The sequence below is a fragment of the Achromobacter marplatensis genome, assembly GCF_049060505.1.
GTDB lineage: Bacteria > Pseudomonadota > Gammaproteobacteria > Burkholderiales > Burkholderiaceae_B > Achromobacter > Achromobacter marplatensis_A.
The window spans coordinates 852231-1075797 of record NZ_JBMGRB010000001.1; the positions used below are offsets into that span (position 1 = coordinate 852231).

At 64.7% G+C, this 223567-nt stretch carries 211 protein-coding genes and 6 tRNA genes (2 of these 217 only partly in view); 137 read left to right on the forward strand and 80 right to left on the reverse strand.

The window, feature by feature from the left end:
* From polA to ACI0FO_RS03800, 3 genes are all read left to right on the forward strand, one after another.
* Window positions 1–1380: the 3' portion of a DNA polymerase I gene (gene polA / locus ACI0FO_RS03790; protein ID WP_416024220.1), read on the forward strand. The gene continues 1338 nt to the left of window position 1, outside the view; the window shows 1380 of its 2718 coding nt (coding positions 1339–2718); its start codon lies beyond the left edge, outside the window; its stop codon occupies window positions 1378–1380.
* Between the two features lie 112 nt (window positions 1381–1492).
* Window positions 1493–2335, forward strand: a complete 843-nt coding sequence (locus tag ACI0FO_RS03795; protein ID WP_416024222.1) for a ZIP family metal transporter — start codon at window positions 1493–1495, stop codon at window positions 2333–2335.
* Window positions 2336–2389: 54 nt separating this feature from the next.
* On the forward strand, window positions 2390–3178 hold the full coding sequence (locus tag ACI0FO_RS03800; protein ID WP_416024224.1) for a dienelactone hydrolase family protein: 789 nt from the start codon (window positions 2390–2392) through the stop codon (window positions 3176–3178).
* 339 nt (window positions 3179–3517) lie between these two features.
* Here the strand turns inward: ACI0FO_RS03800 and ACI0FO_RS03805 are convergent, their stop codons facing one another.
* On the reverse strand, window positions 3518–5179 hold the full coding sequence (locus tag ACI0FO_RS03805) for a Na/Pi cotransporter family protein (protein ID WP_416024226.1): 1662 nt from the start codon (window positions 5177–5179) through the stop codon (window positions 3518–3520).
* Between the two features lie 174 nt (window positions 5180–5353).
* On the opposite strand from ACI0FO_RS03805, the gene ACI0FO_RS03810 reads away from it, so the two are divergent.
* Both ACI0FO_RS03810 and ACI0FO_RS03815 read left to right on the forward strand, forming a co-directional pair.
* The gene (locus ACI0FO_RS03810) at window positions 5354–6745 is read left to right on the forward strand and encodes an L-serine ammonia-lyase (protein ID WP_416024227.1); all 1392 of its coding nucleotides are present in this window, start codon (window positions 5354–5356) and stop codon (window positions 6743–6745) included.
* Window positions 6746–6748: 3 nt separating this feature from the next.
* Window positions 6749–7762: a LacI family DNA-binding transcriptional regulator gene (locus ACI0FO_RS03815; RefSeq protein ID WP_416024228.1), complete on the forward strand. Its 1014-nt coding sequence runs from the start codon at window positions 6749–6751 to the stop codon at window positions 7760–7762.
* 25 nt (window positions 7763–7787) lie between these two features.
* Here ACI0FO_RS03815 and ACI0FO_RS03820 read toward each other — a convergent pair whose 3' ends face one another.
* The 7 genes from ACI0FO_RS03820 to htpX form a co-directional block, all read right to left on the reverse strand.
* Window positions 7788–8714: an NAD-dependent epimerase/dehydratase family protein gene (locus tag ACI0FO_RS03820; RefSeq protein WP_416024230.1), complete on the reverse strand. Its 927-nt coding sequence runs from the start codon at window positions 8712–8714 to the stop codon at window positions 7788–7790.
* A 16-nt stretch (window positions 8715–8730) separates the two neighbouring features.
* On the reverse strand, window positions 8731–9816 hold the full coding sequence (locus tag ACI0FO_RS03825) for a lactonase family protein (RefSeq protein ID WP_416024232.1): 1086 nt from the start codon (window positions 9814–9816) through the stop codon (window positions 8731–8733).
* On the reverse strand, window positions 9809–10996 hold the full coding sequence (locus tag ACI0FO_RS03830; RefSeq protein WP_416024234.1) for a sugar ABC transporter permease: 1188 nt from the start codon (window positions 10994–10996) through the stop codon (window positions 9809–9811). Before ACI0FO_RS03830 ends, ACI0FO_RS03825 begins: the two co-directional genes overlap by 8 nt.
* Before the next feature lie 5 nt (window positions 10997–11001).
* Window positions 11002–12549 carry a xylose ABC transporter ATP-binding protein gene (locus ACI0FO_RS03835; RefSeq protein WP_416024235.1) on the reverse strand — a complete coding sequence of 516 codons (1548 nt, stop codon included), beginning with the start codon at window positions 12547–12549 and terminating at the stop codon, window positions 11002–11004.
* A 14-nt stretch (window positions 12550–12563) separates the two neighbouring features.
* The gene (xylF, locus tag ACI0FO_RS03840) at window positions 12564–13580 is read right to left on the reverse strand and encodes a D-xylose ABC transporter substrate-binding protein (RefSeq protein ID WP_416024237.1); all 1017 of its coding nucleotides are present in this window, start codon (window positions 13578–13580) and stop codon (window positions 12564–12566) included.
* Between the two features lie 26 nt (window positions 13581–13606).
* On the reverse strand, window positions 13607–14866 hold the full coding sequence (locus ACI0FO_RS03845) for a carbohydrate porin (RefSeq protein ID WP_416024239.1): 1260 nt from the start codon (window positions 14864–14866) through the stop codon (window positions 13607–13609).
* A gap of 377 nt (window positions 14867–15243) precedes the next feature.
* Window positions 15244–16125: a protease HtpX gene (gene htpX, locus ACI0FO_RS03850; protein ID WP_105554907.1), complete on the reverse strand. Its 882-nt coding sequence runs from the start codon at window positions 16123–16125 to the stop codon at window positions 15244–15246.
* A gap of 154 nt (window positions 16126–16279) precedes the next feature.
* Between htpX and ACI0FO_RS03855 the strand changes: the two genes are divergently transcribed.
* Window positions 16280–17134 (forward strand): DMT family transporter, encoded by an 855-nt coding sequence (locus ACI0FO_RS03855; RefSeq protein WP_416024241.1) that lies wholly within the window; start codon window positions 16280–16282, stop codon window positions 17132–17134.
* A gap of 30 nt (window positions 17135–17164) precedes the next feature.
* Complete coding sequence (locus ACI0FO_RS03860; RefSeq protein ID WP_416024243.1) at window positions 17165–18016, forward strand: sulfurtransferase; 852 nt, start codon at window positions 17165–17167, stop codon at window positions 18014–18016.
* 77 nt (window positions 18017–18093) lie between these two features.
* On the opposite strand, the gene ACI0FO_RS03865 is transcribed toward ACI0FO_RS03860, so the two are convergent.
* Both ACI0FO_RS03865 and ACI0FO_RS03870 read right to left on the reverse strand, forming a co-directional pair.
* Window positions 18094–18663 carry a phosphonate degradation HD-domain oxygenase gene (locus ACI0FO_RS03865; protein WP_169270082.1) on the reverse strand — a complete coding sequence of 190 codons (570 nt, stop codon included), beginning with the start codon at window positions 18661–18663 and terminating at the stop codon, window positions 18094–18096.
* Between the two features lie 55 nt (window positions 18664–18718).
* The gene (locus ACI0FO_RS03870) at window positions 18719–19582 is read right to left on the reverse strand and encodes a LysR family transcriptional regulator (RefSeq protein ID WP_416024245.1); all 864 of its coding nucleotides are present in this window, start codon (window positions 19580–19582) and stop codon (window positions 18719–18721) included.
* Window positions 19583–19730: 148 nt separating this feature from the next.
* Between ACI0FO_RS03870 and ACI0FO_RS03875 the strand changes: the two genes are divergently transcribed.
* From ACI0FO_RS03875 to ACI0FO_RS03895, 5 genes are all read left to right on the forward strand, one after another.
* Window positions 19731–20804, forward strand: coding sequence for a putative 2-aminoethylphosphonate ABC transporter ATP-binding protein (locus ACI0FO_RS03875; RefSeq protein WP_416024247.1), 1074 nt, complete (start codon window positions 19731–19733; stop codon window positions 20802–20804).
* The gene (locus tag ACI0FO_RS03880; protein ID WP_416024249.1) at window positions 20782–22596 is read left to right on the forward strand and encodes a putative 2-aminoethylphosphonate ABC transporter permease subunit; all 1815 of its coding nucleotides are present in this window, start codon (window positions 20782–20784) and stop codon (window positions 22594–22596) included. The genes ACI0FO_RS03875 and ACI0FO_RS03880 overlap by 23 nt, the downstream gene beginning before the upstream one ends.
* 24 nt (window positions 22597–22620) lie before the next feature.
* Window positions 22621–23442, forward strand: a complete 822-nt coding sequence (gene phnX / locus ACI0FO_RS03885) for a phosphonoacetaldehyde hydrolase (protein ID WP_416024251.1) — start codon at window positions 22621–22623, stop codon at window positions 23440–23442.
* 122 nt (window positions 23443–23564) lie between these two features.
* A complete protein-coding gene (locus ACI0FO_RS03890) occupies window positions 23565–24587 on the forward strand; it encodes a putative 2-aminoethylphosphonate ABC transporter substrate-binding protein (RefSeq protein ID WP_416024253.1) in 1023 nt (340 codons plus the stop codon).
* A gap of 102 nt (window positions 24588–24689) precedes the next feature.
* Entirely contained in the window at window positions 24690–25820 is a 1131-nt protein-coding gene (locus ACI0FO_RS03895; RefSeq protein WP_416024255.1) for a TIGR03364 family FAD-dependent oxidoreductase, read from the forward strand.
* Between the two features lie 93 nt (window positions 25821–25913).
* On the opposite strand, the gene ACI0FO_RS03900 is transcribed toward ACI0FO_RS03895, so the two are convergent.
* The 3 genes from ACI0FO_RS03900 to ACI0FO_RS03910 form a co-directional block, all read right to left on the reverse strand.
* Window positions 25914–27059 (reverse strand): aromatic ring-hydroxylating oxygenase subunit alpha, encoded by a 1146-nt coding sequence (locus tag ACI0FO_RS03900; RefSeq protein ID WP_416024257.1) that lies wholly within the window; start codon window positions 27057–27059, stop codon window positions 25914–25916.
* Between the two features lie 293 nt (window positions 27060–27352).
* Window positions 27353–28363 carry an acyltransferase gene (locus ACI0FO_RS03905; protein ID WP_416024259.1) on the reverse strand — a complete coding sequence of 337 codons (1011 nt, stop codon included), beginning with the start codon at window positions 28361–28363 and terminating at the stop codon, window positions 27353–27355.
* Window positions 28364–28576: 213 nt separating this feature from the next.
* Window positions 28577–29545 carry a Bug family tripartite tricarboxylate transporter substrate binding protein gene (locus ACI0FO_RS03910; protein ID WP_416024260.1) on the reverse strand — a complete coding sequence of 323 codons (969 nt, stop codon included), beginning with the start codon at window positions 29543–29545 and terminating at the stop codon, window positions 28577–28579.
* A 170-nt stretch (window positions 29546–29715) separates the two neighbouring features.
* Between ACI0FO_RS03910 and ACI0FO_RS03915 the strand changes: the two genes are divergently transcribed.
* The 12 genes from ACI0FO_RS03915 (at window position 29716) to ACI0FO_RS03970 (ending at window position 39823) form a co-directional block, all read left to right on the forward strand.
* Window positions 29716–30570, forward strand: a complete 855-nt coding sequence (locus ACI0FO_RS03915) for an IclR family transcriptional regulator (protein WP_416024262.1) — start codon at window positions 29716–29718, stop codon at window positions 30568–30570.
* 82 nt (window positions 30571–30652) lie between these two features.
* The gene (locus ACI0FO_RS03920; RefSeq protein ID WP_105554896.1) at window positions 30653–30919 is read left to right on the forward strand and encodes an exodeoxyribonuclease VII small subunit; all 267 of its coding nucleotides are present in this window, start codon (window positions 30653–30655) and stop codon (window positions 30917–30919) included.
* Window positions 30920–30926: 7 nt separating this feature from the next.
* Window positions 30927–31838 (forward strand): polyprenyl synthetase family protein, encoded by a 912-nt coding sequence (locus ACI0FO_RS03925; protein WP_416024265.1) that lies wholly within the window; start codon window positions 30927–30929, stop codon window positions 31836–31838.
* A 53-nt stretch (window positions 31839–31891) separates the two neighbouring features.
* Window positions 31892–33754 carry a 1-deoxy-D-xylulose-5-phosphate synthase gene (gene dxs / locus ACI0FO_RS03930; RefSeq protein ID WP_416024267.1) on the forward strand — a complete coding sequence of 621 codons (1863 nt, stop codon included), beginning with the start codon at window positions 31892–31894 and terminating at the stop codon, window positions 33752–33754.
* A gap of 186 nt (window positions 33755–33940) precedes the next feature.
* Complete coding sequence (folE2, locus tag ACI0FO_RS03935) at window positions 33941–34738, forward strand: GTP cyclohydrolase FolE2 (protein ID WP_105554894.1); 798 nt, start codon at window positions 33941–33943, stop codon at window positions 34736–34738.
* 7 nt (window positions 34739–34745) lie between these two features.
* Window positions 34746–35669 (forward strand): DUF817 domain-containing protein, encoded by a 924-nt coding sequence (locus ACI0FO_RS03940; RefSeq protein ID WP_416024269.1) that lies wholly within the window; start codon window positions 34746–34748, stop codon window positions 35667–35669.
* A gap of 206 nt (window positions 35670–35875) precedes the next feature.
* Window positions 35876–36250: a 30S ribosomal protein S6 gene (rpsF, locus tag ACI0FO_RS03945; RefSeq protein WP_183016189.1), complete on the forward strand. Its 375-nt coding sequence runs from the start codon at window positions 35876–35878 to the stop codon at window positions 36248–36250.
* 51 nt (window positions 36251–36301) lie between these two features.
* Complete coding sequence (priB, locus tag ACI0FO_RS03950) at window positions 36302–36625, forward strand: primosomal replication protein N (protein ID WP_105554892.1); 324 nt, start codon at window positions 36302–36304, stop codon at window positions 36623–36625.
* A gap of 108 nt (window positions 36626–36733) precedes the next feature.
* The gene (gene rpsR / locus ACI0FO_RS03955; protein WP_006218308.1) at window positions 36734–37006 is read left to right on the forward strand and encodes a 30S ribosomal protein S18; all 273 of its coding nucleotides are present in this window, start codon (window positions 36734–36736) and stop codon (window positions 37004–37006) included.
* Window positions 37007–37021: 15 nt separating this feature from the next.
* Window positions 37022–37477, forward strand: coding sequence for a 50S ribosomal protein L9 (gene rplI, locus ACI0FO_RS03960; protein ID WP_416024272.1), 456 nt, complete (start codon window positions 37022–37024; stop codon window positions 37475–37477).
* A gap of 127 nt (window positions 37478–37604) precedes the next feature.
* Window positions 37605–38444 carry an RIO1 family regulatory kinase/ATPase gene (locus ACI0FO_RS03965; protein WP_416024274.1) on the forward strand — a complete coding sequence of 280 codons (840 nt, stop codon included), beginning with the start codon at window positions 37605–37607 and terminating at the stop codon, window positions 38442–38444.
* The gene (locus ACI0FO_RS03970; protein WP_006218311.1) at window positions 38441–39823 is read left to right on the forward strand and encodes a replicative DNA helicase; all 1383 of its coding nucleotides are present in this window, start codon (window positions 38441–38443) and stop codon (window positions 39821–39823) included. The genes ACI0FO_RS03965 and ACI0FO_RS03970 overlap by 4 nt, the downstream gene beginning before the upstream one ends.
* A 68-nt stretch (window positions 39824–39891) precedes the next feature.
* On the opposite strand, the gene ACI0FO_RS03975 is transcribed toward ACI0FO_RS03970, so the two are convergent.
* The 5 genes from ACI0FO_RS03975 to ACI0FO_RS03995 all read right to left on the reverse strand — a co-directional run bounded on the left by ACI0FO_RS03975 (window position 39892) and on the right by ACI0FO_RS03995 (window position 43604).
* Window positions 39892–40869, reverse strand: coding sequence for a bile acid:sodium symporter family protein (locus ACI0FO_RS03975; protein ID WP_105554889.1), 978 nt, complete (start codon window positions 40867–40869; stop codon window positions 39892–39894).
* Window positions 40870–41032: 163 nt separating this feature from the next.
* Window positions 41033–42013, reverse strand: a complete 981-nt coding sequence (gene pdxA / locus ACI0FO_RS03980; protein ID WP_416024277.1) for a 4-hydroxythreonine-4-phosphate dehydrogenase PdxA — start codon at window positions 42011–42013, stop codon at window positions 41033–41035.
* Window positions 42010–42315, reverse strand: a complete 306-nt coding sequence (locus tag ACI0FO_RS03985; protein WP_416024279.1) for a hypothetical protein — start codon at window positions 42313–42315, stop codon at window positions 42010–42012. Before ACI0FO_RS03985 ends, pdxA begins: the two co-directional genes overlap by 4 nt.
* 82 nt (window positions 42316–42397) lie before the next feature.
* Window positions 42398–42856: an Lrp/AsnC family transcriptional regulator gene (locus ACI0FO_RS03990; RefSeq protein ID WP_006225043.1), complete on the reverse strand. Its 459-nt coding sequence runs from the start codon at window positions 42854–42856 to the stop codon at window positions 42398–42400.
* A gap of 142 nt (window positions 42857–42998) precedes the next feature.
* Window positions 42999–43604 carry a hypothetical protein gene (locus ACI0FO_RS03995; protein ID WP_416024281.1) on the reverse strand — a complete coding sequence of 202 codons (606 nt, stop codon included), beginning with the start codon at window positions 43602–43604 and terminating at the stop codon, window positions 42999–43001.
* Window positions 43605–43775: 171 nt separating this feature from the next.
* Between ACI0FO_RS03995 and ACI0FO_RS04000 the strand changes: the two genes are divergently transcribed.
* Complete coding sequence (locus ACI0FO_RS04000) at window positions 43776–44021, forward strand: hypothetical protein (RefSeq protein ID WP_006225041.1); 246 nt, start codon at window positions 43776–43778, stop codon at window positions 44019–44021.
* Window positions 44022–44247: 226 nt separating this feature from the next.
* Window positions 44248–44481, forward strand: coding sequence for a hypothetical protein (locus tag ACI0FO_RS04005; RefSeq protein ID WP_105554886.1), 234 nt, complete (start codon window positions 44248–44250; stop codon window positions 44479–44481).
* Window positions 44482–44488: 7 nt separating this feature from the next.
* On the opposite strand, the gene ACI0FO_RS04010 is transcribed toward ACI0FO_RS04005, so the two are convergent.
* Entirely contained in the window at window positions 44489–45052 is a 564-nt protein-coding gene (locus ACI0FO_RS04010; RefSeq protein WP_416024283.1) for a DedA family protein, read from the reverse strand.
* Entirely contained in the window at window positions 45049–46488 is a 1440-nt protein-coding gene (locus ACI0FO_RS04015; RefSeq protein WP_416024284.1) for a PLP-dependent aminotransferase family protein, read from the reverse strand. Before ACI0FO_RS04015 ends, ACI0FO_RS04010 begins: the two co-directional genes overlap by 4 nt.
* A 169-nt stretch (window positions 46489–46657) precedes the next feature.
* Here ACI0FO_RS04015 and ACI0FO_RS04020 point away from each other — a divergent pair, with 169 nt between their 5' ends.
* The 4 genes from ACI0FO_RS04020 to ACI0FO_RS04035 all read left to right on the forward strand — a co-directional run bounded on the left by ACI0FO_RS04020 (window position 46658) and on the right by ACI0FO_RS04035 (window position 49300).
* Window positions 46658–47047, forward strand: coding sequence for a hypothetical protein (locus ACI0FO_RS04020; protein WP_416024286.1), 390 nt, complete (start codon window positions 46658–46660; stop codon window positions 47045–47047).
* Window positions 47048–47067: 20 nt separating this feature from the next.
* Window positions 47068–47144, forward strand: a tRNA-Met gene (locus ACI0FO_RS04025).
* Between the two features lie 183 nt (window positions 47145–47327).
* Window positions 47328–47672, forward strand: coding sequence for a hypothetical protein (locus ACI0FO_RS04030; protein WP_105554882.1), 345 nt, complete (start codon window positions 47328–47330; stop codon window positions 47670–47672).
* A gap of 371 nt (window positions 47673–48043) precedes the next feature.
* The gene (locus tag ACI0FO_RS04035; protein ID WP_416024288.1) at window positions 48044–49300 is read left to right on the forward strand and encodes a TIGR03862 family flavoprotein; all 1257 of its coding nucleotides are present in this window, start codon (window positions 48044–48046) and stop codon (window positions 49298–49300) included.
* 18 nt (window positions 49301–49318) lie between these two features.
* Here ACI0FO_RS04035 and ACI0FO_RS04040 read toward each other — a convergent pair whose 3' ends face one another.
* From ACI0FO_RS04040 to ACI0FO_RS04055, 4 genes are all read right to left on the reverse strand, one after another.
* Complete coding sequence (locus ACI0FO_RS04040; protein ID WP_416024290.1) at window positions 49319–49720, reverse strand: hypothetical protein; 402 nt, start codon at window positions 49718–49720, stop codon at window positions 49319–49321.
* A gap of 70 nt (window positions 49721–49790) precedes the next feature.
* Window positions 49791–50150 carry a hypothetical protein gene (locus tag ACI0FO_RS04045; RefSeq protein WP_416024292.1) on the reverse strand — a complete coding sequence of 120 codons (360 nt, stop codon included), beginning with the start codon at window positions 50148–50150 and terminating at the stop codon, window positions 49791–49793.
* 71 nt (window positions 50151–50221) lie between these two features.
* Window positions 50222–51202 carry an LLM class oxidoreductase gene (locus ACI0FO_RS04050; protein WP_416024554.1) on the reverse strand — a complete coding sequence of 327 codons (981 nt, stop codon included), beginning with the start codon at window positions 51200–51202 and terminating at the stop codon, window positions 50222–50224.
* A 128-nt stretch (window positions 51203–51330) separates the two neighbouring features.
* Window positions 51331–51966, reverse strand: a complete 636-nt coding sequence (locus ACI0FO_RS04055) for a glutathione S-transferase family protein (protein ID WP_416024293.1) — start codon at window positions 51964–51966, stop codon at window positions 51331–51333.
* 261 nt (window positions 51967–52227) lie between these two features.
* Between ACI0FO_RS04055 and ACI0FO_RS04060 the strand changes: the two genes are divergently transcribed.
* The 5 genes from ACI0FO_RS04060 (at window position 52228) to ACI0FO_RS04080 (ending at window position 56278) form a co-directional block, all read left to right on the forward strand.
* The gene (locus ACI0FO_RS04060; RefSeq protein WP_105555535.1) at window positions 52228–52359 is read left to right on the forward strand and encodes an entericidin A/B family lipoprotein; all 132 of its coding nucleotides are present in this window, start codon (window positions 52228–52230) and stop codon (window positions 52357–52359) included.
* A gap of 125 nt (window positions 52360–52484) precedes the next feature.
* Window positions 52485–52916, forward strand: a complete 432-nt coding sequence (locus ACI0FO_RS04065) for a BPTD_2524 family lipoprotein (protein WP_416024296.1) — start codon at window positions 52485–52487, stop codon at window positions 52914–52916.
* A gap of 3 nt (window positions 52917–52919) precedes the next feature.
* Complete coding sequence (locus ACI0FO_RS04070) at window positions 52920–53327, forward strand: hypothetical protein (RefSeq protein ID WP_416024298.1); 408 nt, start codon at window positions 52920–52922, stop codon at window positions 53325–53327.
* Window positions 53328–53429: 102 nt separating this feature from the next.
* Complete coding sequence (locus ACI0FO_RS04075; RefSeq protein ID WP_183016170.1) at window positions 53430–54722, forward strand: aspartate carbamoyltransferase; 1293 nt, start codon at window positions 53430–53432, stop codon at window positions 54720–54722.
* 134 nt (window positions 54723–54856) lie between these two features.
* The gene (locus tag ACI0FO_RS04080) at window positions 54857–56278 is read left to right on the forward strand and encodes a diguanylate cyclase (RefSeq protein WP_416024300.1); all 1422 of its coding nucleotides are present in this window, start codon (window positions 54857–54859) and stop codon (window positions 56276–56278) included.
* A gap of 182 nt (window positions 56279–56460) precedes the next feature.
* Here ACI0FO_RS04080 and ACI0FO_RS04085 read toward each other — a convergent pair whose 3' ends face one another.
* Window positions 56461–57360: a recombination-associated protein RdgC gene (locus ACI0FO_RS04085; RefSeq protein ID WP_416024302.1), complete on the reverse strand. Its 900-nt coding sequence runs from the start codon at window positions 57358–57360 to the stop codon at window positions 56461–56463.
* Between the two features lie 151 nt (window positions 57361–57511).
* On the opposite strand from ACI0FO_RS04085, the gene ACI0FO_RS04090 reads away from it, so the two are divergent.
* Complete coding sequence (locus ACI0FO_RS04090; protein WP_105554872.1) at window positions 57512–57721, forward strand: hypothetical protein; 210 nt, start codon at window positions 57512–57514, stop codon at window positions 57719–57721.
* Between the two features lie 373 nt (window positions 57722–58094).
* Here the strand turns inward: ACI0FO_RS04090 and ACI0FO_RS04095 are convergent, their stop codons facing one another.
* The 3 genes from ACI0FO_RS04095 to ACI0FO_RS04105 all read right to left on the reverse strand — a co-directional run bounded on the left by ACI0FO_RS04095 (window position 58095) and on the right by ACI0FO_RS04105 (window position 62156).
* Window positions 58095–59756, reverse strand: coding sequence for an MFS transporter (locus ACI0FO_RS04095; protein ID WP_416024555.1), 1662 nt, complete (start codon window positions 59754–59756; stop codon window positions 58095–58097).
* A 218-nt stretch (window positions 59757–59974) separates the two neighbouring features.
* Entirely contained in the window at window positions 59975–61351 is a 1377-nt protein-coding gene (locus tag ACI0FO_RS04100) for a sensor histidine kinase (RefSeq protein WP_416024557.1), read from the reverse strand.
* A gap of 115 nt (window positions 61352–61466) precedes the next feature.
* Complete coding sequence (locus ACI0FO_RS04105) at window positions 61467–62156, reverse strand: response regulator transcription factor (RefSeq protein WP_006218337.1); 690 nt, start codon at window positions 62154–62156, stop codon at window positions 61467–61469.
* Between the two features lie 389 nt (window positions 62157–62545).
* On the opposite strand from ACI0FO_RS04105, the gene recA reads away from it, so the two are divergent.
* Together recA and recX are read left to right on the forward strand one after the other, a co-directional pair.
* Window positions 62546–63607, forward strand: a complete 1062-nt coding sequence (gene recA, locus ACI0FO_RS04110) for a recombinase RecA (RefSeq protein WP_105554869.1) — start codon at window positions 62546–62548, stop codon at window positions 63605–63607.
* 127 nt (window positions 63608–63734) lie between these two features.
* Complete coding sequence (gene recX, locus ACI0FO_RS04115) at window positions 63735–64424, forward strand: recombination regulator RecX (protein WP_416024305.1); 690 nt, start codon at window positions 63735–63737, stop codon at window positions 64422–64424.
* A 104-nt stretch (window positions 64425–64528) separates the two neighbouring features.
* Here the strand turns inward: recX and ACI0FO_RS04120 are convergent, their stop codons facing one another.
* Window positions 64529–65446, reverse strand: coding sequence for a LysR family transcriptional regulator (locus tag ACI0FO_RS04120; RefSeq protein ID WP_416024307.1), 918 nt, complete (start codon window positions 65444–65446; stop codon window positions 64529–64531).
* Window positions 65447–65635: 189 nt separating this feature from the next.
* Between ACI0FO_RS04120 and metE the strand changes: the two genes are divergently transcribed.
* The 11 genes from metE (at window position 65636) to ppa (ending at window position 77995) form a co-directional block, all read left to right on the forward strand.
* Window positions 65636–67933 carry a 5-methyltetrahydropteroyltriglutamate--homocysteine S-methyltransferase gene (gene metE / locus ACI0FO_RS04125; RefSeq protein WP_416024309.1) on the forward strand — a complete coding sequence of 766 codons (2298 nt, stop codon included), beginning with the start codon at window positions 65636–65638 and terminating at the stop codon, window positions 67931–67933.
* Between the two features lie 289 nt (window positions 67934–68222).
* Window positions 68223–68825, forward strand: a complete 603-nt coding sequence (locus ACI0FO_RS04130; protein WP_416024311.1) for a DUF2889 domain-containing protein — start codon at window positions 68223–68225, stop codon at window positions 68823–68825.
* Window positions 68826–68835: 10 nt separating this feature from the next.
* Window positions 68836–69996 carry an ADP-forming succinate--CoA ligase subunit beta gene (gene sucC / locus ACI0FO_RS04135; protein ID WP_169270045.1) on the forward strand — a complete coding sequence of 387 codons (1161 nt, stop codon included), beginning with the start codon at window positions 68836–68838 and terminating at the stop codon, window positions 69994–69996.
* A gap of 21 nt (window positions 69997–70017) precedes the next feature.
* Complete coding sequence (sucD, locus tag ACI0FO_RS04140) at window positions 70018–70899, forward strand: succinate--CoA ligase subunit alpha (RefSeq protein ID WP_054423501.1); 882 nt, start codon at window positions 70018–70020, stop codon at window positions 70897–70899.
* A gap of 281 nt (window positions 70900–71180) precedes the next feature.
* Window positions 71181–71879 (forward strand): TerC family protein, encoded by a 699-nt coding sequence (locus ACI0FO_RS04145; RefSeq protein ID WP_105554861.1) that lies wholly within the window; start codon window positions 71181–71183, stop codon window positions 71877–71879.
* A gap of 114 nt (window positions 71880–71993) precedes the next feature.
* Window positions 71994–72710, forward strand: coding sequence for a TerC family protein (locus ACI0FO_RS04150; protein WP_416024314.1), 717 nt, complete (start codon window positions 71994–71996; stop codon window positions 72708–72710).
* 118 nt (window positions 72711–72828) lie between these two features.
* Complete coding sequence (gene hemC, locus ACI0FO_RS04155; protein ID WP_416024316.1) at window positions 72829–73776, forward strand: hydroxymethylbilane synthase; 948 nt, start codon at window positions 72829–72831, stop codon at window positions 73774–73776.
* Window positions 73776–74576 carry a uroporphyrinogen-III synthase gene (locus ACI0FO_RS04160; RefSeq protein WP_416024318.1) on the forward strand — a complete coding sequence of 267 codons (801 nt, stop codon included), beginning with the start codon at window positions 73776–73778 and terminating at the stop codon, window positions 74574–74576. Before hemC ends, ACI0FO_RS04160 begins: the two co-directional genes overlap by 1 nt.
* Before the next feature lie 37 nt (window positions 74577–74613).
* On the forward strand, window positions 74614–75807 hold the full coding sequence (locus tag ACI0FO_RS04165) for a uroporphyrinogen-III C-methyltransferase (RefSeq protein ID WP_416024320.1): 1194 nt from the start codon (window positions 74614–74616) through the stop codon (window positions 75805–75807).
* Between the two features lie 5 nt (window positions 75808–75812).
* On the forward strand, window positions 75813–77432 hold the full coding sequence (locus tag ACI0FO_RS04170) for a heme biosynthesis HemY N-terminal domain-containing protein (RefSeq protein ID WP_416024322.1): 1620 nt from the start codon (window positions 75813–75815) through the stop codon (window positions 77430–77432).
* A gap of 32 nt (window positions 77433–77464) precedes the next feature.
* Window positions 77465–77995, forward strand: coding sequence for an inorganic diphosphatase (ppa, locus tag ACI0FO_RS04175; RefSeq protein WP_006225005.1), 531 nt, complete (start codon window positions 77465–77467; stop codon window positions 77993–77995).
* On the opposite strand, the gene ACI0FO_RS04180 is transcribed toward ppa, so the two are convergent.
* The 4 genes from ACI0FO_RS04180 to ACI0FO_RS04195 form a co-directional block, all read right to left on the reverse strand.
* Window positions 77996–78832 (reverse strand): IclR family transcriptional regulator, encoded by an 837-nt coding sequence (locus tag ACI0FO_RS04180; RefSeq protein ID WP_416024325.1) that lies wholly within the window; start codon window positions 78830–78832, stop codon window positions 77996–77998. It lies immediately after the preceding gene.
* Window positions 78833–78847: 15 nt separating this feature from the next.
* A complete protein-coding gene (locus ACI0FO_RS04185) occupies window positions 78848–79609 on the reverse strand; it encodes an SDR family oxidoreductase (protein WP_416024327.1) in 762 nt (253 codons plus the stop codon).
* Complete coding sequence (locus tag ACI0FO_RS04190) at window positions 79609–80820, reverse strand: ABC transporter substrate-binding protein (protein ID WP_416024329.1); 1212 nt, start codon at window positions 80818–80820, stop codon at window positions 79609–79611. Before ACI0FO_RS04190 ends, ACI0FO_RS04185 begins: the two co-directional genes overlap by 1 nt.
* A gap of 81 nt (window positions 80821–80901) precedes the next feature.
* Complete coding sequence (locus ACI0FO_RS04195; protein WP_006225001.1) at window positions 80902–81300, reverse strand: cupin domain-containing protein; 399 nt, start codon at window positions 81298–81300, stop codon at window positions 80902–80904.
* Window positions 81301–81474: 174 nt separating this feature from the next.
* Here ACI0FO_RS04195 and ACI0FO_RS04200 point away from each other — a divergent pair, with 174 nt between their 5' ends.
* The 7 genes from ACI0FO_RS04200 (at window position 81475) to ACI0FO_RS04230 (ending at window position 86906) form a co-directional block, all read left to right on the forward strand.
* Entirely contained in the window at window positions 81475–82254 is a 780-nt protein-coding gene (locus ACI0FO_RS04200; protein WP_416024330.1) for an SDR family NAD(P)-dependent oxidoreductase, read from the forward strand.
* Window positions 82255–82264: 10 nt separating this feature from the next.
* Window positions 82265–83026 (forward strand): ABC transporter ATP-binding protein, encoded by a 762-nt coding sequence (locus ACI0FO_RS04205; RefSeq protein WP_313464022.1) that lies wholly within the window; start codon window positions 82265–82267, stop codon window positions 83024–83026.
* A gap of 1 nt (window position 83027) precedes the next feature.
* Window positions 83028–83720, forward strand: coding sequence for an ABC transporter ATP-binding protein (locus ACI0FO_RS04210; protein WP_105554851.1), 693 nt, complete (start codon window positions 83028–83030; stop codon window positions 83718–83720).
* 13 nt (window positions 83721–83733) lie between these two features.
* A complete protein-coding gene (locus ACI0FO_RS04215; RefSeq protein WP_416024333.1) occupies window positions 83734–85611 on the forward strand; it encodes an ABC transporter permease in 1878 nt (625 codons plus the stop codon).
* A complete protein-coding gene (locus ACI0FO_RS04220; protein ID WP_416024335.1) occupies window positions 85611–85913 on the forward strand; it encodes a Dabb family protein in 303 nt (100 codons plus the stop codon). Before ACI0FO_RS04215 ends, ACI0FO_RS04220 begins: the two co-directional genes overlap by 1 nt.
* Before the next feature lie 127 nt (window positions 85914–86040).
* Entirely contained in the window at window positions 86041–86736 is a 696-nt protein-coding gene (locus tag ACI0FO_RS04225) for a fumarylacetoacetate hydrolase family protein (RefSeq protein ID WP_006224995.1), read from the forward strand.
* A gap of 38 nt (window positions 86737–86774) precedes the next feature.
* On the forward strand, window positions 86775–86906 hold the full coding sequence (locus ACI0FO_RS04230) for an entericidin A/B family lipoprotein (protein ID WP_313624465.1): 132 nt from the start codon (window positions 86775–86777) through the stop codon (window positions 86904–86906).
* 204 nt (window positions 86907–87110) lie between these two features.
* On the opposite strand, the gene ACI0FO_RS04235 is transcribed toward ACI0FO_RS04230, so the two are convergent.
* Genes ACI0FO_RS04235 through ACI0FO_RS04245 form a run of 3 tightly spaced genes read right to left on the reverse strand, consistent with a single transcriptional unit; the run spans window position 87111 to window position 89796 of the window.
* Complete coding sequence (locus ACI0FO_RS04235; protein ID WP_416024338.1) at window positions 87111–88817, reverse strand: PhoH family protein; 1707 nt, start codon at window positions 88815–88817, stop codon at window positions 87111–87113.
* Window positions 88818–88873: 56 nt separating this feature from the next.
* The gene (locus tag ACI0FO_RS04240) at window positions 88874–89338 is read right to left on the reverse strand and encodes a peroxiredoxin (RefSeq protein WP_105558433.1); all 465 of its coding nucleotides are present in this window, start codon (window positions 89336–89338) and stop codon (window positions 88874–88876) included.
* Window positions 89335–89796, reverse strand: a complete 462-nt coding sequence (locus ACI0FO_RS04245; RefSeq protein WP_105558550.1) for an Mth938-like domain-containing protein — start codon at window positions 89794–89796, stop codon at window positions 89335–89337. Before ACI0FO_RS04245 ends, ACI0FO_RS04240 begins: the two co-directional genes overlap by 4 nt.
* A 231-nt stretch (window positions 89797–90027) precedes the next feature.
* Between ACI0FO_RS04245 and alaC the strand changes: the two genes are divergently transcribed.
* The 4 genes from alaC (at window position 90028) to ACI0FO_RS04265 (ending at window position 94494) form a co-directional block, all read left to right on the forward strand.
* Window positions 90028–91215, forward strand: a complete 1188-nt coding sequence (alaC, locus tag ACI0FO_RS04250; RefSeq protein ID WP_416024341.1) for an alanine transaminase — start codon at window positions 90028–90030, stop codon at window positions 91213–91215.
* 162 nt (window positions 91216–91377) lie between these two features.
* Entirely contained in the window at window positions 91378–92682 is a 1305-nt protein-coding gene (locus ACI0FO_RS04255) for a homoserine dehydrogenase (RefSeq protein WP_310033193.1), read from the forward strand.
* Window positions 92679–94088: a threonine synthase gene (thrC, locus tag ACI0FO_RS04260; RefSeq protein WP_416024343.1), complete on the forward strand. Its 1410-nt coding sequence runs from the start codon at window positions 92679–92681 to the stop codon at window positions 94086–94088. Before ACI0FO_RS04255 ends, thrC begins: the two co-directional genes overlap by 4 nt.
* Window positions 94089–94272: 184 nt before the next feature.
* Window positions 94273–94494, forward strand: coding sequence for a YgdI/YgdR family lipoprotein (locus ACI0FO_RS04265; RefSeq protein WP_105558436.1), 222 nt, complete (start codon window positions 94273–94275; stop codon window positions 94492–94494).
* A gap of 78 nt (window positions 94495–94572) precedes the next feature.
* Here ACI0FO_RS04265 and ACI0FO_RS04270 read toward each other — a convergent pair whose 3' ends face one another.
* Window positions 94573–95592, reverse strand: coding sequence for a class 1 fructose-bisphosphatase (locus ACI0FO_RS04270; protein WP_416024345.1), 1020 nt, complete (start codon window positions 95590–95592; stop codon window positions 94573–94575).
* 10 nt (window positions 95593–95602) lie between these two features.
* Window positions 95603–98308: an aminopeptidase N gene (gene pepN / locus ACI0FO_RS04275; protein ID WP_416024346.1), complete on the reverse strand. Its 2706-nt coding sequence runs from the start codon at window positions 98306–98308 to the stop codon at window positions 95603–95605.
* 163 nt (window positions 98309–98471) lie between these two features.
* On the opposite strand from pepN, the gene ACI0FO_RS04280 reads away from it, so the two are divergent.
* Complete coding sequence (locus ACI0FO_RS04280; protein WP_416024559.1) at window positions 98472–99095, forward strand: DUF4136 domain-containing protein; 624 nt, start codon at window positions 98472–98474, stop codon at window positions 99093–99095.
* Between the two features lie 87 nt (window positions 99096–99182).
* Here the strand turns inward: ACI0FO_RS04280 and ACI0FO_RS04285 are convergent, their stop codons facing one another.
* Both ACI0FO_RS04285 and ACI0FO_RS04290 read right to left on the reverse strand, forming a co-directional pair.
* Window positions 99183–99566, reverse strand: a complete 384-nt coding sequence (locus ACI0FO_RS04285; protein ID WP_416024348.1) for an H-NS family nucleoid-associated regulatory protein — start codon at window positions 99564–99566, stop codon at window positions 99183–99185.
* Window positions 99567–99790: 224 nt separating this feature from the next.
* Window positions 99791–100132 carry a hypothetical protein gene (locus tag ACI0FO_RS04290; RefSeq protein WP_416024350.1) on the reverse strand — a complete coding sequence of 114 codons (342 nt, stop codon included), beginning with the start codon at window positions 100130–100132 and terminating at the stop codon, window positions 99791–99793.
* 271 nt (window positions 100133–100403) lie between these two features.
* Between ACI0FO_RS04290 and tldD the strand changes: the two genes are divergently transcribed.
* From tldD to glcF, 10 genes are all read left to right on the forward strand, one after another.
* Window positions 100404–101864, forward strand: a complete 1461-nt coding sequence (gene tldD, locus ACI0FO_RS04295; RefSeq protein ID WP_416024352.1) for a metalloprotease TldD — start codon at window positions 100404–100406, stop codon at window positions 101862–101864.
* Between the two features lie 278 nt (window positions 101865–102142).
* Complete coding sequence (aroG, locus tag ACI0FO_RS04300) at window positions 102143–103216, forward strand: 3-deoxy-7-phosphoheptulonate synthase AroG (RefSeq protein ID WP_416024354.1); 1074 nt, start codon at window positions 102143–102145, stop codon at window positions 103214–103216.
* 103 nt (window positions 103217–103319) lie between these two features.
* Window positions 103320–104729: an FAD-binding oxidoreductase gene (locus ACI0FO_RS04305; RefSeq protein WP_416024355.1), complete on the forward strand. Its 1410-nt coding sequence runs from the start codon at window positions 103320–103322 to the stop codon at window positions 104727–104729.
* Between the two features lie 243 nt (window positions 104730–104972).
* A complete protein-coding gene (locus ACI0FO_RS04310) occupies window positions 104973–105938 on the forward strand; it encodes a Bug family tripartite tricarboxylate transporter substrate binding protein (RefSeq protein ID WP_416024357.1) in 966 nt (321 codons plus the stop codon).
* Between the two features lie 10 nt (window positions 105939–105948).
* Complete coding sequence (locus ACI0FO_RS04315; protein WP_416024359.1) at window positions 105949–106467, forward strand: 2,4'-dihydroxyacetophenone dioxygenase family protein; 519 nt, start codon at window positions 105949–105951, stop codon at window positions 106465–106467.
* A 10-nt stretch (window positions 106468–106477) separates the two neighbouring features.
* Window positions 106478–107194 carry an SDR family NAD(P)-dependent oxidoreductase gene (locus tag ACI0FO_RS04320; protein WP_416024361.1) on the forward strand — a complete coding sequence of 239 codons (717 nt, stop codon included), beginning with the start codon at window positions 106478–106480 and terminating at the stop codon, window positions 107192–107194.
* A 44-nt stretch (window positions 107195–107238) separates the two neighbouring features.
* Complete coding sequence (locus ACI0FO_RS04325) at window positions 107239–108114, forward strand: IclR family transcriptional regulator (RefSeq protein ID WP_416024363.1); 876 nt, start codon at window positions 107239–107241, stop codon at window positions 108112–108114.
* A 132-nt stretch (window positions 108115–108246) separates the two neighbouring features.
* A complete protein-coding gene (locus tag ACI0FO_RS04330) occupies window positions 108247–109746 on the forward strand; it encodes an FAD-linked oxidase C-terminal domain-containing protein (protein ID WP_416024365.1) in 1500 nt (499 codons plus the stop codon).
* 12 nt (window positions 109747–109758) lie between these two features.
* Window positions 109759–110865: a glycolate oxidase subunit GlcE gene (gene glcE / locus ACI0FO_RS04335; protein ID WP_416024366.1), complete on the forward strand. Its 1107-nt coding sequence runs from the start codon at window positions 109759–109761 to the stop codon at window positions 110863–110865.
* Between the two features lie 6 nt (window positions 110866–110871).
* The gene (gene glcF / locus ACI0FO_RS04340; RefSeq protein WP_416024368.1) at window positions 110872–112107 is read left to right on the forward strand and encodes a glycolate oxidase subunit GlcF; all 1236 of its coding nucleotides are present in this window, start codon (window positions 110872–110874) and stop codon (window positions 112105–112107) included.
* Window positions 112108–112168: 61 nt separating this feature from the next.
* On the opposite strand, the gene ACI0FO_RS04345 is transcribed toward glcF, so the two are convergent.
* The 5 genes from ACI0FO_RS04345 to ACI0FO_RS04365 form a co-directional block, all read right to left on the reverse strand.
* Window positions 112169–113608, reverse strand: coding sequence for an NAD(P)(+) transhydrogenase (Re/Si-specific) subunit beta (locus ACI0FO_RS04345; RefSeq protein ID WP_416024370.1), 1440 nt, complete (start codon window positions 113606–113608; stop codon window positions 112169–112171).
* Window positions 113605–113922, reverse strand: coding sequence for an NAD(P) transhydrogenase subunit alpha (locus ACI0FO_RS04350; RefSeq protein WP_008164347.1), 318 nt, complete (start codon window positions 113920–113922; stop codon window positions 113605–113607). The genes ACI0FO_RS04345 and ACI0FO_RS04350 overlap by 4 nt, the downstream gene beginning before the upstream one ends.
* 2 nt (window positions 113923–113924) lie before the next feature.
* A complete protein-coding gene (locus ACI0FO_RS04355; protein WP_416024372.1) occupies window positions 113925–115043 on the reverse strand; it encodes a Re/Si-specific NAD(P)(+) transhydrogenase subunit alpha in 1119 nt (372 codons plus the stop codon).
* 429 nt (window positions 115044–115472) lie between these two features.
* The gene (locus ACI0FO_RS04360; protein WP_416024374.1) at window positions 115473–116348 is read right to left on the reverse strand and encodes an N-formylglutamate amidohydrolase; all 876 of its coding nucleotides are present in this window, start codon (window positions 116346–116348) and stop codon (window positions 115473–115475) included.
* A gap of 70 nt (window positions 116349–116418) precedes the next feature.
* Complete coding sequence (locus ACI0FO_RS04365) at window positions 116419–117408, reverse strand: Bug family tripartite tricarboxylate transporter substrate binding protein (RefSeq protein WP_416024376.1); 990 nt, start codon at window positions 117406–117408, stop codon at window positions 116419–116421.
* A 255-nt stretch (window positions 117409–117663) separates the two neighbouring features.
* Here ACI0FO_RS04365 and ACI0FO_RS04370 point away from each other — a divergent pair, with 255 nt between their 5' ends.
* The 3 genes from ACI0FO_RS04370 (at window position 117664) to ACI0FO_RS04380 (ending at window position 120649) form a co-directional block, all read left to right on the forward strand.
* The gene (locus tag ACI0FO_RS04370; protein ID WP_416024378.1) at window positions 117664–118590 is read left to right on the forward strand and encodes a LysR substrate-binding domain-containing protein; all 927 of its coding nucleotides are present in this window, start codon (window positions 117664–117666) and stop codon (window positions 118588–118590) included.
* A gap of 7 nt (window positions 118591–118597) precedes the next feature.
* A complete protein-coding gene (mnmA, locus tag ACI0FO_RS04375; RefSeq protein ID WP_416024380.1) occupies window positions 118598–119716 on the forward strand; it encodes a tRNA 2-thiouridine(34) synthase MnmA in 1119 nt (372 codons plus the stop codon).
* 111 nt (window positions 119717–119827) lie between these two features.
* Window positions 119828–120649, forward strand: coding sequence for a sulfite exporter TauE/SafE family protein (locus ACI0FO_RS04380; RefSeq protein ID WP_105558457.1), 822 nt, complete (start codon window positions 119828–119830; stop codon window positions 120647–120649).
* A gap of 118 nt (window positions 120650–120767) precedes the next feature.
* Here ACI0FO_RS04380 and ACI0FO_RS04385 read toward each other — a convergent pair whose 3' ends face one another.
* Window positions 120768–121379 (reverse strand): glutathione S-transferase, encoded by a 612-nt coding sequence (locus tag ACI0FO_RS04385; protein WP_416024381.1) that lies wholly within the window; start codon window positions 121377–121379, stop codon window positions 120768–120770.
* Between the two features lie 161 nt (window positions 121380–121540).
* Between ACI0FO_RS04385 and purB the strand changes: the two genes are divergently transcribed.
* Both purB and ACI0FO_RS04395 read left to right on the forward strand, forming a co-directional pair.
* Window positions 121541–122917 (forward strand): adenylosuccinate lyase, encoded by a 1377-nt coding sequence (gene purB / locus ACI0FO_RS04390; protein ID WP_416024383.1) that lies wholly within the window; start codon window positions 121541–121543, stop codon window positions 122915–122917.
* A gap of 58 nt (window positions 122918–122975) precedes the next feature.
* The gene (locus ACI0FO_RS04395; protein ID WP_416024384.1) at window positions 122976–123434 is read left to right on the forward strand and encodes a c-type cytochrome; all 459 of its coding nucleotides are present in this window, start codon (window positions 122976–122978) and stop codon (window positions 123432–123434) included.
* Between the two features lie 87 nt (window positions 123435–123521).
* Here the strand turns inward: ACI0FO_RS04395 and ACI0FO_RS04400 are convergent, their stop codons facing one another.
* The 3 genes from ACI0FO_RS04400 to ACI0FO_RS04410 form a co-directional block, all read right to left on the reverse strand.
* Window positions 123522–124214 carry a cytochrome b/b6 domain-containing protein gene (locus tag ACI0FO_RS04400; protein ID WP_416024385.1) on the reverse strand — a complete coding sequence of 231 codons (693 nt, stop codon included), beginning with the start codon at window positions 124212–124214 and terminating at the stop codon, window positions 123522–123524.
* An 87-nt stretch (window positions 124215–124301) separates the two neighbouring features.
* Complete coding sequence (locus ACI0FO_RS04405; RefSeq protein WP_416024386.1) at window positions 124302–124583, reverse strand: hypothetical protein; 282 nt, start codon at window positions 124581–124583, stop codon at window positions 124302–124304.
* Window positions 124584–125445: 862 nt separating this feature from the next.
* Window positions 125446–125805, reverse strand: a complete 360-nt coding sequence (locus ACI0FO_RS04410; protein ID WP_416024387.1) for a hypothetical protein — start codon at window positions 125803–125805, stop codon at window positions 125446–125448.
* A 111-nt stretch (window positions 125806–125916) separates the two neighbouring features.
* Between ACI0FO_RS04410 and ACI0FO_RS04415 the strand changes: the two genes are divergently transcribed.
* The 4 genes from ACI0FO_RS04415 (at window position 125917) to ACI0FO_RS04430 (ending at window position 128833) form a co-directional block, all read left to right on the forward strand.
* Window positions 125917–126426, forward strand: a complete 510-nt coding sequence (locus ACI0FO_RS04415) for a GNAT family N-acetyltransferase (protein WP_416024388.1) — start codon at window positions 125917–125919, stop codon at window positions 126424–126426.
* Window positions 126427–126619: 193 nt separating this feature from the next.
* Window positions 126620–127324, forward strand: a complete 705-nt coding sequence (locus ACI0FO_RS04420; protein WP_416024389.1) for a DUF3053 family protein — start codon at window positions 126620–126622, stop codon at window positions 127322–127324.
* A 67-nt stretch (window positions 127325–127391) separates the two neighbouring features.
* The gene (locus tag ACI0FO_RS04425; RefSeq protein WP_416024390.1) at window positions 127392–128483 is read left to right on the forward strand and encodes an AI-2E family transporter; all 1092 of its coding nucleotides are present in this window, start codon (window positions 127392–127394) and stop codon (window positions 128481–128483) included.
* A 128-nt stretch (window positions 128484–128611) separates the two neighbouring features.
* Window positions 128612–128833 (forward strand): hypothetical protein, encoded by a 222-nt coding sequence (locus ACI0FO_RS04430; RefSeq protein WP_105558465.1) that lies wholly within the window; start codon window positions 128612–128614, stop codon window positions 128831–128833.
* A 1-nt stretch (window position 128834) separates the two neighbouring features.
* Here the strand turns inward: ACI0FO_RS04430 and ACI0FO_RS04435 are convergent, their stop codons facing one another.
* A complete protein-coding gene (locus tag ACI0FO_RS04435) occupies window positions 128835–130697 on the reverse strand; it encodes a DUF4153 domain-containing protein (protein ID WP_416024392.1) in 1863 nt (620 codons plus the stop codon).
* A 235-nt stretch (window positions 130698–130932) separates the two neighbouring features.
* Here ACI0FO_RS04435 and ACI0FO_RS04440 point away from each other — a divergent pair, with 235 nt between their 5' ends.
* Window positions 130933–132450: a sensor domain-containing diguanylate cyclase gene (locus ACI0FO_RS04440; RefSeq protein ID WP_416024562.1), complete on the forward strand. Its 1518-nt coding sequence runs from the start codon at window positions 130933–130935 to the stop codon at window positions 132448–132450.
* A gap of 32 nt (window positions 132451–132482) precedes the next feature.
* Here the strand turns inward: ACI0FO_RS04440 and ACI0FO_RS04445 are convergent, their stop codons facing one another.
* Complete coding sequence (locus tag ACI0FO_RS04445) at window positions 132483–132629, reverse strand: hypothetical protein (protein ID WP_416024393.1); 147 nt, start codon at window positions 132627–132629, stop codon at window positions 132483–132485.
* Window positions 132630–132908: 279 nt separating this feature from the next.
* Between ACI0FO_RS04445 and yddG the strand changes: the two genes are divergently transcribed.
* Complete coding sequence (gene yddG, locus ACI0FO_RS04450) at window positions 132909–133817, forward strand: aromatic amino acid DMT transporter YddG (RefSeq protein WP_416024395.1); 909 nt, start codon at window positions 132909–132911, stop codon at window positions 133815–133817.
* 31 nt (window positions 133818–133848) lie between these two features.
* On the opposite strand, the gene ACI0FO_RS04455 is transcribed toward yddG, so the two are convergent.
* The gene (locus ACI0FO_RS04455) at window positions 133849–134040 is read right to left on the reverse strand and encodes a hypothetical protein (protein WP_416024396.1); all 192 of its coding nucleotides are present in this window, start codon (window positions 134038–134040) and stop codon (window positions 133849–133851) included.
* Between the two features lie 260 nt (window positions 134041–134300).
* Here ACI0FO_RS04455 and ACI0FO_RS04460 point away from each other — a divergent pair, with 260 nt between their 5' ends.
* The 3 genes from ACI0FO_RS04460 (at window position 134301) to ACI0FO_RS04470 (ending at window position 135987) form a co-directional block, all read left to right on the forward strand.
* Complete coding sequence (locus ACI0FO_RS04460; protein WP_416024397.1) at window positions 134301–134552, forward strand: hypothetical protein; 252 nt, start codon at window positions 134301–134303, stop codon at window positions 134550–134552.
* A 132-nt stretch (window positions 134553–134684) separates the two neighbouring features.
* Entirely contained in the window at window positions 134685–134876 is a 192-nt protein-coding gene (locus tag ACI0FO_RS04465; protein WP_310032451.1) for a hypothetical protein, read from the forward strand.
* A gap of 199 nt (window positions 134877–135075) precedes the next feature.
* Window positions 135076–135987 carry a hypothetical protein gene (locus ACI0FO_RS04470; RefSeq protein ID WP_416024398.1) on the forward strand — a complete coding sequence of 304 codons (912 nt, stop codon included), beginning with the start codon at window positions 135076–135078 and terminating at the stop codon, window positions 135985–135987.
* Between the two features lie 106 nt (window positions 135988–136093).
* On the opposite strand, the gene ACI0FO_RS04475 is transcribed toward ACI0FO_RS04470, so the two are convergent.
* From ACI0FO_RS04475 to egtD, 3 genes are all read right to left on the reverse strand, one after another.
* Window positions 136094–136170: transfer RNA gene (locus ACI0FO_RS04475), tRNA-Met, on the reverse strand.
* Between the two features lie 158 nt (window positions 136171–136328).
* Window positions 136329–137645 (reverse strand): ergothioneine biosynthesis protein EgtB, encoded by a 1317-nt coding sequence (gene egtB, locus ACI0FO_RS04480; RefSeq protein WP_416024399.1) that lies wholly within the window; start codon window positions 137643–137645, stop codon window positions 136329–136331.
* Between the two features lie 35 nt (window positions 137646–137680).
* On the reverse strand, window positions 137681–138658 hold the full coding sequence (gene egtD / locus ACI0FO_RS04485) for an L-histidine N(alpha)-methyltransferase (RefSeq protein ID WP_416024401.1): 978 nt from the start codon (window positions 138656–138658) through the stop codon (window positions 137681–137683).
* A 336-nt stretch (window positions 138659–138994) separates the two neighbouring features.
* On the opposite strand from egtD, the gene ACI0FO_RS04490 reads away from it, so the two are divergent.
* Window positions 138995–139327, forward strand: a complete 333-nt coding sequence (locus ACI0FO_RS04490; RefSeq protein ID WP_105558476.1) for a DUF883 family protein — start codon at window positions 138995–138997, stop codon at window positions 139325–139327.
* Window positions 139328–139465: 138 nt separating this feature from the next.
* Window positions 139466–140860, forward strand: coding sequence for a phospholipase D-like domain-containing protein (locus ACI0FO_RS04495; protein WP_416024564.1), 1395 nt, complete (start codon window positions 139466–139468; stop codon window positions 140858–140860).
* A 37-nt stretch (window positions 140861–140897) separates the two neighbouring features.
* Here ACI0FO_RS04495 and ACI0FO_RS04500 read toward each other — a convergent pair whose 3' ends face one another.
* From ACI0FO_RS04500 to ACI0FO_RS04520, 5 genes are all read right to left on the reverse strand, one after another.
* Entirely contained in the window at window positions 140898–142538 is a 1641-nt protein-coding gene (locus ACI0FO_RS04500; protein ID WP_416024403.1) for an FMN-binding glutamate synthase family protein, read from the reverse strand.
* 114 nt (window positions 142539–142652) lie between these two features.
* Window positions 142653–143876 (reverse strand): YeeE/YedE family protein, encoded by a 1224-nt coding sequence (locus ACI0FO_RS04505; protein WP_416024404.1) that lies wholly within the window; start codon window positions 143874–143876, stop codon window positions 142653–142655.
* 170 nt (window positions 143877–144046) lie between these two features.
* Window positions 144047–145327, reverse strand: a complete 1281-nt coding sequence (locus ACI0FO_RS04510; RefSeq protein ID WP_416024405.1) for an arsenic transporter — start codon at window positions 145325–145327, stop codon at window positions 144047–144049.
* A 9-nt stretch (window positions 145328–145336) separates the two neighbouring features.
* Complete coding sequence (locus ACI0FO_RS04515; RefSeq protein ID WP_416024407.1) at window positions 145337–146281, reverse strand: AEC family transporter; 945 nt, start codon at window positions 146279–146281, stop codon at window positions 145337–145339.
* A 38-nt stretch (window positions 146282–146319) separates the two neighbouring features.
* Window positions 146320–147216 (reverse strand): DMT family transporter, encoded by an 897-nt coding sequence (locus tag ACI0FO_RS04520; RefSeq protein WP_416024409.1) that lies wholly within the window; start codon window positions 147214–147216, stop codon window positions 146320–146322.
* Between the two features lie 118 nt (window positions 147217–147334).
* On the opposite strand from ACI0FO_RS04520, the gene ACI0FO_RS04525 reads away from it, so the two are divergent.
* Window positions 147335–147778, forward strand: a complete 444-nt coding sequence (locus ACI0FO_RS04525) for a GNAT family N-acetyltransferase (RefSeq protein WP_105558482.1) — start codon at window positions 147335–147337, stop codon at window positions 147776–147778.
* 107 nt (window positions 147779–147885) lie between these two features.
* Here the strand turns inward: ACI0FO_RS04525 and ACI0FO_RS04530 are convergent.
* Window positions 147886–147970: transfer RNA gene (locus tag ACI0FO_RS04530), tRNA-Leu, on the reverse strand.
* Between the two features lie 172 nt (window positions 147971–148142).
* Between ACI0FO_RS04530 and ACI0FO_RS04535 the strand changes: the two genes are divergently transcribed.
* Window positions 148143–148754 carry a tRNA-uridine aminocarboxypropyltransferase gene (locus tag ACI0FO_RS04535; RefSeq protein ID WP_416024411.1) on the forward strand — a complete coding sequence of 204 codons (612 nt, stop codon included), beginning with the start codon at window positions 148143–148145 and terminating at the stop codon, window positions 148752–148754.
* Window positions 148755–148925: 171 nt separating this feature from the next.
* On the opposite strand, the gene ACI0FO_RS04540 is transcribed toward ACI0FO_RS04535, so the two are convergent.
* Window positions 148926–149010: transfer RNA gene (locus ACI0FO_RS04540), tRNA-Leu, on the reverse strand.
* Between the two features lie 91 nt (window positions 149011–149101).
* Window positions 149102–149186 (reverse strand) — tRNA-Leu (locus ACI0FO_RS04545).
* A gap of 221 nt (window positions 149187–149407) precedes the next feature.
* Here ACI0FO_RS04545 and rnr point away from each other — a divergent pair.
* The 12 genes from rnr (at window position 149408) to ACI0FO_RS04605 (ending at window position 162152) form a co-directional block, all read left to right on the forward strand.
* Window positions 149408–151873 (forward strand): ribonuclease R, encoded by a 2466-nt coding sequence (gene rnr, locus ACI0FO_RS04550; protein ID WP_416024413.1) that lies wholly within the window; start codon window positions 149408–149410, stop codon window positions 151871–151873.
* A 141-nt stretch (window positions 151874–152014) separates the two neighbouring features.
* A complete protein-coding gene (rlmB, locus tag ACI0FO_RS04555) occupies window positions 152015–152752 on the forward strand; it encodes a 23S rRNA (guanosine(2251)-2'-O)-methyltransferase RlmB (protein ID WP_105558484.1) in 738 nt (245 codons plus the stop codon).
* Between the two features lie 51 nt (window positions 152753–152803).
* Window positions 152804–154048, forward strand: a complete 1245-nt coding sequence (locus tag ACI0FO_RS04560; RefSeq protein WP_416024414.1) for a cystathionine gamma-synthase family protein — start codon at window positions 152804–152806, stop codon at window positions 154046–154048.
* 58 nt (window positions 154049–154106) lie between these two features.
* Complete coding sequence (locus ACI0FO_RS04565; RefSeq protein WP_416024416.1) at window positions 154107–154787, forward strand: Fe2+-dependent dioxygenase; 681 nt, start codon at window positions 154107–154109, stop codon at window positions 154785–154787.
* Window positions 154788–155146: 359 nt separating this feature from the next.
* On the forward strand, window positions 155147–155419 hold the full coding sequence (locus tag ACI0FO_RS04570) for an HU family DNA-binding protein (RefSeq protein WP_003812968.1): 273 nt from the start codon (window positions 155147–155149) through the stop codon (window positions 155417–155419).
* Between the two features lie 167 nt (window positions 155420–155586).
* Window positions 155587–155662 (forward strand) — tRNA-Val (locus ACI0FO_RS04575).
* A 372-nt stretch (window positions 155663–156034) separates the two neighbouring features.
* Window positions 156035–156844, forward strand: a complete 810-nt coding sequence (locus ACI0FO_RS04580) for an energy transducer TonB (protein WP_105558487.1) — start codon at window positions 156035–156037, stop codon at window positions 156842–156844.
* Between the two features lies 1 nt (window position 156845).
* Window positions 156846–157814: a MotA/TolQ/ExbB proton channel family protein gene (locus tag ACI0FO_RS04585; RefSeq protein ID WP_416024419.1), complete on the forward strand. Its 969-nt coding sequence runs from the start codon at window positions 156846–156848 to the stop codon at window positions 157812–157814.
* Window positions 157814–158308: an ExbD/TolR family protein gene (locus ACI0FO_RS04590; RefSeq protein WP_416024420.1), complete on the forward strand. Its 495-nt coding sequence runs from the start codon at window positions 157814–157816 to the stop codon at window positions 158306–158308. Before ACI0FO_RS04585 ends, ACI0FO_RS04590 begins: the two co-directional genes overlap by 1 nt.
* Before the next feature lie 65 nt (window positions 158309–158373).
* Window positions 158374–159045, forward strand: a complete 672-nt coding sequence (locus tag ACI0FO_RS04595; protein WP_057285123.1) for a response regulator transcription factor — start codon at window positions 158374–158376, stop codon at window positions 159043–159045.
* 66 nt (window positions 159046–159111) lie between these two features.
* A complete protein-coding gene (locus tag ACI0FO_RS04600; RefSeq protein ID WP_416024422.1) occupies window positions 159112–160227 on the forward strand; it encodes a sensor histidine kinase in 1116 nt (371 codons plus the stop codon).
* Entirely contained in the window at window positions 160224–162152 is a 1929-nt protein-coding gene (locus ACI0FO_RS04605; RefSeq protein ID WP_416024424.1) for a potassium transporter Kup, read from the forward strand. The genes ACI0FO_RS04600 and ACI0FO_RS04605 overlap by 4 nt, the downstream gene beginning before the upstream one ends.
* A 149-nt stretch (window positions 162153–162301) precedes the next feature.
* On the opposite strand, the gene argG is transcribed toward ACI0FO_RS04605, so the two are convergent.
* Together argG and ACI0FO_RS04615 are read right to left on the reverse strand one after the other, a co-directional pair.
* Window positions 162302–163642: an argininosuccinate synthase gene (argG, locus tag ACI0FO_RS04610; protein ID WP_416024426.1), complete on the reverse strand. Its 1341-nt coding sequence runs from the start codon at window positions 163640–163642 to the stop codon at window positions 162302–162304.
* 196 nt (window positions 163643–163838) lie between these two features.
* Complete coding sequence (locus tag ACI0FO_RS04615; protein ID WP_416024428.1) at window positions 163839–164747, reverse strand: LysR family transcriptional regulator; 909 nt, start codon at window positions 164745–164747, stop codon at window positions 163839–163841.
* 96 nt (window positions 164748–164843) lie between these two features.
* Between ACI0FO_RS04615 and ACI0FO_RS04620 the strand changes: the two genes are divergently transcribed.
* The 4 genes from ACI0FO_RS04620 to ACI0FO_RS04635 all read left to right on the forward strand — a co-directional run bounded on the left by ACI0FO_RS04620 (window position 164844) and on the right by ACI0FO_RS04635 (window position 167838).
* Window positions 164844–165710 carry an amidohydrolase family protein gene (locus ACI0FO_RS04620; RefSeq protein ID WP_416024566.1) on the forward strand — a complete coding sequence of 289 codons (867 nt, stop codon included), beginning with the start codon at window positions 164844–164846 and terminating at the stop codon, window positions 165708–165710.
* 65 nt (window positions 165711–165775) lie between these two features.
* Complete coding sequence (locus tag ACI0FO_RS04625) at window positions 165776–166729, forward strand: Bug family tripartite tricarboxylate transporter substrate binding protein (protein WP_416024430.1); 954 nt, start codon at window positions 165776–165778, stop codon at window positions 166727–166729.
* 2 nt (window positions 166730–166731) lie between these two features.
* A complete protein-coding gene (locus ACI0FO_RS04630) occupies window positions 166732–167262 on the forward strand; it encodes a carboxymuconolactone decarboxylase family protein (RefSeq protein WP_416024431.1) in 531 nt (176 codons plus the stop codon).
* A 12-nt stretch (window positions 167263–167274) separates the two neighbouring features.
* A complete protein-coding gene (locus ACI0FO_RS04635) occupies window positions 167275–167838 on the forward strand; it encodes a hypothetical protein (protein ID WP_416024433.1) in 564 nt (187 codons plus the stop codon).
* Window positions 167839–167979: 141 nt separating this feature from the next.
* Here the strand turns inward: ACI0FO_RS04635 and argF are convergent, their stop codons facing one another.
* Window positions 167980–168921: an ornithine carbamoyltransferase gene (gene argF / locus ACI0FO_RS04640; protein ID WP_416024435.1), complete on the reverse strand. Its 942-nt coding sequence runs from the start codon at window positions 168919–168921 to the stop codon at window positions 167980–167982.
* Window positions 168922–168935: 14 nt separating this feature from the next.
* Window positions 168936–170153 carry an aspartate aminotransferase family protein gene (locus ACI0FO_RS04645; RefSeq protein WP_416024436.1) on the reverse strand — a complete coding sequence of 406 codons (1218 nt, stop codon included), beginning with the start codon at window positions 170151–170153 and terminating at the stop codon, window positions 168936–168938.
* Between the two features lie 178 nt (window positions 170154–170331).
* On the opposite strand from ACI0FO_RS04645, the gene ACI0FO_RS04650 reads away from it, so the two are divergent.
* Window positions 170332–170622, forward strand: a complete 291-nt coding sequence (locus ACI0FO_RS04650; RefSeq protein WP_013392635.1) for a DUF3579 domain-containing protein — start codon at window positions 170332–170334, stop codon at window positions 170620–170622.
* Window positions 170623–170758: 136 nt separating this feature from the next.
* On the opposite strand, the gene ACI0FO_RS04655 is transcribed toward ACI0FO_RS04650, so the two are convergent.
* Window positions 170759–171478: a GntR family transcriptional regulator gene (locus ACI0FO_RS04655; RefSeq protein WP_416024437.1), complete on the reverse strand. Its 720-nt coding sequence runs from the start codon at window positions 171476–171478 to the stop codon at window positions 170759–170761.
* A 250-nt stretch (window positions 171479–171728) separates the two neighbouring features.
* Here ACI0FO_RS04655 and ACI0FO_RS04660 point away from each other — a divergent pair, with 250 nt between their 5' ends.
* From ACI0FO_RS04660 to ACI0FO_RS04695, 8 genes are all read left to right on the forward strand, one after another.
* Window positions 171729–172466: an aspartate/glutamate racemase family protein gene (locus ACI0FO_RS04660; protein ID WP_416024439.1), complete on the forward strand. Its 738-nt coding sequence runs from the start codon at window positions 171729–171731 to the stop codon at window positions 172464–172466.
* A 95-nt stretch (window positions 172467–172561) separates the two neighbouring features.
* Window positions 172562–174139 carry an ABC transporter substrate-binding protein gene (locus ACI0FO_RS04665; protein WP_416024441.1) on the forward strand — a complete coding sequence of 526 codons (1578 nt, stop codon included), beginning with the start codon at window positions 172562–172564 and terminating at the stop codon, window positions 174137–174139.
* A 79-nt stretch (window positions 174140–174218) separates the two neighbouring features.
* On the forward strand, window positions 174219–175211 hold the full coding sequence (locus ACI0FO_RS04670; protein ID WP_416024442.1) for an ABC transporter permease: 993 nt from the start codon (window positions 174219–174221) through the stop codon (window positions 175209–175211).
* Window positions 175201–176142 (forward strand): ABC transporter permease, encoded by a 942-nt coding sequence (locus ACI0FO_RS04675; protein ID WP_416024444.1) that lies wholly within the window; start codon window positions 175201–175203, stop codon window positions 176140–176142. Before ACI0FO_RS04670 ends, ACI0FO_RS04675 begins: the two co-directional genes overlap by 11 nt.
* Window positions 176143–176168: 26 nt before the next feature.
* Window positions 176169–177362, forward strand: a complete 1194-nt coding sequence (locus ACI0FO_RS04680; protein ID WP_416024446.1) for an amidohydrolase family protein — start codon at window positions 176169–176171, stop codon at window positions 177360–177362.
* The gene (locus tag ACI0FO_RS04685) at window positions 177362–178849 is read left to right on the forward strand and encodes an amidohydrolase family protein (RefSeq protein ID WP_416024447.1); all 1488 of its coding nucleotides are present in this window, start codon (window positions 177362–177364) and stop codon (window positions 178847–178849) included. The genes ACI0FO_RS04680 and ACI0FO_RS04685 overlap by 1 nt, the downstream gene beginning before the upstream one ends.
* The gene (locus tag ACI0FO_RS04690; protein WP_416024449.1) at window positions 178846–179886 is read left to right on the forward strand and encodes an ABC transporter ATP-binding protein; all 1041 of its coding nucleotides are present in this window, start codon (window positions 178846–178848) and stop codon (window positions 179884–179886) included. The genes ACI0FO_RS04685 and ACI0FO_RS04690 overlap by 4 nt, the downstream gene beginning before the upstream one ends.
* Entirely contained in the window at window positions 179876–180862 is a 987-nt protein-coding gene (locus ACI0FO_RS04695; RefSeq protein ID WP_416024451.1) for an ABC transporter ATP-binding protein, read from the forward strand. Before ACI0FO_RS04690 ends, ACI0FO_RS04695 begins: the two co-directional genes overlap by 11 nt.
* A gap of 283 nt (window positions 180863–181145) precedes the next feature.
* Here the strand turns inward: ACI0FO_RS04695 and ACI0FO_RS04700 are convergent, their stop codons facing one another.
* The 4 genes from ACI0FO_RS04700 to ACI0FO_RS04715 all read right to left on the reverse strand — a co-directional run bounded on the left by ACI0FO_RS04700 (window position 181146) and on the right by ACI0FO_RS04715 (window position 185405).
* Window positions 181146–182417 (reverse strand): IS256 family transposase, encoded by a 1272-nt coding sequence (locus tag ACI0FO_RS04700; RefSeq protein ID WP_416024568.1) that lies wholly within the window; start codon window positions 182415–182417, stop codon window positions 181146–181148.
* 96 nt (window positions 182418–182513) lie between these two features.
* Entirely contained in the window at window positions 182514–183791 is a 1278-nt protein-coding gene (locus ACI0FO_RS04705; RefSeq protein ID WP_416024453.1) for a TRAP transporter large permease, read from the reverse strand.
* A gap of 36 nt (window positions 183792–183827) precedes the next feature.
* Entirely contained in the window at window positions 183828–184328 is a 501-nt protein-coding gene (locus tag ACI0FO_RS04710; protein WP_416024455.1) for a TRAP transporter small permease, read from the reverse strand.
* Between the two features lie 102 nt (window positions 184329–184430).
* Window positions 184431–185405, reverse strand: coding sequence for a TRAP transporter substrate-binding protein (locus ACI0FO_RS04715; RefSeq protein WP_416024457.1), 975 nt, complete (start codon window positions 185403–185405; stop codon window positions 184431–184433).
* A 102-nt stretch (window positions 185406–185507) separates the two neighbouring features.
* Here ACI0FO_RS04715 and ACI0FO_RS04720 point away from each other — a divergent pair, with 102 nt between their 5' ends.
* From ACI0FO_RS04720 to ACI0FO_RS04760, 9 genes are all read left to right on the forward strand, one after another.
* A complete protein-coding gene (locus tag ACI0FO_RS04720; protein WP_416024459.1) occupies window positions 185508–188039 on the forward strand; it encodes an ABC transporter permease in 2532 nt (843 codons plus the stop codon).
* The gene (locus ACI0FO_RS04725; protein WP_199196873.1) at window positions 188039–188461 is read left to right on the forward strand and encodes a group II truncated hemoglobin; all 423 of its coding nucleotides are present in this window, start codon (window positions 188039–188041) and stop codon (window positions 188459–188461) included. The genes ACI0FO_RS04720 and ACI0FO_RS04725 overlap by 1 nt, the downstream gene beginning before the upstream one ends.
* A complete protein-coding gene (locus ACI0FO_RS04730; protein WP_416024461.1) occupies window positions 188451–189182 on the forward strand; it encodes a 3-deoxy-D-manno-octulosonic acid kinase in 732 nt (243 codons plus the stop codon). The genes ACI0FO_RS04725 and ACI0FO_RS04730 overlap by 11 nt, the downstream gene beginning before the upstream one ends.
* 145 nt (window positions 189183–189327) lie before the next feature.
* The gene (locus tag ACI0FO_RS04735) at window positions 189328–190431 is read left to right on the forward strand and encodes a polyamine ABC transporter substrate-binding protein (RefSeq protein WP_416024463.1); all 1104 of its coding nucleotides are present in this window, start codon (window positions 189328–189330) and stop codon (window positions 190429–190431) included.
* A gap of 6 nt (window positions 190432–190437) precedes the next feature.
* The gene (locus ACI0FO_RS04740) at window positions 190438–191565 is read left to right on the forward strand and encodes an ABC transporter ATP-binding protein (RefSeq protein ID WP_416024465.1); all 1128 of its coding nucleotides are present in this window, start codon (window positions 190438–190440) and stop codon (window positions 191563–191565) included.
* Entirely contained in the window at window positions 191562–192482 is a 921-nt protein-coding gene (locus ACI0FO_RS04745) for an ABC transporter permease subunit (RefSeq protein WP_416024467.1), read from the forward strand. Before ACI0FO_RS04740 ends, ACI0FO_RS04745 begins: the two co-directional genes overlap by 4 nt.
* Window positions 192479–193288 carry an ABC transporter permease subunit gene (locus tag ACI0FO_RS04750; protein ID WP_416024468.1) on the forward strand — a complete coding sequence of 270 codons (810 nt, stop codon included), beginning with the start codon at window positions 192479–192481 and terminating at the stop codon, window positions 193286–193288. The genes ACI0FO_RS04745 and ACI0FO_RS04750 overlap by 4 nt, the downstream gene beginning before the upstream one ends.
* Window positions 193285–193644, forward strand: a complete 360-nt coding sequence (locus tag ACI0FO_RS04755) for an arsenate reductase (protein WP_416024469.1) — start codon at window positions 193285–193287, stop codon at window positions 193642–193644. Before ACI0FO_RS04750 ends, ACI0FO_RS04755 begins: the two co-directional genes overlap by 4 nt.
* A 16-nt stretch (window positions 193645–193660) precedes the next feature.
* Window positions 193661–194398, forward strand: coding sequence for a DNA-3-methyladenine glycosylase (locus ACI0FO_RS04760; protein ID WP_416024471.1), 738 nt, complete (start codon window positions 193661–193663; stop codon window positions 194396–194398).
* On the opposite strand, the gene ACI0FO_RS04765 is transcribed toward ACI0FO_RS04760, so the two are convergent.
* Window positions 194395–195096 (reverse strand): PhoP regulatory network YrbL family protein, encoded by a 702-nt coding sequence (locus ACI0FO_RS04765; RefSeq protein WP_416024473.1) that lies wholly within the window; start codon window positions 195094–195096, stop codon window positions 194395–194397. The genes ACI0FO_RS04760 and ACI0FO_RS04765 overlap by 4 nt on opposite strands.
* A gap of 107 nt (window positions 195097–195203) precedes the next feature.
* On the opposite strand from ACI0FO_RS04765, the gene rmuC reads away from it, so the two are divergent.
* The 5 genes from rmuC (at window position 195204) to phoU (ending at window position 201609) form a co-directional block, all read left to right on the forward strand.
* Window positions 195204–196646: a DNA recombination protein RmuC gene (rmuC, locus tag ACI0FO_RS04770; RefSeq protein ID WP_416024474.1), complete on the forward strand. Its 1443-nt coding sequence runs from the start codon at window positions 195204–195206 to the stop codon at window positions 196644–196646.
* 129 nt (window positions 196647–196775) lie between these two features.
* The gene (locus ACI0FO_RS04775; protein WP_416024476.1) at window positions 196776–198305 is read left to right on the forward strand and encodes an amidase; all 1530 of its coding nucleotides are present in this window, start codon (window positions 196776–196778) and stop codon (window positions 198303–198305) included.
* A gap of 20 nt (window positions 198306–198325) precedes the next feature.
* A complete protein-coding gene (locus ACI0FO_RS04780; protein WP_416024478.1) occupies window positions 198326–199987 on the forward strand; it encodes an isovaleryl-CoA dehydrogenase in 1662 nt (553 codons plus the stop codon).
* A 40-nt stretch (window positions 199988–200027) separates the two neighbouring features.
* Window positions 200028–200708 (forward strand): ribose-5-phosphate isomerase RpiA, encoded by a 681-nt coding sequence (rpiA, locus tag ACI0FO_RS04785; RefSeq protein WP_416024570.1) that lies wholly within the window; start codon window positions 200028–200030, stop codon window positions 200706–200708.
* Window positions 200709–200883: 175 nt separating this feature from the next.
* Window positions 200884–201609: a phosphate signaling complex protein PhoU gene (gene phoU, locus ACI0FO_RS04790; protein WP_310032377.1), complete on the forward strand. Its 726-nt coding sequence runs from the start codon at window positions 200884–200886 to the stop codon at window positions 201607–201609.
* Between the two features lie 21 nt (window positions 201610–201630).
* Here phoU and ACI0FO_RS04795 read toward each other — a convergent pair whose 3' ends face one another.
* The 3 genes from ACI0FO_RS04795 to argA all read right to left on the reverse strand — a co-directional run bounded on the left by ACI0FO_RS04795 (window position 201631) and on the right by argA (window position 205490).
* Entirely contained in the window at window positions 201631–203583 is a 1953-nt protein-coding gene (locus ACI0FO_RS04795; RefSeq protein WP_416024480.1) for a phosphocholine-specific phospholipase C, read from the reverse strand.
* Between the two features lie 169 nt (window positions 203584–203752).
* Entirely contained in the window at window positions 203753–204025 is a 273-nt protein-coding gene (locus tag ACI0FO_RS04800; protein ID WP_006218476.1) for an oxidative damage protection protein, read from the reverse strand.
* 106 nt (window positions 204026–204131) lie between these two features.
* Window positions 204132–205490, reverse strand: coding sequence for an amino-acid N-acetyltransferase (gene argA / locus ACI0FO_RS04805; protein ID WP_105558522.1), 1359 nt, complete (start codon window positions 205488–205490; stop codon window positions 204132–204134).
* Between the two features lie 216 nt (window positions 205491–205706).
* Between argA and hrpA the strand changes: the two genes are divergently transcribed.
* The gene (hrpA, locus tag ACI0FO_RS04810) at window positions 205707–209678 is read left to right on the forward strand and encodes an ATP-dependent RNA helicase HrpA (protein ID WP_416024483.1); all 3972 of its coding nucleotides are present in this window, start codon (window positions 205707–205709) and stop codon (window positions 209676–209678) included.
* 64 nt (window positions 209679–209742) lie between these two features.
* On the opposite strand, the gene lpxO is transcribed toward hrpA, so the two are convergent.
* The gene (gene lpxO, locus ACI0FO_RS04815) at window positions 209743–210642 is read right to left on the reverse strand and encodes a lipid A hydroxylase LpxO (protein ID WP_416024485.1); all 900 of its coding nucleotides are present in this window, start codon (window positions 210640–210642) and stop codon (window positions 209743–209745) included.
* Window positions 210643–210770: 128 nt separating this feature from the next.
* Between lpxO and dnaE the strand changes: the two genes are divergently transcribed.
* From dnaE to ACI0FO_RS04850, 7 genes are read left to right on the forward strand one after another with little or no spacing between them, the layout of a single operon-like run.
* Window positions 210771–214262, forward strand: coding sequence for a DNA polymerase III subunit alpha (gene dnaE / locus ACI0FO_RS04820; protein ID WP_416024487.1), 3492 nt, complete (start codon window positions 210771–210773; stop codon window positions 214260–214262).
* Complete coding sequence (locus ACI0FO_RS04825) at window positions 214262–215362, forward strand: glycosyltransferase family 4 protein (protein ID WP_416024489.1); 1101 nt, start codon at window positions 214262–214264, stop codon at window positions 215360–215362. Before dnaE ends, ACI0FO_RS04825 begins: the two co-directional genes overlap by 1 nt.
* Window positions 215359–216207, forward strand: a complete 849-nt coding sequence (locus ACI0FO_RS04830) for a polysaccharide deacetylase family protein (RefSeq protein WP_416024491.1) — start codon at window positions 215359–215361, stop codon at window positions 216205–216207. The genes ACI0FO_RS04825 and ACI0FO_RS04830 overlap by 4 nt, the downstream gene beginning before the upstream one ends.
* Complete coding sequence (locus ACI0FO_RS04835; protein ID WP_416024492.1) at window positions 216204–216956, forward strand: glycosyltransferase family 2 protein; 753 nt, start codon at window positions 216204–216206, stop codon at window positions 216954–216956. Before ACI0FO_RS04830 ends, ACI0FO_RS04835 begins: the two co-directional genes overlap by 4 nt.
* The gene (locus ACI0FO_RS04840) at window positions 216953–218080 is read left to right on the forward strand and encodes a glycosyltransferase (RefSeq protein ID WP_416024494.1); all 1128 of its coding nucleotides are present in this window, start codon (window positions 216953–216955) and stop codon (window positions 218078–218080) included. The genes ACI0FO_RS04835 and ACI0FO_RS04840 overlap by 4 nt, the downstream gene beginning before the upstream one ends.
* 9 nt (window positions 218081–218089) lie before the next feature.
* Window positions 218090–218815 (forward strand): polysaccharide deacetylase family protein, encoded by a 726-nt coding sequence (locus ACI0FO_RS04845; protein WP_416024496.1) that lies wholly within the window; start codon window positions 218090–218092, stop codon window positions 218813–218815.
* Window positions 218790–219938: a glycosyltransferase family 4 protein gene (locus ACI0FO_RS04850; protein WP_416024498.1), complete on the forward strand. Its 1149-nt coding sequence runs from the start codon at window positions 218790–218792 to the stop codon at window positions 219936–219938. Before ACI0FO_RS04845 ends, ACI0FO_RS04850 begins: the two co-directional genes overlap by 26 nt.
* Before the next feature lie 65 nt (window positions 219939–220003).
* Here ACI0FO_RS04850 and ACI0FO_RS04855 read toward each other — a convergent pair whose 3' ends face one another.
* From ACI0FO_RS04855 to ACI0FO_RS04865, 3 genes are read right to left on the reverse strand one after another with little or no spacing between them, the layout of a single operon-like run.
* On the reverse strand, window positions 220004–220294 hold the full coding sequence (locus tag ACI0FO_RS04855; RefSeq protein WP_416024500.1) for a YkgJ family cysteine cluster protein: 291 nt from the start codon (window positions 220292–220294) through the stop codon (window positions 220004–220006).
* Window positions 220291–221055, reverse strand: a complete 765-nt coding sequence (locus tag ACI0FO_RS04860) for a YdcF family protein (protein WP_416024502.1) — start codon at window positions 221053–221055, stop codon at window positions 220291–220293. Before ACI0FO_RS04860 ends, ACI0FO_RS04855 begins: the two co-directional genes overlap by 4 nt.
* 16 nt (window positions 221056–221071) lie before the next feature.
* Complete coding sequence (locus tag ACI0FO_RS04865; RefSeq protein WP_416024503.1) at window positions 221072–222043, reverse strand: glycosyltransferase family 9 protein; 972 nt, start codon at window positions 222041–222043, stop codon at window positions 221072–221074.
* Window positions 222044–222149: 106 nt separating this feature from the next.
* Between ACI0FO_RS04865 and msbA the strand changes: the two genes are divergently transcribed.
* Window positions 222150–223567 carry the 5' portion of a lipid A export permease/ATP-binding protein MsbA gene (gene msbA, locus ACI0FO_RS04870; RefSeq protein ID WP_416024505.1) on the forward strand. 358 nt of this gene lie beyond the right edge of the window, so only the first 1418 of its 1776 coding nucleotides appear in the window; the start codon lies at window positions 222150–222152; the stop codon falls past the right edge of the window.

Here is a 223567-nt window from a genome sequence, read left to right on the forward strand (position 1 = left end):
CGCAGCGGCGTGTCCTACGAAGACCTGTGCGGCAAGGGCGCCAAGCAGATCGGCTTTGACGAAGTGGCGGTCGACAAGGCGGGGCACTACGCCGCCGAGGACGCTGATTTCACCTTGCAACTGCATCAGGTGCTGCGCCCGATGGTGGCGGCCGACGAAGGGCTGAATCGCGTCTACCAGCTTGAGATCAAGGTGTCGGCGGTGCTGACCACGATCGAGCGCAACGGTGTAAAGGTGGATGCCGCCGAGCTTGGCCGCCAAAGCCACAAACTGGGCCAGGAAATGTTGCGCCTGGAGCAAAAGGCCTACGAGCTGGCGGGCCAGCCCTTCAACCTGAATTCCCCCAAGCAACTGGGCGAGATCCTGTTCGACCGCATGCAGTTGCCCGTGGTCCGCAAGACTGCGGGCGGCGCGCCGTCCACGGACGAAGACGTGCTGACCAAGCTGGCGCTGGACTACCCGTTGCCGCAGGTGCTGCTGGAGTACCGGGGCCTGTCCAAGTTGAAGTCGACCTACACGGACAAGCTGCCGCGCATGATCAACCCGGACACGGGGCGGGTTCACACGCGCTACGCGCAGGCGGCGGTGATCACGGGCCGCCTGGCCTCGTCCGATCCCAATTTGCAGAACATCCCGGTTCGCACCGAGGCTGGCCGCCGCGTGCGCGAGGCCTTCATCGCCGAACAGGGCTTGCTGCTGTCGGCCGACTATTCCCAGATCGAGCTGCGCATCATGGCGCACGTCTCCGACGACGCCAATCTGCAGCGCGCCTTCGCCGCCGGCGAGGACATCCACCGGGCCACCGCGTCCGAGGTGTTCGGCGTGCCGCTGGCCGACGTGTCGACCGATCAGCGCCGTGCCGCCAAGGCCATCAACTTCGGCCTGATCTACGGCATGGGCGTGTTTGGCTTGGCGTCCAACCTGGGCATCACGCGCGACGCGGCGCAGGCGTATATCGACCGCTATTTCGCCCGCTATCCCGGCGTGGCGATGTACATGGAGAACACCCGTCGGCTGGCGCGCGAGCAAGGCTACGTGGAAACGGTATTCGGGCGCCGCCTGCAATTGCCGGAAATCCGTGGCGCGTCTGGTCCGCGCCGGCAGGGCGCCGAGCGGGCGGCTATCAATGCGCCCATGCAGGGCACGGCCGCCGACCTCATCAAGATGGCCATGGTGGCCGTGCAAGAGTGGTTGGAAGCCGAACAACTGCAGACCCGCATGATCATGCAAGTGCACGACGAACTGGTGCTGGAAGCGCCGGACGCCGAGATCGAGCGGGTCAAGGAAGCGCTGCCGCGCCTGATGTGCAATGTTGCCGAGCTGCGCGTGCCGCTGGTGGCCGAGGTCGGCATGGGCAAGAACTGGGAACAGGCGCACTAAGTCCTGCGCGGGTCTTCGGACATGGGTGGGCCGCCTTCGGGCGGCCCATTTCCGATTTTGGGATTGCAACAATATAATGTTGCGCTTCCCCGCCCTATATTGCGTCCCCAAAATGTTGCTGCTCTGGGTCCTGCTTGCCACCGTTACCGGTGGCCTTATCGCCGTCCTTGTCGCCAGCTGGCTGGCCTACAAGGTGTTTGCCCAATACCTGCATCACATGGTGAGCCTGTCGGTGGGGGTGCTGCTGTCGGTGGCGCTGCTGCACCTGCTGCCCGAGGCCTTCGAAGGCGGGGTAAGCGACGCCCATACGCTGTTCGGGCTGATGCTGGCGTCGCTGATCGGTTTTTTCGTGCTGGAGAAGATCGCGCTGTTGCGCCATAGCCATCACCACGAGGGCGACGGCCACCATCATCACAAGGGCCACGACCACCACGAAGCGGGGCGGGGTGGGGTGTTGATCCTGATCGGCAGTTCGCTGCACAACTTGTGCGATGGCGTGCTGGTGGCGGCGGCGTTCCTGACCGATCCGCTGCTGGGCGTGCTGACGGCTGCCTCGATCATCGTGCACGAAGTGCCGCACAAGCTAAGCGATTTCGTCGTCCTGCTTAACGCGGGGCTGGCGCGCCGCCGGGCCTTTCTACTGATCCTGTTCACCAGCTTGTGTTCAGCCGTGGGCGGCATAATAGGGTACTTCGTGCTTCAGCAAGCACAGGGCTGGGTGCCCTATGTGCTGGTGATTGCCGCCAGCAGCTTCCTTTACATCTCGGTGGCCGACCTGATGCCGCAGATGCACGAACGGGTATCCCTTTCGGATGCCGTCCCGCAATTGCTGCTGGTGGGCGTGGGCGTGGCGCTGATCTATAGCGTGACGACCCTGATGCACCATGGGCACGAGCATGTGGCCGATCCCGGCCACGGCGCGCCCCATGCGGAGCACGCCCACCCGGCTCATTAGGGCGCGCGCGGAACGGGAGGCCCGGTGTCGTTGATCCCTACACAGGAGTACTCCATGAGTTTTTCCGCCGCCGCCGGCAACATCGCGCCCACCGTCATTCATACCGACACGCAGGGCCTCGTCCACGGGGATTTCAAGCTGCCCGTGGCCGATGGCGCCATCGCCGCTTATTACGCCGCGCCTGAAGGCCGCCGCGACCTGCCTATCGTGCTGGTCGTGCAAGAAATCTTCGGCGTGCACGAGCACATCAAGGACATCTGCCGTCGCGTCGCCAAGGCCGGCTACCTGGCCGTGGCCGCCAACCTGTACGAGCGACAGGGCGACGCGTCGGTCTATACCGATATCCCGAAGCTTATCGCCGAGCTGGTCAGCAAGGTGCCTGACGAGCAGGTGTTCTCCGACCTGGACGCCAGCGTGGCCTGGGCCGCGCAGAATGGCGGCGACGCCCGCCGCGTGGCGGTCACGGGGTTTTGCTGGGGCGGACGCCTGACATGGATGTACGCCGCGCATAACCCGAACGTGCGCGCCGCCGTGGCGTGGTACGGCAAGCTCAGCGCGGGCCACGGCCCGCTGATCAAACGTGTCGCCTACGACGTCGTCAACGAGCTGCATGGCCCGGTGCTGGGGCTGTACGGCGCCAAAGACGCCAGCATCCCGGTAGCCGACATCGAGACGATGAAGACCAAACTGGCCAACGGCAATGCTGCGGCCAAACAATCGGAATTCGTGGTGTACCCGGACGCCGACCACGCCTTCATGGCGGATTACCGCGCCAGCTACAAGCCCGAGGCCGCCAAGGATGGCTGGAAACGGATGGTGGAGTGGTTCCAGCGGTATCTGTAGGCGTGCGACCGTAGGATGGGTGTAGCGCGAGAATTCTTAAGCAAGAACGCGACTATCCAGCGCGCGCAACCCATCAAGCAACGGTGAATTCTTCGCCATGTCAGCTACAACGCATACGCTGCCTGATGGGTTGCGCGCGCTTGGCGGCTGAGTTTTTGGCTGCGGTCAGCCGCGCTCCACCCATCCTACGGCCCACGGCCCCACGGCCCCATGGCCCCATGGCCCCACGGCCCCACGGCCCCACGGCCCCACGGCCCCACGGCCCCACGGCCCCACGGCCCCACGGCCCCACGGCCCCACGGTCCACGGTCCACGGTCTGAAGGCCCGCCGCCCTGTTGTCAGTTCCCTGCTTCCCGCAGGCGGCTGGGGAGCAGTTCGCCGTGGCGGGCCAGCAGCGGATAGGCCGCCGCGCCCACGAGGTGGGAGTTGATCCCCTTCATGTCGCGCAGGATGTCCAGGTACAGGGCGCCGACTTCGGCGGCGTCGACTTGGCCCGCCTTGATCTTCTGCAGGTGCGTGTCCGACGCCTGGGTTTCGATCGTGCGGAAGCGGGCTTTTTCACCTGCTAGCGCTCGGGCCTGGCGCAAATCGTCGTTGACGAAAAGCGCGGCCGCCTGGCGTTCGTTGGCGATCAACTGGCCCAGCGTGTCGTCCAGGCTGGCGCGCTGCTCGGGCGAGAACGTCCAGCCCTGCTTGCGCAGCTTGGCGACGTGGCTTAGCAGGCCGTGATGGGCGATGTCGCCCGCGTGGCCGATGTTGCTGGTGAAGGCCAGGATGTCGTCCATGCGCTGGACGTCGTCGCGCGTCATGTTTTCTTGGTCCAGCGTGGCCAGATAGGTCGTGATCGCGTTTTCAAGCTTGTCCAGCGCCGCGTCCAGCTGGCGCGCCTGCACCATGCGGTGCCGGTTGTCTCGCTTGAATCCGGCGCGGGCGTACAACAGCAGCGTCTGCACCATGTCGGCCATGCGCAGGGCCTCGCGGGCCGCATTGCCCAGCGCCACGGCGGGCACGTCGTGCGCCCATTCGTCCAGGTATTGGGGACGGGACGGGTCGTTCGGGTCGGCGCGCTTGGGCAGCCAGCGGGTAAGCAGGGCGGCGTAAGGGGTCAAGAGCGGCAGGAACACCAGGGCGATCACCGCATTGAACAACGTGTGGAAATTGGCGACGGCGCGGGCCGGGTCGCTGGCCATTGAGCTCATCAGCGGCTGCAGCACCGGCAGCAGCAGCAAGCCGGCCAGCACGCCCAGCACCCGGGTCAGCAAGTTGCCCAGCGGCAGCCGGCGCGCGGCGGGGTCGTCACCGGTTACGCCTTCGATCATCGGATTGATAGCTGTGCCCAGGTTGGCGCCCAGCACCAGCGCGAAGGCCACGTGCGGCGCAACCATATGATGGCTGGCCAGCGACATCACCAGCACCACCACGGCCACGCTGGAGTGCGCCGCCCAGGTGAAGGCGGCCGACAGCAGCACCGCGGCCACCGGCTGGGTGGCCAGGGCATCCAGGATCATGCCCAGCATGGGGGCGGTCTGGAAGGGCTCGAACAGTTCGACCAACTGGTGCAAAGAGAGCAGCAGCAGCCCCAGGCCGATAAACACCCGGCCCAGGTCGCGCGTGCGGCCGGGCGGATAGCGGCGGAACATCCAGACGCCTGCCAGGATCAGGATCGGGGCGAGCGAGGTCAGGTCGAAGGACAGCAGCTGGACGATCAGCGTGGTGCCGACATTGGCGCCCAGCATGGCGGCCAGGGCTGGCACCAGGCCCACGACGCCCCCGGCGGCGAAGCCGGTGATCATCAGGCCGGTGGCCGTGCTGCTTTGCAGGGCAGCGGTAATGCCCAGGCCGGCGGCGAAGGCCCGCAGGCGCGTGCCCAGTGCCTTGCCCAGCGCCGCGCCCAGGGCGGCGCCGAATGCGCGCTGGACGCCGGTTTGGACCATGTGCACGCCCCAAAGCAGCAGTGCGACATAGCCGGCGAAGTCAAGCAGGGTAATAAGTCCAGACATCCAGGGGTGTTCCCTTCTTTTTATGACATGAAATAATTCTGTAATGATCGCATGCCTGACCTGTCGGGGAAACCCGGGGGCCTGATACAGCATACGCCCGGCGGGGCTTTACTGCGCATGGCGGTGGCTACGCGTATCATTGCCTGACTATTCTTTGATGTACTGGAGTTTTGCGTGGCCGTTTCCGTATTCGATCTGTTCAAGATAGGCATTGGCCCGTCTAGCTCCCATACGGTGGGGCCGATGCGGGCCGCCTTGCTTTTCGCGCAAGGCCTGGAACGCGACGGGCTGATGCCGCGCGTGGCCCACGTCCGCGCCGAGCTCTACGGATCACTGGGCGCCACCGGCAAGGGGCACGGCACCGACAAGGGCGTGCTGCTGGGCCTGATGGGCGAAGCCCCCGATACGGTCGACCCTGCCGCGATTGTGGGCATGGTCGCCTCGGTGCGCGCCAGCCGCCAATTGCCGCTGCTGGGCCGCTACCCGGTTCCTTTCATCGAAAAGGAACACATGGTGTTCTACCGCCGCGAGGCAATGGCCGAACACCCCAACGGCATGAAATTCCACGCCTACGACGCCAACGGCGAGTCGTTGCGCGAATCGCGCTACCTGTCCGTGGGGGGCGGTTTCGTGGTGACGGCGGGCGCCTCGAACAGCCAGGTCATCGCCGCGCATAACCAGCTGCCGTACCCGTTCCGTTCGGGGCGCGAACTGTTGACGATGTGCCGTGAAAGTGGGCTGTCGGTGGCGCAGTTGATGATGCAGAACGAACTGACGTGGCGCGACGCCGCTGAAACCAGCAGCGGCCTGGACCGCATCTGGCAGGTCATGCAGGACTGCGTGTCGCGCGGCTGTGGCATCAATTATCCGGAAGCCGACGGCGAATTGCCCGGTCCGCTGCGCGTGCGCCGTCGCGCGCCCGAGCTGTACCGTAATCTGACGCAGCGCGCCGAGCGCACGCTGTCGGACCCCTTGTCCGTGATGGACTGGGTGAACCTTTACGCCATGGCGGTCAACGAAGAGAATGCCGCGGGCGGCCGCGTCGTCACGGCGCCCACCAACGGCGCGGCGGGCATCATCCCGGCCGTCTTGCACTATTACGACCGCTTCGTGCCGGGTTCCAACCGCGAGGGCGTGCGGGAGTTCCTGCTGACGGCGGCCGCAATCGGGCTGCTGTACAAGTACAACGCCTCGCTGTCGGGCGCCGAAGTCGGCTGTCAGGGCGAGGTGGGCGTGGCGTGTTCGATGGCGGCTGGCGGTCTGGCCGCCGCCTTGGGCGGCACGGTCGAGCAGGTCGAGAACGCCGCCGAGATCGGCATGGAACACAATCTGGGCCTGACGTGCGATCCGGTGGGCGGCCTGGTGCAAATTCCCTGTATCGAACGCAACGCCATGGCCTCCATCAAGGCGGTGAACGCGGCCCGGATGGCGCTGCGCGGCGACGGACAGCACTACGTGTCACTAGACTCGGTGATCAAGACCATGCGCGAAACCGGCGCCGACATGAAAACCAAGTACAAGGAAACCGCGCGCGGCGGCCTGGCCGTCAATATCGTCGAGTGCTGAAGCATGGTGATCGGCAAAAGTTCTGTCACGGTCGACGATGTGGCGGCCCATGCGGGCGTGTCGATCAAGACTGTGTCGCGCGTGTTGAATAACGAGCCGAACACCACCGAGAAGACGCGCGCCAAGGTCATGGCGGCAATTGAGCAGTTGAAGTACCAGCCAAACCCGTCGGCTCGGCGCTTGGCAAGCAAGCGCTCAGACCTGATCATGCTGGCCTACGACAACCCCAGCGACAATTACCTGATCAATGTTCAGCAGGGGGCTCTGGACGCATGCAAACGTTATTTCTATAGCCTGTTGCTGCAGCCCTGCGACTATCGTTCCTCTGACCTTGCCGAGCAGATCGAGCAGGCGGCTCGGCAGCGTACCTGCGCCGGGGTGATATTGACGCCGCCGCTATCCGATGTGCCTGCGTTGATTGAAGCGCTGGACCGGGGGGATATGCCGTATGTCCGGTTGGCGCCCAGTTTTCCGAGTGCGAAGGGGTTGGAAGTCAGTACCGACGACCGTTGCGCCGCTCGTGATATGACCCGGTATCTACTAAGTCTGGGGCATCGCCGCATTGGGTTCGTGGCCGGCCATCCGGATCATGGCGCTGCCCACGAGCGGCTACGCGGCTACCTTGATGCACTGGCCGAAGCCCGCCTGGATGCGGACGACGGTCTGGTAGAGCAGGGGCTGCACTCCTTCGACTCGGGCGTAACATGTGGCGAACGTCTGCTTAGCTTGGCTGATCGCCCGACCGCGATTTTCGCCGGGAATGATGATATGGCGGCGGGTGTGCTCTACGCGGCGCACGCCAGAGGCATCCCGGTGCCCAAGGCGCTTTCGGTGGCGGGCTACGACGACACGCCGTTGTCGCGCCAGACCTGGCCCAAGCTCACGACCCTGCGTCAGCCCATCCAGGAAATGGCCTATGCCGCGGTAGAGCAATTGGCCTCACGCGAGCCGCAGGCCCGCGTGCGTACTCTTGGCTACGAGATCCTCGTTCGAGACTCGACCCAGAAGCTGGGCTGATACCGCCCGCTTTCATCCTCGTCCGCTACGGGGCTGCGCTTTGCCGCAGTTGTTCCTGCACGTCGTCCTGTGGGCTATAACCGATGCTGGTCCGGCCGCCAGACACGTCCCAGGCGCTGTCGCGATTGGCGGACACACCGTTGACGATGACGCTGGCGTCGGGCCAACTCGACGCGTCGGCCGTTAGCGTCGCCAAAAGCAGGCGCTCCAAATCGTTATTGGACAACCACATGCCGCGGAACCAGGTCAGGGCGCGGCGGCTAGACTCATTGAGCTCGCCCGTATCGGGCGCTATGGACCCCGCCACGCCGGAATATGTAATGTCGCGCGGGTCATTCTCGCCTGGCAGTACCCATCCGATTCGCACCGCTACGGTCGACAGCCGGCCCTGCGTGACAACGGAAAACGCGCGGCACAACCGCTCACCCATGACTTTCGATGTGCCGTAGGCTAAGGAATGCACGTGGCGTTGGCCGTCGAACCATTGCGTGCCGGGAGCTGGCGCGGTGTTCGCCGTCAGTTTGCCCGGCCCCATCTCGGCAGCCAAGGGCAAGTCTTTGTAGCCGCCCATGGCGTGATTTGACGAGGAAAAGACGAATCGCCGCACACCGTGCTCAGCCGCGGCGGTCAGCACGTTTAGTGTCATGTCATAGGAACCCAGTGCTTCTTCCCAGCTGGCATCGGGCGTTGAATTGCGCGCAGCCAGATGGAGTACGGCGTCGACGTTTTTGAAGTGGCTGATCCACGCGGGATCGGGGCGCTGCAGGTCCGCCGCCACCAAAGTCAATCGATCGAGCAACTCGGGGCCAAATAGGGTGTCGTCCGTGTGCAGGTCAATACCGGTCAGGTGCTCGCACCAAGGCTGGCGCGCGAGGATGGCAAGGGCCTTTCGACCGATTTGGCCGGTGGCGCCGGTGACGACGATACGCGCGGGAGGCAGGGTAAAAGTCACGATAAGGGCTTCCGTATCAAGGCAGAATGCACAGGCAGGCGGGAGAACGGAGGGCATGCGGCGCCCCCGTCGCTTCCGGCATGCCCGTGGCTGGGGCGATGCGCAGGGCGCGGATGAAGTGATCGTCCTGGGAGGCAATCAGGAGGAAAGAACCATCCGGCGTAACGGCGATGTCGCGGGGCGCGCGACCGCCGACGGAAATCCAACCGATCGGCTCCAGCCGTGAGGCGCGATCGCGTAGCCGATAGGCGGCGATGCTGTCATGACCACGATTGCTGACATACAGCCATTCGCCGTTCGGGTGCAGGCGGATGGCCGAGGCGGCGTTGGCGCCGTGCCAACCAAGGGGCAGTGTGCTGGCGCGATCCAGCACACAGGGCGCGGAGCCGTCCAGCTTCAGCAAGGCGACGGTGTTGGACAGCTCTTCCACAACGGCGGCAAGGGAACCATCCGCCGAGAGCGCAAGGTGTCGGGGGCCCGACCCTGGAGGGGAGCGCATCTCCCAGGCTGGCGCAGGCGCAAGACCGGTACGCAAAACGCGGTGGCATCCCACGGTATCGGTGCCGAGGTCGCACAGGTACACCCGTGAACCATCGGCGCTGGGTGCGGCATAGTGCAGATGCGGGCCAGCCTGACGAACGACTTGGGGCCCCGCACCGCGGCGCGCGACCGATTGCGGAAAACCCCGAGGCAGGCCGCTTCTGTCCAAGGCGTAGCACAGCAGTTCGCCAGAACTGTAATTAGAGACATACAGCTGGCGTGCGGCCAGATTCACGCTGACATGGCAGGGGTCGGCGCCAGGGACCAGGGCGCATCCGATTGGGCGCAGGCCGCTCGCTTCGATCGCATACACGTTCAGGGTCGATGCGCAGCCGTGCTCGCTGATGCCGTAGAGCCGGCCGGGGGCCGCGCAAAGATAGGACGGATTGGCCGGGCCGGGCAGGGCCTGCCCTTCGCGGAACGACGCGGTCGAGGTATCGAACTCCAACAGATGGATTCCTTGGCCGCGGCCATGCACGTGCGGCATGGGGTCCGTGTAGGTGCCGACGGCCAGCAGGTGGCAGCCGCGCGCGGGCGAAAGGAGGGGAAGCGCGTTATGCACGTTCGGCCCTTGTCGCCACGTCGATCCAGACCGCCAACACTAGCACGGCTCCTTTGACGATCATTTGCCAAGAAGTGTCCACGTTCATCTGCTGCATGCCATTGTCCAGGCTTGCCATGACCAGCGCGCCGATCAGTGCGCCGTATACCGTGCCTGAACCGCCACGCATGGAGGCGCCACCGATAAAGCAAGCGGCGATTGCGTCGAGTTCCCCGCCCACGCCGGCCGATGGCGAACCGGCTGCGGAGCGGGCAGTGGTAATGATGCCGGCGCAGGCGCACATGAGCCCCATCAGCATGAACACCATCAGCTTCACGCGTTTGACGTTAATGCCCGATAGCCGGCTGGCTTCAACGTTGCCTCCCACCGCGTAGATGTGGCGGCCGAACACCGTTTGGCTGGTGATCCAGAAAAACACAACCAGCAGGCCCAGCAAGATAAGCACGGGAAGCGGCACGCCATGAGCCTGATTCAGCACCAACACGAAGCCCGCAGCTGCCGCACCGATGGTGCCCACCTTGATCACGTCTGCCCAGCGAGGGGCGGGAGTCAAGCCCAGCCGGCGGTGCTGCCGGCGGCGCGCCCATGTCAGGCCGCAGGCCAGCGCAACGATCAACGCGACGATCAACCAGGATAGCGTGCGGGGAACGAAGGCCTGCGCGATCGCCCCAAGCGCTTCCGGTACCGGCGCGATGGTCACGCTATCCGTGCCTAGTTGCACCAGGCCACGGTAGGCCAGCATGCCGCCCAGGCCTACGATGAATGATGGAACCCGTAGATGCGTGGTCACCCAGCCATTGACCAGGCCAAGCGCTGCGCCCGTGACGAGCACGGCGGCGACGGATAGCCAGACGTTCCACCCAAGATTTACCGTCAGGATGGCGACCAGGCCGCCTAATAGTCCAAGCAACGAGCCCACCGACAGGTCGATTTCTCCTGCGATGATTATCAGCACCATGCCGCAGGCCAACATACCGGTGACCGACATTTGCAGGAACAGGTTCGAAATGCTGTTGGGGCGTAAGAAACTGCCGTTGGTCTGATGCCAGAAGAAGACCCAGATCAGGCCCAAGGCCAGGATCATGGCCAGCAATTTGTGTCGAGCAAACAGCTGAAGCAGGGGGCGGCGGCCGGTATGAAACCGGGGAGCGGAGACGGGTGTGGCGAGGGGCGATGTCATAGCGGTCAGGCTGCGTGCGCAAGGGAGTCGGAGTTGAGGGCGGCGGCCAGGATGCGTTCCTGAGTCAGGCCTTGAATCGGAAAATCGCCGCCCACTCGGCCAGCATTCATGACTAGCACACGGTCGCTCATGCCGAGTATTTCGGGCAATTCCGAAGAGACCATGACGATCGCGACGCCGCGGTCAGCCAGGTCGAAAATCATCTTATAGATGTCGTATTTGGCGCCAACGTCCACGCCACGTGTCGGTTCGTCGAGGATGAGCACCTTGGGGTTTTTGAGTGCCATCTTGGCAAGCACGACTTTCTGTTGGTTGCCGCCCGAAAGGCTGGTGATGGGCAGCCCGGGGCTAGAGGCCTTGATGCGTAGCCGGCCAAACTCCCGTTCCACCGTAGCAAGTTCTGAACTTGCGTTCAGCCGTGTGGCCCTGACGTGGTCGGCGAGGCTGGCCAGCGTGATGTTTTCCGCCACGCTCATCTGCGGCACGATGCCATGGCGCTTTCGGTCCTCAGGCACCAGACAGATCCCGAGCGCGATGGCGTCTTCAGGCGACCGGACTCGGACGGGCACCCCTTCGATAAGGACCTGTCCGTTGCTGCGGCCCGCATAGGCGCCGTAGATCATAGACACGAGTTCGGTACGGCCGGCGCCTACCAGGCCGGCGATGCCCAGGATTTCGCCCGCGCGCACGGTCAGGCCCGCCCCGTCCACCCGCTTGCGGCAAGGGTTGGTAACGTCCCAACACGTTACGTCGCGCGCTTCCAGCATCACGCTGCCAAGTTGGCGCTCGGTACGCGGGAAGCGCGATCGCAACTCGCGCCCCACCATCAGGCCGATGATGCCGTCTTCATCCAACGCGGCGGCTGGCCGCGTGGCAATATGCTGGCCGTCGCGGATGACGGTGATGGTGTCGCAGATCTGCTTGACCTCGTCAAGCTTGTGCGAGATGTAGATACATGCCACGCCTTCGCGCTTCAGGTCTTCGATTATCGCCAGCAGCACGCTGATTTCCTTGGCGCTGAGCGAGGACGTTGGTTCGTCGAAAATCAGCAGACGGGCCTGCTTCGCAAGGGCTCTGGCGATTTCAAATAGCTGCTGATAGCCGCTGCCATAGTTCATCACTGGCGCGGCCACGTTGACGTCGGTCAGCTTCAGCCGCGCCAGCAATTCGGTTGCGCGCCGATGCATGGACGGAAAGTCCATGCGTCCGGCGGATAGCCGCAACTCGTTGCCCAAGAATATGTTCTCGGTCACGCTCAGTTGTTGCACCAGCATCAACTCCTGGTGCAGGATGACAATGCCGGCGCGTTCGCTATCGCGGGTGGAGCGGGGGCGCAAGTCGCGGCCTTCCCACAAGATCTGGCCGTCGTAGCTTCCGTGGGGATAGACGCCGGACAGGATCTTCATTAGCGTTGATTTGCCTGCGCCGTTTTCGCCGCATAGCCCCAGGCATTCGCCGGGGCGCACCGCCAGGCTGACTTCCGACAGCGCCCGCACGCCCGAGAATTCCTTGACGATGCCGCGCATCTCGAATAAGGGTTGCGTATCTTTCATTGATGGTCTCCCGGCTATTGCCCGGCGATCTGTTCGGCCGTATAGAACCCATCCTTGACCAAGAGGTCCAGATTGTCGCGGGTCAGTAGCACGGGTTCGATCAAGATCGTGGGTACCTTTCCCTTGCCGTTGTCGAGTTCCGCGTTGAAGGCGGGCGGCTTTGCTTGAATCAGATCGATCGCCGCCTTCGCAGCAGCAGCAGCGATCGACTTGAGCGGTTTGTAGATGGTCATCGTCTGCGTGCCGGCCGCAACGCGGCGCACGCCGGCCAAGTCGGCGTCTTGGCCCGAAACCGCGACCTTTCCGGCCAGCTGCTGGCTGGCCAGGGCTTGGATCGCGCCGCCAGCGGTGCCGTCATTGGATGCGACGATGGCCTGGATATCGTTGCCATTGGCATTGAGCGCATTTTCGATGATGGCCTGGGCCTTGGAAGGTTCCCATTCAGGTGTCCATTGCTTGCCCACAATGGTGATGTTCCCTTTGTCTGCCAACGGCTGCAGCACGTTCATTTGACCTTCGCGAAACAGGCGCGCGTTGTTGTCCGTGGATGCGCCGCCCAGCAAGTAGTAGCGCCCCTTGGGCACGACGTTGACCAGGCCCTGGGCCTGCATCTCGCCGACTCTGACGTTGTCAAAGGACACGTAGCCGTCCACGGGGGCGCCCAGAATCAGGCGGTCATAGGCGATCACCTTAATGCCGTTGTCACGCGCCTTGGCGATCACGCTGCCCAGCACTTTCGAGTTGAACGGAACAATCACCAGTGCGTCGACGCCCTCGGCGATCAGGTTCTCGATCTGCGCGATCTGCCGCGCCTCATTGGCATTGGCCGATTGCACGTGGACCTTGGCGCCCAGCGCGTTGGCGGCTTGCACGAAGTAATCGCGGTCACGGGTCCAGCGCTCGACGCGCAAGTCGTCGATCGAGAAGCCGATTACGGGCGCCTCCTTGCTGGCATGCGCGGTCGGGATGGCGAGCAAGGCGGCGGACAGCGCCAGGGTGCAAGCCAGCAGGTTGCGTAGGTAGGGGGTCATGTTTGTCTCCTTGTGGCGCGATGCGCTCAGAAAGTGATGCCGGTTTTCAGGCCGACAATGAACGCGTCGTGGTTGCTGGACGTGCCGCCCGGGTGCTTGATGAACTGCAGATTGGGCCGCAGGTAAACGGAGGGCAGCGGCGACCAGCTGTAGTAGGCCTCGGTCACGTATTCGTAGCCGTCGCCTACCGTGCTATGTGTACCCAGGCGCTGATTTTGTTGCTCGACATAGCGGGCATGGCGGCCGTTGTTATGGGTCGCGCCCACCGCCACGCCGACTACGTCGGAAGCCCGCTCAAACGGGCCTTTGTATTGCATTCCCAGCGCCAGCTGGTGATCCTGCGCCGCAGTGGCACGGTCCGCTTGCGAGAAGTTCAAGAACAACGAGGACCCACGACCGCCCGCCGTGCCGCTGACCTGTTGTTCGAAATTGATGTAGAAGCCGTACTGGCCATTGCGCTCACGCGGGGCAAGGCCGGTTTCGCCGCGGGGAGCATGGTTGACATCTTGGTAGAGGTCCTTGCCGTCTGAAGTGTTGTACCAAGCGCCGAACTTGTAGGACCCGGGCAGGCTATTCCACGCTGGCAACCAGCCGAATTCGACCGGGATCAATGCGCCCGTGGTGCCGCTGGGGTTGTCCAGCGTCCATCCTTTGCTGCGTGCGTACCGATCGTCCACGTAGTTTGGGTTGACCTGATAGATACCCAACTGCGCATAAGTGTGGTCGGACGTGCTTACCTTCAGGCGGCTTGCCCATTGGCTGGTCGGCCAGTTGACCCAGTAGCTGCCGACCAGGTTGCCGGGTTGAGAACCGCAGAAGGTCAGGTTCTGGAAGTCGCACGAAAAACTGGCGAAATCTTCGCCCACGGTAAGACGGCCGACTTTCCATTGCACCCGGTTCTCGGCGAAGGACTGGTTCAGCCAGAACTGAGTCAAGTGCCACGTTTGCCCGCGCCCGTACACCTCCTGGATCAGCATGTTGTTGCCGATTTCGGCATCGGCGCCCAAATTCCGGCCGTTGCGATCGGTGATGGTCATCTGGAAGGTAGCGCCATGCCAACCCAGCAGCTTGTCCAGGTCCATCGTGGCGCCCATTACCCACTGGTCTGTGTAGCGAGTCAGTTTGTCCGTGCCGCCGCTGAAGTTGTGCGCCGCTTCGCTGGTGTAGCCAAGGTTCAGGGTAATGCCCTGCGCGGCAAGTTCGGTGCGCATTCCTCCCCAGTCGCCGAACAGGTAGGGAGTCGTGGTCAAGTTGTCGGCATGGGCGAGGCCTGCGCCGGACAACATTCCGATTGCAAGCAGGGGGCGCAGAATCGGGCGATGCCAAAGGCGCGTGCGAGCGCCCTCCGCTGCCCTGGGGCAGGGATGTGTTGCCATGACTTTGTCTCCAGTCGCCGCGCGCGGCCCGATGGGTCGAGCGGCTTGTTTTTCGTGGCCGGCAGATACCGGCAGCGCTAGTGTCGGTAGAAATGACAGCGCTGTCAATTGTAGGGACAGCTAGGGATTATCCCTAGGGACGGGTAGGTTTAAGGGTGGGGCCGGCCTTACTGGTGCCCGTAAAGTAAAAGCCCCCGAAGGCGGGACCGAGGTCCGGCCTTTCGGGGGCTTTCCGGCAGAGCAGGGGCTAACCGGCCAGCGACGCCGGTCGGGCCAGGGCCGGCAGTTTAGACAACACGCGCGTTTTGCAGCGCGGCGATGCGGGACGGGATCGGCGGGTGCGAGGCGAACATGGCCGCCAGACCGCCACGGCCGGTGATGCCCGAGGCTTCGAACGACTTGGGCAGGTCGCCCGGTTCCAGGCCGCCCAAACGGGCCAGGGCGCGAATCATGGGTTCGCGTGCGCCCATCAACTGAGCCGAACCGGCGTCGGCGCGGTATTCGCGCTGGCGCGAAAACCAGGCCACGATGATCGAGGCCAGGACGCCGAAAATGATCTCACAGACGAGCACGGTGATGTAGTAGCCCGGGCCGATGCCGCGTTCATTTTTGAACACGACGCGGTCGATGAAGTAGCCGACCACGCGGGCCAGGAACACGACGAACGTGTTCACCACGCCCTGGATGAGCGTCAGCGTGACCATGTCGCCGTTGGCGATGTGGGCCACTTCATGCGCCAGCACGGCGGCGACTTCTTCTTCGCTCATGCTTTCCAGCAGGCCCGTCGACACGGCGACCAGCGAGTCATTCTTGAATGCGCCGGTGGCGAACGCGTTGGGGGCGCCGTCATAGATAGCGACTTCCGGGCGGCCGATGCCGGCGCGGTCAGCCAACTGGTGCACAGTGTCGAGCAGCCAGGCTTCGCGCTGGTTGCGGGGGGCGTTGGGATCCAGCACTTGTGCGCCGGTGCTCCATTTGGCCATGGGCTTGCTGATCAGGAGCGAGATGATCGCGCCCGTGAAGCCCACGACAACCGAGAAGATCAACAGGGCGTTGAGGTTCAGGCCGTTGGCGGTGATGTAGCGGTCTACGCCCAGAATGCGCAGCGTGGCCGACAGCACGAGCATGACGGCCAGGTTGGTGATGACGAACAAGACAATGCGTTTCATGTTTTTTGTGTTCCTCTGCGAGCGGGAAATACCCGGGTTCGACATCGCGGCGGCCCGCCAGTTCCCCGACTCGCCGGCGCCGCTCCCGGTGACGGAGAGTATAGTATCGCTTTCCCCTATTCCTCCCCCACTTTTCCCTTAGCGCAGACCCCCAATGCAGGCTCTCTGGATGTTGCTGGCGTCCGCCATGTTCGCCATCATGGGGTCGTTCGTGAAGCTCGGTACCGAGCACGGCGCCTCCCTCCCGCAGATCGTGCTGTTCCGCGGGCTGCCTTCGGTGATCCTTTTGCTGCTGTGGGCGCGCGCCGGCCGGCAATCCATCATTCCGACCAGCTGGAAACTGCATCTGTGGCGCAACCTGTCCGGCGTCACGTCGATGTGGCTGGGCTTTTTCGCCATTTCGCACTTGCCGCTGGCCACGGCCACCAGCCTGAACTACACCGCACCGCTTTTCATCGCCTGCTGGATGCTGGGCTGGGGCGGCGCGCAGCGCGACCCGGTGCGCATCGTGGCGGTGGCGCTGGGCTTCCTGGGCGTGATCGCCGTGCTGCGGCCCAGCATCAACGACGACCAGTGGGTGGCCGCGCTGATGGGAATGGGCGCCGGCGCCATGTCGGCGATCGCCATGATGCAGATCCGCCAACTGGGCCGGATCGGCGAACCCGAATGGCGCACCGTGTTGTTCTTTTCCGTGGCGGTCTGCGTGTCCAGCCTCGCCGGGCTGTGGTTCGAAGGCTGGGGCCAGGCCGACTGGCAGGGCTACGCATCGCTGTTCGGCGTGGGCGTGGCCGGCATGTTCGGCCAACTGGCCATGACGCGGGCGTTCGGCATGGGGTCCGCGCTGCTGACCGCGGCGCTGCAATACAGCACCATTATCTTCGCGGCCTTGCTGGGCATGGGCTTCTGGGGCGACCACCTGGACGGTGTCGCCTGGGCCGGCATGGGCTTGATCATTTCCGCAGGGTTGCTGTCGGTGTGGCGCACGATGCGCGACCCCAAGCCGGCCTGACCCAAGTTCCTCTCCACCCGGAGCACACGAATGACGATGACACTGATTTCCGCCGCCGACCTGGCCGCGCGTCTGGATACGCCCGACGTGCGCGTGTTCGACGTGCGGCACGACCTGACCAACCATGCAGCTGGCCGCCAGGCCTATGACGCCGGCCATATTCCTGGCGCCCGCTACCTGGACCACGAGACCGAACTGGCTGCGCCGCGCACCGGCAAGAACGGCCGCCATCCCTTGCCCGCGCGCGCCGAGTTCGGCGCGTTGATGGCCGCGCACGGCGTGACGCCGCAGACGCTGGTCGTGGCTTATGACGGCAGCGGCGGCATGTACGCCGCGCACCTGTGGTGGATGCTGCGCTGGTTGGGCCACGACCGCGTGGCCGTGCTGGACGGGGGCTGGCAGGCCTGGGTGGCCGCCGGACTCCCAGCCACGACCGAAGCCGCAGCACCGGTGCAGGCCGGAAAACCCGTGGAGCCGGGCCCGTCAAGGGCGGGTGCCGTGGACGCCAGCGCGGTGCTGGCCAACATTGCCCAGCCGTCCTTTACCGTGATCGACGCGCGCGCCGCCAATCGCTACCGCGGCGAAGTCGAGCCCATGGATCCCGTGGCCGGGCACATTCCGGGCGCGTTGAACCGCCCCAACGGCGAAAACCTGCAAGCCGACGGCCACTTCAAAAGCGCCGACCAACTGCGCGCCGAATTCTCGCGCCTGCTCGATGGCCGCGACCCGGCCGCCATCGTGCACCAGTGCGGCTCCGGCATTACGGCCTGCCACAACCTGCTGTCGATGGAGATCGCGGGCCTGGCGGGATCGCGGTTGTATCCCGGATCGTGGAGCGAGTGGTGCAGCGACCCGTCGCGTCCGGTCGCCAAAGGCGCTTGAGGCGCCTGAGGCGGCTGGCGATCATAAGCCAGGGCGGTTGCCCTGGCTTTTTTTCGCCGGCGTTTTTCTTCTGGCCGCTACCAGATCGCGGCCAGCTTCACCCGTCCCGAGACGCTTTCCGCGATCTCCAGGAAGTGGTCCAGGGGCGGCGTGGCCAGCCCCGGCACCTTGGCCATATCGTCCCAGCGCCTTAGGCGAATCGCATCCGGCGCGCCGGGCATGCTGGCGAAATCCACCGCCTGGCCCGCGTCGAAACTGCCCCCCTGCAACGCCAGGCTGCGCTTTGAATCCTCGGAGAGCGACGCTTCATATTGCGGCTCCACATAGCAGAGGTAGCGCTTGGCTTCCACGTGGAGCCTGATCGGGTCCAGCACGGCCGAACTGAACAGGCCGCGCAGAAACGGCAGCACGAAATACTGGTGCTTGTCATCGATACCGCGCAGCGTGGGCGTACCCGGCCGGTCGGCGATCAGATGGCCCAGGTCGTGCAGCAGGCACGCGGTGATCAGTTGCGCATTGGCGCCATGGCGTTCGGCCAGCGCCGCCGTCTGCAGCGCATGCCGCAAATGGCTGACGGATTCGCCGTGATAGGAACGGTGTCCGCGTTCCAGGAAAATCTGCTCGATATCTTGCAAGGTCAAGGCCATGGTTTGTCTCCTGAGTGGCCGCAAGGGGGGAGAGGCGGGCAGTGACCCTGGCGGGTCAGCCGGCTGCCGGCGCCATCTCCAGAAAGCGCGCGATCAGTTGCACCGGTTGGCGCTCGCGCAGGCAGTACAGGTATTCGTTCATCACGATGTCCGCGCCCTGGATATCCAGGGCCGCCAGATCGGGGTGCGACGGGATTTCACGCGACGGGATCAGGCTGATGCCCAAATCGCACAGAATGGCTTGGCGAATTGACTCCCGGCTGCCGATCTCCAAGGTGCGCCGCACGGTGACCCCCGCCGCCGCCAGGGCGTCCTCGGTCAGTTGCCGCGTCATGGAGCCAGGCTCGCGCAGCAGTACCGCGTGGTCGGCCAGATCGGCCAGGCGGACCTGGCTGCGGCGCGCCAACGGATGGCCGCGGTGGGTCACCACGCGGATCGGGTCGGCCGCGATCATGCGGCGGTACAGGTGCTTGTCATCCATCAGAAAGGAAGACGTGGCAATCTCGATACGGTAGTCATGCAGTGCTTGCAGCATCGATTGCGAGTTGCCGATCGTGACCGTCAGGTCGATGCCCGGATAACGCTGGTTGTACCGGCGTACCGTGTCCATGATGTAGAAGGGGCCGGTGGCGCCGATGCGCAGGTTGCCTTCGCGCAGGTCGCTGGCGTCGCGCAGCCGGAAATCGATCTCGGTTTCCTGCTGGACCAGCTTTTCCACCATGGGCATCAGGTTGTGGCCCGCGTCCGACAGGCGCATGCCTCGGCCTTGCCGGTGGAACAGTTCGATGCCGTAACGCGATTCCAGCTGGCGCAATTGCCCTGTCACCGTGGGCTGGCTGACGCCCAATTGGGCGGCGGCTTTGGTGACGGTGCCGCAGCGGGCCACGGCGTAGAAGGATTTCAGTTCGGCGACAAGCACGATTTTTGGGGGCGGGAAAGGGACGCAATGCGCAAGACCGCCAGTACACCAAAATAATTTGATGTTTTTATTACTGCATTTGCGCGAAGTGTCATAAACACTCAATACGCGCCTTCCATACTGCCTTCGTTCCCAGACCGGAGGCACCATGCCCCAACCGAATAACGCCTTCCTCTCCGTTCGAAATCTTGTGAAACGGTTCGGCAGCCATACAGCGCTGGCCGATGTTTCGCTGGATATCCGCGCCGGGGAGCTGGTGTGCCTGCTGGGACCCTCCGGTTGCGGCAAGACGACCTTGCTGCGGGCCATCGCCGGCCTGGAGCGCCAGGACAGCGGCGCCATCGTGTTGTCCGGCCGGGATATCTCGCACGCCGAGCCGCAAGAGCGCGACTACGGCATCCTGTTCCAGTCCTATGCGCTGTTTCCCAATCTGACCGTGGCACAGAACGTGGCCTACGGCCTGAGCGGCAAGCGCGCCCACCGCAAGCACGTCGCCAGCCGGGTCGAGGAAATGCTGGCCCTGGTGGGTCTTTCGGGCGCGGCGGAAAAATATCCGGGACAGATCTCTGGCGGCCAGCAGCAGCGCGTGGCCCTGGCACGCGCGCTGGCGCCGTCGCCGTCGCTGCTGCTGCTGGACGAGCCCATGTCCGCCCTGGACGCCCGGGTGCGCGAACACTTGCGCATCGAACTGCGCGCCTTGCAGAAACGCCTGTCCATCACGACCCTGATGGTGACGCACGATCAAGAAGAGGCCATGGTGATGGCTGACCGCATCGCCGTGATGAACGGCGGCGTGATCGAACAGTACGGCACGCCGCGCGAGCTCTACCGCCAGCCGGGTTCGGCCTTCATTGCCGATTTCGTGGGCGAGGCGAACTGGCTGCCGTTCGAGCGCGTCGATGCCCACCGCGCCCGCGTGGGCCGCCAGGAACTGGCTGTGGACGAGGCGCTGGACGGCGTGTCGGGCAAGCTGTTCGTGCGTCCGGAAGCCGTGCGCGTCAGCATGGCGCGCCCGGAAGAACCCAACTCCATGCTGGCCGATGTGCTGGACGGCGTGTTCCTGGGCCGCGGTTATCGCCTGGCGCTGCGGCTGGAAGGCGTGCCCGGGTCCACCGTGCATTCCATCGTGTCCCCTGAAATCGGAGATGCCCTATTGGGCCCTCACGCTGCCAGCCGTTGCTGGGTGGAGCTGCCGCGCCATGCGATTCGCGCCTACGCTTGATGACGCCGTGACAGGACCTTCCGCCGCCGAACCGGCCGCCGCCGTGACGGCCATGCCTGCCCCCCCGGCCGCTCAGACCGCCGCCGCGGCCGTCTTGGGCCGCCGTCCGTTGCCCGGCTGGATCGGCGCGCTGGGATTGACGGCGGGGCAGGGCGCGCTTGTCCTGTTCCTGGTGCTGTTCCTGGCGTTGCCGCTGGCGGCGATCCTGGCGAAGTCCGTCACCGACAACGATGGTGCGTGGGCCGGCCTGTCGGTCGTGACCGGGATCATCGGCGCGGATGGCTTCCTGGCCATGGTCGGGCGCAGCCTGACCGTCGGCATCGTCACGATGCTGCTGGTGGTGCCTTGCGCCTACGGTTTCGCGTATGGCTTGACCCGCACGCGCCTGCCCGGCAAGGGCCTGCTGCGCACCATCGCCTTGCTGCCGCTGTTGGCGCCGTCGCTTCTGCCGGGCATCGCGCTGGTCTATCTGCTGGGCAATCAGGGGCTGCTCAAGGGCCTGACGGGCGGCGCCACCATTTATGGCTTCTGGGGCATTGTCGTGGGAGAGGCCTTCTACACCTTCCCGCATGCCTTGATGATTTTGTTGACCGGCCTGGCCTTGGCCGACGGCCGTCTGTATGACGCGGCGCGCGCCATGGGCGCCGGCTCGTGGCGCACCTTCCTTACCGTGACCCTGCCCGGCACGCGCTATGCCGTGTTTTCGGCTTGCTGCGTTGTGTTCACCTTGACGGTGACTGATTTCGGCGTGCCCAAGGTGGTGGGCGGCGACTACAACGTGCTGGCCATGGAGGCCTACAAGGCGGTGGTCGGCCAGCAGAATTTCCCCAAGGGCGCGGCCATCGGCATCTTGCTGCTGCTGCCCGCCTTGCTGACGTTCGTGCTGGACCGCCGGCTGCGCGCCCGTCAAGGCGCCCAGATGAGCGGCCGGGCGCAGCCCTACGTGTCGGGCGTGAACGTCCGGCGCGATGCGGCCTTCCTGACGCTGGCTGGCGCGATGGCAGCCTTCCTGCTGCTGATTATCGGCGTGGCTGTCTGGGCATCGTTCGTGAAGATGTGGCCATACAACCTGTCGCTGTCGTTGCGATCCTATGATTTCGACAACATGGATGGCGGCGGCTGGCTGGCCTGGCGCAACAGCTTGCAGTTGGCGTTCTGCACGGCTTTGATTGGCACGGTGGTGGTGTTTGTCGGCGCCTGGATGATGGAAAAGGTGCCCGCGCGCGGCGGGGTAGCGCGCGGCCTGCGCGGGGTGGTGAGCATGCTGGCGCTGATGCCGATGGCCGTTCCCGGCCTGGTGCTGGGCCTGGGCTACATCTTTTTCTTCAATAGCCTGATGAACCCGTTGAATGTGTTGTACGGGACGATGCCGTTGCTGATCCTGTGCACGGTCGTCCACTTCTACACCAGCGCGCATTTGACGGCGGCCACGGCGCTTAATGCCCTGGACCCGGAGTTTGAAGCCGCCTCGGCGTCGCTGAAGGTGCCGCGCATGACAACCTTCTTGCGCGTGACCTTGCCGATGTGCCTGCCCGCGGCGCTGGATGTCGCGCGCTACCTGTTCGTTTCCGCCATGACGACCGTGTCGGCCGTGGTGTTTCTGTACAGCCCGTCGACGGTGCTGGCCGCCGTTGCCGTGCTGAACATGGACGATGCCGGCTTCATCGGCCCGGCCGCCGCCATGTGCACCGTGATCATGGCCAGTTCCGCCGTCGCGGCGCTTGCGTTGCACCTGGCCAGCCGCGCGCTGGTGGCGCGCAGCCAGGCCTGGCGCCGACCCGCGGCCCTCTGAACGCTTATTTCTAGGATGACCCTCATGAAAGTTTCCCCTTTGCCCGTCCAACTGGAAGCCGTGATCTTCGATTGGGCCGGCACGCTGGTGGACTTCGGTTCGTTCGCGCCCACCAAGGTGTTCGTGGATGCGTTTTCGCAGTTCGGCATGGATGTGTCGTTGAAAGAAGCCCGCGGCCCGATGGGCATGGGCAAGTGGGACCACATCCGCGCCCTGTGCGATCAGCCCGCCATCGCCAGCCAGTACCAGGCCCAGTTCGGCCGCCTGCCGACCGATGAGGACGTGACCGCCATCTATGAACGCTTCCTGCCGATGCAGCTGGAAAAGGTCGCGCAGTATTCGGCGGCCATTCCCGGCGCGGCTGAGCTGTTGCGCGCGTTGCGCCAGCGCGGCCTGAAGATCGGATCCTGCTCGGGCTATCCCGCCAGCGTCATGCGCCGCGTCGTTGAACGCGCGGCCTCCGAAGGCCTGGAGCCCGACTGCATCGTGGCCAGCGACGACGTGCCGCGCGCGCGTCCGGCGCCGGCGATGGCGCTGAAGAACGTCGTGGAACTGGGCCTGACCGACGTCGCAGGCTGCATCAAGGTCGACGACACCTCGCCCGGCATCGAGGAAGGCCGCCGCGCCGGCATGTGGACGGTAGGCCTGCTGCTGTCGGGCAACGCCGCCGGCCTGACGCTGGACGAATACCTGAGCCTGGACGAAGCCGGGCGCGACAAGGCGCGCGCCGAGGCCACCCGCGAACTGTCGGCCGCCGCGCCGCATTACCTGATCGATACCGTGGCGGACCTGCCGGCCGTCGTGACCGATATCGACGCCCGTCTGGCGCGAGGCGAACGGCCCTGAACTAGATCTTCACTGGCCGGCGCCGCTGGCCACATTCCTCTTTCACCCCGCATACCGCAGCCGCAATCGCCGGCCGTGGCGGCGGCTCTCACCCTTTTTTCCGCTCATCCACGGAGTTCCTCATGAATCGCTACAAGCTGCTTGCACTGGCCGCCGCCCTGACGGGCGTGATGGGCGCCGCCTCCGCCGAAACCACGCTGACGGTCTACACCGCGCTGGAAGCCGACCAGATCAAGGTCTACCAGGCCGCCTTCGAACGTGCCAACCCCGACATCAAGATCCAATGGGTGCGCGACTCCACCGGCATCATCGCCGCCAAACTGCTGGCTGAAAAAAGCAACCCGAAGGCCGACGTGATCTGGGGCCTGGCCGGTACGGCGCTGGGCTTGATGGACAAGGAAGGCATGCTGCAACCCTACGCCCCCAAGGGCCTGGACCAGATCGCCGCCAACATGCGCGACGCCAAGGCCGAGCCGTCGTGGGTCGGCATGGACGGCTACGCCGCCGCCATCTGCTTCAACACCATCGAAGCCGAAAAGCAGAAGCTGCCCAAGCCCACGTCGTGGCAAGACCTGACCAAGCCGGTCTACGCCGGCAAGATCGTCATGCCGAACCCCGCTTCGTCGGGCACGGGCTTCCTGGACGTCAGCGCGTGGCTGCAGATCTTCGGTGAAGAAAAGGGCTGGGCCTACATGGACGCCCTGCACAAGAACATCGGTTCGTACACGCACTCGGGTTCGAAGCCTTGCAACATGGCCGCGGCGGGCGAATTCCCGATCGGCGTGTCGTTCGACTACCGCGCCGCCAAGCTGAAGGCCGACGGCGCGCCGGTCGAAGCCGTATTCCCGTCGGAAGGCCTGGGCTGGGAAGTGGAAGCCACCGCCATCATGAAGGGCACGAAGAACCTGGAAGCCGCCCGCAAGCTGGCCGACTTCTCGGCCAGCCGCGAAGCCAACGAGCTGTACAAGGCCAACTTCGCGGTGCTGGCGATCCCGTCGATCGCCACGGTCAACCCGAACCTGCCGGCCGACCTGACCAAGCGCATGATCAAGAACGACTTCGTGTGGGCCGCCACGAACCGCGAACGCATCATCGCCGAATGGACCAAGCGCTACGACGGCAAGTCCGAGCCGAAGAAGAAGTAAGCGTCCGCCCATGCGGCGGCGCGGCGCTTGCCGTGTTGCCGCTTACCGGGACCGCCGCCGCGCGGCGGCTTTCCCCGCCATTCCTCTAGCAATGTTCCTGAGATGAAAACTTACGACGTAATCGTGGTGGGCGCGGGCATGCTTGGCATCGCGCACGCCTGGGCGGCCGCCAAGCGCGGCCTGTCGGTGGCCGTGATCGAACGCAGCCGCCAGGCGCACGGCGCCACGATCCGCAACTTCGGCCAGGTCATCGTGACCGGCCAGGCGCCTGGCATGATGCTGTCGCATGCGCAGCAGGCCCGCGAACTGTGGCTGGATCTGGCCGACAAGGCCGGGTTCCATGTGCGCGCCAATGGCGCTCTAGTGCTGGCGCGCAATGCCGACGAGGCTGCCGTGCTGCAAGAGTTCGCGGACACGCGGCTGGTGCAGGAGGGCTACCGCGCCGACCTGCTGTCCGCCCGCGACGTGGCGGGTCTGTACGACGGGCAGTTGGCGCACCACTGCATGGGCCTGCGCGGCCATGACGATCTGCAGATCTATTCCCGCGAAGCGTTACCCGCCATCACGCACTATCTGGCGCAATCCCTGGGCGTGACGTTCATCACCGGCACGTTGGCGAGCGCCGTGGAAAACGGCCTGGTCGGCACCACCGCCGGCGACTTCCAGGGCAAGCACGTGTTCGTTTGCCCGGGCCACGACTACCTGACCTTGCTACCCGAACGCTTCGCGCCATTGAACCTGGAAATCACCCGCTTGCAGATGTTGCGCGCGGCTTTCGAGACGAACCCCATCGCGCTGGACCGGCCCGTGCTGACGGGCTTGTCGTGCGTACATTACGGCGCCTTTTCGGACCTGCCGTCGGCGCAAATACTGCGCGACGTGATCCAGGCACGCAGCCCGATGCTGCTTGAAAACGGCATCCACCTGCTGATCAGCCCCACGCCTTATGGCGAACTGATCATCGGGGATTCGCACCGCTATGGGCAGGACGCGTTCCCGTTCAACGACGAGGCCGTCGACAACGCCATGCTGGACCTGGCGTCGCAGGCGCTGGGCGCGAGATTGCGCGTGTTGGAGCGTTGGCAGGGTGTCTACGGCGCCCACGGCCCGGCGCCGTTCTCGGTGATGCCGGTGGACGCGGCGACGACCGTCGCCGTGATGCACTCGGGCGTCGGCATGACGGTGGGGCTGGCGATCGGCGAGCGAACGGTCGCGGGCGCGATCGGACAATGACGCGCTAGCGCCTTTTACGCAAGAAAAAGGGCCTTGCACGAATGCGAGGCCCTTGCTTCGATTGCGGTACACCCTGCGCAGGCAGGGGTGCGATTAGATGTCGTGCATGATGCGGCGATACCACTCGTGGAAGTGCTGCATGCCGTCTTCCATCGGCGACTGGTACGGGCCAGCTTCGTTCACGCCGCGCAGCATCAGGGCCTTGCGGCCCGCATCCATGCGTTCGGCGATCTCGTCGTCTTCGATGGCCGTTTCCATGTAGGCCGCGCGTTGCGCCTCGACGAATTCGCGTTCGAACGCCGAGATTTCCTCGGGGTAGTAGAACTCGACCACGTTGATCGTTTCCTGCGGGCTCTTCGGATACAACGTCGACAGCACCAGCACGTGCGGGTAAAGCTCGATCATGTGGGTCGGGAAATACGTGACCCACACCGCGCCGAAGTCCGGGGCGTCGCCGTCGCGGAACGACAGCAGGCGGTCGTGCCACTGCTTGTACACGTCGGAACCCGGCTGCGCCAAGGCGCTGTGCACGCCGACCTTCTGCAGGCTGTACCAGTCGTTGAATTCCCAGGTCAGGTCGTCGCAGGTGACGAAGCGGCCCAAGCCGGGATGGAACGGACCGACGTGGTAATCCTCAAGGTAGACCTCGATGAAGGTCTTCCAGTTGTAGTTGCACTGGTGCACTTCGACATGGTCGAGCACGTAGTCGCCGAAGTTGAACTCGGGGCGCGAGAACAGCGGGGCCATGTCCGAGGCCGGATCGCGCGGGCCTTCGAACAGCAGGCCGTGGCAATCGCGCAGGCGGAACTTCTGCAAGTTCATGCAGGGCGTGGTCTCGAATTGGGGCGCGCCCAACAATTCGCCTTGATTGTTGTACGTCCAGCGGTGCAGCGGGCAAACGATGTTGCCGCCGGTGGCTTTCAGATTGCCTTGGGAATTGCAGTTGCCGGCCACATTGCCGGCCTCGCCGCCCAGCATCAACGCCTGGCGGTGACGGCAGACATTTGAGATGAGTTCAACGCCCTGCTGGTTGCGAACCAGCACGCGTCCTGCGTTTTCCTGAACCAACGTACGCCAATCCCCGATTTCGGGCACCAATTTCTGGTGGCCGACATATTGCGAGGATTGCTTGAAAATGAGTTCTTGCTCGCGGGCAAAGAGGGCTTCGTCAAAGTAAGCACTGACGGGTAGCTGGGTGCGAGCTGGCACGACATGTGCCATCCGACCGATGTCGGTCATGATTCCCTCCGCTCGGATAAAAAAGCCAGGACGGTTTGAACTCTGCCAAGCGCTTTTGTTCAAGCCCAGCGATTTTGCGAACTGCTTTTGCAAACGCTTGAGCTCAACAGTCGAGCTTGGCTAAATCCATGCTGGCGCGAAGAAAAATCGGTGTCTGGCCGATCAAATAAGCCGTGAATTGTACCCCAAGGGATTCCCCCACGCCCGTGAAGATCCGTGAAGCTTGGTGAAGTTGAACTGGGGGATGTCCGGCGAGGCGTAAAACCCTATTAACCCTTCGCGGCGTAGGTCTTTCAGACGAGCCGGCGGGTGGCCGGATGGCGTCGCAGCAGCCAACTGCTGGCGGCCGACAGGGCGAACACGGCCAGGGTCAGCAAGGGCACGGTCCAGGCATCGCGATCCCCACCGGTGAATGCGCCCGCGCGCCGCGCCACGTCCAGGAATACCGGGTGAATCAGATAGACGCCGAAGGTCAGCGGCGCCAGCGAGGCCAGCCGCGGCAGGCGTGGCGACGAGACGATCCATTGGAACGCGGCCAGTGACATGAACGGCACCGTCAGGCTGAAATAGTCATAGAAATAGGTGTCCAGGGCATGGCCGTTGGACATGACGCTTACGCCCAGCGCGGTGGCGGCCACGCTGGCCGCCAGCATCAGGCCGGGCCGGGGAATGCGCATGTCGCCGTCAAAAATCAGGCGGCCGGCCACGAAGTACCCCAGATATGGCAGAAACCAGGTCAGGAAGAAGCCGTGCGGGGCACCCAGTGCGCGCCGGTACAGCGCATCCAGGATCGCCACGCCCAAAATGCCCACGACCCAGAGCGCGCGTCCGCGCGGCGTGCTGCGCGCATACAGCAGGCGGGCCAGCGGGGCGAAGAGGTACAGCCCCACGATCATGTACAGGTACCACAGGTGGTAATACGGTTCGCCCTGCACGACCTTGCGCGGCCAGAACGAAAAGTCGACACGCCCGTCGTCCCACCAGTCCAGGCCCGTGCGCCAGGCCAGATAGAACAAGGTCCAGAAGACCAGCGGCGCGCAGATGCGCGCCATCCGGCGGCTGTAGAACGTGAGGGCGTCGTGGGGCTTGCCCGGGTCCAGCAGCAGCGCGCCGCTGACCATGACGAAGACGGGCACGCACCAACGCGCCGCCGAGTCGTACAAATTGGCGGCCAGCCAGGCGCCGCGGCCATAGGCGGCCGGGTCGCTGACGATCAGCGCCGCGCTATGCAGCAGCACGACCGCCACGGCCGCCAGCCAGCGGGCGGCGTCCAGGCGGGCGTATCGGTCTTCGGTATCAGGCAATCCGGGCTCCCGCTGGTGAATCCTCTTTCACCTTAGCAGCGGCATGCGCCCGGCTTCTGTATCCAGCGGTTAGGCAAGGCGTAAAAAACCGACAGGACCCGAGTGGGCGCTGTCGGTGGAAAGGGCGGCGGACGGAGAGGCCCGCCACCGTTTCGCGGGCCGGCAAGACCGCGAACGATTTGTCACTAAACCGTTGGCGGCAATCGTGCGCGCTTATTGCAGGACGATGTTGGCCTGTTTGATCAGTTGCGACACGATCGGTTGTTCGGTCTTGATCTGCTTGTCCAATTCGGCCGCCGTGCCCGAGCGCGGGTCGATGCCCATGTCCAGCATGCGCTTCTTCACGGCTTCGTCCTGCAGAGTCGCGGTCAGCGCGGCCTGCAGTTTTTCCAGCACCGGCGCCGGCGTGCCCTTGGGCGCCACGAAGCTGAACCAGGCCGTCATGTCGAAGGCAGGGTAGCCCTCTTCGGCCAGCGTCTGCAGCTTGGGCAGCGTTGCCAGCCGAGACGGGCTGGTGATGGCGAAGACCTTGACCTTGCCGGCGTCCGCTTGCGGCATGCCGGTGGCCACCATATCGAAGAACAGGTCCACGTCGCCGCTGATCAACGCGGGCAGGGCCTGGGTCGCGCCCTTGAAGGGGACGTGCAGGATATCGATGCCGGCGCGTTCCTTGAACAGTTCGCCAGCCAGGTGCGACGACGTGCCGGGGCCGAAGGTCGCGAACGTCAGTTTGCCCGGGTTCTGCTTGGCGTAGGCCACCACGTCCTGCGTGCTGTTGAACGGCCGCTTGGGGCTGGACAGCAGCACCAGCGGGCCGACGCCCACCATGCCGATGCGGGCAAAACCGTCCGGGTCGTAGGGCAGTTCCTTATACAGATAGCGGTTGGTCACGAGCGTGGAGTTCGTGGCCATCAAGATGGTGTAGCCGTCCGGTTGCTCTCGCGACACGAACGCCGCCCCGATGGACGTGCCCGCGCCCGCTTTGTTCTCCACGATCATGGGCTGGCCCAGGGTCTTGGCCATACGTTCGGCCAGCATGCGGGTCAGCACATCCGTGGCGCCGCCCGCCGGGAAGGGCGAGACGACCTTGATGGGCCGCGCCGGATACGTATCGGCTTGCGCGCCCAGCGCGGCGGCGCTGAACAATACGGTGGCCAGCAGTTTGATACTCGTGCGAATCATGTTTTCCCCTTGAAATCGCGTGCGTGAGTGGAGGGCGGGCTTGGCTTGGCCCGATCGCGCCGCCAGGGGCGCCGCAGTGGCTTGCCAAGTCTCCTTGGATCATTTAAATTCCGTTATATGGAATTTAGTTTTGTTATTCGAAATAAACTATAAAAACGAAGCGAATAGAAATGCAATCTTTTTCTGATGCCAAGCGGGTTATCCATACGGCCACCAAGCCCGACGAAAGGCTGGAACTCAGTCAGCCAGCGCGCCGCAAGCGCACCGCCGGCGTGGGCGAGGGCGCGAATTCCCCCGACTTCATCACCGCGCTGGCGCGGGGCCTGGACGTGTTGCGCTGCTTTCGCCATGGCGTGACGGCGCTGGGCAACCTGGACCTGGCGCGCCTGACGGGGCTGCCCAAGCCCACCATCAGCCGCATCACGTACACGCTTACCGAGCTGGGCTACCTGCGCTATCACCCCGATACCGGCAAGTACTCGCCCGGCTATGGCGTGCTGGCGCTGGGCTTCGGCCTGCTGGCCGGGCTCGAGGTGCGCGAACTGGCCAAGGCCTCGATGACCGAATTGGCCCGCGACACCGGCGGCGCGGTCGCGCTCGGCGCGTTCGACGGCGACGCCATGACCTATGTCGAAGCGATCCACGGATCTTCCGCGCTGTACCTGCGCCTGCCCGTCGGCTATCGCGCCAGCCTGGACAGCGCAATGGGCCGGGCCTATCTGGCCAGCCTGCCGGCGGGCGCGTGCGACGAGACGATGGCGCGCTTGGGGCCTGCCGCCCCTCCCGTTGAGGCCATTGCCCGCGCGCGCCAGGAATTGCACGAATCGGGCGGCTGCTTCGCCATCGGCGAGTGGCAGTCCGGCATTAACGCCGTCGCGGTGCCGTTCACGTCCATCACCGGCGAAGGCGTTTTCGTGATGAGCTGCGGCGGTCCCGCCAGCCTGTTACCGGAACCCGACCTGCGCACGCGCGTGACGCCCGCGTTGCGGGCGGCGATCGCGGGTCTTGCGGGGGCATCCGCATGATCGCGCGGGCGTAGCCGGCTATGGCGTGGCGATCTCGTACAATTCGGAGATTGATCCACCCCTAGCGCCCTCGGAGACCCGTTTGGCCAAACCCACACAAGCCGATCCGCAGATCGACGACCGTCCCTTGCCCCAGGATTTCGAAACGGCCCTGGCCGAATTGGAGTCATTGGTTGCGGCCATGGAAGACGGATCGTTGCCGCTTGAGCAATCGCTGGCCGCCTACCGGCGCGGCGTTGCGCTCACCCGGGTCTGCCAAGACCGCTTGGCGCAGGCCGAACAGCAGGTGAAGGTCCTGGAGGGCGACTTGCTGCGCCCACTGGACCCCGCGGCGCTGGATGACGAATAAGAACCCGATGAAGCAAACTCAACTCGCTTTCCCGGAGTGGCTGCAGGGGCGCGTGCGGCACGTCGAAGACGTCCTGGACGACCTGATGCCCCCCGCGGATGTGCTGCCGGTCCGCCTGCATGAAGCCATGCGCTATGCCGTCCTGGGCGGCGGCAAGCGGGTACGCGCCGCGATGGTCTATGCCGCCGGCCAAGCCTGCCCCGTCAGCGGCAGCGTGCTGGCCATCGAAGCCTCGCTGGATCGCGCCGCTGCGGCGGTGGAACTGATCCACGCGTATTCGCTGGTGCACGACGACTTGCCTTGCATGGACAACGATACGCTGCGGCGCGGACAGCCCACGACGCACGTCAAGTTCGACGAAGCCACCGCCATGCTGGCGGGCGATGCCTTGCAGCCGCTGGCCTTCGACCTGCTGGCCTCGATGCCGATCGCGCCCGCCCTGGTGGTGCAAGCCACCCAGTCGTTGGCGCGCGCCGCCGGCAGTCAGGGCATGGCGGGCGGCCAGGCCATCGACCTGCTCAGCGTTGGCCGTTCCCTGTCGCGCGATGACCTGCAAACCATGCACAGCATGAAGACCGGCGCCATGCTGGCCTGCAGTGTTGCGCTGGGCGGCATTGTCGCGGGTGCCAGCTCGGCCTCGCGTCAGGCGCTGGACGCCTATGCGCAAGCGATGGGCCTGGCCTTCCAGGTCGTGGACGATATTCTTGATGTGACCGCCGATACCGCCAGCCTGGGCAAGACCCCCGGCAAGGACGCAGCGGAGAATAAGCCGACCTACGTGTCGCTCCTGGGCTTGTCCGAGGCGCGGGCGTTCGCCGACGAATTGCGTGAAGCGGCGCTGGCGGCGTTGGCGCCTTTGGGCGATGCTGGCGGGCGCCTGGCGCAATTGGCCGACTTCATCGTCCTTCGAGACCGCTGATCCGTGACCAGCCCGGCCTGAATCCACGCCGGGTCAACGAACCCCATAAAAGCATGACGACTGATTTATTGGACCGCATTCAATCCCCGGCAGACCTCAAGCGCCTGGATCGTCGCGAGCTGAAAAAGCTAGCGGACGAACTGCGCGGCTTCGTGCTGGAGTCGGTATCCAAAACGGGCGGGCACCTGTCGTCCAACTTGGGCACGGTCGAGCTCACGCTGGCGCTGCATCAGGTGTTCGACACGCCGCATGACCGCATCGTCTGGGACGTGGGCCACCAGTCCTACCCGCACAAGATCCTGACCGGACGCCGCGCCGGCATGGCGCAACTGCGTCAGGCGGGCGGAATCTCGGGGTTTCCGAAGCGCAGCGAATCCGAATATGACGCTTTCGGCACCGCGCATTCATCGACGTCCATCTCGGCCGCGCTGGGCATGGCGGTGGCCTCGCGCAACGCCGGCGTGCAACGCCAGCACATCGCCGTCATCGGCGACGGCGCCATGTCCGCCGGCATGGCGTTCGAGGCCATGAACAACGCGGGCGTCACGCCCAACATCAACCTGCTGGTGATCCTGAACGACAACGACATGTCGATCTCGCCGCCGGTGGGGGCGCTGAACCGCTATCTGGCGCGCCTGATGTCGGGCCGCTTCTACGCCACGGCCAAGAACGTCGGCCGCGCCGTGCTGCAGCATGTGCCGCCGGTGCTTGAGCTGGCGCGCCGGTTCGAAGAGCATGCCAAGGGCATGGTCACGCCGGCCACGCTGTTCGAAGAGTTCGGCTTCAATTACGTCGGCCCCATCGACGGCCACGACCTGGACGCCCTGGTGCCCACCTTGCAGAACCTGAAGGCCTTGCAAGGCTTGCAGTTCCTGCACGTGGTCACGAAGAAGGGGCAGGGCTACAAGCTGGCCGAGGCCGATCCGGTGCTGTACCACGGGCCGGGCAAGTTCGACCCCGCCGTCGGCATCCAGCAATCCAAGGCCCCGGGCAAGCGCACGTTCACCCAGGTGTTCGGCAGCTGGTTGTGCGACATGGCCGAGCAGGATTCGCGCCTGGTCGCCGTCACGCCCGCCATGCGCGAAGGCAGCGGCCTGGTGGAATTTGAAAAACGGTTCCCGCTGCGTTATTTCGATGTGGGCATTGCCGAGCAGCACGCCGTGACGTTTGCCGCCGGCATCGCTTGCGAAGGGCAGAAACCTGTGGTCGCGATCTACTCGACCTTCCTGCAGCGCGGCTACGATCAGTTCATCCACGACGTGGCCCTACAGAATCTGGACGTGACCTTCGCGCTGGACCGTGCGGGCATCGTGGGCGCCGACGGCGCCACCCATGCCGGCAACTACGACACCGCGTTCCTGCGCTGCGTACCGAACATGGTGATCGCCACGCCGTCGGACGAAAGCGAAACGCGTCTGTTGCTGTCCACCTGTTATCAGCACCCGGGTCCGGCATCCGTGCGCTATCCGCGCGGCGCGGGCTGCGGCGCCCCGGAAGGCGCCGCGCTCGACACGGTCGAATTGGGCCGCGGCGTGGTGCGCCGCGAAGGCAAGAAGATCGCCATCCTGGGGTTCGGCACCCTGGTGCCGGCCGCGTTGGCCGCCGCCGGCAAGCTGGACGCCACGGTGGCCGACATGCGCTTCGTCAAACCCATTGACCGCGAACTGATCCTTGACCTGGCGGCCCGTCACGATGCGCTGGTTACGCTGGAAGACGCGTCGATCATGGGCGGGGCGGGCAGCGCCGTGCTCGAGACCCTGAGCGCCGCCGGCGTGCAGATCCCCGTGTTGCAGCTGGGATTGCCGGACGCCTTCATCGACCATGGCGAGCAATCCGCCCTGTTGGCGGGCATCGGCCTGGATGCCGCAGGCATCGAACAGTCGATCCGTGCCCGTTACGCCGATCTGCTGGCTTGATGGATATAGATGGCCGGGCAAAGGCGCCGCTTTTGTCCGGCATATGAAACACACTGTTCCGGCCCCGCCAACCTACGGATAGAAGGGTTTTCCCTGGCGGTTGTCGGGGTTTGGGCGATAATGGCCGTCTCTCAAAGTTTCCTAGGCCGTGCGCGAGCGACTGATCGCCTAGACAGGTAAGCTGACATGAATTCTCCGATCGACCCCGCCATCGTGATGCCCGACGTCCAAAGCTCGGCGGATACCCGGCACATCCCGATTCAACGCGTGGGCATTCGTGGCGTGCGCCACCCCATGCTGATTGAAAGCGGCGACGGCTCGGCCCAAGGCACTGTCGCCAACTGGACCCTGACGGTGGCGCTGCCGCCCGAAGAAAAGGGGACGCACATGTCCCGCTTCGTCGCGCTGCTGGAAAAGTACCGCAGCACCCCCATGACGCCGACCCTGTTCCGCGCCATGGCGGCCGACATGCTGCCGCTGCTGCACGCCGACCGTGGCGACATCACGGCGTCGTTCCCGTACTTCATCAACAAGTCGGCGCCGATCTCCGGCGTGCAAAGCCTGCTGGACTACGAAGTCCAGTGGATCGCCCGCGCCCAAGGCGACGGCGTCGAATTCGAACTGATCGTGCAGGTGCCGGTCACCAGCCTCTGCCCGTGTTCCAAGGCCATCTCGGAATACGGCGCGCACAACCAGCGCTCGCATGTCACGGTCTCGGCCATCCTGAGCGACGACATCAGCATGGATGGCGTCATTCGCCTGATCGAAGAAGAAGGTTCGTGCGAACTCTGGGGCCTGCTCAAGCGCCCTGACGAAAAGTACGTGACCGAACGCGCCTACGACAACCCCAAGTTCGTCGAAGACCTGGTGCGCGACGTGGCCGCCCGCCTGAACGCGCACCCGGGTATCGCCCGCTATCGCGTCGAGGCCGAAAACTTCGAATCGATCCACAACCACTCGGCCTACGCCGTCGTGGAAGGCTGAGCGTTCCGTGAACCATCCGGCGGCCAGGGACTGGCCGCTTATCGCGGGGCTGCAAGAGTGGGAATCGCGGCTGGCCAGCAATTTGGCCGGCCGCGGCCGTTTTGGCGTCGCGTTCTACGAGTTCTTCCGCTTTGGTGCAAAGCAGGCCTGGGCTTGTTTGTTCGGGGGTCTGATGTGCGCGCTGCTGCTGGGCACGCACTGGTGGTATCCCAAGGACGCGCTGCTGGCCCGCTATGATTTCCTGACTCTTGCCGCGCTGGGTATCCAGGCCCTGCTGCTGGCGCTGCGCATGGAAACCTGGACCGAAGCCCGCGTGATCCTCATGTTCCATGTGGTGGGCACCGGCATGGAACTCTTCAAGACGGCGGCGGGGTCCTGGATCTACCCCGAGGCCAGTGTGCTCCGGATCGGCGGCGTGCCGCTGTTCACGGGTTTCATGTATGCGGCGGTGGGCAGCTACCTGGCCCGGGTGTGGCGCCTGTTCGATTTCCGTTTTCGCGCCCATCCGCCGATGGCCGCCACGGTGGCGCTGTCGGTGCTGATCTATGTGAATTTCTTTGCGCACCACTTCATCATGGATTTCCGCTGGGCGCTGTTCGGCTTGACGGCGGCGCTGTTCGCGCGCACCTGGGTGTATTTCCGGATCTGGCGAGTCTACCGGCGCATGCCGTTGCTGCTGGGTTTCGTGCTGGTCGCCCTGTTCATCTGGTTCGCCGAGAACATCGGCACCTTCGCCAACGCCTGGCGCTACCCCAATCAGTCGCATGCTTGGGAATGGGTGTCGGTGGCCAAGCTGGGTTCATGGTTCTTGCTCATGATCATCAGTTATGTGATGGTCAGCGTGGTCAACCGGCCGCAGGAAATCGGTGTTGCCGATTTGCCTCGGCCGGTCGGCCAGGGTGACGGAAATAGCCCGTCCCTTATTTCTTGAGCCCCTTGCGGCTTGCACCACGCCGCTCGATCGGTGATAATCGAGGGCTTTCTTGCTCGACCGCCCATGGTTTTTGGGTAGCGGGCTGCCCCTTGCGGGCCGACGTCTTAGCGTGCTGAAACCACAAAGTGGGCAGCGCGACACCCATGATGGAAAGCGCGGGTGCAGGATGTTGGCCAGCGAGACATCCTCAAGGAGTTTTACTCATGCGTCACTACGAAGTAGTGTTTATCGTTCACCCCGACCAAAGCGAGCAAGTGCCCGCCATGGTCGAACGTTACCAAGCGCTGGTCACGGGCCAAGGCGGCTCGGTTCATCGCCTGGAAGACTGGGGTCGCCGTCAACTGGCCTACCCGATCCAGAAGCTGGTCAAGGCTCACTACGTTTGCCTGAACATCGAGTGCGGCCAAGCCACGCTGGATGAGCTGGAGCACTCGTTCCGCTACAACGACGCCGTTCTGCGCCACCTGGTCATCAAGACCAAGAAGGCCCAGGCCACGCCCTCGATCATGATGAAGTCGGTTGAGCGCGAAGAAGCCCGTAAGGCTTCGGCTGAAGCAGCGCCGGCTCAGGCCGAGTAAGCAGGGCTCACGCAGAGCTCATCCCGTGAAGTCCCCTTGGTGCACGGCAGGATGAACAAGCTGGAACTCAGCGCCCGCGTTCTTGAATGCGAGCCTTTGCGCCACACTCCCGCCGGACTGCCAGCGCTGGAAATGCTGCTGGCACACGAATCGGAAGTCATTGAAGCCGGCCACCCGCGCCGTGTCGAATTGACGATTACCGCCGTGGCACTAGGCGATCTGGCGTTGCTGTTGAAGAACACCGCGTTAGGGTCTGAATTGCTGGTGCAGGGGTTTTTGGCTCCCGCCCGCAAAGACTCGGTGAAGATCAAGCTGCATTTGCAGCAAGCACGCAAGGTCAGCGGCAGCGCAGGGCGCGATCCGCAGGTGGCTTGAAGGGAATGGGCAAAAGGTGCGAGAGCGCCTTCTGAATACGGATAGGTTATGGGAGTTTGGCCCGGTTATTGATAACCACCAGATCCCTCAAACATAGAGGCACATATCATGGCTTTCTTCGGAAAACGCAAAGAAAAACGCAAATTCACGCAGCAGAACCCGCTCTTCAAGCGTCGTAAGTTCTGCCGCTTCACCGCAGCCGGCGTCGAAGAGATCGACTACAAGGATCTGGACACCCTGCGCGACTTCGTGCAAGAAAACGGCAAGATCATCCCGGCTCGTCTGACCGGCACCAAGGCAATCTACCAGCGCCAGCTGGACACCGCCATCAAGCGCGCGCGCTTCCTGGCCCTGTTGCCTTACACCGACAACCACAACTAATCCGGGGCACTGAAAATGCAAATTATTCTGCTCGAAAAAGTCGTCAACCTGGGCAACCTGGGTGAAGTCGTTCGCGTGCGTGATGGTTACGCCCGCAACTTCCTGATTCCCCAGCGCAAGGCTCGTCGTGCAACCGACGCCGCGCTGAAGGAATTCGAAGCTCGCCGCGCCGAGCTGGAAAAGGTCCAGGCTGAAAAGCTGGCCGCCGCCCAAGCTCTGGGCGAGCGCGTCTCCGGCTTCCAGCTGAAGATCGCACAGAAGGCCGGTGTTGACGGCCGCCTGTTCGGCTCGGTCACCAATGCCGACATCGCCGAAGCGCTGAAAAAGGCCGGTTTCGAAGGCATTGAAAAGGCGCAAGTGCGTCTGCCCAATGGCCAGCTGAAGTCGATCGGCGAGTTCCCGATCCAGGTCGCCCTGCACGCCGACGTTCTCGTCGACGTCACGGTTCTGGTTGAAGGCGAACTGTCCTAAGCCGGTACCCGCAGTACAAAGAAGCCGGCCCGCGCGCCGGCTTTTTTTCTTTTTGCCCGGCCTCCATTGCGTGTAGCCTTTCGGGCATCGCGCATGAAGCGCGCCACTGTTTCGCACCGAGGACCCTTTGACTCAGCCGCCCGTCCATCACAACGCGCCGCCTGGCTTGCGCGCCTGGCTTGACAGCGTTGATGCCTCGCGCGAACCCTCCGTGCGGGACGTGACGATCGATGGCGTGCGCTGCATCATCAAACGCCGCCGCCCAAGCTTCGGCCGCGGCGTGGCGTATGCGCTGCGCTATGTCCGGGCCGTCTTGCTGGGCGTGGGCTGCAAGCTGTTCCTGGGTGAATTCCCGCGTCCCGGCGTGCTGTTGCAAAACGGCCTGGCACATGAAGCCCAACGCCTGTCGACGCTGTTGCAGGCCGGTTGCCGCGTGCCCGAAGTATGGTGGCAAGAGCAGGGCCTGCTGGTGCTGGAATACGTGGGCGAAGACCTGGCCGACCTGATCCGCAACGAGGATTCCACCTCGCAGTTGTGGCTGGCTCGCGCGGCCGCCAACGACATGGCGGCGTTCCACGCCCGCGGCATGTGGCACGGCGGCGCGCAAATCCGCAATATCACGCTGCGCGACGGCGAGCTGTGGCGCATCGATTTCGAAGAGAACATCGGTTCCACGTTGTCACGTCCGCTGGCCCAGGCGTACGATTTGTTCCAGATGCTGGCGTCCCTCGTGTCTTTGCGTAAACTGCCGGATGACGTAGCCGTGACGCTGGGTGAACTGGCGCTGCGCGTCTACCTCGAGAGCAACCCCGACCCCGAGGTCAAAGCCCGCCTGACGCGCCTGGCGCGCGTCCTGTGCGGCGTCGCGACACCCTTGCGGCCCCTGTTGCGCCGCTTGCCCTCGCGCGACGTCCAAGGCTTTTTCCGCGCTGCCGACATCTTGCAGCCGTTACTATTGAAGTTATGAACACACCTGCCGATCCCCAGCTCGAATACCTGCGCGTTCCTCCCCATTCGATCGAGGCGGAGCAGTCGGTTCTGGGCGGCCTGCTGCTGGACAATACCGCGTGGGACCGCATCGCCGACGTGCTGGTCGAAGAAGACTTCTACCGCCACGACCACCGCCTGATCTGGCACCACATTGCCCGCCTGATCGGGCTGGCGCGTCCCGCCGATGTCATCACCGTCAATGAATCGCTGATCAGCGCCGGCAAGGCCGAAGATTCGGGCGGGCTGGCTTATCTGAACGCGCTGGCGCACAACACGCCGTCGGCGGCCAACATTCGCCGCTACGCCGAAATCGTGCGAGAGCGCGCCATGTTGCGCAAGCTGGTGTCGATTGCCGACGAAATCTCGTCGGCGGCATTGAACCCTCAGGGCAAGGAAGCGCGGCAACTGCTGGATGAAGCCGAATCCAAGGTGTTCAAGATCGCCCAGGAAGGTTCGCGCGGCGCCGCGGGCTTCCAGGAAATCCAGCCGCTGCTGACCCAGGTGGTCGAGCGCATTGACGAGCTCTACCACCGGGAAGGCAGTTCGGACGTCACCGGCGTGCCGACGGGCTTCACCGACCTGGACAAGATGACTTCCGGCATGCAGGGCGGCGACCTGATCATCGTGGCGGGGCGTCCGTCGATGGGCAAGACGTCGTTCTCGATGAACATCGGCGAACACGTGGCCATCGAACAAGGCCTGCCCGTGGCCGTGTTTTCCATGGAAATGGGCGCGGTGCAGCTGGCGATGCGTATGCTGGGTTCGGTCGGCTTGCTGGACCAGCACCGCATGCGTACCGGCAAGCTCATCGCCGATGACTGGCCCCGCGTGACCCACGCAGTGCAGCTCATGCAGGATGCGCAGGTCTACATCGACGAGACGCCCGCATTGAGCCCGATGGAAGTGCGTGCGCGCACGCGCCGCCTGGCCCGCCAGTGCGGCCAATTGGGCCTGATCATCATCGACTACCTGCAACTGATGTCGGGTAACGGCTCCGGCGAAAACCGGGCAACCGAAGTGTCGGAAATCAGCCGTTCGCTCAAGGGCTTGGCCAAAGAGCTGAACTGCCCGCTGATCGCGCTGTCGCAGTTGAACCGAAGCCTGGAACAGCGTCCGAACAAGCGCCCCGTGATGAGCGATTTGCGCGAATCCGGCGCTATCGAACAGGACGCCGACGTGATCCTGTTCATTTATCGCGACGAGGTCTACAACCCCGATTCGCCGGACAAGGGCACTGCCGAGATCATCATCGGCAAGCAGCGTAACGGGCCGATCGGCACGGTGCGCCTCACCTTCCAGGGCTCCAGCACGCGCTTCCTGAACTTCTCGGGTGCGCAGCCCCGCGACATGTACTGACGCCTGGCGATACCCACCCCCACAAAAAAACCGCGCCGTGGCGCGGTTTTTTTGCGGCCAGGGTAGGCTCAGCCTTCGATTTCGGGACGCTTGCCGTAGCGCGCGGCCAGGACGCCGCACACCATCAGCTGGATCTGGTGGAACAGCATCAGGGGCAGCACGATGGCGCCGACCGCGTGGCCGGCGAACAGCACCTGCGCCATCGGGATGCCGCTGGCCAGGCTCTTTTTCGAGCCGCAGAAGAGCAGGGTGATGCGGTCTTCGACATTGAACCCCAACAGCTTGCCGGCCAGCGCGGACAGGCCCAGCGCCAGGGCCAGGATCACGGCGCAGCAGACCACCAGACCCACCAGCGCGGGGATCGGCGTGGTGCTCCACAAGCCTTCATTGATGGCTTCCGAGAACGCGGTGTAGACCACCAGCAGGATCGAACCCTGATCGACGAACTTCAGCATTGCCTTGTGCTTGTGCACCCACGCGCCGATCCAGCGGCGGGCGAATTGGCCCAGCACGAAGGGCAGCAGCAGTTGCAGCATGATTTTCCCGACCGCGTCGAACGAGATCGGGGCGCTGCCGGCGTTGGCCACCACCGTGCCCACCAGCAGCGGTGTCAGGAAAATGCCCAGCAGGCTGGATGCCGACGCGCTGCACACGGCGGCGGGCACGTTGCCGCGCGCCATGGACGTGAACGCGATGGCCGACTGCACCGTGGCGGGCAGGCAGCACAGGAACAGGATGCCCAGGTAAAGCTCGGGGGTCACCAGCGGTTCCAGCACCGGCTTGAGGGCCAGGCCCAGCAAGGGAAACATCAGGAACGTGGCGGAGAAGATGGTCAGGTGCAGCTTCCAGTGCGTCAGGCCCGCGATGATGGCCTCGCGGGACAGGCGCGCCCCGTGCAGGAAGAACAACAGGCCGACGGCGATGTTGGTGATCCAGCCGAATATCACGACGCCTTGTCCGTGCGCGGGCACGATGCTGGCGATGATGACGGTGCAGATCAGGTAAAGGGTGAAGCGGTCGGGTAGAAGGCGAACAAGGCGTGACATGGAGGGATAAAGGGCAAGTCGGGAAAGCGGCGGCGCGCCAGGGCGCCGGAAACGGGGCGTATTGTAGTCCGGTGCCCACCCAAGGCCCAAGGCGCCCTAGGGCCTGCGCCGCTCAGCCTGGGGCCTGCGCCGCCCGCAACCCTTTGCCTGCATCTGTCAGGCCCTAGGGCGTCATGGCCAGCGCCAGATCGAAGGCGGCGACCAGCGAGGCTTGGTCGGCGACGCCGCGGCCCGCAATGTCGAAAGCGGTGCCGTGGTCGACGCTGGTGCGCACGAAAGGCAGCCCCACCGTGACGTTCACGCCGTGGTCCAGCCCCAGGTACTTGACGGGGATGAGGCCTTGATCGTGGTACTGGGCCACGACGATGTCGAACTCGCCGCGGCGCGCCCGCATGAAGATCGTGTCGCCGGGCCACGGGCCGCTGGCATCGATGCCTTCGTCGCGGGCGCGGGCGATGGCCGGCTCGATGATGTCGATGTCTTCGCGGCCGAACTTGCCGCCTTCGCCCGCATGCGGGTTCAGTCCGGCCACTGCCACGCGGGGCGCGGCAATGCCCATTTGCCGGCACGCGCGGTCGGCCAGCCGCATCGCGGTCAATTCGGCTTCGGGGGTGATGCGGGCGATGACGTCCGCCAGCGCGACATGGATGGTGACCAGCAGGACGCGCAGTTCGTCGTTGGCCAGCATCATGGCAAAGTCCTGCGTCGCGGAACGCTCTGCCAGGATCTCGGTGTGGCCGGGATAATCAATACCGGCCTCGTGCATGGACTTCTTGTTCAGCGGGGCGGTGACGATCGCGCGGATGCGGCCGGCCTGCGCGTCGTCGATAGCGGCGCAGACGTAGTCGTAGGCGCCGCGTCCCGCTTCCGCGCTGATCTGGCCAGCGGGCAGGTCGGCGGGCAGGGCAGGGCTGCACGCAATGACGCTGATGCGCCCCGCATCCGGCTGGGCGTGCTCCACGCCCGCGATTTCAACGATATCCAGGCGCGCGCCGAGCTGGGCCGCGGCACGGCGCAGCGCGCCGGCGTCGCCATACACCACGCAGGGCGCGTTCAAACCTTGCGCATACGCTTTGACGACGATCTCGGGGCCGATGCCGGCGGCATCGCCCATGGTGATTCCCACGGGCAGGGAAGATTTCACGATGCTTTGTCTTTAGGAGGATCGATGGCGCCGCATTCGAATGTCACGGTGGCGCGCTTGGAGCCCAGGCCCGTCGCATGGTTCGACGTCACCTTCGGCTTTTGCAGCTTGCGGCCAAGGGACTGGCAGTATTGATCGGCGCGTTGCAAGGTCTGATTCTTGAGTTCGACCCAGGTCAGCAGTTGCGTGCCCGAACTGTACGTGACGCTGTACGTGTTCTTATCGACGGACGTGACCTCGCTCATGCTGGAACAGGCGGCAAGCAGGGTCAAGAGGGCGGCGGAGGCAAGGCGTGCAAGCATGGATCGTCCAGAAATCTCGTTATCCGCCATTACAACACCATGTCGGGCCGCGAGAAAAGGCGGACGACACGGGGCCGGTGGATCAGGGCGCGGCGACGGCGCTGCGGCGGTCCACCTTGCGGCTCAGCACGATCGACGTTTGCGTCTGCTTGACGCCGTCGATCAGGCCGATGCGGTCCAGCAATTCGTCCAGTTGTTCATGGGTTTCGCAGCGCAGGAAGATCAGATAGTCGTAGGGGCCGCTCACGGAAGACACCTCTTCCACTTCAGGCATCCGCTCCAGTTCGCGGATCACGGCAGCCGGCGTCTTGGGCAACACGCTAATGAAGCAGTAGGCGCGCACGGCGGCTTCTTCCAACAGCCGCCCCAGGCGCACGCCATAGCCCGAGACGATGTGCTCGCGTTCCAGCCGGGCGATGCGCGCCACCACCGTGGTGCGGGCCAGCCCCAGCTTGCGTGCCAGGATGGCGGCGGGTTCGCGCGCGTTGGCGGAAAGCAGGCTGAGTAGTTGCCGGTCAATGGCGTCGAGTCGTTCGTTCATGCGGAGGGTGAGGGGCGGGGACAGGAGTGCCGACGGTACAGGCCGGGGCATGTCGTCGTCAATGCGCAGGCAGGCACGCGCAAGGATGACTGCCGATGCGTGAACGCCGCCGGACATGGGACTGGGGCGGCCAGTCAGCAGGCTAACCGTCGGATTCCGGCGGGATGCCGCCATGGTAGATGCGGCCGTCGAACTCGAAGCGCGTGATGGTCTTGTGCGCGGCGTCGAAGATGCGGTCGCGGCTGGCGTCGTCCAGTCCGTCGTGGTCGGCGAAGCGGAAGCGGCACAGGTCGATGTCGCTGTCGTAGAACACGGAATGCACGAAACGGCTGACGTCGGATTCATGGGCAAAATGGGCGAACTCGCGCAACTGCTCCATTTCGTGAAAGGCGCCGTTGCGGCTGACAAGCAGCATGCCGAATTTGCGTTCTTCGTCCGCCTCGAGTTCGGGCGCGGGCGGCGCTTCGGCGGCCAGCGGGTCTTCGTAGTCGAAGCGCGCGCCAGCGTCGCGCATGGCGGCCAGCACCTTCTGCCATTCCCGTTCATCCAATGTCAGGCGGGCCATCATATAGAACAGACGCTGGCGACCCAACAGGCGGGGCTCGGGGCCGCCGGCGTAGCTGGGCCAGGGCGTGGCCGCATCCAATCCCGCCAGTTCCGCCATGCGTGCGTCGCTGTAGCCCAGGCGGTCTTGCAAGCGCTGCAGGGACTGGGCGTCCGGGGGGGCGTAATTCTGGATCGTCTTCATAAGCGCGCTCCGGTGGCCCGAGGCGCCGTGGATGGCGCCGGGGGCGTGCGCCGCGGTGCCCTTGCGGCTACGCTTCATGCTAGCGCGGCGCGTGGCGCTTGCCTAGCGCCGGCGAGCCCGCAGGCGCCATGCTAGGATTTGCGCCGACTCACAATGCCAGGAGGCTTACACATGGACATCCAGGAACAAATCGCCGTCATCGTGCATACCATTTCGCACCAGGGCGGCCGCATCGACGCGCTGAATTCGACCTTGCTGTCGATGCTGCATCTGGTCAAGGCGTCGCCCGGTTTGCGCGAAGCGATCGAGGCCCAACTGGAGCAGAACTACTCCAGCCTGCTGGCCCGTTCCGAAAATCCGCAATACGTGGCGGGTTTCGAAAGCGTGCGCGACATGATCGCGACCGCGCTGAAGTAGCCGGTTCCCCACCGAAGTTACCCACAGCTTCTGTGGACAAGCCTTGGGATAGTCCGGGCATAGATCCGCAAATCCCTTTGTTTACAAGGGCTTGGGAAGGGCGGTCAAAGGTGGCTCCTTTTGCGCTTTTTAAGTCCCTGTTTCAATGTCCTACACGGGACGCCCAAGCCGGGTAATATGCGGCCCCATGCGGAATCAGTATCGATTGGAACACCGGGGCGGAGCCATGTTGGCCCGCGTCTCGGAAGCGGCAAAGCTGGCGGCGTTCGACCCCGGCAAACTCACTCCCGAAGCGCGCCAGAGCTGGGAGCGCATGGGGCATGGCTTCAAGGCCTGGCACGACTTCGACCAGCGTCATCCCATCCTGCGCCGCCTGGCATTGCTGCCGCTGATCGGCGGCTGGTACCGCAAGGCACGGCGGCGCCACGTGCTGTACGCCAGCGGCCGCGTCGTCTGTTGACGTCCGGTCAGCGCCTGCGTCGCGTGACGAAGTGGTACGCCAGCCAGATCGCCACGCCGATCACGGCGGCCACCGCCAGTTTGGTTTGCGCGCCGTGCAGACGCCCCAGCAGCGACTCGATGGTCTGCCCGAAGGCGTAGCCTAGCAGGCTGAATCCCGCGGCCCAGATGGCGGCGGCGATCGCATTGAGCACCAGGAAGCGCAGCGCCGGCACGCGTGAGATGCCTAGCGCCACCGGGCCGACGGTGCGCAGCCCATACAGGAAACGCAGGCTCAGGATGAAGCCGTGCGGATAACGATCGACCAACGCCAAGGCGCGTTCGAAGGCGGGTTTTTCACGGATGCGCCGCACCAGACGGTGGTCGCGATAGCGCCGGCCCAGGAAGAACAGCAACTGGTCGGCCGCGAAAGAACCGGCGAAGGCGCACAGCATCACCTCGGGCAGGCGCAGCAGATGCTGATGCGCCAGGAAGCCGGCGAACACCACCACGCTTTCGCCTTCTAGAAAGGTGCCGCCCAGCACGGCCCACAAGCCGTAGTCGGCGATGAACTGGTGCAGCGCCGAATTCATCCCTGGCGCTCGCCGACGATGCGCGCCAAGGTCAGTAAGGCTCGGGAGATCTCGGGCGTGGTGCGCTGGCCGCAGCTGATGCGCAGGAAGTGGTCATAGCGGGTGCCATTCGAAAACATCGCGCCCGGCGCGACGCGGATGCCTTGTTCAAGCGCGGCCTCGAAAACCTCCATGCCCGACCGGCCGCCTGGCATTTCCACCCACAGCAGCATGCCGCCTTGCGGCACGCTCAGGCGAGTGCCGCGCGGAAAGTGCGCGGCGATGGCTTCGGCCGTCTGGTCGCGCTGGATTTTCAACAGCCTGCGCAAGCGCGCCAGATGCCGGTCATAGGCACGCGATCCCAGGAACTCGGCAACGGCAATCTGCGCCAGGGGCTCGTTGGGCCGGCTTTGCGCGAACTTCAGCATGGCGATGCGGGCCTTCCAGCGGCCGCCCAACAGCCAGCCCAGGCGCATGCCCGGCGCCAGGGTTTTGTGCATGGACGAGCAATAGATGACGTTGCCGGTCGCGTCCCAGGACTTGGCCGCAGCGAGCGGAGTGTCGTCGTCGGTCAGCGCGCCATAGGTGTCGTCTTCGATCAACGGCACCTGCTGACGTTCGCACAGCGCCACCAGCCGGGCCTTTTCCGCGTCGGGCATCACGCAGCCCAGCGGGTTCTGAAAATTGGGTACCACGACGACCGCGCGGATATTGCCGTGCGTCTGGAAAGCCAGGTCCAGCGCCTCGATCGACAAGCCGTTCTGCGGGCTGGTGGGAATCTCCAGCGCGCGCATCCCGAGGCTTTCCAGGATCTGCAGCAGGCCGAAATAAGTGGGCGATTCGACGGCAATGGTGTCGCCGGGCCGGGCCACCGCGCGCAGCGCCAGGTTCAACGCTTCGATGCAGCCATGCGTGACGATCACGTCGTCGGGCGTGGCGTTGATGCCGTTGGCCAGCGAGCGGCGAGCCAGCACCGTGCGCAGCTCCGGGTGGCCTTGCGGCGGAACAGGGCTGACCAGCACCTGTGGCGACATGCGCAGGGCGCGCGTCATCGCCTGCTTCAGCGCTTCCATCGGATAAGCCTCGGGCACCGCCGCAGCCAGCGCGAAGTTGGCGCTGACGGGATGCGCCTCGCACTTGGCGATGAAATCCGAGACCCGGTCATGAATGCCCACGTACTGTGCGGCGCCCAGTGTCTGGCGGATGTCGGGTTCGTTGACCGGCGGGATGCTGTTGCGGCGTGGCTGCAAGACGAAATAGCCCGAGCGGGGCCGGGCTTCGATCAACCCATCGTCTTCCAATTGGCGGCAGGCCTGCAATGCGGTGGACAGGCTGACGTGATGGGTACGCACCAGTGTGCGGACTGAAGGCATGCGCTGGGCGGGCGCCAGGACGCCCGTCTGGATGGCGCGCCGATAGTGGTTTGCCAGGCGAAGGTACAGCGGTTGTGGGTCCATGCGCCGATCATGCTCCCCGAGGTTGGAATGAGGGTAGGCACAGATTGATGCAAAGTACACCATAACAGCATCAAAATCGAGCATCTGCATCGGTACAGAAACGTCTGGGGTGTGGCTGTTGCGCAAAGCAGGCGCCGCGTAGCCTGTAAGGGTCCGACTGGAGATCACCATGAATGCCGAACCCAACGCCGAATTCACCCAACCCGCGGCCCGCCGCCTGGAAATCGCCAGCGGCGCATGCCTTTTTTTGACGCTGCGTGCCGGCGCAACGCTGGTGTGCGTGGCGGGCAGCGTGCGCGTCGACGAGCCGTCCGCGGGCGTCGAAGCCGCGAATGGCCTGGTTATACCGGTGTCCATCCCGCTCCATGCGGGCGAAGCGCACGGGGTCGGCTACGGTGGGGCAGTGCGCGTAACGGCGATCGCCCGCGCGGAAGTGATTTGCCTGGACGTTCCAAGTCCTCTGGGCCGGTTTTTACGGCTGGCGACAACTTTTTTTGGCATAAACGGGCCGAAAAACACGAATAACCCCGTGGTTGCGCTGCACAAGATTTCAAAATGATGTATAGTTCACACATCAGACGCGGGGTGGAGCAGTCTGGCAGCTCGTCGGGCTCATAACCCGAAGGTCGTAGGTTCAAATCCTGCCCCCGCAACCAGTTTCAGAGAAAAAGCCGCGATTTCAATCGCGGCTTTTTTTCGTCCTTTTTTTGTCTCTGACTTGCCTTGGGTCAATCCTTTGTTCCAGCCCGGAGTTTCCCGGGTATTGCAGGCCGCACAGCGCCGCAGCCCTGAGCTACCATGGGTCACGCGCGCTAGTTCGCCGCACTCGAGGAGGGTCCATGGGTACCGCAAAATACGATCATCCCGGCTATGTCGCCGACGCCGGCGCCGAAGGTAAGTATCACGTCGGCATCTGGTGCCCGCACGGTTACCCGGCGCATATCCATATCGGCCGGCCTGCGGAACGCGGTGATCCCCAGGCGCTGCTGCGCCTGCGTATCCCCGATGGCGTCTTCCAATCATTGCCCGACGATCCCGAAACCCTGTGCCGCCGCGCGTTGGGCCAAGCCATGGATGCCGGCCTGCTGCGTTCAGTGGGCGTGGATGGCGAATACCAGGAGTTGCGTTTCCAACTGGATGCGGAGCCCTGGTCCGGCCCGATGCAGGCGGCGGGCAACGCCTGACGCCGGAACACGCCTGACGGAGGAAGTTACCCACAGCGACTGTGGACAAGCCTTGGGATAGCCTTTGCGCATGTCCAAATTGTCCTGTCATAACAAAGGCTTGGCGCCTGCGGTCAATAAATGGCCGGCGCCAGGCCTTTTTTCTCGTCTCAGCAGGCTTGCGCACCACCGGGCCAAGGGAAATGCGCCCCCGTAGGAGGGCAGCAAGCATGCGAAGCATGCGCGGCGTGGGGCTTCTTGCCTTTTTAGTCATCGTGCGACAATCCTTCCCTTCGCGGCGCGCACCGCGTATCGCTCGTCCAGCCAACTTCGATTTTCCCCATGCCGTGTCCTTTGTCCCTGCACGCCCCCGCCTTGATGGCGCCGGCGCCATGACCATGAACGCTTCCCAACGCGTCGCCGTCATCGGTGGCGGGCCGGCGGGCCTGATGGCGGCGGAAGCGCTGGCTGCCCAAGGTTTGCAGGTAGACGTGTTCGACGCGATGCCCTCGGTCGGCCGCAAGTTCCTGATGGCGGGGCGCGGGGGGCTGAACCTGACGCATAGCGAGGCTGCCGCCCCGTTTCTGGCGCGCTACGGCGAACGTGCGGCGCAGGTGGCGCCGTGGCTTGCAGCGATGGACGCCGCCGCGTTGCGGGAATGGGCGCATCAACTGGGCGTCCAGACCTTCGTGGGGTCGTCAGGGCGTGTCTTTCCCCAGGAAATGAAGGCGGCGCCGTTGTTGCGGGCCTGGCTGGCCCGGTTGCGCGCAAGCGGCGTGCGCTTTCATATGCGCCATCGCTGGCTGGGATGGCCGCAAGGCGATGCGCCGTCCGCGCAAGTTCTGCGGTTCGACACCCCGGAAGGCATGCGCACCGTGGCGGCAGACGCCGTGGTGCTGGCCTTGGGAGGCGGGAGCTGGGCAAAACTGGGATCGGATGGGGCCTGGGTCGCAGGATTGCAGGCGCATGGGGTTGCCGTGGCGCCGCTACGCCCCGCCAACTGCGGCTTCGACGTGGCGTGGTCCGAGCACTTCCGGCAGCGGTACGCGGGCCAGCCGGTCAAATCCGTTGCGATGTCGTGCTTGCTGCCCGCCGGCGGCCGGGTGGCCCGGCAGGGCGAATTCGTGGTGTCGGAGACGGGTATCGAGGGCAGTCTGGTCTATGCGCTGTCCGCGCCCTTGCGCGATCAGATAGACGAACAAGGACAGGCCGTCGCCATGCTGGATCTGGCGCCTGACTGGTCACAGGAAAAAGTCATGGCTGCGGTTACGCATCCACGTGGAGCGCGTTCCATGTCCAGCCATTTGCAAAGCCGCCTGGGGTTGACGGGCGTGAAAGCCGGACTATTGCGTGAATGCGCATCCGCCCAGGATTTCAAGGACCCGGAACGGTTGGGGTTGCGGATCAAGGCCTTGCCGCTGACGCTTGCGCGCGCGCGGCCCATGGATGAAGCCATCAGCACCGCGGGCGGCGTGTCGTTCGATGCCGTGGATGCCGGTCTGATGCTGCGTCGGGCACCGGGCGTGTTCGCCGCGGGTGAAATGTTGGATTGGGAAGCGCCTACCGGGGGCTACCTGCTGACGGCCTGCATGGCCAGCGGACGCGTGGCCGCGTCGGGCGTGACGCGCTATCTGGCGGGCAAGCCCTAGGGTTGCCGTGCGGGTCGATCAGGAGCCGGTGGGGTAGGGCGCCATGCCCAGCGGCGTGCGCGGCGCCAAGTCGCCCACGACGTGGCCGACAACGGGCGGGCCGCCGTCCGGCTGCGTGATGATGCCGATGACGCGCGTGATCGCGCTGGCGGGAATGTCGGTGCCGTGGGCGGGGTCCTGTACCAGTTGCCAAATGGTGGCGGCAGGGTCCGCATCCCCCTGCGTTTCCGTCGAGGCATCCAGGCAACTGCGCGCAAAGAAGGACCAGTCCGAAGCGCTGCAGGGCAGGCCATGCGCGGTTGCCAAGCGGGCTAGCGCCAGCGGCGCATCCGGTTGGCCGGCAGCGTGCTGGGCGGCAGCGCCCAGCGAGACATCCAGCGACAGCAGGCGGAGAAACTCTACGACATTGTCCGAATTCATTGTGGGGGTCTCCTGTAGCTGTTCTGGTTCAGTGCCGGCCGCCGCTGCCAGGCCGGAAATAAGGGGCGTTTCAGCCGGGGCCTTGTCCCAGCATCGACACCAGCGATTTCTTCAGACGGGCTGAAAAAATCGGTACCGTATGAGAAACGCCATTCCGGTCGACGCCTTCCTTTAGTTCGACCGATTGTCCCAGGAAAATTTCCGGAGCGGCATTGATTTCGTTATAGCGGGCCAGCAGTTCGTCAACGTGCGCTTGCGCGTCGGCCAACGTGCTGCTGTCCGCGAGCTTGCCAGCGGCATGGGCTTGCAGGATTCGGTGCAGATCGTCGATGAACAGCGCCAATGCCGCTTGTCCACGGCATTGCGGCTGTTCCCAGCCCCAGCCCTGCGGGGCTGCGCCAGCGTTCTGCGGTACAGGTTTTTTGCTCATTTTCGAATCCTAATCCATTGCCGGCAAATACGCGACAGCCGCGGCCGGGCCGCATTGTAGGTCGGACCGATCTACCAGCGAACGGGAGCGGGAGCCACGTCATCATGCGAGGGAAAGTGGGGCAGGACTTCTTCGGCCAGTTCCTGGATCACTTCGGCAGGCGGGCGTTCCGAAAATTGGATGCCCAGCGCCGCATGGTTGACGCCGGCCGCTTGCCAACGCGCCAGCAGGTCCAGCAAGCCCCGGCGCCCCGTGCGCAGCACGTAGCCGCCTTGCATTGGCGTGCGCGGATGGTCCGGATCGGCGCTCAAGTCCAGCCATTCATTGGTGGCGTGCGGCCTGAACCCGGCATCCGGGATCAACGCGCGCCAGGATCGGATCTTTTGCGCCAGCCGTTCGGGGCCGGCGTCGTCGTGTGTGCTGTCGGGGTACGTCAGCCAGCCGTCCGCGTGTTCACCGACCCATTGCGGTGTCTGGCGGCAAGAACCGGTGATCAGCAACGGCACGCGCCCACCGGACGGCTTGGGCAGCAACTGCGGCCCCGCCAGTCGGCCCAGGGGAGAATTGATGGCGCCGTGGGGAGCTTGCAACAGCTGTCGGAAGTAAGAGACGGTTTGGGCGAACCGATCCCCGCGCTGCGCGGCGTCCAGCCCATATGCGGGAAATTCGACGGGGCGATCGCCCGAGGCGATCCCCATGACCAGCCTGCCGCCAGACAACCGGTCCAGTGTGGCGGCGGCCTTGGCGAGATCGATGGGGTGCCGCAACGGGAAGACCGCGCTGCCCGTGGCGAGCGCGACGCGTTCGGTGCGGGCCGCCAGATATCCAAGATAGGAAAAGGGGTCGAATACCTGCCCGGCGTCGCCGAAGCCGGGATCGAAAAGAGGGACATCCCGGACCCATACGGCGGCAAAGCCCCGGCGGTCGATGTCGGCGACCAGGTCGGCCTGGCCTTGCAACACGGCCATATCGCCTTGATAGAACCGCAAGGGAAGAAAGACGCCCACCGTCAGCCGGTCCGGGGCGAACATGCGCCGGTAGCCGGGGTGCATGGCAAAGGCGGGGGCGGACGCGCCGGCGGGCGTTGAGGGGGTGGACGCGGAATGGGGCATGGGATCAGGCGTGGGCTCAGGCATGGATAAGGTCGTGGGGACATTAAGGAAAGCTGGACGCGCGAGCATCAGGGGCCGGTGGCCGGCTGGGGCAGGGCGATACCGCGTTGCACGGCCGGGCGCTGGCTGGCACGCAGGTGCCAGGCGCTCAGGTGCACATGCCGGCTGAAATCGAATTCGACGATCCGCGCAATGTGCATCCAACCGAAAGTCGCGATATCAGCGATGGAAAAGTCGTCGCCCGCCAGCCACTCGCGCACCGCCAGGCGCGCGTCGAGCACGGCGAAGGTGTCTTCGCTTAAGCGTCGATAGCGCTGGATCGAGGCTTCGTGGCGGTCTTCGGCAAAGCATTCGGCATGCACGCGCTGGCCTAGCAGCGGCCCCATGCTGGCGCTGTGGAACATCAGCCAGGTGATGGCCTCCCAGCGCGCCGCGGGATCGGCGGGCAGCAGGCGGCCGGTCTTGTCGGCCAGGTACAGCAGGATCGCCGCCGACTCGAACAGGGTGATGCCGGTGTCGGCGTCATGCAGCACCGGGATCCGGCCATGGGGGTTCAGCGCCAGGAAATCGGGATGGCGATGCTCTCCCAAGTCAATGCGCACAGGGTGAAGCAGGTAGGGCACCGCCAATTCTTCAAGCGCGATGGTGATCTTGAAGCCATTGGGCGAACTGTCCGTATAAAGGTGCAAAGCGGGGGAGGTCATGGGCAATGAAGACAGTAGGGCTATTTCCTGGAATACAGGGTTAGGACCGATTCTGGATTCAATGCCACTGGTAGTAAAACGATCATTCCTGGTAAGTGAGGATAGATTTTCTAAAGCGGCCGGCGGCGCGGCCGGGGTCCAGCGGGGACGTTCATTGGGCCCCTTGACTGCGGCGGCCCGGCAGCGGAATCGGGAGGATGCGCAAATCGGGGCCTTTGGGGTATGCTGGCTTCGGTTTCTACGCCCAGACAGGAGAGGTTTATGAAGAACAGAGTCGTTCTCGTCATGCTGCTTTCGATCGCCGCCCTTACGGCTGGCTGCAACACTGTTGCGGGCGCTGGCAAGGACATCCAGCGAGGCGGTGAGAAAATCGAGGGCGCCGCGAACAAGTAGGCCGTCCTCCCGTTGCCGCCTAGCCGGCTCAAGGCCACGCCAGAAATGTCCAGGCATTTCCCGCGTGGCCTTTTTGCAGCCGCTGGCATAATCGCGGGAGTCCGAATTTCAATGCGGGAAGAATCATGCGCAAGTCAGTATGGGTGGGTGTGGCGTTGGCGGCTCTGTTGGCCGGATGCGCAAGCAAGGGCGTCTACGAGGCCGATACCGTAAGGAAAGAGACCTTCAGCGTCGACACCAACTACCAGGCCGCATTCCGCCGTGGCGGCGAATATGTCCGCGCCTGCCATGTGAATGTGCAGCATGCCTACGGCGTCGCTTACGCATGGCGCCACTCGCTGGGCGAAAAAGGCGCTCCCGACGAAATCCAGCTGTACAAGGTGGGCGAGCCCGCCACGGTGCTGGAGCTGATTTCGGCCGAGGCCGACGGCCCGGCCAAGTCCAAGGTGACGGTGACCGTGCTGGGCGAAGGGCGTTGGGATGCGGCTGAAATCGCCGCTGCCCGGGCCTCGATCCAGAGCGCGACACCGGTCTGCCGCACGGCCAACGGCGGCTAGCGCATGGATTCCCGCGTGCAGCTTCGATCCTCTGGCGCGCCGTTCTCGCTGCTGGCGGGGGCGTTCCGTTTCCTGGGGTGGCTGAACGGGGGCGCGGCCTTGGTCCTGGTGGCTTTTTCGCTGGGAATCGTGGGCGGCGACATCGCGGCGCCAGACCTTCAGTTGCCGCTGGCGCTGTTCCTGGCCGGACTGCTGACGTCATGCCTGGGAGTGCTTTTCGCCTATCTGGCGCAGGTCAGCCTGTTGCGCCAGGGCGACAGAGGGCATCCGACGCGCGGCCATTGGCCTGCCCAGTTGCTGGCGATGGCCTGCTACCTGCTCAGCGCCCTGGCGTTTTGCGGTGCTTGCTGGTTCTCGCTGGGGCAGGCCACCACGGATCCCCAGCAGATGACGTCCTACGCCAGTCGCTAAGGTTTCAAGGGTAAACCCTTGTACGCAAAAATGTTGGACTTGCTCTTGTGTTGAGAATAATATGCGCGGTGCGTATATAAATCCTCTTTCTCGGGGTCCGTCATGACCATCTCCCAGCAAGCCTTCCTGCGCGACGCCATGCGCCGCCTGAACCTCACGCGCGACGTGTTCGCCACTCGGATCGGCGTGAAGCGCCGGGCATTGGATACCTGGCTACTGCCAGAAGGCTCGCAGGAATTCCGCGCGATGCCGGAAGTGGTCCAGCGTTTTGTCAGCGAAATCGTGCAAAACGGGGTGCTGCTGGAAAAATATACGCAAAGCGTACAAGACGGGCCGTTGCGCGAGCGCATTGCCGTCGAAGGCAAGAATCAGCTGTTGTCGGTGGACCAGTTCACGCGCGAGTCGGTCGAAGACCTGTTCCGCGTGGCGGACATGATGCAGCCCATCGCACGCCGCCAGAAAGTGTCGCGGGTGCTGGAGGGCGCCGTGCTGGGCAACCTGTTTTTTGAAGCCAGCACGCGTACCCGCGTCAGCTTCGGTTCGGCGTTCTGCCGGTTGGGCGGCTCGGTTTGCGACACGACGGGCTTCACGTTTTCGTCGATGGCCAAGGGCGAATCCATCTATGACACCAGCCGCGTCATGAGCGGGTACGTGGACGCCATGGTGATCCGTCATCCGGACCAGGGGTCGGTCGCGGAATTCGCGCGCGCCACCAACATCCCGGTGGTCAACGGCGGCGACGGTCCCGGCGAACACCCCAGCCAGGCCCTGTTGGATCTGTACACGATCCTGACCGAGTTCTCGCGCTTGGGCAAATTGCTGGACGGCGCACACATCGCCATGGTCGGCGACCTGAAGTACGGCCGCACGGTGCATTCGCTGATCAAGCTGATGGCGCTGTACAAGAACGTGAAGTTTTCGCTGGTGTCGCCGAAGGGCCTTGAAATGCCCAGCTACATCATTGAGCAGGCCAGTCGCAATGGCAACGTGATTGAACAGAAGACGTCACTGGCCGAAGGCCTTTCGGGCGCCGATGTGATCTATGCGACGCGCGTGCAGAAAGAGCGCTTCGCCAACGAAGAGAACGAAGGCTACACGCCCGACTTCCAGATCAACCGCGCCATCATCGACGCCTATTGCAGCTCCGAGACCATCGTGATGCACCCGCTGCCGCGCGACAGCCGCCCGGGCGCCAACGATCTGAGCGTGGACCTGAACCATGATCCGCGCCTGGCTATCTTCCGTCAGACCGATAACGGCATTCCGATCCGCATGGCGATCTTCGCGGTGTTGTTGGGCGTGGAAGGGTTGGTGCAGCACTCGCTGCGCGACGTGACCTGGCAACACCCGTCGCATGTCGGTCCCGACGACTCCGTGTTTCACGGTCTGGAATAAGCCCGCCCGCCCACCGCCCCGCCTGCAATTGCACCAAGGTGGGGCGGTGTTTGATATTTGAAGGATAATCCGCGCTGTTTTTCCATCGCGTGTCGTTCCAAGACACGCGCGGAGTTTTTGGGGCGGATGATCTTATGTCTTCGAGCAATGGCGCGGTTCCGGCGTGGACGGGCGGCGCGGGCCAAGCGTGCTACCTGAGCGCGTCGAACGCGCAAGCCTGGGAAGCGGTCTATCAATCGGTCGATGCCTATACGCGCGGCCAGGTCGCGGCCGTGGTGGGCGATAGCGCCAGGGAGCTGGTGGACGCTTTTTATTCCACCTTGCTGGCCGATGCCGAGGCCGGCCCGCGCCTGTCCCATGAGATCGTCTCGACGCGGCTGCACAGCGGCATGAAGAACTGGCTGAAAGGCCTGTTCTGCGTGCGCGATCAGGGCGACATTGCCGCGCTGATGGCGACGCAGAAGAAGGTGGGCGAAGTGCATGCCCGCGTCCATATCCCCATCCATCTGGTGATGGCGGGCGCTCGTATCCTGAAGAACGAGATTGCCGAACGGCTGCGCGCAAGCGATCTGGACGGCACGGCCGCGTCCATCGCCACGCAGTATGTCTGCAATCTGTTCGACCTGGCGATCGAGCAGATGAGCCGCGCCTTCATGCGCGACATCAACCGTGGCGCGCGCAACGACGAGGCGTATCGGCTCTTTGCGCTGGGCCAGAACATTTCGACCGAACGCGAGCGCCAGCGCGCCGCGCTGCTGGAATGGAGTCAGGCCGTGCTGATCGGTCTGCACTACCGCGCGCCGGAGCAGGCGCTGCCGCGTCTGGCGGCATCGGAGTTCGGGCTGTGGTTGCAGCACAAGGGCGGTGTGCTGTTCGAAAGTGCGCCCGCGCTCAGGCAGATTACCGAGGCCGTCACGCGGCTGGATGATGTGGTGCTGCCGCAGTTGATGCTGGCGGATGCGCAGCAGCAGGTACCGATGCCCGACCAGGTCCGCGAACTGCAAGAACTGGTGGCGCGCATCAAGCATCTGCTCAATGGTCTGTTCGACATGGTGGCCGAGATCGAGAGCGGTAGCGATCCCTTGACCAATGTGTTGAACCGGCGCTTCCTGCCGTCGGTGGTGGGACGCGAAATCGCTATTTCCCGGCGCCAGGGCAGCCACTTTTCGGTGCTGCTGCTGGACATCGATCATTTCAAGGCGATCAACGACGCGCATGGGCATGCCGGCGGCGACCAGGTGCTGCGGCAGTTCGCGGAAGTCGTGCATCAGGCCTGCCGTTCCAGCGACTTTGTGTTCCGCTACGGCGGCGAAGAGTTTCTGGTGGTGCTGGTGGACTCGGGACAAGACGCGGCGCTGGCTGCTGCCGAGAAACTGAATGCCGAAATCCGGCGCCACGCATTCTCGATTCCAGAGGCGGGTGCTTTGCGCATCACGGCAAGCATCGGCGTGGCGACGTTCGACGGCCATCCGGACTATGCCTATTTGATCGACCGCGCCGACAAGGCCTTGTACCGCGCCAAGCAGGCCGGCCGGGACCGCAGCGTCGCGGCCTGAGTGTGGCGGCGGCGCGGGTGGCCAAGCCCGGTGCGTATCGACGAGGTCCGGTGCGTGACGCCAGTGGAAATGAAAAGGCCGCCCTGAAATTAACTGCCCCCCGAAGGTTGGACGTAGATCCAACCTTCGGGGGGCAGTTCAAAACAGGACGGCCTTTGGCTTCGAGCCAGTGCTGACGCGGCTTAAATTTTCTTTTCGCCGCCCAGCGCTTCGACCAGCTCGGTCATCATCTTGGCAAGTTCGCCCGTCATCAGCATCATGTCGGAATCGAATTTCTCGTCATCGTTGGCGGCCACGCCTTCGTTGCCTTCCTTCAGCACGTCCAGCGGCGAAACCCGCTTGACGTCCAGGCCTTCGGTCAGGACGAACGAGATGCGGTCGGCCCACGTCATGGCCAGGCGCGTGCACTGCTTGCCCGACTGGATGTGGCGGCGCACGTCGTCGGCGTCGATCGAGTGCTTCACGTAGCGGATGGCTGCCCCGCTTTCACCCGACGAACGCAGTTCGGTGTCCTGGTCGATGGTGAAGTTGGAGGGGGCCTCGTCTTCGGCCAGCCAGCCCGTCATGGCGGACGCGGGCGATTGCGCCACGTACAGGTTTTCGAGCGGGAACGGGTCTACGCATTTGGCCAGCAGGCCAATGACTTCGTCGGCCTTCGCCGAGGCGGCTGCGTCGATGACCAGCCAGTGGTTCTGCGGGTCGATCCAGACACGGGTGTCGCGGTAGACGCTGAAGGCGCGCGGCAGGAGTTCGTCCGTGACGCGTTCCTTGATTTCCTTCATCTGTTTGCGACCCGGCTTGTAGCCTTGCTGCTCTTCGATTTCCTGGGCGCGCGCCTTGGCGACCTGGTTCACCACGGTGCCGGGCAGAAGCTTCTTTTCTGCGCGCAGGGACAGCAGGATCTGGCCGTTGACGACGTGGGCAAGCCCGCCGTTTTCGCGCGGCGGGACCCAGCCCAGGCTTTGCATTTCGAGGTTGTTGCCCGCTTGGTAGGCGTGGCGCGCAAGCGTTTCTTCAAGCTGCTCGCCAACGAGCGTCCACGGCGAGGAGAGGCGGTAAATCTTGAGGTTTTTGAACCACATGAGCGTCGGCCAAAAGGGTAGATTCTATACGACGCGGGCAGTTTGCCGAAGTGCTGCAATAGGGGGGGCGACAGGCGACACGTTCTGTCACTGACACACGCGGTTCTATGCGTTAACTTCCGCGCACCGACATGGAATCGGAGAGGAACACATGAAAATCATTGGCGCCATCCTGATCGTCCTGGGCATCGCGGCCCTGGCCTACAAGGGCTTCAACTACAAGTCCGAAGAAACCGTCTTGCAGATCGGTTCGGTGAAGGCCACGGCCGAAACCGAAAAGTCGGTGCCCATCCCCGCCTGGGCCGGCATCGCTGCCATCGTGGCCGGCGTGTTGGCGATTGGCGTCGGCATGCGCCGTTGACAGGGCGGCCGGTCCGACCGGCCTGAACCCGACCATGGCGGCCGCCTTGCGGCCGCCATTCTTTTGTCCGCGCGCAAAAAAAAGCGGCCCGGCGCAATAAAGGCCGGGCCGGTACGGGAGCACACAATACCGCGTCATAAAAGGCTCGCGGGGAACGCGGTATCGGTGTCAGAACACTAGCCCTGCAATCGTCTGACAGGGGGATCAATCGTCAGCCGATCTGGCGCAAGGCCGCAATCTGAAGCGCCAGTCTAAGCGCGAGGGTCTGACATCGTCCTGAAAGTGACCAAGAGATTAGTCAAAAAAAAAGCTCCATAAGGAGCTTTTAAAGGCCGGGCAGGCGCAGCAGTCCCACCCGGCGGGGGATGGTCGTTTAGGCGTTGATGTCGTTGTCCTTGGATTCGCGCACGAACAGCGTGCCGATGACCAGGGTCATGACTGCGATGATGATCGGATACCACAAGCCGTCGTAGATGTTGCCCGTGGCAGCCACCACCGCGAAGGCGACCGGGGGCAGGAAGCCGCCGAACCAGCCGTTGCCGATGTGGTACGGCAAGCTCATCGAGGTGTACCGGATGCGCGTCGGGAACATTTCCACCAGCATGGCGGCGATGGGGCCGTAGACCATGGTCACGTACAGGACCAGGATCGCCAGCAGCACCACGACCATGACGTTGTTGCTTTGCGCCGGATCTGCCTTGGCCGGGTAGCCGTGGCTGCGGATCGCGGTGGTCAGCGCCTTGTCGAGTTCAGCGGCCTTGGCCTTGAAGTCGGCGGGGGCCATGGCCTTGCCGTCGAACGAGACGAACTCGTCGTTGCCGATCTTGACCTTGGCTACCGAGCCTGCCGGCGCCGCTTCGTTCTTGTAGTTCACCGAGTTGCGGGCCATGAAGGACTTCACGACGTCGCAAGAGCTGGTGAACGCGGACGTGCCCACCGGGTTGAACTGGAACGAGCAGGTGCCCGGGTCAGCGATGACCGTGACGGGAGCGGTGGCCTGGGCCTTTTCCAGCGCCGGGTTGGCGAAGTGGGTAATGCCCTGGAAGATCGGGAAGTAGGTCGCCGCGGCGATCAGGCAGCCCGCCATGATGATGGGCTTGCGGCCGATCTTGTCCGACAGCGCGCCGAAGACCACGAAGAACGGGGTGCCGATCAGGAGCGCGATCGCGATCATGATGTTGGCGGTGTTGGCGTCGACCTTCAGCGTCTGCGTCAGGAAGAACAGTGCGTAGAACTGGCCCGTGTACCAGACCACGGCCTGGCCGGCGGTCAGGCCCAGCAGCGCCAGGATCACGACCTTCAAGTTCTTCCATTGGCCGAACGATTCAGCGATCGGGGCCTTCGAACCCTTGCCTTCTTCCTTCATGCGCTTGAAGGTGGGCGATTCGCTCAGTTGCAGGCGGATCCACACCGAGATGCCCAGCAGCACGACCGAGATCAGGAACGGAATGCGCCAGCCCCAGGCTTTGAAGTCGTCTTCGCCCATCACCGTGCGGATGCCCAGGATGACCAACAGCGACAGGAACAGGCCCAGCGTCGCGGTGGTCTGGATCCACGAGGTGTAGAAGCCACGACGGCCGTGCGGGGCGTGTTCGGCGACGTAGGTCGCCGCGCCGCCGTACTCGCCGCCCAGCGCCAGGCCTTGCAGCAGGCGCAGCACGATCAGGATGGCCGGAGCGGCCAGGCCGATGCTGGCGTAGCTGGGCAGCACGCCGACCAGGAATGTCGACAAGCCCATGATCACGATGGTGACCAGGAACGTGTATTTGCGGCCGACCAGATCACCCAGGCGTCCGAACACCAGTGCGCCGAACGGCCGCACGGCGAAGCCTGCGGCGAATGCCAGCAGGGCGAAAATGAAGCCCGCGGTGGGGTTCACGCCAGAGAAGAAGTGCTGCGCAATGATGGCTGCGAGCGAGCCATATAGGTAGAAGTCGTACCACTCGAAAACCGTGCCGAGTGATGACGCGAAGATGACGCGGCGTTCATCCTTGGTCATCGGGCGCGGTTCCGCGGAAGGACCGCGGCCTGCCATGGTTGTTGTGCTCATGATGTCTCCTCGTTTTTTGGCCGGCGGTTTTCCGCCGTGCTTGGCCCTTTGCCGGCGAGCCGACATCGAGCTATACGCAACATTGAGGCGCGAGGCTGACGAGGTTCTGACGTAACCCTTACCCGAATCTTAAAATTGAAACTAGACGTAACTGTTGCGCGCGGGACTAGGGATAGTCCTAGGCGGCGATGCTGCGGTGGCGCTCAACTTTCAAGCAGGCTTGGGCGGTCGTCGTAACCCGGGAACACCACGCGGATGCGGGTGCCGGGCAGGTCGGAATGCGCGTTGGGATGATCACTGATCAAAACGGTGGCCTGATGCTTCTGGGCGATTTCGCGCACGATCGCCAGGCCCAGCCCGCTGCCGTCCGATCCCGTGCCCAGCACGCGGTAAAAACGGTCAAACACGCGTTCGCGCTCTTCGGGCGGGATGCCGGGGCCGGAATCCTCGACTTCCAGCACGGCTTCGTCGCCCACGCGCTGCACGCGGACGGTGATGTGGCCGCCACGCGGCGTATAGCGCAACGCGTTGTCCACCAGGTTGTTCAGCAGCTCGGCCAGCAGCAACGGGTTGCCGCTGATTTCGACGGGCTCGTCCGAGCCCTCGAAGCCCAGGTCGGTGCTAAGCGACAGCGCCTGCGGCACCCAGTGCATGGCCTGTTCATAGGCGATGGCGTTGATATCCGTGCGCGTCAGGCCGATGGCGCTGGGGTTTTCGGCGCGCGCCAGCAACAGCAGCTGATTGACCAGCCGCGTCGCGCGTTCGGATCCGGTCACCAGTTGGCGCAGGCTGGACTGCATCTCTTCGGGGCTGGCGTCGCGCAACGCCAGTTCGGCCTGTGTGCGCAGGCCCGCCAGCGGCGTCTTCAACTGATGCGCGGCATCCGCCACGAAGCGGCGCTGCGCCTGGACGTTGGCCGACAAGCGGTCCAGCAGGTCATTCATCGCCGCGACCAGCGGCGCGATCTCGGACGGCGCCGCGCGTTCGTCGATGGGGGAAAGGTCGTCGGGACGCCGGGCCCGCAGGCGTTGCTGCAGGGCGTTCAGGGGCGCGACGCCGCGCGACAGCCCGAACCACACCAGCAGCACGGCGATCGGCAGCACCACAAACTGCGGAATGATCACGCCCTTGATGATGTCGTTGGCCAATTGCGTGCGCTTTTCCACCGTTTCGGCCACGATCAGCAGCGCCGGCTGGGTGTCGGGCAGATTCAGATCGACCCAGGTGAAGGCCAACCGGATGCCGAAGCCGCGCATGGTGTCGTCTTCGTACTGGACTTCGCCGGGACGCGGCTGGCCTACGGAGGCCGGCAGCGGCAGGGCGCGGTCCCCGCCCAGGTATTCGCCGCGGCTGCCCAGCGCCAGCCAGAACACGCTGTCGGTTTCGTCGGCCCGCAGCACGTCGCGCGCGGGATCGGTCATCTTCAGGACGGCGCGGCCGTCCTGGGCGTGGACCTGGCGGGTCAGCACATGGAGATTGTTGGCCAGCGCCCGGTCGTAGGGCACGTTGGCGATATTCTGCGCGACCACATAGGTGATCGCGACGCTCATGGGCCACAGCAGGAACAGCGGCGCCAGCATCCAGTCCAGGATTTCGCCCAGCAGCGAACGCTGGGGCGGTGCGAAGCTGGGGCCTTTGGAGCCGGCTTGCAAGATATCCAGTGCTTCTTGATTCAGCGGCTCGGGCCTTGCGGATTCAGCTGGCGAGGTACGCGGCACCCTGGTCCCGCTCCAGACAGTAGCCCAGTCCGCGCACGGTCACGATCTTCACGCCGCTGGGCTCGAGCTTCTTGCGCAGGCGGTGCACATAGACCTCGATGGCGTTGGTGCTGACTTCCTCACCCCATTCGCAAAGGTGGTCCACCAGTTGCGTCTTGCTGACCATGCGCCCGCTACGGGTCAGCAGGATCTCAAGCAGGCTGACCTCACGCGCGGACAGGTCCAACGTCTGGTCGTCCACGATGGCGACGCGGCCGGTCTGGTCGAACAGCAGCCGGCCATGCTTGAGCATCGTGGCGCCGCCGCCCGCGCCGCGCCGGGTCAGCGCCCGCACGCGCGCTTCCAGCTCGGACAGCGCGAAGGGTTTGGCCATATAGTCGTCGGCGCCCAGGTCCAGCCCCTTGACGCGTTGCTCGATGCTGTCGGCGGCGGTCAGGATCAGGACGGGCAGGGCGGAATTGCGGGCGCGCAGGCGGCGCAACACTTCCAGGCCGGCCAATTGCGGCAGGCCGAGATCCAGGATGAGCAGGTCGAACGCCTGGGCAGCCAGCGCCGAATCGGCGGCCAGCCCGTCACGCACGGCGTCGACGGCATAGCCGTTGTGGCGCAAGGACCGGGACAGGCCGTCGGCCAGAATGCTGTCGTCTTCGGCGATCAGGATACGCATGGGCTGCTAGTGAAGAGGTCCCTGTGCGGCCCGCGCTTTGCGCGCTTGGCCTGCCCCGCCATAGGGAGCTGTCCGCCTTGTTAATCCGCTTGATGGGCGGGCCCGGCGGCGGAAAAGGGACGAAACGCCGGGTTCGCTTTGGATTCTGTCATATGGCGCGGGGCTTGCCCACTCAGGGTATACGTGCAAAACTCTGGCACACTGGTTTTTTGTACAGTACAATCCGATGCCATAATCTGCACTTGGATCAAAAGCGCAGCGCAAATCTGAACCCCAGGCAAGCTATCCAGCAAGACTGCAGGGCAAGACCGCAGCGCAAACCTGCACAGCCTGACCGGCGACTTCTCCGGCACCCTTCGACACCAGATACGTTACAGACAGGACTCTACATGGACGACAAAACCACCAAGGCCGCCGCTTCGGAAAAGGCCAAGGCGCTTGCCGCCGCGCTCTCGCAGATCGAAAAGCAGTTCGGCAAGGGCTCGATCATGCGCTACGGCGACAACGAGGTCTCGCACGATATCCAGGTCGTTTCCACGGGTTCCCTGGGGCTGGACATCGCACTGGGCGTCGGCGGCCTGCCGCGCGGCCGCGTGGTCGAAATCTACGGCCCGGAATCGTCGGGCAAGACGACGCTTACGTTGCAGGTCATCGCTGAAATGCAGAAGATCGGCGGCACCTGCGCCTTCGTCGACGCGGAACACGCGCTGGACGTGCAATATGCCAACAAGCTGGGCGTCAACCTGACCGACCTGCTGATCTCGCAGCCGGATACGGGCGAGCAAGCGCTGGAAATCACCGACGCGCTGGTGCGGTCGGGTTCGGTCGACCTGATCGTCATCGACTCGGTGGCCGCGCTGGTGCCCAAGGCTGAAATCGAAGGCGAAATGGGCGATTCGTTGCCCGGCCTGCAAGCCCGCCTGATGAGCCAGGCGCTGCGCAAGTTGACCGCCACGATCAAACGCACCAATTGCATGGTCATCTTCATCAACCAGATCCGCATGAAGATCGGCGTGATGTTCGGCAACCCCGAAACCACGACCGGCGGCAACGCGTTGAAGTTCTACGCCTCCGTGCGCCTGGATATCCGCCGCATCGGCTCCATCAAGAAGGGCGACGAAGTCGTCGGCAACGAAACCCGCGTCAAGGTCGTGAAGAACAAGGTCGCGCCCCCGTTCAAGCAGGCTGAATTCGACATCATGTACGGCGCCGGCATCTCGCGCGAAGGCGAAATCATCGATCTGGGCGTGGCTGCCAGCGTGGTGGACAAGTCCGGCGCGTGGTACAGCTACAACGGCAACCGCATTGGCCAGGGCAAGGACAACGTCCGTGAATACCTGAAAGAGCACAAGGAAATCGCCATCGAGATCGAGAACCGCGTTCGTGAGAACCAGGGCATCGTCAGCCGTGCCGCCGAATTCGTGCCGACGGCGGAAGACGCCGCCGAATAAGCCATCTTGCGGCTGCCCGCGGATCTCCGCAGGCAGCCCGCACATTGCGCGCCATGCCTTCGGGCCGGCGACATGCGGCAGGCGCCATGACGGGCCTGCCGTTTTTGCATAGCAAGCAGGAAAGCGCATGAGCTGGAAACCGACCCCCGCGTCAGCCGACCGTCTTCGCGCCAAGTTGGATGACGAGTTTGAAACCGTCGCCAAGCCTCAGGGTTTGCGGCGCACGTCCGATGCGCGCCGTGAACAGGAAGCCGCGGCCCCCGCCGCGGATCCGGACGAATGGCACCGCAGTTCCGAGCAGCGCTCATCCGCCCGTGGCCGGCGCGGCGCCAACGTCGAAGGCCAAGCAGACACGGAAGACGGCAAGCCTGAACGTAAAGGGCCTTCGCTGAAGATGCGCGCCGTGGGGTATTTGTCGCGGCGCGAACACGCGCGCGAAGAGCTGGCGCGCAAGCTTTCCGCCTACGCCGACGATGCCGCCGAGGTCGAAGCCGTGTTGGATACGCTGGAAAAAGAGGGCTGGCTATCCACCGAACGGTTCGCGCAAAGCTTGGTGCACCGGCGCGCGTCGCGGCAGGGTGCGGCGCGCATCGTGCAGGAATTGCGCCAGCATGGCGTTGACGACGCGCAGGTGGCCGAGTTGCGCGACCAGTTGCGCGCCACCGAGTACGACCGCGCGTTGGAAGTCTGGAAAAAGCGCTTCGATGCCAAGCCCGCCGACCGCGCGGCCTACGCCAAGCAAGCCCGCTTCCTGGCCAGCCGCGGCTTCGCGCACGACGTCATCCGCCGGATCCTCGGCGACAACGACGAAGACTGATGCGCAGCGTGGGGGCGCTTTTTACCGCCGGGCCGCCCCCAAGGTAAAAAAGCCCCCTCGGGGGGCAGCAAGCGTGCGCAGCACGCGCAGCGTGGGGGCAAACATCATCTAGCGGATTTAATCCCTGACAGCGTCTTGAAGCAGACGTCGCGGGTAATGTTCAGGAACTCATCGATGTATGACGCGTCCGTGTCTTCCCTGCGCACCGTCGCGTATAGGGTGCGCCACACGCCTTGCGGCCCCAGGCGGCATTGCCGCAGCCAGCCCTGATTCATGTATTCGGTCAACGCCCAGTTCGGCAGCGCGGCCACGCCGCGGTTGCTGGCCACCAGTTGCGCGATGATGGGGGTGAGTTCCGCCTTGCGGATGGCGGCGGGCTCCACATCGGCCGGGTCCAGGAAGGCAGTGAAGATGTCCAGTCGCTGCTTGTCCACCGGATAGGTAATGAGCGTCTGGTCGGCCAACTGGTCGGGCATGACGAATTTGCTGCCGGCCAGCGGGTTGGACTCCGACACCGCCAACACCAGTTCGTACTTGAACAACGGCAGGTACTCGACCGCTTCCAGCGGCTGCGGGTCCGACGTGATGACTAGATCCAGGTCCCCGCGCACCAGCGCGGGCAACGGCGCAAACGAAAAGGCGGCCGACAGGTCTAGCGCCACGTCGGGCCATTGCACCCGAAACGCGTCCAGTGCCGGCATCAACCATTGAAAGCACGAGTGGCAATCGATGGCCAGATGCAGGCGACCCGTGCGGCCCGCAGCCAGGCGCTGCAATTCGCGTTCGGTGGCGCGGATGCGGGGCAGCACTTCGTCCGCCAGCGCCAGCACGCGCAATCCGGCGGTTGTCAGGCGGGCCGGCCGGGTGCGCCGGTTGAGCAAGGGCGTGCCCAACCGGGTTTCCAGGTCACGCAGTTGGTGCGACAGCGCGGATTGGGTCAGGTGCAGGCGTTCAGCGGCTTCTTGCAGGCTGCCGCCTTCGCGGATGGCGGTCAGCGTTTCAAGATGGCGGATTTCGAGCATCGGCGTGGGTGTGGGGGGGCGGCGCCCTGGCGGTCGTCCGCGGCAGGCTCCGACCCCTTCAGGGTGGAATGAACTTATATTGTATGAGATTTCTTCATCTTATAAATGTAGACATTGATTTTGTCTCATCTAATTTTGCCTGCACAATGGTCGTCACTTGAACAAATCTTGTCTAATGGCGGTGTTCTCATGACTACTATTCATAATCTGGGGTTCCCTCGCATTGGCGCCCAGCGCGAACTGAAGCGCGCTGTGGAGGCATATTGGGCCGGCAAGCAAACTGTCGAAGCGCTGGAGGAAACCGGCCGCGAACTGCGCGCCAAGCACTGGCGGCTGCAAGCCGCTGCCGGCCTGAAGTTCGTACCCGTGGGCGACTTCGCCTGGTACGACCAGATCCTGGAGTGGAGCACGCTGCTGGGGGCCGTGCCGGCACGTTTCGGGCAGAACGACAAAGAACCCGTAACGCTGGACACGCTGTTTCGCATGGGCCGCGGCCGTGCGCCGACGGGCAAGCCCGCCGCCGCCTGCGAAATGACCAAGTGGTTCGACACCAACTACCACTACATCGTGCCTGAACTGGTTCCCGGCCAGGTTTTCCGCGTGGCGCGGGAATCGCTGTTCGAGCAGATCCACGAGGCGCAAGCGCTGGGCCACGCCGTCAAGCCGGTGATCCCGGGTCCGTTGACCTGGCTGTACCAGGGCAAGGGCGACGCTTTCGCGGCCGGCGCCGCCGACGAAGGCAAGCTGCAACTGCTGGCCGCGCTGCTGCCCGTGTACGAAGAGGTGCTGGGCCGCTTTGCCAAACTGGGTGTGGAATGGGTGCAGATCGACGAACCCATCCTGGCGCTGGACCTGCCGCAAGCTTGGCGCGATGCCTTCAAGCAGGTGTATGCCGCGTTGGCCTCCAGCCCGGTCAAGCTGCTGATCGCCACGTACTTCGACGGCCTGAAGGACAATCTGGCCACTGCCCAAGCCTTGCCCGTGGCTGGCCTGCATGTGGATCTGGTCCGCGCGCCAGAGCAACTGGCCGACGTCGTGGCCGGCCTGCGCGCCGATCAAGTGCTGTCCGCCGGCATCATCAATGGCCGCAACATTTGGCGCACCGATCTGGATGCCGCCATCGCCGTGTTGGCGCCGGTCAAGCGGCAACTGGGTGACCGCCTGTGGCTGGCCCCGTCGTGCTCGCTGCTGCACGTGCCGGTGGATTTGGCCAACGAAACCGAACTGGACGCCGAACTGAAAAGCTGGCTGTCGTTCGCTGCGCAGAAGCTGGAAGAATTGAGCCTGCTGGGCCGCGCGCTGGATAGCGCCACGGAACCCACGGTGCAGGCCGGTCTGGTTGAGCAACGCGCCGCTTTGGGCGCGCGCCGCTCGTCGGCCCGCATCCATAATCCGGTGGTGGGGCAGCGGATGTCTGGCGCCGCGGCCGTGTCGCGCGACCGCGCGCCGTTCGCCGGTCGCATCGCCCGCCAGCAAGCGCAGCTGGGCCTGCCCGCGTACCCGACGACCACGATCGGGTCGTTCCCGCAGACCGCCGAAATCCGCGCGCTGCGCCGCGACTGGAAGGCCGGCGCGTTGACGGACTCGGGCTACGAGACCGCGATCCGCAAAGAAATCGAGGAAGTCATTCGCTTCCAGGAAAAGGTGGGCCTGGATGTGCTGGTGCACGGCGAACCCGAACGCAACGACATGGTGGAGTACTTTGGCGAGCTACTGGCCGGCTTCGCGTTCACCAAGAACGGCTGGGTGCAAAGCTACGGGTCGCGCTGCGTGAAGCCGCCAATCATTTTCGGCGACGTGGCTCGCCCCGCGCCGATGACGGTGGGTTGGTCGTCCTATGCGCAGTCGCTCACGGACAAGCCGGTCAAGGGCATGCTGACCGGTCCCGTCACCATTCTGCAATGGTCGTTCGTGCGCGACGACCAGCCGCGTGAACAGACCTGCCGGCAATTGGCCCTGGCGCTGCGCGACGAAGTGTTGGATCTGGAAGCCGCCGGCATCAGCGTCATCCAGATCGACGAGCCCGCCATCCGCGAAGGCTTGCCGCTGCGCCGCGCCGACTGGAAGGCGTACCTGGACTGGGCCGTGGATTGCTTCCGCCTGTCGACCGCCGGCGTGCGCGATGAAACGCAGATTCACACCCACATGTGCTACTCGGAGTTCAACGACATCATCGAATCGATCGCTGCGATGGATGCGGACGTCATCACGATCGAAACGTCGCGCTCCAACATGGATCTGCTCAAGGCGTTCGAAGACTTCGACTACCCGAACGATATCGGCCCCGGCGTGTACGACATCCATTCGCCCAACGTGCCGGAAGTGGACTGGATGGTCGGCCTGATGGAAAAGGCGGCGGCCCGCCTGCCGAAGGAACGCCTGTGGGTGAATCCTGACTGCGGCCTGAAGACCCGCGCTTGGCCCGAAACCGAGGCCGCGTTGATCGGCATGGTGCAGGCGGCCCGCACGCTGCGCCAATCGGCCTGACGGGCGGCTGTCCGACTGCCCGCGCCCAGTGCGGGCTTCGGAAGATAGCCCCTGGTTCGCGCGTTGTGCGCGCGAACCAGGGGCTTTTTCATTGATGCTCTGAACCATCAGGCCGCGGCGCGCCTGGCCGGCCAAGTCCGCCATGAGGGTCTCGGGGCCTCCGCCGCGCTCTGTCCCCCAGCAAACGACCAGCGCTTAGGCGGTTGATTGCCGGCTGCCTGCGCTATACTTTCAAGGTTTTGTTGCCGCGCACCATGCGCAGGCCATCTTCGCCCCGCAGGCCCCCAGCATGCCCTTGCCACCGCCGGATTACCCTCGCCAACCGCTACACACGCGTTCCATACGCGTGCAGTCGTATGCGCGCGAAGACGGCAACTGGGATCTGGAAGCCGAGCTGATCGACGTGAAGGCGTACGATTTTCCCAAGAGCGACGGCAAGATGTTCAAGGCCGGGCAGCCCATCCACCATATGCACCTGCGCATCACCATCGACGAGAATTTCTCGATCCTGGCGGCGCAGGCGGTCTACGACGCCGCCCCTTACGGCGGTCATTGCATGGCCATCGAGCCGGCTTACACTGACCTGATCGGCATGAATCTGCTTAAGGGATTCCGCCGCCAGGTCAAAGAGCGGTTCGGGCACGTGGAAGGCTGTACGCACATGACCGAGCTGTCGCAGGTGCTTCCCACCGCGGCGGTCCAGACCATGGCCAACCGCCGGCGGCAGGAAACCAACCCGAACCGGCGTCCATTTCAATTGGATGGCTGTCATGCGCTCAGCACTGGCGGCCCGGTGGTGGCTGAGCACTATCCCAAGTGGTACACCGGGGGTAGCGCTGAGGCATCGGCCGATTCGTCCTCCGATTCACCTTCTCTTTCTCATACGTCCTGACAGGTAACACATGAAAATCCACGAGTATCAAGGCAAGGAACTGCTGAAGCAATTTGGCATCCCGGTGCCGCGCGGGATCCCCGCTCTTTCCGTCGACGAGGCCGTGGCAGCCGCTGAAAAGCTGGGTGGACCGGTTTGGGTCGTCAAGGCACAAATCCACGCGGGCGGCCGCGGCAAGGGCGGCGGCGTGAAGCTGGCGCGCTCGCTGGACGACGTCCGCAAGCTGGCCTCGGAAATCCTGGGCATGCAGCTGGTCACGCACCAGACCGGCCCGGAAGGCCAGAAGGTTCGCCGCCTGTACATCGAAGACGGCGCCGACATCCAGAAGGAATACTACGTGTCGCTGGTCACTGACCGCGCCACGCAGAAGGTTGCCTTCATCGCTTCCAGCGAAGGCGGCATGGACATCGAGGAAGTGGCTCACTCCACGCCCGAAAAGATCATCACCGAATACATCGACCCGCTGACCGGCCTGTCCGCCGAGCAAGCCACCAAGATCGCCAACGCGATCGGCCTGCCCGCCGACTCCACCGCCCAAGCCGTGGACGTGTTCCAGAAGCTCTACAAGTGCTACATGGACACCGATGCGTCGCTGGTCGAAATCAACCCGTTGAACCGCGACGGCAAGGGCAACATCATCGCCCTGGACGCCAAGTTCAACTTCGATCCGAACGCCCTGTTCCGCCACCCGGAAATCGTCGCCTACCGCGACCTGGACGAAGAAGACCCCGCTGAAATCGAAGCCAGCAAGTTCGACCTGGCCTACATCCAGCTCGACGGCAACATCGGCTGCCTGGTGAACGGCGCCGGTCTGGCCATGGCCACGATGGACACCATCAAGCTGTTCGGCGGCGAGCCGGCCAACTTCCTGGACGTCGGCGGCGGCGCTACGGCCGAGAAGGTCACCGAAGCGTTCAAGATCATGCTCGCGAACAAGAGCGTGAAGGCCATTCTGGTCAACATCTTTGGCGGCATCATGCGCTGCGACGTCATCGCCGAAGGCGTGATCGCTGCTTGCAAGGCCGTCAACCTGAACGTGCCGCTGGTCGTCCGCATGAAGGGCACCAACGAAGAACTCGGCAAGAAGATGCTGGCCGACTCGGGTCTGCCGATCATCAGCGCCGACACGATGGCCGAAGCCGCCACCCGCGTCGTAGCCGCCGTCAAGTAAAAAATTCCCAAGGATTCACAAATGTCGATTCTGATCAACAAGGACACCAAAGTCATCACCCAGGGCATCACGGGCAAGACGGGCCAGTTCCACACCCGCATGTGCCGTGAGTACGCCAATGGTAAAGCTGCCTTCGTGGCCGGCGTGAACCCCAAAAAGGCGGGTGAAGACTTTGAAGGCGTGCCGATTTTCGCTACGGTGAAAGACGCCAAGGCCGACACCGGCGCGACCGTGTCCGTCATTTACGTGCCGCCGGCCGGCGCCGCCGCTGCCATCTGGGAAGCTGTCGAAGCCGAACTGGATCTGGTGATCTGCATTACCGAAGGCATCCCGGTCCGCGACATGCTGGAAGTCAAGAACCGCATGAAGGCCAAGGGCAGCAAGACGCTGCTGCTGGGCCCGAACTGCCCGGGTCTGATCACGCCGGACGAAATCAAGATCGGCATCATGCCGGGTCACATCCATCGCAAGGGCCGCATCGGCATCGTCAGCCGTTCGGGCACCCTGACGTATGAAGCCGTGGCGCAAGTCACCGAGCTGGGCCTGGGTCAATCCAGCGCCGTCGGCATCGGTGGTGACCCCATCAACGGCCTGAAGCACGTCGACGTCCTGAAGATGTTCAATGACGATCCCGACACCGACGCCGTCATCATGATCGGCGAAATCGGCGGCCCGGACGAAGTCAACGCTGCCGAGTGGGCGAAGGACAACATGAAGAAGCCGGTCGTCGGCTTCATCGCTGGTGTCACCGCTCCTCCTGGAAAGCGCATGGGCCACGCTGGCGCCCTGATCTCTGGCGGCGCCGACACGGCCGACGCCAAGCTGGAAGTCATGGAAGCTTGCGGCATCCGCACCACGCGCAATCCCTCCGAAATGGGCAAGCTGCTCAAGTCGGTGCTGTAAGTCTTTCAGCATTGCGCCAAAAAGCCCGCTTCGGCGGGCTTTTTTTCGTCCGTGCGCAGGGGTAAAAGCGTGAAATTACCGGGCTGACCTAGGGAAATCCCGTGTCCATATCGCGGTCGTCCAATCATACGGAAAGCTGAACGAAACTATAATGAAAGAAATTTCGCACGTACCCAGCAAGAATGCCGTCGGGCTCGCGCCAAGACGGTCAGTACGGCTTTCGTTTTTTTCATCCATTAATTTGGTTTGTCCTAGGGGGATCACACCTAGGAAAGAGAGGCATGGAACTCAGTTCAGCGGCATTCTGGATAGCGCTGCTCCAGATCATTTGGGTCAACATCCTGCTATCAGGCGACAACGCCGTGGTGATTGCGCTGGCGGCGCGTTCGTTGCCCCCGGCCCAACAGAAGAAAGCGATCACGATCGGTTCGGCCGCCGCGATCATCATGCGTATCGTGCTGACCCTGGTGGCAGCCAAATTGCTGCTGCTGCCGTGGCTCAAGTTGATCGGCGCGTTGCTTCTGGTCTACATCGGCGTGACGCTGCTGATGCCGGAAGGCGACGAAGACGGCGCGGGCAAGACGCAAGGCAATCTGCTGACCGCAATTCGCACTATCATGATTGCCGACTTGGTCATGAGCCTGGACAACGTGGTGGCGGTTGCCGCCGCCGCGATGGGCGACACGACCTTGCTGGTTTTGGGCTTGGCCATCAGCATCCCTTTGGTCATCTTCGGCAGCACGCTGCTTCTGAAGGTCATCGAACGTTTCCCGCTCATTGTCTGGGTCGGGGCGGCGTTGCTGGGCTTCATCGCAGGCGAATTGCTGGTGGGCGATCCCGCCCTGCAGGAACCGGTGGCGCGCATTGACGCGGCATTGGGCGTTACGCATCACAGCTTCGAGCTGATGACGGGCGCGCTGGGTGCGGTGCTGGTGCTGGCAATTGGTAAAGTTTTGCTGATGCGCCAGAAAGCTGACTGAAAGCTGAATTACAATAATCAGTTGTTTTGAATGATCCTGCCGTGCATGGCACGGCGGGATGGCCGGCTCGGGACCGGCCTTTCTTTTCATATAAATGCCTTCGGGGGTTCTATAGTGCTTGAGTTTTTCCAGACGCTGAGTTGGGCAGCGGTATTCCAGATCATCCTCATCGACATCCTGCTGGGCGGCGACAACGCCGTCGTGATCGCGCTGGCTTGCCGTAATCTGGCTCCCAAACAGCGCATGCAGGGCATCCTGTGGGGTACCGCGGGCGCCATCATCCTGCGTGTCGTGCTGATCGCTTTCGCACTGACGCTGCTGTCGATCCCGTTCCTGAAAGTCGTTGGCGGCCTGCTGCTCGTCTGGATCGGCGTCAAGCTCCTTGTCCCTGAAGACGATGCGCATGGCAACGTGAAGGGTGGGACATCCATCGCCGCGGCCATCAAGACCATCATCATCGCCGACTTCGTGATGAGCCTGGACAACGTGATCGCCATCGCTGGCGCAGCCCAGAACGCCCATGCCGACCATCAAATCGGCCTGGTCGCCTTCGGCCTGATCGTCAGCGTGCCGATCATCATCTGGGGCAGCACGCTGGTCCTCAAGCTGATCGACAAGTACCCGTTGGTGGTGACGTTTGGCGCCGCCTTGCTGGGCTGGATCGCTGGTGGCATGCTGATTACCGACGTTATTGTCGAACGTCAATTCGGTGTTCAGCCCACTACGGTTAAAATCGCCGCTGAAATTATCGGCGCCTTGCTCGTTGTTGTCCTTGGACGGTGGCTGGCAAGCCGCAAAATCGCTTCCAAGGAATCCCATGAGTCTGCGTAGATCCGTTGATCCCCAGCAATCCGAATCGGGCCTGAGCCTCCTTCAGGGCCTTTTCGTGCTGGCCATCCTCGGGGTAGTCGCGACGGTCATCGTCTCTAATTTCGTTTGATGACGTCACGTGTCTCTTCCGCAACGCCTGGTCATCGCGACCCGCGCCAGCCGGCTTGCCCTGTGGCAAGCCGAGCATGTGCGCGACCGGCTGCGCACGCTGTACCCGGCGTGCGCGGTTGAGCTTCTTACCCTGACGACCCGGGGCGACCAGATCCTCGACCGCACCCTGTCCAAGGTGGGCGGCAAAGGACTGTTCGTCAAGGAACTCGAAAACGCGCTGCTCGACGGGCGCGCCGATCTCGCCGTGCACTCCTTGAAGGACGTGCCGGTGGATCTGCAAGCCCCGTTCGAGCTTTGCGCCGTCCTTGATCGCGCGGATCCGCGCGATGCCTTCGTGTCCAACCGCTATGCGACGCTGGCAGACCTGCCAGCGGGCGCGGTGGTGGGCACGTCCAGCCTGCGCCGCGAATCGCAGATCCGCGCGCGCTACCCGGCCTTGGTGGTCAAGCCGCTGCGCGGCAACCTGGACACGCGTCTGGGCAAGCTGGATAAGGGCGAATACGACGCCATCGTGCTTGCGGCCGCCGGGCTGGAACGCTTGGGATTGGGCGGGCGCATCAGCAGCCTGCTGGACCCGGCCGACAGCCTGCCGGCAGCCGGGCAGGGCGCGCTGGGCATCGAAATCCGCGATGACCGCGATGACATGCGCGCGTGGCTGGCGCCGTTGATCAGCGCCGCCACCACCTCCTGCGTGCTGGCCGAGCGGGCGGTGTCCCGCAAGCTGGGCGGTTCCTGCCAGGTGCCGTTGGCGGCTTTCGCCGAGATCTCGGACGACACGCTGTCACTGCGCGCACTGGTGGCTTCGCCCGATGGCACGCGCATGGTCCACACGGCCCGTAGCGGTCCGGTGGCCGACGCCGAAGCCCTGGGTGTCGCAGCCGCGCAAGCGCTGCTGGATGCCGGCGCAGCCGCCATCCTCCAGGAACTGCTGCAAGCCGACGCCCGGCCGGACTGATGTCCACGCCGCCGCGAGTCGCTGTCCTGACACGGCCCGCGGGCCGAAACGAAGCGCTGGCCGGCCGTCTGAACGACGCCGGCTGGTCCGCCTGCATTCTTCCTGCCCTTGAAATCCAGCCGTTGGACGTTGCCGCCGCGGACCTACCGCGGCCGGTCGACTTCGACATGGTCGTGTTCGTCAGCGGCAATGCAGGCAAGCAGTACCTGGACCAGCTGCGCCGTGCGGACGGGCCGTCCGTCTGGCCAGCCGGCACGGTGGCCGCCACCGTCGGGCCCGCCAGCGCCCAGGGGCTGCGCGAGTCGCCCGGCTTTGGCATGAATACAACAGTCCTGCATCCCGGCGAGGATGCGCCCAGCCATGATTCCGAAGCCTTGTGGCAGGTGCTTTGCGGCTTGCCGCAGCTACCGGCCCGCGTGCTGCTGGTGCGCGGCACCCAGGGCCGGGACTGGCTGGGAGACCGGCTTGAGGCGCATGGCGCGGCGGTCACGCGCCACGCGGCCTATCTGCGCCGTCCCGCCAACTGGGGCGCGGCGCAGTTGGCGGCGCTGCGGCACTGGGCGGATGCCGGCGTCAGCGCCACATGGCTCATCACCAGCGGCGAAGGCGCGGACGTCGTGCGCGCCGGCCTGGACGCCGCGGGCCTGGCTTCCTGGTGGGCGGGATGCCGCTTCGTGCTGACGCACCCCTCGCTGGCGCGTCGCGTGCCCGTAGGCGGTCATGGCGATACGCCATCGGCAATGGTAAAAATCTGCTTACCCAACGACGAGTCGATTTTCCAGGCTTTTGTTGCTGCTTGATTCGTTGCATCGGACAGACACCGAATACAATCGCGTCATGACAGACAAGACTCCCGCTACCGATCCGGTCGTTCCTACGGCCGCCCCGGGCGCAAGCACGCCCGCATCGGCCCCGGCCGATCCCGTCAAGGCCCGTCCGGCCAAGCGCGGCAGTGGCCCATTGGTCACCGCCCTGATAATCGTCATCCTGCTGGCCGCTGGCCTGGGGTATGCGCTGTGGAAGCAGCGCACGCAGTTCGTGTCCGCCGGGCGCGAGGTTGCGTCGCGCATCGACACGCTGACGGCTGATGTGGCGCAAGCCCGCAAGGACACGCGCGAGGCCTTGGCGCTGGCGCAGGCCCAGGCCGGCCGCGTGGGTGAACTCGAAGACACCGTGCGCGAAACCCAAAGCCAATACAACGCGCTGCAACTGGCCTGGCAGAACTTCAACGACGGCGCCAGCGATGAACTCCTGGCCAACGACATCGAACGCCTGCTGACCATCGCGAATCAGCAATTGCGCCTGGCCGGCAACGTGTCCAACGCGATCGTCGCGCTGGAAACCGCGCAATCGCGCCTGGCCCGTGCCGACCGTCCCCGCTTCTCCAGCCTGCAACAGGCCATCAACGGCGACCTGGACCGCTTGCGCGCCGTCTCTACCGTCGATATCCCGGCCCAATCGGCCCGCATCGAGCGTCTGGTTTCGCTGGTTGGCAAGGCCCCCTTGCTGGTGCCGGATACGGTCGCTCCCGGTGTGGCTGCCGCTGGCGAAAGCAGCCCGGCCGTGGCGCCCGCGCCGGTGGTCGATCCCCAGGCAGGCCTGCCGGCCGATGCCCCGTGGTGGCAGCGTTGGCGCGCCGAAGTGGTGTCGTGGCCGGGCCGCGCGGGTTCCGCGCTGGCGCAAGAGTTGGGCGGCCTGATCACCATTCAGCGTGTGGACGAACCCGCCGCCTTGCTGCTGTCACCCGAACAGGCCGACCAGGTGCGCGGCACGCTGCGCCAGCGCCTGCTGACCGTGCAACTGGCCATGCTGATGCGCCAGCCCGCCGTCTGGAAGAGCGAACTCGACAATGTCGGCGTCACGCTGGCCAAGTACTTCGACAACCGTTCCCCCGACACCGTTGCCGCCCTGACGCTGGCGCGCGAGCTGGCGCAGACCGACATCGCCGTGCGCATGCCGGACGTGGCCGACAGCCTGAACGCCGTGGCAGCTTTGCGCGCCGCGGGTTTCAAGACTAGCGGGCAGGACTGAGCCTTATGCGTACCTGGTTCTGGACTCTGCTGCTTGCCGTCATCGCCGTCGCCCTGGCGGTGGTGTTGCGATCGCATTCCGGCAACGTGCTGTTGCTGGTCTGGCCGTGGCGCATCGGGATGTCGCTGACGTTGGCTGTCCTGCTGATCGTCGCGGCGTTCATCGTGCTGCACATCGGTCTGCGCCTGCTGGCGTGGCTGCTGGCCATCCCCGACCGCCTTCGCGTCTGGCGTGGCAAACGCGCTCAGGCGCGCGACCACGAGTTGCTGGAGCGCGGCTGGATCGGCTTGCTGGAAGGCCGCTACACCCATGCTGAAAAGGACTTGACCAAACTGCTTGAGCAGACCAAGGTCAAGACCCGTCGCGTGCTGGCGGCCCTGTCCGCCGCGCGTGCTGCGCATGGCCTGGGTGAATTCGACCGCCGCGACCGCCTGCTGGCCACCGCGCAAGAACATGCCGGTACCGAACCCGGCCTGGTGGAAGCCACGGCCACGGTTTCGGCCGACATGTTGCTGGATCAAGGCCGCGCCGAGCGCGCATTGGCGGTGCTGGCGCCGCTGGCCGACGGCGGCGCCCGCCACCTGCACACCATGCGCCTGCTGTTGCGCGCGCACACCGCGCTGCAACACAACGAGCAGGTCTTCACGCTGGCGCGCGGCCTGGTACGCCGCAATGCCTTGGCGCGCAGCGAAGCCGACCAACTGATCGACGCTTCCGGCGCGGCGCGTTTGCGCGCGACGGCCAATAGCGATGCCTGGCGCGCCATCTGGAAAGACCTGAAGGCCGAAGAACGCCTGCTGCCCGATATCGCGTTGGCCGGTGCGGCCGCTTTCGACGCGGCGGGCGAAGCCAACGAAGCCGCTCGCGTGCTGGAAGCCGCCGTGGCCGTGAAGTTCAATCCGACGCTGGTGGCGGCCTATGCCCGCTGCGAAGCCGAGCAGGTATCGCGCCGCCTGGCCCGCGCTGAAACCTGGCTGCAGCAGCGCCCGACCGATCCCGACCTGCTGACCGCGTTGGGCATGCTCTGCCTGAACGGCCAATTGTGGGGGCAGGCCGAACGCTACCTGTTGCGCAGTCTCAGCCGCCGCAGCGATGCGCAGACGCATGCGCTGCTGGGCAGCCTGTATGACCGCCTGGAACGTCCCGCGGATGCGGTGCGCCACTGGCGCCTGGCCACGGCGGCCAGCATGGCGCTGCCGGTGCTGGCGGCGGATGCCGCGCTGCCTGCCGCGGACACGGGATCCGACCCTTACCGGGTGGACGCCGAAGGCGGCTACGCGGTGGGTCTGTCGGACACTGACGGCGATGCCGAGATTGGTGGCGACTATCCGGCGCTGCCGCCTTCGGTGGCGGCATCGGCCTCCGACTACGTGCTGGATCCGGATGCGCGCGTCAACAAATACCAGCGCGACCGCGCGCTGGCGCCGGAAGACGCGCCGCTGGCTGGCGGCACGTCCGACATCGACGAGTACTTCGACAGCGCCCCGATTCCGGCCGCGGCTTTCGATGAGCCCGTGCCGACGTACTCGCCGGCCCCTCCGGCCAGCCCGAAGCCTGCGCCCGCCACCGCGCCGGCGCCGGTGCCGGCCACCAAGCCGCCGTTCAAGGACGACGGCTCGCTTTGAACATTTCTTCAGACACTCAACAAGGTTGAATCATGAGTCTTGATCGCGTCTCCCCTGGCAAGAAGCTGCCGGAAGACTTCAACGTCATCATCGAAATCCCCATGAACGCCGACCCGGTCAAGTACGAGGTCGACAAAGAGACGGGTGCGATTTTCGTTGACCGCTTCATGCTGACGGCCATGCACTATCCGTGCAACTACGGCTATATCCCCCAGACCTTGTCCGACGACGGCGACCCCGCCGACGTGCTGGTGCTGACCCCGTTCCCGATCCAGATCGGCGCCGTCGTGCGCTGCCGCGCCATTGGCGTGCTGGAAATGGACGACGAATCGGGCGGCGATGCCAAGCTGCTGGCTGTGCCGATCGAAAAGCTGTACCCCCCGTACCGCAACATCAAGTCCTACGAAGATCTGCCGACCGAAGACGTCGCGCGCATCCAGCACTTCTTCGAGCACTACAAAGATCTCGAGAAGGGCAAGTGGGTCAAGGTTAAGGGCTGGAAGGGCGTCGACGCCGCTCACGAGGAAATCGTGAACAGCGTGGAACGCTACAACAAGGCCTGATCAGGCTTTAGGCCGTGCCGGTGCTGAACCGGCCGGCGCTTTGATGCGGCGCGGCCGCGACGGCATGATGCCGATCGCCGCCGCGCCGTTGCTTTGCGGGGCCTGCAAGTTCCGGGACACCTCGGCGGCGGCGACCTGGATGCGCGCCTGCAGGAGGTCCAGGCGTTCGGGCGGGGTGTGCGCTTGCGATGCGATGAACACCAGGCTGCCCACGACCTTTTGTTCCGCGCTGAATATTGCCGCGCCGATCCCCATCAGGCCGCGGTCGACCTCGCCGTGCGAGACGCACACGCCGGCCGTGCGCAGCCGCTTCAGGTTTGCCCTGAAGGCGTCCCAGTCGTCCCCCAGCCCGGCCTCGCGGATTTCGGCCGCATGCCACAGCATCAGGTTGCGCAGCTGATAGGGCGGCAGGTTGGCCAGGATGGGTTTGGCGGTGGCGCCGCGAAACATCGGGAAAGGCCGGCCGCGCGCATAGCTGGATTCGATGGAGTTGTCCGTCCAATAGCGGTCCACGCACAAGACCTTGTCGCCGTAGTAGCTGCACAGCATTAAATTGGCGTGAAGTTCATCCCCCGTGGCGCGCATGACGTCGCGCGCGGCGCGCATCAGCGGATCATGCTGGCGCAGGTGCCGGTCCAGTTCGATGATGCGCGATCCCAGCACATAGGCGCCGCCCGCGGTGGGCGCGAGCAGACCGCTTTCGGTCAGTGATTTCAAGTATCGGTAGGCGGTTGCGCGCGAACATTCCAGATGCGCCATGACGTCTTCCTGGAACGCTGCGGTGGTGCCGTCGCGAAAGAGGTCGAGGATGGACAGCATGCGGTCGGGAGTGCTCATTGCTTCTGGAAATGCCTAGTGAATGTGGAAGCCGCCGTTGACGTCGACCACGATGCCGGTTGAGTAGGAGGACAGGTCCGAAGCCAGGAAAAGAATGGCCTGCGCGACGTCGGCGGGTAGGCCAAAGCGTTGCAGCGGAATGCCCTGTTTGAGTTCTTGTTCCCAATTTTCGCCGAATTTTCCCTGCGTCATGTCGGTTTCGATAATGCCCGGGGCCACGCAATTGGCGCGCACGCCACGCGGGCCAAGCTCGCGCGCCAGCGCCTTGGTGAAACTGATGACCCCGCCCTTGGAGGCTGCGTAGTGTGACCCGCCCAGCAGGCCGCCGCCGCGCAGCGCGGCGGTGGACCCCAGGTTCACGATGGCCGGCCGCCGGGTGCTTTCCAGCAAGGCCGGCAAGGCTGCGTGCGTGACGTTGTACGTGCCGGTCAGGTTCACGTCGATCATGCGGCGGAATTCGTCCTCGGCCAGGTCCCAGATGCGGGTCGCGGCGACGATGCCCGCGTTGTTGACCAGCACATCGACGCCGCCCAGCGCTTGCGTGGCTTGCGCCAGGGCCGCTTCGCACGATGCGGCCCGCGACACGTCGCAATGCACGTCCACGCGGCCATCGGCCAGCCCGGCGCCTGCGCGTTCGGGATAGGCCTGGTCCAGCACCGCCACGGTCGCGCCCTGGGCCAGGAACAGGTCGACGACGGCCGCGCCGATGCCACGGGGGTTGGCGCCCCCCGTGACCACGGCGCGCTTGCCGGCCAAGAGGCCAAGCGCGCCGTCCATCACGACTTCACCAGCGAGCAGCCGCCGTCCTTCAGCGGTCGGAACGCCTGCTCGGCCGGGATCTTGCGCACCAGGTTGTAGTAGTCCCAGTCGCGCTTGGACTCCGACGGTTTCTTCACCTGGAACAGGTACAGGTCGCGCATTACCCGACCGTCTTCGCGGATGCGGCCGTTTTCGGTCATGAAGTCATTGATGGGCGTGTCGTGCATTTTCTTCAGCACGGCGTCGGACTCATCAGTGCCCGCGGCTTTGACGGCGTTCAGATAATGCATGGTGGCGCTGTAGTTGCTGGCCTGCACCATCGAAGGCATGCGGCCAGTGCGCTTGAAGTAGCGCTCGGACCATTGCCGCGCCTTATCGTCCTGATCCCAATAGAACGGTTCAACCAGATTCAGGCCCTGTGCGTATTCCAACCCCACGCTGCGGACGTCCACGATACTCATGAAGAGCGCGGCGACACGCTGCTTGCTGCCCATGATGCCGAATTCGAACGCCTGCTTGATGCTGTTGATGGTGTCGCCGCTGCCATTGGCCAGGCCGATCACCTGCGCCTTGGAGGCCTGCGCTTGCAGCAGGAACGACGAGAAGTCCGAACTGGCGATGGGGTGGCGCACGCTGCCGATCACCTGGCCGCCGTTGGCCTTCACCACCGCCATCGCGTCGCGTTCCAGCGAATGGCCGAAGGCGTAGTCGGACGTGATGAAGTACCAGCTCTTGCCGCCGTCCTGCATTACCCCGTTGGCCACGCCGGTGGCATAGGCGTAGGTGTCATACGTCCAGTGCATGCCGTTGGGCGAGCAGGCCTTGCCCGTCAGGTCCGCCGACCCCGCGCTGGTGAAGATCACGATGCGCTTCTTTTGCCGGGTCAGGTCTTGCACCGCCAGCGCGATGGCCGAGTTCGGCACGTCCAGGATCAAGTCCACTTTGTCGTTCTCGTACCAGCGTCGGGCGACCGATACGCCGATATCCACCTTGTTCTGGTGGTCGGCCGAAATCACTTCGATGGGCTTGCCCAGCACGTTGCCGCCGAAATCCTCGACGGCCATCTTCACGGCTTCCACGCCGAACTTGCCGGACAGGTCGGCCATCATGCCGGACTGGTCGCCCAGCACGCCGATCTTCACGACATCGTCCGACACCTGCGCCTGGGCGGACAGGGAAAGGGTGCCCAGCACGCAGGCGGCAAGGCTGTTCTTGATTCGGGTCTTCATGGGGTGTCTCCTCGGGGGCTTGGTTCTTTGCGCGCCACCCTGTGCCGGGCGGTCGCGCGGGGTCATGCGGGACGTTCCGGTCTACTCCAGCGTCTGGCCGGCGTAGGCGTCGATAAACAAGTTGGGTTTCAGGAAAAAGCTCAGCACCAGCGCGCCGTTGGGCGCGCGCGCCACGTGCTGGTTACCGCGCGGACGCCAGACGTAGTCGCCCGCGCACACTTCGCCTTCGGCATCCACGATGGACCCCTCCAGCACGTAGGTCTGCTCGACCTCCACATGTTCATGCAGCGGCAGTTCGGTGCCGGGCTGCCAGCGGAAGAGGGCGGTGAGCAGGCCGGACTCTTTGTCCTGCATCAGCACCTTCATCTCGATGCCTTCCACCTGGGTGGGTTTCCAAGGCAGGTCGGCGACTTTCAGGAAGCGCGAGGCCAGCGGCGGCAGCGCATTGGCCGCAGGGCAGCCGGGGGTTTCGAGGGCCATGGTTTGTCTCCTAGCCGTGACTCGTTATTGAAGATAAAGTAAAAATCTTGTTATTGAGTGTTTAAAAATAGTCGCGTATATTGAGATTGATGTCAACTTTGTTTTTGCATCCAGAAAGCAAAGCGACACAGGCCGGACCCAGAGATCCGGTGCATATAAGACAAGGAGACAAGCTTGAAACACGACTATCTGGACCAGACGTTCGGTCTGGCAGGGCGCGTCGCGCTGGTGACGGGAGCCGCCAGGGGATTGGGCTTCGCCATCGCGCGGGGCCTGGGAATGGCCGGCGCGGAGGTCGTGGTCAACGACCTGTCGACCGAGGCCTGCGATGCCGCCTGCGCCCAGCTGGCGATGGATGGCATCAAGGCCCGCGGCGCCGCCTTCGACGTGGCCGACGGGGCGGCGGTGGCCGCCGCTGTCGCGCAATTGGAGGCCGCTGGAATCGCCATCGACGTGCTGGTCAGCAACGCCGGCAACCAGAATCGCAAACCGGTGGTCGAGATGAGCCCCGCCGAGTGGCAGGCGCTGCAGAACGTGCATGTCAACGGCGCCTTCCATTGCGCCCGCGCCGTCCTGCCTGGGATGGGCCGGCGCGGCTTTGGCCGCATCATCCTGATGTCGTCCGTGGCGGGGCAGGCGACCATGCCGAACATCGCCGCCTACGCGACGGCCAAGGGCGCCATCGCCGCGTTCGCGCGGGCGTTGGCCGTGGAATACGGCGCCAGCGGCGTGACGTGCAACGCGCTTGCGCCGGGGTTTGTCCGCACGGATTTCACGCAAGGGCTGCAGGACAATCCGCAGTTCCAGTCGTTCCTGTCCACCGCCGTGCCGACCGGGCGCTGGGCCGCGCCCGACGACATTGCGCCCGCGGTGGTCTACCTGGCCTCGCCGGGCGCGTCGTTCGTCAACGGGCATGTCCTGGCGATCGACGGCGGCCTGTTGGCCCGCATGTAGGAGCGCCGCCATGAGCACCCAAGCGGTTCTGTCCGCGCAGGGGCTGGTCAAGCGGTTCGGCGGCTTCAATGCCGTGGACGGCGTGACCCTCGCCCTGCAAGAAGGCTCCATCCACGCACTGATTGGCCCCAACGGCGCCGGCAAGACCACCTGCTTCAACCTGCTGACCAAATTCCTGGCGCCGGACGCCGGCGTCATCCACTACCGCGGCCGCGACATCACGTCGCTGGCGCCGGAACAGATCGCGCGGCTGGGCATCGTCCGTTCATTCCAGATTTCCGCCGTCTTCCTGGGGTTGACCGTATTGCAGAACATGCGCGTGGCCCTGATGCGCCAGCACGGCGACGGGCTGCGCTTCTGGCGCAGCCGCCGAAGCGTCGATCGCCTGAACGGCCGCGCCATGGAGTTGCTGGACGCGGTCGGTCTGGCGCCGCTGGCGGACACCACCGCCGCGTTGCTGCCCTATGGCCGCAAGCGCGCGTTGGAAATCGCCATGACGCTGGCGCTGGAACCCGAGGTCATGCTGCTGGACGAGCCCATGGCGGGGCTGGGCCAGGAAGACGTCGCGCGCATCGCCGCCCTGATCCGGCGGGTATCGGTGAACCGAAGCATCCTCATGGTCGAGCACAACCTGTCGGTGGTGGCCGACCTGTCCGACACCATCACCGTGCTCGCGCGCGGCGCGGTGCTGGCGCAGGGCGACTACGCGGCAGTCTCGCAAGACGAAAGGGTCATCACGGCCTACATGGGCTCCGACGAGGAGGCGCACTGAGATGCTGGCAATCAAAGACCTCAACGCCTGGTATGGCGAGTCCCATGTGCTGCATGGCGTGGACATCGATGTAAACCGGGGCGAACTCGTTACCATCCTGGGCCGCAACGGGGCAGGCAAGACGACGACGTTGCGCGCCATCATGGGCATCCTGGACAAGCGGCGCGGATCCATCCGGCTGAACGGGCAAGAAACGGTAGGCATGGCGCCGCACCGCATTCCGCGGCTGGGCGTGGTGTATTGCCCCGAGGAACGCGCGGTGTTCCGCAGCCTGAGCGTCACCGAAAACCTGATGCTGCCGCCGCGGCTGGCCGCCGGCGGCATGTCGCTGGACGAGATCTACACATTGTTTCCGAACCTGCGCGAACGCAGCGCCAGTTCGGGCGGCAACCTGTCCGGCGGCGAACAGCAGATGCTGGCGATTGCGCGCATCCTGCGCACGGGCGCCCAACTGATCCTGCTGGATGAACCCACCGAAGGGCTGGCACCCGTCATCGTCCAACAGATCGGGCAGGCCATCCGCACCTTGAAAGAGCGGGGTTTCACCATCGTGCTGGTCGAGCAGAACTTCCGCTTCGCCACCAAGGTGGCGGACCGCCATTACGTCATGGAACACGGCTGCGTGGTCGACCAGCTGTCGGCGGATGAGGCGCGCCGCGATCCCGCCCGGATCGCGCGCCGCCTGGGCGTCTGAAAGGAGAATGCCTGTGTTCGAAATTTTCGGTGTGCCGTCCACGGCGCTGTTCGGCCAGCTATTGCTTGGCCTGATCAACGGGTCTTTCTACGCCTTGCTGTCGATCGGCCTGGCGGTCATTTTCGGCCTCTTGAACATCATCAACTTCGCCCATGGCGCGCAGTACACGGCGGGCGCGTTCCTGGCCTGGATGCTGCTGAACTACCTGGGCGTGAACTACTGGGCAGCGCTGGTGCTGGTGCCCCTGATCATGGCGGTGTTCGCCATCGTGACGGAGCGCTTGCTGATTTCTCGCACCTACCGCATGGACCATCTGTACGGGTTGCTGCTGACCTTCGGCATCGCCCTGCTGATCGAAGGCGGCCTGCGGCAGGCCTACGGCGTGTCGGGCCTGCCCTACACCATCCCCAAGGCGCTGACGGGCGGTATCAATCTGGGTTTCATGTTCTTGCCCTGGTATCGCGGCTGGGCCGTGGCGGTGTCGCTGGTGTTGTGCCTGGCCGTCTGGGTGCTGATTGAAAAGACGCGCGTGGGGGCGATGCTGCGCGCCGCCACCGAGAACCCGACCATCGTCCGTTCGTTCGGCATCAACGTGCCGCTGCTGATCACGCTGACCTATGCGTTGGGCGTGGCGCTGGCATCGGTGGCGGGCGTGATCGCGGCGCCCATCTACCAGGTCAGCCCGATGATGGGATCGAACCTGGTGGTGGTCGTGTTCGCGGTGGTGGTCATTGGCGGCATGGGCTCCATCATGGGCGCCATCGTCAGCGGCTTCGGGCTGGGCATCATCGAAGGCCTGACCAAGGTGTTCTACCCCGAGGCCGCCAACCTGGCGATTTTCATCATCATGGTGCTGGTGCTGTTGTGCAAGCCGGCGGGGCTGTTCGGCAAGCCCTTGCAAGTGCAGAACGTGCTGGCCGCGGAAGCGACGCGCCAGCCCGTGCAGTTGAGCCGGCGCGCGATGCGGGTGTCGATGGCGGCACTGGCGGTGGTGGCACTGATCGCGCCCTGGTTCATCTACCCGACGTTCCTCATGAAGGTGCTGTGCTTCGCCTTGTTCGCGGCGGCTTTCAACCTGCTGGTGGGCTATGTGGGCCTGCTGTCGTTCGGCCATGCGGCGTTCTTCGGCGCGGCGGCCTACGCGACCGGCATCGTCATGAAGCTGTTCGGCGCCACGCCGGAACTCGGCTTGCTGGCCGGCGTGGTGACGGGCGGGCTGCTGGGCCTGCTGTTCGGGGCCATTGCCATCCGCCGTCAGGGCATCTATTTCGCGATGATCACGCTGGCGCTGTCGCAACTGGTTTATTTCATTGCGGTGCAGGCCGGGTTCACGGGGGGCGAGGACGGCCTGCAAAGCGTGCCGCGCGGCAAGCTGTTCGGCATATTCGACCTGGAAAACGTGATGCCGATGTACTACTTCACGTTGGCCGTGTTCGCGCTGGGCTACGCGTTTGTGCTGCGCGTGTTGAACTCACCATTCGGCGAAGTGATCCGATCGGTCCGCGACAACGAGCAGCGCGCCCGATCGCTGGGTTACTCCACGTCGCGCTACAAGCTGATCGCGTTCACGCTGTCGGCGTCCGTGGCCGGGCTGGCGGGCGGGCTGAAAGTGCTGGTGTTCGGCGTGGCCTCGCTGACCGACGTGCACTGGCATGCGAACGGCGAGGTCGTGCTGATGGCGCTGCTGGGCGGCATCGGCACGGTGTTCGGGCCGCTTGCCGGCGCGCTGACCTTCGTATCGCTGCAGAACTACCTGGCGCCGCTGGGGTCCTGGGTGCTGATTGTCCAGGGTGCGATTTTTGTCTTGTGCGTGCTGCTGTTGCGAGACGGCATCATGGGGTTGGTGTCGCGCGCCTGGCGGGCCGCGACCCGCGTGAAAAAGGAGTCCTGATGTTCCTGCATGTGGTGATGTTGCAACTGTCGGCCGCGGCCAACGCCGATTTCCACGGGCGGGTCCAGGGGTATTGCGACCGGATCCTGGCGGAATGCGAAGGCGTGTCGGGGTATGCGTTCCGCCCCAACCAGGCGAGCCGCGCAGACGGGTTGACCCATGCGGTCGTCGCCGCTTTCGCGGACAGCGCGGCGCACGACCGCTACCAGGTGTCCGCCGCGCACCAGGAGATGAAGGCGTACATGGCGGCTTTCATCGAACGCCTGGTGGTGTTCGATGGGGATATCCCTACGTTTTCCTGAACGTGCATGGGGCGCGCCTTGCGCCCGGGAAAGCGATAAACTCGCGGATGATTTTTTGATATCCGGTATCTGGGCCGGCCCAGGATAAGCCCGTCCGCCTCACGTATTTGTCATAGGTTGATCGCTCATGGACTACGTACTACCCCCCCAGCCGCCCGTCGCGGTCCCCGTCGCCGGCAGCGCCGCGCTGTTTCCGGTCCGCCGCGTATATTGCGTTGGCCGCAATTACGCCGAACACGCCAAGGAAATGGGTTTCACCGGCCGTGAAGACCCGTTCTTCTTCTGCAAGCCGGCCGATGCCGTGCTGAGCGTGGCCGACGGCGAAACCGGCAAAATGGCCTACCCGCCCAAGACCTCCAACCTGCACTACGAGATGGAGCTGGTTGTGGTGCTGGGCAAGGGCGGCCGCAACATCCCGGTCGAAGAAGCCAACGAATGCGTGTGGGGCTATGCGCTGGGCCTGGACATGACCCGCCGCGACCTGCAAGGCGAAATGAAGAAGCAGGGCCGCCCCTGGGAAATCGGCAAGGCATTCGACGAATCCGCCCCGATGGGCCCGATCCACCCGCGCAGCGTCGTGGGCACGCTGGACAAGGGCGCGATCTGGCTGGACGTGAACGGCCAGCGCAAGCAGTCCAGCGACATTTCGCAGATGCTGTGGAACATCCCTGAAAGCATCTCGTACCTGTCGGGCCTGTTCGAATTGCAGCCGGGCGACATCATCTTCACCGGCACCCCCGAAGGCGTGGGCGCTGTCGTGCAGGGCGATGTGATCACCGGCGGCGTGGAAGGCCTGGGCGAACTGCGCGTGCAGATCGCCTGATCCGGCACCCTTTTCTTTTTTTGTTCAGGAGTTCCAGCATGCGCGGCAAGATCGTGGTGACCGCCTTCGTCGTGTTCGGGTTCGTGCTCGCCGGTTGCAATACCGTCGCGGGCATGGGCAAGGATATGTCCCGGGCCGGCAACGCCATTACCAACGCGGCCGACAAGTAACCGTCCCCGCCGTTGCGTAGGATGGGTGTAGCGCGAAGTTTTCTGAAACAGAACCCGGAAATCAAGCGCGCGTAACCCATCGTCTATAAGAAAAAAAGCGCCTGGCTTATAGCAAGCCAGGCGCTTTTTTTCTTTCTGGACATGATGGGTTACGCGCGTTGTGCGTTCCTGTTTCCAGGGAGAACGTCTCGCGCTGCACCCATCCTACAGCACATCCCCCGCGTAGTCGGCCAGGCGGGAACGCTCGCCGCGTTGCAGCGTGACGTGCCCCGAGTGCGGCCACCCCTTGAAGCGGTCGACGACGAACGTCAGGCCCGAGCTGCCTTCGGTCAGGTACGGCGTATCGATCTGGGCGACGTTGCCCAGGCAAATCACCTTGGTGCCAGGGCCCGCGCGGGTCACCAGCGTCTTCATCTGCTTGGGCGTCAGGTTCTGCGCTTCGTCGATGATCAGATACTTGTTCAAGAACGTGCGGCCGCGCATGAAGTTCAGCGACTTCACCTTGATGCGCGAACGGATCAGGTCCATGGTGGCGGCGCGCCCCCAGTCCCCGTTGCCTTCGCCGTCGCCCATGTTGAGCACGTCCAGGTTGTCTTCCAGCGCGCCCATCCACGGCAGCATTTTCTCTTCTTCCGTGCCAGGCAGGAAGCCGATGTCTTCACCGACGGGCACCGTGACGCGCGTCATGATGATTTCGGTGTAGCGCTTGGTCTCCAGCACCTGCGTGATGCCCGCGGCCAGCGCCAGCAGCGTCTTGCCCGTGCCGGCCTGGCCCAGCAGCGACACGAAGTCGCACTCCGGGTTCATCAGCAGGTTCATGGCGAAATTCTGCTCGCGGTTGCGCGCCGTGATGCCCCAGACGTTGTTCTTGCCGTGGGTGTAATCGCGCAAGGTCGCCAGCACCGCCATTTTGCCGCTGACTTCGCGCACCTGCGCGTACAGCGGCATCTGGCCTTCAAAGTAGACGAACTGGTTGACGACGAACTGCGAGCACAGGGGGCCATGGATGCGGTAGAAGGTGGTGCCGCCTTGCTGCCAGGACTCTACGTCCTTGCCGTGCTTGTTCCAGAAGTCTTCGGGCAGCTGCATCACGCCCGAATACATCAGGTCCGAGTCTTCCAGGACGTGGTCGTTGAAGTAGTCTTCGGCGGCCATGCCCAGCGCGCGCGCCTTCAGGCGCATGTTGATGTCTTTCGACACCAGCACGACCTCGCGCTGCGGGTACTTTTCCTGCAAGGCCCGGACGACGCCCAGAATCTGGTTATCGGCCTTGCCCATCGGCAGGTCGGAGGGCAGGGTGCTATGGATGGCCGTCGTCTGGAACATCAGGCGCCCGGTGGCGTCCTTGTTGCCCAGCTTGGCCAGTTCCAGCCCCTCGTCCAGCTGCGTGGCATCCTGCACCAGCGCATCCAGCGAACGGCTGACCTGGCGCGCGTTGCGCGCCACTTCCGACATGCCCTTCTTCTGGTGGTCCAGCTCTTCCAGCGTCATCATCGGCAGGAAGATGTCGTGCTCTTCGAAGCGGAACAGCGAGCTGGGATCATGCAGCAGCACGTTGGTGTCCAGCACGAACAGCTTGCGCGGCGCGTTCTGGGCGCGGGCCTTGCCGCGCTTGGAAGAAGCGGTCTTGGCCACGGCCGCGCGCGCTGGCGTGGGGGCGGGGACGGCGGCAGGAGGGGGGGGCGGTACTTGGCGGGCGGGCGCGGGGATCTGCGCCTTGCGTGCCGGGGACGTCATGCCGTCGAGTTCGGGCTGGACGAGCATGTCGTCCTCGTCGTCGTCGGCAAGGACGGCTTGGGTGTTGGACCGCGCAGCGGCGGTCTTGGTTGTGCGGGCCTGCGCCCGGGCGGATTCGCCCGAGGGGAAGGTCAGGATGGCTGCGGGGCGGGTGGGCAACTTCGGAAGCGGCATATGCGTCACTCTCCAGGGTGGGCCGGCTATAGCGCCTGACGGGTATTCCTGTACGGCTAACCGATGCTTTTCGCGGCCTGCAGGACTTCCTTGGCGTGGCCCGGGACCTTCACCCCGCGCCACTCCTGCACCAGCACGCCATACGCATCGATCAAAAAGGTGCTGCGCTCGATGCCGCGCACCTGCTTGCCATACATATTCTTCTGCTTGATGACACCGAACAGATTGCACACGGTTTCGTCGGTGTCGGCGATGAGAGGGAAAGGAAGTTCGTACTTGGCCTTGAAATTCTCGTGCGATTTCAACGAATCGCGCGAGATGCCGATGACCACCGCGCTGGCCGCCAGGAACTCGGCGTTCAGGTCGCGGAAATCCTGGCTTTCGGTCGTGCAGCCAGGCGTGTTGTCCTTGGGGTAGAAATACAGGATGACGGCGCGGCCCTGGCATTGTTCAAGGCTGATCGGACCAATGGTGCTTTCAGCGGTGAATTGCGGGGCGGGCTTGCCGATACTGGGCGTCATTTCTGGGAATCTCCGTTGGGAGGGATGAGGGCGACCACAACGCGGCGGCCCTCCGCCATCAGGATGTTGTAGGTGCGCGAGGCGGCGTGCGTGTCCATGATCTCGACGCCAATGCCCATGGCCAACAGGGGACGCAACACTTCGGGGCGCAAGAACTGTTGCCGGGCGCCCGTGCCGACCAGCAGCACTTCGGGCGCATTGGCCGGGCGGCTGGGCGTGGCTTCCGGTTCATCCAGGAATGCCATGGGATCGCGGACGGGCTCGGTCAAACCGGCCGCCTGATGCAACAGGGGGGAGGTAATGTCGGCCGGCGACTCAACGGGCCATTCGGTCACTTCGCCTTCGGGGCCAAAGGCGACCGAGGAGGAAAAACGTACCTGGTTGACCTCGATATAACCCTCACCGTATGCGGTGACAGTGTTCAGAGCGGCCGTCGCAGGATCGGTATGCAGCTTCAATAAAAACTCCGGCTTTGTGGCTTGATAATAGCGCATCAGGATGTACAGATGTTGCACTGTATCCACTCGGGAAATGGGGGTTTTTCCCCTCCATTTGCCGCCTAGGCGTCCTTGCGCTAGATTACAGGGTTTTGCTGCACTGCAATCGTGTGCTGGCGTGGCTTTTAGCCCCTTTCCCCTTCGCGCGACCGCGCCCGGTTTTTGCCCCTTTCGCCCCTAAGGATTCCCGTCATGAGGAAGTTCTCTCGCATCGAGCGTTTGCCGCCGTACGTTTTCAACATTACCGGCGAGCTCAAGATGGCGGCCCGCCGGCGGGGCGAGGACATCATCGATATGTCGATGGGCAATCCGGACGGCCCCACGCCCAAGCACATCGTCGACAAGATGGTCGAGGCCACCACGCGCCCGACCACCCACGGTTACTCGGTGTCCAAGGGCATCCCGCGCTTGCGCAAGGCGATCTGCGATTGGTATCAGCGCCGCTACGCGGTTGAATTCGATCCAGACTCCGAAGCCATCGTCACCATCGGCTCCAAAGAAGGCCTGGCCCACTTGATGCTGGCCACGCTGGACCGCGGCGATACGGTGCTGGTGCCCAACCCCAGCTATCCGATCCACATCTACGGCGCCGTCATCGCCGGCGCCAACATCCGTTCGGTGCGCATGACGCCGGGCGTGGATTTTTTCGAGGAACTGGAACGCGCCGTGCGCGAGTCCATCCCGAAGCCTAAAATGATGGTGCTGGGCTTCCCCAGCAACCCGACCGCCCAATGCGTGGACCTGTCGTTCTTCGAACGCGTGGTGGCGCTGGCCAAGGAACACGACATCCTCGTCGTGCACGACCTGGCCTACGCCGACATCACCTTCGACGGCTACGTGGCGCCTTCCATCATGCAAGTGCCCGGCGCGCGCGATGTCGCCGTCGAGTTCTTCACCATGAGCAAAAGCTACAACATGGCGGGCTGGCGCATCGGCTACATGGTCGGCAACCGCGACCTCGTCAACGCGCTGGCGCGTATCAAGAGCTATCACGACTACGGTACGTTCACGCCGATCCAGGTGGCGTCCATCGCTGCCCTGGACGGTCCGCAGGATTGCGTGAACGAGATCGTGGCGCAGTATCAAAGCCGCCGCGATGTGCTTGCGCGCGGTCTGCACGAAGCAGGTTGGAATGTGGAAATTCCGAAGGCGTCCATGTATATCTGGGCGCAGATCCCCGAGCCCTACCGGGCGATGGGCTCTTTGGAATTTGCCAAGCGTGTCCTGTCGGATGCGAAGGTGGCCGTGTCCCCCGGGATCGGCTTCGGCGAGTATGGCGACGATTACGTACGCTTCGCTCTTATCGAAAACGAGCAGCGCACCCGCCAGGCGGTGCGCGGCATCAAAGATATGTTCCGCAAGGACGGATTGCTGAAATAGGGCCCCCCGTAGCGCTGCGCGCTGCCCCCCAGGGGGCATGCTGGCGGACCGGCGGAGCCGGATCCGCGGCATCCCGATAAGGGGCCGCACTTGTTTCTTGCGTGAGCAATTTGGAGAACTGAAATGAATTCCCCTCAACGCCCGCCCGCAGAAGGCGGCGCGATGAAACCCATGAAAGTGGGCCTGCTTGGTCTTGGCGTGGTTGGCGGCGGCACGTGGACCGTGCTGTCGCGCAACGCCGAGGAAATCGCGCGCCGCGCCGGCCGCCGCATTGAAGTCACCCGCGCCGCCGTGCGCGACGTAGCCAAGGCGCGCAGCCGCGTCGGCGACTCGATTCTCGTCGACACCGACGTGCACGCGCTGGTGCGCGACCCCGAAATCGATATCGTCGTCGAACTGATCGGCGGCGACACGCTGGCACTGGAACTCGTGATGGAAGCCATCGCGAACGGCAAGCATGTCGTCACCGCGAACAAGGCCCTGCTGGCCAAGCATGGCAACGAGATCTTCGCCGCCGCCTACGAACGCGGCGTGATGGTCACGTTCGAAGCGGCGGTCGCCGGCGGCATCCCCATCATCAAGGCGATCCGCGAAGGCCTGACGGCCAACCGCATCCAGTGGGTAGCCGGCATCATCAACGGCACCACCAATTTCATCCTCTCCGAAATGCGTTCGCGCGGCCTGCCGTTCGCGGACGTGCTGGCCGAAGCCCAGCGCCTGGGCTACGCCGAAGCCGATCCCACGTTCGATGTGGAAGGCGTGGATGCCGCGCACAAGCTGACCTTGCTGGCCTCGCTGGCCTTTGGCGTGCCGGTGCAGTTCGACCGGGCCTACATTGAAGGCATTTCGCAGCTGGCCGCCGAAGACATCGAGCACGCCGAACGCCTGGGCTACCGCATCAAACTGCTGGGCATCACCAAGCGCCGTCCCGATGGCATCGAAATGCGCGTGCATCCGGCGCTGGTGCCGTCCGAGCGCCTGCTGGCCAACGTTGAAGGCGCGATGAACGCGGTGCTGGTCAAGGGCGACGCCGTCGGCCCCACGCTGTACTACGGGCAGGGCGCGGGCGAAGAACCCACCGCGTCGGCCGTCGTCGCCGACCTGGTCGACGTCACCCGGCTGCATACCGCCGACCCGGGCAACCGCGTCCCGCATTTGGCGTTCCAGCCGGATGCCATGTCCGATACGCCGATCCTGCCGATCGAGTTGGTCAGCACGTCGTACTATCTTCGCTTGCGCGTCGATGATCAGCCCGGCGTGCTGGCGGATATTGCGCGCATCCTCGCGGACCGCTCGATCTCGATCGGATCGATGATCCAGCAGCCTTCACACATCGGCGGCGCCGACATCATTTTCCTGACGCACGAGGCCGTGGAAGGCAACGTCAACCAGGCCATTGAGCGCATCGAGTCCTTGCCGTTCGTCCGGTCCAAGGTCACCCGATTGCGCGTGGAGCACCTGACATGAAATACATCTCTACCCGTGGCGGCATGAATGCCCTGGGGTTCTCCGACATCCTGCTGGAAGGCCTGGCGCCCGACGGCGGTCTGGCCATGCCGGAGCAACTGCCGCAAGTGTCCGAGCAGACGCTGGAATCCTGGCGCGGCCTGTCCTACGCGGACCTGGCGTTCGAAGTGCTGTCGCGGTTTGCCACCGACATCCCGGCGGACGACCTGCGCCGCCTGACGCGCGCCGCCTACACACAAGAGATCTTCAATAGCGAAGACATCGTCCCGCTGCGTCCGCTGGGCGCCGGCCTGTCGCTGCTGGGATTGTCCGAAGGGCCGACGCTGGCCTTCAAGGACATGGCCATGCAGTTCCTGGGGCAGGCCTTCGAATACGTGTTGGCCAAGCGCGGCACCACGCTGAACATCGTGGGCGCCACCTCGGGCGACACGGGGTCGGCAGCCGAATACGCCCTGCGCGGCAAGCAGGGCGTGGCGGTCTTCATGCTGTCGCCGCATGGCCGCATGAGCGCGTTTCAGCGCGCGCAGATGTACTCGTTGCAAGACGAGAACATCCACAACATCGCGGTGCGCGGCGTGTTCGACGAAGCCCAGGACATCGTCAAGGCGCTGGCCGGCGACCTGGAATTCAAGACGAAGTACCGTCTGGGCGCCGTGAACTCCATCAACTGGGCGCGCATCGCCGCCCAGGTGGTGTACTACTTCCACGGCTGGCTGCGCGCCACCGACAAGCCGGGCCAGCAAGTGTCTTTCGCCGTGCCGTCGGGCAACTTCGGCAACATCCTGTCGGGCCACATCGCGCGCGGCATGGGCTTGCCCGTGCGCCGGCTGGTGTTGGCCACGAACGAGAACAACGTGCTGGAAGAGTTCTTCCGCACCGGCATCTATCGTCCGCGCCCCGCCGAACAGACCTACGCCACGTCCAGCCCCTCGATGGATATTTCGCGTGCCTCCAACTTCGAACGCTTCGTGTTCGAACTGGTGGGCCGCGACGCCGCTCGCGTCAAGGCCTTGTGGGCCGCGCTGGCCAAGGATGGTTCGTTCGATCTGTCCGATCTCAAGCCGCAGTTCGAATCGCGCTATGGCTTCGTGTCGGGCGCAAGCTCGCACGAAGACCGCTTGGCGACCATCCGTTCCGTCTACGACGAGACGGGCGTGCTGGTGGACCCGCACACGGCCGATGGCGTGAAGGTCGCGCGCGAATTCATCGAACCGGGCGTGCCTATGCTGGTGCTGGAAACCGCCTTGCCGGCCAAGTTCTCGGAAACCATCGAAGAAGCGCTGGGTCGTCCGGCCACGCCGCCGGGCAACCTCGCCAACCTGGAATCCCTGCCGCAGCGTGTGGAAATCATGGATTGCAGCGAAGCCGCCGTGCGTCGTTTCATTGAGGCGAACGCCAAAGTGTGATGGTGTAACCGCTTGCGCATTCTGTAAGCGAGAAGAACCCCTCCCGGGTATGCCTGCGAGGGGTTTTTTTACGATGTGGGACGCTGGAATTACGTTCTCATGCATTTTGACCACAACCCGACACGGGTTCGGGGCCGGATTGCCGATACAGTGAATTCACCATTCACACTTGGAGAACACGCCCATGAACCTGAAGACCATGACGTTGGCCCTGGTGGTGACCGGAGTTGGGGTGCTGGCCGGATGCTCGTCGCCCTCGGTCATTCAGAATCGGGACGGAAGCTCGACCGTGACGCCCGACACGCCGTCTTACGACAAGAAGTCCGGCATGTATGAATACGACAAGGACGGCAAGAAGGTCCAAATCAACAAGGACGACGTGAAGTCCATCGAAGAGGTCAAATGACCGTTCGCGCGCCTTGCGCGCGATAAAAAAAAGCCCCTTGAGCGAAACTCAAGGGGCTTTTTCAATTCCGACGGGAGATCACTTCGCCGCTTCTTCCGCGTGATAGCGGCCTACGCGGTCGACTTCGTTCTTCGAGCCCAGGATCACGCTGACGCGCTGGTGCAGCTTGTCGGGCTGGATTTCCATAATGCGCTGCTCGCCGTTGATCGATGCGCCGCCTGCCTGTTCGACCAGGAAGCTCATCGGATTGGCTTCATACATCAAGCGCAGTTTGCCGGCCTTGCCGGGCTCGCGAGCGTCCCAGGGGTACATGAAGATGCCGCCACGGGTCAGGATGCGATGCACGTCCGCCACCATCGAGGCGATCCAGCGCATGTTGAAGTCCTTGCCCAACGGACCGGTCGTGCCGGCCAGGCAGTCGTCGACGTAGCGCTTCACCGGGGGAGCCCAGTGACGCATGTTCGACATGTTGATCGCGAATTCCTTGGTGTCTTCCGGCACCCGGATGTTCTCGTGCGTCAACACCCACGATCCCATTTCGCGGTCCAGCGTGAAGCCCACGACGCCATTGCCGATCGTCAGCACCAGCATGGTCTGCGGACCGTAGACGGCATAGCCGGCCACGACCTGTTTGTCGCCCGGTTGCAGGAAGTCCTGTTCGCAGACGGGCGCGCCCGACACGTTGTGCGGGGCATGCAGCACCGAGAAAATCGTGCCGATGGAGACGTTGACGTCGATGTTCGACGAGCCGTCCAGGGGATCGAACAGCAGCAGGTATTCGCCCTTGGGGTAGCGGTTCGGAATCAGGTGGATGGTTTCCATCTCTTCCGAGGCCATGGCCGCCAGGTGGCCGCCCCATTCGTTGGCTTCCAACAGAATTTCGTTGGACAGCACGTCCAGCTTCTTCTGCACTTCGCCCTGGACGTTTTCGCTTTCCAGGCTGCCCAGGACGCCGCCCAAGGCGCCCTTGCTGACGGCATGGCTGATGGCCTTGCAGGCGCGCGCGACCACTTCAATGAGCAGTCGCACTTCCGGTGCAAGGGCTTGGGCGGAACGCTGTTGCTCCACCAGGTATTGAGTCAGTGTTTTACGTTTCAAAAAGGTCTCCCTATGCTGCAAATTCTAAAGCTTTGGATACGATTTCCTGCACATTGCGCGACAGGCCCTCGTGGGCGCGCACGCGTTGCAGGGCGGCCTGCATGGGCGTTCTCAGGGCCGGCACGAAGCGCGACCAATTGTCCAGTGCGCGGGCCAGGCGCGCCGCGATTTCCGGATTCAACGCGTCAAGCGCCAACACCTGCTCGGCCCAGAACGCGTAGCCGGTGCCATCCGGGTGGTGCATGCCGCGCGCGTTGTTCAGGCAGAACTGGAAAATCAAGGCGCGCGCCCGGTTCGGGGTGCGCAGCGTGAATGCCGGATGCGTCATCAGTTCGCGCGCGGTCTGCACCGTGGTCGAACGGGCGGCAGCCTGCAGGGCGAACCACTTGTCGACCACCAGCGGATTGTCGCGCCACTTGTCGTAGAACGCAGCCAGCGCTTCCTGCGGGAAGTCGCCCTGGCCGTAATTGATCAGGGCAGACAGCGCGGCCATGCTGTCGGTCATATTGCCTGCGCGTTCGTATTGGTGCTCGGCCAGGCGCTGGGCGTCGTGTTCGCCCGCCGCCAGCAAATGGCTCAGTGCCAGGTTTTTCAGTGCGCGCATGCCGGCGGGCACCGGGGCCGGGCTGTACTCGCCCGGCGTCTGGTTCTGTTCAAACGCCAGGCGGAATTCCGGGGCAAGCTGGCGGCCAAGTTCCGCGCGCAGGAAGTCGCGGGCCACGGCCAGCGCTGGCGGATCCACGGCATGCATGCGTTCGGCCAAGGTTTTTTCGGACGGTAGCGCCAGCGCGCGGGCGCGGTAGGCGGCGTCGATAGCCGGGTCCGTGAGCAGCGCACGCCATGCGTCGATAAAGGCGGCGTCGGCGTGCAGCGTGCGGCCCGCCTGGCGCGCCTCGGCCAGCGCCAGGATTTGGCGCGTGGCCAATTCCTGGCCGGCTTCCCAGCGCGCGAACGGATTGCCGTCGTGCGCGGACAGCAGGGCCAGTTCTTCGTCGGCCCAGTCATAGTCCACGATGACGGGGGCCGAGAAATCACGCAGCAGCGAGGGCACGGGGCGTTCGGCGATGTCATCGAACACCCATTGCTGGCTTTGCGTCGTCAGTTCCAGCAGGGCCGTGTCATGGACGGCGCCGTCAAGCCGCAAGGGCAGGGCGCGGCCGTCGCGGGCCAGCAAGCCGATGGCGAAGGGGATATGGTACGGCGCCTTGACGTAGTCGGCGCCGGCCTTTTTCTCGACGCCCACCGGCTGGCAGTCTTGCGTCAGCGTGACCGTGCAGCGGCGCGTAGCCGCATCGTGTTCCAGTTTGACGGCGACGCGCGGCGTGCCGGCCTGGCGATACCAGCGGCGGAACACGGACAAGTCGCGGCCGGGGTGTTGGCCGACATACACCGATTCCATGGCGGCGACAAAATCGTCGCAGGTCACGGCCTGGCCGTCGTGGCGGCGGAAATACTCGTCCATGCCGGCGCGGAAACCTTCTTCGCCCAGCAGGGTGTGCTGCATGCGGATGACTTCGGCGCCTTTCTCGTACACGGTGGCCGTGTAGAAGTTGCCGATTTCCTGGTAGCTCTCGGGGCGGATGGGGTGAGCCATGGGGCCCGCGTCTTCCGGGAACTGAGCGGCGCGCAACGCCACCACGTCGTCGATGCGCTTGACCGCGCGCGCGCTGGCCGCCGCCGTCGCGTCCATGCCGTGCGCCATCATGTCCGCGCTGAATTCCTGGTCGCGGAAGACCGTCAGGCCCTCTTTCAGGCTTAACTGAAACCAGTCGCGGCACGTGACGCGGTTGCCGGTCCAGTTGTGAAAGTACTCGTGTCCGATGACGGACTCGATGCCTTCGTAATTGGCGTCCGTGGCCGTGTCGGCATCAGCCAGCACGTAGGCGGCGTTGAAGATGTTCAGGCCCTTGTTCTCCATGGCGCCCATGTTGAAGTCATGGACGGCCACGATCATGAAGCGGTCCAGGTCCAGCTCCAGGCCGAAGCGGGTTTCGTCCCAACGCAGGGCGCGCACCAGCGAATCCAGCGCCCATTCCGTCTTGGTTTCCGAACCCGGGTCGCTATAGACCTGCAGCAGCACATCGCGGCCGCTGGCCGTTTTGACCTGGGTCTCGCGGTGCGTCAGGTTGCCGGCCACCAGCGCGAACAAGTAGCAGGGCTTGGGGAACGGGTCTTCCCATTCGACCTCGTTGCGGCCGTCGGGCAACTGGCGCGACGCGATCAGGTTACCGTTGGACAGCAGCACCGGATAGTCGGGGGCCGCACGCAACGTCACGCGGTAGCGCGACATGACATCGGGCCGGTCGGCGAACCAGGTGATGCGGCGAAAGCCTTCTGCTTCGCACTGCGTGAAGAAGTTGCCGCCCGAGACATACAGGCCCATCAGCGTGGAATTGGCGGACGGTTTGCAGCGGCTGACGATCTCGACCGTGGCCTCGGCCGGCAAGCCATAGATCGCCAGGCTGTGATCCGACAGGTGATAGCCGTCGGCGGCCAGCGCCGCCCCGTTGACGCCTACCGAGACCAGTTCCAGGTCTTCTCCATCCAGGATCAGGGCTGCATCGGCGCTAGCGCCGGGTTTGCGTTGCACGCGCATGGTGCAGCGTACCTCGGTGGCGTCGGGCGCCAGATCGAAGGCCAGCGCAACTTCTGGAATGTCGTAAGGGTAGGGCTGGTAATCCTTGCGAAAAACGGTAATAGGCGTGTCGGTGCGCATGGAATGGCAGTCCTGATTGAACGAGGGTTCTATTGTAGTAGTGGCTGCGGCGGCCCGCTTGAAGCTTGCGGGCTACGGCAAACTTTTTGCCGTGAGCCGTGTCAAAGCTCAGTATGATGGCGCCGTCGCGCGCTAGAGGAGTCGCAAAATGTCCAGATTGTCGATGTTCAGTGTAGGCCGTTGGGCCGGTTTATTGGCCGTTGCGGGAGTCCTGGCATTGGCCGGATGCGCGGCGCCTTCGGTATCGGCCCGGGTTACCTCGTTCCAGCAATGGCCCACTGGCGTCGAAGGCCAAACTTATCAGTTTGTCGCGTCCGATCCCAATCAGGTCAATAATCTGGAATACCAGTCTTATCAGGACATGGTGCGCGCCGGCATTGGCGCAACGGGCCTGGTCGAGGCCGCGCCGGGGTCCAAGGGCCGCTTCGATGTCTCGTTCACCTACGGTACCAGCCAGACCCAGATCATGGTGCGGCGCCCTTATGACCCGTACTTTTATGGCGGTTACGGCTATGGCGGCTATTACGGCCCGCGCCCCTGGGGGGGCGGTTATGGCTACTGGGGCCCGGACTGGGTCGATGTGCCCATGGCTGTCCAGCGCAATACGCTCAGCCTGAAGATCCGCGATACCCAGCGCAATGGGGCCGAGGTATATCGTTCCACCGCCTTCATACTGAGCCAAGGCGATGATTTCATGCGCACGATGCCCTATCTGGTCCGGGCAATATTTGACAATTTCCCCGGCAATAATGGGGCGGAACGCGAAATCGAATTCCCACTTCGCTGAAGTCCGACGGTCTTTCCGGCAGGAGCCTTAAATAAAATCGGCGCACCAATTTGGTGCGCCGATTTATTTGTTACTGCCGGATAGGTTTTATTCTTTGATAAGGAAACTGTCGCGTGTCGCGCCGGCAGCTTCTTCAGCGGCGAGCCAGCGCGGGGCTTTGCCGCGGCCGCTCCAGGTTTCACCGGTTTGGGGGTGGCGATACTTCGGCGCAACGGCGCGCTTGGCAGCGGTAGCGGGGCGCCCGGCCGCGCCAGCCTTGCGTCGGCCGCCAGCGGCAGCGCGCACCGGCTTGCCGGCGCCATAGGCCGCGATGATCTCTTCCGGCGTGATGTCATATTCGCGCATGGAAGTGATGATGGACGTGATCACGGGCTTACGGCGCTTCGTTTGAAGGACTTCGGCCTTCTTCTGGAGCTTGTTGATTTCCTTTTCAATCTTTGCTTGGAGTGCTGCGTACGTTTCTCGGGCCATGGTTTATTCCTGATTATGGAACTGCTTTAATCGCCGGCGAAGTTATGTTTAATTGTTGTGCTTCGCATAATACAGAAGTTACGGCTTGACTTCTCTATTTTCGGACTAATTACTTTGTATCAAAAGGGCCGGAGAACCTTTGGGCTCACGGCTGTCCGGCATGAACAAGTGTTGGGAAGAATATTCCCAAATTTAGGATAACTTGAAACAGATGCCACTTTGGTTCACAAGGCGGACGAATCGGGCGAGATAAGTGTGTCTCGACGTATTTTTGTTTCATATCGCGCACAAATCGCCCCGGTTCGGTCTGATGCCGGGATCGCTTTAATGGCGTTCCAGCATTTTAAGGCCGGCATTTGCGCCCGATCTTTCATTGCCTCGATCTGATGACAAAAACCTCCCTGATCGGTGGTTTCGGCTCCACGCCATGCATTTTGGCTTTCCCGGTCTTTGAGAATGATATGGGGGTGAAACCACCCGAGCGGGCGCTCGGGTGGCATTTTTTTCTGGCTTGTATGACGAGTTCGATGCATTTGCAGCCCTTGTACGCCAAGGCTGTCGTTCATGCCGGCTCGTCGCGCCGGACCCTGACAAAACTGTTATGTGGCTGAACAATATTTGGTCGCAATTGCTTAACTTGATACTCAATATTGCGTCCCCATCTGTTCAGCTGTGCATAATGTCCCGCCATTTTCGCTGCGGCGTCGGCGTGGCCGGCCCGCCTCCTCTTTTGGTGCGGGGTGGGACGCCGGCCCCCGGTCGGCGTTACGATACGGTCTTGAGCGTCAACGCAAGCGCGCGCGACCGTGCCGCGCCGGCGCCCCATGAATAGAGCCTATGAAAATCACTGATCCCGCTATCGCATCCCTTGCCACCGCCAAATCCCTGCTGCTGGACCCCTGGGGCCTGACTGAAGCGGATATGGCGCGCGCACTGGGTGAAATCTTCACCCACAAGGTCGATTACGCCGACCTGTACTTCCAGTACACGCGCAGCGAGGGGTGGAGCCTGGAAGAGGGCATCGTCAAGACCGGCAGTTTTTCGATCAGCCAGGGCGTGGGCGTGCGCGCCGTCAGTGGCGAGAAGACTGCTTTCGCTTATTCCGATTCCTTGTCGGCGGATGCGCTGCTGTCGTCGGCGCATGCCGTCCGGGGCATCGCGCGCCGTGGCGCGGGCAAGGTCAAGGTGGCGGCGCATGTCGAAGCCGAGATGGGCCGCAGCCTGTACGCCGACATCGACCCCGTGGCGACGCTGAGCGCGCCGGAAAAGGTCGCGTTGCTTGAACGCATCGAACGCATGGCGCGGGCGCGCGACCCCCACGTCATCCAGGTGATGGCGGGGTTGGGCGCCGAGTACGACGTGGTGCTGGTCGCAGGTAGCGACGGCCGCCTGGCCGCCGACGTGCGTCCGCTGGTGCGTCTGTCGCTGACCGTGATCGCCGAACGCAATGGCCGCCGCGAAATGGGCCATGCCGGGGGCGGCGGACGCCTGGGCCTGGCGTATTTCACCGACGAAATGCTGCAAGGCTACGTCGAGCGCGCCGTGCACGAAGCCATGGTCAACCTGGATGCGCGACCCGCGCCGGCCGGCGAAATGACCGTGGTGTTGGGGTCGGGTTGGCCCGGCATTCTGCTGCATGAAGCCGTGGGCCATGGATTGGAAGGCGACTTCAACCGCAAGGGGTCCAGCGTGTTTTCGGGCCGCATCGGCGAACGCGTCGCGTCCAAGGGCGTGACCGTGGTGGATGATGGCACGCTGCCGGACCGCCGCGGCTCGCTCAACATCGATGACGAAGGCAACGCCACCCAGCGCAACGTGCTGATCGAAGACGGCATCCTGCGCGGCTACATGCAAGACACGCTGAACGCCCGCCTGATGAAGACCGCTGCCACCGGCAACGGCCGCCGCGAATCCTTTGCGCATCTGCCGATGCCGCGCATGACCAACACGTACATGCTGGCGGGCGACAAGCCTGCCGAAGAAATTGTGTCGTCCGTGAAGCGTGGGCTGTATGCCGTGAACTTCGGCGGCGGCCAGGTCGATATCACCAGCGGCAAGTTCGTGTTCTCGGCCTCCGAGGCCTACATGATCGAGGACGGCAAGGTGACCTACCCGGTCAAGGGCGCCACCCTGATCGGCAATGGTCCCGACGCCATGACCCGCGTCACGATGATCGGCAACGACCTGCAGCTGGATTCGGGCGTCGGCACGTGCGGCAAGGACGGCCAGAGCGTGCCGGTGGGCGTGGGCATGCCGACCGTGCGCATGGAAGGCCTGACCGTCGGCGGCACGGCCTAGGCCTGAAGTTCGGGCCGCCGCGTCCGCTAAAAACGATGTGACGGCCCGAAAAAACTGTGCTAGAGTCAATCCCCATGAAATTCTCGTCCCCCGCCTTTTATTTTTATTTTTATGGTTTTCTGAAGCCGCTGGCGGAGGAAGGGACGCGCTCAATCTGAAGTTTGGAAAGAATCCCCCCAAAAAAGCCGCCAGCGAACTGGCGGCTTTTTTTGTGCCGCCAGGATCGGGATAGACCGATCGGGATAGACCCCGTTGGCGGGCAACCCAGGAGCAGTACCGTGTCACACAATACCGACGACCTTCGTATCCGAGAAATCAAGGAATTGAACCCGCCTGCGCACGTGATGCGCGAGTTCGCGTGCACGAAGGGGGCGTCCGATACCGTATTTGCCGCCCGCCAGGGCATGCACCGCATTCTTCACGGCATGGACGACCGCATGATCGTCGTGATCGGGCCGTGTTCGATTCATGACACGCGTGCCGCCATCGAATATGCAAAGCGCCTGAAGCCGGTGCGTGACCGCCTGAGCGCCGACCTGGAAATCGTGATGCGCGTGTACTTCGAAAAGCCGCGCACCACGGTGGGCTGGAAGGGCCTGATCAACGATCCGGACCTGGACGGCAGCTTCGACATCAACAAGGGCGTGCGGGTGGCGCGCCAACTGCTGCTGGACATCAACAGCCTGGGCTTGCCGGCGGGTTGCGAGTTCCTGGACATGATTACGCCGCAATACATCGCGGATCTGGTCTCCTGGGGGGCGATCGGGGCACGGACGACGGAAAGCCAGGTGCATCGCGAGCTGGCTTCGGGCCTGTCGTGTCCGGTGGGATTCAAGAACGGCACGGACGGCAACGTGAAGATCGCCGTCGACGCCATCAAGGCCGCGTCGCAGCCGCACCACTTCCTGTCGGTGACCAAGGGCGGGCATTCGGCGATTGTGTCGACGGCCGGCAACGAAGACTGCCACGTCATCCTGCGCGGCGGCAAAACGCCGAACTACGACGCGGCCAGCGTCGACGCTGCCTGCAACGACGTGTCCAAGGCCGGACTGGCCCAGCGCATCATGGTGGACGCCAGCCACGCCAACAGCAGCAAGGATCCCGAGAACCAGCCGCGGGTGATCGAGGACGTGGCGCGCCAGATGGAAGCCGGCGACGCGCGCCTGGTCGGCGTCATGGTGGAAAGCCACTTGCTGGGCGGACGCCAGGACATGGTGCCGGGCAAGCCGCTGGTCTACGGCCAGAGCATCACCGACGGCTGCATCGACTGGGACGCGTCGGTAGCCGTGCTTGACCGCCTGGCGCATGCCGTGCGCGAGCGCCGCCGGGTTGCGCTGACCTCTGGCAAATAAAGCCCGCGCGCGCGCCGCCTGCCGCCTGCCTGGGGCGGTGTGCGGCGCAGCACGCGCGGCGGCGTAGAATATTCGGTTACCGAACCCCGAGAACACGCTGATCATGAATGCTCCCTTGCACGCTGAAACGTTGCGCCGCCCGGTGCCGGCCGCCTGTCTGGATGCCCTGCGCGCGCGCTTTGGCGACCGCCTGTCCGAGTCCTCCGCCGTGCGCGAACATCATGGGCGCGACGAGTCGCCGTACCCGCCCATGCTGCCCGACGCCGTCGTCTTCGCGCACACCACCGAAGAAGTGGCCGAGATCGCCAAGCTGTGCAATACGCATCATGTTCCGCTGATACCTTACGGCGCGGGCTCTTCGCTGGAAGGCCACGTGCTGGCGATCCAGGGCGGCATCAGCCTGGACCTGTCGCAAATGAACAAGGTGCTGGCGATCAACGCCGAAGACCTGACGGCCACCGTGCAGGCGGGCGTGCTGCGCAAGCAACTGAACGAAGAAATCCGCAACACCGGCCTGTTCTTCCCAATCGATCCGGGCGCCGACGCCAGCCTGGGCGGCATGGCCGCCACGCGCGCATCGGGCACCAATGCCGTGCGCTACGGCACCATGCGCGAAAACGTCATGTCGCTGACAGTGGTGACCGCCGACGGCCGCATCATCCGCACGGCGGGCCGCGCGCGTAAATCGTCGGCGGGCTACGATCTGACGCGTATCTTCATCGGTAGCGAAGGCACGCTGGGCATCATCACGGAAGTGACGGTGCGCCTGTATCCGCAACCCGAGGCGGTGTCCGCGGCGGTCTGCAATTTCCCCACGCTGGACGATGCGGTCCAAAGCGTGATCGAAATCATCCAGATGGGCGTGCCGATCGCGCGCGTCGAGTTCATGGATGCCGCCAGCGTGCGTTCGGTCAACCAGTACAGCAAGCTGACCTTGCGTGAAACGCCGCTGTTGGTGTTTGAGTTCCACGGCAGCCCTGCCGGCGTGCAAGAGCAGGCCGAAACCGTGCAGGCGATCACGGCCGAGCATGGCGGGATGGATTTCGAATGGGCCGAGCGCCCCGAAGACCGTAGCCGCCTCTGGACCGCGCGCCACAACGCCTACTTTGCCGGCCTGCAATTGCGGCCCGGCTGCCGCGCCAGCACCACCGACGTTTGCGTGCCGATCTCGCGGCTGGCGGATTGCGTGCGCGATACCGTCGAGGAACTGGACCGCGCAAGCTTCCCGTACACCATCGTCGGCCACGTCGGCGACGGCAATTTCCATGTGCTGATGCTGTTGGACGCCGACAATCCGAAGGAATGGGAAGAGTCCGAAACGATCAACCATAACTTGGTTCGCCGCGCGATCGCCGCGGATGGCACCTGCACGGGCGAACACGGCGTGGGCTTGCACAAGATGCAGTTCATGGCCGAAGAGCACGGCGAGGACGCGCTGGATCTGATGCGCAGCCTGAAGCATGCGTTTGATCCGAACAACATCCTGAACCCGGGCAAGATCGTGTCTTGGTAAGCCCCGCGCGGCGACTGCCGCGCTTGCACTGCCCCAAAGCCGACGGCATCGACCGTCGGCTTTTTTTGGCTCGCGCGGCACGAGCGCATATCGATTTCCAGTGACACCCGTCGGTAAATCCTTTACGCTTATTTTTCGTAGACAAATGTCCACATTGTGGATATTAACGAAAAGGTGTCTGCGAAAAGCCAAAAAATGGGCGATGCCTCGACAGAAGGCACGGCCTGAACCAAGGAGACAAGGATGTCGATGAGACAAGGTTTGATGGCGGCCGGCCTGCTTGTGGCCGGCCTGACGGCGACGCTGCCTGCGCACGCGCAGGCGGATAGTTATCCGAACCAGCCGGTCACGCTGGTGGTGCCGTTCCAGCCGGGGGGCGGCACGGACGCCGTGGCGCGCACGTTCGCCAAGGTCTCGGCACAGTACTTCCCCAAAGGGATGGTGGTGCTGAACAAGGCCGGCGCCGGCGGCGCGGTGGGCTGGAAGTACGTGCTGAACAGCAAGAACGACGGCCACACCTTGACCGTGGTGACAGCGGAGTTCGTGATACTGCCGCTGCTGGGCCTGTTCGACCATACCTACAAGGATTACACGCCGCTGGTGCAACTGAACGCCGACCCCGCCGCGATCGTGGTGCCGGCCAATTCTCCCTACAAGACCCTTGACGAGTTCATGGCGGCCGCCAGGAAATCGCCGGCCACGCTGAACGTGGGCACCTCGGGCACCGGCTCCATCTACGACGTCGCGCTGAGCGCCTTCGAGGTCAAGTCGGATACGCGCTTCACGCACATTCCGTTTCCGGGTTCCGGGCCGGCCCTGCTGAACCTGCTGGGCGGCCAGCTGGATGCGGTGGCGACCAGTCCCGCCGAGGCATCCGAGTACGTGCGTGCCGGCAAGTTGCGCCTGCTGGTGCTGATGAGCGACAAGCGCGTGCCGGAATTCCCCGATGTGCCGACGGCCAAGGAGAAGGGCTTGGATGTGGCGTATGGCACCTGGCGCGGCATTGCCGGCCCGAAAGGCATGCCGCCCGCCACCGTGGCCAAGTTGAAGGAAGTGTTCGAGAAAGTGGCGCAAGACCCGCAGCTGATCTCCGCGATCAAGGCCCAGAACCTGGGCTACGTCTATGCCGACGGCGATGCCTTCGAAAAGAAAATGGCCGCCGAGACCGCCGACTACGCGCAGGTCCTGAAAACCTTGAGCATCAAGTGAGCGATAAGTCATGAGCCAAACGACCGCAGTGCCTACCCCCTACCGTTACCCCAACCCCAAGGAAGCGCTGCCCGACATCGTCGTGCCGCAAGCGATTCCGGATGACGAACGCGTCTGGGTGCCGCAAGCCGAGCAAGTCTGGTTCCGGCCGCTTTGCCTGAACGTGTCGCAAGGGTATTGGATGAACCTGCTGCGCGTGCGCAGGTCGGGCGTGCTGAGCTGCCATCGCCATCCGCAGGCGGTGCACGGCTATGTCATCAAAGGGTCTTGGCGTTATCTGGAGCACGACTGGATTGCCCGCGAAGGCAGCTACGTGTTCGAACCGCCAGGTGAAACGCATACCCTGTATGTGCCGGAAGACGTGGAGGAAATGATCACGATGTTCCAGGTCAACGGCGTGATGTACTACTGTGACAGCGAAGGCCGGCACACGGGCTATGAAGACGTGTTTACCAAGCTGGACATGTGCCGCAAGCACTACGAAAGCGTGGGGCTGGGTTCGGACTATGTCGACCAGTTCATCCGCTGAGGACGCCGCCATGAGTTTTCAGGCAGGGCTGTTTCACAACAAGACCGCCGTGGTCACGGGCGGCACCCAAGGGCTGGGCCGCGGCGTGGCCGAGGCGCTGGCGCGTCTGGGCGCACGCGTGATCGCGGTGGGTTTGCCCTCCTCGGAAGCGCCGCCCGCGGGCGTGGAGGTGGCCACGCTGGACGTCACGCAGGCGGATGAGGTCGCGCGCTTCGCCGCCACGCTTGCGCACGTAGACATCCTGGTTAACTGCGCCGGCGTGATTTTCCGGCAAGAAGAGTTCAAGCTGCCGGTGTTCGAGCGCGTGCTGGACATCAACCTGACGGGCACCATGCGCGTGTGCGAAGCGCTGCGGCCGCAACTGGCGCGCGCCAAGGGGTGCATCGTGAACACCGCGTCGATGCTTAGCTTCTTCGGGGGCGGCCTGGTGCCGGCTTATAGCGCCAGCAAGGGCGGGGTGGCGCAATTGACCAAGTCGCTTGCTATCGCCTATGCGGATGCGGACATCCGGGTCAACGCGGTGGCGCCGGGGTGGATCGCCACGCCGTTGACCGAAGCCTTGCAGAAAGATCCGGCACGCGCCTCGCGCATTCTGGAACGCACGCCGCTCAAGCGCTGGGGAACGCCGCATGACGTGGCGCAGGCGGTCATGTTCTTGTGCTCGCCAGCGTCGGCTTTCATGACGGGCGTGGTGATGCCGGTGGATGGCGGCTACATGGTAACCTGACCCGCGCGCCGGCTTGCCGGCGCGCTTTGTCACGGAAACCGCCCATGAAAGCCCCCCGCGTGAAGCCTCACCGCGCCGCCCGCGCAGACGCCGCGCCGACCTCGTCGGCCGCGGCATCCGCGGCACCGCCCGCGCTTGCGGTAGCCCCCGTTGCCGGCACCGCTTCGTTCTCCAAGTTCATGCGCGTGCTGGATGCCATCGCATCGGGTGACGATATCGCCTGGACGGTGAACGCCTTGAGCGCCAGGCTGGGTTATCCGCGTCCGACAATCTATCGCATCGTCGAGGCGCTGATCGCCGAACAGTTGCTGGTGCCCAAGCGCAATGGGCAGTCCTTCGGGTTGGGACCGCGGCTGGTCAGCCTGGCCAGCCGTGCGCTGGAAAGCTCCGATATCCGGCAGCTATGCAAAGACCACCTGTTCGACCTCAGGGCGTTGACACAGGAGACGGTGCATCTGGCCGTGCCCGACCGGTCCGAAATGACCTATATCGACAAGCTGGAAAGCCCCAAGGCCGTGCGCATGAATTCGCGGCTGGGCAGCCGCGTGACGCTGTACTCCAGTTCGGTGGGCAAGGCTTATCTAGCCCAACTGCCTGCGGACGCGCGCGACGCGTTGATCCTGGGACTGGATTTCAAGGTGTTCACCGACGCGACGTTGCGCACGCCGCAAGCGCTGCGCAAAGAGCTGGAACAGGTGCGCCAGCAGGGCTACGCGGAAGACCGCGAGGAAAACGAAAAAGACATTTTCTGCTTCGGCTGCGCCATCACCGACAAGCAGGGCGCGCCGGTGGCGTGCGTCAGTTTGAGCATTCCCGCGTTCCGCATGAGCACCGACCGGACCGCCAGTTATATCCGTCCGTTGGTCGAGACGTGCGCGGCTATCTCCAGAAAGCTGGCGTTGCTGGATTTCTCGGGCTGAACGGCTGCGGCTTTTCAACGACAATCGCCGTCTGGAATTACGGCTGGTTACGTGTGTGTAGCAGGGATCGTCGACTGGATGCGGGTAAATCCCGGCCTGTTTTAAGGGACTGGTCGCGCTATTGTTGCGCTCATGAATTCACTGGTCGAAACCGGCCTGGCACAAGTGCAGGCGCCTTATTCGTTGCAGCAGCTCATCGAGGCGTTGTCGGCCGCGTTGCCCGCGCACTGCGTATTATTCCGCGAAGAAGACACGCGCCCCTACGAGTGCGACGGCTTGTCGCTGTATCGGGCGCTGCCTGCCGTGGTGGCATTGCCCGAAACCGAAGAGCAGGTGCAGGCGGTCATGCGCATCTGCAAGCGCTTGAATGCCCCCATCGTCGCGCGCGGCGCCGGCACCGGCCTGTCGGGCGGCGCCATGCCGCACAGCCAGGGCGTGCTGCTGGGCCTGTCTAAATTCAACCGCATCAAGCATATCGATCTGGCCAGCGCCACGGCGGTCGTGCAGCCCGGCGTGCGCAATCTGGCCATCTCCGAGGCCGCTTCGCCTTACGGGCTGTACTACGCGCCTGACCCCTCGAGCCAGATCGCCTGTTCGATTGGCGGCAACGTCGCCGAGAATTCCGGCGGCGTACATTGCCTGAAGTACGGGCTGACCGTGCACAACGTGCTGCGCGTGCGCGTGGTCACGATCGACGGCGATGTCGTCGAACTGGGGTCCGAAGCGCCGGATGCGCCCGGCCTGGACCTGCTGTCCGTGTTCATCGGCTCGGAAGGCATGTTGGGCGTGGTCACCGAAGTCACGGTCAAATTGATTCCCAAGCCGGCTTGCGCGCAGGTCGTGATGGCTAGTTTTTCCAGCGTCGAGGCAGCCGGCAACGCGGTCACGCAAGTGATTGCCGCGGGCATGATTCCGGCGGGGTTGGAAATGATGGATCGCCGCGCCACGCACATGGTCGAACCGTTCGTGCGCGCCGGTTACGACATGGACGCGCAAGCGATACTGCTATGCGAATCCGACGGCACGCCCGAAGAAGTGGCGCACGAGATCGCCCGGATGGAAGCGGTGTTCCGCGCCGCCGGCGCCACGCGCTGCCAGGTGTCCGCGTCCGAGGCCGAACGCCTGAAATTCTGGGCCGGACGCAAGAACGCATTTCCGGCCGCGGGCCGCGTGTCGCCCGATTATTACTGCATGGACGGCACGATTCCGCGACGCCATCTGGCGCGCGTGCTGGGCGCCATTGAACAGATGGAAGATGAATTCGGCTTGCGCTGCGCCAACGTGTTCCACGCGGGCGATGGCAATCTGCATCCGCTTATCCTGTTTGATTCGAACAAGCCGGACGAGGTGGAGCGGGCAGAGAAGTTCGGGGCCGCTATTCTCGAGCTATGCGTGCAGGTAGGAGGGACCGTGACCGGAGAACACGGTGTGGGTATGGAGAAAATAAATCAAATGTGCGTGCAATTCTCTCGCGAAGAACTCGACGCGTTCCTGGCGGTCAAGCGGGCGTTCGACCCCCCGTGCCTGCTGAATCCTGAAAAAGTCATTCCCACGCTGGCCCGCTGTGCCGAATACGGCAAGATGCACGTCCATGCGGGTGAGCTGCGCTTCCCCGATCTCGCCCGTTTCTAGGACGCATTCCTTATGGATTTTGTCCTGTCGGAATTGTGCGACCAGGTCATGACGGCCCGTGCCGGTCACAAGCCGCTGTTTGTGATGGGCGGAGGAAGCAAGGCGTTCTACGGTAATTACCGCCCGGTAACCCCGCAAGACGGTCACTGCCTGTTGGACATGACGTCGTATCGCGGCATCGTCAGCTACCACCCGTCCGAGTTGGTCGTGACCGTTCGCGCGGGCACGCCGCTGGCCGAGCTGGAGGCGGCGCTGGCCGAGAACGGCCAGATGCTGGCATTCGAGCCGCCGCATTTCGGGGCCGCCGCGACGGTAGGCGGTTGCGTGGCGGCGGGGTTGTCCGGCCCGCGCCGCATGAACGCGGGCGCTTTGCGCGACTTCGTGCTGGGGACGCGCCTGCTGGATTCCGAAGGGCGCATCCTGGCGTTTGGCGGAGAAGTCATGAAGAACGTGGCCGGCTACGACGTGTCGCGCCTGCTGGCCGGTTCGCACGGCATTTTCGGTGCGCTGCTGGATGTCTCGATGAAGGTCGTGCCACGGCCGATGGAAGAGCTGACGCTGGTCTTGCCCGCTACCCAGGCGCAGGCGCTGGCCAGCTTCGCGCTATGGCGCGGCAAGCCGCTGCCGATTTCGGCCACCAGTTGGACGGGCGCGGACGAACACGCCGAGGGCGCGATGCACGTGCGCTTGTCGGGTGCGCCGCCTGCCATCGCCAGTGCGCGCCAGGTGATTGGCGGAGATCCCTTGGATCCCGACACCGCGGCGGTCTGGTGGCGCGCGTTGCGCGAACAGACGCACGCCTTCTTCGTACCTGGCCAGCCGCTATGGCGCCTGGCCTTGCCGCCCACGGCCGCCGTGTTGGGCATGGGTCCGACACTGATCGAGTGGGGCGGCGGGCAACGCTGGCTGTCCGGCGTGCGCGACGCTACCGAGCTGCGAGACGCCGCCGCGCGGCTGGGCGGGCATGCCACCCTGTTTCGCGTGGGCAACGGCAAGCCGCCGGCGGACGGCGTATTCCATCCGCTGGCGCCCGGCATCGCGTCGATCACACGCCGCCTCAAGCAAGAGCTTGATCCGGCTGGCCTGTTCAACCCCGGCCGCCTGGTCCTGGAGCTATAGCGCATCATGCAAACCAACCTGGCATCCTGGGCGCGCGACACCGAACTGGGCAAAGAAGCCGACGCTATCCTGCGGCGTTGCGTGCATTGCGGGTTTTGCACGGCCACCTGTCCGACCTATCAAGTACTGGGCGACGAGCTGGATAGCCCGCGCGGTCGTATCTACCTGATCAAGCAAGTGCTGGAGGGCGCGGAGCCCACGCAGTCCACGCAGCAGCACCTGGACCGCTGCCTGACCTGCCGCAATTGCGAAACCACATGCCCGTCCGGCGTCGAATATGGACATTTGATCGATATCGGCCGCAAGATCGTGGACGAGCGCGTGCCGCGTTCCTGGACTGAAAAGGCCAAGCGCAATTTCCTGCGGCACGCCATGTTGTCGCCGATGTTCGCGCCGGCGATGCGGATGGGGCAAGCCGTGCGCGGCTTCCTGCCCGAAGCGCTCAAGCGCAAGGTGCCCGAACGCCGCGACGCGGGGCCGCTGCCCGCGGTGGCGGGTCATGCTCGGCAAGTGTTGATGCTGGCGGGCTGCGTGCAACCCGCCATGATGCCCACCATCGACGCGGCCACCATCCGCGTGCTGGACGCCGTCGGCATTGGCGCGCGCATCGCGCCCGGCGCCGGTTGCTGTGGCGCGGTGAGCTTCCATCTGGATGCGCAGGAGGCGGCGCTGGCGCAGATGCGCGCCAACGTCGACGCCTGGTGGCCGCTGATCCAGGATGGCGGGGTCGAGGCCATTGTCATGAACGCGTCGGGGTGCGGCGCGATGGTGAAGGAATACGCGCATCACCTGAAGCACGATCCGGCCTACGCCCAGAAGGCTGCGGATATCGTCGCGCTGGTCAAGGACGTGGCCGAGATCGTGGCGCCGCATGCCGACCAATTGCGCGCGCGCTTGCCCGCCGGCACGCGCGCCGCGTTCCATCCGCCCTGCACGTTGCAGCACTGGCAAGGGCTGCGGCCGTTGTCGGAGCGGCTTCTGGTGGATTTGGGGTTCGAATTGCTGCCGTTCGCCGACAAGCATTTGTGCTGCGGTTCGGCGGGCGCCTATTCGGTGCTGAACCCGGAGATCGCGCTGGAACTGCGCGACCGCAAGCTGGGCGCCATCGCGGCGGGCGGGCCGGATGTGATCTTGTCGGCCAACATCGGCTGCATCGGCCATCTGCAAAGCGGCACCGACACGCCGGTGCGGCATTGGGTGGAAGTCGTCGACGAGCAGTTGCGAAAGGCGGTTGCCGCATAGCGGCACGGAGGCCCGCGAACGCCCCGAACGGGGCATGCGCGGGCCATCCGCAGGCCGGCGGCTACTCCACCGCCTTGACCATGTCTTCCAGCACTTTCTTGGCGTCGCCGAACACCATCATCGTGCGGTCCATGTAGAAGAGCTCGTTGTCCAGGCCCGCATAGCCCGAGGCCATCGAGCGCTTGTTCACGATCACGGTGCGCGCCTTATAGGCTTCCAGGATGGGCATGCCGGCAATCGGGGACTTGGGATCGTTCTTGGCGGCCGGATTGACCACGTCGTTCGCCCCCAGCACCAGCACCACGTCGGTTTGGGCGAACTCGCTGTTGATGTCTTCCATTTCGAAGACCTGGTCGTAGGGCACTTCGGCCTCGGCCAGCAGCACGTTCATGTGGCCGGGCATGCGGCCGGCAACCGGATGGATGGCGTACTTGACCGTCACGCCGCGTTCAGTGAGTTTGGTCGCCAGCTCTTTCAGCGCGTGCTGCGCGCGCGCCACCGCCAGGCCGTAGCCGGGCACGATGGTCACGCTTTCGGCGTTGGTCATCAGGAACGCGGCATCGTCCGCGCTGCCTGATTTGACGCTGCGCTGCTGGCCCGCGCCGGCATCCGAGCCACCGCCTGCCTGGCCGCCGAAGCCGCCCAGGATCACGTTGAAGAACGACCGGTTCATCGCCTTGCACATGATGTAGGACAGGATGGCGCCTGAAGAGCCCACCAGCGAACCGGCGATGATCAGCATCGGGTTGTTCAGCGAAAAGCCGATGCCGGCCGCCGCCCAGCCCGAGTAGCTGTTCAGCATGGACACCACCACCGGCATGTCCGCGCCGCCGATCGGGATGATGATCAGCACGCCCAGCACGAAGGCAACCAGCGTCATGATGACGAAGGGCGTCCAGTCCTGGGTCAGCATGAACCATACGCCGCAGCCCAGCATCACGAGCGCCAGCGCAAGGTTCAGCATGTGCTGGCCGGGGAATACGACCGGAGCGCCCTGGAACAGCCGGAACTTGTACTTGCCCGACAGCTTGCCGAAGGCGATGACCGAACCCGAGAACGTGATGGCGCCCACGAAGGTGCCGATGAACAGCTCGAAGCGGTTGCCGGTGGGGATCATCGCCCCGGCCGCGACGATACCGAAGGCGTGCGGCTCGGCCACCACCGCGACAGCGATGGCCACGGCCGCCAGGCCAATCATGCTGTGCATGAAGGCGACCAGTTCCGGCATCTTCGTCATTTCGACGCGGCGGGCCATCAGCGTGCCGACGGTGCCGCCTACCAGCAGGCCCAGCAGCACCCAGCCCAGGCCGATCGTGGCGGTGCCCGTGCGCGCCAGGCCGACGATCAGCGCCGCCGTGGTCAGCACGGCGATCGCCATGCCGGCCATGCCGAAGGCGTTGCCCAGCCGCGACGTGGTGGGATGCGACAGGCCCTTTAGCGCCTGGATGAAGCAGACCGAAGCGATCAGGTACAGCAGGGTAACGAGGTTGAGCGAGATCATTTCGCGTCCTCCTTGCCCGGCTTGCGATCCTTTTTCTTGAACATTTCAAGCATGCGCCGGGTGACCAGGAAGCCGCCAAACACGTTCACCGCGGCAAGCGCCACCGCGAACACGCCCATGCCGCGGGCCAGTCCGCCTTCGGTCAGGGCCGCCGCCAGCATGGCGCCCACGATGATGATGGCCGAGATGGCGTTGGTGACGGCCATCAGCGGCGTGTGCAGGGCGGGGGTGACGTTCCACACGACGTGGTAGCCGACATAGATGGCCAACACGAAGATGATGAGGTTCATCAGGGTGGGGTTGATCGCTTCCATGTTCAGGTCCTCCGCGTCACATTGCCGCCTTCGCACACCAGGCAGGCCGCCACGATTTCATCGTCGCGCTGGATCGCCAGCGCGCCGTCCGCATTGATGATGAGCTTCAGGAAGTCCTGGATGTTCCGCGCGTACAACGCGGACGCATCCGTGGCCACCAGGCCGGGCAGGTTGGTCAGCCCGATAATCGTCACGCCGTGTTTTTCCACGACCTGGCCTTTTTCGGACAAGGGGCAATTGCCGCCGCGTTCGACCGCCAGGTCGACCAGCACCGAGCCGGGCTTCATGGCCGCGACGGTTTCCGCGGATACCAGCGTCGGGGCGGGGCGGCCGGGAATCAGGGCTGTAGTGATGACGAGGTCGGCCTGCTTGCAGCGCTCGGACACCAACGCCGCCTGCCGCGCCATCCAGCCGGGCGGCATGGCGCGCGCGTAGCCGCCCGTGCCTTGGGCGATCTCGCGCTCTTCGTCGGTTTCGAACGGCACGTCGATGAACTTGGCGCCCAGCGACTCCACTTGTTCGCGCGCGGCGGGGCGCACATCGGAGGCCTCGACCACCGCGCCCAGCCGCTTGGCCGTGGCGATGGCTTGCAGACCCGCCACGCCGGTGCCCAGCACCACGGCGCGCGCGGCTTTCAGGGTGCCGGCGGCGGTCATCATCATCGGAATCAGGCGGCCGTAGTGATGCGCGGCCAACAGCACGGCCTTGTAGCCGGCCAGGTTGGCCTGCGAAGACAGCACGTCCAGGCTTTGGGCGCGCGTGATGCGGGGCGCGGCTTCAAGCGCGAACCCGACCAGCCCCGCGCCCGCCATCTGTGTCAGGCCTTCGGCGTCGAAGGGGTCCAGCATGCCGATCACGACCGTACCGGGTTTCATGTGGGGCAATTCAGCAGCGGAGGGGGCGCGAACCTTCATCACCAGTTCCGCGCCCAGGGCATCCTGGGCAGAACCTAGCGTGGCGCCCGCGGCCTCATAGGCGTCGTCCAGATAACGGGCGGCAGTGCCTGCGCCACGCTCCACGACAACGGTGTGTTTGCCGCCTACGTACTTCTTGACGGTTTCTGGTGTTGCTGCGACACGGGTTTCCCCGTCTCGGGTTTCTTTTGGTATCCCGATGTGCATCGACGCCTCTCCTGGAAGGTTCGCCGTAGTTATACACGGGAATGGCACCTATACGCTGCCCATACTTTGGGCGTCTGCTGCCGCCGGACCCGGTATGCGCCACGCGTCCGGCTCGCACGCTTTGCGACGTAGGATGGGTGGAGCGCGAGCGTTCTTGCGCAAAGGCGCCGGTCTTCAGCGCGCGCAACCCATCAGGCAGTCGTCGCGTTGTGGCTGACGCTGTCAGGAATTCACCGCTGCTTGATGGGTTGCGCGCGCTGGGCGCCAATATTCTTGCTTGAGAAGTCTCGCGCTCCACCCATCCTACGGCCTGCGCGAATTCAAAAAAAAAGCCCCATGGCGAACCATGGGGCTAGGGTCTTTCAACCCACTTGCTCCGGCCAGTCTTACCACGCCGCTGGCCGGTTACCTGCGTGCAAACGTCCGGCGTCAGGCCGTTTGCGCGCGAGTCCAGTTGATCAGCGCGGCGGTGAGGTCGCGCAGATCGGCCTTCAGGCGGCCGTAGTTTTCCGTGGGGCGCAGCGTCGTTTCATCCATATACAGCTTGCGGTTGATTTCAATCTGCAGGCTGTGACGGCCTTCTTCGGGGCGGCCAAAGGCGCGCACCAATTCGACGCCCTTGTAGGGATCATTCACCGTGACGTCGTAGCCACGTTCGCGCAGCCACGCCGCGATGAATTCGCGGAAGGCGGGGTCGCTGGTGCTGCCGTCGCGATCGCCCAGCACGAAGTCGGGATGGACCAGGCCGGGGCGGTCGGTGGCGAAGGCGCCGGCGACGCTGGGCATCGAGTGGCAGTTGATGTGCCAGACCTTGCCGAACTTCTTGTGGGCGGCGTCCAGCACCTGGCCCAGCGCGGCGTGATAGGGCTTCCAGCAGGCGTCGATGCGGTGGCGGACTTCTTCGACCGTCAGCTTGCGGTTATACAGCGGGGTGCCGTCATCCAGCATGCGCCAGATCAGGCCTTTGCCCAGCTTGACCTTCGGCGAGGCGTTGATGGCGTCGGGCCAGGCCGCATCCAGCAGCAGTTCGTCGATCTCGTCGGGCGCGCGGTTGGCGTCGATGTAGGCGCGCGGAAAACCCGCGGCAATCATCGGCACGCCCATTTCCATGGCGTCGCCCCACAGATCGTCAACCCAGGTGTCTTCCGCAGTGCGCAGTGCGCCAAAGTCCACCGCGGCCGCGAAATCGGGAGGGTAGGCGGTGCCGCTGTGCGGAGAATCCAGCACAAGCGGGGCCGAGGTTTCCGAATCCGGATAGTGCTGCGGAAGGTCGAGCCGGTAAGACAGGGGTTGGGTAATTCGCATATTGGGGTCGTGCGTTCGTGAATCGGAGGCCCCCGCTGCGCAAGCTTGCGCGGCGGGGGCCGAAGATCGCTTAGTCGATCTTCACGTTGGCTTCTTTGGCGATGCGCTTGTTCTTGGCGATTTCCGCCGCGATCTGCTTGCCAAAGTCGGCCGAGCTGTTGGCGGCGGGCTGGGCGCCCAGCGCTTCCAGGCGCGCCTTGACGTCGGCTTCGGCGCTGACCTTCTGCACCGCTGCGTTCAGCTTGGCCAGGATGGGCTCCGGCAACTTGGCCGGGGCGACCAGGCCGAACCAGGACGCGTCGTTCACGGCCGGCAGGCCGGCTTCGGCGAACGTGGGCACGTCGGGCAGGCTGGCGACGCGCTTGGGCGAGGCGACGGCCATGGCGATCAGGCGGCCGGACTGCACGTGCGGCAGCGTGGAAGGCAGGTTGTCATACATGACGTCGACCTGGCCGGCCAGCGCATCGTTCAGCGCCGGGCCCACGCCGCGGTAAGGCACGTGCATCAGGTCGGTGCCCGAGGCCATCTTGAACAGTTCGCCCATCATGTGCGAGACCGAACCGTTGCCGGCGGACGCATACGTCAGCTTGCCCGGCTGGCTCTTGGCCAGCTTGATGAAGTCGGCGATGTTCTTGGCCGGCACCTTCGGGTTGATCGTCATGATGTTAGGCACGGCAGCCAGGTTCGAGATGGGCGTGAAGTCGCGCTCGCCATCGAACGGCAGGTTCGGGTAGATGGCCGGGTTGATGCCGTGCGTGCTGACGGTGGCGATGCCCAGGACATAGCCGTCCGGCGCGCTGCTGGCGACGAAGGCGCTGCCGATCGAGCCACCGGCGCCGCCGCGGTTTTCCACCACGACGGTCTGGCCCAGTTCCTTGCCCAGCTTGTCGGCGAACAGGCGGCCGACGATGTCGGTGGTGCCACCGGGCGGGAAGGGGACGATCAGGCGGATGGGCTTGCTCGGATACGCGTCTTCAGCGTGCGCGATACCCGAGGTCAGCGGCATGGCCAGGGTCGCGGCGGCGACACACAGGCCCAGTACTACGTTACGGCGTTGCATGGATTCCCCTAATAAATGGAAAGCGGATGCGCAAAGGCAGACGCAAACGCAACGATTCTTTCCTGGCGAGGCGGTTTGCGCAAACGAAAGTTTCTCCGTAAGCTATGACTTTTTTTCATGCCTCTCTGTGGCCTGCATCGTTGGGACGTTACTTCTATGTAACTTTTGCGTTGCTTTTCGCCTGGCCCGAGGCAACGGGAAATTCCCGATCAAGCCCCGCTGGGGCGGGAGCCCCACGCTTCGTGGGGGCGACACATGCGACGTTTCTGTCCCTCATTAACGGATTTACAGGCATTCGAGGTCGCGGCGCGCCATAGCAGCTTCACGCGCGCGGCCCAGGAATTGTGCGTGACCCAGGGCGCCGTCAGTAAACAGGTGAAACATCTGGAAGAGTTCGTCGGCGTCGAACTATTCCTGCGGATCAGGCAAGGCCTGGTCCTGACCGAAGCCGGCCGCAGCTATTTGACCAAGATCCAGGCAGGCCTGGGCCAGATCGAAGCCGCCACCGTCGAGCTGATTGCGCACCAGGGGCAGGGCGGCACGCTGAACCTGACCTGTATGCCGACCTTCGGCGCGCGCTGGCTTATTCCGCGCCTGACCGCCTTCATGCGGTTGCGCCCGGATATCCATGTGGAGTTCCTGCCGCACCGCCAGGGCTACGATTTTTCGACGCCTGAACTTGACGCCGCCGTGCGGTTCGGCGAAGGCTTGTGGCCCGGTAGCGGCGCGGACTACATCGTAGGCCGCGAAATCGTGCCGGTCTGCAGCCCGCGGCTGATCCCGGGCGGCTGTCCGTCGCCGGAGGCCTTGCTGGCGTATCCGTTGCTGCACCACACGTCCGCGCTGGAAGGCTGGCGCGACTGGTTCGAGCAAGCCGGGTGCGACACGCGGCGCAGCCTGGAAGGCGCTCGTTTCGACCAATACGCGCTGTTGTCCCAGGCGGCCGCAGCCGGGTTCGGCGTGGCGCTGATCCCGCGTTGCCTGATCGAAGACGAGCTACGCGACGGTAAGCTCGCCGTCGCCATCCAGCTGCCCATCCGCGCGCGCATGGGTTATTACCTGTGCTATCCCGAGCAGAAAGCCAACCTGCCCACGCTGCAGGCCTTTCGAGCCTGGCTGATGGAAGTGTCCCGGGCGGCGGAGCCCCAGCCGCGGGAAGGCGCGTTGTCCGAACTAAAATAGTCGCATCATGAGTCAAATACCTACCAAAAAAGGCCGCGTTGTCGTCGGGATGTCCGGCGGGGTCGATTCGTCTGTTACTGCCTGGCTGCTGAAGCAGCAGGGCTATGACGTCGTTGGCCTGTTCATGAAGAACTGGGAAGACGACGACGATTCCGAATACTGCTCTACGCGCCAGGACCTGCTGGACGCGGCCAGCGTGGCCGATCTGGTCGGGGTGGACTTCGAATTCGTCAACTTCGCCGCCGAATACAAGGACCGCGTGTTCGCGGACTTCCTGCGCGAGTATTCCGCGGGCCGCACGCCCAATCCCGACGTGCTGTGCAATGCCGAGATTAAATTCAAGGCCTTCCTGGACCACGCGATGGCGCTGGGCGCTGAACATATCGCCACCGGCCACTACGCGCGGGTGCGAGAGGTGCCAGCCGATGGCGGCGGCACGCAGTTCCAGTTGCTCAAGGCACTGGACGCCTCCAAGGACCAAAGCTATTTCCTGCACCGGCTGAACCAGGCGCAGCTGTCGCGTACCCTGTTCCCGCTGGGCGAAATCCACAAGACCGAGGTGCGGCGCATTGCGCACGAGATCGGGCTGCACAACGCCGCCAAAAAGGATTCCACCGGGATCTGCTTCATCGGCGAGCGTCCGTTTCGTGAATTCCTGAACCGCTACCTGCCCACCGAGCCCGGCCCGATCCTGACGCCGGAAGGGCAGAACGTGGGGCGCCACGAAGGCTTGTCCTTTTACACGCTGGGCCAGCGCAAAGGCTTGGGCGTGGGCGGCGTGAAGGGGCGCCAGCGCGAGGACGGCACGGCCGAAGCGTGGTACGTGGCGCGCAAGGACCTGGAGCGCAACATCCTGTATGTGGTGCAGGGGCACGATCATCCCTGGCTGCTGTCCGGCCGGTTGCAGGCGCAGGACGCCAGCTGGGTGGCCGGGCGTCCGCCGGCCATCGCGGGCTACGGCGCCAAAACACGCTATCGCCAAGCCGATGCCGCCTGCCGCCTGGAACAGGCTGACGGCGACACCTTCGCGCTGGATTTCGCCGAGCCGCAATGGGCCGTCACGCCCGGCCAGTCGGCCGTGCTATACGATGGCGAGGTTTGCCTGGGCGGCGGGATCATCCTGTAACGCACGCGGGTCCGGCAAAAACGGATCTGGACACAAGGCCCCGTGGGCGTGATGCCGGCGGGGCCTTCGCTCATGACAAGCAAGAAACCGAACAATAAAGAGGAGACGGTTGTGGATGTGACGATGGTGGTTTGCCTGCTGGCGTTGGGCGCGGTGGTGGGTTTTGCGGCGGGTCTGTTGGGAATTGGCGGCGGGATGCTGCTGGTGCCTTTCCTGACCATGCTGTTCGCCTGGCAGGGCATGCCGCCCGAACTGGTCGTGCACGCCGCGATCGCGACGTCGATGACGTCGATCCTGTTCACCTCGGTGTCCAGCGTCAGGGCGCACCAGCAGAAGGGCACGATCAAATGGCCGATCGTGTGGGCGATGGCGCCGGGCATCATCCTGGGCGGGCTGCTGTCGGGCGGGGCGGTCTTCGCGGCGCTCAGCACGCTGTGGCTGTCGCTGTTCTTCGCGCTGTTCGTGGGCTATTCAGGCTGGAGCATGCTGCGCAACAAGAAACCGAAACCGGCACGCCAGATGCCTGGCGTGGTGGGCACCAGCGCGGCGGGGGCGGGTATTGGCTTCCTGTCCGGGCTGGTCGGCGCGGGCGGCGGATTCCTGTCGGTGCCTTTCATGGTCTGGTGCAACGTGGCGTTGCACAACGCGGTGTCGACCTCGGCGGCGCTGGGCTTTCCCATCGCGCTGGCCAATAGCGTCGGCTATGTGGTGTCCGGCCTGAACGAAGGAACGTCGCGCCCGGGCATGCTCGGCTACATCTATTGGCCCGCGCTGGTGGCGCTGGTATGCACTAGCGTGTTGACGGCGCCGCTGGGCGCGCGCATGGCGCACCGCCTGCCGGTGCAGACGTTGAAACGGGTTTTCGCCTGCCTGCTGTTCGCGCTGGCTGCCTATATGCTGTTCAAGGCCTGGCAGACGTTCGCCGCCCAATAGGACGGAATTTTCGGACGCCGAAATGCAAACCGGCCGCATTGCGCGGCCGGTATTCAGGCGCCCCGTTGGAATGGGGCCTGCGTGACGGCCCGTAGGGACGGGCTGTCCGGGACCGCCCTCAGGCAGTCTTGGGGATCGTGTCGATGAACGATTGACGCTGCGACAGCTTGTCGTGCAGACGGGCAAGGTTCAGGTGGTTGGCGCGCCAATCGAGCGAGGCGAAGCGCAGGTCCAGGTAACCCAGCGCACAGCCCACGGCGATATCCGCCAGGCTGTAGTTGATGCCCATGCAGTGGGCGTTGTCACCCAGGCTCTTGTTCATGGCATCCAGGCTTGCGTGGATCTTGCTGTACTGGCGTTGGATCCACTCGGGGCTGCGCTGGGCCTCGGGGCGCTGGTTTTCCTTCACGATGGTGACGCAGGCGTCCAGGAGGCCATCAGCGATGGCTTCCCAGCATTTGACGGCGGCACGATCGCGGCCCGGCTGTGGAATCAGGCGGGCGACAGGGGACAAGGTGTCCAGGTATTCGACGATGACGCGCGAATCAAACAGCGCGCCGCCGTCTTCCATGACCAGGCAGGGCACCTTGCCCAGCGGGTTATACGTTTGGATCTGCGTGTCGGCGGACCAGACGTTTTCGAGTTCAAGCCGGTAGTCCAGCTTTTTCTCGGCCATGACAATACGCACCTTGCGTACGTATGGACTGGTAAGCGAGCCGATCAGTTTCATGGAGTCACAAGCGGAGTCGAAAAGCGGCCGAAGTATAGCAGGCCGGATGGACGCCCAACCGTCCGCTGGCCGGAATCTTCGCCAGTTTGCCACAATGTTGCACTTCCCCGGATGATAAAATCGTCGGGTTTTCCCATCCGTAGCCATTTCTTCTTCAGACCATGCAAATCGCCGATCAATTGAGCCAACTTAATGCCCTTTCGCCATTGGATGGCCGTTACGCTTCCCGGGGCGACGCGCTGCGCGGTCTGCTCTCCGAGGCCGGCTTCATGGCGCACCGCGTCGAAGTCGAAGTGGCATGGCTGGTGGCCCTGTCCGACGCGGGCCTGCCCGAGCTGCCCGCTTTTTCCGCGGCGGCCCGCCAGCGCCTGCAGCAGCTGGTGCAGGATTTCTCGGAGTCCGACGCCGCCCGCATCAAGGACATCGAGCGCGTCACCAACCATGACGTGAAGGCCGTCGAGTACTGGCTGAAGGAAAAAGTGGCCGATGACGCCGAGTTGGCCGCGGCCGCCGAGTTCATCCACTTTGCCTGCACGTCCGAAGACATCAACAACACCTCGCACGCGCTGATGCTGTCGCGCGCCCGCGACCAGGTCGTGGTGCCGCGCCTGCGTGAACTGGCCGCCAAACTGAACGACATGGCCCTGGCCCAGGCCGACCAGCCGATGTTGTCGCGTACCCACGGCCAGCCGGCCAGCCCGACGACGCTCGGCAAGGAATTCGCCAATGTGGCCGCGCGCCTGAACCGCGCTATCGCCGCCGTCGAGGCCGTTGAGCCCCTGGCCAAGTTGAATGGCGCCACCGGCAACTACAACGCTCACCTGTCGGCCTATCCGGAAATCGATTGGCCGGCCTTCAGCCAGCGCGTGCTGGCCGGCCTGGGCCTGACCCAGAACCGCCACACCATCCAGATCGAACCACACGACTGGATGTCCGCTCTGTTCGACGCCATCACGCGCGCCAACATCATCGTGCTGGACCTGGATCGCGACGTCTGGGGCTACGTGGCGCTGGGCTATTTCAAGCAGCGTCTGAAAGACGGCGAGGTCGGCTCGTCGACCATGCCGCACAAGGTCAACCCGATCGACTTCGAAAACTCCGAAGGCAACCTGGGCCTGGCGAATGCCGTGCTGCGCCACCTGGCCGACAAGCTGCCGATCTCCCGCTGGCAGCGCGACCTGACCGACTCCACCGTCTTGCGCAACCTGGGCGTGGGCCTGGGCTACTGCCTGGTGGCATGGGACGCATGTATGCGCGGCCTGGGCAAGCTGGAAGTCAACACGGCCGCCATCGATGCCGATATCGATGCGTGCTGGGAAGTGCTGGCCGAACCCGTGCAGACCGTCATGCGCCGCTATGGCCTGCCGCAGCCTTACGAACAGCTCAAAGCCTTGACGCGCGGCAAGGGCATTACCGAGGAAGCGCTGCGAGAATTCATCCAGGGCCTGGCGCTGCCGGATGAGCCCAAGGCCCGTTTGCTGGCGATGACCCCGCGTTCGTACATCGGACTGGCTGCGAAGCTGGCTCGGGCGGTATAGTCGCCGTGCCGCGCGCGCGATGCGCGCGGCATTGTTGTTGTCCTTACGGGAGATTGCAATGAAGAAGTTGTCCACGCTTGTCGCGTTGGCCTGTATGACGGTGGGGCCGCTGTTGGCGACCACCGCCTCGGCGCAGTTCGCCAAGCCGGAAGATGCCGTCAAGTACCGCCAGTCGGCATTGACGCTGATGGCTTCGCACTTCGGCCGCATGACGCCGGTAGTCAAGGGTCAGGCGCCATACGACGCCGCGCAGATCAAGGCCAACGTCGAAGTATTGAAGACGCTGTCCGGGTTGCCGTGGGCGGCTTTCGGTCCGGGAACGGAAGGCGGCGATGCCCGTCCTGAAATCTGGAGCGACGCGGCCGGCTTCAAGCAAAAGCAGCAAGCTTTCCAGGACAATGTCGTGAAGCTGTCGGCCGCGGCCGACGCAGGCGATCTGGATAAGCTGCGCGCCGCGTTCGGTGACGTGGGCGCAAGCTGCAAGGCTTGCCACGATTCCTACCGCAAGAAGAAGTAAGGCCCGGGGCGTCTCTGGATGCCCGTCGTGCTGAAGGAAAAAGCCCCTCGGATTACGAGGGGCTTTTTTTGTGGGCCTGCGGCGAGATCAAGAGAAGGACATGTCGGCGGCTATTTCCAGCGACCGGATCCACAGCACAAGGCCCGTCACGCAGGCGCCCAGCAGCAGCGCGCGCAGCCAGACGGCAAGGCCGTCCTGGGCCGGCGGCGTGCCGGCTGGCAGGTCCTTGGCATCGACATCGCCGGTGATGATGGCGCGGACCAGGCGCTTGCGGCGCACCACGGCATACCACGCGACGGCCAGCAGGTGCAGCGCGATCACGCCGATGATGACCCACTCGTTGAGCTTGTGCCATGACGTCATGAGGGCGGCCGTGGCTTCGCTTACATGACCGAATAGCGGCCCTTGCGTCATGATGTCGTCAGTGGTGAACAGGCCGCTTGTGGCCTGGAAACCGATGACCAGCAGCAGCGCCAGCACCGACAGTGCGCCCAGCGGGTTATGGCCGGCGGGAGCGGCGGCGCCCTTCAGGTAGCGGGCCACGGCGCCGGGGCCGCGCACGAACTGGCTGAAGCGGGCGTACCGCGGCCCGACGATGCCCCAAAGCAGCCGGAAGATGATCAGGCCCAGCGCCGTACAGCCAAAGCGCACGTGCCAGTCCATGTACAAGCCGCCCAGCTTCACGCTGACGAACGCGCCCACGATGCAGACGACGAGCGCCCAGTGAAAGAGGCGGGTGGGAAGATCCCAGATGCGGATCGCTTGCCGGTTGTTCTGCATGGTTGAGCTGCCTGGACGGAATGCCTGCGAATTTATCACGCGCAAAATGCAATCGCCGCGCATGAAGCGCGGCGATTTGGGCCTGGATCAGTGCGTGGTGCGACGCACGGGTTCGATGCGGTGGACGTGCTCGTGGCGGAAGCGGATGCGCTGGCCGGGCACCTTCTGCGTGGAAGAGCCGCAAGGCACGACTTCAGTCGTGTAGGTGGTCGTGCCGTCGATCGGCGCGTTGAAGATGACCGTCGCGCGGATGGCGGGGCCGTTGGTCGGCTGCAGGTAGACGATGTCGCCGATATGGATCGGCGTGTTGTCCAGCGTCGTGTGAGCGGGACGTCGGATCAGGTCCGAGGTAGTGAAATGAGTATTCATGGTGTTTGTTCTCTAAGGTTCTAGTTATTAGAAAGCTGCGGTATTCGTGCCGAGCAGGATGTGGACGTAACAAAAGCGCCTCGCATCGTGGTCGTTTGCCATGTCCGGCCGGGTTGATTCGGACAGGCATGCATGACACTACCGCATAAGTGTTGCCGTCCCTTTGCGCATTCTCATATTTTTGCGTGCGCGGGTAACGGTTCAATGCCGCTGTTTGATGCCGTCCGTCAGTCCAAGACGGCATCGGTTCGGGCCAGGTGGCGTGCATGTTCGGTGCATGCGCTCTTTAGGCCTGAGGGGCCGCGCAGAGAGTGGGTTGGGACTCTGGCGGTTGCTGTGCGGCTGTCGTCGTTGGGTCGACGGGCGCCGCAGCGTAAAATTCTGGTGCTTCTGGCCAAGCCGGACTGGCGGTTTGGCGAAGGTGCTATGGGCGGTTTCGAGGCTGCTTGCGTCGGATCCCGCCAATCAGGTTCAGTGCCTGGGCGTTGATCGATTCAGCACGCTGGCCGCAATGGCCATCGCTGCATTCGGAACTGCTTTGATTTGTGGAAGTTGCGCCGATATTGCGCGACTTTCGGGGCGGAGCCGGGATTTGCGTTTTGGCGTTGTGGGTTTTCGCAAATCTGGTCGGAATCCGTGCTTAATCAGCGGTCAATGACGTTGAGTCATTAGCGTTTGGCCATTAGTGTTTGGCCATTAGCGCTGGATTAAGCCTGGCACTCCTGATACTGCGTAAAGCTTGGAATCGAAATTCAATCCCTCGAAGTTTCCCTGCGCTGCAGAAAGACCTCAACCATCGATATTATCGCAGGCCGGTGGGTTTTGCAAGCTTTTTTGGAAAGGGCGGGCGTAGCCGTGGCCGTCAGTGTGCGGCGGGGCGGGCTTGGCGCTGGGCTTCGATAATGAGGCCCTCCAGGCGCGGAGACATCCGCAGCGCCACTTGCGCGCCCATCGTGCCGTCCGGCTGGCGCTCGGTTTCCAGCGCCAGGCCGATGCGTTCGTCGTTGAATGCTTCCGGGGCAGCCTCGATTTCAACATAGCGTTGCAGCAGCGCATCGACGGCTTTCTGGGCATCCGCCAGCGCCTCATCCGACAACTGCCCCTGTCCCAGGTATTGGTTCACGACGCGCGCCAGATCGTTCATGAAGAACAGGAGGGCGGCCGCGCCGCGGCAATCGGGCTGGGTGAACCCCCAGGAGGCGGAAGTAGCGTGTTGAGTCATTGTCAGGGCAAAGCCAGTGTTGCGGGTGGCCGATAGCGTGGCCGGATGGCGCATTTTAAGGGATCGGGGCAGGAGGCGCCTGGGGGCGCATGGTGCATACTTCTACCCCTCATGATTCGACTCGCCCGACCTTCCGACCTGGCCTGCCTGGCCGATATCGAGCGCTCCGCCGCGGCGCGATTCCGCGGGACGGCCGTGGCCTGGGCCGCCGACGGCGATCCGGTGCCCCTGGACGAACTGGCCGTGGCGCAGGCGGCATGCCTTTTATGGGTCGCGCAGCCCGACGCCGAGGTGCGCGGATTTGCGCTGGCAGAGCCCATGGGGGGTGATTTATTCCTAACCGAGATGTCGGTGGCGTTGCCCTGGCAGGGGCAGGGTATTGGCCGCGCCCTGTTGCGGGCGGTGCTGGCGCACGCACGGGCCGCGGGCGGATACGGGGCCGTGCTGCTGACGACCGATCGCGAACTGCCCTGGAATGCCCCGTTCTACCGGCGGCTGGGCTTCGTTGAACTCACGCCGCCGTTTCCCCCGGTCCTGCAAGCGCGGCTGCAAGCAGAGTCGGATGCGGGCTTCGACGCCGCGCGGCGGTGCGCGATGACGTACCCGCTGCAGCCTGCATGACCGCCGCAACGTGTCCACGCCCGGCTTGCCCTGTGTCAACTCGCTTCGATCGCAACAAAATCCGCCCGCGGGTAGTGGCCGGACGACGCTTCGGGATAATCTGCCCACGTGCGCCGGCCACCGCCAAGCCGGCCACGTCAATCCGGGGTCTTCAATCCCGCAACATCAATCCCTGGTAGCAAGGAGGACACGCATGTCACCATGGCGAGCCTGCCTGATGGGCCTGGCGATGGCTTCGATGCTGGTCACGACGGCCTGCGTGAATAAAGAGCCTCAGGAGCGCGCGGCGTTCATCCAACTGCTGCAAGCGCGGGTAAGCAGCGATACGCTGTTGCCGATCGGCGCGCTCGGCAAGTCCGAAAAAGAAGCGATCGGCGATTACGCCGACGCATACGAGGTCCTCGCCGGCTTTCAGAAAGAAATGGCCGAGGCCGCCGCGCCATTGCGCGAGGTACTGGCCGTCGAGACGATCCGCTCGGTGGGCGAGATCGTCGACCGCAAGGCCGCGTTCGAGGCGGCTCGCAAGACCCTTGCCGACAGCGCCAGCAAGCTCCACGATGCGCGCGCCAAGGCTGACCGGGCGCGGGCCGCGATGACCTTGCCGCCCGACCTGGCGCCGGTCTATGGTGGCGTCTATGACGAAACCGTGACGGCGCCCGCTGCGGAACTGATGCAGGCCGCGACCCGCATGGACTCCGTGGCGCGAGATGCCGTGGCCGTGGCGGACTTCGTGGCCGCTAACGCCGCCGATATCCAGCTGGTGGACGGCCAGGCGCGCGTGGCGACGCTTACGTTGCAGCAAGCGCTGAACCTGCGCTTGCAGGGACTGAATGCGCAGTCGGACGGTCTGGCGCAGGCGCGTCAAACCGTGCTGCTGGCCGTGGGACTCGGAGCCTGAACCCGCCGCGAGGCGGGCGCTTTGTACAATGCGGGTCTCGCGGCGTTCGCCGTGCCCGGAATGGAATATGAGCCAATCATCCAGCTTGCACTACAGAACCTTTCTGCTCCTGCTCGTGGTGGTCACCATCGCGTTCGGCTGGCTGCTGTGGCCTTTTTACGGCGCGGTCTTCTGGGGCGCCATTCTTGCCATCATCTTCGCGCCCTTGCAGCGCCGGCTGGTCGCGCGCATCGGCGGGCGGCGCAATCTTGGGGCGCTGATCACCTTGCTGCTGGTCCTGCTGCTTGTCATCCTGCCGCTCGTCGCTATCAGCGGCTCGCTGGTGAACGAAGGCGCAAACCTGTATCAGAGCATCAAATCGGGCGAGCTGAACTTTGGCGCCTACTTCCAGCAAGCGATGGCCGCGTTGCCGCCGTCGGTGCATGACCTGCTGGCGCGCTTCGATCTGGCTGATATTCCTGGCCTGCAGCAAAAGCTCAGCGCGGGTGCGATGCAAGCCAGCCAGTTCCTGGCGACCCAGGCGCTGAACATCGGGCAGGATACGTTCCAGTTCGTGATCAGCTTCGGCATCATGCTCTACCTGCTGTTTTTCCTGTTGCGCGACGGGCCGCAACTGACCGCGCGCCTGAAGCGCGCCATGCCGCTGAGCAACGCGCATAAGCAACATCTGTTCCGCAAGTTCACCACCGTCGTGCGCGCCACCGTCAAGGGCAACATCGCGGTGGCGGCGGCGCAGGGGGCGTTGGGCGGAATCATCTTTTCGATCCTCTCGATCCAGGGCGCGCTGCTGTGGGGCGTGATCATGGGCTTTCTGTCGCTGCTGCCCGCGATTGGCGCCGGGCTGATCTGGGCGCCGGTCGCGATCTACTTCCTCTTGACGGGCGCCGTGGTCAAGGGGGCGGTGCTGATCGCGTTCGGGGTTCTGGTCATCGGCATGGTCGACAATGTGCTGCGTCCGATCCTGGTGGGCAAAGACACCAAGATGCCCGACTATGTCGTGCTGATCTCCACGTTGGGCGGCATGGCCCTATTCGGTCTGAATGGCTTTGTGATCGGCCCGCTGATCGCCGCGTTGTTCATGGCTTGCTGGGACCTTTTTTCTCCCGCATCCGACGAACTGCTGGGCAAGACGCCAGAGGAACCGCCAGCCGCCGAATAAGGCGCGCCGGGGCGCGTGCAGGGGGCGGCAAGCCATCCGCGCGCGCCGCGCCGGGTGTATGGTGTAGCAACGCCGGAATTTCTGGCCGGCCGTTCGTGTCGCCCTCGCCAATCAGGAGCGTGTTGCATATGGAATGGAAACTGCATCGATCGGGCTGGATCGAAGAGCGCAATTTCGATATCGAGTTCGCTGAAACCCCCGAAGGCTTTCATGTCCGGGTCCGCATCTTCGGATTCCCGGTGCTGGAAGATACCAAGCATGTATTCCCCAACGAGGCGTTGGCGGAAAAGGGGGCGCTGACGCTGCTGAAGAGCCAGTTCTCGGGCACCCCCGACCTGGAAGCGCGGTAGCTCAGCGCAGCCGCAACAGGTTGTCGCCGATCATCAGGTCGCGTTCTGGCCGGGGGCGCGTGCGCACCAGGCCTTGCTCCAGCGCTTGCCGGATATCCACGACACCCGTCACGTCCGCCATCGGTTGCTCAAAACTCTCTGCCCGCAGCCGGCCCAACCGGCTCCATGCTTCCCCGTTCGAGGCGTAGGCGATCAGCCGTTCTTCCGCGCCCGATTCTGCGCCTTGCGGGGCGATGTACAAGATGATCTCGTCCTGGCCGTCACCGGTCAGATCGGCGAAGACCAACCGGCACGGCAGGCCGGCCGCGGCGTCCGGCGTGGCGGGCGCGGCCGGAGTCGCGCACGTCCGGGCCTGGTCGGGGGACGTCTCTCGCATCGCGGTCCACCACGATTCCGGGATCGCGCGTCCGGACGGTAGGGTGGCGAAAGCGGGCACGGCGACTGGCGGGGGCTTGGCCGCCGACGGTTGGCCTGCCGCCCGCTCGACATCATTCCAGCCGAAATAGCTTCCCTTCAAGGCTTCCGCGGCGGCAAGGGCGATGCGCGGATCCCGTCCATTGGCGGCGCCCTCCGCCAACTGTTGCAACGCATCGCGGCCCCAGCGGCCGTATTCCCGCCCCATGGCGTAAAAGCTGAATCGCTCCGGGTCCAGTCGCCCGTCTATCATGCGCCGCAGTTGGCTTTCCGCGGTCAGGCGCAGCGGGTTGGCGATTGGCGTATTGACCGCCAGCAGCAATCCCAGGGTGGCAACGGCGGCGATCAGGTTGGTGACGCCCAGCGCGGGGTGGTCGCGCCTGGGGCGCAGCGCGGCCCAGGCGTAGCCTGCGCCATACAGCACCAGCACCATGCTGCAGGCGACGCCCCAGACCCGCAGGACCGTCCAGCCATATTGCTCCACGCGCACAACTGCGCCGTACAGGGCTACAACAGCCAGCGGCAGCAGGCACGCCATCGCCGCGCGCAGCAGTATCCGCAGGCGGGGACCGAAAGGGGCGGCCTCTTGGCCGTCTTGCCAGGCGGCATTGATGAACTTGATCCACACCAGGCAGAACCCGATGAGCGCGCCCGCCGACAGCTGGACGGCCTGCAGGCCAAACGCCATTCGGGCCGCCAGCGCCAACGTGAACGCCACGCCCACCAGTGTGATCAGCGGCAGCAGCCACGCATTCAGCGTCAACCAGGAGCGCTGCAGCGTATCCGTCAATTGCGGGCGACGCCTTACGCCCACCAGGCAGGCGGCCAGGATCATCGGCCAGGCGGCAAGCCGGAAGTACGTGGCGTCGACGGTAGCGCGAATGGCCTTGATGCCGATCATGGCGAACATGGCGCCTGCCGCGGTCAACAGCAGGCACACCGCCGAGGCCAGGCAAACGGCCAGCGCCAGGTGAACCGCATTGCGCCACGTGGCGCGGAAGACGTCGGGGTAGCCCCATTGGCGCTTGCCGGCATCCAGCGCCTGGATCAGCGGCAGCAGGACGAAGCCTGCGACGCCGGTCAGCAATAACGCCAACGCCAGGTCATTGCCTTGCGGCCATCCGCCCGCTTCGTAGGGCAGGGGGCCGTTCGCGGCCGTCAGGCCGTATGCCGTCATGGCGGGCAAGACCAGCCCATACGCCGCCAGCGCCGCCAGCCAGCGACGGCCGCTGCACATGCCTGCCAGCATGGCGCCGGCCAGCGGCGCCAGCGCTACCCATTGCAGCCAGAAGGCCAGGGCAAACGGATGCCCCCATGGCCAGGCGCGGGCCGTCATCATGGCGTGGAGAGTCAGACCGGACACGGCGGCGAGGGCGCCGTAGACCAGCACGGTTTTGTCGGACGCTGCCAGCGCGCTGGCAGCAAGGGATTTGGGGGACGGTTTACGCATGGCGGCGATAGTAGCAATCTGTCGCTAACTCGGATGACCAGGCGTATCTATCTGTCAGGAAATCATCGCCTGACAAAAAATTTCGGAGTAAATTGGGGACGCGGAATAAGTCGCCTGAAGGCGCGGCAGCGCCATGGAAGACCTATCGGAGGGGCGCATGAGACCAAGGGGGGAGGCGGTGGCTGAAGCCGAAAGCCCGGCTGGCGCAAAGGCTCGCCCACAGCACCGGTATTCCATGCGGACCGGCTTGCTTGCTCTCGTCTTCACCTGTATTTCGCCGGCGCTTGTAGTGGCGTCGGTGGCCGTTTATGAGAGCTTTGTCATAGAAAGAGAACGCATCTTTCGCGACACGATCTTCCTGGCGCGAAATCTGACTGCCATCCTGGACCGCGAGTTGACCGGCGTCGAAGCGGGCGTGCAGATGCTCGCGTCTTCCCCCGATCTGGTCACCGGCGACCTGGCTAGTTTTCACCAGCGTGCGCGGGAATCGGTGCGATTCCAGATCGTGGACAGCTATGTCCTGACCGACCGCGAGGGCAGCCAGATCATCAATACGCTGGTGCCGTATGGCACGCCCTTGCCGCGTAGCGCTGCGTCGCAGGACTTGAGCCGCGTGTTCGAGACGCGCTCGCCAGTGTTAAGCCGCCTGTTCACGGGCAGCGTCAGCCAAAAGCCGACCATCGCGCTGGGCGTGCCGGTGATGCGCGGCGATACCGTCGTCTACAGCCTGAATGTGGGCCTGTCGCCTGGCCGCATCGGCAACGCCTTGGGCCGCCGGGCGCTTCCGGAGGGCTGGGTGGCGGCCGTGCTGGACAGCTCGGGCACCATCGTCGCCCGCACGCGTGACGCCGCGAAGTTCGTTGGACAAAAGGCCGTTCCGAAGCTGGTGCAAGCGGTGATGCAGGAGAGCGAAGGCGCGCTTGAAACGACGACCAAGGAAGGCACGCCTGTCTACACCGCGTTCAGCCGGTCGTCGCTGTCGGGCTGGACCGTCGCGGCCGGCGCGCCCATGGCCCTGCTGACGACGGACCTGTACCGTTCCATCGCCTGGCTTGCGCTGGGCACCTTGTTCGCGTTCGGACTGGGGTTGTGGCTGGCTTTGCGCCTGGCCAGCCGGCTGACCTCGGCGGTGCAGGGGCTGGTCGGGCCGGCGCTGGCATTGGGCGAAGGCCGCACCGTCGAGTTGCCGGCCACCCGCGTGAAAGAGGCGCAGGAGGTCGGCACAGCGCTGTTGCAGGCGTCGCGGATGCTGGCGCACGCCCAGCATCTTGCCCACTACGATCCCCTGACGGGGCTGTGCAACCGGGTGCTGTTCGGCGAGCTGGTCTTGCGCGAATTGGCGGTGGCCCAGCGCAGCGGAGAATCCTTCGCCATCCTCGCGATCGACCTGGACGGCTTCAAGGCCGTCAATGATCTGCATGGCCACGCCGCCGGCGACACCGTGCTGAAGGAAGCCGCGGACCGCATGGCGCGCGCGATCCGGGTGTCCGACGTGGCGGCCCGCTTGGGCGGCGACGAATTCGCGGTGCTGCTGATGGGCGTGGGTAAGGACAATGCCCAGATCGTGGCCGAGGCGCTGGTCGAGAGCCTGTCCTTGCCCTATCCGGGTATCCGCGTCTCGGTGTCGGCCAGCGTGGGCATCGCCGTCTATCCGCAGTCCGGCATTACGATGCTGCAATTGCTGGAACGGGCCGATGTGGCGCTGTACAAGGCCAAGGGACAAGGAAAACGGCGGGTCGAATCCGATCTGTGAGGCGGGCGCGGCGCGGAGGCCGCCAAGCCCGTTCAGGCCGGGGGAGGCGCCTGCTGCGGCGTCAAGGCCGTCAGCACTTCCCCTGATTTCAGGCGATACCGCTTATCGCCCAGGGCGATGACGCGTTCCCCTTCCGATGTCCTGAGAATGTAGCGCGTGGACGGAGGCGGCGGGTTCATGGGGCCCGAGTTATCCGCTTGCAAGAAAACTTCAATCCGATAAAGCCTGCCCGACTCCGTGCTGGCAAGCACATCGCTCAATCTACGTATGGAAATGGCCATGCGGATGCTACTCCCTCTTGTTGATTGTTTAAGTGGGTATATGTCGCTTGTTGGCACGGATATTCCCCGTGCCGGCCGATCACTACGTTAACGCCTGGTATTCGCTACACTTGCCCGCCTGGCGCCGCGCCTGGCCCTCGGGCAAGCGGCGCGTGGCAAAGAGCAAGCGGAACGGTAATGCAAATTTCTCCTGGCCGGAATACGGCCACTATCCTGGGTTTGCTGGCGATCCTGCTGTGGGGCACGGTTGTCGGCCTGATTCGCAGCGTCAGCGAAAGCTTCGGCGCCATCGGCGGCGCCGCGCTTATTTATACGGTGGGTTCGGCGTTCCTGGTGTGCCTGCTGGGTTTCCCGAAATTGCGCAGTTTCCCCCGGCGTTATCTGGTCGTGGGCAGCCTGCTGTTCGTCGCCTACGAGATCTGCCTGTCGTTGTCTTTGGGTTTTGCGCTGGACCGCGGGCAGGCCATCGAGCTTGGCATCGTCAACTATCTTTGGCCCAGCCTGACGGTGGTGTTGGCGATTCTCATCAACGGCCAGCGGGCCAACGCATGGGTCGTGCCGGGGATTCTGCTGTCGGTGTGCGGCATCGTCTGGGTCGTGGGCGGATCCGGCGGACTCTCATGGGAACGCACCTTGAGCAACGTATCGAGCAACCCCCTGAGTTATGGATTGGCATTCGGTGGCGCCATTATCTGGGCCGTTTATTGCAACGTGACAAAGCGGTTTGCCGACGGCAAGAATGGCGTCGCGCTGTTTTTCATGCTGACTGCGGCGGTGTTGTGGATCAAGTATGGCTTCAGCGCCGAGCCGGCGCTGGCATTCACCCGATCCGCCACATTCGAACTATGCGTGACCGGCGGCGCGATGGCGGCCGGCTATGCACTGTGGAACGTGGGAATACTGAACGGCAACCTGACCTTGCTGGCCACGGCGTCCTACTTTACACCCGTGCTGTCCACCTTTTTCGCAGCCGTGTGGCTGTCCACCCGCCTGACCGCGCCATTCTGGCAGGGGGTGGCGATGGTCACCGCCGGCTCATTGTTGTGCTGGGCAGCAACACGAGGCAAACCGGCCCGGGGCGGATAGCCCAGGGCGGGTCGCGGCGAAAGCGGTAGCGTCAGTCGATCAGCATGGTCTGGGCTACGGCGTAGCCCAACGGGATCAACAAGAGTGAAGCAAACGTTGAACTGACAATCGCCGCCGAAATCTTCAGCCAGGGCTCGGGCCCTGCGCTTTGAATCGTTTGAACCACCAACGCGACGATACCCATAACCATCAAACAGCTGATAACCACTGCTACGTAAGTCATGTTGTCTCCGTCCTCGCCTGATTAAAGGGGTGCGGCTCCGCTTTTGCGGTCTATATGTTTGTACTGATTGTGCGCCTGTATTGGCGCCATGGACCCTAGGGTTTTCCTGGCGGAAACGGGGTAATGTGGCGTTTTTGCCGCGCAGTGCGCAGCATGGAATCATGTGCGCACGCAGCATTTCGAACGGCGTTCGGCGCGCCGCCGACGACCGGCGGCTTTGCGCTACGATGGGGGCATTCCGTTACTGAAAAGGCTGCCAGATGCCGCACAGATTGCGTCCCGGCACGCGCGCCACGCTACAGGTCAGGCAACTGATGCCCGGCGAGTTCGCGTGGATCATCACTTTGCTCGATCCCGAATCCGGCAATGTGCATAGCACCAATTATTCCGAAAGGCGTTATGGAAGCCAGGACGAAGCTTCCGCCGCCGGCAAGGCGGCCGTGATGGCATTTCTGGGCAGCGATGGCAGTAATGGCCTCGATATGCCTAAGGACGACAAGGCCAAGCCTTGATCCTGCATTGCTGAACCACGTAAAAAAGCCCTCGCATGAGGGCATTTTTACGTCCGTCGGAACGGCAGCCCGCCAACGGGCACGCGAATTGCTGTCAGGCGGGCGGCGCGATTAGCGCCGGAGGAGCCAACCATGACCCAATTCCCGCATCGCGAGCCCGGCCTGCCTGACGACCTGCCGCCGGACGATCCCTCGCTACCCGGCAACCTTCCGCCCGACGATCCGTTGCCGGATCCCAACCAGCCGCCCGACGACCCGCCGATCCACGATCCGACGCCGCCCGCGCCCGATCCGCGTTTGCCGGGCGCCATCGACCTGGCTTGAGCGGCCATCGCCGCACTGCAATGACAACCATGAGGAGTCCGATATGCGTTCCATCCTGCTGTGGCTGCTAGGCGTGCCCATTCCCATCATCATCCTGCTGGCGCTTTTCTGGCATTGACGGGGCTGTGGTTTCCCGCAACGGAAACGGTCCGGGTATGACCTGCGGCCGCCGAGACAAGACAATCAACAAGGAATCAACATGGAAAACGCATCTTCATTGAGCCAACCCTACGGCGGGGCCGCGCTTGCCCAGGAGTCCGCCGTCTCGGCGGTGTCCTGGGCCGCCGTGTTCGCGGGCGCGGTGATCGCCGCCGCGCTTTCGCTGGCGCTGTTCGCCGGCGGGACCGGGCTGGGGTTCCTGTCGGTATCGCCGTGGGCCGACGAGGGAATGTCGGCGCCGGCGGTCGGTATCGGCATCATCGGGTGGATGCTGTTCACGCAGATCGTGTCCTACGGCATCGGCGGTTATGTGGCCGGACGCCTGCGCACGAAATGGGTAGACGTGCATTCGGACGAGATCTATTTCAGGGACACGGCGCACGGCTTTTTGGTGTGGGCGCTAAGTGCGGTGGTCAGCGCCGCGCTGCTGGGTTCGGCGATCGCCACGGTGGTGTCCGGCGCGGCCAAGACGGGCGCGACGGTGGCGGCCGGCGCGGGCGCGGCAGCCACGGCCACGGCTGCGGCCGGCGCAAGCGGCGGTGGCATGGGCCAGGCGACCGAGTACTTTACCGACACGCTGTTGCGTTCGGACCGCCCCGAGGCCAGCGGCGACCGCAACGCCGCCCGTGCGGAAGTGGGCCGCATCGTAGCGATGAGCTTGAGCCGCGGCGACATGACGCCCGAAGATCGTGACTACGTCGTGAAGGTGGTGGCCACGCAAACGGGCACGGAGCCCGCCGTCGCCCAGCGCCGCGTCGAACAAGCGATCGCTAACGCCAAGAAGACGGCGGAAGACGCCAAGCAGAAGGCCAAGGAAGCCGCCGACAAGGCCCGCAAGGCCGCGGCCGCCTTCGCGCTGTGGGGCTTCGCGTCAATGCTGATCGGTGCCTTTATCGCCAGCCTGTCGGCGACCTGGGGCGGCAAGCGCCGCGACACGCTGCGCCGGGTGTAGTTGGGTTGGTGCAGTTCCGTCGGGTGCAGGTGAACGCCTGCCCTTGCTGAACTCGATCCCCGCAAAGCAAAAGGCCCTCACCGGAGTGAGGGCCTTTCTGAATTCTTGGTGGCGCATCCCTGATTCGAACAGGGGACCTGCGGATTATGATTCCGTCGCTCTAACCGGCTGAGCTAATGCGCCATTCCTTGTCTTGCTTTTTGCCTTGCTGCTTTTGCTTTTTGCCTTGCTTTCCCGTTTTTCAGTGCTTGTTTAGTAGCGCTGAGCAACGAAGAACGAAATTCTAGCACGAAACTTTTTTGCCATGCAAGCGGGGGGCGGGCAAAAAATTGAACCGTAGGTCAGGCGTCCCGCGCCAGTCGGATGCCAGAGAATTGCCAGCGGGCTTCAGGTGGGAAAAAATTGCGGTAGCTGGCGCGAACATGGTCGCGCGGCGTGGCGCAAGAGCCGCCGCGCAGCACGTACTGGTTGCACATGAACTTGCCGTTGTATTCGCCGACGGCGCCGGCGTCGGGCTTGAAGCCGGGATACGCGTCGTAAGCGCTTGCGGTCCATTCCCAGGCGTCGCCGAACAGTTGCACGGGGCCGCCCGACCCGTTGCGGGCAGGGGCGGGGCGCGGGTCCAGGTGTCCGTTCTCCAGCATGTTGGCGCGGCCGGGGAAGACCGGGTCGGCGAGTTGGCGGGCGGCGTGTTCCCATTCCGCTTCGCGCGGCAAGCGCACCCGGGCCCAGCGGGCATACGCGTCCGCCTCGAAGTAGCTGACATGGGTAACGGGCGCCTGCAATTCCAGTTCCTGCATGCCGCGCAGCGTGAACACGCGCCAATCGTCGCGCTGCCCTTCCCAGTACAGGGGCGCCCGCCAGCCTTCCGCGCAAACGCGGTCCCAGCCGGCTGATAGCCAGAGTTCGGGCCGCTTGTATCCGCCGTCTCGGATGAAGGCCAGGAATTCGTGCTGTGTGACCAAGCGGTCGGCCAGGTGGAATGGCGCCAGCAGCACCTCGTGGGCGGGGCCTTCGTTGTCGAAGCCGAAACCGCGGCCATCGTGGCCGATGCGGGTAATGCCGCCGCCGTAGCGCGTCCAGCCCGCCGGTGTGCCGGGGGGCAGGGCGGGAGAGCCGCCGACCACGTAGGCGGGTTTCATCGGGTTGGCCGACAGCATGTGCTTGACGTCGGTCAAGATCAGTTCCTGATGCTGCTGCTCGTGGTTCAGTCCCAGTTCCAGCAAGGCGTCGAAGTCCGGGTCGTTGCCGCCCAGGCGTGAAATCAGGTCGTGCATGGCGCTGTCCACGTGCTGGCGATAATGCAGCACGTCGGCAAGCGACGGGCGTGATAACAGGCCGCGCTGCGGGCGCGGATGCTTGGCGCCGATCGCGTTGTAATAGGAGTTGAACAGCACCCGGTACTGCGGGTGGAACATCGTATAGGGCGGATGGAATTGCGTCAGCAAGAAGGTCTCGAAAAACCAGGTGGTGTGCGCAAGGTGCCATTTGACGGGACTGCAATCCGGCATCGATTGCACCTGGCAATCTTCGGGGCTCAGCGGCGCCGCCAGCGCCGTGCTGGTGGTTCGCACGGCGTCATAGCGGTCGTGCTGGCCGGCCTGCCCGCTGGCATACGGTCCGGTGGCGGGGTGAGTCAGCAGGCAGGCAGGTTCCATGGCGATCCTCCAGTGGCGTTGATGGGTCGTCCGCGTCAGGCGCGGGCGCTGAATACCGAAAACCAGCCGCGCGAATCCGACCAGTGCGCAACGTCGCGATATCCCGCGCTTTGCAGCAGGTCGGAAAAGGCTTGGGGCGTGAACTTGTAGGAATTCTCGGTGTGGATGCGTTCGCCGGGGCTGAACTCGCGTTCGCCGCCAGGCCAGGCCACGCGCAGCGCGCGCTGCGCTTCCAGGTGCATCTCGATGCGGGAACAGGCGGCGTTGAACAGCGCCACGTGGCGCCAGTCGTCCACATTGAAGTCGGCGTCCAGCACGTGGTTGACGTGGCGCAGCAGGTTCAGGTTGAACGCGGCGGTCAGGTGCAGCGCGTCGTCATAAGCCGGTTCCAGCACGTGGCTGGGCTTGACGCGGTCCACGCCCACCAGCAGGCCGCCGCCATGGCATTGCGCGTGGATGCGCTGCAGCATCGCATGCGCAGCGTCGGGGCTGAGGTTGCCGATGCTGGAGCCCGGATAGAAGAACAGCCGCTGTTCGGCGGGGATTCCCGAGGGCAGCGCCAGCGCTTGGGAGAAGTCCTGGCCGATCGCGGTCACGCGCAGGTCAGGATAGGACAGCTGCAAGCGCCGCACGGCCGTCTGCAGGTAGTCGGCGGAGATATCGATCGGGACATAATGCTTCGGACGCAGGCTGGCGAAGAGACGCTCGGCCTTGACGCAATCGCCCGCGCCCAGATCGATCATGGATTGCACCGGGCCGATATGCCGCGCGATGTCTTGGCCATGGCGTTGGAAGATCTCGGCTTCGCAGCGCGTGGGGTAGTACTCGGGCAGTTGGGTGATGGCCGTGAAAAGCGACGAACCCAGCGCGTCGTACAGGAACTTGGGATCGATATGCGCGGGATGGTCCAGCAGGCCGTCGCGCAACTCGACCTGTTCGGCGCTGAGGGCCGGGGAGGGGCGCGCCTGATATTCCTGCGCGGTGTGAGCAAGCACTGCTGAGGGGGAAACCATGCGTTCACTTCCTTTTTTTGAGGCGATTGAAGCGCATTGCAAAGGGCTATTGTTGCGGTGGGGTGGGTTCCGCTGTCAAGCGCTAAGCCGCTGAATGCAATGGACTTTTACGAAATCGGGAGCGCCGGGTTCATTTAGCGGGGCGGCGCTTCCCGGCAATCGTTCAGCAAGTTTCGGTCCGCTGAAATATCGGATTACGGCTGGTTGCGAAAGCTCGGGCGGCGGGGACGAATGATCGGCACAATGAAGACATGGTCGACCGCGTGGCGCTGCATGGCGCAACTGCGTCAGGACACCGGCACGCCGGAAGGCCCAATACCTTCAAAAGGAGCGACTATGAATCGAAAGCACCAACGCGCCGAGATGGCTTTGCACCGCGATCGGGTCAACGACAGCTTCCATGAGCTGCTTGCCGGGACGGAAGACCTCTTGCGTTCGACGGCTTCCTATACCGGCTCCGAAATCGAATCGGCCCGCGCTCGTCTGAAGCAGCAGTTGGCGGATGCCCGCGATCATGCAGGCGATTGGGAAGGCGCCGCGCGTGAACGGGCTCGCCGCGCCACGGCCTATGCCGACGAATACGTGCACGAAAACGCCTGGAAGTCCGTTGGCGTGGCTGCATTGGTCGGTGCGCTGCTGGGCTGCCTGGTGGCGGGCGGCAGGCGTTAAGCCGTTTTTGCCATGAAGCCGCCAGAGCCGCTTCCGGCGCCCGTCTGGGGCGCTAGCGGATCGGGACCAGGGCGGGCTTTATGGTGGCCCTGCGCCCGCCGCTGGGCGCAGGCGCTGTTACTGGCCTGCGCCACCGCCATGGTCGCGGCGTGCGCCAGCGTGCCCGATGCGCAAGAACGGCGGGCGCGAGAAGCACAAGCGGGCTTGTCGGCTGACGCGGCCCGCGACAGCTATCTCCGCGGACAAGGCATCGCGGCGGATCCCAAAACCCCGAAAGACGATTTCCTGGCGCGGCATCTGGCCGTCGAGCAGGCCGTCAGTGGCGCGCCGCTGGTGGCGGGCAACCGTGTCCGTTTGTTGGCCGACGGCCCCAGCACCTACCAAGCCATGTTGCAGACGATCGGGCAGGCGCGCCGCTACGTGCACATGGAAACCTATATTTTTGACGATGACGCCGAAGGCGCGCGGTTCGCCGACGCCCTGATCGCGGCGCGCAACCGAGGGGCGGACGTGGCGTTGATGGTCGATGCCGTGGGCACGATCAAGACACCCGATGCGCTGTTCCAACGGCTACGCGATGCGGGTGTGCAGGTGGCGGTGTTCAATCCCGTCAATCCGGCCAATGCACGCGCGGGGTGGTCGCCAAACCAGCGCAACCACCGCAAGGTGCTGGTGGTGGACGGCAAGGTCGGCTATCTGGGGGGCATCAACGTTAGCAGCGTGTACGAATCTTCACCGGGGTCTGGGTCTGGATCGGGCCCAACCTCAGCGTCAGGGTCAAGCCCCGCGGCGGTAAAAAATACCGGGAATGCCGACGGCAACGCGGCGGGCGACGCAAAGGCGGCGCCATGGCGCGACACGCACCTGCGCATCGAAGGGCCTGCGGTGGCGCAGTTGGAGCAGATCATTCAGGCGGCCTGGGCGTCGCAGGCCGAGGAGCCGCTGGCGGGCGGCGGCGAGCCTATCGCGCCGGCGGCAGGCGCGACTCAGGTGCGCATCCTGGCCAATCAGCCTGACCGCAGCGACGGCTATACGGTTTATTTGACGCTGATGTCCGCGTTTGAAAGCGCGCAGAAATCCATCCACATCACGATGGCGTATTTCGTGCCCGATCCGGCGTTCATCGACGTGCTTTGTGATGCCGCGCGGCGCGGGGTGGATGTGGTGCTGGTGTTGCCGGGCTTCAGCGATTCATCGCTGGTGTTCAACGCGGGGCGATCCCACTACACGGACCTGCTGCGCGCCGGCGTGAAGCTCTACGAACGGCGCGACGCGTTGCTGCACGCCAAGACCGCGGTTGTCGACGGCGTCTGGTCCACGGTGGGTTCCAGCAATATGGACTGGCGCAGTTTCGCGCTGAACTACGAAATCAACGCGGTGGTGCTGGGACCGGAATTCGCCGGTGAAATGGAGGCTCTGTTCCAGCGCGATGTCGCCGATTCGGTGCAGATCACGCCGGCAGATTGGAGCAGCCGCGGCGTCGACGACCGCTTCATGGAGTTTTTCTCGCGGATGTTCGAACGCTGGTTGTAGCGTCCGCGGCCCCGCGTCGGCATTCGCTTGGGCCAGGCTAGACGTGTTGCTCGGCCAGCGCGGTGGTGATGTCGCGCGTGGGCTGGAACGACTGCGCTTGCGCCATGGCCCAGCCCACCCGGAATACCTGATGGCGGAATTCGCCGCGCAGTAGTTCGCCGGGCGCCAATTCGGGGAACAGCGCCGAGAGCAGCCGGATTTCGCTGGAAGAGATGCGGCGCGCGATATGGTGGGGGCGCAGTTGGTTGGGATGCGTCAGCCCGGCGGCGGCCAGCAGTTCGGCCAACGCGTGCAGCGTGTTGCTGTGGAAGTACGTCACGCGCTGCGCCTTGTCCGGCACGACCAGCGCACGTTGGCGCATGGGGTCTTGCGTCGTGACGCCAGTGGGGCATTTGCCCGTATGGCAGGCCTGCGCCTGAATGCACCCGATGGCGAACATAAAGCCGCGCGCGGCGTTGCACCAGTCGGCGCCCATCGCCATGACGCGCGCCATGTCGAACGCGGTGATGATCTTGCCCGACGCGCCCAGCTTGATGCGGTCACGCAAGTTCACGCCGATCAACGTGTTATGCACCAGGCGCAGGGCTTCGCGCAACGGCGTGCCGACATGGTCGACGAACTCGACCGGTGCGGCGCCGGTGCCGCCTTCGGCGCCGTCCACCACGATGAAGTCTGGCGTGATGCCGGTTTCCAGCATGGCCTTCACGATGGCGAACCACTCCCACGGGTGGCCCACGCAGAACTTGAACCCCACCGGCTTGCCGCCGGACAGTTCACGCAATCGGGCCACGAACTTCATCAGCCCGATAGGCGAGTCGAAGGCCGAGTGGCTAGCGGGTGAATTGCAATCCTGCCAGGCGGCCACGCCACGCGCTTCGGCGATCTCGGGCGTGACCTTGCCTGCCGGCAGGATGCCGCCGTGCCCCGGCTTGGCACCTTGGGACAGCTTGATTTCGATCATCTTCACCTGCGGCGTACAGGCGTTCTTGACGAAGGCTTCCTCCGAGAACGCGCCGTGCTCGTCGCGGCAGCCGAAGTACCCCGAACCGATGTTCCAGACCAGGCTGCCGCCCGGTTGGCGGTGATAGCGGCTGATGCCGCCTTCGCCCGTGTCGTGCGCGAAGTCGCCCTGGCGCGCGCCCTCGTTCAGGGCCAGGATGGCGTTGGCCGACAAGGCGCCAAAGCTCATGGCCGACACGTTGAACGCCGACATGGAATAGGGCTGCTTGCAGTCGGGGCCGCCCACGGTGACGCGGAAATCCGTGTCGTTGATGTGCGAGGGCGACATGGAATGGTTGATCCATTCGTAGCGGTCGCCGTAGACGTCTTCCTGCGTGCCGAAGGGGCGCTTGTCGATTTCGCGCTTGGCGCGCTGGTACACGATGGAGCGCTGCGCGCGCGAGAACGGCGCGGCCTGCGTGTCATCTTCCAGAAAGTACTGGCGGATCTCGGGGCGAATGAACTCGAACAGGAAGCGCAGGTTGCCCAGGACGGGGTAGTTGCGCCGGATGGCATGGCGGGTCTGGATCAGGTCATAGACGCCCAGGGCGCCCAGCATCGCAAGCGGGACGGCAGCCCATAGCCACCAGAACGAGCTGGTGAACGCCAGGACAGCGGTAACCGCCGCGCCCGCCAGGGTCAAAATAAAGGCCGTATAGCGGCCGACAATCCAGCTCATAGTCCTCTCCGTATTGCGGAATGGAGCAACCATACACCAGCTGAACCGCCAGAAAAAAAGAAAGCCCCCTAAATCGGGGGCCATTCCTGGAACACTGTTTTCCGGTAGTCGATGTCAGCAGCTGGAGGGCGGCGGCGTCTTCTCGACCGCCAGCCCGAAGGCGGGACGCAGCCGGACTCCCAATGCGCTGCCGGCGAAGGCCGCTGGCAGCCATATCCACGCGTGCAGGCTGCCCGACAGGATGCCGCTGAAGTACGCGCCGATGTTGCAGCCGAAGGCCAGGCGGGCGCCGTAGCCCAACAGCAGGCCGCCGATGACCGCGCCGGCCAGCGAACGCGCCGGCACCTTCCAGATGGGCGCGAACTTGCCGGCGGCGCTGGCGGCGGCAAGCGCGCCCAGCATCAGGCCGATGTCCATGACCGTCGTGACGTCCTGGCGCAGCGGGGCGGCCAGCGCCGGCTGCTTGCTCCAGTAGGTCCAGGTGGCCACGTCGCCGGCGACCGAGTTCCATGCCTTGGCGCCCCACAGCGCGAAGGCCGACGTGATTCCCCACGGGCGGCCGGCCAGGGCCAGCGTCGCGAAGTTCAATACCACCAGCGCCACGCCGCCCCAGATCAGCGGCCACGGACCTTGCAGCAGCGAGACGGGCCGCGCGGTGCGCGACGCAAACGAGATCACATGGCCGTGGCGCCGCTTCTCAAGCGCGGTGGCGCCCCAGGCAATCAGCGCGAACACCGCCAGGTTGGCGATCAGCGCGGGCGCCAGGCCCCAGGTCTTGATCAGCGATGTCGGCGCCAGCGCGGGCAGGCTGGACCACCAGCCGAAATTGGCGGTGGCGATCACGGATCCGATGATGAAGAACAGCAGCGTGACCAGCATGCGGGTGTTGCCGCCACCCACCGCGAACAGCGTGCCGGATGCGCAGCCGCCGCCCAGTTGCATGCCGATGCCGAACAGGAAGGCGCCCAGCACGACCGACACGCCGGGGGGCGACACCAATCCCGTGACGGGTTGGCCGAAGAGCGACCCCGACGCCAGGAACGGGAAGAACAGCAACACGCCGACACCCAGCATGAACATCTGCGCACGCAGGCCCGCGCCCCGGCGGTCGGACACGAACACGCGCCAGGCTTGCGTGAAGCCGAACGAGGCGTGATAGAGCGTCACGCCCAGCAGCGCGCCGACTACCCACAGGGCGCCCTGGCGCCAGCTGACGGTCTGGTTCAAATACAGCGCGCCGGCCAGCAACAGCAGCAGCGCGGCCCAGAGCGGCGCGCGGTTGATGCGGATGGGCGGCAGGGCCGAGGGCAGGGGCAGGGTAGAGGCGTTGGAGCTCATGGGAGGTGTCCCGGTGGGATCTGAATCGTCAATGCAAACGGGCGCATAAGCGGCGCCCGTCGGAATATTGCCAGTGTAAGGCCGGGCCTTAACGCCTTCAAACCATCAATTAGTGCTTGATTAATAACTAATGGTTATATAAAGGCGAGAAGCCAGCCCGTCGTGCGGGCTTATTGCAGCCGCCAGACAAGGGCAGCCAGCGTCAGCAGCAGCACCGGCAGCGTCAAGACAATACCTACTTTGAAGTAGTATCCCCACGTGATGCGCAAGCCTTTGCGCGCCAGCACGTGCAGCCAGAGTAGCGTGGCCAGGCTGCCGATTGGTGTGATCTTGGGCCCCAGGTCGCTGCCGATGATGTTGGCGTAGATCATCGCGTCCCTTACCGGGCCCGTGGCGCTGGTGTCGGCGATCGACAACGCGCCGATCAGCACGGTCGGCAGATTGTTCATGATGGACGACAGGAATGCCGTGATCAGGCCGGTGCCCATCGCGGCGCCCCACAAGCCGTACTCGGCGCAGCGGTCCAGCACCTGTGCCAGATGCGCCGTCAGGCCGGCGTTGCGCAAGCCATACACGACCAGGTACATGCCCAGCGAGAAGATCACGATGTGCCAGGGGGCCTCGCGCATGATCTTGCGCGTGCCCACGACATGCTGCCGTCCGGCAATCACCAGCAGGCCTACCGCGCCGGCGGCGGCGATCGCGCTGACGGGGATGCCCATGGGTTCCAGCACGAAGAAGCCGGTCAACAGCAGCGCCAGGACGATCCAGCCCGCGCGGAACGTGATCGGGTCGCGGATGGCGGAGGCGGGCGCCGGCAGTTGGCTCACGTCGTAGCGGGGCGGGATGCTCTTGTGGAAGAACAGCAGCAGGACGGCCAGCGTGGACGCGACGGCCATCAGGTTGACCGGCAGCATCACGGACGCGTATTCACCGAAGCCGATGCCGAAGAAATCCGCCGATACGATGTTCACCAGGTTCGACACGATCAGCGCGATGCTGCCCGTATCGGCAATGAACCCCGCGGCCATCACGAAGGCCAGCGAGGCGCCCGGGCCGAAGCCCAGCGCCAATAGCATTTCCATGACGATGGGCGTCAGGATCAGCGCGGCGCCGTCGTTGGCGAACAGCGCCGACACCGCGGCGCCCAGCAGCACGATCAGCACGAACAGCAGGCGTCCGCGCCCGCCTCCCCAGCGGGCGACATGCAGCGCCGACCACTCAAAGAAGCCCGCCTCGTCCAGGATCAGGCTGGTGACGATAATGGCGATGAAGGTGGCGGTGGCGTTCCAGACGATGTGCCACACATCGGCGATGTCGGCCACGTGGACCACGCCCGTCGCAAGGGCCAGGCCCGCGCCGATCACGGCGCTCCAGCCGATCGACAGCCCTCTGGGCTGCCAGATCACGAGCGTGATGGTCAGGATGAAAATCGAGGCGGCTAGCAGCATGGAAAGCGATCAGGTAAGGGGATGGGCATTGATCCAGGCGACCAGCAGGCTGACCGTCAGCACCGACGCCACGGTGGATACAAGAATGGCGCGCGAGGTCACGCGGGCGTCGCGGCCATACATCTTAGCCAGCATGAAGGGGCCGGTGCCGATCGGCAGCGCGCTCATCAGCACGGCGGTCCAGGCCCATAGCGGGGGCATGGAAAAAACGGTAAAGGCCAGCACCGCCGTGACGGCCGGCTGCAGCAGCAGCTTGCCGGTCACCAGGCGCAGCACGCCGGGGCCCGCGGTGGACGTTTCCGTCTGCGCCAGGAACAGCCCGATCGTGACCAGCGCACAGGGGCTGGCCGATGCGCCCAGCAGCGCGACGTAGCGGTCCACGCCTTCCGGCAGCGCCACGCCGGTCGACGCCCACGCCAACCCTAGCATGGGGGCGGCCAGCAAGGGGTTGCGCAACAGCGCACGGCCAACCTTAAGCAGGGTGGCCGCCACGTTGGGCGTTTGCTGGCGGTCGAATTCGATTATCGCGATGGCGACGCCGAACAGCACGCTGGCCGTCAGAAGGGTGGTGAAAGCGGCAGGCGCCAGGCTTTCGGCGCCGAACAGCGCCAGGCAGAGGGGAATGCCCATGTACCCGGCATTGGCATAGGAAGCAGCCAGGCCTTCAATGCTGCGGTCGGTCAGCGCGCGCCGGCCGCCTCGTCCCGGCAGGAACGACACCAGGAAGGTGACCGCGATGCCGCCTGCGAACGCACCGACGAAACCCCAGTGCGCCATATGTGCCAGGTCTACTTGCGTCATGGCGCGAAACAGCAAGGCGGGCAGGGACAGGTAGACCACATAGCGATTCAGCGCGTCGGTCGCGCCGGGGCCCAGCAGATTGCGGCGGGCGGCCAGCCAGCCGGTCAGGATCAGCGCAAAGACTGGCAGGGCGGCAGTAACGACGGCATTCATGGGCGACGATGCGAGCAGGCCAGAGGCGCGGGAAGGCGCTATTCTACTTGCGGCGTCCGCGCGCTGCGGGTGACAAGCAGAATGCCGATAGCCGCCAGCGCCATGCCGAGCCAGGCCAGCACCGGAATGGACTCGCCCAGGGCGATCAGCGCAGTGATGGCCGTGCAGGGCGGCACCAGGAAGAACAGCGCTGACACCCGCGACGCTTCGCCATGCCGGATCATGGTCAGCAACAGGGTGATGGCGACCAGCGAATTGCCCACCACCAGATAGGCCAGCGATGCCAGCAGCGGGCCCGTCCATTCGATGCGCATCGGTTCCAGCCAGAAAGCCAGCGGCGCCGACACGGCCAGCCCGACCGCGTACTGCACCAGATTGGACGTGACCGGGTGCGTTTGCGCGCCATAGCGTTTTTCATAAAGGGTGCCGCCCGTGATGCACAGCAGCGCCGCCACGGCGAACAGCAATCCCAGCGGCGCCAGCACATCGATGGACGCCTTGGCGACGATGACGAGTCCGGCGCCCGCCACCCCCGGGCCCAGGCCGGCCCACCGCCGGGCATCGACGCGTTCGTGTGCGATCAGCGGCGCCAGCAGTCCGATCAAAATGGGCTGCAGCGAGGCGATCAACGCCATGCCGCCCGCCGACATCCCCTGCTTTAGCGACAGATAGGTGAAGCAGAAGTAGCCCGCCTGCAACAGCAGCCCGACCATCGCCAGGTGGCCCCATGCGCGGGCGCCGCGCGGCAGGGGCGGGCGCAGGACAAGCACGAAGGGCAGCAGAATAAGCACGACGCAGGCGTACCGGACCGCCAGAAAGGTCATCGGATCGGCGTAGGCCAGTCCGATCTTGAGCACGACGAATCCACTGGACCACAACAAGAGGAAAAGCGCGGGTGCGGCTTTCAGCCAAGCCGGTGGGGCAGAGGGCGTCATGTCGTGCCTGGGCAACGTGGGCAAGCCGCGATCGTACCCCTTTTCGCGCGGCTGTCATCCCTGAGAGAATGCGGCGTAGGATATTTGTTATTGATCTGCTGCACGCGAGGGAACGGAGATGTCGACCAACAAGCAATCTACGGTGCGTATCGCTTTGGGTACGTGGGACCGGCTGCGCGAAGACGCGTATTCCGTCCGCTACGAGGTATTCGTCGTTGAACAGCGAGTGCCGCCCGAGATCGAGCTGGACGACGACGACGCCGTGTCGGTGCATGCCGTGGCTTACGGGCCGGACGGCACGCCGATGGGCACGGGCCGGCTGCTGCCCGACGGCCACATTGGCCGCATGGCCGTGCATAAGAAAGCGCGCGGCATGGGCGTGGGCGGGCAGTTGCTGGACGCGTTGATCGGGCAAGGCCACGGTGACGGGCACCGCATGCTGGTGCTGCACGCCCAAACCCACGCCGCCGGATTCTACGAGGCGCACGGCTTTACCGTGGAAGGCGAGGAATTCGTCGAAGCCGGGATCCCGCACGTGGTGATGACGCGGGTGCTGAAGTAGCGCGGCGCCTCGGGTGTAGCCGGGGCCGGAAAAGAAAAAACCCCGGTCGTTTTCACGATCGGGGTTCTTCTTGGCGCATCACGACAGGTACCTCGTGATGTAATAATTGGTGCCCAGGAGAGGACTCGAACCTCCACACCTTGCGGCACACGGACCTGAACCGTGCGCGTCTACCAATTCCGCCACCTGGGCGCTGGTGCTTCACTTGTTGCGTCGCTTTCGCTTCGTTTCTTGTTCAGCAGCAGAGGAACGAGATTATGCATACTTTTTTTCCGGCGTGCAAGTAATGGCGGATATTTTTGCTTTTTCAGCGTTTTTCTTAGTGGACCAGTTTCGTGGGCCAGTTTCGATATAGTGTCGCCCCATGTCCCGTTTCCTTTGCACGCGTTGCCTGCGTCCCGAGTCGCACTGCCTGTGCGCGCTAATTCCCTCCTTGTCGTGCCGCACTCGCGTGGTGGTCTTGCAGCATCCCAGCGAATCGCGCCATGCGCTGAATACGGCCCGGTTGGCCGTGTTGGGGCTGACGGGCGCGCGGCGCGTGGTAGGTGAACATTTTTCGTCCGCGGATTGGGCCCAACCCGGCTACGCGCCGCGCCTGTTGTTCCCCGGTCCCGCCGCCGAGACCTTGACTCCGGGGTACGGCCAGAATCTTGACGAGCCGATCCTGTTGATCGTGCCAGACGGAACATGGGGGCATGCGCGCAAACTGCTGCATATCAATCCCGAGCTCGCGGCGTTGCCGCGCGTGATGCTGCCCCAGGGGCTGAAAACGCGCTATCGCGTGCGTCACGCGGATATCCCCGGCGCGTTGTCCACGATCGAGGCCGTGACGCACGCGTTGAATGCGATCGAGGCGCCGATGCGGGCGGACGCCTTGCTTCGGCCTTTCGAGGCATTGATTGATGGCCAGATCGAAGGGATGGGCGAAGACCTTTATGCGCGTCACCATTTGCAGCGCAAAGTGCCGTGGCGTTAAGGCGCTCGGCAGGATGGGCCAGGCTGGTATTAATAATGCCGAACGGTAAACGAGGGGGAAGGGCGCGAACCCTCGGGACGCACAAAGCAAAAGCCCCGAACATCTTTCGATTTTCGGGGCTTTCAGCCTTGCTATCAAACCAGCCTGATGCTGATCCGATTTATATGCGGGTGGTGCCCAGGAGAGGACTCGAACCTCCACACCTTGCGGCACACGGACCTGAACCGTGCGCGTCTACCAATTCCGCCACCTGGGCACTGGGAAGTACTTTCGTACTTCGCGTCTTTCACTATTTTTACTAATCTACCTATCGGGCCCGCCCGAAAGCGCGTCCAATTTAAATTCCGTGGTGCCCAGGAGAGGACTCGAACCTCCACACCTTGCGGCACACGGACCTGAACCGTGCGCGTCTACCAATTCCGCCACCTGGGCACTGAAAGATAATGTCAGAACTATGTGATACGCTGCCGCTCTAGTTGCTTTGTTTTATTAAGGGCCATACGTTGTTTCCAGCGTACTGACTTAACTAAAACATGCGTCCCGAGCGCAGTTGGTTTTACAATGGGTCTTTCGACCCCTCTGACCATTTCTGCTTCAGTGTTCAGCCTTGGGCGAACCACAGAAGCTGCGCATTATATACGGAAATTTCAGCTTTGGCAAAACGATCGAATAACGAATCGAAAAACAACAGATCAACACCCTTGCCCGAAGCGCCGCCGGACTTCGATCCCGATGTCCCGTCCCGTGAAGCCATTTTGACCGCGCTCCGAGCCGCGGGTTCGCCGTTGTCTCCGGTGGAATTGGCAGAACGCATGGGCGTCGAGCGTGCCGCGACGATGGTCGGGTTCGAGCGCCGTTTGGGCGCCATGGAACGCGACGGGCAATTGATGCCCAACCGCAAGGGCGTGTTGCTGCTGGCCACCAAATTGGACTTTGTCGCCGGCAAGGTGCTGGGTCACCGCGACGGTTTCGGCTTCCTGCTGCGTGACGACGGCGGCCCGGACCTGTTCCTGTCGCCGCGCGAAATGCTCAAGGTGCTGCATGGCGACCGCGTGCTGGTCAAGCCGTCGGGCGAATACCGGGGCAAGCCGGAAGGCACCATCGTCGAGGTCATCGAACGCCGCACCAACAAACTGGTGGGCCGTTTCCTGCACGAGCATGGCTTGTCCATCGTGGTGCCCGAAGACCAGCGCATCAAGCACGACATCCTGATTCCGCCCAGCGATACCAACGGCGCCCAGCACGGGCAGGTGGTCGCGGTCGAGATCATGGAGCAGCCCACCCGCCATACGCAGCCGCTAGGCCGCGTGGCCGAGGTGCTGGGCGAAATCGATGATCCCGGCATGGAAATCGAGATCGCGGTGCGCAAGTTCGATGTGCCCGTTGAATTCTCGGAAGCCGCCCGCAAGCAAGCCGCGCGCCTGCCGGACGTGGTGCGCAAGAGCGACCTGAAAGACCGCGTGGACTTGCGCGATGTGCCGTTGATCACGATCGACGGCGAAGACGCACGCGACTTCGACGACGCCGTCTATTGCGAGCCCGTCGAACTGGGCACGGGCCAGCGCAAGCGCCCGGGCTGGCGCCTGCTGGTGGCCATCGCCGACGTCAGCCACTATGTGCGCCCGGGTGATGCGCTGGACGACGACGCGATCGAACGCGGCACCAGCGTCTATTTCCCGCGCCGCGTCATTCCGATGCTGCCCGAGACGCTGTCCAATGGCTTGTGTTCGCTGAACCCCGACGTGGACCGCCTGGTGCTGGTCTGCGATATGGTGATTCCCGCTACCGGCGCCAAGGCCGGCACGGTCACGGCCTACCAGTTCTATAACGCGGTGATGCACTCGCATGCCCGCACCACCTATACGAACATCTGGGCGGCGCTGCAGCAGCCTGGCGGTCCGGCCGCCGCGGCGATGCGCGCCGTCATGCCGCAGGTGCAGCATCTGTATGAGCTCTTCCAGCTGCTGGTGCAGGGCCGCAAGAAGCGCGGCGCCATCGATTTCGACACGGTCGAAACCAAGATCGTCTGCAATGAGCTGGGCCGCATCGAACAGATCGTGCCTTCGGTGCGCAACGATGCCCACAAGCTGATCGAAGAATGCATGCTGGCCGCGAACACGTGCGCGGCCGACTTCATGACGCGCAGCAAGCACCCCGGCCTGTATCGCATCCACGAAGGCCCCACGCCAGAGCGCCTGCAATCGTTGCGTGAATTCCTGCGCACCATGGGGTTGTCATTGGGCGGCGGTGAAACGCCCACCGCCAAGGACTACGGCGATTTCCTGGACACCGTGCGCGGCCGTCCCGATTACCAGCTGCTGCAGACCATGTGCCTGCGGTCCATGCAGCAGGCCGTCTACAGCCCGGACAACATGGGCCACTTCGGCCTGTCATATCCCGGCTATAGCCACTTCACGTCGCCCATTCGCCGTTATCCCGACCTGCTGACGCACCGGGTGATCAAGGCCTTGCTGGCGGGACAGCGCTATGTGCCCAGCCTGGACGACCAGGCGGTGGTCATCGGCCGCACACAAAAAGAACATGAGCACGCCATCTGGGAAAAGATGGGCCTGGTGCTGTCGGCCAGCGAACGCCGCGCCGACGAAGCCTCGCGCGATGTCGAGGCCTGGCTCAAGTGCTGGTTCGTCAAGGAACGCGTGGGCGAAGACTTCAGCGGCACCGTTACCGGCGTGGCCAGCTTCGGTATTTTCGTCACGCTGGACACGCTGCACGTCGAAGGGCTGGTGCACGTCTCCGAGCTGGGCGGCGAGTACTTCCAATTCAACGACGCCCTGCACGAATTGCGCGGCGAGCGCACGGGCATGCGGTATCGCTTGACCGACAAGGTGCAGGTGCAGGTGGCGCGCGTCGACCTCGAAGCGCGGCGTATCGAATTCCGCCTGGTGCAGGGCACCAGTTTCGACGCGCTGCGCAAGGCCGCGGCCCGTGGGCCGGAAGAGCCGATGCGCCGCGTGAAGAAGGCGGCGGCGCCCAAGCCTGCCGCGCTAAAGGGACAGACCGCCAAGGAACGGCGCGCCGACGCCAAGAAGGCGGGTAAGCCGCCCAGGGCATCCAAGCACGCCGCGCCAGCCAAGAAAGCGACGCACAAGCGGCACTGATCCGGCTGATTGGGCCTCGTTATGGCCGGCGCGTCTTAGGGCGCCTGGGCCATAAGGGGTAACATTGCATTGATGGCCGGCTTGCTCCGGTGGCCCGCCCCCTTTGGGGCGGGTATTCGTTTATCTAAAGGTATTGCATTTATGGCGTCGACCCAAGTTCTGGCCGGGTTTCACGCGGTTGTCGCGCGGCTGCGCCACGCGCCCGAGTCGATCAAGGAAATCTATGTAGAGGCGTCGCGTCGCGACAAGCGGATGCAGACGCTCATCGAGCAGGCCGAGAAGGCGGGTTGCCGCCTGCATCCCGTGCCGGCCGAGCGTCTGGATGGCCTGTCGCGCGGCACTCGCCATCAAGGCGTGGTGGCCCTGGCCGACGAACGCCAGTTGGCGGTGGATGTGGACGAGGTGCTTGACGTGATCGAGGGTCCGCCGCTGCTGCTGATCCTGGATGGCGTGACCGATCCCCACAATCTGGGCGCCTGCCTGCGAACGGCGGACGCCGCTGGCGTGCATGCGGTAATCGCGCCGCGCGACCGTGCCGTGGGCTTGAACGCCACGGTGCAGCGCGTGGCCTGCGGCGCGGCCGATACCGTGCCGTATGTGATGGTCACCAATCTGGCGCGCACGATGCGCGGCCTGAAGGACCGCGGCGTCTGGTTGGTCGGCACCGACGACCAGGCGACCGACAGCATGCACAAGATCGATGCGCGCCAGCCAATGGCGTGGGTCATGGGGGCGGAAGGCGAAGGCATGCGCCGCCTTACGCGCGAGACCTGCGACCAACTCGTCAATATCCCGATGCTGGGTTCGGTGGAAAGCCTGAACGTCAGCGTGGCCAGCGCCGTCTGCCTGTACGAGACCGTGCGCCAGCGCCAATCCTGATCCCGCCCGACCCGCCTTATTCGTCGTTTTTCCTTTACGCCTCAGCCCATCATGCACCAGAACGGCTTCACCACCACGATCCTCCATTCCGACCGCCAACAATCCGTCGAGCACGGAGCGGTGCACAAGCCGATGCATCCGTCGTCGGAATTCGCCTACGACGACGCGCGCGAGCTGGCGGCGGTGTTCCAGGGCAAGGCGGGCTTCACGTATGCGCGCCAGGGCACGCCCACGACCACCGCGCTGGAAGCGAAGGTCAATCACATGGAGGGCGGCAAAGGCACGGTCAGCTTCGCCACGGGAATGGCGGCGCTGTCGGCCATTTTCACGACGTTGCTGCGCCGGGGCGATCATCTGGTGTCCAGCCAGTTTGTGTTCGGCAACACCAACAGCCTGCTGGGCACGCTGCTGGAGCTGGGCGTGGAGATCACGTTCGTGGACGCGACGGACGCGGCGCAAGTGCGCGCCGCGATCCGCCCCAATACGCGCATGGTCTTCACCGAGACGATCGCCAACCCGGGCACGCAGGTCGCCGATTTGGCCGTGATCGGCGAGATCTGCCGCGAAAAGAATCTGGTCTATGTCGTGGACAATACGCTGACGTCGCCGTGGATGTTCCGTCCTTCGGTGGTGGGCGCGTCGCTGGTGATGAATTCGCTGTCCAAGTACATCGGCGGCCATGGCAACGCATTGGGTGGCGCCGTGACCGACACGGGCCTGTACGACTGGTCCGGCTATGCCAACATCTATGAGGCCTACCGCAAAGGCCCGTCCACTGGCTGGGGGCTTACCCAGATCAAGAAGAAGGGTTTGCGCGACATGGGCGGCACGCTGGCTGCCGAGCCCGCCCACCGCATTGCCGTGGGCGCCGAGACGCTGGCGCTGCGCATGGCCAAGCACTGCGCCAACGCGCTGGCGCTGGCACGTTTCCTGGAGCCGCACCCCGGCGTGGCCAAAGTTCACTACCCAGGCTTGGCGGGCCATCCGCAACATGCCCGCGCCGCGGCGCTGTTCGGCACGCGATTCGGCGGGTTGCTGGGGGTAGAGCTGGCCGACGGCGTGGACTGCTTCGATTTCCTGAACCGTCTGCGGATCGTGCTGATGGCGACCCACCTGGGCGATACGCGCAGCCTGGCGCTGCCTGCCGCGCACACCATCTATTACGAGATGGGCGCCGAGCGTCGCAAGCAGATGGGCATTGCGGACAGCCTCATCCGGGTGTCGGTGGGCATCGAAGACGAGGCCGACCTGCTGTTTGATTTCGATCAGGCGCTGACCGGTTGCCTGAAGGGATAATGCGGCAAGCGCAAGCCGGACGCGAGGACGCGCCGGCTTTGCAATCGGGACGACTCACATGCTTATACAGATCGCAGAGGTCTTCACGCCCGACGAGGCGGCGGAAATCCGGCGCCAGCTGGATGCCGCCGATTGGGTGGACGGCAAGGTCACAGCCGGCTACCAATCGGCCGAGGTCAAGCGCAACCGCCAGTTGCCCGAACAGCATCCGCTTGCGGCAGAGCTTGGCAACCTGATCCTGCAGCGCCTGGCCGCGAACAACCTCTTCATGTCGGCCGCATTGCCGCGCAAGATCTTCCCGCCGCTGTTCAACCGCTACGAAGGCGGCGAGGCTTTCGGGTATCACGTGGACAACGCGGTGCGCGGCATCTCAGGCACGTCCGAGCGCGTGCGCACCGACTTGTCCGCCACGCTGTTCTTCTCCGAGCCCGATACCTATGATGGCGGCGAACTCGTCATTGACGACACCTACGGGCCGCGCGCCGTAAAGTTGCCGGCAGGGCACATGGTGCTGTACCCCGGCACGAGCCTGCACAAAGTGAATCCCGTCACGCGCGGCGCGCGCGTGAGTTCGTTCTTCTGGATGCAGAGCCTGGTGCGCGAAGATAGCCAGCGCGCGTTGCTGCTGGATATGGACGTGGCCATACAACGTCTGAATCAGGATGCCGCGGGGCATCCCTCCATCGTGCAGTTAACGGGCATTTATCACAATTTGCTGCGTCGTTGGGCCGATGTTTGATTCAAGCTTGAAGTGATGCCCGGACGGTGTCGCGCAAACACAAAAATGCGCGTTTTTGTATATTGCGAAAGCAGCTAAAAGCTAGTATTGGCGCGGGTTGTAGTGAGGTTTTTGCTTGACAGCCGCGCCACGCCAAGGCCTAATACACGTCTGCGTCGCTGAGGGTTTGAAGGCATCAAAGCCATCAAATCTTAAGCGGCGCAGCAGTTTAAAAGTTGTGCTTTGCAGCGCAAGAAAAAAGTTTATCCACTGTCTGTTCGTCGTTTGTCGGGCCATGCGTTGGTTAGTGGCGTCCCATCATGACAGCCATGAACCGCACGGCCTCGCCAGACTCAATACCTTGTGAGGGGTACACCTGAATGAACAAAACCGAACTCATCGATCACATCGCCAGCAAGGCCGATATCTCCAAGGCTGCCGCCGGTCGTTCGCTCGACGCCTTGATCGGTGCCGTCAAGACCACCCTGAAGAAGGGCGGTACGGTCACGCTGGTTGGCTTTGGCACGTTTGCCGTGTCGGCTCGCGCTGCTCGCACCGGCCGCAACCCGCGCACCGGTGAAACCATCAAGATCAAGAAGGCCAAGGTGCCGAAGTTCCGTCCGGGCAAGGCCCTGAAGGACGCCGTCAACTAAAGGCGGCATGGCGGTCGCCGGGCATTGGCCCCCGCGATTTGCCGACAATTACGCGGTCCGGTATACTCCGGCCCGCGTATTGCTTTTGAGTACCCCGAGTTGGCAGTTGCTTCGCAAGAATCGTCACATTGACGGCCGTTGCGATGCTGCGGCAAGTCGTCAAGATCGGGTGCTTAGCTCAGTTGGTAGAGCGGCGCCCTTACAAGGCGTAGGTCACAGGTTCGACCCCTGTAGCACCCACCAGAAGCCCACGCAGGCGGTTCGGATCCCTAAGGGTTCGCTCCACGCCGCACACAGAACCCGCACACGTCACCGTGGCGGGTTTTTTGTTTTTCCAGCCTGGTTGGCGATCCGCCGTGGTCCCCTGGGTCTCATGGCTGCTTGCCAGAGGGGCGCGGCGTAGAAGTGCGACCTAGAAGCACGGCTTTTTCGTAAACGTTTTATGCAGCCGGATGTGATGTACATCAAGGGTGCTACGCTAGCCCAGACGAAATAGAACGTGCGAATCATTCGCATTTGAGATATTATATTCGGCTTGTACCGGCCAGCCGGCGGCACTTTTTGTGCGCGTCATTTCCTGGCTGGCCGGATAAGTCAATGCACCCTGGCTGATTCATGCCTAGTTTTCAACGCGGTTGGAATTCTTCTTCGCCGTCTTCATTTGGTATACGTGCAGGCGCTGGCCTGGCGGTTGTCGCCCTTCACGCGGCAGTAATCGGCGCCATTTTCATGGCTCCTGCGAATCCTCCTGAGCTGGAGGAGCCCGAAGCCGTCATGGTGAGCCTGGTGGACGCGCCCGTCCCGCAAATTGCGAAGGCCGAACCCACGCCGGAAGTGCCGCAACCGGTGGTTGAGCCGCCGCCCGAGCCGCAGCCCGAAATCGAGCCGGAGCCGGAGCCCGAACCCGAACCCGAATTGAAGCCGGAACCAGAACCGGAACCCGAACCGGTGGTCGAGAAGCCGCCGGTGCCGGCGCCCAAGCCCAAGCCCAAACCGAAGCCTAAGCCCAAGCCCCAGCCGAAGCAGGAAGTCAAACCCGAGCCCAAGCCGGACACGCCGCCTCCGCAGACGCCGCCCGCGGGCGCGACGGATGGCGCGAAGGCCTCGCAGAGCCCGCAGCAGGGGCCTCCGCCGGACCAGCCGATCCTGGTGTCGAGTATTGAGTTCCAGGGCGCGCGCCCCATGCCCGTTTACCCGCAGGCCTCGCGCCGCATGCGGGAAGAGGGACGGGTGCTGGTGCTGGTGGAAATCAATACGCAGGGCCTGGTGGACCGCGCATCGATCGACACGTCATCGGGTTTTTCCAGACTGGACGAATCGGCGCTGACCGCCGCCCGCAAGGCCAAGTTCAAGCCCTATACCCGTAACGGCGTGGCCTATCCCGCCAAAGCCAAAATTCCGTTCGATTTCGTAATGAGGAACTGAGATGTCCAACGCACTGCATAGCGCCACTCTGGTGGCGCAGGCGACCACCAGCCCGGCAGCGCCGGCTGCTGCCGGCACTGCCGCGCCCGCCGCCGCCGCGGCTGCGCCCGCGGCCCAACAAGCCGCGACGACCGCTGGCGGCGTCGTCCAGCAATCGGCGGACGCGCTGCACAGCGCCGCCGCTGCGCTGCCGTCGTTGCCGCCGGCCCCTGCCGCCGCGCCCGACATGGGCTTCTTGCACTTTGTCGCCCAGAGCGACTTCGTGGGCAAGAGCCTGTTCATCATCCTGATCTTGATGTCGCTGGTGACCTGGTACCTGATCCTGGTCAAGGCCGCCAGCAATGTCAGCATGCGCAAGCGCTCGTCCGACTTCCTGAACAAGTTCTGGAACGCCAGCTCGCTGGAGCAGGTCGAGCACGAGATCAGCACGCACGGTGCGCGCGACCCGTTCTCGCATCTGGCCAGCCACGCGATGCACGCCCAGGCGCACCACAACAAGTTCGGCGCGACCAAGCTGGAAGAGTCGGGCAGCAATTCCGATTTCGTGACCCGCACCATGCGCAAGGTCATCGACGAAGAAACCGCCAAGCTGGAAAACGGCCTGACGGTGCTGGCGTCGGTGGGGTCGACGGCCCCGTTCGTTGGCCTGTTCGGCACGGTCTGGGGCGTGTACCACGCCTTGGTCGGCATCGGTCTGTCGGATGGCGTGACCATCAACCGCATCGCCGGTCCGGTGGGCGAAGCCCTGATCATGACGGGTCTGGGCCTGGCCGTGGCGATTCCGGCGGTGCTGGCGTACAACACCTTCGTGCGCAACAACCGCGTGTTCCTGTCGCGTCTTGATGCGTTTGCGCATGACTTGTTCGCGTTCCTGACCACTGGCCAGCAAGTGTCGCTGTCCGATGGCAAGGTGCGCGCCCTGCGCCGCCAGAACGGCAACGGCGCCGCGGCTCAACGCGGGAGCGAATAATGGCCTTTGGCAGCTTCGAGGGTAAAGGATCTGGAAGCCATACGGTTTCCGAGATCAACATGGTGCCCCTGATCGACGTCATGCTGGTGCTGCTGGTGATCTTCATCATCACGGCGCCGCTGCTGGCGCATTCGATCAAGATCAACATGCCCCAGGTGGCCGCGGAGCAGATCGAGGAAGAGCCCAAGACCGTGGACCTGGCGATCGACGCCAGCGGCGCGTTGTTCTGGGACGAAAAGCCGGTCAATATCGACGACCTGCCTAACCGCTTCAAGTCGATCGCCGGCACCAAGCCGCAACCGGAAATCCGCATCCGCGCCGACCAGAACACCCGCTACGAAACGCTGGCCAAGGTCATGGCCTCGGCTCGCCGCTCGGGGATGTCGCGTATCGGATTCGTCACGACGCCGCCTTCGGGCGGGGCCGCCGCCGCAGGTGCGCCGGCCGCGGGCGGACCCGCCCCGGCTCCGGCTGGGGCACCGTCCGGCCGGTGAACGGATCCCAAGGGAAGGGGCGCATTTCGCGCCCCTTTTTTTTCGGATCGCGCTAGAATCGCGGCATGCGAGTACTGGTAATCGAAGACGACACTACCCTGGGCCACGCGCTCCAGGAGTTCCTGGCCGACCAGGGTTATGCGGTCGACTGGCTGACCGAAGGCGACCGAGTCCTGGGCGCTTTGGCGGGCCAGCCGTATGACCTGATGCTGCTCGACCTTAATCTGCCTGGCATGAGCGGGCTTGATGTGCTGCGGCAGCTGCGCCAGGACGGCAATCAGGTTCCGGTGCTGATCCTTACCGCCCGCGACGGCATCGAAGACCGCGTTGCGGGCCTGGATGCCGGGGCCGACGACTACGTCACCAAACCTTTCGAACTGCCCGAGCTGGCGGCGCGCGTGCGCGCCTTCGGCCGGCGCCGTGCCGGTCAGGCGCAGCCGCTGATTGAAGTGGGCCCGCTGGTGTTCGATACGGTTGGCCGCGAAGTCCGTGCCAACGGCCAGCGCCTGTCGCTGTCCGTGCGTGAGCTCTCCGTGCTGGAGATGCTGATGGCCCGCGTGGGCCGCGTCGTGACCAAGCGCCAGATCGTCAACTCGCTGTCCGCCTGGGACGCCGATTTCAGCGAAAACGCGGTCGAAGTGTATGTGTACCGTCTGCGTAAGCGCCTGGAAGGCACGGGCGCCAGCATCCAGACGGTGCGCGGCTTCGGCTACATGCTGGATGTGGAAGCGGCCTGACGGCCCGGTCGCGGCCGGCATGCTCCGGCTGCGCGCTTCCATCCGCTCAAGCGAGGGTATCGCGTCATGACGCAGGAACGCACTCCTTCCGCTCTTCCGAAAGCACGCCCCTTGCTCCCTTCCCGTTCCCTGGCGCGGCACCTGGTGATCCGCCTGATGCCGCCTATTCTGCTGCTGGTCCTGCTGGACTTGGCGGCCACCTGGGTCATCACCCACAAAATCGACATGTCGCTCTGGATGCTGGAAGATTTCTTCTGGCTGATGGTAGTGGGGCAGGTCGCGCTGATCGCGTTGTTCACCTGGGTGGTGGTGCAGGGCGTGCGCTCGGGGCTGCGCTCCGTGAACCATCTGTCCGAAGAGATCCGCCAGCGTTCCATCGATGACATGCAGCCGCTGGAAGTGGCGGGCGTGCCGGTGGAAATCGAACCGCTGGTGACCCATACCAATGACTTGCTGCTGCGCCTGGACGCGTCGCTGGCGGCGCAGCGACGCTTTATCGGCCATGCGGCGCACCAGCTGCGAACCCCCTTGTCCGGCCTGCGGCTGGAGTCCGAACTGATGTTGGCCCGGCCCTTGCCCGACGACGTGCGCGCCCGCGCCGAACGCATCAAGGCCGTCAGCGACCGCATGATCCGGCTGGGCCAGCAGTTGCTGGTGCTGGCGCGCGCCGATCCCAATGCCCGCCCGCAGGACAGCTTTGTGCGCATTGATCTGTGCGAGTGGGTAAGGGTGCATGGCGCCGAGTGGTTCCCGCGGGTGCGCGAGGCCCGTTACGAGCTGGATCTGGTGGCGCCCGACGCGCCCATCTGGATCGACGCCGACCCCTTGCTGCTGGCCGAACTGCTGGGTAACCTGATCGACAATTCGCTGCGTTATGGCAATGAGACCGGCCGTATCACGCTGATCGTAGGCGCCAATCCGCCGTCGCTGACGGTCGAGGACGACGGGCCCGGAATCCCCCCTGACGAGCGCGACCGCGTGTTCGAGGCGTTCTACCGGTCGCCCACCGCCACGGCGGGCGGCTCGGGCCTGGGCCTGGCGATCGTGCGCGAGATCGCGCACGCCCACGGCGCGTGGTGGAAGCTGACCAGCCGCCCCCAATTCTCCGGCACACGGTTGTCCGTCGTGTTTCCCGGCCCCCGCAAAGGGGCCCAACTTACCCGTCAAGATCCCACATCATGAGCCAAGCCACGGCTGGTGTTTCTTCATCGTCCGGCGCGAATCCGGGAGGCGCGCACGCGCCTTCGTCGCGTGCGGCGCTCATCATGGGCGCACTGGGCGTGGTGTACGGCGACATCGGCACCAGTCCGCTGTATACCTTGCGTGCCTGCCTGACGGGCTTAAGCGTGCATACCGACCTGGAACCCGCGCATTTGCTAGGGGTGCTTTCCATCCTGTTCTGGATGCTGATGGTGGTGGTGTCGCTGAAGTACGTGACGTTGGTGCTGCGCGCCGACAACCGCGGCGAAGGCGGCACGCTGGCGTTGCTGGAACTGGCGGTGCGCAATCGTGACGGCAAGATGCGCTGGGTGCTGATCGTGCTGGGTATTTTTGGCGCGGCGCTGTTCTACGGCGACAGCATGATCACGCCGGCCATCTCGGTGCTGTCCGCGCTGGAAGGCATCGGGATCGTGTCGCACACGCTGGATGCGTGGGTGGTGCCAATCGCCTTGGTGGTGCTGGTGGCGCTGTTTGCGATCCAGTCGCACGGAACGGGCGTCATGGGCAAGCTGTTCGGCCCGGTGATGTTGGTGTGGTTCGGTACGCTGGCCGCCTTGGGCGCCTGGCAGATCTGGCAGACGCCGGAGGTGCTGTCGGCGCTGAACCCAATGTGGGGCCTGCGCTTCATCGTCGAATTCCCCTTGATCAGCTTCGTGCTGTTGGGCGCGGTGGTGCTGGCGCTGACGGGCGCCGAGGCGCTGTACGCCGATATGGGCCACTTTGGCCGGCCGGCGATCCGCAGCGCCTGGTTCAGCATGGTGCTGCCGGCGCTGACGCTGTGCTATTTCGGCCAGGGCGCGTTGCTGTTGCGCGATCCCACGGCGATCCGCAACCCGTTTTTCATGATGGCGCCCGATTGGGGCCTGGCGCCCCTGGTGGCGCTGGCCACCATCGCGACGATCGTGGCGTCCCAGGCGGTGATATCCGGCGCCTATTCCGTGACACGCCAGGCGGTGCAGTTGGGCTTCTGGCCGCGCATGCAGATCCTGCATACGTCGGCGGTCGAGAAGGGCCAGATCTATCTGCCGCAGGTCAATGCGCTGTTGTTGTGCGCGGTGCTGGTCCTGGTGCTGCTGTTCCGTAATTCGGACAACTTGGCCGCGGCCTACGGGTTTGCGGTGACGGGCACGATGCTGACGACGTCGGTGCTGGCATTCGCGGTGCTGCCGCGTGGCACCACGGGCGTCAAGCGCATGCTGTGGTTTACGGTGCTGGGCCTGTTGCTGCTGTTCGACGTGCTGCTGTTTTCGGCCAACGTGTTCAAGATCCACGAGGGCGGATGGCTGCCGCTGGTGGTGGCGATCGTGGTGTTCACGCTGATGATGACGTGGCGCCGCGGCCGGCATCTGCTGTCTGACATGCAGCATCGCGACCGGCAGCCGCTGAAGGAATTCATGGAACAGCTAGAGGCGTATCCGCCGTCGCGGGTGTCGGGCACGGCGATCTTCATGACGATGAATTCGGGCAATGTGCCGCCGGCGCTGCTGCACAACCTGAAGCACAACAAGGTGCTGCACGATCATGTGCTGTTCCTGACGATCTTGGTGGCGGATGTGCCGTATATCTCGCCGGAAGAGCGTTTCGTCGTGAGCAAGCTGAGCGCGTCCAGCTGGACGGCGACGATCAACTACGGATTCAAAGAAGATCCTGATGTGCCGGACGCGTTGCGGCTGGTGGCCGAGGCGTATCCGGAATTGGACCTGGAGCCCATGCGGACGTCGTACTTCCTGTCGCGGCAGACGGTGGTGGCGGCAAGGAAGCCGGCGTTGTTGCGGTGGAGAAGGGCCGTGTTCTCGTTCATGGCGCGGAATTCGACGCGAAGCACGAAGTTCTTCAAGATTCCGGCGAATCGGGTCGTGGAGATGGGGATGCAGGTCGAGTTGTAGGCTTGTTTTTGGCGGGGCGTTGCCTTGCGTCGTGAGGTTGCGCTTGTGACCTATCCGTCAGATCTGCGATGAATGTCGCGGGCATGAAAAAGCCCCTCGGTTTTTGCCGAGGGGCTTTTTTTGGGGCAAGAATTACTGTGGCGGAAGAATTACTTCTTCTTGCCGTCGTCCTTCAGCTGCGGCAGCGACGTGCCGCTGGAGGCCAACAAGCCGGTCTTGACGTAGGTGAACAGCTTTTCGCGGGTGTCGACGATGTCGAGGTTGCGCATGGTGAGCTGGCCAATGCGGTCTGCCGGGGTGAAGGGGGCGTTTTCCACCTTTTCCATGGACAGGCGCTCGGGCGCATACGTCAGGTTGGCCGATTCGGTGTTCAACAGCGAATAGTCGTTGCCGCGGCGCAGTTCGATGGTGACTTCGCCGGTGATGGCGCGCGCCACCCAGCGCTGGGCGGCTTCGCGCAGCATGATGGCTTGGGGGTCGAACCAGCGGCCTTGGTACAGCAGGCGGCCCAGCTTGCGGCCGTTTTCGCGGTACTGCTCGATCGTGTCTTCGTTGTGGATGCCGGTGACCAGGCGTTCGTAGGCGATGAACAGCAAGGCAAGGCCCGGGGCTTCGTAGATGCCGCGGCTCTTGGCTTCGATGATGCGGTTTTCGATCTGGTCGCTCATGCCGAGGCCGTGGCGGCCGCCGATGCGGTTGGCTTCCAGCAGCAGTTCGACCGGGTCGCTGAATTCCACGCCGTTCAGGGCGACCGGTTGGCCTTCCTCGAAGCGGACGGTGACTTCTTCAGCTTTGACGGCCACGTCGTCGCGCCAGAATGCCACGCCCATGATGGGCTTGACGATGCGGATGCCGGAGTTCAGTTGTTCCAGGTCCTTGGCTTCGTGGGTGGCGCCCAGCAGATTGGAGTCGGTCGAGTAGGCTTTTTCGGCCGACATCTTATAGTCGAAGCCGGCTTGGCGCATGTATTCGGACATTTCCGAACGGCCGCCCAGTTCGTCGATGAAGCGCTGGTCGAGCCAGGGCTTGTAGATCTTCAGGTCCGGGTTGGTTAACAGGCCGTAGCGGTAGAAACGCTCGATGTCGTTGCCCTTGAACGTGCTGCCGTCGCCCCAGATGTTGACGTCGTCTTCCTTCATGGCGGCCACCAGCATCGTGCCGGTGACTGCGCGGCCGATCGGGGTCGTGTTGAAGTAGGTGATGCCGGCGGTCGAGATGTGGAACGCGCCCGCTTGCAGGGCGGCGATGCCTTCAGCCACCAACTGCGCGCGGCAGTCGATCAGGCGGGCGTTTTCCGCGCCGTAGGCCAGGGCCTTGCGGGGAATCTCGTCGTAGTCGGACTCGTCGGGCTGGCCCAGGTTCGCGGTGTAGGCGTATGGAATCGCGCCGTTATTGCGCATCCACAGGAGCGCGGCGCTGGTGTCGAGGCCGCCGGAAAAGGCGATGCCGACCTTCTGGCCGGTGGGAAGGTTCGGGAGGATAGTGGTCATTGTTTGAGGTGAGACGCCAACAGGACTTTGACAGCAACGAGCCGCCAAACAAGAAAGGTGACCGCATTTTAACTCTTTTGACCGGGGCGGGCGGCGCGGGGCGGAAGGGCATCCGCGCCGATGCGGACGACTGCTGCTCAATTGTCCTTCGCGCCACGGCCGTGGCGGCGCGCGCCGGTGCACCGTTGGCCCGACCCTAGGCCGCCGGCGCGAACAGACGGGCCAGTTCCAGCTGACGGATCAGCGTGCCGGTGGCCGTGGCCAGGCGCGTGGCGGGACGATGCCGGGCGCTGGCCAACACCAGGTTGTTGGTGATCTTGGGCGAAACGATGTCGCAGAGCGACAACGCGTGTTCGGCGGCGGGACCCCGGGCGGCCGAGCGCGGAAGGATGGCATAGGCGTCGCCTTGCGCCGCCAGTTCCACAATCGTCTGCACCGCGTCCACTTCGGCCGCGACCTTCAGGCGGACGCCCTGGGTGCGGCAGACGCTTTCCACCAGCGTGCGGATGGCGTTGGGCAGGCTGGGCAGCACCAGGGGATAGTCGCCCAACTGCGCCACGGCCACGCGGGCGGGCAGCGGCGGTTCGTGCCCGGCGGCGGCGGCCAGCACCAGGTCTTCCCGGAATAGCGATTCATAGGCCAACTGGGGCGAGGGCGCGGGGTCGTACAGCAGCGCCAGGTCTACCCGGCCGGCCAGTAGCCATTCGCGGACCTGGGCGCTCAGGCCTTCGGCGACGGCAATCGAGGCGTCGGGAAAACTGCGGCGGAACGCCTGCACCAGCGGCGGGGTCAGCACGCGGGCGATGCGAGGCGGAAGCCCGACCACGACTTTACCGGCCGGGGTTTCGCGTAAGGACTGCAGGTCTTCCTTGGCGCGGTCGGCCAGGGTCAGCAGGGCGCGGGCGTGTTCCAGGAAGCGCAGGCCGGCTTCGGTGGGTTCGGCGCCGCGGCCGTTGCGATACAGCAGATGCTGGCCCAGTTCCAGTTCCAGCAGGCGAACCTGCCGGCTGAGGGTGGGTTGCGCCACGTCCAGCATTTCGGCGGCGCGCGAGAAACTGCGCCGCTCCGCGACCCGGACGAAATACTCGATCTGTTTCAGGTCCATCGGATATTTAATTTAGACATATCTGAAATCAAAGATATAGCATTGTTTGCCGGCCTGCAATCCGTGACGATGTCGTTTTTCCCGCAGGAAACCGCCGTGTCCGATTGCCGTCCTCCGCTTGCGTCGCCCTCCCATCCGCGTCATGCGCTGCCGCCGGGCGCCTGCGACACGCATTGCCACGTTTTCGGACCCGCCGACGTGTTCCCGTATGCCGAAGGCCGCTCGTATACGCCGCCCGATGCCTCCTACGCGAAGATGGCGGCGTTGCACGCGCATCTGGGCGTCGAGCGCGCGGTGGTGGTGCAGGCCAATTGCCACGGTTCGGACCACCGCGCCTTGCTGGATGCTCTGGCGCGTAGCGGCGGCCGCTATCGCGGCGTGGCGCTATTGGGCGCGGACGCCACGGCGGCCAGCGTCAAGTCGCTGCATGTCGGCGGCGTGCGTGCCGCGCGGTTCAATTTCGTGCCTCACCTGGGCGGCGCGCCGGATCCGGCAGTGTTCGACCATGTCGTGTCCCTGATCGCGCCGCTGGGCTGGCACCTGTGCCTGCATCTGGACGGCGCGATGCTGCCTGGCCTGTTGCCGCGTCTTCGGGCGCTGCCGCTGCCATTTGTCGTGGACCACATGGGTCGGCTGAAGGCGAGCGATGGGCTGGAGTCGCCCGCGATGCGCGCCTTGCTGAGCCTGGCCGACGTCCCGCAAGCCTGGGTGAAGGTGTCGGGCATCGACCGCATCGCATCGGGCCGGCGTCCGTTCGCGGAAGGCATCCCGTTTGTCCGCGCGCTGGTCGAGGCCCTGCCGGACAGGACGCTGTGGGGCACCGATTGGCCGCACCCGAATGTGGCGGGCGACATGCCCGACGATGGCGAATTGGTGGACACGTTTTTCGACGCGTGTCCCGACGCCGCGCTGCGCCAGCGCGTGTTGGTGGAGAACCCGGCGCGGCTGTACGGATTCATCTAAGCGGCAGGCCCATCGCTTGTCGGCGGGTGGGCGCAAAAGAACATTTCATTCATCGAGGAGACACCATGTTCAATAAGATTCTCTCGGCCACCGTGCTGAGTCTGGCCGCCTTCGGCGCGGCGCATGCCGACGGCCCCGTACGCCTGATCATCGCGTTCCCGCCTGGCGGTCCGGTGGACCTGGTGGGGCGCGTGCTGGCCGAGCAATTGGGCAAAGAGCTCAAGCAGCAGGTCATCGTCGAGAACAAGGCGGGCGCCAACGGCAATATTGCCGCGGCATACGTCGCCAAGGCGCCGGGCGATGGATCGGTGCTGTTTCTGACCAGCGTCGGCGCGGTCGCCATCAGCCCGGCGCTGTACAAGGACTTGCCGTACGATCCGGTGCGCGATTTCGCACCGGTGTCCAAAGTCGTGAACAACGCGACGGTGTTCGTGGTGAACCCGTCCAATCCGGCGACGGATGCCGCCGATTTCGTGAAGGCCTCGCAGGCTGCCAAGCAATCCGTAGCAATCGGTTCGTCGGGGATCGGCAGCATTCCGCATCTGACGATGGAGATGTTCGCCGATGCCAGCAAAGCCAACGTGCTGCACGTGCCATACAAAGGCGCGGCCCCTGTCATTAACGACGTAATGGGCAACCAGGTGGCCGGTTTCTTCGGCGACGTACCAGGCTTGATCGGCCATATCCAGGGCGGCAAACTCAAGCCGTTGGGCATCGCCGCGCCCACGCGCCACCCGCTGCTGCCGGATGTGAAGACGCTGGCCGAACAGGGCATCGCAGGCGTGGAATCCAACAACTGGTACGGCATCGTGGCGCCGTCGTCCACGCCGGCGGCGACTGTCGACAAGCTGAACCAGGCGGTGCGCGCCGCGTTGGGCAACGAGGCCGTGCGGGCCAAGCTGGAGAAGTTCGGCGCCCAGGCCGCGCCCAGCTCGCCGCAGGAGCTGACCGCGTTGATCGCCTCGGATCGCGACAAGTGGACCGCGCTGATCCAGCGCAAGAACATCCGTCCGGAGTAAGCATGAGCGCAAGCCGAGTCACCCCCGTGGTTCCGGGCACCCGCCAGGAACTGGCTGCGATCGAGGCGCGCATCAGCGCCACGCGCGGCCGGATTTCGCCGTTGTACCAGGTGCTGTTGAACAGCCCGGCCGTGGTCGAGGGCTGGGAGGCCATGCTGACGGCCATCCGGCAGAAGACGTCACTGGCGCCACGCCTGCGCGAGCTCATCATCCTGCGCGTGGCGACGCTTAACAACGCGCCATACGAGTTCGACGCCCACGTGCCGCACGCGTTGGCGGGCGGCATGCCGCAGGCCGTGATCGATGCGTTGCGTGGCAATCCCGCGCCGGACGCCGTTCCGGGGCTGGCGCCCGGCGAAGCCGAGGTGCTGGCGCTGACCGATGCGATGACGCGCGATATCGAGGTGCCGGACGCCGTGTTCGCCCCATTGCGCGCCCGCTACGACGACACGCAATTGGTGGAATTGACGGCGACGGTAGGGGCGTACAACATGGTGTCGCGCTTCCTGGTGGCGTTGCGCGTCGGCCATTGAAAGGAGAAGACCATGCAGGAAATCGTATTGCTGGTGTCGCTCGGCGAACGCTTTGACGAAGGGCGCGCGGCGGACATGGCTCAACGCTTGACCGAGGGGCTGGCGGGGGTCGTGGTCAGCGCTTTTGCCGCGGTGGAGGAAGAGGACACCTACGTGTATCTGCGCGGTGCGCCGGACGCGCTGCCCGAGATCCAGGCGCGGCTGGCCGAGGGCTTTCCTGGCGCCCGGGCGCGGGTGTTGCATCAGACCTTGGACCTGCCGGGCGCGTCGGCAGGGCAGGATGCCCCGTGGCATTACATCGTTGAAACCGATGTGTTGCCCGACGCCGAGGCGGACCTGAACGCCTGGTACGACCAGGAGCATCTGCCGGGCCTGGCGTCGGTGCCGGGCACCGTGCGCGCGTTGCGCTACGAATGCCGCGACGAGGGGCCGCGCTATCTGGCCTGCTACGACCTGCACACCCGCGAGACCTTTGGCAGCCCGGCGTGGCTGGCGGTGCGGGCGACCGACTGGAGCAGCCGCGTGCGGCCGTCGTTCCGCAATACGCGCCGGACGATGTTCAAGAAGATCCTGTAATCCGACCGGGGTCCGGGCGCAGGCGTCCATCCTGGCCGCCATTGCGGCCAGGGAACGCGCGTTGTGCCGACTGTCATCCGCGCATGGAAAAGGGCCTGGATACCTTGCGGTATCCAGGCCCCGTTTTCGTGCCGGACCGGTTTACTTGATTTGGCCCAGCAGCAGGAATTCCATCAGCGCCTTTTGCACGTGCAGGCGGTTTTCAGCTTCGTCCCAGACCACGCTTTGCGGGCCGTCGATGACTTCGCCGGTGACTTCCTCGCCGCGGTGCGCAGGCAGGCAGTGCATGAAGACGGCTTCGGCGTCGGCCGCGGCCATCATTTCGGCATCCACGCACCAGTCAGCGAATGCGGCGCGGCGTTCGTCGTTTTCGGCTTCGTAGCCCATGCTGGTCCAGACGTCGGTCGTGACCAGGTGCGCGCCCTGGCAGGCCTCCATCGGGTCCTTGAATTGGCGCAGGACGTTGGACGGCGGCGTGCCGATGCGCGCGGCTTCAAGTTCGTAGCCGGCGGGCGTGGACACGTGCAGCGTGAAGCCCAGCATTTCGGCGGCGTGCAGCCACGTGTAGGCCATGTTGTTGGCGTCGCCCACCCAGGCCACCGTCTTGCCGGCGATGGGGCCGCGGTGCTCGATGTAGGTGAAGATGTCCGCCAGGATCTGGCAGGGGTGGAACTCGTTGGTCAGGCCGTTGATGACCGGCACGCGCGAGTGCGACGCGAAGCGTTCGATGCGGGTCTGCTCGAACGTGCGGATCATGACGATGTCGACCATGCGCGAAATGACGCGCGCGGTGTCCTCGATGGGCTCGGAACGGCCCAGTTGGGAATCGTTCGACGTCAGGTTGATGACCGAGCCGCCCATCTGGTACATGCCGGCTTCGAACGACACGCGAGTGCGGGTGCTGGCTTTTTCGAACACCATCGCCAGCGTGCGGTCGTGCAGCGGCATGTGGGGTTCATAGCGCTTGAATTTTTCTTTGATCAGACGTGCGCGGTCCAGCACATAAGCGATCTCGGCGGACGAAAAGTCCTTGAACTGAAGAAAATGCCGCAACGGGCCGTTTTGAGTCGTGGGAGGAGTCATGGTGATGTCGCAGGTCATTGGACCCGGCCGGGCTCGTGGCCCGGGCGGGAATGGGATGTTTCGGCCAGGAATTGTTGGATGAGCGGGACCAGTGTGCTGACGATCTGGTCTGCCTCTTGCTTGTTCAGGATCAAAGGCGGCAGCAGGCGGATGACGCGGTCGCGCGTGACGTTGATGAGCAGGCCGGCCGCCAGCGCGCGCGCCGCCAGCACGCCGCAGGGGCGCGCCAGCTCGATGCCCAGCATCAGGCCTCGGCCGCGCACCTCGGTGACGCCGTCGGTGTCCGCCAAAGCGTGGCGCAGCGCGTTTTTCAGGTAGGCGCCCACGGTATGGGCGTTATCCAACAGGTGTTCGGATTCCAGGGCGTCCAGCACGGCCAGCCCGGCCGCGCATACCAGCGGGCCGCCGCCGAACGTGGTGCCGTGGCTGCCGGGCGTGAGGACGCCCGCGGCGGGGCCCGCGGCCAGCATTGCGCCAATCGGCACGCCGCCCGCCAGGCCCTTGGCCAGCGTCATGACGTCGGGTGTGATGTCCGCCCATTGATGGGCGAACCATTTGCCCGTGCGGCCGATGCCGGACTGCACTTCGTCGATCATCAGCAGCCAGCCGCGCTCGGTGCACAGGCGGCGCACTTCCTGCAGATAGGCGATGTCGGACGGGCGGATGCCGCCTTCGCCTTGCAACACTTCCAGCAGCACCGCCGCGGTACGCGGTTCGGCATCGCCGGCGGCGCGCACGGCATCGATGTTGTTGTAGGCAACCTGGATGAAGCCGGTGGGCAGCGGTTCGAAGCCCTTGCGCGCCTTGTCGCTGCCGGTGGCCGCCAGCGTGGCCAGCGTGCGGCCATGCCATGACGAATCCATGGTGATGATGTGGGCGTGCTTGTTGCCGCGCTGGTAAGCGTAGTAGCGCGCCAGCTTGATCGCGGCCTCGTTGGCTTCCGAGCCGCTGTTGTTGAAGGCGACTTCGCGCATCCCGGACAACGCCGTCAGGCGCGCGGCAAGCGCCGCCTGTTGTGGCACTTCATAGATGTTTGAGGTATGGATGACGCGCGCGGCCTGCTCGCTGATGGCGGCGACGAGCTTCGGATGGGCATGGCCCAGGCACGACACGCCGATGCCGGCCAGCGCATCCAGATACTTGCGGCCGTCGGCATCCCACAACCAGACCCCCTGGCCGTGCGTGAACGCAACCGGCAGGCGGGAATAGATATTGGCCAGAGGCGAGGTCATTGCGGATCCTCCTGGGGGATTACCAAAAATGCCGGCCCTTTTTCGGGGTGTTTCGTGTCAGAAACGCCATTTGGAAGAGGGCAAAGGATCAATCATATACAATTCGCGGCGCAGGGCGCATGTTTGATCACGCCGAAGATCCGGCTTTCGTGAAAGGCGCGCTGTAGTGAAAGAACTCATGGCAACTCGCGTCAGACAATTCGTAATTCATGGCGTTACCGAAAGCGGTAGCCGATTCCGCCCCAGCGATTGGGCGGAGCGGCTCGCCGGCGTAATGGCACAGTTCCGGCCCGCCGGCTGTGCCGGTAACCACCTCACTTATTCGCCCTATGTGCTGCCCGTCGTCATCGATGGCGTGCGCGGAATCGTGGTCGACCTGCGTTTGCGCGACCTGGAACCGCTGGCGTACAAGTTCGTGGTGGATTTCGCTCGCGACAACAACCTCAAGACGGAAGAACGCGAAATCTAGGCCCCAGAACCGAAAAGCGCCCCGACCGGGCGCTTTTCTCATTCTTGGGGGCCACTCTGCTCGCCCATCGGGCGGGCACGCCCCTAGGCGCCGCCTCCGCGCACAAGGCCCGATCAGGCTCAGGCCCCAATCAGGCTCAGGTCCCGTAGCGGTCGAGGATCTTGCGGATGTCGCGCACACCCGAACCGTCGGGGCTCAGCAGCGCCCGTGCGGTGACGGACTCCAGGTGATGCTCCAGCAGATGCAGCACGTGTTTTTCATCGCGTGCGCGCAGGCCTTCGACGATCTCCATGTGCTCGCTGACCGCGCACTCGCTGGAATGGGGGCGGCCGTATAACGCCAGGATCAGTGAACAGCGCGAGACGATTTCGTTCACGTAGCGGGCATACACCGCATTGCCCGACAGCTCTGCCATCAAGATGTGGAATTCGCCCGATAGCCGAATGGATTCGTTCGTGCTGTTGCGCTTGCGGGCCTCTTCCTCTTGCGCCACGTGCTGCGCCAGGCGGGTCAGCCCGGCTTCGGTGATGTGCTGCAGCAGCCGGCGCGCGACATCGCGTTCCAGGCAGCGGCGCGCCTCGAAGATGTCGTGCGCTTCTTCCAGGCTGGGGCGGGCCACGGCGGCGCCCCGGTTGGGCCGAAGATCCACCAGGCCCTCGCTGAACAGGCGCGTCAACACTCCTCGAACGATTGTCCGGCTGACGCCGAAGCGCTCGCCGATGACGTCTTCCGGCAGCTTGTCGCCGGGCAGCAGGGCTTGTTCGATGATGGCGCGGCGTAAATTAATGTATACGATTTCGCTGCGATTTATGTCTTTCTTGGCGGGCTCGTTAGCCGGCGGCGCGAGAGGTTTCATCTTCTTCTTAGGCTCCTGTGCATGCGCGTTTTCGTTGTATTGGAAAGGTGTCCGGCACCCGCTGCCGGCGCGCACGGCGGGGTGCAGGCAAGCATACTACACCGGGCGATAAGGGTTAGCGATAGCTTGAAGGCAGGGCTGAAGCGCGTACATTGTCGGCATAAATCGTATACAAACATTTATACAAAATCGAACAGAACTGGTTGGTTGGTTTGGATTTTTTGTATACAAAATGACCGAGGTTTATTCCATGTCCGCCACGCCTGACCCCGTCGCCTTTGACCGGCCTGCTTTCACGCCTTACCGGTTGCTGGTGGTCAACGGCAACACCACGGCTGACCTGACCGTCAGCCTGGCCGAGCAGGCCCGCGCTTTCTTGGGGGGCGCCGCTCACGTGCATGCCGTCACGGCCGTGTTCGGGCCAGCCTATATCGCCAGCCGTGTCGAGGCGGCGGTGGCCGCCCATGCCGTACTGGAAACCGTCGAACGTGAAATCGCGCAGGCCCAGGCCCCGTTCGACGCCTGCCTGTTGGCCTGTTTCGGCGAACCCGGCATTGGCGCCGTGCGCGAATGCCTGCCGGTGCCGGTCGTCGGCATGGCCGAGGCCTCGATCATGGCCGCCATGCAGCGGGGCGACCGCTACGCCATCGTGACCGTGGGCCAGCGCTGGCCCGGCATGCTGCGCGAGCAGATCCGCCAATTGGGGCTGGAATCCCGTTGCGCCGGCATCATCGCCTTGCCCGGCAACGCGCTGGACTACGTATCGCGTTCGCCCGAGTCGGCCGCCGAAGTCAGCCGCGCGCTGGATGCCGCGGTGGCGCAGGGCGCCGACGTGGTGATCGTGGCGGGCGCGGCACTGGCGGGCTACCTGCCCGCGCTGCCGCGCCGGCCAGCCGTACCCATCATCGATTCCTACCGCGCGGCGCTGGCCCAAGTGTTGGCGCTGGCCTCCCTGGACCGCGCGCAGCGCCTGACCGCCCCGGCCTGACCCGCCGCCCCGATCGCTTCACACATCGCGCCGGGCTCGATCCCGGCGATAGCAAACCGGTATTTCAGACCGATACACAAGGGAGAGTTGCAGCCATGAAGACGTTGCTTAGATGGACCGCCGGGGCCGTGATCGCGCTGTCCGCCATCACCGGGGCCTCTGCCGCCAACACGCTGAAGTGGGGCGCCGCGCGCGACCTGGATTCGCTGGATCCGTATTCCTACGGCAGCACCTTCAATCTGGCGTTCCTGAACCATGTGTACGAAGCGCTGATCCGCTACGACGACAAGTTCAACATTACGCCAGCGCTGGCCGAGTCCTGGGAGAGCACGTCGCCCACCGTGCTGCGCTTCAAGCTGCGCCAGGGCGTGAAGTTCCACAACGGCGCGCCGTTTACCGCCGACGACGTCGTAGCCTCGATGACCCGGGTGTCGGACGAGGCCTCGCCGCTGAAGGGCAACCTGCCCGCCTTCAAGGCCGTGCGCAAGGTTGACGACTTCACGGTCGACATCGAGATGACGCATCCGTACCCGCTGATGCTCAACGACCTGACCAACATCTTCATCTTCAACCGCCAATGGCTGGTGGACAACAACAGCACCAAGCCGACGGACGCCGCGAAGAAGATCGAAGGCTATGCCACGCACAACGCGAACGGCACCGGCCCGTTCAAGGTGGAGTCCTACCGCCCCGACACGCGAACCGTGCTGGTCGTGAACAAAGACTGGTGGGACACGCCGCGCCACAACCTGGACCGCATCGAATTCACGCCTATCGCTTCGGCGCCGACGCGGGTCGCTGCGCTGTTGTCGGGTGACATCAATTTCACGGAAAACGCGCCGCTGCAAGACCTGGACCGCCTGCGCGCCGCGCCGAACGTGAAGGTGCTGGCGGCCACCGAACTGCGCACCCTGTACTTCGGGTTCAATCTGAGCGACAAGCTGGTCGGCTCCAACGTCACCGACAAGAATCCGCTGAAGGATGTGCGCGTGCGCCAGGCGCTGTACATGGCGCTATCGCCGGATCTGCTGCAAAAGCGCGTGATGCGCGGCCTGTCGCGCACGACGGGCGCATTGGTGGCGCCTTCCATTCCGGGCTACGAGGCCAAGCAGGAGGAGCGCCTGCCGTTCGACGCCGCCCGCGCCAAGAAGCTGCTGGCCGACGCAGGCTATCCCGACGGTTTCACGCTGTCGCTGCTGTGTTCGAACGACATGTTCGTAAACGAGGAAGAGCTGTGCCAGGCCGCGGCGTCGATGTGGGCAAGGATTGGCGTGAAGGCGGCGTTGGCCAGCGGCCCGCGTTCGCTGCAAAACCCCAAGCGCTCGCGCGGCGAGTTCGATATCACCATCCATGGCTGGGCCAACGAGCCGCAGATCGACGCGTTGTCGATTCTGCTGCAAGTGATGCACAGCCGAACGGGGCCTGCCGGTGTCTTTAACTGGGGGCAATGGGGAGACGCCGCGCTGGACGCGAAGATCGACGCGGCCGCCGCCGAGATGGACCGTCCGAAACGCATCCAGATGATGGCCGAAGTGCTGCAGACCTTGCATGACGACGTGCGCTTCCTGCCCTTGCACCAGCAGCCCATGGCCTGGGCCGTGGGCGCCAAGGTGGGCGACGTGCTGCAGATGCCGGACAACAAGGCCCGGCTGTGGAATGTGCGCATGCAGTGATGCGTGCCTGAGCGGGCTGCCGCGCGCCGATCGGCGCACGGCGGCCGGAAGTCTATATCAGGTCTGAAGGGAGCCGCACATGCTGGCATTCATTGTTAGACGGGTCGTAAACGCGGTTGGCGTGATGCTGGCGGTGGCGTTGCTGGCCTTCGTGATTTTCCGTTTTGTCGGCGACCCCGTCGACATGATGCTCAACGAGCAGGCCTCGCAAACGCAGCGCGATGAACTGCGCGAGCGGCTGGGGCTGAACGCATCCGTGGGCATGCAGTTCGTCCACTTCGTGACCAATGCGGCGCAAGGCGAGTTCGGCATTTCGTACCGCAACCAGCAAGACGTGTTCGCGCTGGTGGCCGAACGCTTTCCCGCCACGTTCGAACTGGTGATGATGGCGACGCTGCTGTCGCTGGTCGTCGGCGTGCCGCTTGGCGTGTTGACGGCCATCTATCGCAAGTCGCGCGTGGCGCAGGCCTTGCAGTTTGTCTCCATTCTGGGCATCTCGCTGCCCAGCTTCGTGGTGGGCATCATGCTGATCCTGATCTTCTCCGTCCAGCTGGGCTGGCTGCCCGGCTTCGGCCGTGGCGACACGGTGAAGATCGGTGGATGGTCCACGGGCCTGTTGACGCCATCGGGCCGCGCGGCGCTGGTGCTGCCGTCCATCACGCTGGCGCTATTCCAGATCACGCTGATCATGCGGCTGGTGCGGGCCGAGATGCTGGAAACGCTGCGCACTGAATTTATCAAGTTCGCGCGGGCCCGCGGCCTGCCGGACAGGGTGGTGCATTTTCGGCTGGCGCTGCGCAACTGTCTGATGCCCGTCATCACCGTGACGGGCATGCAGATCGGCAACCTGATTGCGTTCGCGCTGATCACGGAAACGGTCTTCCAGTGGCCGGGCATGGGCCTGCTGTTCATCCAATCGGTCATGTTCGTGGACATTCCCGTGATGGCCGCCTATCTGGTGATCGTGTCCTTCATCTTCGTGACGCTGAATACGCTGGTGGACATGATGTATGGCGTGGTCGATCCGCGCTTGCGCAGCCAACACGTCAAAGGAGCCGCCAATGCTCACTAAACCTTTCTCGGGCGGCGCGCAAAGCCGGCTGTCCCGCTTCCTGCAAAGCGATTTGTGGTGGAGCCTGCGGCACGACTACGTGGCGATGGGCGCGGGCATCGTGCTGCTGGGCGTGGTCCTGCTGGCCCTGTTCGCGCCGTGGATCGCGCCGCAGAACCCGTATGACCTGGCGCAGCTGGACCTGCTGAACGCCGAACTGCCGCCCTTCTGGGTGGAGGGCGCCGACCCGCAATTCCTGCTGGGCACGGACACGCAGGGCCGCGATGTGTGGTCGGCCATCCTGTATGGGTCTCGCATGTCGCTGGTGATCGGCCTGGCGACGGTGGTGCTGTCGCTGGCGATCGGCCTGCTGGTGGGGCTGGCGGCGGGCTACTTCGGCGGCTGGATCGACAACGCGCTGATGCGGCTGGGCGACACGCTGCTGAGCATCCCGACGATTCTCGTGGCCATCCTGGTGACGGCCGTGTTCCGGCAGCTGTTGCCGCCGGGCCTGCGCGAAACGCTGTCGTCCGTGATCCTGATCCTGGCGATCTCCATGACCAATTGGGTGCAGTACGCCCGCACGGTCCGGGCCTCGGCGCTGGTGGAACGCGGCAAGGAATACGTGCAGGCGGCGCGGCTGATCCGCGTCAGCTCGTTGCGCATCATGCTGACCCACATCCTGCCCAATACGCTGACGCCGGTCATGGTGACCGCCACGCTGAACCTGGGCCTGGCCATCCTGATCGAGGCCACGCTGAGTTTCCTGGGCGTGGGCATGCCGCCCACCGAACCGTCGCTGGGCACGCTGATCCGCCTGGGCAACCAGTTCCTGTTTTCGGGGCAATGGTGGGTCGTGGTTTTCCCCGCGCTGTATCTGAGCCTGATCGTGCTGGTGGTGAACCTGCTGGGCGATTGGCTGCGCGACGCCCTGAATCCCCGTTTGCGCTGACGCGCATCGTTCAATAGAGGATAAGCATGGAAAATGCAACGCTGTATACCCACGTGCGTCCGGCGGGCGGCGAACCGACGTCGGTGCTGGTGCGCGACGGGCGCATCCACGCATGGGGGGGCGCGGCCCCCGCCGATGTGCCGGTGGTGGACGGCGGCGGCGCCTTGTTGCTGCCGGGGCTGATAGACGCCCACGCGCACCTGGACAAGACGATGTACGGCATGCCCTGGTACCGCAACGAAGTCGGGCCGCGGCTGATCGACAAGATCGAGAACGAGCGCGCCGAGAAGAAGCGCCTGGGTATCGACCCGTACCGCCAGTCGGCGAGGCAGATCGTGATGTCGATCGCGGATGGCACCAGCCATATCCGCAGCCATGTGGATGTGGATACTGACATTGGCCTGGCCGCGATCGAGGGCGTGATGCGCGCCCGCGAGCAGTACCGCGACCAGATCGACGTGGAACTGGTGGCCTTCCCGCAAAGCGGGCTGTTGATCCGCCCGGGTACGCTGGAGCTGATGGACGAGGCCCTGCGCATGGGCGCGGAAGTCGTGGGCGGCCTGGACCCGGCCGGCATGGACCGCGACCCCAAGGGGCATCTGGACGCCATCTTCGGGCTGGCCGATAAACACGGCAAGCCGATCGACATCCATCTGCACGAAGCGGGCGAACTGGGCGCGTTTTCGATGCAGATGACCATCGACCGCGTGTTGGCGCTGGGCATGCAGGGCAAAGTCACCCTGTCGCACTCGTTCTGCCTGGGCATGACCGACACGCAGGCGGTGCAGGGGCTGACCGATGGGTTGCTGGAAGCGGGCATCCACATCATGACGACGGGCTCCGCGTCGCGGCCGGTGCCCAATGTGGCGCGCCTGCGCCAGGCGGGCGTGACGGTCTGTACCGGCAACGACGGCATGCGCGATACCTGGGGCCCCTACGGCAAGCCCGATATGCTGGAGCGCACGATGCTGGTGGGCTTGCGCAACAACTTCCGCCGCGATGATGAACTGGCGCTGGCGTTGGACGTGGCCACCTACGGCAATGCGCGCGTCATGAATCTGGCGGACTACGGATTGGAGCCCGGCTGCCACGCCGACTTCGTGCTGGTCGATGCTGAAACGGTTGCGGAGGCGATCGTATCGCGGCCGGTCCGCAAGCTGGTGGTCAAGCGCGGCCGCGTGGTCGCGCGCGATGGCCGCGCGCTGGCGGAAGCGCCGTGATGCGCGCCGCCGAAGGCCCCGTCTTGCTGACCGCGCGCTGGGTGGTCGGCCACGAAAACGGGCGTCACTGCCTGTACGAGAACGGCGAAGTCGTCTTCGACGGCAATCGCATCGTGTATGTCGGCCACCATTATCCGGGGCGGGTCGCGCGCCGCCACGACTACGGCCGCGCGGTGATCGGCCCGGGCTTCGTGGACCTGGATGCGCTGTCCGACCTGGACACGACCATCCTGGGTTTCGACAATTCGCCCGCTTGGCGCAAGGGCCGCATCTGGCCGGACACCTATATGAAGCGGGGGCCATACGAGATGTACACGCCCGCCGAATTGGCTTTCCAGAAGCGCTACGCCTTCGCGCAGTTGATTCGCAACGGGATCACCACGGCACTGCCCATCGCATCGCTGTTCTACCGCGTCTGGGGCGAAACGCGCGACGAGTTCCTGTCGGCGGCCGACGCGGCCGGCGAACTGGGGCTGCGGGTGTATCTGGGCCCGGCTTACCGTAGCGGCCATACGTATGTGGATGGCGAGGGCAAGATCCGCTGCCACTACGATGAGGCGCGTGGCATGGCGGGCCTGGCCGACGCGGTCGCATTCTGCGACGAGGTCGAAGGGCGCCACGAGGGCCGCGTGCGCGCCATGCTGTCGCCCGATCGCATCGAGACGTGCACGCCTGGGTTATTGCGCGCGTCGGCCGCCGCCGCGCGCGAGCGCAGCATCCCGATCCGGCTGCATTGCTGCCAGTCGCGCCTGGAATACGATCTGGTGCTGGAGCAGCATGGCATGAGCCCGCCGGAATGGCTGCAAAGCCTGGTCTTCCTGTCCGAACGCGCCTTGCTGCCGCATGGCACCTACGTGTCCGGCTCGCGCCATATCGACCGGCCCGGGCACGACATTGACATCATCCGCGACGCGGGTGCCAGCATCGTGCATTGCCCGCTGGTGTCGGGGCGCCACGGCGCCACGCTGGAATCGTTCGCGCGCTACCGAGATATGGGCGTGAATATCGGCATGGGCACCGATACGTGGCCGCCCGACATGGTGTTGAACATGCAGGTCGGGATGATGCTGTGCCGCGTGGCCGAAGGCGCTGCCGACGCCGTGCGCTCGGAGGACTATTACGACGCCGCCACCGTCGGCGGGGCGGATGCCCTGGGGCGGCCAGACCTTGGCCGGCTGGCGGTCGGCGCCAAGGCCGACATCGTGGTGTTCGATTTTTCGCACGACCGCAATGGCCAGATGATCGATCCGATCCAGACGCTGATGATCAGCGGCAGCGGGCGCGATGTGTCGCAGGTGATCATCGACGGCCGTTTTGTGATGGTGGACGGCCATATCCCCGGTTTTGATGCGCGCCTGGCGCAAGCGCAGGCGCAATCGCAGTTCGACGGCCTGGTCGCACGCTACCCCGACCGCACGTGGGGCCATCCCCCGATCGACCAGATTTTTTCTTCCAGCTATCCGCGTCCCGCAAGGAGCCCGTCATGATGGCAATCCTGTCCCGCCCGGCAGCGCCCGAGTCCCGCCCCACGTCCACCGGCACGCCGACCTTGTCCGTGCGCGGCCTGTCCGTGGAGTTCCCAACGCGGCACGGCGTCCTGGTGGCCACGCGCGACATCAGTTTCGATATTCAGCCGGGCGAGATCCTGGGCATGGTGGGCGAGTCCGGCGCGGGAAAATCGCTGACCGGCATGGCGGTGATCGGCCTGCTGGAGCCGCCCGGCCGGCTGGGCGGCGGCGAGATCCACCTGGCGGGTAAGCGCATCGACAACCTGCCGCCGAAGGCGCGCCAGCGGCTGCGAGGCAAGGAGATCGGCGCGATCTTTCAAGACCCGCTGACCAGTCTGCATCCCCTGTTTACCGTCGGCGATCAACTGGTGGAGACCCTCCGTCACCACGACAAGTCCTCCGCGGCCGCCGCACGCGCCCGTGCGCTGGAACTGCTGGTGGCCGTGGGCATCCCGGCGGCCGACAAGCGCATCGACCACTATCCGCACCAATTCTCGGGCGGCATGCGCCAGCGCGTGGTCATTGCATTAGCCTTGGCGGCGCGGCCCGCGCTGATCATCGCCGACGAGCCCACGACGGCGCTGGACGTGTCCGTGCAGGCGCAGATCACCGCGTTGCTGCGCCGGCTGTGCCGGGAGCAAGGCACCTCGGTGCTGCTGGTGACCCACGACATGGGCGTGATCGCCGAGACCGCCGACCGCGTGGCCGTGATGTACGCGGGCCGCATCGTCGAGATCGGCCCGGTGCTGGACGTGCTGCGTCGTCCCGGTCATCCCTATACCCAGGGCCTGATGAATGCCATCCCCGGTCTGCGCCAGCGCGCCGAGCGGTTGAACCAGATCGACGGCGCTATGCCGCGGTTGCACGCGATGCCGGAGGGCTGCGCGTTCCATCCCCGCTGCGCCCTGGCAGGGCCGCGTTGCGCGCAAACCCGCCCGCCGCTGGCCGCGTCACCGGCGGGCGCCACCGTCAGCGCCTGCTGGCTGCATCAAGGAGGCGTCGCTCATGCCGCGTAACGATGATCTGCTGTTGCGGGCCGACGACCTGGCCTGCTGGTTCGATGTGTCGCCGCCCTGGCTCGAGCGCACGCTGTCGCGCCAGCCCGAGCAAACGCTGAAGGCGGTGGATGGGGTGTCCCTGGCGGTGCCGCGAGGCACCACGCTAAGCATCGTCGGGGAATCCGGCTGCGGCAAGTCCACGCTGGCGAAACTGCTGGTGGGCCTGGTTGCGCCGACGCGCGGCAAGCTGCAATACGGCCGCAACCGCAGCGGCGGCGTGCTGCACCCGCAGATGATTTTCCAGGACCCCTACGCGAGCCTGAATCCGCGCTGGCGCGTGGGCAATATCGTGGCCGAACCCATCATCACGCTGGGCTTGCGGGCCACACCCGCCGACACGCGCCGCCGCGTCGACGAGCTGCTGGAATTGGTGGGCCTGTCCGCCAGCGACGCAAGCCGCTTTCCCCACGAGTTCTCGGGCGGCCAGCGGCAACGCATCTCCATCGCCCGCGCGTTGGCGACGGAAGCCGAGTTCCTGGTCTGCGACGAACCGACTTCCGCCTTGGACGTGTCGGTGCAGGCGCAGATCCTGAACCTGATGGGCGACCTGCAAAAGGAGTTCGGCCTGACCTACGTCTTCATCAGCCACAACCTGTCGGTCGTGCGCCATGTGTCGGACAGTGTGGCGGTGATGTATCTGGGCAGAATCGTGGAACAGGCTGCCGCCGACCCGTTGTTCGATTCGCCCCAGCATCCGTATACGCGGATGCTGCTGGACACGATTCCGGACCTGGAAGATCCCAGACGGGACCGGGAGCCGATGGGCGGCGAAGTCCCGAACCCGATCCAGCCGCCGACGGGGTGCACGTTCCATCCCCGGTGTCCGGATGCGCGCGACGAATGCCGGATCGATGTGCCGGAGGTGAGCAGCGTGGGCGGGCGGCAGGTACGGTGTCATGCGGTGAGGTGGGAGAAGACGGCGGTGGCGGCTTAGGGGGGATGTTGTTGATCGTGTGCGTGATGCCGCCGACCGTGTGCGTGATCCCGTCGACCGTGCCCGTAGGATGGGTGGAGTGCGTCCCGGCCGATATGAGCACATGGACGCGTGCCGCACGCAACCCATCATCGATGCATGCCGCCACGATGGGTTGCGCGCGATGGGTATTCCGATCCTTCTGCGAAGTCTGCCGCGCTTCACCCATCCTACGAATGGGGTTGGTCCGTTCGATGAGCGAGAGCCTGTCCGTATTTTTGTGGGCGAGGCGTTTTAAAAGTTGTTATCCCCGCGCCGCAGTAAACCGTTCGCCGAACAGGATAGCAAACTGGTTCATGGCGACTTTCCAGTCGAAGGTCGCCCTCACGGACTTGGCCAGCACGTTGCGTAGCGCCAGCCATAGGAGCTTGATGGCGGCCTCATCAGTGGGGAAGTGACCGCGCGTCTTGATGATCTTGCGCAATTGCATGTTCAAGTTCTCGATGGCGTTGGTCGTATAGATCACGCGCCTGATGTCCGGCGGGAAGACGAAGAACGGCGTGACGTTCTCCCAGGCCCGCTGCCAGGCCGCGACGATCGTGGGGTACTTGATCCCCCAGGGCCCATCGGCGAACGTTTGCAGCGCCTGCTCGGCCGCTTGTGCGCTGGCGGCGGCGTAGATCGGGCGCAGGGCGGCGGCTACGGCCTTGCGATCCTTCCAACCCGCGTAATCCAGGCTGTTGCGGATCAGATGCACGATGCAGGTCTGCACCGTCGTGCGCGGGAAGGCCGTGCCGATGGCGTCGGCCAGGCCCTTCAGGCCATCGACCACGGCGATCAGGATGTCCTGGCACCCTCGGGTTTTGAGTTCATTGAAGACCTTGAGCCAGAACTTGGCCCCCTCGGTCTGCTCGACCCACAGGCCCAGCACGTCGCGCTGGCCGTCGGCCTGCACACCCAGCGCCAGGTAGACCGCCTTGTTGCTGACCCCGCCGTCGTCGCGGATCTTGACCCGCAGCGCGTCGAAGAACACCACCGGGTACATCGCTTCCAGCGGCCGGTTCTGCCAGGCAATCGTCTCGGCCATGACCTCGTCGGTGACCGAGCTGATGAAGTCCGGCGATACCTCGGTGCCATAGCTCTCGGCCAAGAACGCCTGGATCTCGCGCACGCTCATGCCCCGGGCGTACATGGAGATGATCCGGTCATCGAACCCGGTGAAGCGCCGCTCATGCTTGGGGATCAGGATCGGGGCGAAGGAGCCGTCCCGGTCGCGGGGAAGCTCCACGCGCACCGGGCCATGCTCGGTCAGCACCGTCTTGCCGCTGGCGCCGTTGCGCTCGTTGGCCTGGCCTTCGGGCTTGTCTTGGCCTGGCCGATATCCCAGATGCAGGTTCATCTCCGCGGCCATCGTCCGCTCGATCACCGCCTTCTGGAACGACAGGAACAAGTCTTGAACCTCGCTGGGCGTCATCGGTCCCTTGACCAGATGATCCAGCAACTCGGGTGGCACTTCAGGCAGCGGCCCACGGGCCGCCGCCTGAGCTGCTGCTGTGCGTCTCTTCTTCATCGGCATATCCATGATCTTTAGTCCTCATGATATGCCCCGCACACAAAATCACGGATAGGCCCATGAGCGATGGCCTTTCTATTGGACGCGAAGTCCCCCACATCACTTCCCGTAAACCAAATCCCTTAACCCCAAGGACAGGCCCGGCCAATAGGTGATCACCATCAAGCAGACGATCACCACCCCGACAAACGGAATCAGCGGCCTGACTATCCGCTCCAGCGGCAACTTGGCCACCGCGCAAGCGGCGAAGAGGTTCACGCCGAACGGCGGCGTGATCATGCCCAACGCCAGGTTCACCACCATGATGATCCCGAAGTGCACCGGCTCCACCCCGAACTTCATCGCCACCGGCAGCAGCAATGGTGCCAGTACCACGATCGACGCCGACGTCTCGATGAACATCCCGATTACGAACAGTGCCGCGTTCACGCCCATCAGGAACGAGAACTTGGTATCGAAGATCTGCGACAGCCACACGCCCAGCGCATCCGGGATGCCCGCGCGGTTCAGCAGGAAACTGAAAACCCCCGCGTTGGCGATCACGAACATGATCACGGCGGTGGACACCACGGACTTGTGCAGCGTCACGGACAACTGCTTGAAGCTGAGGCGGCGGTAGATGAACTTGCCCACCACCACCGCATACATCACCGCCACCACCGACGCCTCCGTCGGCGTGAAAATGCCGCCGTAGATGCCGCCCAGGATGATGACGGGCATCATCAACGCGAGCCAGGCGCTCTTGAACGCCGGCCACAGCGGCAGGCGACCTTCGCCGTCGCGCTTGCCCAGGTTGTTACGCTTGGCGTAGAACCATACGTAGAACATCAGCGCCACGCCGATCAAAATGCCGGGCATCACGCCGGCAATGAAAAGCTCGCCGGTGGACGTGTCGGTGGACACGGCGTACAGAATCATCGGGATCGACGGCGGAATGATCACGCCCAATTCGGCCGCGCTGGCCTGTAGCGACGCGGCGAAGGGCGCCGGGTAACCGTGGCGGATCATTGCCGGGATCAGGATCGCGCCCACGGCGAACGTGGTCGCCACGCTGGAGCCGGCTACCGCCGCGAAGATCATGCAGGTCAGCACGCAGGTGCAGGCCAAGCCGCCCTGGATGCCGCCGACCACGCTCTTGGCGAATTCGACCATGCGTTCGGAAATGCCGCCGGCCTCCATCAGGTTGCCGGCCAAAATGAAGAAGGGGATGGCGACCAACGGGTACTTGTCCAGCGCGGCGTACAACTGCTGGGCAACCACCACCCAGGGCAGGCCGGCGGTGCCGACGCCCGCCAGGCTGGCCAGGCCAATCGACACGGCGACCGGCACGGACAGCCCGAAGAAGATCAGCATCGAGACAATCATTATTTGGGACATGGCGATATCTGCTGCTCAAGTTCGATAAGGGGCGGCTTAGCCTTGCGCGTCGTTGCGCACGGGCACGTCTTCTTCTTCGCCGGCGCACCAGCGGGCCAGCACGGCGATGGCGGCCAGCGTCGCCCCGACGGGGATCGCCAGGTAGATCCAGGAAATCGAGATATCCAGGCTCGGCACGGTCTGGAAGCGCACGCGATAGGTCATGTTGCCGCCAATCCAGGCCAGAAAGCCCAGGAAAGTGGCGCAGATCAGGCCGATCACCGTTTCCAGCACGCGGCGCTTGGCGCCACCGAGCAGGTTGCGCAGCAGTTCAACGCTGATCATCGCGCCGTGGCGGAAGGCCAAGGCCACGCCCAGCAGCACGGTCCAGATCAGGAGGGCGCGGGTCAGCACCTCGCTCCAGTCGGCGGGCGACTGCAGCACGAAGCGGGCAATGACCTGGTAGAAGGCGGCAGCCGCGGCGGCGACCAGCAGAAGTTGGGCAAGAACCGAGACCAGCTTGAACAGGCCGCGGTCGAAAGCGCAGAGCAAACGCATGATGAATCCCGATGGCGGTAAACGCACAGGGTGGAAAACGGCAGGCAAGCGGGACGACAATCCCGCCGCCTGAAGGCAAGGCGCCCGCGGGGCGCCAGCCGCTTACTTGGTGTCGCGGATCGAGTCGACCAGCTTCTTATCGAACTTCTTGTAGTACTCGGGGTAGGCGGGCTCGACGGCGGCGGCGAAGGCGGCGCGATCCACCTCGGACACCTGCATGCCTTCCTTCTTCAACTGTTCCACGCCGGTCTTCTCGATGTTGTCCACGTAGGCGCGCATGGCCAGCGCGGAGTCCTTGCCCGCCTTGTCGAAGTTGGCCTTGTCGGCGGCCGACAGGCCGTCATAGACGTTGGCCGACATCAGCACCAGGGCGGGGCCGTAGACGTGGCCGGTCAAGGACAGGTACTTCTGCATCTGCGACAGCTTGGCCGACGTGATCACCGACAGCGGATTTTCCTGGCCGTCGATGGTGCCTTGCTGCAGGGCGGTGGCGACTTCAGGCCAGGCCATGGGCGTGGGCAGAATGCCGATCTGGCGGAAAGCCGTGATGTGGATCGGGTTTTCCGTGGTGCGGATCTTCAGGCCCTTGGCGTCCGCCGGGGTCTTGACCGGGCGCACATTGTTGGTCAGGTGGCGAAAGCCCTGTTCGCCCCACGCCAGGGCAATGATGCCGCGGCTGGGGAATTTGGCCAACATGTCCTGCCCGATCTTGCTGTCCAGCACCGTGCGGGCGTGTTGCAGGTCGCGCAGCAGGAAGGGGATATCGAAAACCCCAGTCTCGGGAACAAAATTGAGGGTAGCCCCTGTCGAAACGATGGCCAGGTCGATGGTGCCGATCTGCAGGCCCTCGATGACTTCGCGTTCGCCGCCCAGCGCGCTGTTGGCGAATTGCTGTACCTTGTACTTGCCGTTGGTCGAGGCCTCGATGGACTTGGCCATGGCGTCGGCGCCCGCGCCGTAGTGCGACGAAGTCGACAGGGCGTAAGCCATTTTCAGGGTGGTCTGGGCTGCCGAGGGCAGCGAGGTAGCGGCCGCGCAGGCGGCCAGAATCGTGGCCGCAAGCCAGGATTTACGCATTGTCTTCTCCGGTATTAGGTATCTTTATGGGCGGCTTTGCCTCCCGCCCCGGGATGATATCGGGATTCGGACGCCTTATAGGCGGTTAGTTAACATTGATGAATGATGGATTTCCCTGATATGTCACAGGCCAAGCGCCCCGGTTTCTGGTCCACCCTGCGCCTGGGCGCCAGGATGATGATGCGCGACGCCCGGGCGGGCGAACTGCGCTTATTGGTGCTGGCGCTGGTCGTGGCGGTGGCTGCCGTCACCAGCGTTGGCTTCCTGGCCGACCGGGTTGGCCGGGCGCTGGAACGCGACGCCGGGCAGATGCTGGGCGCGGATCTGGTGCTGGACGCCGATGAACCGGTGCCTGCCGCGTTCCTGGACCAGGCGCGCCAGCGCGGCCTGGCGCTTTCCAGCACCTGGCAGTTCCCGTCGATGGTCGGGGCCGGCGACGGTGCGCAGCTGGCGGCGCTGAAGGCCGTCGAGCCGGGCTATCCGCTGCGCGGGGCCCTGCGCGTGGCCGAAGCCCCTTTCTCGCCCGACGCGCCGACACGCGACATTCCCGCCGAAGGGGCGGTCTGGGTGGACGCCCAACTGCTGTCGCTGCTGAATCTGAAGGTGGGCGACACCCTGAATGTGGGCGACGCCCATCTGCGCATCGACCGCGTGATCACCTACGAGCCGGACCGCGGCATGCAGTTCGTCAATGTGGCGCCGCGCGTGTTGCTGCGGGCAAGCGATCTGCCGGCCACCGGCCTGATCGCACCGGGTAGCCGCATCGGCTACGCCATGCTGGTGGCCGGCCAGCCCGACGCCGTGGCGGGCTATTCGGCCTGGCTCAACCAGAACCTCAAGCGCGGCCAGAAGGTCGCCACGCTGGAGTCCGGCCGGCCGGAGGTGCGCCGCGCCCTGGACCGCGCGCAGCGCTTCCTTTCCCTGGTGGCGCTGCTGGCCGTGCTGATTTCCGCGGTGGCCGTGGCGCTGGCCGCCGGACGCTACATGACCCGGCACCGCGACGGCATCGCCGTCATGCGTTGCCTGGGCGCCGTGCAGTCGCAGGTGTCGCGGATGCTGACGCTGGAGTTCACGCTCGTCGGCCTGTTCTCGTCCGCCGCGGGCTGCATGCTGGGGTACGCGGTGCACCAGGTGCTGGTCATGCTGCTGGGGTCGCTGATCGACACCCAATTGCCCGCGCCGTCCGCCATTCCCGCCTTGCAGGGCGTGTTGACCGGCCTGTTGCTGCTGCTGGGCTTCGCCTTGCCCGCGCTGGCGCAGCTGCGCCATGTGCCGCCGGCCCGGGTGCTGCGCCGCGACGCAGATACGATCAGCGCCCGTAGCGCCTTTGGCTACGCGCTGGGCGCCACGGGCTTTGCCCTGCTGATCTGGTGGTTCGCGGGCGACGCCAAGCTGGGGGGCGTGGTGGCAGGGGGCTTTTTGGGCGCGTTTGCCGTGTTCGCGCTGGTGGCATGGCTGTGCATCCTGGGCCTGGCGCGCGTGCGCGGCCTGGCCTCGGGGCTGCCGGCGCTGCGTTTCGCGCTGGCCGGGGTGGTGCGGCGGCGGGCCGCCACGATCACGCAGGTCTGCGCCCTGGCGGTGGGCCTGATGGCGCTGCTGCTGCTAACCATGACGCGCACCGACCTGATCGACGGCTGGCAGCGCACGATGCCGCCGGATGCGCCCAACCGCTTCCTGATCAATGTGCAGCCCGACCAGCGCCAGGCCGTGACCGCTGCGCTGACCCGCGAGGGCCTGGGCCGCATCGCGTTGTCGCCGATGGTGCGCGGGCGGCTGATCGCCATCAACGGCAAGCCGGTCGGCCCGGACGATTACGAAGAACCGCGCGCCAAGCGGCTGGTGGACCGCGAGTTCAACCTGTCTTACAGCGACGAGATGCCCTCGTCCAACAAGATCGAACAGGGCCGCTGGCTGGCGCCCGGCTCGTCCGAGGTGTCGTTGGAGTCGGGGTTGGCCAAGACGCTGGGCCTGAAGCTGGGCGACAAGATGACCTTCGATGTGGCCGGCCAGCAGGTCGAGGCGGCCGTGTCCAGCACCCGGCGCGTGGATTGGGATACGATGCGCGTCAATTTTTTCGCCATCCTGACCCCGGCCGCGCTTGCCGACATGCCCCAAAGCTGGATCACTTCCTTTTACCTGCCGCCTGAAAAGGCGGCGGTGCTGCCCGCGCTGGTGCGCGAGTTCCCGAACCTGACCGTGTTCGACGTGGGCGCCATCCTGCAGCAATTGCAGTCGGTTCTGAATGAAGTGGGCAAGGCCGTCCAGTTGCTGTTCCTGTTCACCCTGGCGGCTGGCGTGCTGGTGCTGTCGGCGGCGCTGACGGCCACCCGCGACGAACGCATGCGCGAAGCCGCCGTGCTGCGGGCGCTGGGCGCCACGCGCAGCCAGCTGGCGCGCTCCCAGCGCATCGAGCTCTGGGCCGTAGGCGGGCTGGCGGGCCTGCTGGCCGCCGCCGGCGCCACCGTGATCGCTTGGGTCTTATCAACCCAGGTGTTCGATTTCACGATTACCCTCAGCCTCTGGCCGTGGCTGGCCGGTATCGGCGCGGGTATGCTGGGCGCCTGGGCGGGCGGCGCCCTGGCCCTGCGCGGCGTGTTGCGCACGCCGCCCCTGGTCACCCTTCGAGAAACCTGATGACGTCCCGCGTCCATACCATTACTGAACCCGTGGAAAATACCCGCAGCGTTTTTGACCTTCTTGGCGGCGAGCCCGGCGTGCGTGCGCTGGTCGACCGCTTTTACGACTTGATGGACATGGAGCCCGACCTGAAGGCGCTTCGCGCGGCCCACGGGCCCAGCCTGGACCAGGCGCGCGACAAGCTGTTCTGGTTCCTGTGCGGGTACTTCGGCGGCCCCGACCACTATATTGAACGCTTCGGCCATCCCCGCTTGCGTGCGCGCCACTTGCCGTTCTCGATCGGCGAGGTCGAACGCGACCAGTGGGTGACTTGCATCGGGCGCGCCATGGAAGACCAGGGCATCGCCCCGCCGCTGGTGGAGCGGTTGCTGGAATCGTTCTACGGCGTAGCCGACTGGATGCGCAACCGTGAAGGCTGACGATCCGCGCGGCGCTCAGCGCCAGGCCTGGCCAGGGCCGCTTGGCGGCGCCATGCTCAGCGACGCGTCCCGCCTGGCCGGATCGGGCCCGGAAATCTTCAACCCCGCGCATTATGGCGACCGGGCCCGTCCCGTGGATGCCGGCGGCCGCCAGGCGGCGTGGTTCGTGCAGGGGCAGGGCTGGCAGGGCGTGCTGCGCCGCTACCGCCGCGGCGGCATGATCGCCCGCATCAGCCGCGACGCCTATCTCTGGAACGGCGAAGACCGCACGCGCAGCTTCCGCGAATATCGGCTGTTGGCTGCCATGCGCGCGCAAGGGCTGGCCGTGCCCGCGCCGCTGGCCGCTGCTTATTGGCGCCAGGGGCCCATCTACCGGGCGGCCATCGTGGTCGAACGGATCCCCGGCGTGCGGCCCCTGGCCCACGCGTTGGCCGAGCCGCTGTGGGGCGCGGTGGCGGACGCCATCGTCCGCATGCACCGCGCCGGCGTCTGGCATGCCGACCTGAACGCCTTCAACATCCTGATCGGAGGCGACGGCCAGGTCTGGCTGATCGATTTCGACCGCGGGACCCAAGGCGCGTTGTCGGACCGGCAGCGTCAAGGCAACCTGGACCGCCTGCGCCGGTCGCTGGTCAAAGTGGCCGGAGAAGAGGGCGACCGCTTCTGGATGAAGCTGCGCGACAGCTACTGGACGGCATGGGGCGTCGGCATCCAGCCCTGATACCGCATGGGGGCGCGCATTTGCCGTCATCGGGCCCTAATTGCGTCGACTCGCCCCCGAAGTTGGGCGGCCGACCGCCAAAAGGCTTTATGATTTCGCCTTTTGGTACTCCTGACATACACGGCATACGGCAAGGGGGCTTGTAATGGAACTAAGGGCGGGAATGCGCTGGGCGCTAGGCGCGGTGTTGGTCGCGGCAGCGGCATCGTCGGCGGTCGCGCAGAACAAGGTCGTCAACGTCTACAACTGGGCCGAATACACGGCGCCGGACACGATTCCGGGTTTCGAAAAGGAAACCGGCATCAAGGTCCGCTATGACGTCTACGACAGCAACGACACGCTGCAAGCCAAACTGCTGGCCGGCAAGTCGGGTTACGACGTCGTTGTCCCGTCCACCCATTACGCCTCGCGCCAGATCGAGGCCGGTTTGTTCCAGAAGCTGGACAAGTCCAAGATCCCGAACTGGAAGTACCTGGACCCGGAAGTGATGGCGCTGGTGGCGACCGTCGATCCCGGCAACGAGTACGCGATCCCCTGGGGCTACGGCACGAACGGCCTGGGCTACAACGTCACCAAGGTCAAGCAGATCATGGGCGACAACGTCGACCTGGCCAGCTGGGACATGATCTTCAAGCCCGAGAACGCCGCCAAGCTGAAAGAATGCGGCATCTCGATGCTGGACGAAGCCGCGCAGGTATTCCCGGCGGTGCTGAAGTACCTGGGCAAGGATCCCAACAGCACCAATCCGGACGACTACAAGGCCGCGCTGGATGTGCTGAAGCAGATCCGCCCGTATATCCGCCAATTCAGTTCGTCGGGCTACATCGACGAACTGGCCGTCGGCGACCTTTGCATGGTCTACGGCTTTTCGGGCGACGTCATGATCGCCAGGAAGCGCGCGCAGGAAGCCAAGAAGGCGTATGAAGTGAACTACTTCATCCCGAAGGGCGGCGCGCCCGCATGGTTCGACCTGATGGTCATCCCCAAGGATGCTCCGCATCCTGAAGAGGCCCTGGCGTTCATCAACTACATTGAAACGCCGAAGGTCCATGCAGCCATCACCAACACCATGTTCTACCCCAACGCCAACAAAGAGGCGCGGCAGTACGTGGTGAAGGACGTGGCCGACAACCCCATGATCTACCCGCCGGCCGAGGTTTCCAAGACCCTGTACGTGATCAAGGCGCTGCCCTTGAATGTGCAACGCCTGCAAAACCGGATGTGGTCCGAGCTGAAGTCTGGAAGATAAGTCATCATGAGCGATAGCCGTTACTCGGCGCCGCATACGGTCGACCCGGACGAGTTCGTCCGGGTTTCCGATGTGGTCAAGATTTTTGGCGATGTGGTCGCCGTGCGTTCCGTCAACCTGTCCGTCAAGCGCAACGAGATCTTCGCGCTGCTGGGAAGCTCCGGCAGCGGCAAATCCACCTTGCTGCGCATGCTGGCCGGTTTCGAGGAAGCGACGTCCGGGCAGATCCTGCTGGACGGCGAGGACATCACCAGCGTGCCGCCGTACCGGCGCCCCGTGAACATGATGTTCCAGTCGTATGCGCTGTTCCCGCACATGACGGTCGAAGCCAACGTGGCGTTTGGCCTGAAGCAGGAAGGCGTGGACCGCGCGGAAATCCATGACCGCGTGTTCGAAGCCCTGAACCTCGTCCAGATGGCGGGCTATTCGCGCCGCAAGCCGAACCAGCTGTCGGGCGGCCAGCAGCAGCGGGTGGCCTTGGCGCGAAGCCTGGTCAAACGGCCCAAGCTGCTGCTGCTGGACGAACCCATGTCGGCGCTGGACAAGCAGATCCGCCAAAAGACCCAGATCGAACTCGTGAAGATCCTGGAGCAGGTCGGCGTGACCTGCATCATGGTGACCCACGACCAGGAAGAGGCCATGACCATGGCGCACCGCCTGGCCGTCATGACCGAAGGGCAGATCGTTCAGTGCGGCACGCCGCAGGACGTCTACGCGTTTCCGAATTCGCGCTTCGTGGCCAGCTTCATCGGGTCGACCAACATGTTCACCGGCACCATCGTGGTCGATGAACCCGACCACGTGGCCATCGAATGCGCCGAGCTGACGCGGCCGCTGTTCGTGAACCATGGCGTCTCCGAACCGCTGGGCATGGAGGTGCACGTCTCCATCCGGCCCGAACGCCTGGTGGTGTCGCGCGAACAGCCCGAAGGCGAATATAACTGGGCCCACGGCATGGTCAGCCACATGGCCTGGATGGGCAGCTACGCGCTGTATCAGATCCGCCTGGATTCCGGCAAGACGGTCGAGGCCAGCGTGCCCAGCCTGCTGCTGGCCCAGATGGACGCCCCGGGCATCGACGAAGAGATCTTCGTCAGCTGGGACGCCGACAGCGCGACGGTGCTGGCGTCATGATCCGGTTTTCGCCCCGCGACTGGTTGCCGTCGGGCCGGGCGCTGGCGGTGGTGCCGCCGTTCGCCTGGCTGGTGCTGTTCCTGCTGTTGCCCTTCCTGCTGGTGCTGAAAATCAGCTTTGCCGAAGTCAAATTCGGCATTCCGCCGTATACGTCGCTGGCTGAATTCCAGGACGAAGCCGTGCAGTTCAGTCTGCATCTGCGCGGCTACATCCTGCTGTTCACCGACAGCCTGTATTTCAAGACCTACCTGAGCTCGGTGAAAATCGCCGGCATCACCACGCTGATCTGCGTGCTGGTCGGCTACCCCATCGCGTACTACATCGCGCGGTCGTCGCCGCGCGTGCGAAACCTGCTGCTGCTGGGCGTGATCCTGCCATTCTGGACGTCGCTGCTGCTGCGCGTGTATGCGTGGGTCGGCATCCTGCGCAACGACGGCTTGCTGAATAATCTGCTGCAAAGCCTGGGGCTGATTTCCAGTCCGCTGGAAATCTACCGTACCGACGTCGCGGTCTACATCGGCATGGTCTATGCGTACCTGCCGTTCTTTATCCTGCCGTTGTACGCGACCCTTGTGAAGACGGATTTGCGCCTGCTGGAAGCCGCGTATGACCTGGGCGCCAAGCCGTGGCAGGCGTTTTGGCAGATCACCGTGCCGCTGTCGCGCCAGGGCGTCATCGCCGGCGCCATGCTGGTGTTCATTCCGGCCGTGGGCGAATACGTGATCCCCGAAATGCTGGGGGGCGCCAATACCTTGATGATGGGCCGCGTCATGTGGAACGAGTTCTTCAATAACGCCGATTGGCCCATGGCGTCGGCGGTGACCTGCGTGATGGTGCTGTTGCTGCTCGTGCCGCTGGTCTACTTCCAGTACAACCAGGTCAAGCAGCAGGAACAAGGCAACGGAGGCCGCAAATGAAGGGGCCCAACAAGACGCTGCGCGCCGTGGTGCTGGGCCTGGGGTATTTCTTCCTGTATGTGCCCATCGTCAGCCTGATGGCGTTTTCGTTCAATGAGTCGCCCACCGTCACGTCTTGGGCGGGCTTTTCGTTCCGTTGGTATCACGCGCTGTTCAATGACGACGCGCTGCTGCGGTCGGCCTGGCTGTCGTTCCGCATTGCCGCGATGACGGCGACGGCGGCCGTCATTATCGGCACGTGGGCCGGGTATGTGCTGGGGCGCATGGGCCGCTTCCGCGGATTCTCGCTGTACGTCGGCATGCTGAGCGCGCCGCTGGTCATCCCCGAAGTCGTGCTGGGGATTTCCTTGCTGCTGATGTTCGTGGAACTGCGGGGCAGCCTGGGCTGGCCCGCCGAAAACGGCATCTTCACGATCTGGGTGGGGCACGTGACGTTGTGCATGGCATTCGTGGCCGTCGTCATCCAGACCCGCATCCGCGATCTGGATCGGTCGCTGGAAGAGGCCGCGCTGGACCTGGGCGCGACGCCCATTACGGTCTTCTTCAAGATCACGCTTCCGCTGATCGCGCCGGCGCTGGCCTCGGCCTGGCTGCTGTCGTTCACGCTGTCGCTGGATGACGTCGTCCTGGCGTCGTTCCTGTCTGGCCCCAGTTCCAGCACGCTGCCGATGGAAGTGTTCTCGCGGGTGCGGCTGGGCCTGAAACCCGAGATCAATGCGCTGGCCACCCTGTTCATTCTTGCGGTGGGCACGTGCGTGATCCTGGCCAACCGCCTGCAATGGCGCAAGGAGTCCGAATCCAAATGAAGCAACAAACCACCCTGTATGGCCTCACCAAGTGCAGCACCTGCATCAAGGCGCGCGACTGGTTGTCGGCGCATGGCGTCGAGCACGTTTTCGTGGATTATCGCGATCACCCGGTGCCGGCGGCCACGTTGAAGGCGTGGTCGGACAAGGTTGGCGGCTGGGAAAAGCTGGTCAACCGCACGTCGATGACGTGGCGCAACCTGCCCGAAGACCGCAAAACGGCGCACACCGACGCCCAATGGAGCGAACTGATCGCGGAATATCCCGCGCTGGTTCGCCGCCCCGTCACGGTGACGCCGGATGGCGAAGTCACCGTGGGCTTTAGCGAAAAGCGGTACGGCGAACGCTTCGCCTGACACGGCGCCTGCGGCGATGGCAGCCTCCATTCAGACATCGGGCAACGCCGGCGTGGCGTTGCCCGATGCTTTTTTCAATCGCGACGCCGCTGAACTGGCGCGCGAGCTACTGGGCAAGGTCATCCGCCATCGCCTGGATGGGCTGTGGCTGTCGGCCCGCATTATCGAAACCGAAGCCTACTACCTGGAAGAAAAGGGCAGCCATGCGTCGCTGGGTTACACCCACAAGCGCCGCGCCCTGTTCATGGATGGGGGCGTCATCTACATGTATTACGCGCGGGGCGGCGATTCGCTGAACTTCAGCGCCGCGGGCCCCGGCAACGCCGTGCTGATCAAATCCGCCCACCCTTGGACGGACGCGCGATCAGGCCCCGATGCCCTGGCCCGGATGCAGCAACTGAATCCGGATGCGCAGGGCCTGCCGCGTCCGCCGTCACGGTTGTGCGCGGGGCAGACGCTGCTGTGCCGGTCGTTGGGTTTGAAAGTGCCCGAGTGGGACGCGCGCCGTTTCGATCCAGACGCGCTGTATGTCGAAGACGTGGGCGATTCGCCTGAATCCCTGATCTGCACGACGCGATTGGGCATCCCGCCAGGGCGCGACGAACACCTGCATTACCGTTTTGTGGATCCGGCCTACGCCGCGGTCTGCACGCGCAATCCGCTGCGGCGGGGCCAGCGCGCCGGGCACGACTACGTGTGGGTGGACCGGCAGGGCGTCGTATTGCCCGAGGACCCTCGGCCGGGCATGCGCTAGGCGCTGTCCAGGCCTTGGATGCGCTTTTCCAGGGACTCGCGCATTTCTTTATATTTGCGTGCGATGCGCTTGCGGTTCAGCGACTTGCTCCACGCGTAAAGCGGCACCAGCGGCAGCACCCCGAACCCGTCGATCAGATACAGGCCCTGCTTGCCATCGGCGTTCAGGCCACAGGCGATATTGCTGGGCGACACGTCGTGCAGCACGACGTGGGCGTCGGCCAGGTCCTCGAAGAACTCGTCCAGCTGTCCGAAAAAGCGGTCGTCGACCTTGCCCTGCCGGGCCAGGTCGGCCACGGTAGGCGCAATATTGCCCGCCGGGTCCGTGATCTTCTCGACCAGCAGGCCAAGCCCCAGCGTGGTCTGCGCCACGCCCAGGATGCGCGCCATGGGCACTTGCCACACGCCGGAGGGGCGGGTGGTCGTGGTGACGTATTCCGATATTTCGTTCAGATAGACGCGGTAGGCGCTTTCACGCTGGTATTGCTTGTACCAGCGCTTGAACGGGCGCGCTTCCAGATAAACGGCGCGAGCCTGCATGTCCATCACTTTGACCAGCAGCGAAGGGGCATGGGGATGCTGAAAAATGTGGCGGTCGCCGCCCGTCGCAAGGGGACGCTCGGCGTTCAGATCCAGCGGACCGAAAACCGACTGGAACGGTATCCAGGGTCGGCAGGAGGGAAGATCAGCGGGATTCAAAGGAGGGCCAGGCGATCAGTTCGGAGTGGGGCAAGTTTAATCCCGTTGCGCGCCGACGACGCCCTGGGGTGGGCAAATCGATGTCGTTTGGTTACAACGCGGCGCTGATGCGTCCTACAATTCCTGCTTTGGAGAGACCTCTTTTGAACGACATTCTGCTTTGGGTGGCCGCGGGCGGCGCGGTGTTGGCGTGTGTGGCAGCCGTGCTGGCATGGCTGCGGCCCGTCGCTCGGGACGCACGGCTGGACGCTTTGCTGGAAGGTTTGGAACGCACCGAACGCGCCCTGCGCGCCGACATCACCGACGGCCAGCGCGGCTTGCGCAGCGAATTCGCGGAATCCACCCGCGCGCTGCGGCTGGAACTGTCGCAATCGCACGGCGATCTGCGTGCGGGCCTATCGCGGGACGCCCAAGCCGCGCGCGCCGAATCGGCCGAGTCCCTGGCGCGCTTTGCCGCGGGTTTCGGCGAGCAGCTGCAGGGGCTGATCCAGATCAACGAGCGTCGCCTCATGGAGGTGCGCGCCACGGTGGACCAGCGCCTGCAATCGTTACAGACCGACAACAGCGCCAAGCTCGACGAGATGCGCCGGACGGTCGACGAAAAGCTGCATGCCACGCTGGAGCAGCGGCTGGGCGAGTCCTTCAAACTGGTGTCCGACCGGCTTGAGGCGGTGCATAAAGGCCTGGGCGAAATGCAGGCCCTGGCCGCGGGAGTCGGCGACCTGAAACGCGTGTTGACCAACGTGAAGTCGCGCGGCACGTGGGGCGAAGTGCAATTGGCCCGGCTGATTGAAGACAACATGACGCCCGACCAGTACGCCAGCAATATCAAGCCGGTGCCGGGCAGCGAAGCCGTCGTCGAATTCGCCATCCGCTTGCCGGGGCGGGGCGAAGGCGGCGAGCCCGTTTGGCTGCCGATCGACGCGAAGTTTCCCAAGGAAGAATACGAGCGCCTGATGGACGCCCAAGAGGCCGCGGACGCGGAAGGCGTGAAAGCCGCCGGCGCCGCGCTGGGCCGGGCGGTCGAAGTGCAGGCCAGGCTGATCGCCAGCAAATACGTCGCGCCGCCGCACACGACCGACTTTGCCATCATGTTCCTGCCCACCGAAAGCCTGTATGCCGAAGTGTTGAGGCGCCCCGGCCTGCTGGATAAGCTGCATGACCTGCGCATCAACGTGGCCGGGCCCAGCAGTCTGGCCGCCTTGCTGAACAGCCTGCAGATGGGATTCCGCACGCTGGCGATCGAACAGCGGTCGTCCGAGGTATGGCAGGTGCTGCGCGCCGTCAAGACTGAATTCGGCAAGTTCGGCGAAGCGCTGGCCAGCGTCAAGAAAACGCTGGATACCGCCAGCAATAAGATCGGCCAGACCGAAGTGCGCACCCGCGCAATGCTCAGAAACCTGAAAAGCGTGGAAGCCTTGCCCGAGGCCGACGCCCTGCGGTTATTGGGGGCAGGGCCGGAAGCCGACGCCGACGGAGACAGCGATGCCGAGGGCGGCTTGAACGAAGAGGGCGACGGTGTGCCCGCGCCCGCCCGCGGCGGTATCTGATCCGTTCAGGAAGGCAGCGCAGTTTCAGAAAGGGCGCTGGCCGTTGCCCTGCCAGCTTGTTGCCCGCGCGGACTGTCGATATCCTGGCATGTACGGCATGTTGCCGTCGAACCCTGGAGCATCGCAAGCATGAGCCCCGCTGAACGCCATGATTCCTCTTCCCTCGACGCGACGGCGCTGGGCGCCGATATCGCCCAAGGGGTCACGACCGCGCTTGCTGCGATGCAGCAGGCGGTGGACAGGGTGGCGGCGCGCAATCCCACCATCAACGCCGCGTGCGGAATGCAGCCCGAAACCGGGTTGCGCCTGGCCCAGGCGCTGGATGCCGAACTGGCTGCCCTGACACCCGAACAGCGCATGGCGCAATTGCAAGACCGGCCCTTCCTGGGCGTGCCCACCTTGTTGAAGGACCTGGGCACGGCGGCGTTGGGCCTGCCCAGCGCGATGGGCTCGGTGCTGTATGGCCACGTGGAGTGGAACGTCGACGCTGAAATCGTGAAGCGCTACCGCCGCGCCGGCCTGATCCCGTTCGGCCGCACCACCAGCGCTGAACTGGGCTTGAGCCCCACCACCGAATCGCCGGCCTACGGGCCCCCGACGCAGAATCCCTGGAAATCCGGCCACAGCGCAGGCGGATCCAGCGGTGGCGCGGGGGCGGCGCTGGCCAGCGGCATGGTGCGAATCGCGCACGGCAGCGACGGCGGCGGTTCCATCCGCATCCCGGCCTCGTGCTGCGGCGTGCTGGGGCTAAAGCCCTCCCGCGGGCTGATGCCGCTGGGGCCGCTCAAGGGCGAAGGCTGGGGCGGCTTGGCGACGGAACACATGATGACCCTGTCGGTGCGCGATTGCGCCGCGTCGCTGGATATCAGCGCGGGCGCCGATGTGGGAGCGCCATACGCGGCGCCGGCGGTGCCGCGCGAGTCCTTCCGCGCCGTGGCGGCACGAGTGGCGGCCGATCCACACGCGGCCCCGCGCCGCCGCATCGCATTCATCAACACCACCTACGAGGGCGGCGCGATCCATCCGGAAGTGGCCGAAGCCGTGGACGAGGCCGCGCGTTTTTTTGCCGAGCTTGGCCATGAACTGGTGCTGGCCGCGCCGCCGGTCGGTTCCGAAGAAGTGCTGTCGCCGATGCTGCCGCTGATCGCCAGCGCCGCGGCCAACGCCATCGACAGTTTCGTGGCCGCGCGCGGCCGCCGGCTGGCCGCCGACGAATTGCAGCCCACCACGCTGGGCGCGCGCGAGTACGCCCGCGCGATTTCGGGCGCGCAGTACGTGGCCTGCGTGGACACCTGCCACGACATCACGCGCCGCGTTGGTCGCTTTTTGCACCGGGACGGCACGCAAGGCTATGACCTGTTTCTCAGCCCCGTCCTGGCGCAACTGCCAGCGCCCCTCGGCCGCTACGCCATGGACAACGCCGACTACCTGGCCTACCGTTTGGGCAAGAAGGGCGTGATCGGCTATTCGCCCTTCGCGCCCCTGGCGAACCTGACCGGCATGCCGGCGATCTCCATTCCGTTCGCGGTGTCGTCCGACGGGTTGCCGATCGGCATCCAGGTCATGGGCCCGCTGGGTAGCGAAGCGCTGCTGCTGGAGCTGGCGGCGCAGGTCGAAGCATTGCGGCCCTGGGCCCTGGTGGCGCCCATGGCCAGATAGCGGCATTCCACGGAGCAGCCATGTCATCGTTCGCGACGCATACCGTACAGAATCAGGTTCCCCCCCTGGAAGACTATTCGCTGTACGACACCGACCCCGCCTTGGTCGAGGCGGCGCGGCGCGAGGGGGCGGAAAACTGGGCGGGCGACCTGTCCGCGCATGGGGCCTGGCTGGGGCGCGCGCAGACGCTGGCGGCCGGTGCCGAGGCCAATCGCTGTCCGCCCAGGCTCGTCGCCTATGACCGCGGCGGCCACCGCATCGACCATGTCGAATTCCACCCCGCCTGGAACTTGCTGATGAGCGGCATCCTGGCCCGCGGCCTGCACAGCCGCGCCTGGGCGCAACCCGTGCCGGGCGCGCAGGTGGCGCGGGCGGCAGCCTACCTGATGCAGGGGCAGGTCGAAGCGGGCACGCTGTGCCCCACCACCATGACGTTCGCCGCCGTGCCGCTGCTGCAGCGCGAACCGTCCGGCGCCATCGACTTTGCGGGGCAATGGCTGCCCGCGCTGTATTCGCGCGAATTCGACGGCGGCGACGCCCCGTTGTCCGCCAAGCGCAGCGCCTTGATCGGCATGGGGCTGACGGAAAAGCAGGGCGGTTCCGATTTGCGCGCGGTCAGCACCCGCGCCGTGCCGCTGGGCACGCCGGGCCGGGGCAACGCCTATGAACTGGTGGGCCACAAATGGTTCTTTTCGGTGCCGCAGGCGGACGCGCATCTGGTGCTGGCGCAAACGGATGACGGCCTAAGTTGCTTCTTCGTGCCGCGCTGGATTCCGGACGGGCCGCGCAATGCCATTCGCGTGCGCCGTTTGAAAGACAAGTTGGGCAACCGCAGCAACGCCAGCGCCGAAGTCGAGTTCGAGGGCGCGTGGGGCGTCATGGTCGGCGAACCCGGGCGGGGCCTGGCCGTGTTGCTGGAAATGGCGGCCACCACCCGACTGGACTGCGTGCTGGGCAGCGCGGCGCTGCTTAGGCAGGCGCTGGTGCAATCCCTGCATCACGCGCGGCATCGCTCCGCGTTTGGCAAGCCACTGATCGAACAAGCGCTGATGCGCAACGTGCTGACCGACCTGGCGCTGGAAAGCGAGGCCGCCATGGCCCTGGCGCTGCGCCTGGCGCGGGCGGTGGACGCGCGCGCGGATGCCTCGTCGCGGGCCTTGGTGCGCGTGGGCACGCCCGCGGCCAAGCTCTGGATCTGCAAGCGCGCCGTTCATGCGGTCGCCGAGTGCATGGAGGTCTGGGGCGGCAACGGTTATGTGGAAGAAGGGCCGATGCCGCGCATCTACCGGGAAACACCGGTCAACTCTATATGGGAAGGCTCCGGCAACGTGATGGCGTTGGACGTGCTGCGCGCGTTGCAACGCGAACCCGAGGCCTTGCCCGCGCTGGAACAGGAATTCGCGCAGGCGGCCGGACGGCATCGTGCATTCGACGAGGCCGTGGCGCGCTGGCGGACCTTGCTGGCCGATACCGCGCAGGCGGAATTCCAGGCGCGCCGCATCGCCGGCGGGTTGGCGCGGCTATGGCAGGCCGCCTTGCTGATCCAGCATGCACCGGAACCGGTCGCGCAGGCCTTTGTGGCCAGCCGCCTGCAAGCGGACGGCGGTATTTTCGGAGAACTGGCGGCTGGCGCCGACACCCGCGCCATCCTGTCGCGGGCCTGGCCTGCCGCCGCATGCTAAATTTCCCGGCTTGACCAACCTATCCGCATTCTTCACCGCCATGCTCTCGCAACAAGAACTCAAGCAGCAAGCCGCCGACGCCGCCCTGGAATTCGTTGAACAGGTCGCCGGCCCGGATGCCATCATCGGCGTGGGCACCGGCTCCACGGCCGATCTGTTCATTGATGGCCTGGCGCGTTTCAAGGGTCGGATCGCCGGCACGGTGGCCAGTTCGGAACGCAGCGCGGCCCGTCTCGCCGGCCATGGCCTGAAGGTGCTGGACCTGAACGACGTATCCACCATGCCGATCTACGTGGACGGCGCCGACGAAATCGACGCCAACCTGCACATGATCAAGGGCGGCGGCGGCGCGCAGACGCGCGAGAAGATCGTGGCGTCGGTCGCCGAGCGCTTCATTTGCATCGTCGACGAATCCAAGCTGGTCCAGACCCTGGGCAAGTTCCCGCTGCCGCTGGAAGTCATCCCGATGGCGCGCGAAGCGGTGGCGCGCGCGCTGACGGCCCTGGGCGGCCAGCCGCGCCTGCGCGAAGGCTTCGTCACGGATAACGGCAATATCATCCTGGACGTGTCGGGCCTGTCCATCACCGACGCGCCGGCGTTTGAAGCCCGCGTGAACAACCTGCCGGGCGTCGTCACCTGCGGCCTGTTTGCGCTGGCCGGCGCCGATGTGGCATTGTTGGCTACGCAGAACGGCATTCGCCGCCTGGACCGCGCGGCGTAAACGTCCTGGCCCGTGCGGGGTCCGCGGTCGCTCCGTCTGCCTGCCTTGCGGGCGGCGGGGCGTCGATTCATAATCCTGTCACACTTGGGTCATAACCTTGCCGGTTGTGCAGGCCCATCTCGTAATTCTCTTATTTCGGGGCAATGCAATGAGATCAACCACGCAGGGAGCCCGGATGACGGAGCATACAAACAAGCAGTTCGACGCCGATCTGGAAAGCGTCCGTTCGCAATTCTTGCAAATGGGCGGCTTGGTGGAAGCCATGATCCAGGAAGCGATCGACGCGCTGGCCACGGGCGACCTGTCGCTGGTGGAGAAGGTCCGTGAGCGGGAAAAGGAAGTCAACCGCCACGAAGTCGAGATCGACGAAAGCATCAGCCGCATCCTGGCCCGGCACCAGCCTACCGCCATCGACCTGCGCATGCTGATGGCCGTGTCCAAGATGCTGACCGACATGGAGCGTTCCGGCGACGAGGCCGAGAAGGTCGCTACCGTCGCGCGCCGCATCCACGAAGCCGAACTGCGCCACATCCCGGTGATCGAACTGCGCCACATGGCCGCCAATGTGCGCACCATGCTGCATCAGGCGCTGGACGCGTTCGCCCGCCTTGACCCGATCCAGGCTGCCGCCGTCGTGCGTAGCGACAAGGAAGTGGACAAGGAATGGAAGGGCGCCTTGCGCCACCTGATCACCTACATGATCGAAGACCCGCGCACCATCTCGCGCGCCATCGACATGATCTTCATCGCACGCGCGCTGGAACGTATCGGCGACCATGCCAAGAACATGTCCGAACGCGTGATTTACATGGTCAAGGGCGCTGACGTGCGCCACACCGGCGTGAAGAACACCGAGCGCCTGGCGCGCGGTGAAGACGGCACCGAAGAAGACGAGCAGTAGCCGGGCGGGCAGCCGCGAGGGTTACAGCGGCAGCGCGGCGCCCTGGCATAGGCGTGGATCGGGCACGCCGGGTTTGCCGGCGTCGACGCGGCCGGCCAATCGGCGTCCAAAAGCGGGCAGGGCGGGGGCGCTGATTTCCAGGTCGTACCAGCCTTCGCTGCCGGCATATTTAAGTTCCAGCGCACCGCCGGCCTGCACATGCGCCATGGCGCGCCAGCCGTCGCCCATGTGGGACTCGACCTTCACGGGTTGCGGCGCATCGCTGTGATTGATCAGCCGCAGGCGCAGGCCCGAGGTCACGGGAACCAGTTGCGCCTCAAGCATGCCGGCATCCCGCGCATCCCCACGGAATTGCCGATGGAAACCGTCGGGCCCCAATAGCCACAGGTCGTAGGCGCCGTGGTCGTGCAGCCGCCAGCCGTCATCCAGCCGCGCGCCTTGGCCCACGGTGTAGCGCCGGGGCGCATGCGCCAGATCCAGGCGGTCGTACACATGCAGCACGGCGGCGGCGCTGCCCGGGTTGCGCAAGGTCAGCCGGTAGTGCTCGCCGTCGGCCGTCATGCGGCCCACGGCTTCCAGCGCATAGGGCAGCGGGCAGGCGTGGCGATTACTGTCCGGATGGAGCGGCCCCCAGTCGCCGGCGAAATCGAACGCCGACGTCAGGTCGCCCGCGACGGCGCGGCGCCAGGGGCTGATATTGGGTTCCGCCACGCCGAAGCGGGCTTCAAGAAAGCGGATCACCGAGGTGTGGTCGAACACTTGCGAGTTGACCCACGCGCCGCGGCTCCAGGGCGACACCACCAGCATCGGCACGCGCGGCCCCAAACCGAAGCCGCGGCCATGCAGGCTGGCGGGATCTTCGGGGGACGCGGCGCTTGGGCCGTGGCGGGCGTCGTGGTATTCGCCATCCAGTTCCACCGTGGACAGTCCGCCCGATTGGCAGTTGGCAGGGCGGGCAGGCGGCGCGGGCGGCGGCATGTGGTCGAAGAAGCAGTCGTTCTCATCGTAAGTGACGAGAAACACGCACCCGCTCCAGACGTCTGGATTGCGGGTCAGGATGTCCAGCACGCGTTCGGCGTAGGCCCCGCCCTGGCGCGGCGACGACACCTCGGGATGTTCGGAGTCGGCTGCGGGCGCGACGATCCAGGACACCTGTGGCAGCGTTCCCTCGTCCACATCACGCGCCAGGTCGTCCAGCGTGTGCGTGGACAGGCCACGGTCGCGCAAGGGGGCGTTTGCCGCGCCGCTGGCATGTTCGCGGCGGTACTGCCGGAAGCCGGCCAGCGGGTTGTCGTGGAAATTGTCGGCCATGTCCTGGTACACGCGCCAGTCCACCCCGGCCGCCTGCAGGCGTTCGGGGTACGTGGTCCAGGCGTAGCCTTCGTCGGGCGGGCCCAGGCGGTCGTAGGTGTTGACCAGGGCGGGGCCGCCGGCCTGTCCGAGCGGATCGTTGGTGCCGGTCCACAGGAACAGCCGGTTGGGATTGGTGCCGGCATGCACCGAGCAATGATAGGCGTCGCACACGGTGAAGGCGTTGGCCAGCGCCGTTTGGAAGGGCACGTCGTCGGCCGTGTAGGCGCCCAGCCCCAAGCGGCCCTTGGCGGGCAGCCATTGGTCCATGCGGCCGTCGTTCCAGGCGCGTTGCGCGTCGTCCCAGGTGTGCGGCGTGATGTAGCCCACTGGCGTGCCGCTGGCGTATTCCGCTTGCAGGGCATACGGGCGGCATTGCGTGTCACCGTCCAATTGCGTCAACACGTTTCCCGCAGCCGTGGGCGCCGGGTGCGGATCCGCGAAACCGCGCACGCCGGGCAGGGTGCCGAAATAGTGGTCGAACGACCGGTTTTCCTGCATCAGGATGACGACATGCCGCACATCCTGCAGTGTGCCGGTCTTGCGGTCCGGGGCAATCGCCAGCGCGCGCGCGATGGACGGCGGCGGATCGGCGGGAGGGGACAAGCGCGATTCTTCTTTCATGACAGCATTAATACGGCCAGCAATGTTCGAATCTTAAGCGCAGCGCAGCGCAGCGCGGGGCGGCGTCTTGGCGCCACGCGCGCGGTGGCCGCAAACACGAAGCCCCTCGCGGGCGAGGGGCTTCGAACGGGGACGCCGATGCGGTCTGGCACCGTCGGCGCAGCCGGAATCAGGCCGAGGGCGGGACGTAGCCGTGCGCTTCCACCGTGCCATCTTCGAACAGGAAGCGTTCCATCTGTTCTTTCAGGTACTTGCGTGCGCGGGCGTCGGCCAGGTTCAGGCGGTTTTCGTTGACCAGGCGGGTCTGGATAGCCTTCCATTCTTCCCAAGCTTCCTTGGAAATGCTCTGCCAGATCTTCGTGCCAAGTTCGCCGGGGTAGGGAGGAAAGTCCAGCCCTTCGGCTTCACGCTTCAATTTCACACAGTTGACGATACGGGACATGGTTCGCTGCCGGAAAGATAGATAACGGCGTATTTTAACGGGCTTGGCGTCCAGGGGGCGCCAAGCCCCTTCAAGCCCTGCGGTCAGGGCCTGATCGACGTGGCGGTTACAGCTTCTTGATGAAGACCATGCTGTTACGCGAACGGTTGTAGTTGTTCTGCTTTTCGCGGGGCAGGTCGGCCACGCCACCCTGCACGAATCCGCGCTTGATGAACCAGTGCGAGGTCCGGGTGGTCAGCACGAACAGGCGCTTGGCGCCGGTCGCCCGCGCGCGGGACTCCATGTGGCGCAGCAGGATTTCGCCTTCGCCGGAGCCTTGCCATTCGGGGTGCACGATCAGGCAGGCCATTTCGGCCATCTGCTCGTCGGCGAACGTGTGCAGGGCGGCGCAGCCGTAGATCACCCCGTCGTGCTCCAGCACCGTGAAGTTCTCCACGTCGCGTTCGATCACGCTGCGCGGGCGCGGCACCAGGGTGCCGTCGGCCTCCAGCGGTTCGATCAGGCTCAGGATGGCGCCCACGTCGTCGATCGTCGCGGCGCGCAGGTCGTCCAGCGTGTCTTCCACCACCATGGTCCCCACGCCGTCGTGGGTGAAGATCTCGAGCAGCACGCTGCCGTCCAGCGCGAACGGCAACAGGTGGGCGCGCGCCACGCCGCGCTTGACCGCCAGCGACGCATATTGCAGGAAGGCGTGCGTTTCTTCGTCCAGTTCGCCGCCGGCAAGCAGCGCGTCGGCATCCACGCGGGCCAGTTCGGTGTCCAGCGTGCCATCGTCGTTCAACACGCCTTGCGAGCTGGACAGGAAGATCAGCTTTTCGGCCCGCAGCGCCACGGCGACGCTGGTGGCCAGGTCTTCCATGGCCAGGTTGAAGGCGTCGCCCGTGGGCGAGAAGCCCAGCGGCGACAGCAGCACCACCGACGAGCCTTTCTCGATGGCGAACTTCAGCGCGTCGATGTCGATCTTGCGCACCTGGCCGGTGTGCTTGTAATCCACGCCGTCCAATACGCCGGTGGGCCGCGCCGTCACGAAATTGCCGGAAATGACGCGGATGTGCGCATGCGACATCGGCGTGTTGGGCAAGCCCTGGCTGAACGCGGCTTCGATGTCCAGCCGGATTTCGCCAGCGGCTTCCTTGGCGCATTCCAGCGCGGCGGCGTCGGTGGGCGCCAGGCCACGGTCGAATTGCTGCGTGTAACCCTTCAGGCGCAGCTGTTCATTGACCTGCGGGCGCGAGCCATGCACCAGCACCAGGCGGATGCCCAGCGACGACAGCAAGGACAAGTCCTGCACCAGCGCGTTCAGCGCGCCAGCCTGCACCAGTTCGCCACCGAACGCCACCACGAAAGTCTTGCCTCGGAATGCATGCACATAAGGGGCCACGTCTCGAAACCATCGGACGAACTGGGCGGGTGCGAATTCTGGGGCTTCAAGGGCGGAGACGGTGTCTGGTTCCAGGTCGGGCATGATGGGCGGAGGGATTCCTGAGAGTCGGTAAAAGCGCGGCGCTTTGCCGCGCCCTGGCGCCGTCCGGTGACGGCGTGGCGAAATTATATGACCGTCGGGGGCGGGCGCAGGCGGAAATCAGCGCTTATTTCATACCCGGTTTCAATGCCGCCAGACCGGCCTGCGGGCAGGAATGCCATAGAAATTTATAATGCCCGGCTAACCGGACTATCGTACATGCCTGAATCCTCCCGCCCGCGGGCGCCCAAGACGGCTTCCCCGGGGGCTCCCGCCGCCGCGGCCGGCGCCGCCCGCGTGGCCGACGCCCCCCGGGTGGCCAAAAAGACGCCGCGCCCCGAGCGTCCCGAGCGCCCCGAGCGCCCCATCCCTGCCGTGACCTACCCCGAAGACCTGCCCGTCAGCGCGCGGCGGCAGGAGATCGCACGCGCGATCGCCGGCCACCAGGTCGTGATCGTCAGCGGGGAAACCGGCTCGGGCAAGACCACCCAGCTGCCCAAGATCTGCCTGGAACTGGGCCGCGGCCGCCAGAAGATGATCGGCCATACCCAGCCGCGCCGCCTGGCGGCGACGTCGGTGGCCAAGCGCATCGCCGAAGAACTGAACACGCCAATGGGCGAAGTGGTGGGCTACCAGGTGCGGTTCAACGACCGCACCGGCCCCAACGCGTCCATCAAGCTGATGACGGATGGCATCCTGCTGGCCGAATCGCAGCGCGACCCGCTCTTGCGCCGCTACGACACGATCATCATCGACGAGGCGCACGAACGCAGCCTGAACATCGATTTCCTGCTGGGCTACCTGAAGCAGCTGCTGCCGCGGCGCCCGGACCTGAAGCTGATCATCACGTCGGCCACGATCGACGCCGAGCGCTTTGCCAAGCACTTTGCCGCGTCCGAAGACAAACCCGCACCCGTCATCGAGGTGTCCGGGCGGCTGTACCCGGTCGAAGTCCGCTACCGGCCTGTCCGCGAGGAATTGCCCGAAGACGCTGCCGCTCCGGCCGCCAAGCCCGGGCGCGAGCGCGAGCGCATGTCCGGCGACGAGGAGCGCGACCTGATCGACGCTATCGTGGACGCCGTGGACGAATGCGCCCGCCATGGCCCGGGCGACGTGCTGGTGTTCCTGCCCGGCGAACGCGAAATCCGCGAATCCGCCGAGGCCCTGCGCAAGCGTCATCCCGCTGGCACCGAGGTGCTTCCGCTGTATGCGCGCCTGTCGCAGGCCGAGCAGGAGCAGATCTTCCATCCGCGCACCAATGCGCGCCGCATCGTGCTGGCCACCAACGTGGCGGAAACCTCGCTGACCGTGCCCGGCATCCGCTTCGTGGTCGACAGCGGGCTGGCGCGCATCAAGCGCTATTCCTGGCGCAACAAGGTCGAGCAGCTGCGGATCGAGCCCATCAGCCGGGCCTCGGCCAACCAGCGCGCCGGCCGTTGCGGCCGGGTGGGGCCAGGCCTGTGCATCCGGCTCTACGATGAGCTGGACTTCAATAACCGCGCGGCCTTCACCGATCCAGAAGTGCTGCGTTCGTCGCTGGCGTCCGTCATCCTGCGGATGAAGTCGCTGAAGCTTGACGATATCGAGCAGTTTCCCTTCGTCGAGGCGCCGCCTGGGCGCGCGGTGGCCGATGGCTACCATCTGCTGCAGGAATTGGGCGCGATCGAGCTGGCCTCCGCATCGGACGACGACGCCGAGGCCACGCGGACCGGCGCATCCTTCGTATTGACCGAGACCGGGCACGAACTGGCCAAGTTGCCGGTGGACCCGCGCATCGGCCGCATGATCCTGGCGGCGCGCGAACACCAGTGCCTGGCCGAAATGCTGATCATCGCGTCGGCCCTGTCGGTGCAGGACGCGCGCGACCGCCCCATGCAGGAGCGCGAGGCGGCCGAGGCGGCGCACGCCAAGTTCGCCGACGAAAAATCGGAATTCATCTCCTTCCTGAAACTGTGGCGCTGGTATGGCGAGCAGGTGCAGCACAAGGCCTCCCAGCGCAAGCTGGTGAACCTGCTGCGCCAGAATTTCCTGTCGCCCATCCGGCTGCGCGAATGGCACGACGTCCATACGCAGCTGGCGGCGCTGGTGGGCGAACAAGGCTGGCGCGTCAACCAGGTGGAAGCCACCTACGAACAGCTGCATCTGGCGCTTTTGTCTGGCCTGTTGGGCAATATCGGCTTCAAGAGCGACGAAGGCGGCCACTACCAGGGCGCCCGCGAGATCCGTTTCCACATCCATCCGGGTTCGCGCCTGGTGAAAAAGGCCGGGCGCTGGATCATGGCGGCCGAACTGGTCGAGACCACGCGCTTGTACGCGCGCTGCGTGGCGCGCATCGATCCGGTGTGGCTGGAAAAGGTGGGCGCCCACCTGATTCGCAAGAACTGGTCGGACCCGCGCTGGGAAAAGAAGGCCGGGCAGGTCGTGGCCAACGAGCGCGCCACGCTGTATGGGCTGACCATTTACACGGGCCGCCGCATCCACTACGGCCGCGTGAACCCGACCCATGCCCGCGAACTATTCATCCGGCAGGCGCTGGTGCCGGGCGAAATCGATACGCGGTTGCCCTTCGTGGCGCACAACCGCAAGCTGATCGCCGGCATCGAAAAGCTGGAGCACCAGACGCGCCGCCCTGACATCCTGGTGGACGACGAGCTGATCTTCGCCTTCTACGACCGCCAGTTGCCGGCCGATATTTCGCAGACCGCGTCGCTTGAGAAATGGGTGTCCGGACTGGACAAGGCAGCGGCTGGCAAGCTGATGCTGACCCGCGACGAACTGATGCGGCACGAAGCCGCCGGCGTGACGACCGATGTCTTCCCCAAGAAGGTGGAATGGCAAGGCGTGTCGATGGCGCTGGACTACCACTTCGAACCCGGTTCGCCCCGGGACGGCGTGACGCTGTCGGTGCCGCTGTTCGCGCTGAATCAGATCGATCCGGAACGTTGCGAATGGCTGGTGCCGGGCATGTTGAAGGAAAAGGTGCATCTGCTGCTGAAGTCGCTGCCGCAAAAGCTGCGTCGCCATTGCGTGCCGCTGCCCGATTACGCCGCCGGCTTCTACGAGCGCTGGTTCGATCGGCAGGCGGATCCGCGGCAGGGCCTGGTGGATGCCATCATCGCCGACATGTGGGACCAGGTGCAGGTGCGTCCGGCCGTGGGCGACTTCAAGCTTGAAACCTTGCCGCCGCACCTGTTCATGAATTTCCGCGTGGTCGACGAGCATGGCCGCATGTTGGCCTCGGGGCGGAATCTGGCGCAGTTGCGCGCGGAATTCGGCAAGCAGGCGCAGGCCACCTTCCAGCAATTGGCGGCCAGCGACACGCAGGTGGCTCAGGCGCTGGCGCACGAGAACCTGACGACCTGGTCGTTTGGGCCTTTGCCGGAAATCATGGAAATCAAGCGGCGCGGCCAGTCGGTCATTGGCTATCCGGCGCTGGTGGACCGGGGCGCGCATTGCGACCTGGACGTGTTCGACGACCCGGACGAGGCGCGCAAGCACCACCGCGCGGGCCTGTTGAAGCTGTTCCGCCTTGGGCTGCGCGAGCAGGTCAAGTTCCTGGAAAAGAACCTGGCCGACCTGACCAAGATCAGCATGCTGTACATGACGCTGGGCACGCAAGAAGAATTGCGCGACCAGATCATCGATTGCGCGCTGGGGCAGGCCTGCCTGGCCGAACCTTGGCCGGTGAATGAGCAGCAGTTCGATGCGCGCCGCACGGAAGGCAAAGGCCGGCTGGGCCTGCTGGCGCAGGAAGTGGCCAGGCTGGCGGGCGCGGTGCTGACGGAGTACGCGGCGCTGCAACGCAAACTGCCGCAAGCGAAACCGCATGCGGCGGCATACGCGGATTTGCAGCAGCAGCTAGGCGCCCTGATGCCGAAGATGTTCATCCGCGACACGCCTTACTCGCAACTTTCGCACTATCCGCGCTACCTGAAGGCCGCCGTGGCCCGTATCGACAAGTTGCGGGCGGACCCGGGGCGCGATGCGAAGCTGGTGGCGGAAATGGCGCCGCTGGTCACGCAGTATCAGCGCGCCAGAGCGGCATTGAAGGGCGCGCCGGACCCTCGCCTGGATGAATTCCGCTGGTTATTGGAAGAGCTGCGGGTCGCGTTGTTCGCGCAGGAACTTCGGACGCCTATGCCGGTTTCGGTCAAGCGGTTGATGAAGAGCTGGGAGTCGTTGAAGCGTTGACGGCGTCCGGCGGAGATTCGCGATGTGCGGGCCGCCGCTCTCGGGCGGCCCGGCCGCATCCGCATTACAGGGCGAGAAAGCCCAGGATGACCAGCGCAATCAAGGCGTACTTGGTGGCCTTGTAGGCGGTCCGGTTCCAGGTCTTGAAGGCTTTGCGCTTCTGGTCGATGACCCAGTGCGCGTGCGTCAGCCGGTTGATGGCGCCGGTCTGGTCGCCGCCGTCGTTGGGCGAACTGGCGGCCGACATGACCACGCGGCCGAACCAGCGGTTGAACGCTTCAGCCCAGCCCCACTTCAGCGGGCGCTCGACGTCGCAGAACAGGATGATCCGGTTCTGGTCGGTGTGGTTGTACGCCTCGTGCACATAGGTCTCATCGAACACCACGCTTTCGCCATCGCGCCAGCTGTAGGGCTCGCCGTCGACGATGATGTGGCAGCGGTCGTCGTTCGGCGTTACCAGGCCCAGGTGATAGCGCAGGGAACCGGCGAAGGGATCTCGGTGCGGGTTCAACTGGCCGCCGGGGGGAAGCTCGGCGAACATCGCGGCCTTGACCTTGGGCAGGGTCTTCAGGATGGCGACGGTCTTGGGGCACAGTTCTTCGGCCGACGGGTGGCGGGCGTCATACCACTTCAGGTAGAAGCGCTTCCAGCCGTACTTGAAGAAAGAGTTGAAGCCGATGTCGTTATGGGCGTCGGCCGCCTTGATGCGCTGCAATTCGGCCATTTGCACGGCTTCTTCGCGAATAGTCTCCCAATGGTCGTCCAGCACCTTGAGTTCGGCGATTTCGCTCGTTGTCAGGTAGGGGGTGGACGGCACGCGAGAGGCCAGCACCATGAATGCGTTGATCGGGGCGAGGAGGACCGAGTGGTCCAACATCTGCCGGCCCAGCGGCAGTCGTACTCGGCCTCGGAAGTGCGCAAACAGGATGGCGGCCAGCCAGATCCCAGGTATTAACCATTTCATACGTAATCGTTGTCCTGCGACAGATAAGTCTTGTCTACCTAGTATTGTTACACAAGGTCCGTGGCGCCCCGTTCGCGGAATCACAGGCGCATCGGCTTGGACCGGGATCCCTAGGTACAATTCCCGCTATGTCCGAAGCCGTAACAACCCCGACCCCTTTTGTGCATCTCCGCGTCCACTCCGAGTTTTCGGTGGTGGACGGCATCGTGCGCATCCCCGACCTCATCAAACGCGTCGCCAAGCTGGGCCAGCCGGCCGTGGCGCTGACCGATCTGTCGAACCTTTTCGGTCTGATCAAATTCTATAAGGGCGCGCGCGGCGCAGGGGTCAAACCCATCGCCGGCTGCGATGTCTGGCTGAGCAACGACGACGATCCGGCCAAGCCGTTTCGCCTGTTGTTGCTCGTGCGCAACCATCAGGGCTACCTGAATCTGTGCGAACTGCTGTCCAAGGCCTTCCTGACGAACCAGGGCAAGGGCCGGGCGGAAATCCGACGCGAATGGCTGCAAGGCCAGCAGGGCCTGATCGCGCTGTCAGGGGGGCGCATGGGCGACGTCGGCCAGGCGCTGGACGCCGGCAACGCCGTGTCCGCGCTGGCCTTGGCGCGGCAATGGGCGCACTTGTTCCCCGGCAGCTATTACATTGAATTGCAGCGGGCTGGCATGGACGGCGACGAGGCCTATACGCAGGCGGCCATGCGGCTGGCAGGCGAGGCCGGTCTGCCGGTGGTGGCCACGCATCCGGTGCAATTCCTGGACGAATACGAGTTCCAGGCCCATGAGGCCCGCGTTTGCATCGCCGAAGGCGAAATCCTGGCGAACCCGCGCCGCGTGCGCCGTTTCACCAAAGAACAGTATCTGCTCAGTTCCGAGGAAATGGCCCGGCGTTTCGCCGATGTGCCTTCGGCCCTGGCCAACACGGTCGAAATCGCCAAACGCTGCAACCTGAGCCTGGTGCTGGGCAAGCCGCGCCTGCCCAATTTCCCCACGCCCGAGGGCGTGACGCTGGACGATTACCTGGTCCAGTTGTCGGAAGAAGGCCTGGAAAAACGCATGGCGTTCCTGTTTCCCAACGAGGCGGAACGCGAGTCCAAGCGCGAGCAATACTACGAACGCCTGCGCTGGGAATGCAAAACCATCATCCAGATGGGGTTCCCCGGTTACTTCCTGATCGTGCAGGACTTCATCAACTGGGGCAAGAACAACGGCGTGCCCGTCGGCCCCGGCCGCGGTTCGGGCGCGGGTTCGCTGGTGGCCTATGCGTTGGGCATTACCGACCTGGACCCGATCCGCTATGACTTGCTGTTCGAGCGCTTCCTGAATCCCGAGCGGGTCTCCATGCCCGACTTCGATATCGACTTCTGCCAGGACAACCGCGAACGGGTCATCGACTACGTCAAGGAAAAATACGGCCGCGCCGCCGTGAGCCAGATCGCCACGTTCGGCACGCTCGGCGCCAAGGCCGTGGTCCGCGACGCCGGCCGCGTGCTGGACATGCCCTACATGTTCTGCGATGGCCTGTCCAAGCTGATCCCGTTCAACCCGATGGATCCCTGGACGCTGGAACGCACCCTGAAGGACGAACCCGCCTTCAAGGACCGCTACGAGCAGGAAGAGGAAGTGCGCGCGCTGGTCGACTTGGCCAAGCCGCTGGAAGGCCTGACCCGCAACATCGGCATGCACGCCGGCGGCGTGCTCATCGCACCCGGCAAACTTACCGACTTCTGCCCGCTGTATTGCCAGCCCGGCCAGGAGAACAGCGCGGTCTCGCAGTTTGACAAGGACGACGTCGAAGCCGCCGGCCTGGTGAAGTTCGACTTCCTGGGCTTGCGCAACCTGACGATCCTGGACTGGGCCGTGCGCTACGTGCGCCAGTTCAACGAGGACAAGCGCGACTTCGATGTCATGGCGCTGGAACTGGACGATCCCGCCGCCTACAAGATCCTGTGCGACGGCAACACCACCGCCGTGTTCCAGCTGGAATCGCGCGGCATGAAGGAACTGCTGAAAAAGCTGCGCCCGAACACCTTCGAAGACATCATCGCCATGCTGGCCCTGTACCGGCCGGGGCCGCTGGAATCGGGCATGGTGGACGACTTCGTTAATCGCAAGCACGGCCGCGCCGCGGTGGACTACTTCCACAACGACCTGGAAGGCACCCTGAAAAGCACCTACGGGGTCATCGTCTACCAAGAACAGGTGATGCTGATCTCGCAGATCATCGGCGGCTACTCGCTGGGCGGCGCCGACCTGCTGCGCCGCGCCATGGGCAAGAAAAAGCCCGAGGAAATGGCCAAGCACCGCGAATTGTTCGAGCAAGGCGCCAAGGAAAAGGGCCACGACCCGGACTTGGCGGTCAAGCTGTTCGACCTGATGGAAAAGTTCGCGGGCTACGGCTTCAACAAGTCGCACTCGGCCGCCTACGCGCTGATTTCTTACCAGACCGCGTGGCTCAAGGCCTATCATCCGACCGAATTCCTGGCCGCCACCATGTCGTCCGATATGGACGACACGGACAAGGTCCAGATTTTCTGCCGCGACGCCCAGGACAACGGCGTTGAAGTGCTGCCGCCCGACGTGAACTTTTCGGGCTACCGCTTCGAACCGGTCAAGGACAAGTACACCGAAAAAGGCAAGCCGCCGCGCACCATGCGCTATGGCCTGGGCGCCGTCAAGGGCACCGGGCAGGGCGCCGTCGAAGACATCCTGCGCGCCCGCAAGGAAGGCGGCCCGTTCCTGAACCTGTTCGACTTCTGCCGCCGCGTCGGCAAACAGGCCGTCAACCGCCGCACCATCGAAGCCCTGATCAAGGCAGGCGCCTTCGACACCATCGAACCCAACCGCGCCGCGATGCTGGCGTCGGTGCCTACCGCGATGGAGGCCGCCGAACAGGCGGCGCGCAGCGCCAACCAGGCCTCGCTGTTCGGCGACGATAGCGGCGACGTGGTTGCGGGCGAACTGGCCAAGGTCGCGCCCTGGGATCTGCACAAGAAGCTGACGGAAGAAAAATCCGCGCTGGGCTACTACTACAGCGGCCACTTGTTCGACGCCTGGCGCGACGAAGTCCGCCGCATCGTGCCGATGCAGCTGGCGCGCGTGGAGCCGCAGCGGGACCTGCAATGGATGTGCGGCGTGCTGGCCAGCGTGCGCGTCATGATGACCCGCCGCGGCAAGATGGTGTTCGCCGTGCTGGATGACGGCACCGCGCAGGTGGAGATCTCGGTGTTCAACGAACTCTACGAGAAGCACCGCAACCGGTTGCGCGAAGATCAGTTGGTCATCGTCCAGGGCAAGGTCAGCAACGACGACTATTCCGGCGGCATGCGCATCGTTGCCGAACAGTTGTACGACCTGCAGTTGGCCCGCGAAGCGCGTGCCAAGTCATTGCGGGTCAAGCTTAACGGGTCGGCCGACGCGGCGCGCCTGCGCCAGATGCTGAACCCGTTTCGCGCCGAACCCGAAAACGGCATCCCCGGTGTGCCGATCGATATTGTCTACACCAAGAACAATTTCCTGTGCACGGTCCGGCTGGGCGAAGAGTGGCGGGTCCGCATGGCAGACACGCTGCTTGAAAACCTGAACGCCTGGACCAAGCCGGACGGAGTCGAGGTCACCTATTGATGCGAAATCTGCGTATCGTGCATTCGGAAGCCGCCACCAGTTTTGGGGGCCAGGAAGGGCGGATCTTCAAGGAAATGACGGCCATGCGCGCGCGCGGCCATCATCTTGAAGCCATCTGCCAGCCCAAGGCCTTGCTGGCTGAACGTCTTTCCGATGCCGGATTCACGGTGCACAAGATCGAGATGGACGGGCCGGTGAACTACCTGAAGGGGGTGGCGGCGGTTCGCGGCATCCTGAAGGAAGGGCGCTTTGACGTGCTCAACACCCATAGCCGGCGCGATACCGTCATCGCGGCGGTCGGCGCCAGATTGGCGGGCACCCCGCTGATCGTGCGGACCCGCCACCTGTCGAATAAGGTGGGCTCCCTATGGTCCTATACCTGTCTGCCGCACAGGGTCACGACGGTCAGTGATCATGTGCGCAAATACCTGATCGAACGCGGTGTGCCCGCCAACAAAGTGGCCACCGTTTACTCGCCCATCGTGCTGCCGCCGCCGGTCGAGCACTCGACGCTGCGCGACGAGCTCGGCCTGGCCGAAGACGATATCGTCGTGGGTTGCGTGGCCGTCATGCGCGCCACCAAGGGCCACAAGGACTTGATCGACGCGATCGCGCCGCTGATGGCAAGCCGGCCGACGCTGCACCTGGTGTTCGTCGGCGGCGGTTCGCCCGTCTTCGAGCAGACTCAGGACTACGTGGCCGAACTCGGCTTGCAAGACCGTATCCATCTGATGGGCATGCGCCGCGACGTGCCCAACCTGCTGGCCGGATTCGACCTGTTCGCGCTGGCCACGCAGCAGGAGGCGTCCGGCACCGTCTATGTTGAAGCGCAGGCCAGCGGCCTGCCCGTGATCGGCACCGACGTCGGCGGCGTGTCCGAGATGTTGCGCAATGGCGATACCGGCATCCTGGTGCCTCCCAAGGATCCCCAGGCGCTGACCGACGCGCTGCAGCGCCTGATCGATGACCCCGCCTTGCGTCGGCGCATGGGCGAAGCCGGCCGCAAAATGGTCTGGGAAGAAGCGGTGTTTTCACCCGCTCGTCTGGCCGAAACCACCGAAGCCGTCTACCTCAAGTGGCTGGCGGAGCGGGCGGGATGAACGCGCCCAACGTCCCCGTGCTGATGTACCACCATGTCACGCCTGCGGGGGGCATGATCGCGGCGACGCCGGACGTATTCGACGCCCAGATCTCGCGTCTGGCGCGGGCAGGATACCAATCGCTGTCCGCGAGCCAGTTCGCGGCGTATCTGGCGGGCGGCCCGGCGCCTGAACGGTCCGTGCTGATCACCTTCGACGACGGCTACCTGAACAACTGGGTGCACGCGCATCCCGTGCTGGCGCGTCACGGCATGCGTGCCGTGCTGTTCACCATCACGGGCTGGATCGGCGACGGTCCCGTGCGGCCGCATGCGGGGCAGGGCGGCCCGTTGCCGGCCACGCCCGACCACGACGCCTGCAAGCAGCTGGTGGCTGCCGGCCGCGCCGACGAGGCGATGCTGCGCTGGAGCGAAATCGAAGCCATGCAGGCGGCGGGCACCTTCGAATTCCATTCCCACACGCATACCCATACCCGCTGGGACAAGGTCTGTGGCGCCGACGTGGATGCCAAGCGCAGCCACATCGCACAAGAGCTGCACGATTCCCGCCAGACCCTCGTGCGCCGCCTGGGCGCCGTCAGCGACCATCTTTGCTGGCCGCAGGGCTATTTCGATGCGGATTATGTGGCCGCCGCCCGGCAGGCGGGCTTCGCGCACTTGTACACTACCGACCCTTTCGGGCAGAACACGCCGGGCGCCGACCCCGGACACATCTTTCGTTTCGCGGTGCGCAACCAGGGCGGAACCTGGCTGAACCGGCGCATCTGGCTGTCGCGCGACCCCTTCTGGGGGCCGCGCTACCACGCCTGGAAAGCCTGGAAAAAGCGTCTTAGGAATCGCGGATGAAGCTATCAGTCATCATCATCACCAAGAATGAAGCGGCAAACATCGCCGCCTGCCTCAAGTCCGTGGCTTTCGCCGACGAATTCATCGTGGTGGATTCGGGCAGCACCGACGGTACCGTCGAACTTGCGCAAGCGCTGGGCGCACGCGTTGAAATGACGTCGGATTGGCCCGGCTTCGGGCCACAGAAGAACCGGGCGCTGGACTTGGCGACGGGCGACTGGGTGCTGTCTATCGACGCCGATGAGCGCGTCACGCCCAAACTGGCCCGCGAAATCCAGGAGGTGCTGGCGAATCCGCGCGCCGACGCCTACGAGATCGCCAGGCTGTCGAATTTCTGCGGCAAAGACATCCGGCATAGCGGCTGGTGGCCCGATTACGTGCTGCGCCTGTTCAAGCGCGGCACGGCGCGTTTCACCGACGCGGCCGTGCACGAACGTCTCGTGCCGGCCAACGGCCAGCCGCTGAAACTGCAGGGCTACTTCAATCATTATCCGTATGACAACCTGGATGCGCTGATCAACAAGGTCAACCGTTATTCCTCGGATGCCGCGGCGATGATGTATGCCAAGGGACGCCGCACGTCGATCTTCGGCGCGTTGGGCCATGGTTTCTGGACCTTCGTGCGCATCTATCTGATCCGGCGCGGTTTCCTGGATGGCAAGCACGGCCTTGTGCTGGCGGTGACAGCGGCGGCAGGCAGCTTTTTCCGCTATTCCAAGCTGATGTTCCTGGCCGAGAAACAGAAGTGAAGATCCTGTACACGAACTTCCACGCCGGTAACGGCGGGGGGCACGTCACCTACATCATCAACCTGGCCAAGGCCCTGGCGCGCGACCACGAGATCACCGTGGCGGCGCCCGCCACCAGCCGGCTGCACCGCTACGCCCGCGCGATTCCCGGCGTGACCGCCGTGGTCGACATGCAGTACACGACGCGCCCGTCCTCGTGGTTCAAGGACCGCGCGCAACTGCGCCGCCTGATCAAGGCAGGGCGTTTCGACATCATCCATGTCAACGGTTCGGCCGACCACAAGCAGGTGATGCTGGCCACGCTGGGCATGGCGCGCCGCCCGCGCATTGTGTTCACCAAGCATAACGACCACCCGCTCACAAGCTTCGGTCACAAGCTGCGCGTCGCGTTGGCCACCGACCACGGCATCGCCGTCAGCGATTACGTGCATGGCCTGATGCAGCGTTCGCCCTACAGCAAGCGCCCCATCACGACTATCCGGCACGGCATCGACACCAATTTCTTCGCTCCGCCTCCGCCCGAAAGCCTGGACAAGTTGCGCGCGCTGATCTTCGGCCCCGAGTGGGAAGGCAAGCTGCTGTTGGGCAGCGCGGGGGGCACCGACTACGACAAGGGCTGGCTGGACCTGGTGGCGGCGGTGGCGGCACTGCCGCCGGCCGACAAGGCACGCGTGCTGCTGATGGTGGCGGGCGATCCGCCCTCCGAGGCCAAACTGGCCCGTGTGCGCGAACTGGGCATGATCGACCAGGTGCGGTTCCCCGGCCTGCTCGACGATGTGCGCGCGGCGCTGGCGTCCTGCCACGCGGGCTTCGTGCTGTCCTATCGCGAAGCGCTGTCCTTCGCCTGCCGCGAGATCATGGGCCTGGGCCTGCCCGCGCTGGTGACCGACGTGGGCGGGCTGCCCGAAAACGTGACCGATGGCGTGGACGGCTGGATCGTGCCGGTACGTGATGTGCCCGCGATGACGGCCAAGCTGGGCTTCATGCTGGCGCATCCGGACACGGTGCGCGCCATGGGCGTCCGTGCCCGCGAAACCAGCGTGCGCGACTTCAATATCGACCGTTTCGCCGCCGCCACAGTCGACGTCTACCAGCGTACGCGGGATGGACGCCGGGCCCTATAATCCGGTCCTATGTCTATCCCCATTCTCATGTATCACCAGATCGGCGAGCCCAACCCCAAGGGCACGCCGTTTCGTGGGCTGACCGTGCACCCCAACAGCTTTGCCCGCCAGATGCGCTGGATGCGCCGGCTGGGTTACCGCGGCCTGTCCATGCGCGACGTCATGCCCTATGTGCGTGGCGAGCGCCAGGGCAAGGTGTTCGGCATCACCTTCGACGACGGCTACCGCAATGTGCATCGCAATGCGATGCCCGTGCTCAGTGAACTGGGCTTTACCGCCACGAACTATTTCGTGGCGCATCAGTTCGATGGCGGCAATGTCTGGGACCATGAAAAAGGCATCCCGTTTTCGGCCCTGATGACCGTGCAGGAAATGCGCGAATGGGCCCAGGCGGGCAATGAGGTGGGTTCGCATACGCTGGACCACGTGCATCTGCCCCAAATGACGCCCGATGAAGCCAGGCGCCAGATCGTCGAATCCAAGGACGAACTGGAGCAGGCGCTGGGAGCGCCCGTCACGGCCTTCTGCTATCCCTATGGGGACCACGGGCAGGAACACCGCGCCATGGTGCGCGAGGCCGGTTACGACAACGCCACGCTGACGCAGCGCGGCCTGGCTGCGGCGTCCGACGATCCGTTCGGCTTGCCACGGGTGACGGTGGCGCGTTCCACCAACATCATCCGCTTCCTCCAGAAGTGCCTGACCCGGTATGAAGACACCCGCCGGCGCCGCTGAGCGGCGGCTTCGCATCGCGCTGCTGGTCGACCGCTTCGGCAATCGCTTCGGAGGCGCGGAGGCCTATGGCGTCGAACTGATGCGCGTCCTGGGCCAGCGCCACGAGATCTCCATCGTGGCGCGCGACTTCGACAGCGACCTGCCGTTCCGCTTCCTGCCGGTGCGCTTTCCCGGCTGGCTGCCCAGCTGGATGCGGGTGCTGTACTTCGCCTGGCGGGCCGACCGGCTCACCCGGGGCAAGTTCGATATCGTGCATTCACACATGAACGGGTGGGCCGGAGAGATCCAGGTCATGCACGTGACGCCGGTGCGCTACAACCGTGTCACCCGCGTCAGGCCGCTCGCCCGGGTGACCGCTTGGCTCAGTCCGCGCCTGGCTACCTACTTGCTGCTGGAAAAGCTGCGCGTCCGTGGCGCGCCCGCGCGGCGCGTGGTGGCCGTGTCCGGCCTGATCATGGATCAACTGCACCGCAGCTACGGCCAGCAACTGCCGGTGGACATCATCGCGCCTGGCGTTAAATTGCCGTCGGCCCAGGACGCCCTGGGCCGCGACGCCACGCGGGCCCGTCTGGGCTGGGACGCCGGCACCGTCGGCTGCCTGCTGGTGGCCCGCAATCCGCTGCGCAAGGGGTTGCCTGCCTTGCTGGATGCCCTGTCGCAGTTGCCGGCGCATTACAAATTGCTGGTTGTGGGGGCGGACGAGCCCACCCGCGAGCGGGTCCGCGCCGCCAGCGGCATCGCTCATCGCATCACGCTCGTCGATCCCACCCCGGAAGTGGCGCAGTATTTCAGCGCGGCCGATATCTATGCCCATCCCACGCTGAACGACAGCTACGGCATGGCGCCGCTGGAAGCCATGTCGCACGGGTTGCCGGTCGTGGTCAGTTCGCCGGCCTATTGCGGTTTCGCGCAGTACCTTTCCGCAGGCAAGGATGCCCTGATCCTGCAAGATCCGCGCGACGGCGCCCAGTTGGCGCAGGCACTGGAACGGCTGGGTTCCGAACCCGAATTGCGAGCGGCACTGACCGAACGCGGCCTGGAAATCGCGCGTGATCAAAGCTGGGAAACGGTCGCCTCAAGATATGAGGAGCTGTACGAGAAGGTGCTGGAAGCCCGCTGCTAAGCGGTGCTGGAGCCGGCTGCCCAGGGCGGTTTACCCGGTGCAGGCCCCCCGGGGCTGCATTATGCTCAGTGGCCGGGGGCGGTCGCTCGTTCCAGGTCCCCTAGCCACCGGACCGCATGTTCGCGGTCGGGGCCGCACATGTCGTGCTGGGGTTGCAGGCCACCGCAGAAGTCCGGCCTGGACGGCAGGCCAAAGATCGCGCAACGCATGTCGGGCAGCAGCTGGATACAGGGCACCCCCGCCGGCTTGCCATCCGGCATGCCCGGAATCGGCCGGGTGATCGATGGCGCGATGCAACAGGCGCCGCATCCCGCCCGGCAGTCCAGCGCCGGCGCGGCACGCCCGGTCAGGCTCATACCCATCCGCGCAGCCAATACACGAACAGGCCGGCGTATTCCTTGATGATGGAACGGCTGGCGTCAAAGGTGCGCTGGTCGGGCAGCCACAACGGCAACGAGCCATCCGCGGGCGCCACGATCTGGGGGGGCGCCGGGGCGGCAATGGCCTCCACGCCCTGCTTGGAAAAGGCCGCCATGGCGCGCGGCATGTGCAGCGCCGACGTCACCAGTAGCACCTTGCCGATGCCACGCGACTTCAGTGTGTCCTCGGTCAGGGCGGCATTTTCGTAAGTGGTGCGGCTGGCGTTTTCCAGGATCAGCGCGGTTTCAGGGACACCCTGTTGGCGAATCGCGTGCGCCATGCCGCGGGCCTCGCTGACATCGCCTTCCAACGCGCCGCCCGACAGCAACACCTTGGGGGCTCGGCCGGCCAGATAAAGGCGGGCCGCCGTGTCGATGCGCACGATCGCGGTGTCCTTGTCATAGGGTAGAAACCAATTGGCCCGGCCGTTGGCCGTGTTGCCGCCCAGTACCACGATGGCGTCGGCCGTCGGCGATTCCGCGGGAGGAAGATGGGGATAGCGGTTTTCCAGCGCGCCGCCCAACCACAGCGACGTCGCCGGAAGCGACCAAAACAGCGCCCAAAGCAAACCGGTGGCGATGATGGCGCCGCCGGTCTTGCGCAGCCGGAACCAGCCTAACGCGAGACCGACGATGACAAAGGTCACGCACAGGTTGTAAGGAATGATCAGATTCGTGAGGTAGCTGGAAAAGGTCATGTCAAAACTATCCTGATTACTTCGTCCTGCCCAGCAGAGTGAGGGCCTGCTGTTCAACTTCTTCGACGGACGGCCAAGCCTGATCCGATCCGACGCAGACCGCCTGGGGCGACCATGGGCCGGTCCGTCCCGGGCGGGTCACGCCAAACAGCGCAAGTTCCCGGGCGGAAGCGGCCGCGGCGACGTGCGATACGCCGGAATCGTTACAAATCACCAGCGCCGCCCGCGCCGTCAGCGCGGCAAAGGCGCCCAACGGCAAGGGAGGCAGTAACCGTGCGGTCGGCGCATTGCGCAGTGCCTCCTCGGTTTCGGCCGGAGGGGGGCACATTACCACGGTATGGCCGCGTGCCTGTAAGGCGCGGGTCAGTGTATCGAATCCCGGCCAGACCTTGATCTTGCCCTTGTGCAGGCCGGTGGCCGTCGGAGCGATCAGCACGAATTGGTGGGCGGTCAGCCCGGCGGCCGCCAGCGCTTGGTCGGCGGCGTGCTGGTGGGCGGGCGTCAGCGGCAGATCCAGGGTCGGGCCCGGCTGGGCGGGGCCGGACGGCAGGCCCCAGCGGGTCAGGGCCGCGCGCGTCAGGTAATGCCACGACTGGACGGCGTGCAGCGATTCGTCGGGCTTGGCGACCGGCCAGCGCAGCAGGAAGCTGCGGCCGTCGTCCCGATAGCCGGCCGATGGCAGGCCCGCCAACCGGAAGACCAGCGCGCTGGACAGCGAATCCGGCAGCAGCAGGCCGCGGGCACGCCGGCCCAGGGCGCCCAAGCCGCGCCGGTGGGCGCTGACAGCGGCCCGGTCGGGGCCGACCTTGCCTCGCATGGGGATGAAATCCTGCTTGGCCACGCCGTCCAGCAGGTCGCGGGCCCAGGGGCGGGCGCAGATCACCAGGGGCAAGCCGCTGCCCTGAAGGGCGCGCAGGCTGGGCAGGCTCATGCAGACATCGCCCACCCAATTGGGTAACCGGACGTACAAACAACTGATTTCGGACATGGGCGGGCTGGGGGAAAATGGGGCTGAAATGAGGGTGGGCGCTACAGCGCGGCGGCGCGTAGCCGGTACAATCCGGGGCACAATTGTATAAAAGCGAGTGTTCCCTTTGAATTCTGCCGCACGCAACGCACCCGCGGATTCCAACCCCGTCAAGTCTGAACTCTGGAGCCGGATCTACAGCCGCGTGGGTTCCTACTGGAAGGGCTTGCTGCTGGCTGTCCTGCTGATGGCGGGCGCGGCGGCCACGCAACCCGTTCTGGCCGTCATTATGAAGCCGTTGCTGGACGGCGGCTTTTCAGGGGCCAAACCCTATTATGTCTGGGCCTTGCCCCTGGCGGTCGTGGGCTTGATCCTGTTACGCGGGATCTGCAACTTCTTCAGTGACTATCTGCTGGCCTGGGTTGCCAACAATGTGCTGCTTGGCATGCGCCGCGACATGTTCGAACGCCTGCTCGGCCTGCCCGATTCCGATTTCAAGCGCGGCGACACCGGCCGGCTGCTCAACCGCTTCACCATCGACGCCGGCAACGTCACGGGCTACGCCACCGACGTCATCACGGTGCTGGTGCGCGAAACGCTGGTGGTGCTGGCCCTGATCGGCGTGCTGCTCTATATGTCGTGGGTGTTGACGCTGATCATCCTGATCATGCTGCCGGTGTCGGTGCTGATTTCGCGCTTCTTCATCAAGCGCCTGCGCCGCATCAACCGCGACACCGTCAACATGAACGCGGAACTGACCCGCGTGGTAGGCGAAGGCATCGATGGCCAGCGTGTCATCAAGTTGTTCGATGGCTATGAAGTCGAGCGAGGCCGTTTCGATTTCGTCAGCCGCCGCCTGCGCCGCTTCGCGATGCGCACCGCCACGGCGGATGCCGCGCTGACGCCGCTGACGCAGGTCTGCATCTCGGTTTCCGTCGGCGCGGTCATTGCCGTCGCGCTCAGCCAAGCCAACAGCGGGGCGCTCACCGTGGGCAGCTTCGCGTCTTTCATGGCGGCCTTGGCGCAGATTTTCGACCCCATCAAGCGCTTGACCAACGTCGCCGCGCGCATGCAGAAGATGCTGGTGTCGGCCGAAAGCGTGTTCGCGCTGATCGACCAGACGCCCGAAAACGACACGGGCACCAAAGAACTGCCTGAACCCGTGCGCGGCAAGGTGGAATTCCGCAACGTCAGGCACCGTTTCCCCGACGCCGACCGCGACACGGTCAACGATATTTCCTTCGTCGTGGAACCCGGCCAGACCGTGGCCCTGGTGGGCCGGTCGGGCAGCGGCAAGACGACGCTCGTCAATATGCTGCCGCGTTTCGTGCTGGCCGACGCCGGAACCATCTTGGTGGACGACACGCCAATCAACGACCTGACGTTGCGCAGCCTGCGATCACACCTGTCGCTGGTCAGCCAGGACGTGGTGCTGTTCGACGACACCATCGCCGCCAACGTCGGCTATGGCGCGTTGGGCAATTCCAGCGAACAGAAGGTGCGCGACGCCCTGGCGGCCGCCAACCTGCTGGAATTCGTGGAAGG

What these genes read in the sequence shown, in the direction of transcription:
- ACI0FO_RS04625 (WP_416024430.1), top strand. Translation starts at nt 165,776, where the DNA reads ATGTTCAATAAGATTCTCTCGGCCACCGTGCTGAGTCTGGCCGCCTTC.
- folE2 (WP_105554894.1), top strand. Translation starts at nt 33,941, where the DNA reads ATGAATTCTCCGATCGACCCCGCCATCGTGATGCCCGACGTCCAAAGC.
- ACI0FO_RS04220 (WP_416024335.1), top strand. Translation starts at nt 85,611, where the DNA reads ATGTTCCTGCATGTGGTGATGTTGCAACTGTCGGCCGCGGCCAACGCC.
- ACI0FO_RS04615 (WP_416024428.1), bottom strand. Translation starts at nt 164,747, where the DNA reads ATGGACCTGAAACAGATCGAGTATTTCGTCCGGGTCGCGGAGCGGCGC.
- ACI0FO_RS04180 (WP_416024325.1), bottom strand. Translation starts at nt 78,832, where the DNA reads ATGAGCACTCCCGACCGCATGCTGTCCATCCTCGACCTCTTTCGCGAC.
- ACI0FO_RS04795 (WP_416024480.1), bottom strand. Translation starts at nt 203,583, where the DNA reads ATGAAAGAAGAATCGCGCTTGTCCCCTCCCGCCGATCCGCCGCCGTCC.
- ACI0FO_RS04345 (WP_416024370.1), bottom strand. Translation starts at nt 113,608, where the DNA reads ATGATCTCGCTCAACCTCGTTACCCTGCTGTACCTGATCGCTTCGGTC.
- ACI0FO_RS03835 (WP_416024235.1), bottom strand. Translation starts at nt 12,549, where the DNA reads ATGAAAGATACGCAACCCTTATTCGAGATGCGCGGCATCGTCAAGGAA.
- ACI0FO_RS04010 (WP_416024283.1), bottom strand. Translation starts at nt 45,052, where the DNA reads ATGAATTCGGCGCTGCACCAGTTCATCGCCGACTACGGCTTGTGGGCC.
- ACI0FO_RS04285 (WP_416024348.1), bottom strand. Translation starts at nt 99,566, where the DNA reads ATGGCCCGAGAAACGTACGCAGCACTCCAAGCAAAGATTGAAAAGGAA.
- ACI0FO_RS04760 (WP_416024471.1), top strand. Translation starts at nt 193,661, where the DNA reads ATGGCAGCCTCCATTCAGACATCGGGCAACGCCGGCGTGGCGTTGCCC.
- ACI0FO_RS04330 (WP_416024365.1), top strand. Translation starts at nt 108,247, where the DNA reads ATGAATTCACTGGTCGAAACCGGCCTGGCACAAGTGCAGGCGCCTTAT.
- ACI0FO_RS04225 (WP_006224995.1), top strand. Translation starts at nt 86,041, where the DNA reads ATGGACTACGTACTACCCCCCCAGCCGCCCGTCGCGGTCCCCGTCGCC.
- ACI0FO_RS03985 (WP_416024279.1), bottom strand. Translation starts at nt 42,315, where the DNA reads ATGCTTGCACGCCTTGCCTCCGCCGCCCTCTTGACCCTGCTTGCCGCC.
- ACI0FO_RS04560 (WP_416024414.1), top strand. Translation starts at nt 152,804, where the DNA reads ATGCACCAGAACGGCTTCACCACCACGATCCTCCATTCCGACCGCCAA.
- ACI0FO_RS04520 (WP_416024409.1), bottom strand. Translation starts at nt 147,216, where the DNA reads ATGACGCCCTCTGCCCCACCGGCTTGGCTGAAAGCCGCACCCGCGCTT.
- ACI0FO_RS04080 (WP_416024300.1), top strand. Translation starts at nt 54,857, where the DNA reads ATGTCTTCGAGCAATGGCGCGGTTCCGGCGTGGACGGGCGGCGCGGGC.
- ACI0FO_RS04315 (WP_416024359.1), top strand. Translation starts at nt 105,949, where the DNA reads ATGAGCCAAACGACCGCAGTGCCTACCCCCTACCGTTACCCCAACCCC.
- ACI0FO_RS04310 (WP_416024357.1), top strand. Translation starts at nt 104,973, where the DNA reads ATGTCGATGAGACAAGGTTTGATGGCGGCCGGCCTGCTTGTGGCCGGC.
- recX (WP_416024305.1), top strand. Translation starts at nt 63,735, where the DNA reads ATGAGCTGGAAACCGACCCCCGCGTCAGCCGACCGTCTTCGCGCCAAG.
- ACI0FO_RS03855 (WP_416024241.1), top strand. Translation starts at nt 16,280, where the DNA reads ATGCAGGCTCTCTGGATGTTGCTGGCGTCCGCCATGTTCGCCATCATG.
- mnmA (WP_416024380.1), top strand. Translation starts at nt 118,598, where the DNA reads ATGAGTCAAATACCTACCAAAAAAGGCCGCGTTGTCGTCGGGATGTCC.
- ACI0FO_RS04755 (WP_416024469.1), top strand. Translation starts at nt 193,285, where the DNA reads ATGAAGCAACAAACCACCCTGTATGGCCTCACCAAGTGCAGCACCTGC.
- ACI0FO_RS04630 (WP_416024431.1), top strand. Translation starts at nt 166,732, where the DNA reads ATGAGCGCAAGCCGAGTCACCCCCGTGGTTCCGGGCACCCGCCAGGAA.
- ACI0FO_RS04725 (WP_199196873.1), top strand. Translation starts at nt 188,039, where the DNA reads ATGACGTCCCGCGTCCATACCATTACTGAACCCGTGGAAAATACCCGC.
- ACI0FO_RS04860 (WP_416024502.1), bottom strand. Translation starts at nt 221,055, where the DNA reads ATGACCTTTTCCAGCTACCTCACGAATCTGATCATTCCTTACAACCTG.
- ACI0FO_RS04650 (WP_013392635.1), top strand. Translation starts at nt 170,332, where the DNA reads ATGGCAACTCGCGTCAGACAATTCGTAATTCATGGCGTTACCGAAAGC.
- ACI0FO_RS04675 (WP_416024444.1), top strand. Translation starts at nt 175,201, where the DNA reads ATGCTCACTAAACCTTTCTCGGGCGGCGCGCAAAGCCGGCTGTCCCGC.
- yddG (WP_416024395.1), top strand. Translation starts at nt 132,909, where the DNA reads ATGCAAATTTCTCCTGGCCGGAATACGGCCACTATCCTGGGTTTGCTG.
- ACI0FO_RS04420 (WP_416024389.1), top strand. Translation starts at nt 126,620, where the DNA reads ATGTCACCATGGCGAGCCTGCCTGATGGGCCTGGCGATGGCTTCGATG.
- argA (WP_105558522.1), bottom strand. Translation starts at nt 205,490, where the DNA reads ATGCCCGACCTGGAACCAGACACCGTCTCCGCCCTTGAAGCCCCAGAA.
- ACI0FO_RS04835 (WP_416024492.1), top strand. Translation starts at nt 216,204, where the DNA reads ATGAAGCTATCAGTCATCATCATCACCAAGAATGAAGCGGCAAACATC.
- ACI0FO_RS04360 (WP_416024374.1), bottom strand. Translation starts at nt 116,348, where the DNA reads ATGCGAATTACCCAACCCCTGTCTTACCGGCTCGACCTTCCGCAGCAC.
- ACI0FO_RS04090 (WP_105554872.1), top strand. Translation starts at nt 57,512, where the DNA reads ATGAAAATCATTGGCGCCATCCTGATCGTCCTGGGCATCGCGGCCCTG.
- ACI0FO_RS04470 (WP_416024398.1), top strand. Translation starts at nt 135,076, where the DNA reads ATGGAAAACGCATCTTCATTGAGCCAACCCTACGGCGGGGCCGCGCTT.
- ACI0FO_RS03995 (WP_416024281.1), bottom strand. Translation starts at nt 43,604, where the DNA reads ATGAAGACGATCCAGAATTACGCCCCCCCGGACGCCCAGTCCCTGCAG.
- ACI0FO_RS04185 (WP_416024327.1), bottom strand. Translation starts at nt 79,609, where the DNA reads ATGGACGGCGCGCTTGGCCTCTTGGCCGGCAAGCGCGCCGTGGTCACG.
- ACI0FO_RS04665 (WP_416024441.1), top strand. Translation starts at nt 172,562, where the DNA reads ATGAAGACGTTGCTTAGATGGACCGCCGGGGCCGTGATCGCGCTGTCC.
- ACI0FO_RS04745 (WP_416024467.1), top strand. Translation starts at nt 191,562, where the DNA reads ATGATCCGGTTTTCGCCCCGCGACTGGTTGCCGTCGGGCCGGGCGCTG.
- ACI0FO_RS04030 (WP_105554882.1), top strand. Translation starts at nt 47,328, where the DNA reads ATGGGTACCGCAAAATACGATCATCCCGGCTATGTCGCCGACGCCGGC.
- argF (WP_416024435.1), bottom strand. Translation starts at nt 168,921, where the DNA reads ATGACTCCTCCCACGACTCAAAACGGCCCGTTGCGGCATTTTCTTCAG.
- alaC (WP_416024341.1), top strand. Translation starts at nt 90,028, where the DNA reads ATGAGGAAGTTCTCTCGCATCGAGCGTTTGCCGCCGTACGTTTTCAAC.
- ACI0FO_RS04255 (WP_310033193.1), top strand. Translation starts at nt 91,378, where the DNA reads ATGAAACCCATGAAAGTGGGCCTGCTTGGTCTTGGCGTGGTTGGCGGC.
- glcF (WP_416024368.1), top strand. Translation starts at nt 110,872, where the DNA reads ATGCAAACCAACCTGGCATCCTGGGCGCGCGACACCGAACTGGGCAAA.
- ACI0FO_RS04235 (WP_416024338.1), bottom strand. Translation starts at nt 88,817, where the DNA reads ATGCCGCTTCCGAAGTTGCCCACCCGCCCCGCAGCCATCCTGACCTTC.
- ACI0FO_RS04585 (WP_416024419.1), top strand. Translation starts at nt 156,846, where the DNA reads ATGTCCAACGCACTGCATAGCGCCACTCTGGTGGCGCAGGCGACCACC.
- ACI0FO_RS03875 (WP_416024247.1), top strand. Translation starts at nt 19,731, where the DNA reads ATGCCCCAACCGAATAACGCCTTCCTCTCCGTTCGAAATCTTGTGAAA.
- rlmB (WP_105558484.1), top strand. Translation starts at nt 152,015, where the DNA reads ATGGCGTCGACCCAAGTTCTGGCCGGGTTTCACGCGGTTGTCGCGCGG.
- ACI0FO_RS04265 (WP_105558436.1), top strand. Translation starts at nt 94,273, where the DNA reads ATGAACCTGAAGACCATGACGTTGGCCCTGGTGGTGACCGGAGTTGGG.
- ACI0FO_RS04505 (WP_416024404.1), bottom strand. Translation starts at nt 143,876, where the DNA reads ATGAGCTCCAACGCCTCTACCCTGCCCCTGCCCTCGGCCCTGCCGCCC.
- ACI0FO_RS04395 (WP_416024384.1), top strand. Translation starts at nt 122,976, where the DNA reads ATGAAGAAGTTGTCCACGCTTGTCGCGTTGGCCTGTATGACGGTGGGG.
- ACI0FO_RS04350 (WP_008164347.1), bottom strand. Translation starts at nt 113,922, where the DNA reads ATGGAAGCGATCAACCCCACCCTGATGAACCTCATCATCTTCGTGTTG.
- ACI0FO_RS04720 (WP_416024459.1), top strand. Translation starts at nt 185,508, where the DNA reads ATGATGGATTTCCCTGATATGTCACAGGCCAAGCGCCCCGGTTTCTGG.
- rpiA (WP_416024570.1), top strand. Translation starts at nt 200,028, where the DNA reads ATGCTCTCGCAACAAGAACTCAAGCAGCAAGCCGCCGACGCCGCCCTG.
- ACI0FO_RS03925 (WP_416024265.1), top strand. Translation starts at nt 30,927, where the DNA reads ATGAAGCAAACTCAACTCGCTTTCCCGGAGTGGCTGCAGGGGCGCGTG.
- rpsF (WP_183016189.1), top strand. Translation starts at nt 35,876, where the DNA reads ATGCGTCACTACGAAGTAGTGTTTATCGTTCACCCCGACCAAAGCGAG.
- metE (WP_416024309.1), top strand. Translation starts at nt 65,636, where the DNA reads ATGACTACTATTCATAATCTGGGGTTCCCTCGCATTGGCGCCCAGCGC.
- ACI0FO_RS04055 (WP_416024293.1), bottom strand. Translation starts at nt 51,966, where the DNA reads ATGACCTCCCCCGCTTTGCACCTTTATACGGACAGTTCGCCCAATGGC.
- htpX (WP_105554907.1), bottom strand. Translation starts at nt 16,125, where the DNA reads ATGAAACGCATTGTCTTGTTCGTCATCACCAACCTGGCCGTCATGCTC.
- ACI0FO_RS04425 (WP_416024390.1), top strand. Translation starts at nt 127,392, where the DNA reads ATGAGCCAATCATCCAGCTTGCACTACAGAACCTTTCTGCTCCTGCTC.
- ACI0FO_RS03880 (WP_416024249.1), top strand. Translation starts at nt 20,782, where the DNA reads ATGCGATTCGCGCCTACGCTTGATGACGCCGTGACAGGACCTTCCGCC.
- rmuC (WP_416024474.1), top strand. Translation starts at nt 195,204, where the DNA reads ATGCGTCCTACAATTCCTGCTTTGGAGAGACCTCTTTTGAACGACATT.
- ACI0FO_RS04830 (WP_416024491.1), top strand. Translation starts at nt 215,359, where the DNA reads ATGAACGCGCCCAACGTCCCCGTGCTGATGTACCACCATGTCACGCCT.
- ACI0FO_RS04565 (WP_416024416.1), top strand. Translation starts at nt 154,107, where the DNA reads ATGCTTATACAGATCGCAGAGGTCTTCACGCCCGACGAGGCGGCGGAA.
- ACI0FO_RS04800 (WP_006218476.1), bottom strand. Translation starts at nt 204,025, where the DNA reads ATGTCCCGTATCGTCAACTGTGTGAAATTGAAGCGTGAAGCCGAAGGG.
- ACI0FO_RS04195 (WP_006225001.1), bottom strand. Translation starts at nt 81,300, where the DNA reads ATGGCCCTCGAAACCCCCGGCTGCCCTGCGGCCAATGCGCTGCCGCCG.
- ACI0FO_RS04230 (WP_313624465.1), top strand. Translation starts at nt 86,775, where the DNA reads ATGCGCGGCAAGATCGTGGTGACCGCCTTCGTCGTGTTCGGGTTCGTG.
- ACI0FO_RS04690 (WP_416024449.1), top strand. Translation starts at nt 178,846, where the DNA reads ATGATGGCAATCCTGTCCCGCCCGGCAGCGCCCGAGTCCCGCCCCACG.
- ACI0FO_RS04320 (WP_416024361.1), top strand. Translation starts at nt 106,478, where the DNA reads ATGAGTTTTCAGGCAGGGCTGTTTCACAACAAGACCGCCGTGGTCACG.
- ACI0FO_RS04120 (WP_416024307.1), bottom strand. Translation starts at nt 65,446, where the DNA reads ATGCTCGAAATCCGCCATCTTGAAACGCTGACCGCCATCCGCGAAGGC.
- ACI0FO_RS04825 (WP_416024489.1), top strand. Translation starts at nt 214,262, where the DNA reads ATGCGAAATCTGCGTATCGTGCATTCGGAAGCCGCCACCAGTTTTGGG.
- ACI0FO_RS04495 (WP_416024564.1), top strand. Translation starts at nt 139,466, where the DNA reads ATGGTCGCGGCGTGCGCCAGCGTGCCCGATGCGCAAGAACGGCGGGCG.
- ACI0FO_RS04005 (WP_105554886.1), top strand. Translation starts at nt 44,248, where the DNA reads ATGTTGGCCCGCGTCTCGGAAGCGGCAAAGCTGGCGGCGTTCGACCCC.
- ACI0FO_RS03860 (WP_416024243.1), top strand. Translation starts at nt 17,165, where the DNA reads ATGACGATGACACTGATTTCCGCCGCCGACCTGGCCGCGCGTCTGGAT.
- ACI0FO_RS04365 (WP_416024376.1), bottom strand. Translation starts at nt 117,408, where the DNA reads ATGCAACGCCGTAACGTAGTACTGGGCCTGTGTGTCGCCGCCGCGACC.
- ACI0FO_RS04695 (WP_416024451.1), top strand. Translation starts at nt 179,876, where the DNA reads ATGCCGCGTAACGATGATCTGCTGTTGCGGGCCGACGACCTGGCCTGC.
- dxs (WP_416024267.1), top strand. Translation starts at nt 31,892, where the DNA reads ATGACGACTGATTTATTGGACCGCATTCAATCCCCGGCAGACCTCAAG.
- ACI0FO_RS04535 (WP_416024411.1), top strand. Translation starts at nt 148,143, where the DNA reads ATGTCCCGTTTCCTTTGCACGCGTTGCCTGCGTCCCGAGTCGCACTGC.
- ACI0FO_RS04305 (WP_416024355.1), top strand. Translation starts at nt 103,320, where the DNA reads ATGAATGCTCCCTTGCACGCTGAAACGTTGCGCCGCCCGGTGCCGGCC.
- ppa (WP_006225005.1), top strand. Translation starts at nt 77,465, where the DNA reads ATGAGTCTTGATCGCGTCTCCCCTGGCAAGAAGCTGCCGGAAGACTTC.
- egtB (WP_416024399.1), bottom strand. Translation starts at nt 137,645, where the DNA reads ATGGAACCTGCCTGCCTGCTGACTCACCCCGCCACCGGACCGTATGCC.
- ACI0FO_RS03990 (WP_006225043.1), bottom strand. Translation starts at nt 42,856, where the DNA reads ATGAACGAACGACTCGACGCCATTGACCGGCAACTACTCAGCCTGCTT.
- ACI0FO_RS04070 (WP_416024298.1), top strand. Translation starts at nt 52,920, where the DNA reads ATGGATTCCCGCGTGCAGCTTCGATCCTCTGGCGCGCCGTTCTCGCTG.
- ACI0FO_RS04015 (WP_416024284.1), bottom strand. Translation starts at nt 46,488, where the DNA reads ATGGACCCACAACCGCTGTACCTTCGCCTGGCAAACCACTATCGGCGC.
- ACI0FO_RS04515 (WP_416024407.1), bottom strand. Translation starts at nt 146,281, where the DNA reads ATGAATGCCGTCGTTACTGCCGCCCTGCCAGTCTTTGCGCTGATCCTG.
- ACI0FO_RS04460 (WP_416024397.1), top strand. Translation starts at nt 134,301, where the DNA reads ATGCCGCACAGATTGCGTCCCGGCACGCGCGCCACGCTACAGGTCAGG.
- ACI0FO_RS03800 (WP_416024224.1), top strand. Translation starts at nt 2,390, where the DNA reads ATGAGTTTTTCCGCCGCCGCCGGCAACATCGCGCCCACCGTCATTCAT.
- ACI0FO_RS04735 (WP_416024463.1), top strand. Translation starts at nt 189,328, where the DNA reads ATGGAACTAAGGGCGGGAATGCGCTGGGCGCTAGGCGCGGTGTTGGTC.
- ACI0FO_RS04490 (WP_105558476.1), top strand. Translation starts at nt 138,995, where the DNA reads ATGAATCGAAAGCACCAACGCGCCGAGATGGCTTTGCACCGCGATCGG.
- ACI0FO_RS04435 (WP_416024392.1), bottom strand. Translation starts at nt 130,697, where the DNA reads ATGCGTAAACCGTCCCCCAAATCCCTTGCTGCCAGCGCGCTGGCAGCG.
- ACI0FO_RS04430 (WP_105558465.1), top strand. Translation starts at nt 128,612, where the DNA reads ATGGAATGGAAACTGCATCGATCGGGCTGGATCGAAGAGCGCAATTTC.
- lpxO (WP_416024485.1), bottom strand. Translation starts at nt 210,642, where the DNA reads ATGAAATGGTTAATACCTGGGATCTGGCTGGCCGCCATCCTGTTTGCG.
- ACI0FO_RS04590 (WP_416024420.1), top strand. Translation starts at nt 157,814, where the DNA reads ATGGCCTTTGGCAGCTTCGAGGGTAAAGGATCTGGAAGCCATACGGTT.
- ACI0FO_RS04280 (WP_416024559.1), top strand. Translation starts at nt 98,472, where the DNA reads ATGTTCAGTGTAGGCCGTTGGGCCGGTTTATTGGCCGTTGCGGGAGTC.
- ACI0FO_RS04570 (WP_003812968.1), top strand. Translation starts at nt 155,147, where the DNA reads ATGAACAAAACCGAACTCATCGATCACATCGCCAGCAAGGCCGATATC.
- ACI0FO_RS04700 (WP_416024568.1), bottom strand. Translation starts at nt 182,417, where the DNA reads ATGCCGATGAAGAAGAGACGCACAGCAGCAGCTCAGGCGGCGGCCCGT.
- ACI0FO_RS04525 (WP_105558482.1), top strand. Translation starts at nt 147,335, where the DNA reads ATGTCGACCAACAAGCAATCTACGGTGCGTATCGCTTTGGGTACGTGG.
- ACI0FO_RS04595 (WP_057285123.1), top strand. Translation starts at nt 158,374, where the DNA reads ATGCGAGTACTGGTAATCGAAGACGACACTACCCTGGGCCACGCGCTC.
- ACI0FO_RS03910 (WP_416024260.1), bottom strand. Translation starts at nt 29,545, where the DNA reads ATGATTCGCACGAGTATCAAACTGCTGGCCACCGTATTGTTCAGCGCC.
- ACI0FO_RS04075 (WP_183016170.1), top strand. Translation starts at nt 53,430, where the DNA reads ATGACCATCTCCCAGCAAGCCTTCCTGCGCGACGCCATGCGCCGCCTG.
- ACI0FO_RS03915 (WP_416024262.1), top strand. Translation starts at nt 29,716, where the DNA reads ATGCAATCTTTTTCTGATGCCAAGCGGGTTATCCATACGGCCACCAAG.
- priB (WP_105554892.1), top strand. Translation starts at nt 36,302, where the DNA reads ATGAACAAGCTGGAACTCAGCGCCCGCGTTCTTGAATGCGAGCCTTTG.
- ACI0FO_RS03845 (WP_416024239.1), bottom strand. Translation starts at nt 14,866, where the DNA reads ATGTTGTCCGGCGCAGGCCTCGCCCATGCCGACAACTTGACCACGACT.
- ACI0FO_RS04500 (WP_416024403.1), bottom strand. Translation starts at nt 142,538, where the DNA reads ATGAGCTGGATTGTCGGCCGCTATACGGCCTTTATTTTGACCCTGGCG.
- ACI0FO_RS03815 (WP_416024228.1), top strand. Translation starts at nt 6,749, where the DNA reads ATGGTGATCGGCAAAAGTTCTGTCACGGTCGACGATGTGGCGGCCCAT.
- ACI0FO_RS04465 (WP_310032451.1), top strand. Translation starts at nt 134,685, where the DNA reads ATGACCCAATTCCCGCATCGCGAGCCCGGCCTGCCTGACGACCTGCCG.
- ACI0FO_RS04040 (WP_416024290.1), bottom strand. Translation starts at nt 49,720, where the DNA reads ATGAATTCGGACAATGTCGTAGAGTTTCTCCGCCTGCTGTCGCTGGAT.
- phoU (WP_310032377.1), top strand. Translation starts at nt 200,884, where the DNA reads ATGACGGAGCATACAAACAAGCAGTTCGACGCCGATCTGGAAAGCGTC.
- ACI0FO_RS04780 (WP_416024478.1), top strand. Translation starts at nt 198,326, where the DNA reads ATGTCATCGTTCGCGACGCATACCGTACAGAATCAGGTTCCCCCCCTG.
- sucC (WP_169270045.1), top strand. Translation starts at nt 68,836, where the DNA reads ATGAAAATCCACGAGTATCAAGGCAAGGAACTGCTGAAGCAATTTGGC.
- pepN (WP_416024346.1), bottom strand. Translation starts at nt 98,308, where the DNA reads ATGCGCACCGACACGCCTATTACCGTTTTTCGCAAGGATTACCAGCCC.
- ACI0FO_RS03975 (WP_105554889.1), bottom strand. Translation starts at nt 40,869, where the DNA reads ATGTCACGCCTTGTTCGCCTTCTACCCGACCGCTTCACCCTTTACCTG.
- tldD (WP_416024352.1), top strand. Translation starts at nt 100,404, where the DNA reads ATGAAAATCACTGATCCCGCTATCGCATCCCTTGCCACCGCCAAATCC.
- ACI0FO_RS04655 (WP_416024437.1), bottom strand. Translation starts at nt 171,478, where the DNA reads ATGAAACCTCTCGCGCCGCCGGCTAACGAGCCCGCCAAGAAAGACATA.
- ACI0FO_RS04085 (WP_416024302.1), bottom strand. Translation starts at nt 57,360, where the DNA reads ATGTGGTTCAAAAACCTCAAGATTTACCGCCTCTCCTCGCCGTGGACG.
- sucD (WP_054423501.1), top strand. Translation starts at nt 70,018, where the DNA reads ATGTCGATTCTGATCAACAAGGACACCAAAGTCATCACCCAGGGCATC.
- ACI0FO_RS04600 (WP_416024422.1), top strand. Translation starts at nt 159,112, where the DNA reads ATGACGCAGGAACGCACTCCTTCCGCTCTTCCGAAAGCACGCCCCTTG.
- ACI0FO_RS04445 (WP_416024393.1), bottom strand. Translation starts at nt 132,629, where the DNA reads ATGAACCCGCCGCCTCCGTCCACGCGCTACATTCTCAGGACATCGGAA.
- egtD (WP_416024401.1), bottom strand. Translation starts at nt 138,658, where the DNA reads ATGGTTTCCCCCTCAGCAGTGCTTGCTCACACCGCGCAGGAATATCAG.
- ACI0FO_RS04710 (WP_416024455.1), bottom strand. Translation starts at nt 184,328, where the DNA reads ATGCGTTTGCTCTGCGCTTTCGACCGCGGCCTGTTCAAGCTGGTCTCG.
- ACI0FO_RS04580 (WP_105558487.1), top strand. Translation starts at nt 156,035, where the DNA reads ATGCCTAGTTTTCAACGCGGTTGGAATTCTTCTTCGCCGTCTTCATTT.
- ACI0FO_RS04415 (WP_416024388.1), top strand. Translation starts at nt 125,917, where the DNA reads ATGATTCGACTCGCCCGACCTTCCGACCTGGCCTGCCTGGCCGATATC.
- ACI0FO_RS04510 (WP_416024405.1), bottom strand. Translation starts at nt 145,327, where the DNA reads ATGCTGCTAGCCGCCTCGATTTTCATCCTGACCATCACGCTCGTGATC.
- ACI0FO_RS03900 (WP_416024257.1), bottom strand. Translation starts at nt 27,059, where the DNA reads ATGACCGACATCGGTCGGATGGCACATGTCGTGCCAGCTCGCACCCAG.
- ACI0FO_RS03890 (WP_416024253.1), top strand. Translation starts at nt 23,565, where the DNA reads ATGAATCGCTACAAGCTGCTTGCACTGGCCGCCGCCCTGACGGGCGTG.
- ACI0FO_RS04645 (WP_416024436.1), bottom strand. Translation starts at nt 170,153, where the DNA reads ATGACCTCGCCTCTGGCCAATATCTATTCCCGCCTGCCGGTTGCGTTC.
- ACI0FO_RS04455 (WP_416024396.1), bottom strand. Translation starts at nt 134,040, where the DNA reads ATGACTTACGTAGCAGTGGTTATCAGCTGTTTGATGGTTATGGGTATC.
- ACI0FO_RS04850 (WP_416024498.1), top strand. Translation starts at nt 218,790, where the DNA reads ATGAAGACACCCGCCGGCGCCGCTGAGCGGCGGCTTCGCATCGCGCTG.
- ACI0FO_RS04130 (WP_416024311.1), top strand. Translation starts at nt 68,223, where the DNA reads ATGCCCTTGCCACCGCCGGATTACCCTCGCCAACCGCTACACACGCGT.
- rplI (WP_416024272.1), top strand. Translation starts at nt 37,022, where the DNA reads ATGCAAATTATTCTGCTCGAAAAAGTCGTCAACCTGGGCAACCTGGGT.
- phnX (WP_416024251.1), top strand. Translation starts at nt 22,621, where the DNA reads ATGAAAGTTTCCCCTTTGCCCGTCCAACTGGAAGCCGTGATCTTCGAT.
- ACI0FO_RS04100 (WP_416024557.1), bottom strand. Translation starts at nt 61,351, where the DNA reads ATGCTGGCGCCGCTGTTCCTGCTGTGGCCCATGAGCGTCGCGATCACC.
- ACI0FO_RS04750 (WP_416024468.1), top strand. Translation starts at nt 192,479, where the DNA reads ATGAAGGGGCCCAACAAGACGCTGCGCGCCGTGGTGCTGGGCCTGGGG.
- ACI0FO_RS04635 (WP_416024433.1), top strand. Translation starts at nt 167,275, where the DNA reads ATGCAGGAAATCGTATTGCTGGTGTCGCTCGGCGAACGCTTTGACGAA.
- ACI0FO_RS04680 (WP_416024446.1), top strand. Translation starts at nt 176,169, where the DNA reads ATGGAAAATGCAACGCTGTATACCCACGTGCGTCCGGCGGGCGGCGAA.
- ACI0FO_RS04325 (WP_416024363.1), top strand. Translation starts at nt 107,239, where the DNA reads ATGAAAGCCCCCCGCGTGAAGCCTCACCGCGCCGCCCGCGCAGACGCC.
- ACI0FO_RS03805 (WP_416024226.1), bottom strand. Translation starts at nt 5,179, where the DNA reads ATGTCTGGACTTATTACCCTGCTTGACTTCGCCGGCTATGTCGCACTG.
- argG (WP_416024426.1), bottom strand. Translation starts at nt 163,642, where the DNA reads ATGACCACTATCCTCCCGAACCTTCCCACCGGCCAGAAGGTCGGCATC.
- ACI0FO_RS04865 (WP_416024503.1), bottom strand. Translation starts at nt 222,043, where the DNA reads ATGTCCGAAATCAGTTGTTTGTACGTCCGGTTACCCAATTGGGTGGGC.
- ACI0FO_RS04715 (WP_416024457.1), bottom strand. Translation starts at nt 185,405, where the DNA reads ATGCGTAAATCCTGGCTTGCGGCCACGATTCTGGCCGCCTGCGCGGCC.
- recA (WP_105554869.1), top strand. Translation starts at nt 62,546, where the DNA reads ATGGACGACAAAACCACCAAGGCCGCCGCTTCGGAAAAGGCCAAGGCG.
- ACI0FO_RS04065 (WP_416024296.1), top strand. Translation starts at nt 52,485, where the DNA reads ATGCGCAAGTCAGTATGGGTGGGTGTGGCGTTGGCGGCTCTGTTGGCC.
- ACI0FO_RS03830 (WP_416024234.1), bottom strand. Translation starts at nt 10,996, where the DNA reads ATGACATCGCCCCTCGCCACACCCGTCTCCGCTCCCCGGTTTCATACC.
- ACI0FO_RS04205 (WP_313464022.1), top strand. Translation starts at nt 82,265, where the DNA reads ATGAGCACCCAAGCGGTTCTGTCCGCGCAGGGGCTGGTCAAGCGGTTC.
- ACI0FO_RS04400 (WP_416024385.1), bottom strand. Translation starts at nt 124,214, where the DNA reads ATGCAGAACAACCGGCAAGCGATCCGCATCTGGGATCTTCCCACCCGC.
- ACI0FO_RS04020 (WP_416024286.1), top strand. Translation starts at nt 46,658, where the DNA reads ATGAATGCCGAACCCAACGCCGAATTCACCCAACCCGCGGCCCGCCGC.
- ACI0FO_RS04050 (WP_416024554.1), bottom strand. Translation starts at nt 51,202, where the DNA reads ATGCACCCCGGCTACCGGCGCATGTTCGCCCCGGACCGGCTGACGGTG.
- ACI0FO_RS04045 (WP_416024292.1), bottom strand. Translation starts at nt 50,150, where the DNA reads ATGAGCAAAAAACCTGTACCGCAGAACGCTGGCGCAGCCCCGCAGGGC.
- ACI0FO_RS04240 (WP_105558433.1), bottom strand. Translation starts at nt 89,338, where the DNA reads ATGACGCCCAGTATCGGCAAGCCCGCCCCGCAATTCACCGCTGAAAGC.
- ACI0FO_RS04440 (WP_416024562.1), top strand. Translation starts at nt 130,933, where the DNA reads ATGCGGACCGGCTTGCTTGCTCTCGTCTTCACCTGTATTTCGCCGGCG.
- ACI0FO_RS04170 (WP_416024322.1), top strand. Translation starts at nt 75,813, where the DNA reads ATGCGTACCTGGTTCTGGACTCTGCTGCTTGCCGTCATCGCCGTCGCC.
- rpsR (WP_006218308.1), top strand. Translation starts at nt 36,734, where the DNA reads ATGGCTTTCTTCGGAAAACGCAAAGAAAAACGCAAATTCACGCAGCAG.
- purB (WP_416024383.1), top strand. Translation starts at nt 121,541, where the DNA reads ATGCAAATCGCCGATCAATTGAGCCAACTTAATGCCCTTTCGCCATTG.
- hrpA (WP_416024483.1), top strand. Translation starts at nt 205,707, where the DNA reads ATGCCTGAATCCTCCCGCCCGCGGGCGCCCAAGACGGCTTCCCCGGGG.
- ACI0FO_RS04370 (WP_416024378.1), top strand. Translation starts at nt 117,664, where the DNA reads ATGCGACGTTTCTGTCCCTCATTAACGGATTTACAGGCATTCGAGGTC.
- ACI0FO_RS04165 (WP_416024320.1), top strand. Translation starts at nt 74,614, where the DNA reads ATGACAGACAAGACTCCCGCTACCGATCCGGTCGTTCCTACGGCCGCC.
- ACI0FO_RS04705 (WP_416024453.1), bottom strand. Translation starts at nt 183,791, where the DNA reads ATGTCCCAAATAATGATTGTCTCGATGCTGATCTTCTTCGGGCTGTCC.
- ACI0FO_RS04775 (WP_416024476.1), top strand. Translation starts at nt 196,776, where the DNA reads ATGAGCCCCGCTGAACGCCATGATTCCTCTTCCCTCGACGCGACGGCG.
- ACI0FO_RS04290 (WP_416024350.1), bottom strand. Translation starts at nt 100,132, where the DNA reads ATGAACGACAGCCTTGGCGTACAAGGGCTGCAAATGCATCGAACTCGT.
- ACI0FO_RS04210 (WP_105554851.1), top strand. Translation starts at nt 83,028, where the DNA reads ATGCTGGCAATCAAAGACCTCAACGCCTGGTATGGCGAGTCCCATGTG.
- ACI0FO_RS04000 (WP_006225041.1), top strand. Translation starts at nt 43,776, where the DNA reads ATGGACATCCAGGAACAAATCGCCGTCATCGTGCATACCATTTCGCAC.
- ACI0FO_RS04410 (WP_416024387.1), bottom strand. Translation starts at nt 125,805, where the DNA reads ATGACTCAACACGCTACTTCCGCCTCCTGGGGGTTCACCCAGCCCGAT.
- ACI0FO_RS04740 (WP_416024465.1), top strand. Translation starts at nt 190,438, where the DNA reads ATGAGCGATAGCCGTTACTCGGCGCCGCATACGGTCGACCCGGACGAG.
- ACI0FO_RS04385 (WP_416024381.1), bottom strand. Translation starts at nt 121,379, where the DNA reads ATGAAACTGATCGGCTCGCTTACCAGTCCATACGTACGCAAGGTGCGT.
- ACI0FO_RS04060 (WP_105555535.1), top strand. Translation starts at nt 52,228, where the DNA reads ATGAAGAACAGAGTCGTTCTCGTCATGCTGCTTTCGATCGCCGCCCTT.
- ACI0FO_RS04355 (WP_416024372.1), bottom strand. Translation starts at nt 115,043, where the DNA reads ATGCACATCGGGATACCAAAAGAAACCCGAGACGGGGAAACCCGTGTC.
- ACI0FO_RS04685 (WP_416024447.1), top strand. Translation starts at nt 177,362, where the DNA reads ATGCGCGCCGCCGAAGGCCCCGTCTTGCTGACCGCGCGCTGGGTGGTC.
- ACI0FO_RS04660 (WP_416024439.1), top strand. Translation starts at nt 171,729, where the DNA reads ATGTCCGCCACGCCTGACCCCGTCGCCTTTGACCGGCCTGCTTTCACG.
- ACI0FO_RS04095 (WP_416024555.1), bottom strand. Translation starts at nt 59,756, where the DNA reads ATGGCAGGCCGCGGTCCTTCCGCGGAACCGCGCCCGATGACCAAGGAT.
- ACI0FO_RS03970 (WP_006218311.1), top strand. Translation starts at nt 38,441, where the DNA reads ATGAACACACCTGCCGATCCCCAGCTCGAATACCTGCGCGTTCCTCCC.
- ACI0FO_RS03865 (WP_169270082.1), bottom strand. Translation starts at nt 18,663, where the DNA reads ATGGCCTTGACCTTGCAAGATATCGAGCAGATTTTCCTGGAACGCGGA.
- ACI0FO_RS04145 (WP_105554861.1), top strand. Translation starts at nt 71,181, where the DNA reads ATGGAACTCAGTTCAGCGGCATTCTGGATAGCGCTGCTCCAGATCATT.
- xylF (WP_416024237.1), bottom strand. Translation starts at nt 13,580, where the DNA reads ATGACCCCCTACCTACGCAACCTGCTGGCTTGCACCCTGGCGCTGTCC.
- ACI0FO_RS04855 (WP_416024500.1), bottom strand. Translation starts at nt 220,294, where the DNA reads ATGAGCCTGACCGGGCGTGCCGCGCCGGCGCTGGACTGCCGGGCGGGA.
- ACI0FO_RS04160 (WP_416024318.1), top strand. Translation starts at nt 73,776, where the DNA reads ATGTCCACGCCGCCGCGAGTCGCTGTCCTGACACGGCCCGCGGGCCGA.
- ACI0FO_RS04845 (WP_416024496.1), top strand. Translation starts at nt 218,090, where the DNA reads ATGTCTATCCCCATTCTCATGTATCACCAGATCGGCGAGCCCAACCCC.
- ACI0FO_RS03895 (WP_416024255.1), top strand. Translation starts at nt 24,690, where the DNA reads ATGAAAACTTACGACGTAATCGTGGTGGGCGCGGGCATGCTTGGCATC.
- thrC (WP_416024343.1), top strand. Translation starts at nt 92,679, where the DNA reads ATGAAATACATCTCTACCCGTGGCGGCATGAATGCCCTGGGGTTCTCC.
- ACI0FO_RS04670 (WP_416024442.1), top strand. Translation starts at nt 174,219, where the DNA reads ATGCTGGCATTCATTGTTAGACGGGTCGTAAACGCGGTTGGCGTGATG.
- dnaE (WP_416024487.1), top strand. Translation starts at nt 210,771, where the DNA reads ATGTCCGAAGCCGTAACAACCCCGACCCCTTTTGTGCATCTCCGCGTC.
- ACI0FO_RS03795 (WP_416024222.1), top strand. Translation starts at nt 1,493, where the DNA reads ATGTTGCTGCTCTGGGTCCTGCTTGCCACCGTTACCGGTGGCCTTATC.
- glcE (WP_416024366.1), top strand. Translation starts at nt 109,759, where the DNA reads ATGGATTTTGTCCTGTCGGAATTGTGCGACCAGGTCATGACGGCCCGT.
- ACI0FO_RS04035 (WP_416024288.1), top strand. Translation starts at nt 48,044, where the DNA reads ATGACCATGAACGCTTCCCAACGCGTCGCCGTCATCGGTGGCGGGCCG.
- ACI0FO_RS04405 (WP_416024386.1), bottom strand. Translation starts at nt 124,583, where the DNA reads ATGAATACTCATTTCACTACCTCGGACCTGATCCGACGTCCCGCTCAC.
- ACI0FO_RS04190 (WP_416024329.1), bottom strand. Translation starts at nt 80,820, where the DNA reads ATGAAGACCCGAATCAAGAACAGCCTTGCCGCCTGCGTGCTGGGCACC.
- ACI0FO_RS04605 (WP_416024424.1), top strand. Translation starts at nt 160,224, where the DNA reads ATGAGCCAAGCCACGGCTGGTGTTTCTTCATCGTCCGGCGCGAATCCG.
- ACI0FO_RS04105 (WP_006218337.1), bottom strand. Translation starts at nt 62,156, where the DNA reads ATGCGTATCCTGATCGCCGAAGACGACAGCATTCTGGCCGACGGCCTG.